General features: G+C 70.6%; 208 protein-coding genes, 5 tRNA genes and 1 other RNA gene (1 of these 214 only partly in view). 135 read left to right on the plus strand and 79 right to left on the minus strand.

Annotation, left to right across the window (positions count from 1 at the left end):
• Nucleotides 1-48 precede the first annotated feature (48 nt).
• On the plus strand, nt 49-459 hold the full coding sequence (locus DAI20_RS05195) for a DUF3224 domain-containing protein (protein ID WP_108249436.1): 411 nt from the start codon (nt 49-51) through the stop codon (nt 457-459).
• A 265-nt stretch (nt 460-724) separates the two neighbouring features.
• On the opposite strand, the gene DAI20_RS05200 is transcribed toward DAI20_RS05195, so the two are convergent.
• The 4 genes from DAI20_RS05200 to DAI20_RS05215 form a co-directional block, all read right to left on the minus strand.
• Entirely contained in the window at nt 725-1,852 is a 1,128-nt protein-coding gene (locus DAI20_RS05200; RefSeq protein ID WP_108249437.1) for an ABC transporter permease, read from the minus strand.
• Nucleotides 1,849-2,733: an ABC transporter ATP-binding protein gene (locus tag DAI20_RS05205; RefSeq protein WP_108249438.1), complete on the minus strand. Its 885-nt coding sequence runs from the start codon at nt 2,731-2,733 to the stop codon at nt 1,849-1,851. The genes DAI20_RS05200 and DAI20_RS05205 overlap by 4 nt, the downstream gene beginning before the upstream one ends.
• 349 nt (nt 2,734-3,082) lie before the next feature.
• Nucleotides 3,083-3,919, minus strand: coding sequence for a response regulator transcription factor (locus DAI20_RS05210; protein ID WP_108249439.1), 837 nt, complete (start codon nt 3,917-3,919; stop codon nt 3,083-3,085).
• The gene (locus DAI20_RS05215; protein WP_240605880.1) at nt 3,916-5,247 is read right to left on the minus strand and encodes a sensor histidine kinase; all 1,332 of its coding nucleotides are present in this window, start codon (nt 5,245-5,247) and stop codon (nt 3,916-3,918) included. Before DAI20_RS05215 ends, DAI20_RS05210 begins: the two co-directional genes overlap by 4 nt.
• A gap of 109 nt (nt 5,248-5,356) precedes the next feature.
• Between DAI20_RS05215 and DAI20_RS05220 the strand changes: the two genes are divergently transcribed.
• Nucleotides 5,357-5,803 (plus strand): hypothetical protein, encoded by a 447-nt coding sequence (locus DAI20_RS05220; protein WP_159084920.1) that lies wholly within the window; start codon nt 5,357-5,359, stop codon nt 5,801-5,803.
• 309 nt (nt 5,804-6,112) lie between these two features.
• Here DAI20_RS05220 and DAI20_RS05225 read toward each other — a convergent pair whose 3' ends face one another.
• Nucleotides 6,113-7,099 (minus strand): hypothetical protein, encoded by a 987-nt coding sequence (locus DAI20_RS05225; protein WP_108249441.1) that lies wholly within the window; start codon nt 7,097-7,099, stop codon nt 6,113-6,115.
• Nucleotides 7,100-7,185: 86 nt separating this feature from the next.
• Here DAI20_RS05225 and DAI20_RS05230 point away from each other — a divergent pair, with 86 nt between their 5' ends.
• Both DAI20_RS05230 and DAI20_RS05235 read left to right on the plus strand, forming a co-directional pair.
• Complete coding sequence (locus tag DAI20_RS05230) at nt 7,186-8,364, plus strand: glycoside hydrolase family 26 protein (RefSeq protein WP_108249442.1); 1,179 nt, start codon at nt 7,186-7,188, stop codon at nt 8,362-8,364.
• 5 nt (nt 8,365-8,369) lie between these two features.
• A complete protein-coding gene (locus tag DAI20_RS05235) occupies nt 8,370-10,469 on the plus strand; it encodes a GMC family oxidoreductase (protein WP_108249443.1) in 2,100 nt (699 codons plus the stop codon).
• A 182-nt stretch (nt 10,470-10,651) separates the two neighbouring features.
• On the opposite strand, the gene DAI20_RS05240 is transcribed toward DAI20_RS05235, so the two are convergent.
• The gene (locus tag DAI20_RS05240; protein ID WP_108249444.1) at nt 10,652-11,683 is read right to left on the minus strand and encodes an LLM class flavin-dependent oxidoreductase; all 1,032 of its coding nucleotides are present in this window, start codon (nt 11,681-11,683) and stop codon (nt 10,652-10,654) included.
• 153 nt (nt 11,684-11,836) lie between these two features.
• Here DAI20_RS05240 and DAI20_RS05245 point away from each other — a divergent pair, with 153 nt between their 5' ends.
• Nucleotides 11,837-12,484, plus strand: a complete 648-nt coding sequence (locus tag DAI20_RS05245; protein WP_108249445.1) for a TetR/AcrR family transcriptional regulator — start codon at nt 11,837-11,839, stop codon at nt 12,482-12,484.
• 3 nt (nt 12,485-12,487) lie between these two features.
• On the opposite strand, the gene DAI20_RS05250 is transcribed toward DAI20_RS05245, so the two are convergent.
• A complete protein-coding gene (locus DAI20_RS05250; protein WP_108249446.1) occupies nt 12,488-13,984 on the minus strand; it encodes a cryptochrome/photolyase family protein in 1,497 nt (498 codons plus the stop codon).
• A gap of 307 nt (nt 13,985-14,291) precedes the next feature.
• Here DAI20_RS05250 and DAI20_RS18405 point away from each other — a divergent pair, with 307 nt between their 5' ends.
• Complete coding sequence (locus tag DAI20_RS18405; protein WP_159084921.1) at nt 14,292-15,656, plus strand: glycosyltransferase family 2 protein; 1,365 nt, start codon at nt 14,292-14,294, stop codon at nt 15,654-15,656.
• Nucleotides 15,657-15,853: 197 nt separating this feature from the next.
• Here the strand turns inward: DAI20_RS18405 and DAI20_RS05260 are convergent, their stop codons facing one another.
• From DAI20_RS05260 to upp, 3 genes are all read right to left on the minus strand, one after another.
• Entirely contained in the window at nt 15,854-16,291 is a 438-nt protein-coding gene (locus DAI20_RS05260; RefSeq protein ID WP_240605881.1) for a MarR family winged helix-turn-helix transcriptional regulator, read from the minus strand.
• A gap of 294 nt (nt 16,292-16,585) precedes the next feature.
• Nucleotides 16,586-17,344: a winged helix-turn-helix domain-containing protein gene (locus DAI20_RS05265; protein ID WP_108249448.1), complete on the minus strand. Its 759-nt coding sequence runs from the start codon at nt 17,342-17,344 to the stop codon at nt 16,586-16,588.
• Between the two features lie 360 nt (nt 17,345-17,704).
• Entirely contained in the window at nt 17,705-18,340 is a 636-nt protein-coding gene (upp, locus tag DAI20_RS05270) for a uracil phosphoribosyltransferase (protein WP_108249449.1), read from the minus strand.
• Between the two features lie 69 nt (nt 18,341-18,409).
• Here upp and DAI20_RS05275 point away from each other — a divergent pair, with 69 nt between their 5' ends.
• Complete coding sequence (locus DAI20_RS05275) at nt 18,410-18,868, plus strand: nucleoside deaminase (protein ID WP_108249762.1); 459 nt, start codon at nt 18,410-18,412, stop codon at nt 18,866-18,868.
• A gap of 108 nt (nt 18,869-18,976) precedes the next feature.
• The gene (proC, locus tag DAI20_RS05280) at nt 18,977-19,840 is read left to right on the plus strand and encodes a pyrroline-5-carboxylate reductase (protein ID WP_108249450.1); all 864 of its coding nucleotides are present in this window, start codon (nt 18,977-18,979) and stop codon (nt 19,838-19,840) included.
• A 28-nt stretch (nt 19,841-19,868) separates the two neighbouring features.
• Here proC and DAI20_RS05285 read toward each other — a convergent pair whose 3' ends face one another.
• Nucleotides 19,869-20,537, minus strand: a complete 669-nt coding sequence (locus DAI20_RS05285) for a potassium channel family protein (protein ID WP_108249451.1) — start codon at nt 20,535-20,537, stop codon at nt 19,869-19,871.
• Between the two features lie 42 nt (nt 20,538-20,579).
• The gene (locus DAI20_RS05290) at nt 20,580-22,004 is read right to left on the minus strand and encodes a TrkH family potassium uptake protein (protein WP_108249452.1); all 1,425 of its coding nucleotides are present in this window, start codon (nt 22,002-22,004) and stop codon (nt 20,580-20,582) included.
• 103 nt (nt 22,005-22,107) lie between these two features.
• Here DAI20_RS05290 and DAI20_RS05295 point away from each other — a divergent pair, with 103 nt between their 5' ends.
• From DAI20_RS05295 to DAI20_RS05305, 3 genes are all read left to right on the plus strand, one after another.
• Nucleotides 22,108-22,530, plus strand: coding sequence for an ArsR/SmtB family transcription factor (locus DAI20_RS05295; RefSeq protein ID WP_108249453.1), 423 nt, complete (start codon nt 22,108-22,110; stop codon nt 22,528-22,530).
• A gap of 230 nt (nt 22,531-22,760) precedes the next feature.
• Entirely contained in the window at nt 22,761-22,988 is a 228-nt protein-coding gene (locus DAI20_RS05300; protein ID WP_108249454.1) for a helix-turn-helix domain-containing protein, read from the plus strand.
• A gap of 85 nt (nt 22,989-23,073) precedes the next feature.
• Nucleotides 23,074-23,172, plus strand: a complete 99-nt coding sequence (locus DAI20_RS05305) for a 30S ribosomal protein bS22 (protein ID WP_003792170.1) — start codon at nt 23,074-23,076, stop codon at nt 23,170-23,172.
• A 39-nt stretch (nt 23,173-23,211) separates the two neighbouring features.
• Here the strand turns inward: DAI20_RS05305 and DAI20_RS05310 are convergent, their stop codons facing one another.
• A complete protein-coding gene (locus DAI20_RS05310; RefSeq protein WP_108249455.1) occupies nt 23,212-23,979 on the minus strand; it encodes an HAD family hydrolase in 768 nt (255 codons plus the stop codon).
• 36 nt (nt 23,980-24,015) lie between these two features.
• Here DAI20_RS05310 and DAI20_RS05315 point away from each other — a divergent pair, with 36 nt between their 5' ends.
• Entirely contained in the window at nt 24,016-24,285 is a 270-nt protein-coding gene (locus tag DAI20_RS05315; protein ID WP_108249456.1) for a glutaredoxin family protein, read from the plus strand.
• Between the two features lie 28 nt (nt 24,286-24,313).
• Entirely contained in the window at nt 24,314-24,616 is a 303-nt protein-coding gene (locus tag DAI20_RS05320) for a Dabb family protein (RefSeq protein WP_108249457.1), read from the plus strand.
• 152 nt (nt 24,617-24,768) lie between these two features.
• Here the strand turns inward: DAI20_RS05320 and aspS are convergent, their stop codons facing one another.
• Nucleotides 24,769-26,100, minus strand: coding sequence for an aspartate--tRNA(Asn) ligase (aspS, locus tag DAI20_RS05325; RefSeq protein WP_108249458.1), 1,332 nt, complete (start codon nt 26,098-26,100; stop codon nt 24,769-24,771).
• Nucleotides 26,101-26,187: 87 nt separating this feature from the next.
• Between aspS and DAI20_RS05330 the strand changes: the two genes are divergently transcribed.
• From DAI20_RS05330 to DAI20_RS05355, 6 genes are read left to right on the plus strand one after another with little or no spacing between them, the layout of a single operon-like run.
• Nucleotides 26,188-26,832: a histidine phosphatase family protein gene (locus tag DAI20_RS05330; protein WP_108249459.1), complete on the plus strand. Its 645-nt coding sequence runs from the start codon at nt 26,188-26,190 to the stop codon at nt 26,830-26,832.
• Nucleotides 26,832-27,455, plus strand: coding sequence for a TlpA family protein disulfide reductase (locus DAI20_RS05335; RefSeq protein WP_108249460.1), 624 nt, complete (start codon nt 26,832-26,834; stop codon nt 27,453-27,455). The genes DAI20_RS05330 and DAI20_RS05335 overlap by 1 nt, the downstream gene beginning before the upstream one ends.
• Complete coding sequence (locus DAI20_RS05340; protein WP_108249461.1) at nt 27,456-28,193, plus strand: cytochrome c biogenesis CcdA family protein; 738 nt, start codon at nt 27,456-27,458, stop codon at nt 28,191-28,193.
• Complete coding sequence (gene resB / locus DAI20_RS05345) at nt 28,177-29,892, plus strand: cytochrome c biogenesis protein ResB (protein WP_108249462.1); 1,716 nt, start codon at nt 28,177-28,179, stop codon at nt 29,890-29,892. The genes DAI20_RS05340 and resB overlap by 17 nt, the downstream gene beginning before the upstream one ends.
• A 9-nt stretch (nt 29,893-29,901) precedes the next feature.
• Nucleotides 29,902-30,921, plus strand: a complete 1,020-nt coding sequence (gene ccsB, locus DAI20_RS05350) for a c-type cytochrome biogenesis protein CcsB (RefSeq protein WP_108249463.1) — start codon at nt 29,902-29,904, stop codon at nt 30,919-30,921.
• 31 nt (nt 30,922-30,952) lie between these two features.
• A complete protein-coding gene (locus tag DAI20_RS05355) occupies nt 30,953-31,690 on the plus strand; it encodes a Pr6Pr family membrane protein (RefSeq protein WP_108249464.1) in 738 nt (245 codons plus the stop codon).
• Nucleotides 31,691-31,727: 37 nt separating this feature from the next.
• Here the strand turns inward: DAI20_RS05355 and DAI20_RS19055 are convergent, their stop codons facing one another.
• Together DAI20_RS19055 and DAI20_RS05365 are read right to left on the minus strand one after the other, a co-directional pair.
• Complete coding sequence (locus DAI20_RS19055; RefSeq protein WP_108249465.1) at nt 31,728-33,290, minus strand: flavin monoamine oxidase family protein; 1,563 nt, start codon at nt 33,288-33,290, stop codon at nt 31,728-31,730.
• A complete protein-coding gene (locus tag DAI20_RS05365; RefSeq protein WP_108249466.1) occupies nt 33,287-34,303 on the minus strand; it encodes an o-succinylbenzoate synthase in 1,017 nt (338 codons plus the stop codon). Before DAI20_RS05365 ends, DAI20_RS19055 begins: the two co-directional genes overlap by 4 nt.
• Before the next feature lie 94 nt (nt 34,304-34,397).
• On the opposite strand from DAI20_RS05365, the gene DAI20_RS05370 reads away from it, so the two are divergent.
• Genes DAI20_RS05370 through DAI20_RS05380 form a run of 3 tightly spaced genes read left to right on the plus strand, consistent with a single transcriptional unit; the run spans nt 34,398 to nt 37,573 of the window.
• Entirely contained in the window at nt 34,398-35,315 is a 918-nt protein-coding gene (locus DAI20_RS05370; protein ID WP_108249467.1) for a 1,4-dihydroxy-2-naphthoyl-CoA synthase, read from the plus strand.
• 4 nt (nt 35,316-35,319) lie between these two features.
• On the plus strand, nt 35,320-36,480 hold the full coding sequence (locus DAI20_RS05375) for an AMP-binding protein (RefSeq protein ID WP_108249468.1): 1,161 nt from the start codon (nt 35,320-35,322) through the stop codon (nt 36,478-36,480).
• Nucleotides 36,481-36,490: 10 nt separating this feature from the next.
• Nucleotides 36,491-37,573 (plus strand): 1,4-dihydroxy-2-naphthoate polyprenyltransferase, encoded by a 1,083-nt coding sequence (locus tag DAI20_RS05380; RefSeq protein WP_306766457.1) that lies wholly within the window; start codon nt 36,491-36,493, stop codon nt 37,571-37,573.
• Between the two features lie 28 nt (nt 37,574-37,601).
• On the opposite strand, the gene DAI20_RS05385 is transcribed toward DAI20_RS05380, so the two are convergent.
• Nucleotides 37,602-37,874, minus strand: a complete 273-nt coding sequence (locus DAI20_RS05385) for a DUF4229 domain-containing protein (protein WP_159084922.1) — start codon at nt 37,872-37,874, stop codon at nt 37,602-37,604.
• Nucleotides 37,875-37,945: 71 nt separating this feature from the next.
• On the opposite strand from DAI20_RS05385, the gene DAI20_RS05390 reads away from it, so the two are divergent.
• Together DAI20_RS05390 and menD are read left to right on the plus strand one after the other, a co-directional pair.
• Nucleotides 37,946-38,320: a PLD nuclease N-terminal domain-containing protein gene (locus DAI20_RS05390; RefSeq protein WP_108249471.1), complete on the plus strand. Its 375-nt coding sequence runs from the start codon at nt 37,946-37,948 to the stop codon at nt 38,318-38,320.
• A gap of 9 nt (nt 38,321-38,329) precedes the next feature.
• Nucleotides 38,330-40,015: a 2-succinyl-5-enolpyruvyl-6-hydroxy-3-cyclohexene-1-carboxylic-acid synthase gene (gene menD / locus DAI20_RS05395; protein WP_108249472.1), complete on the plus strand. Its 1,686-nt coding sequence runs from the start codon at nt 38,330-38,332 to the stop codon at nt 40,013-40,015.
• 129 nt (nt 40,016-40,144) lie between these two features.
• Here menD and DAI20_RS05400 read toward each other — a convergent pair whose 3' ends face one another.
• Complete coding sequence (locus DAI20_RS05400) at nt 40,145-41,428, minus strand: isochorismate synthase (RefSeq protein ID WP_108249763.1); 1,284 nt, start codon at nt 41,426-41,428, stop codon at nt 40,145-40,147.
• A gap of 54 nt (nt 41,429-41,482) precedes the next feature.
• Between DAI20_RS05400 and ubiE the strand changes: the two genes are divergently transcribed.
• The 6 genes from ubiE to DAI20_RS05430 all read left to right on the plus strand — a co-directional run bounded on the left by ubiE (nt 41,483) and on the right by DAI20_RS05430 (nt 48,674).
• Nucleotides 41,483-42,205, plus strand: coding sequence for a bifunctional demethylmenaquinone methyltransferase/2-methoxy-6-polyprenyl-1,4-benzoquinol methylase UbiE (ubiE, locus tag DAI20_RS05405; RefSeq protein WP_108249473.1), 723 nt, complete (start codon nt 41,483-41,485; stop codon nt 42,203-42,205).
• 35 nt (nt 42,206-42,240) lie between these two features.
• On the plus strand, nt 42,241-43,347 hold the full coding sequence (locus DAI20_RS05410) for a polyprenyl synthetase family protein (protein ID WP_108249764.1): 1,107 nt from the start codon (nt 42,241-42,243) through the stop codon (nt 43,345-43,347).
• Between the two features lie 76 nt (nt 43,348-43,423).
• Complete coding sequence (locus DAI20_RS05415) at nt 43,424-44,806, plus strand: FAD-dependent oxidoreductase (RefSeq protein ID WP_108249474.1); 1,383 nt, start codon at nt 43,424-43,426, stop codon at nt 44,804-44,806.
• Nucleotides 44,807-45,010: 204 nt separating this feature from the next.
• Complete coding sequence (locus DAI20_RS05420; RefSeq protein WP_108249475.1) at nt 45,011-47,056, plus strand: putative bifunctional diguanylate cyclase/phosphodiesterase; 2,046 nt, start codon at nt 45,011-45,013, stop codon at nt 47,054-47,056.
• An 88-nt stretch (nt 47,057-47,144) separates the two neighbouring features.
• Nucleotides 47,145-47,960, plus strand: coding sequence for a GGDEF domain-containing protein (locus DAI20_RS05425; protein WP_108249476.1), 816 nt, complete (start codon nt 47,145-47,147; stop codon nt 47,958-47,960).
• A gap of 132 nt (nt 47,961-48,092) precedes the next feature.
• Nucleotides 48,093-48,674: a hypothetical protein gene (locus DAI20_RS05430; protein WP_108249477.1), complete on the plus strand. Its 582-nt coding sequence runs from the start codon at nt 48,093-48,095 to the stop codon at nt 48,672-48,674.
• A gap of 9 nt (nt 48,675-48,683) precedes the next feature.
• On the opposite strand, the gene cls is transcribed toward DAI20_RS05430, so the two are convergent.
• The 3 genes from cls to DAI20_RS05445 all read right to left on the minus strand — a co-directional run bounded on the left by cls (nt 48,684) and on the right by DAI20_RS05445 (nt 51,855).
• Nucleotides 48,684-50,150: a cardiolipin synthase gene (gene cls, locus DAI20_RS05435; protein ID WP_108249478.1), complete on the minus strand. Its 1,467-nt coding sequence runs from the start codon at nt 50,148-50,150 to the stop codon at nt 48,684-48,686.
• Between the two features lie 186 nt (nt 50,151-50,336).
• Nucleotides 50,337-50,825, minus strand: coding sequence for a YajQ family cyclic di-GMP-binding protein (locus DAI20_RS05440; RefSeq protein WP_108249479.1), 489 nt, complete (start codon nt 50,823-50,825; stop codon nt 50,337-50,339).
• A gap of 10 nt (nt 50,826-50,835) precedes the next feature.
• A complete protein-coding gene (locus DAI20_RS05445; RefSeq protein WP_108249480.1) occupies nt 50,836-51,855 on the minus strand; it encodes a LacI family DNA-binding transcriptional regulator in 1,020 nt (339 codons plus the stop codon).
• Nucleotides 51,856-51,963: 108 nt separating this feature from the next.
• On the opposite strand from DAI20_RS05445, the gene DAI20_RS05450 reads away from it, so the two are divergent.
• The 3 genes from DAI20_RS05450 to DAI20_RS05460 all read left to right on the plus strand — a co-directional run bounded on the left by DAI20_RS05450 (nt 51,964) and on the right by DAI20_RS05460 (nt 54,297).
• Nucleotides 51,964-52,045 (plus strand) — tRNA-Tyr (locus DAI20_RS05450).
• Nucleotides 52,046-52,178: 133 nt separating this feature from the next.
• Nucleotides 52,179-53,009 (plus strand): inositol monophosphatase family protein, encoded by an 831-nt coding sequence (locus tag DAI20_RS05455; protein WP_108249481.1) that lies wholly within the window; start codon nt 52,179-52,181, stop codon nt 53,007-53,009.
• 193 nt (nt 53,010-53,202) lie between these two features.
• On the plus strand, nt 53,203-54,297 hold the full coding sequence (locus DAI20_RS05460; protein WP_108249482.1) for a M23 family metallopeptidase: 1,095 nt from the start codon (nt 53,203-53,205) through the stop codon (nt 54,295-54,297).
• A 97-nt stretch (nt 54,298-54,394) separates the two neighbouring features.
• Here DAI20_RS05460 and DAI20_RS05465 read toward each other — a convergent pair whose 3' ends face one another.
• Both DAI20_RS05465 and DAI20_RS05470 read right to left on the minus strand, forming a co-directional pair.
• The gene (locus DAI20_RS05465) at nt 54,395-56,134 is read right to left on the minus strand and encodes a glycoside hydrolase family 13 protein (protein ID WP_108249483.1); all 1,740 of its coding nucleotides are present in this window, start codon (nt 56,132-56,134) and stop codon (nt 54,395-54,397) included.
• A 220-nt stretch (nt 56,135-56,354) separates the two neighbouring features.
• Nucleotides 56,355-56,528, minus strand: a complete 174-nt coding sequence (locus DAI20_RS05470) for a zinc transporter permease (RefSeq protein WP_108249484.1) — start codon at nt 56,526-56,528, stop codon at nt 56,355-56,357.
• A 64-nt stretch (nt 56,529-56,592) separates the two neighbouring features.
• On the opposite strand from DAI20_RS05470, the gene DAI20_RS05475 reads away from it, so the two are divergent.
• From DAI20_RS05475 to DAI20_RS05495, 5 genes are all read left to right on the plus strand, one after another.
• Nucleotides 56,593-57,021, plus strand: a complete 429-nt coding sequence (locus DAI20_RS05475; protein ID WP_240605882.1) for a VOC family protein — start codon at nt 56,593-56,595, stop codon at nt 57,019-57,021.
• Between the two features lie 78 nt (nt 57,022-57,099).
• Nucleotides 57,100-57,171 (plus strand) — tRNA-Thr (locus DAI20_RS05480).
• Between the two features lie 37 nt (nt 57,172-57,208).
• Nucleotides 57,209-57,282: transfer RNA gene (locus tag DAI20_RS05485), tRNA-Met, on the plus strand.
• Between the two features lie 194 nt (nt 57,283-57,476).
• A complete protein-coding gene (locus DAI20_RS05490) occupies nt 57,477-58,352 on the plus strand; it encodes a DUF4190 domain-containing protein (RefSeq protein ID WP_159084923.1) in 876 nt (291 codons plus the stop codon).
• A gap of 67 nt (nt 58,353-58,419) precedes the next feature.
• A complete protein-coding gene (locus DAI20_RS05495) occupies nt 58,420-58,659 on the plus strand; it encodes a hypothetical protein (protein WP_108249486.1) in 240 nt (79 codons plus the stop codon).
• Between the two features lie 86 nt (nt 58,660-58,745).
• Here DAI20_RS05495 and DAI20_RS05500 read toward each other — a convergent pair whose 3' ends face one another.
• A complete protein-coding gene (locus DAI20_RS05500; protein WP_108249487.1) occupies nt 58,746-59,438 on the minus strand; it encodes a DedA family protein in 693 nt (230 codons plus the stop codon).
• Between the two features lie 66 nt (nt 59,439-59,504).
• On the opposite strand from DAI20_RS05500, the gene DAI20_RS05505 reads away from it, so the two are divergent.
• Genes DAI20_RS05505 through DAI20_RS05515 form a run of 3 tightly spaced genes read left to right on the plus strand, consistent with a single transcriptional unit; the run spans nt 59,505 to nt 61,625 of the window.
• Nucleotides 59,505-59,954 (plus strand): FAS1-like dehydratase domain-containing protein, encoded by a 450-nt coding sequence (locus tag DAI20_RS05505; RefSeq protein WP_108249488.1) that lies wholly within the window; start codon nt 59,505-59,507, stop codon nt 59,952-59,954.
• The gene (locus tag DAI20_RS05510; protein WP_108249489.1) at nt 59,951-60,379 is read left to right on the plus strand and encodes a MaoC family dehydratase; all 429 of its coding nucleotides are present in this window, start codon (nt 59,951-59,953) and stop codon (nt 60,377-60,379) included. The genes DAI20_RS05505 and DAI20_RS05510 overlap by 4 nt, the downstream gene beginning before the upstream one ends.
• A 34-nt stretch (nt 60,380-60,413) precedes the next feature.
• Nucleotides 60,414-61,625, plus strand: a complete 1,212-nt coding sequence (locus tag DAI20_RS05515) for a UDP-N-acetylmuramate dehydrogenase (RefSeq protein WP_108249490.1) — start codon at nt 60,414-60,416, stop codon at nt 61,623-61,625.
• An 88-nt stretch (nt 61,626-61,713) separates the two neighbouring features.
• Here the strand turns inward: DAI20_RS05515 and DAI20_RS05520 are convergent, their stop codons facing one another.
• The gene (locus DAI20_RS05520) at nt 61,714-62,622 is read right to left on the minus strand and encodes an endonuclease domain-containing protein (protein ID WP_159084924.1); all 909 of its coding nucleotides are present in this window, start codon (nt 62,620-62,622) and stop codon (nt 61,714-61,716) included.
• 167 nt (nt 62,623-62,789) lie between these two features.
• Complete coding sequence (locus DAI20_RS05525; protein ID WP_108249492.1) at nt 62,790-63,992, minus strand: pyridoxal phosphate-dependent aminotransferase; 1,203 nt, start codon at nt 63,990-63,992, stop codon at nt 62,790-62,792.
• Between the two features lie 228 nt (nt 63,993-64,220).
• Between DAI20_RS05525 and DAI20_RS05530 the strand changes: the two genes are divergently transcribed.
• The 6 genes from DAI20_RS05530 to DAI20_RS05555 all read left to right on the plus strand — a co-directional run bounded on the left by DAI20_RS05530 (nt 64,221) and on the right by DAI20_RS05555 (nt 67,725).
• Nucleotides 64,221-64,293 (plus strand) — tRNA-Trp (locus tag DAI20_RS05530).
• Nucleotides 64,294-64,378: 85 nt separating this feature from the next.
• Nucleotides 64,379-64,663: a preprotein translocase subunit SecE gene (gene secE / locus DAI20_RS05535; RefSeq protein WP_108249493.1), complete on the plus strand. Its 285-nt coding sequence runs from the start codon at nt 64,379-64,381 to the stop codon at nt 64,661-64,663.
• A 116-nt stretch (nt 64,664-64,779) separates the two neighbouring features.
• Nucleotides 64,780-65,793 carry a transcription termination/antitermination protein NusG gene (gene nusG / locus DAI20_RS05540; RefSeq protein ID WP_108249494.1) on the plus strand — a complete coding sequence of 338 codons (1,014 nt, stop codon included), beginning with the start codon at nt 64,780-64,782 and terminating at the stop codon, nt 65,791-65,793.
• An 82-nt stretch (nt 65,794-65,875) separates the two neighbouring features.
• Nucleotides 65,876-66,307 carry a 50S ribosomal protein L11 gene (gene rplK / locus DAI20_RS05545; RefSeq protein ID WP_108249495.1) on the plus strand — a complete coding sequence of 144 codons (432 nt, stop codon included), beginning with the start codon at nt 65,876-65,878 and terminating at the stop codon, nt 66,305-66,307.
• A gap of 101 nt (nt 66,308-66,408) precedes the next feature.
• Complete coding sequence (gene rplA, locus DAI20_RS05550; RefSeq protein ID WP_108249496.1) at nt 66,409-67,101, plus strand: 50S ribosomal protein L1; 693 nt, start codon at nt 66,409-66,411, stop codon at nt 67,099-67,101.
• A gap of 87 nt (nt 67,102-67,188) precedes the next feature.
• Nucleotides 67,189-67,725, plus strand: coding sequence for a GNAT family N-acetyltransferase (locus tag DAI20_RS05555; RefSeq protein WP_205781347.1), 537 nt, complete (start codon nt 67,189-67,191; stop codon nt 67,723-67,725).
• 111 nt (nt 67,726-67,836) lie between these two features.
• Here DAI20_RS05555 and DAI20_RS05560 read toward each other — a convergent pair whose 3' ends face one another.
• The 3 genes from DAI20_RS05560 to DAI20_RS05570 form a co-directional block, all read right to left on the minus strand.
• The gene (locus DAI20_RS05560; protein WP_240605883.1) at nt 67,837-68,811 is read right to left on the minus strand and encodes an NADP-dependent oxidoreductase; all 975 of its coding nucleotides are present in this window, start codon (nt 68,809-68,811) and stop codon (nt 67,837-67,839) included.
• A gap of 90 nt (nt 68,812-68,901) precedes the next feature.
• Complete coding sequence (locus DAI20_RS05565) at nt 68,902-69,534, minus strand: YqaJ viral recombinase family protein (protein WP_108249767.1); 633 nt, start codon at nt 69,532-69,534, stop codon at nt 68,902-68,904.
• Nucleotides 69,535-69,765: 231 nt separating this feature from the next.
• Complete coding sequence (locus DAI20_RS05570) at nt 69,766-70,782, minus strand: Gfo/Idh/MocA family protein (RefSeq protein WP_108249498.1); 1,017 nt, start codon at nt 70,780-70,782, stop codon at nt 69,766-69,768.
• Nucleotides 70,783-70,920: 138 nt separating this feature from the next.
• On the opposite strand from DAI20_RS05570, the gene DAI20_RS05575 reads away from it, so the two are divergent.
• From DAI20_RS05575 to DAI20_RS05615, 9 genes are all read left to right on the plus strand, one after another.
• On the plus strand, nt 70,921-71,664 hold the full coding sequence (locus DAI20_RS05575; protein WP_240605884.1) for a sugar phosphate isomerase/epimerase family protein: 744 nt from the start codon (nt 70,921-70,923) through the stop codon (nt 71,662-71,664).
• Nucleotides 71,661-72,764 (plus strand): Gfo/Idh/MocA family protein, encoded by a 1,104-nt coding sequence (locus DAI20_RS05580; protein ID WP_108249499.1) that lies wholly within the window; start codon nt 71,661-71,663, stop codon nt 72,762-72,764. The genes DAI20_RS05575 and DAI20_RS05580 overlap by 4 nt, the downstream gene beginning before the upstream one ends.
• A 102-nt stretch (nt 72,765-72,866) precedes the next feature.
• The gene (locus tag DAI20_RS05585; RefSeq protein ID WP_159084925.1) at nt 72,867-73,070 is read left to right on the plus strand and encodes a hypothetical protein; all 204 of its coding nucleotides are present in this window, start codon (nt 72,867-72,869) and stop codon (nt 73,068-73,070) included.
• A gap of 8 nt (nt 73,071-73,078) precedes the next feature.
• On the plus strand, nt 73,079-73,975 hold the full coding sequence (locus DAI20_RS05590; protein ID WP_108249501.1) for a TOMM precursor leader peptide-binding protein: 897 nt from the start codon (nt 73,079-73,081) through the stop codon (nt 73,973-73,975).
• Nucleotides 73,972-75,213, plus strand: coding sequence for a YcaO-like family protein (locus DAI20_RS05595; protein WP_240605933.1), 1,242 nt, complete (start codon nt 73,972-73,974; stop codon nt 75,211-75,213). Before DAI20_RS05590 ends, DAI20_RS05595 begins: the two co-directional genes overlap by 4 nt.
• Nucleotides 75,214-75,221: 8 nt before the next feature.
• Complete coding sequence (locus DAI20_RS05600) at nt 75,222-76,100, plus strand: SagB/ThcOx family dehydrogenase (protein WP_240605885.1); 879 nt, start codon at nt 75,222-75,224, stop codon at nt 76,098-76,100.
• Nucleotides 76,090-77,034 (plus strand): ABC transporter ATP-binding protein, encoded by a 945-nt coding sequence (locus DAI20_RS05605; protein ID WP_108249504.1) that lies wholly within the window; start codon nt 76,090-76,092, stop codon nt 77,032-77,034. Before DAI20_RS05600 ends, DAI20_RS05605 begins: the two co-directional genes overlap by 11 nt.
• Entirely contained in the window at nt 77,031-77,789 is a 759-nt protein-coding gene (locus DAI20_RS05610; RefSeq protein WP_108249505.1) for an ABC transporter permease, read from the plus strand. Before DAI20_RS05605 ends, DAI20_RS05610 begins: the two co-directional genes overlap by 4 nt.
• A 20-nt stretch (nt 77,790-77,809) precedes the next feature.
• A complete protein-coding gene (locus DAI20_RS05615) occupies nt 77,810-78,673 on the plus strand; it encodes a TolB family protein (protein ID WP_108249506.1) in 864 nt (287 codons plus the stop codon).
• A gap of 375 nt (nt 78,674-79,048) precedes the next feature.
• Here DAI20_RS05615 and DAI20_RS05620 read toward each other — a convergent pair whose 3' ends face one another.
• Nucleotides 79,049-80,362, minus strand: coding sequence for an MFS transporter (locus DAI20_RS05620; protein ID WP_108249507.1), 1,314 nt, complete (start codon nt 80,360-80,362; stop codon nt 79,049-79,051).
• Nucleotides 80,363-80,505: 143 nt separating this feature from the next.
• Complete coding sequence (locus tag DAI20_RS05625) at nt 80,506-81,246, minus strand: GTP pyrophosphokinase (RefSeq protein WP_108249769.1); 741 nt, start codon at nt 81,244-81,246, stop codon at nt 80,506-80,508.
• 261 nt (nt 81,247-81,507) lie between these two features.
• Between DAI20_RS05625 and DAI20_RS05630 the strand changes: the two genes are divergently transcribed.
• The 9 genes from DAI20_RS05630 to DAI20_RS05665 all read left to right on the plus strand — a co-directional run bounded on the left by DAI20_RS05630 (nt 81,508) and on the right by DAI20_RS05665 (nt 90,954).
• Nucleotides 81,508-82,770 carry a DUF3500 domain-containing protein gene (locus tag DAI20_RS05630; protein WP_108249508.1) on the plus strand — a complete coding sequence of 421 codons (1,263 nt, stop codon included), beginning with the start codon at nt 81,508-81,510 and terminating at the stop codon, nt 82,768-82,770.
• Between the two features lie 478 nt (nt 82,771-83,248).
• Nucleotides 83,249-83,482 (plus strand): glutaredoxin-like protein NrdH, encoded by a 234-nt coding sequence (gene nrdH / locus DAI20_RS05635; protein ID WP_108249509.1) that lies wholly within the window; start codon nt 83,249-83,251, stop codon nt 83,480-83,482.
• Nucleotides 83,479-83,880, plus strand: coding sequence for a class Ib ribonucleoside-diphosphate reductase assembly flavoprotein NrdI (nrdI, locus tag DAI20_RS05640; protein ID WP_108249510.1), 402 nt, complete (start codon nt 83,479-83,481; stop codon nt 83,878-83,880). Before nrdH ends, nrdI begins: the two co-directional genes overlap by 4 nt.
• Nucleotides 83,881-83,903: 23 nt before the next feature.
• The gene (nrdE, locus tag DAI20_RS05645) at nt 83,904-86,009 is read left to right on the plus strand and encodes a class 1b ribonucleoside-diphosphate reductase subunit alpha (protein WP_108249511.1); all 2,106 of its coding nucleotides are present in this window, start codon (nt 83,904-83,906) and stop codon (nt 86,007-86,009) included.
• A 109-nt stretch (nt 86,010-86,118) separates the two neighbouring features.
• A complete protein-coding gene (nrdF, locus tag DAI20_RS05650) occupies nt 86,119-87,093 on the plus strand; it encodes a class 1b ribonucleoside-diphosphate reductase subunit beta (protein WP_108249512.1) in 975 nt (324 codons plus the stop codon).
• A 118-nt stretch (nt 87,094-87,211) separates the two neighbouring features.
• Complete coding sequence (locus DAI20_RS05655) at nt 87,212-88,372, plus strand: type II toxin-antitoxin system death-on-curing family toxin (RefSeq protein ID WP_159084926.1); 1,161 nt, start codon at nt 87,212-87,214, stop codon at nt 88,370-88,372.
• A 557-nt stretch (nt 88,373-88,929) separates the two neighbouring features.
• Entirely contained in the window at nt 88,930-89,130 is a 201-nt protein-coding gene (locus DAI20_RS18410; protein ID WP_159084927.1) for a hypothetical protein, read from the plus strand.
• A 788-nt stretch (nt 89,131-89,918) separates the two neighbouring features.
• Complete coding sequence (locus tag DAI20_RS05660; RefSeq protein ID WP_240605886.1) at nt 89,919-90,389, plus strand: DoxX family protein; 471 nt, start codon at nt 89,919-89,921, stop codon at nt 90,387-90,389.
• Nucleotides 90,390-90,399: 10 nt separating this feature from the next.
• Entirely contained in the window at nt 90,400-90,954 is a 555-nt protein-coding gene (locus DAI20_RS05665; protein ID WP_108249515.1) for a putative immunity protein, read from the plus strand.
• Nucleotides 90,955-91,018: 64 nt separating this feature from the next.
• Here the strand turns inward: DAI20_RS05665 and DAI20_RS05670 are convergent, their stop codons facing one another.
• From DAI20_RS05670 to DAI20_RS05710, 8 genes are all read right to left on the minus strand, one after another.
• Nucleotides 91,019-92,275, minus strand: a complete 1,257-nt coding sequence (locus DAI20_RS05670) for a phospholipase D-like domain-containing protein (protein WP_108249516.1) — start codon at nt 92,273-92,275, stop codon at nt 91,019-91,021.
• A 214-nt stretch (nt 92,276-92,489) separates the two neighbouring features.
• Nucleotides 92,490-93,374: an NAD-dependent epimerase/dehydratase family protein gene (locus DAI20_RS05675; protein WP_108249517.1), complete on the minus strand. Its 885-nt coding sequence runs from the start codon at nt 93,372-93,374 to the stop codon at nt 92,490-92,492.
• 123 nt (nt 93,375-93,497) lie between these two features.
• The gene (locus DAI20_RS05680; RefSeq protein ID WP_108249518.1) at nt 93,498-94,418 is read right to left on the minus strand and encodes an SDR family NAD(P)-dependent oxidoreductase; all 921 of its coding nucleotides are present in this window, start codon (nt 94,416-94,418) and stop codon (nt 93,498-93,500) included.
• Nucleotides 94,415-95,218, minus strand: coding sequence for a DeoR/GlpR family DNA-binding transcription regulator (locus DAI20_RS05685; protein ID WP_108249519.1), 804 nt, complete (start codon nt 95,216-95,218; stop codon nt 94,415-94,417). Before DAI20_RS05685 ends, DAI20_RS05680 begins: the two co-directional genes overlap by 4 nt.
• The gene (locus tag DAI20_RS05690; RefSeq protein ID WP_108249520.1) at nt 95,215-96,105 is read right to left on the minus strand and encodes a carbohydrate ABC transporter permease; all 891 of its coding nucleotides are present in this window, start codon (nt 96,103-96,105) and stop codon (nt 95,215-95,217) included. The genes DAI20_RS05685 and DAI20_RS05690 overlap by 4 nt, the downstream gene beginning before the upstream one ends.
• 9 nt (nt 96,106-96,114) lie before the next feature.
• Complete coding sequence (locus DAI20_RS05695; RefSeq protein ID WP_108249521.1) at nt 96,115-97,068, minus strand: carbohydrate ABC transporter permease; 954 nt, start codon at nt 97,066-97,068, stop codon at nt 96,115-96,117.
• Nucleotides 97,065-98,357 (minus strand): ABC transporter substrate-binding protein, encoded by a 1,293-nt coding sequence (locus DAI20_RS05700; RefSeq protein ID WP_240605888.1) that lies wholly within the window; start codon nt 98,355-98,357, stop codon nt 97,065-97,067. The genes DAI20_RS05695 and DAI20_RS05700 overlap by 4 nt, the downstream gene beginning before the upstream one ends.
• Before the next feature lie 632 nt (nt 98,358-98,989).
• A complete protein-coding gene (locus tag DAI20_RS05710; protein WP_108249522.1) occupies nt 98,990-99,283 on the minus strand; it encodes a DUF4287 domain-containing protein in 294 nt (97 codons plus the stop codon).
• A gap of 474 nt (nt 99,284-99,757) precedes the next feature.
• On the opposite strand from DAI20_RS05710, the gene DAI20_RS05715 reads away from it, so the two are divergent.
• From DAI20_RS05715 to DAI20_RS05725, 3 genes are all read left to right on the plus strand, one after another.
• Nucleotides 99,758-101,491, plus strand: coding sequence for an ABC transporter ATP-binding protein (locus DAI20_RS05715; protein ID WP_108249523.1), 1,734 nt, complete (start codon nt 99,758-99,760; stop codon nt 101,489-101,491).
• Complete coding sequence (locus DAI20_RS05720) at nt 101,488-103,710, plus strand: ABC transporter ATP-binding protein (protein WP_108249524.1); 2,223 nt, start codon at nt 101,488-101,490, stop codon at nt 103,708-103,710. Before DAI20_RS05715 ends, DAI20_RS05720 begins: the two co-directional genes overlap by 4 nt.
• Before the next feature lie 89 nt (nt 103,711-103,799).
• Complete coding sequence (locus DAI20_RS05725; RefSeq protein WP_108249525.1) at nt 103,800-105,239, plus strand: glucose/sorbosone family PQQ-dependent dehydrogenase; 1,440 nt, start codon at nt 103,800-103,802, stop codon at nt 105,237-105,239.
• Here the strand turns inward: DAI20_RS05725 and DAI20_RS05730 are convergent.
• The 4 genes from DAI20_RS05730 to DAI20_RS05745 all read right to left on the minus strand — a co-directional run bounded on the left by DAI20_RS05730 (nt 105,218) and on the right by DAI20_RS05745 (nt 107,992).
• Nucleotides 105,218-106,123 carry a DUF4097 family beta strand repeat-containing protein gene (locus tag DAI20_RS05730; protein ID WP_108249526.1) on the minus strand — a complete coding sequence of 302 codons (906 nt, stop codon included), beginning with the start codon at nt 106,121-106,123 and terminating at the stop codon, nt 105,218-105,220. The genes DAI20_RS05725 and DAI20_RS05730 overlap by 22 nt on opposite strands.
• Before the next feature lie 4 nt (nt 106,124-106,127).
• Nucleotides 106,128-106,661: a hypothetical protein gene (locus DAI20_RS05735; protein WP_108249527.1), complete on the minus strand. Its 534-nt coding sequence runs from the start codon at nt 106,659-106,661 to the stop codon at nt 106,128-106,130.
• A gap of 128 nt (nt 106,662-106,789) precedes the next feature.
• The gene (locus tag DAI20_RS05740) at nt 106,790-107,422 is read right to left on the minus strand and encodes an SGNH/GDSL hydrolase family protein (protein WP_240605889.1); all 633 of its coding nucleotides are present in this window, start codon (nt 107,420-107,422) and stop codon (nt 106,790-106,792) included.
• A gap of 36 nt (nt 107,423-107,458) precedes the next feature.
• Nucleotides 107,459-107,992, minus strand: coding sequence for a hypothetical protein (locus DAI20_RS05745; protein WP_108249529.1), 534 nt, complete (start codon nt 107,990-107,992; stop codon nt 107,459-107,461).
• A 184-nt stretch (nt 107,993-108,176) separates the two neighbouring features.
• Here DAI20_RS05745 and DAI20_RS05750 point away from each other — a divergent pair, with 184 nt between their 5' ends.
• Nucleotides 108,177-108,905, plus strand: a complete 729-nt coding sequence (locus DAI20_RS05750) for a DUF72 domain-containing protein (RefSeq protein WP_108249530.1) — start codon at nt 108,177-108,179, stop codon at nt 108,903-108,905.
• A 45-nt stretch (nt 108,906-108,950) separates the two neighbouring features.
• On the opposite strand, the gene DAI20_RS05755 is transcribed toward DAI20_RS05750, so the two are convergent.
• Nucleotides 108,951-110,531: a multicopper oxidase family protein gene (locus DAI20_RS05755; protein ID WP_108249531.1), complete on the minus strand. Its 1,581-nt coding sequence runs from the start codon at nt 110,529-110,531 to the stop codon at nt 108,951-108,953.
• 348 nt (nt 110,532-110,879) lie between these two features.
• Between DAI20_RS05755 and DAI20_RS05760 the strand changes: the two genes are divergently transcribed.
• The 4 genes from DAI20_RS05760 to DAI20_RS05775 all read left to right on the plus strand — a co-directional run bounded on the left by DAI20_RS05760 (nt 110,880) and on the right by DAI20_RS05775 (nt 116,186).
• Nucleotides 110,880-112,772: a bifunctional copper resistance protein CopD/cytochrome c oxidase assembly protein gene (locus DAI20_RS05760; RefSeq protein WP_108249532.1), complete on the plus strand. Its 1,893-nt coding sequence runs from the start codon at nt 110,880-110,882 to the stop codon at nt 112,770-112,772.
• Nucleotides 112,769-113,359: a signal peptidase I gene (gene lepB / locus DAI20_RS05765; protein ID WP_159084928.1), complete on the plus strand. Its 591-nt coding sequence runs from the start codon at nt 112,769-112,771 to the stop codon at nt 113,357-113,359. Before DAI20_RS05760 ends, lepB begins: the two co-directional genes overlap by 4 nt.
• A 617-nt stretch (nt 113,360-113,976) precedes the next feature.
• Nucleotides 113,977-114,684 (plus strand): response regulator transcription factor, encoded by a 708-nt coding sequence (locus DAI20_RS05770; protein WP_108249771.1) that lies wholly within the window; start codon nt 113,977-113,979, stop codon nt 114,682-114,684.
• Nucleotides 114,681-116,186, plus strand: coding sequence for a sensor histidine kinase (locus DAI20_RS05775; RefSeq protein ID WP_108249534.1), 1,506 nt, complete (start codon nt 114,681-114,683; stop codon nt 116,184-116,186). Before DAI20_RS05770 ends, DAI20_RS05775 begins: the two co-directional genes overlap by 4 nt.
• A 23-nt stretch (nt 116,187-116,209) precedes the next feature.
• On the opposite strand, the gene DAI20_RS05780 is transcribed toward DAI20_RS05775, so the two are convergent.
• On the minus strand, nt 116,210-117,232 hold the full coding sequence (locus DAI20_RS05780; RefSeq protein ID WP_108249535.1) for a Gfo/Idh/MocA family protein: 1,023 nt from the start codon (nt 117,230-117,232) through the stop codon (nt 116,210-116,212).
• A 134-nt stretch (nt 117,233-117,366) separates the two neighbouring features.
• Here DAI20_RS05780 and DAI20_RS05785 point away from each other — a divergent pair, with 134 nt between their 5' ends.
• From DAI20_RS05785 to DAI20_RS05795, 3 genes are all read left to right on the plus strand, one after another.
• The gene (locus tag DAI20_RS05785; RefSeq protein WP_108249536.1) at nt 117,367-118,221 is read left to right on the plus strand and encodes an NAD-dependent epimerase/dehydratase family protein; all 855 of its coding nucleotides are present in this window, start codon (nt 117,367-117,369) and stop codon (nt 118,219-118,221) included.
• A complete protein-coding gene (locus tag DAI20_RS05790; protein WP_108249537.1) occupies nt 118,218-119,195 on the plus strand; it encodes an aldo/keto reductase in 978 nt (325 codons plus the stop codon). The genes DAI20_RS05785 and DAI20_RS05790 overlap by 4 nt, the downstream gene beginning before the upstream one ends.
• Before the next feature lie 262 nt (nt 119,196-119,457).
• Entirely contained in the window at nt 119,458-120,912 is a 1,455-nt protein-coding gene (locus DAI20_RS05795) for an MFS transporter (protein ID WP_240605890.1), read from the plus strand.
• A 40-nt stretch (nt 120,913-120,952) separates the two neighbouring features.
• Here the strand turns inward: DAI20_RS05795 and DAI20_RS05800 are convergent, their stop codons facing one another.
• Complete coding sequence (locus tag DAI20_RS05800) at nt 120,953-121,822, minus strand: EamA family transporter (RefSeq protein WP_108249773.1); 870 nt, start codon at nt 121,820-121,822, stop codon at nt 120,953-120,955.
• Between the two features lie 450 nt (nt 121,823-122,272).
• On the opposite strand from DAI20_RS05800, the gene rplJ reads away from it, so the two are divergent.
• Nucleotides 122,273-122,785 carry a 50S ribosomal protein L10 gene (gene rplJ, locus DAI20_RS05805; RefSeq protein WP_108249538.1) on the plus strand — a complete coding sequence of 171 codons (513 nt, stop codon included), beginning with the start codon at nt 122,273-122,275 and terminating at the stop codon, nt 122,783-122,785.
• Between the two features lie 75 nt (nt 122,786-122,860).
• A complete protein-coding gene (gene rplL / locus DAI20_RS05810) occupies nt 122,861-123,244 on the plus strand; it encodes a 50S ribosomal protein L7/L12 (protein WP_108249539.1) in 384 nt (127 codons plus the stop codon).
• Between the two features lie 184 nt (nt 123,245-123,428).
• On the opposite strand, the gene DAI20_RS05815 is transcribed toward rplL, so the two are convergent.
• From DAI20_RS05815 to DAI20_RS05825, 3 genes are all read right to left on the minus strand, one after another.
• Nucleotides 123,429-123,767, minus strand: coding sequence for a DUF8129 domain-containing protein (locus DAI20_RS05815; protein WP_108249540.1), 339 nt, complete (start codon nt 123,765-123,767; stop codon nt 123,429-123,431).
• Between the two features lie 134 nt (nt 123,768-123,901).
• Entirely contained in the window at nt 123,902-125,488 is a 1,587-nt protein-coding gene (locus DAI20_RS05820; RefSeq protein ID WP_159084929.1) for a helix-turn-helix transcriptional regulator, read from the minus strand.
• A 252-nt stretch (nt 125,489-125,740) separates the two neighbouring features.
• Nucleotides 125,741-126,763 (minus strand): LacI family DNA-binding transcriptional regulator, encoded by a 1,023-nt coding sequence (locus DAI20_RS05825; RefSeq protein WP_108249542.1) that lies wholly within the window; start codon nt 126,761-126,763, stop codon nt 125,741-125,743.
• 284 nt (nt 126,764-127,047) lie between these two features.
• On the opposite strand from DAI20_RS05825, the gene DAI20_RS05830 reads away from it, so the two are divergent.
• The 5 genes from DAI20_RS05830 to DAI20_RS05850 all read left to right on the plus strand — a co-directional run bounded on the left by DAI20_RS05830 (nt 127,048) and on the right by DAI20_RS05850 (nt 133,386).
• Nucleotides 127,048-128,406 carry an ABC transporter substrate-binding protein gene (locus DAI20_RS05830; protein WP_108249543.1) on the plus strand — a complete coding sequence of 453 codons (1,359 nt, stop codon included), beginning with the start codon at nt 127,048-127,050 and terminating at the stop codon, nt 128,404-128,406.
• Between the two features lie 82 nt (nt 128,407-128,488).
• Complete coding sequence (locus DAI20_RS05835; RefSeq protein WP_108249544.1) at nt 128,489-129,460, plus strand: carbohydrate ABC transporter permease; 972 nt, start codon at nt 128,489-128,491, stop codon at nt 129,458-129,460.
• Nucleotides 129,457-130,455, plus strand: coding sequence for a carbohydrate ABC transporter permease (locus tag DAI20_RS05840; protein WP_108249545.1), 999 nt, complete (start codon nt 129,457-129,459; stop codon nt 130,453-130,455). Before DAI20_RS05835 ends, DAI20_RS05840 begins: the two co-directional genes overlap by 4 nt.
• A 133-nt stretch (nt 130,456-130,588) precedes the next feature.
• The gene (locus tag DAI20_RS05845) at nt 130,589-132,469 is read left to right on the plus strand and encodes an ABC transporter ATP-binding protein (protein WP_108249546.1); all 1,881 of its coding nucleotides are present in this window, start codon (nt 130,589-130,591) and stop codon (nt 132,467-132,469) included.
• Nucleotides 132,466-133,386 carry an aminoglycoside phosphotransferase family protein gene (locus DAI20_RS05850; RefSeq protein WP_205781348.1) on the plus strand — a complete coding sequence of 307 codons (921 nt, stop codon included), beginning with the start codon at nt 132,466-132,468 and terminating at the stop codon, nt 133,384-133,386. The genes DAI20_RS05845 and DAI20_RS05850 overlap by 4 nt, the downstream gene beginning before the upstream one ends.
• A 70-nt stretch (nt 133,387-133,456) precedes the next feature.
• On the opposite strand, the gene DAI20_RS05855 is transcribed toward DAI20_RS05850, so the two are convergent.
• Together DAI20_RS05855 and DAI20_RS05860 are read right to left on the minus strand one after the other, a co-directional pair.
• Nucleotides 133,457-134,242 (minus strand): DUF305 domain-containing protein, encoded by a 786-nt coding sequence (locus tag DAI20_RS05855; protein ID WP_240605891.1) that lies wholly within the window; start codon nt 134,240-134,242, stop codon nt 133,457-133,459.
• Entirely contained in the window at nt 134,239-135,006 is a 768-nt protein-coding gene (locus DAI20_RS05860) for a thioredoxin-like domain-containing protein (RefSeq protein ID WP_108249547.1), read from the minus strand. The genes DAI20_RS05855 and DAI20_RS05860 overlap by 4 nt, the downstream gene beginning before the upstream one ends.
• Nucleotides 135,007-135,305: 299 nt before the next feature.
• Here DAI20_RS05860 and DAI20_RS05865 point away from each other — a divergent pair, with 299 nt between their 5' ends.
• The 10 genes from DAI20_RS05865 (at nt 135,306) to DAI20_RS05910 (ending at nt 148,338) form a co-directional block, all read left to right on the plus strand.
• A complete protein-coding gene (locus tag DAI20_RS05865; protein ID WP_108249548.1) occupies nt 135,306-136,670 on the plus strand; it encodes a cystathionine beta-synthase in 1,365 nt (454 codons plus the stop codon).
• A gap of 41 nt (nt 136,671-136,711) precedes the next feature.
• Nucleotides 136,712-137,884 carry a cystathionine gamma-synthase gene (locus DAI20_RS05870; RefSeq protein WP_108249549.1) on the plus strand — a complete coding sequence of 391 codons (1,173 nt, stop codon included), beginning with the start codon at nt 136,712-136,714 and terminating at the stop codon, nt 137,882-137,884.
• 138 nt (nt 137,885-138,022) lie between these two features.
• A complete protein-coding gene (locus tag DAI20_RS05875; protein WP_108249550.1) occupies nt 138,023-139,045 on the plus strand; it encodes a LacI family DNA-binding transcriptional regulator in 1,023 nt (340 codons plus the stop codon).
• 92 nt (nt 139,046-139,137) lie between these two features.
• Nucleotides 139,138-140,247: a glutamate--cysteine ligase gene (locus tag DAI20_RS05880; protein ID WP_159084930.1), complete on the plus strand. Its 1,110-nt coding sequence runs from the start codon at nt 139,138-139,140 to the stop codon at nt 140,245-140,247.
• Nucleotides 140,248-140,794: 547 nt separating this feature from the next.
• On the plus strand, nt 140,795-141,499 hold the full coding sequence (locus DAI20_RS05885; RefSeq protein ID WP_205781376.1) for an L-ribulose-5-phosphate 4-epimerase: 705 nt from the start codon (nt 140,795-140,797) through the stop codon (nt 141,497-141,499).
• Nucleotides 141,496-143,016: an L-arabinose isomerase gene (gene araA / locus DAI20_RS05890; protein ID WP_108249553.1), complete on the plus strand. Its 1,521-nt coding sequence runs from the start codon at nt 141,496-141,498 to the stop codon at nt 143,014-143,016. Before DAI20_RS05885 ends, araA begins: the two co-directional genes overlap by 4 nt.
• Before the next feature lie 95 nt (nt 143,017-143,111).
• Entirely contained in the window at nt 143,112-144,236 is a 1,125-nt protein-coding gene (locus DAI20_RS05895) for a substrate-binding domain-containing protein (RefSeq protein WP_108249554.1), read from the plus strand.
• A gap of 123 nt (nt 144,237-144,359) precedes the next feature.
• Nucleotides 144,360-145,889 (plus strand): multiple monosaccharide ABC transporter ATP-binding protein, encoded by a 1,530-nt coding sequence (mmsA, locus tag DAI20_RS05900; protein WP_108249555.1) that lies wholly within the window; start codon nt 144,360-144,362, stop codon nt 145,887-145,889.
• Between the two features lie 7 nt (nt 145,890-145,896).
• Entirely contained in the window at nt 145,897-147,141 is a 1,245-nt protein-coding gene (mmsB, locus tag DAI20_RS05905; protein ID WP_108249556.1) for a multiple monosaccharide ABC transporter permease, read from the plus strand.
• Between the two features lie 183 nt (nt 147,142-147,324).
• The gene (locus DAI20_RS05910; RefSeq protein ID WP_108249557.1) at nt 147,325-148,338 is read left to right on the plus strand and encodes a hypothetical protein; all 1,014 of its coding nucleotides are present in this window, start codon (nt 147,325-147,327) and stop codon (nt 148,336-148,338) included.
• On the opposite strand, the gene DAI20_RS05915 is transcribed toward DAI20_RS05910, so the two are convergent.
• Nucleotides 148,335-149,219: an EamA family transporter gene (locus tag DAI20_RS05915; RefSeq protein ID WP_108249558.1), complete on the minus strand. Its 885-nt coding sequence runs from the start codon at nt 149,217-149,219 to the stop codon at nt 148,335-148,337. The genes DAI20_RS05910 and DAI20_RS05915 overlap by 4 nt on opposite strands.
• 177 nt (nt 149,220-149,396) lie before the next feature.
• Here DAI20_RS05915 and DAI20_RS18415 point away from each other — a divergent pair, with 177 nt between their 5' ends.
• From DAI20_RS18415 to DAI20_RS05925, 3 genes are all read left to right on the plus strand, one after another.
• A complete protein-coding gene (locus tag DAI20_RS18415) occupies nt 149,397-149,564 on the plus strand; it encodes a hypothetical protein (protein ID WP_159084931.1) in 168 nt (55 codons plus the stop codon).
• A gap of 71 nt (nt 149,565-149,635) precedes the next feature.
• Nucleotides 149,636-150,181, plus strand: coding sequence for a hypothetical protein (locus DAI20_RS05920; RefSeq protein WP_108249559.1), 546 nt, complete (start codon nt 149,636-149,638; stop codon nt 150,179-150,181).
• Between the two features lie 75 nt (nt 150,182-150,256).
• The gene (locus DAI20_RS05925) at nt 150,257-151,366 is read left to right on the plus strand and encodes a glycerate kinase family protein (protein WP_108249560.1); all 1,110 of its coding nucleotides are present in this window, start codon (nt 150,257-150,259) and stop codon (nt 151,364-151,366) included.
• 144 nt (nt 151,367-151,510) lie between these two features.
• On the opposite strand, the gene DAI20_RS05930 is transcribed toward DAI20_RS05925, so the two are convergent.
• The 9 genes from DAI20_RS05930 to DAI20_RS05970 form a co-directional block, all read right to left on the minus strand.
• A complete protein-coding gene (locus tag DAI20_RS05930; RefSeq protein WP_159084932.1) occupies nt 151,511-152,542 on the minus strand; it encodes a LacI family DNA-binding transcriptional regulator in 1,032 nt (343 codons plus the stop codon).
• A gap of 84 nt (nt 152,543-152,626) precedes the next feature.
• Nucleotides 152,627-153,724, minus strand: coding sequence for a glycoside hydrolase family 172 protein (locus DAI20_RS05935; protein WP_240605893.1), 1,098 nt, complete (start codon nt 153,722-153,724; stop codon nt 152,627-152,629).
• A gap of 66 nt (nt 153,725-153,790) precedes the next feature.
• Nucleotides 153,791-154,696, minus strand: a complete 906-nt coding sequence (locus DAI20_RS05940) for a carbohydrate ABC transporter permease (protein ID WP_108249562.1) — start codon at nt 154,694-154,696, stop codon at nt 153,791-153,793.
• On the minus strand, nt 154,693-155,655 hold the full coding sequence (locus DAI20_RS05945) for a carbohydrate ABC transporter permease (protein ID WP_108249563.1): 963 nt from the start codon (nt 155,653-155,655) through the stop codon (nt 154,693-154,695). Before DAI20_RS05945 ends, DAI20_RS05940 begins: the two co-directional genes overlap by 4 nt.
• Nucleotides 155,656-155,739: 84 nt before the next feature.
• The gene (locus tag DAI20_RS05950; RefSeq protein ID WP_240605894.1) at nt 155,740-157,068 is read right to left on the minus strand and encodes an ABC transporter substrate-binding protein; all 1,329 of its coding nucleotides are present in this window, start codon (nt 157,066-157,068) and stop codon (nt 155,740-155,742) included.
• A 457-nt stretch (nt 157,069-157,525) separates the two neighbouring features.
• Nucleotides 157,526-158,986: a xylulokinase gene (xylB, locus tag DAI20_RS05955; protein ID WP_108249565.1), complete on the minus strand. Its 1,461-nt coding sequence runs from the start codon at nt 158,984-158,986 to the stop codon at nt 157,526-157,528.
• 43 nt (nt 158,987-159,029) lie between these two features.
• Nucleotides 159,030-160,220, minus strand: a complete 1,191-nt coding sequence (xylA, locus tag DAI20_RS05960; protein WP_108249566.1) for a xylose isomerase — start codon at nt 160,218-160,220, stop codon at nt 159,030-159,032.
• 119 nt (nt 160,221-160,339) lie between these two features.
• Nucleotides 160,340-161,389: an ABC transporter permease gene (locus DAI20_RS05965; protein WP_108249567.1), complete on the minus strand. Its 1,050-nt coding sequence runs from the start codon at nt 161,387-161,389 to the stop codon at nt 160,340-160,342.
• A complete protein-coding gene (locus tag DAI20_RS05970; RefSeq protein ID WP_108249568.1) occupies nt 161,386-162,906 on the minus strand; it encodes a sugar ABC transporter ATP-binding protein in 1,521 nt (506 codons plus the stop codon). The genes DAI20_RS05965 and DAI20_RS05970 overlap by 4 nt, the downstream gene beginning before the upstream one ends.
• A gap of 276 nt (nt 162,907-163,182) precedes the next feature.
• Here DAI20_RS05970 and DAI20_RS05975 point away from each other — a divergent pair, with 276 nt between their 5' ends.
• The 5 genes from DAI20_RS05975 to DAI20_RS05995 all read left to right on the plus strand — a co-directional run bounded on the left by DAI20_RS05975 (nt 163,183) and on the right by DAI20_RS05995 (nt 168,356).
• Nucleotides 163,183-164,232, plus strand: a complete 1,050-nt coding sequence (locus DAI20_RS05975) for a substrate-binding domain-containing protein (protein WP_108249569.1) — start codon at nt 163,183-163,185, stop codon at nt 164,230-164,232.
• Between the two features lie 115 nt (nt 164,233-164,347).
• On the plus strand, nt 164,348-165,490 hold the full coding sequence (locus tag DAI20_RS05980; protein WP_108249570.1) for a Gfo/Idh/MocA family protein: 1,143 nt from the start codon (nt 164,348-164,350) through the stop codon (nt 165,488-165,490).
• Nucleotides 165,491-165,557: 67 nt separating this feature from the next.
• The gene (locus DAI20_RS05985) at nt 165,558-166,562 is read left to right on the plus strand and encodes a sugar phosphate isomerase/epimerase family protein (protein WP_108249571.1); all 1,005 of its coding nucleotides are present in this window, start codon (nt 165,558-165,560) and stop codon (nt 166,560-166,562) included.
• 110 nt (nt 166,563-166,672) lie between these two features.
• Nucleotides 166,673-167,890: an ROK family protein gene (locus tag DAI20_RS05990; protein ID WP_240605895.1), complete on the plus strand. Its 1,218-nt coding sequence runs from the start codon at nt 166,673-166,675 to the stop codon at nt 167,888-167,890.
• Between the two features lie 160 nt (nt 167,891-168,050).
• Nucleotides 168,051-168,356 (plus strand): hypothetical protein, encoded by a 306-nt coding sequence (locus DAI20_RS05995; RefSeq protein WP_108249572.1) that lies wholly within the window; start codon nt 168,051-168,053, stop codon nt 168,354-168,356.
• A gap of 33 nt (nt 168,357-168,389) precedes the next feature.
• On the opposite strand, the gene crcB is transcribed toward DAI20_RS05995, so the two are convergent.
• Together crcB and DAI20_RS06005 are read right to left on the minus strand one after the other, a co-directional pair.
• Nucleotides 168,390-168,764: a fluoride efflux transporter CrcB gene (gene crcB / locus DAI20_RS06000; protein WP_108249573.1), complete on the minus strand. Its 375-nt coding sequence runs from the start codon at nt 168,762-168,764 to the stop codon at nt 168,390-168,392.
• The gene (locus DAI20_RS06005; RefSeq protein ID WP_108249574.1) at nt 168,761-169,210 is read right to left on the minus strand and encodes a fluoride efflux transporter FluC; all 450 of its coding nucleotides are present in this window, start codon (nt 169,208-169,210) and stop codon (nt 168,761-168,763) included. The genes crcB and DAI20_RS06005 overlap by 4 nt, the downstream gene beginning before the upstream one ends.
• Nucleotides 169,211-169,433: 223 nt before the next feature.
• Between DAI20_RS06005 and DAI20_RS06010 the strand changes: the two genes are divergently transcribed.
• Both DAI20_RS06010 and DAI20_RS06015 read left to right on the plus strand, forming a co-directional pair.
• The gene (locus DAI20_RS06010) at nt 169,434-170,525 is read left to right on the plus strand and encodes a Gfo/Idh/MocA family protein (RefSeq protein WP_108249575.1); all 1,092 of its coding nucleotides are present in this window, start codon (nt 169,434-169,436) and stop codon (nt 170,523-170,525) included.
• A 72-nt stretch (nt 170,526-170,597) separates the two neighbouring features.
• Nucleotides 170,598-171,665 (plus strand): Gfo/Idh/MocA family protein, encoded by a 1,068-nt coding sequence (locus DAI20_RS06015; RefSeq protein WP_108249576.1) that lies wholly within the window; start codon nt 170,598-170,600, stop codon nt 171,663-171,665.
• A gap of 319 nt (nt 171,666-171,984) precedes the next feature.
• On the opposite strand, the gene DAI20_RS06020 is transcribed toward DAI20_RS06015, so the two are convergent.
• Entirely contained in the window at nt 171,985-173,025 is a 1,041-nt protein-coding gene (locus DAI20_RS06020; protein WP_108249577.1) for a LacI family DNA-binding transcriptional regulator, read from the minus strand.
• A 364-nt stretch (nt 173,026-173,389) separates the two neighbouring features.
• Between DAI20_RS06020 and DAI20_RS06025 the strand changes: the two genes are divergently transcribed.
• On the plus strand, nt 173,390-174,295 hold the full coding sequence (locus tag DAI20_RS06025; protein WP_240605935.1) for a carbohydrate ABC transporter permease: 906 nt from the start codon (nt 173,390-173,392) through the stop codon (nt 174,293-174,295).
• Nucleotides 174,292-175,239: a carbohydrate ABC transporter permease gene (locus tag DAI20_RS06030; RefSeq protein WP_108249578.1), complete on the plus strand. Its 948-nt coding sequence runs from the start codon at nt 174,292-174,294 to the stop codon at nt 175,237-175,239. The genes DAI20_RS06025 and DAI20_RS06030 overlap by 4 nt, the downstream gene beginning before the upstream one ends.
• 895 nt (nt 175,240-176,134) lie before the next feature.
• Here DAI20_RS06030 and DAI20_RS06035 read toward each other — a convergent pair.
• Nucleotides 176,135-177,517, minus strand: a complete 1,383-nt coding sequence (locus DAI20_RS06035) for an ABC transporter substrate-binding protein (protein WP_108249579.1) — start codon at nt 177,515-177,517, stop codon at nt 176,135-176,137.
• Between the two features lie 253 nt (nt 177,518-177,770).
• On the opposite strand from DAI20_RS06035, the gene DAI20_RS06040 reads away from it, so the two are divergent.
• Complete coding sequence (locus tag DAI20_RS06040) at nt 177,771-180,308, plus strand: glycoside hydrolase family 38 N-terminal domain-containing protein (RefSeq protein ID WP_108249580.1); 2,538 nt, start codon at nt 177,771-177,773, stop codon at nt 180,306-180,308.
• A 15-nt stretch (nt 180,309-180,323) separates the two neighbouring features.
• Here the strand turns inward: DAI20_RS06040 and DAI20_RS06045 are convergent, their stop codons facing one another.
• The 5 genes from DAI20_RS06045 to DAI20_RS06065 all read right to left on the minus strand — a co-directional run bounded on the left by DAI20_RS06045 (nt 180,324) and on the right by DAI20_RS06065 (nt 188,482).
• Entirely contained in the window at nt 180,324-183,026 is a 2,703-nt protein-coding gene (locus DAI20_RS06045) for an alpha-mannosidase (RefSeq protein WP_240605896.1), read from the minus strand.
• Nucleotides 183,023-183,685: a D-sedoheptulose-7-phosphate isomerase gene (locus DAI20_RS06050; RefSeq protein ID WP_240605897.1), complete on the minus strand. Its 663-nt coding sequence runs from the start codon at nt 183,683-183,685 to the stop codon at nt 183,023-183,025. The genes DAI20_RS06045 and DAI20_RS06050 overlap by 4 nt, the downstream gene beginning before the upstream one ends.
• Nucleotides 183,678-184,661: an ROK family protein gene (locus DAI20_RS06055; RefSeq protein ID WP_240605898.1), complete on the minus strand. Its 984-nt coding sequence runs from the start codon at nt 184,659-184,661 to the stop codon at nt 183,678-183,680. The genes DAI20_RS06050 and DAI20_RS06055 overlap by 8 nt, the downstream gene beginning before the upstream one ends.
• A gap of 108 nt (nt 184,662-184,769) precedes the next feature.
• Nucleotides 184,770-186,698, minus strand: a complete 1,929-nt coding sequence (locus DAI20_RS06060) for an MBL fold metallo-hydrolase (protein WP_240605899.1) — start codon at nt 186,696-186,698, stop codon at nt 184,770-184,772.
• Between the two features lie 227 nt (nt 186,699-186,925).
• Nucleotides 186,926-188,482, minus strand: coding sequence for an FAD-dependent oxidoreductase (locus tag DAI20_RS06065; RefSeq protein ID WP_240605900.1), 1,557 nt, complete (start codon nt 188,480-188,482; stop codon nt 186,926-186,928).
• 344 nt (nt 188,483-188,826) lie between these two features.
• Between DAI20_RS06065 and DAI20_RS06070 the strand changes: the two genes are divergently transcribed.
• From DAI20_RS06070 to DAI20_RS06080, 3 genes are read left to right on the plus strand one after another with little or no spacing between them, the layout of a single operon-like run.
• Complete coding sequence (locus tag DAI20_RS06070; protein ID WP_205781349.1) at nt 188,827-190,113, plus strand: multidrug effflux MFS transporter; 1,287 nt, start codon at nt 188,827-188,829, stop codon at nt 190,111-190,113.
• A gap of 38 nt (nt 190,114-190,151) precedes the next feature.
• Nucleotides 190,152-190,841, plus strand: coding sequence for a phosphatase PAP2 family protein (locus tag DAI20_RS06075; RefSeq protein ID WP_108249583.1), 690 nt, complete (start codon nt 190,152-190,154; stop codon nt 190,839-190,841).
• Nucleotides 190,838-191,932 (plus strand): acyltransferase family protein, encoded by a 1,095-nt coding sequence (locus DAI20_RS06080; protein ID WP_240605901.1) that lies wholly within the window; start codon nt 190,838-190,840, stop codon nt 191,930-191,932. The genes DAI20_RS06075 and DAI20_RS06080 overlap by 4 nt, the downstream gene beginning before the upstream one ends.
• Here the strand turns inward: DAI20_RS06080 and DAI20_RS06085 are convergent.
• From DAI20_RS06085 to DAI20_RS06100, 4 genes are all read right to left on the minus strand, one after another.
• Nucleotides 191,929-192,567, minus strand: coding sequence for a hypothetical protein (locus DAI20_RS06085; protein WP_108249584.1), 639 nt, complete (start codon nt 192,565-192,567; stop codon nt 191,929-191,931). The two genes, DAI20_RS06080 and DAI20_RS06085, sit on opposite strands and share 4 nt — an antisense overlap.
• A gap of 272 nt (nt 192,568-192,839) precedes the next feature.
• Nucleotides 192,840-192,924, minus strand: a tRNA-Ser gene (locus tag DAI20_RS06090).
• 255 nt (nt 192,925-193,179) lie between these two features.
• A complete protein-coding gene (locus DAI20_RS06095) occupies nt 193,180-193,860 on the minus strand; it encodes an SDR family oxidoreductase (RefSeq protein WP_108249585.1) in 681 nt (226 codons plus the stop codon).
• A 260-nt stretch (nt 193,861-194,120) separates the two neighbouring features.
• On the minus strand, nt 194,121-196,877 hold the full coding sequence (locus DAI20_RS06100) for a LuxR family transcriptional regulator (protein ID WP_159084933.1): 2,757 nt from the start codon (nt 196,875-196,877) through the stop codon (nt 194,121-194,123).
• A gap of 242 nt (nt 196,878-197,119) precedes the next feature.
• Here DAI20_RS06100 and ffs point away from each other — a divergent pair.
• The 11 genes from ffs to DAI20_RS18430 all read left to right on the plus strand — a co-directional run bounded on the left by ffs (nt 197,120) and on the right by DAI20_RS18430 (nt 209,281).
• Nucleotides 197,120-197,216, plus strand: an RNA gene (ffs, locus tag DAI20_RS06105) — signal recognition particle sRNA small type.
• Nucleotides 197,217-197,254: 38 nt separating this feature from the next.
• Complete coding sequence (gene pta / locus DAI20_RS06110) at nt 197,255-199,447, plus strand: phosphate acetyltransferase (RefSeq protein ID WP_108249587.1); 2,193 nt, start codon at nt 197,255-197,257, stop codon at nt 199,445-199,447.
• Nucleotides 199,444-200,652: an acetate/propionate family kinase gene (locus tag DAI20_RS06115; RefSeq protein WP_108249588.1), complete on the plus strand. Its 1,209-nt coding sequence runs from the start codon at nt 199,444-199,446 to the stop codon at nt 200,650-200,652. The genes pta and DAI20_RS06115 overlap by 4 nt, the downstream gene beginning before the upstream one ends.
• A 716-nt stretch (nt 200,653-201,368) precedes the next feature.
• On the plus strand, nt 201,369-203,774 hold the full coding sequence (locus DAI20_RS06120) for a DNA polymerase III subunit gamma and tau (protein WP_108249589.1): 2,406 nt from the start codon (nt 201,369-201,371) through the stop codon (nt 203,772-203,774).
• 6 nt (nt 203,775-203,780) lie between these two features.
• The gene (gene recR / locus DAI20_RS06125; protein WP_108249590.1) at nt 203,781-204,380 is read left to right on the plus strand and encodes a recombination mediator RecR; all 600 of its coding nucleotides are present in this window, start codon (nt 203,781-203,783) and stop codon (nt 204,378-204,380) included.
• Between the two features lie 167 nt (nt 204,381-204,547).
• Nucleotides 204,548-205,813: an aspartate kinase gene (locus DAI20_RS06130; RefSeq protein ID WP_108249591.1), complete on the plus strand. Its 1,266-nt coding sequence runs from the start codon at nt 204,548-204,550 to the stop codon at nt 205,811-205,813.
• A gap of 23 nt (nt 205,814-205,836) precedes the next feature.
• Nucleotides 205,837-206,916, plus strand: a complete 1,080-nt coding sequence (locus DAI20_RS06135) for an aspartate-semialdehyde dehydrogenase (RefSeq protein WP_108249592.1) — start codon at nt 205,837-205,839, stop codon at nt 206,914-206,916.
• A 247-nt stretch (nt 206,917-207,163) separates the two neighbouring features.
• Nucleotides 207,164-208,624 carry an HNH endonuclease signature motif containing protein gene (locus DAI20_RS06145; protein WP_159084934.1) on the plus strand — a complete coding sequence of 487 codons (1,461 nt, stop codon included), beginning with the start codon at nt 207,164-207,166 and terminating at the stop codon, nt 208,622-208,624.
• A 195-nt stretch (nt 208,625-208,819) separates the two neighbouring features.
• The gene (locus tag DAI20_RS18420) at nt 208,820-208,957 is read left to right on the plus strand and encodes a hypothetical protein (protein WP_159084935.1); all 138 of its coding nucleotides are present in this window, start codon (nt 208,820-208,822) and stop codon (nt 208,955-208,957) included.
• 24 nt (nt 208,958-208,981) lie between these two features.
• Nucleotides 208,982-209,119 carry a hypothetical protein gene (locus tag DAI20_RS18425; protein ID WP_159084936.1) on the plus strand — a complete coding sequence of 46 codons (138 nt, stop codon included), beginning with the start codon at nt 208,982-208,984 and terminating at the stop codon, nt 209,117-209,119.
• 21 nt (nt 209,120-209,140) lie between these two features.
• Nucleotides 209,141-209,281 (plus strand): hypothetical protein, encoded by a 141-nt coding sequence (locus DAI20_RS18430; RefSeq protein ID WP_159084937.1) that lies wholly within the window; start codon nt 209,141-209,143, stop codon nt 209,279-209,281.
• Nucleotides 209,282-209,511: 230 nt separating this feature from the next.
• On the opposite strand, the gene DAI20_RS06150 is transcribed toward DAI20_RS18430, so the two are convergent.
• A complete protein-coding gene (locus DAI20_RS06150; RefSeq protein WP_438501975.1) occupies nt 209,512-210,654 on the minus strand; it encodes a Gfo/Idh/MocA family protein in 1,143 nt (380 codons plus the stop codon).
• A complete protein-coding gene (locus DAI20_RS06155; RefSeq protein ID WP_108249595.1) occupies nt 210,639-211,361 on the minus strand; it encodes a ThuA domain-containing protein in 723 nt (240 codons plus the stop codon). Before DAI20_RS06155 ends, DAI20_RS06150 begins: the two co-directional genes overlap by 16 nt.
• A 387-nt stretch (nt 211,362-211,748) precedes the next feature.
• Between DAI20_RS06155 and DAI20_RS06160 the strand changes: the two genes are divergently transcribed.
• The 3 genes from DAI20_RS06160 to DAI20_RS06170 are packed head-to-tail and all read left to right on the plus strand — an operon-like array spanning nt 211,749 to nt 213,231.
• Nucleotides 211,749-212,213 (plus strand): DUF1801 domain-containing protein, encoded by a 465-nt coding sequence (locus DAI20_RS06160; protein ID WP_108249596.1) that lies wholly within the window; start codon nt 211,749-211,751, stop codon nt 212,211-212,213.
• Nucleotides 212,210-212,749: a VanZ family protein gene (locus DAI20_RS06165; protein WP_108249597.1), complete on the plus strand. Its 540-nt coding sequence runs from the start codon at nt 212,210-212,212 to the stop codon at nt 212,747-212,749. The genes DAI20_RS06160 and DAI20_RS06165 overlap by 4 nt, the downstream gene beginning before the upstream one ends.
• Nucleotides 212,746-213,231 carry a toxin-antitoxin system YwqK family antitoxin gene (locus DAI20_RS06170; RefSeq protein ID WP_205781350.1) on the plus strand — a complete coding sequence of 162 codons (486 nt, stop codon included), beginning with the start codon at nt 212,746-212,748 and terminating at the stop codon, nt 213,229-213,231. Before DAI20_RS06165 ends, DAI20_RS06170 begins: the two co-directional genes overlap by 4 nt.
• A gap of 67 nt (nt 213,232-213,298) precedes the next feature.
• On the opposite strand, the gene DAI20_RS06175 is transcribed toward DAI20_RS06170, so the two are convergent.
• Entirely contained in the window at nt 213,299-213,820 is a 522-nt protein-coding gene (locus DAI20_RS06175) for a 2'-5' RNA ligase family protein (protein ID WP_108249599.1), read from the minus strand.
• Nucleotides 213,821-213,962: 142 nt separating this feature from the next.
• On the opposite strand from DAI20_RS06175, the gene DAI20_RS06180 reads away from it, so the two are divergent.
• Entirely contained in the window at nt 213,963-215,387 is a 1,425-nt protein-coding gene (locus tag DAI20_RS06180; RefSeq protein WP_168927674.1) for a malate:quinone oxidoreductase, read from the plus strand.
• A 61-nt stretch (nt 215,388-215,448) separates the two neighbouring features.
• Here the strand turns inward: DAI20_RS06180 and DAI20_RS06185 are convergent, their stop codons facing one another.
• A complete protein-coding gene (locus DAI20_RS06185; protein WP_108249601.1) occupies nt 215,449-216,093 on the minus strand; it encodes a YdeI/OmpD-associated family protein in 645 nt (214 codons plus the stop codon).
• 128 nt (nt 216,094-216,221) lie between these two features.
• On the opposite strand from DAI20_RS06185, the gene DAI20_RS06190 reads away from it, so the two are divergent.
• From DAI20_RS06190 to DAI20_RS06210, 5 genes are all read left to right on the plus strand, one after another.
• On the plus strand, nt 216,222-217,376 hold the full coding sequence (locus tag DAI20_RS06190; protein WP_108249602.1) for an Rv2578c family radical SAM protein: 1,155 nt from the start codon (nt 216,222-216,224) through the stop codon (nt 217,374-217,376).
• Between the two features lie 109 nt (nt 217,377-217,485).
• A complete protein-coding gene (locus DAI20_RS06195; protein ID WP_159084938.1) occupies nt 217,486-218,730 on the plus strand; it encodes a sensor histidine kinase in 1,245 nt (414 codons plus the stop codon).
• A complete protein-coding gene (locus DAI20_RS06200; protein WP_108249604.1) occupies nt 218,727-219,896 on the plus strand; it encodes a hypothetical protein in 1,170 nt (389 codons plus the stop codon). Before DAI20_RS06195 ends, DAI20_RS06200 begins: the two co-directional genes overlap by 4 nt.
• The gene (locus DAI20_RS06205; protein WP_240605902.1) at nt 219,883-220,605 is read left to right on the plus strand and encodes a response regulator transcription factor; all 723 of its coding nucleotides are present in this window, start codon (nt 219,883-219,885) and stop codon (nt 220,603-220,605) included. Before DAI20_RS06200 ends, DAI20_RS06205 begins: the two co-directional genes overlap by 14 nt.
• A complete protein-coding gene (locus DAI20_RS06210; protein WP_108249606.1) occupies nt 220,606-221,268 on the plus strand; it encodes a thymidine kinase in 663 nt (220 codons plus the stop codon). It abuts the gene before it with no gap.
• A gap of 55 nt (nt 221,269-221,323) precedes the next feature.
• Here DAI20_RS06210 and DAI20_RS06215 read toward each other — a convergent pair whose 3' ends face one another.
• Nucleotides 221,324-222,463 (minus strand): acyltransferase family protein, encoded by a 1,140-nt coding sequence (locus tag DAI20_RS06215; RefSeq protein WP_159084939.1) that lies wholly within the window; start codon nt 222,461-222,463, stop codon nt 221,324-221,326.
• 222 nt (nt 222,464-222,685) lie between these two features.
• Between DAI20_RS06215 and DAI20_RS06220 the strand changes: the two genes are divergently transcribed.
• The 6 genes from DAI20_RS06220 to DAI20_RS06245 all read left to right on the plus strand — a co-directional run.
• A complete protein-coding gene (locus DAI20_RS06220) occupies nt 222,686-224,113 on the plus strand; it encodes a tyrosine-protein kinase domain-containing protein (RefSeq protein WP_108249608.1) in 1,428 nt (475 codons plus the stop codon).
• Between the two features lie 7 nt (nt 224,114-224,120).
• Nucleotides 224,121-224,774 carry an arsenate reductase/protein-tyrosine-phosphatase family protein gene (locus DAI20_RS06225; RefSeq protein WP_108249609.1) on the plus strand — a complete coding sequence of 218 codons (654 nt, stop codon included), beginning with the start codon at nt 224,121-224,123 and terminating at the stop codon, nt 224,772-224,774.
• 44 nt (nt 224,775-224,818) lie between these two features.
• The gene (locus DAI20_RS06230) at nt 224,819-225,712 is read left to right on the plus strand and encodes a hypothetical protein (RefSeq protein ID WP_159084940.1); all 894 of its coding nucleotides are present in this window, start codon (nt 224,819-224,821) and stop codon (nt 225,710-225,712) included.
• Between the two features lie 17 nt (nt 225,713-225,729).
• Nucleotides 225,730-227,193 carry a sugar transferase gene (locus DAI20_RS06235; RefSeq protein WP_108249785.1) on the plus strand — a complete coding sequence of 488 codons (1,464 nt, stop codon included), beginning with the start codon at nt 225,730-225,732 and terminating at the stop codon, nt 227,191-227,193.
• Nucleotides 227,194-227,367: 174 nt separating this feature from the next.
• Entirely contained in the window at nt 227,368-229,002 is a 1,635-nt protein-coding gene (locus DAI20_RS06240) for a right-handed parallel beta-helix repeat-containing protein (protein ID WP_159084941.1), read from the plus strand.
• 269 nt (nt 229,003-229,271) lie between these two features.
• A protein-coding gene (locus DAI20_RS06245; RefSeq protein WP_159084942.1) for a fibronectin type III domain-containing protein crosses the window boundary here: on the plus strand, nt 229,272-229,349 show its start. It continues 4,212 nt past the right edge of the window; the window shows 78 of its 4,290 coding nt (coding positions 1-78); it begins with the start codon at nt 229,272-229,274; its stop codon lies off the right edge, out of view.

Below are 229,349 nucleotides of genomic sequence, written 5' to 3' on the forward strand. Positions count from 1 at the left end.
CGAGCCGGGTGATCGCGCGGCGTCGGCCGCCGGGTCTAGAGTCCTGCCATGCGCGCCACGGGAATCTTCACGGTCAAGGACTTCGCACCGGCATCGGTGTTCGCGGAGCCGCCCATCCGCGCGGCCCTGGACATGTCGGTCGCGACGATGGAGAAGGAGTACCACGGCGCGGTCGAGGGGCGGTCGGCGACCATCTTCACCTCCGCGTTCGACCCGGAGCTCGGTGTCGGCACCTACGTCGCCATGGAGGCGTTCGAGGGGTCGCTCGACGGCAACGAGGGCACGTTCGCCTTCGTCCACTCCGCATCGACCAGCGGATCCGAGCGAGCGAACGAGTACTTCCTCATCGTGCCGGGCAGCGGCACGGGCGGACTCGCGGGGATCACCGGCGCCGGGTCGCTCGAGGTCGACGAGGACGGAACCCACCACATGACCTTTGAATACACCCTCGCCTCCTAGGTGAGTATCCGCGTCCCCCGCCACTCGGCCCCTGCCCAGGCAGGAGGCCCGTGCCCAGGTTGAAGCTGGGCAGGATGCCTCTGCCTGGGCAGGGGCAGGCGGCTGGGGTGGGCACGTGGGTGGACGGGCAGGATCCCTCTGCCTGGGCAGGGGCAGGCGGATGCGGTGGGCACGCGGGCGGACAGACGCGCACACGGGCAGACACGGTGACGGCCCCGCGACCCGAAGGTCACGGGGCCGTCACCGGTCCGTCGCGTCGCGGGTACTACCGGCCGCGGAGCGCGTCCATGAGCTTCACGCGGCCGCCCATCCGCAGCAGCGAGTTCGAGTAGATGCGCGAGCCGATCACGATGGTGACCGCGGTGGTGGCGAGCAGGATCAGGAGCGACGCGATCGGCTCCCACCACTGCGCCTCGCCCAGGAACAGCCGCATGGGCATGCCGACCGGGGCCGAGAAGGGCACGTAGGACATGATCCCGAGGACCGTGGAGTTGTCGTTGAACAGGATGACCAGGAAGTAGGGGATCATCACGAGCATCGTCACGGGGGAGGTGACCGCGCCGACGTCCTCCTGGCGGGAGACGAGGGATGCGGTCGCGGCGAACAGCGCGGCCAGCAGCACGAAACCGAACAGGAAGAACACCACGAACCACAGCACGGCCGGTCCGACCGCGGAGAGCAGAGGCGTCTGCTCGGTCACGAGCAGGCCGATGGTCGCGATCACGGCGATGAGCGCGATCTGGCCGAATGCGAGCACGCTGTTCCCGATCACCTTGCCTGCCAGCAGGGCGCGCACCGGCACGGTGGACATGAGGATCTCGACCACGCGCGTCTGCTTCTCCTCCACGACGCTCTGGGCGATGGTCGCCCCGAATGTCATGGCGGACATGAAGAACACGAGCCCGAATGCGAGCGCGACGAGGTAGGCGAGGAACGGGCTCTCGGCGGAGTCGTCGAGCAGCTCGACCGGCGGCGTCAGGCTGAGGGCCTGCACCACGTCGACGGGCGGCGCGTCGTCGGCGATCACCAGCACGCCCGTGCCGTTGTCCGCCGAGTTGTCGGGGACCACCGCGGCCTCGACCTCGCCGCTGCGGACCAGCTCCCGGGCCTCGTCCTCGGTGCCGACGCTTTGCGCCTCCAGCGCTTCCGAGTCGGCGACCGCGCGCTCGGCCGACCCGACCACGGCCACGGTGATCCGGTCGACGCCCTGCTGGCTCTGGAACCCGCCGATGACGACGGATGCCAGCACGCCGAGCAGCAGGATCGCCGTGCTGATGAGGAACGACTTGCTCCGCAGTCGCATGGTGATCTCGCGGCCGGCGACCAGTGCGGTGACCTGCTGGAGGGTGGGGCCCGACGTCTTCGCGGGGCGGGTGTTGGTCGTGGTGCTCATCGGACTACCTCCGTGAAGATCTCGGTGAGGGAAGGGCGCTGGCGGGCGAAGTCCACGACGGCGCCGTGGCAAAGGGCCTGGTTGAGCACGCGCTGCCGGGCGGCCTCATCCTCGGCCTCGAAGAGGGCGTAGCCGCCGTCGAAGTCGAGCACGGTGACGCCGGGCATGTCGCGCACCCAGCCCGTGTCGCCGTCCAGTAGCAGCTCGGTGACGTTGCGGCTGTGCTCCTCGCGCAGCTTCTCGCGCGGGCCGGCGGCACGGATGATGCCGTCGGCGATCACCACGACGTCGTCGCAGAGGCGTTCGACGATGTCGAGTTGGTGCGATGAGAACAGCACGGGCACGCCCATCGCCGCCCGCTGCTTCAGCACGGTGAGCACGACCTCGACGGCCATGGGGTCGAGGCCCGAGAAGGGCTCGTCGAGCACGAGCACCCGTGGCTCGTGCACGAGCGCCGCGGCGATCTGCGCGCGCTGCTGGTTGCCCAGGGACAGGGTCTCGACGGCGTCGTTCAGGCGCTCGCCGAGTCCCAGCTGCTCCAGCAGCGCGGTCGCGTTGGCGGTGGCCTCCCGTGCGCTGAGCCCGTGCAGGCGGGCGAGGTACACGACCTGCTCGAGCACCCGCATCTTCGGGTACAGCCCGCGCTCCTCCGGCATGTAGCCGAACAGCCTGCGGCTGTCGGCGTCCAGGCGCTCGCCCCCGAGCGACACCGAGCCGGAGTCGGCCGAGAGCACGCCGAGGATGATGCGCATCGTCGTGGTCTTACCGGCGCCGTTGCCGCCGACGAAGCCGGTGAGCCGGCCGGGGGAGACGGTGAAGCTCACATCGGTGAGCACCTGTCTGCCGCCGAACGACTTGGTGATGTGGGAAACCTCGAGCACGTCGATCCTCCTGTGAGCGTGTGGCGAGTTGATGCCTCAACGCTAGGAGCGCGGCCCCCTGCGCCGCGTCCGCCGGACGGCGGAAATCCGCTCCGCCGCGGTCTCGCCCGAGAGGCGGAGACTCCCGCTCACCCGTGCTCCGCCGCACGGCCCGCGCCTCCCTCCCCGTGATGTTCCAAATTCAGGCTGTGCTGCGACACGCCGCGTTTCGAGGCGCTCAGGTGCGGCGTGTCGCAGCTGAACCTGAATTCGGAACAGAGCTGGGACCTGGGGAAGGCGGGGCGGATCCGGCGGAGCGGGGCCGGCGGGGCAGATTCGGTGGGGTGGGGCTGGCGGGGGCTGGCGGGGTTCAGGCCGGGTCGGCGCCCGGGACGACCACGCCGTGCTCGTATGCGAACACCACGGCCTGCACGCGGTCGCGCACCCCGAGCTTCAGCAGCAGCTTGGAGACGTGCGTCTTGACGGTGGCGTCGCCGAGGTAGAGGCGGGACGCGATCTCGGCGTTGGTGAGGCCCTCGGCGAGGAGCCGCAGCACCTCGAGCTCCCGGTCGGTCAGGCACGCCACCTGCTCGGGCAGCCGGTCAGGAGTGCCGGCCCCGGTGGGGGCACCGGACGGCGCGGAGCCGGAGGGACCGGACCCGACGCCGGAGCCCGATGAACCAGCGCCGACGCCGGAGCTCGACGCCGATCCCGCTGCCGGGGCCGATCCCAACCCACCCGCCGTGGGCACAGCGGGTGCGGCGCCGACGCTGGACCCGGGCCCGAAGCGCTCGATGACGCGGCGGGTCACGTCGGGGGAGAGCAGCGCGTTGCCCTGAGCGACAACGAGCACGGCCTCGATCAGCTTCTCGGGGCTGGAGTTCTTGAGCAGGAATCCGCTCGCCCCCGCGCGAAGGGCGCTGAACAGGTAGTCCTCGTTGTCGAAGGTCGTCAGCATGAGCACGCGCGAGGCGGACTCCGGATCGGCGGCGATGATCCGCGTCGCCTCCAGCCCGTCCATGCGGGGCATCTGCACGTCCATGCACACCACGTCCGGGCGCAGCTCGCGGGTCAGCTCGACGGCGCGCAGGCCGTCGGCCGCCTCGCCGACCACCTCGATGCCGCCGCCGCTCTCCAGGATGATGCGGAAGCCGGCCCGGACCAGGTCCTGATCGTCGACGACGAGCACGCGCACGGTGTCGCTCACGCGCCGACCTCCTCGCGCACGGGGACCGGGAGCACCGCGCGCACGACGAAGCCGCCGCGCTTCCGTGGGCCGACGGTGATGCTGCCGCCGACCGCGGCCACCCTCTCGCGCATGCCGATGTGCCCCAGACCGCCGCCGCCCTGCTTCGGGCCGTTCGCCGCACCGGTGCCGCCGTCGCTGACCTCGACCTCCACGGACTCGGCCATGTACCGCAGCCGCACGTCGACCGGTGCCCCCGCCCCGGCGTGTTTCCTCGCGTTCGTCAGCGACTCCTGCACGACGCGGTAGATCACCAGCTCGACCGTCGGCGGCAGCGGGCGCGGCTCGCCGATGCTCTCGAACGTCACCGGGTGTCCCGCCGTGCGAGCCTCCTCGAGCAGCTCGGGAAGCTGGGCGATCCCGCGCGTGCTCGCGCTGATGCTCGCGGCCTCCGTGTCGGCGGAGCCCGGGGTCTCCTCCGGCTGGCGCAGGGCGCCGAGCAGCCGATGCAGCTCGTCGACGGCTCCCCGGGCGCTCGACTCGATCACGGAGAGCGAGGTGCGGGCCTGCTCCGGGTTGCTCTCGAACACGCGACGGGCGGCGCCGGCGTGCACGCCCATCAGGGACACGTGGTGAGCCACGACGTCGTGCAGCTCACGGGCGATGCGCACCCGCTCGAGCGCCACGGCCTGCTCCGCAACGCGCTCCCGCTCGACCATGAGTTCCGCAGTGCGCTCCTGCAGGGCCGCGCGATCGCGGGCGGATTGCCATGCCCGGGAGCCGAAGTACCAGGCGCCGCCGAAGTAGAGGAGGTTGGTGATCACCTGGATCAGCCCGAACGCGATGACGGGGTCGAGGATCGCGCCCTCCCTCGCCTCGGGGAAGGCGTCCGGAGCGAGCGTGTTGGCGCTGGCGCCCTGCACCAGGGACGCGAACAGCCAGACGAACATGCCGAACACGATGACGCCGCGCACCACGAGCGATCGGGTGCGGATCCTGTCCCAGGCGCCCACCGTGTACAGCGCCATGAAGAGCGAGATGTTGGCGAACAGCAGCTCGGGCACGTGCAGTTCGCCGCCCGCGACGAACGCCGCCGCGATCACGAGGGACACGGACTCGGGGAAGACCCGGCGGAACGCCAGGGGGACGGTCACCGCGACGACCCAGAGGGCGGTGACCCAGAGCTCGGGGCGGTCCTCGAAGTAGCCGACCGAGTCGTAGATGCTCGTGCTGACGGCCGTCGCCACGAGCATGACGGCGGCGAGGATCAGGTCGTTCCGGCGCTCCGCCGCCGTCGGGCGGTCCCGCTGCCAGAAGGGTCCGAGGGGGTCGGCTGTCACGGCGGTCATCCCTACACGGTACCGAGCGGCATGGCCGCCCAGCATCGGCCGAACGGGGGAGGGATCACCCGATCGGCGGATGCTCGTGAGAGGTTCGGTGCCGGGTGTACCGTGCAGCATGACGAGCGGATCGGGGAGCGGTTCGGGCAGGCCACGGTGGCTCACCGCCGTGCTCGTCGCCGGTGCCGTGCTCGTCGTGGGCCTCGTCGGATTCCTGCTCGCCCTCGCCCTGGACGCGAACCGCGACTGGATCGATCCGATCACCGCGGTGTGCTCCGTGCTCGGCGCCGCCCTCACAGCGATCGCCACCTTCGCCGCCCTGTTCGCCGCCCAAGACAGCCGGGAGACGTCGCGCCAGGCCCGGCAGCTCTCGATCGCGTCGCTGCGCTCGGAGGAGTCGAGCCTGTCGGCGGAGCGTCGGTGGCTCGAACGGCCCGCGGATGCCAGCGCGGCGGGCGGCGGTCGCCGGTCCGCGCTGCCCAGCGACGGCGGGCAGCAGCCACGGCTCCGCGAGATCGACGAGCGCCTCTCCCAGATCCGCCGAGCCCTCGGCGACGGGGACTGACCGCTCACCCCGCGGGGAGCTCGCCAGGCGCCCTGCGTCCCTTCGACAGGCTCAGGGACCGTGGGGTCACCGTTCCCGGGCGGGGCAGTGGGTACGGTCGCTGAGCTCGTCGAAGCGACGTGGGGTGTGTCTCGAAGATCGTGGAGCGTCCCTTCGACAGGCTCAGGGACCGCGGGAGTCGCGCCCCGCGGGAGGGCGTGACTCCCGCGCGGGGCGGTGGATACGGTCGCTGAGCTTGTCGAAGCGACGTGGGTCGTCTTCCCGAGGTCGCCGTCCCTTCGACAGGCTCAGGGACCGTGGAGGCTCGCTTCAGTCAGCGGTGAGGCGGGAGAGGCGGCGGCGGGCCCGATCGAGGGAGTCCTCCGCGTCGGCGACCGACTCGTCCGCCTCCTCGCGGTTCGTCTCCAGCCGGTCCGCATCCGCGTCGGCCGACGCGATCGTCCGCTCCAGCTGGGCGACCTGCTCGCGCAGGTCGTCGAGCTCCGCGGTCAACCGTTCCCGCCGGGGGCGGAGCCTCTCTATGCGCCTCTGGATCGCATCGAGCTCCGCACGGGCCTCCTCGACCTCGCGCTCGGCGGACTCGACGGCGCGCTTGGCGTCTGCCCGCTCCCGTTCCAGCCGCCGGCGCTCCTCCTTCTCCCGCCGTGCCGCCTCCTCGGCGGCGGCACGCTCGGCGGCGGCGTCCGCCGCGGAGCCGTCGTCCCGTCCCGAGCCACGCGCCTTCCCGCCGGACGTTGCCGCCGTCTTCTCCGCGCGTCGCGAGGCGAGCGACGTCACCGGTGCACGCCGCCCCTCGGGTAGGGCGACAGCGCCGTCCAGGTCCACCGCCTCGATGCCGTTCGACGACAGCGAGCGCAGCAGCCTGCCGGTGCGTACAGCGTCCGCCGCATCCGGATCGGCCATCGCGGCCTGCAGGGTCTGCTCCACCTCCGCGACGGCGGGCTTGCCGATGGGGCTGCCGAGCTCGTCCGCGAGCTGCTCGCCCTCGTGGGCGATGGCGCGGATGAGGTCGTGCCGCAGCCGGGACTGCTCCCGCAGGCGCTTGCTGTCGAGGTCCTCCTGCGCCTTGCGGAGCGCCGCCCCGAGGTCCGCGACCTGGTCGATCACCTCGGCCCGGTGCCGGGCGAGCATGTTGACCGCCCAGGCGGCGGCGGAGGGCTTCGACAGCCGGGCGATCTGCTGCGCCAGCTCGCGATCGCCCTCGGCTCGCGCGGCCTTCGCCCGATCATTGCGCGTGGCGGTGAATCGGTCTGGTGTGAGCGCGTAGAGCTCGTCGGCGACGGTCAGAAGATCCACGGGGGCGACCTCCTTCCAGCGGGGGCATCCATGACCCCCATTTTGGCGCTGCCGCGCGCCCCAGCCCGGCGGTTAGGTTTTTCGGCATGCCAAGAAAAGTCCTCGCGGGTATCTCCGCTGCCGCATGCCTGCTCGCGCTGACGGGGTGCAACATCTCGAAGTACCTGCCCGCGGAGGACTGCGTCGTCGTACCCGCCGAGGACCTCGTGCCCGCGACGGGCGCGCTGCTCGGCGTGAACCTCGACTGGGGCAGCGAGACCCTGTCGGAGTACGCCGACAAGCTCGGCCACCGGCCTTCGGTCGCCGTGTCCTTCAGCGACCTCCCGCTCAGCAACAGCGACGAGGTCAACGTGCGCGCGGCCGCGGCCCAGGTGCGCGGGAACGGTGGAAGCCTGCTCGTCACCCTCGAGCCGCACGCCGGGCTCGCGTCCATCACGCCGGAGGTGGCCGACGAGCTCGCGGCCTTCCTCGCCGAGATCAACGCCGAGGGCGTTCCCGTCATCGTCCGCTTCGCGCACGAGATGAACGGGTCCTGGTATGAGTGGGGCCAGCAGCCGACCGCCTACATCGCCGCGTTCCGGATCGTGGCCGAGGCGCTGCACGCGGGCGCTCCCGGTTCGGCCACCATGTGGGCGCCGAACAACGCAGGGGGCTACCCGTTCACCGGCGGCAAGGCCAGCGCGGTCCCCGGGACGGCGGACTTCGCGCTGCTCGACACGAACGGCGACGGCACCCTGACGATCGCGGACGACTCCTACGCGCCGTACTACCCGGGCGACGACGTCGTGGACTGGGTGGGCATGTCCCTCTACCACTGGGGCTCGACCTACCCCTGGGGCGAGAACGAGATGCCCGAGGAGGGCAAGTTCGCCGCCCAGCTCACCGGCACGTACAACGGCCTGGCCGGTGACGAGACCGCCGCGCCCGACTTCTACCAGACCTACGCGGTCGAGCACGGCAAGCCGCTCGCCATCCCCGAGACGGCCGCGCTCGTGATCCCGGGCCAGGATGCGGAGCAGGAGCTGGCCATCAAGCGCGCCTGGTGGCGCCAGGTGCTGAGCGAGGAGAACGCGACGAGGTTCCCGCAGCTGAAGATGGTCAACTGGTTCGAGTGGGACAAGGACGAGCCGGAGGTCGGCGGCGACGTGCACTGGAGCGTCGCGAACGACGCGGACGTGCGGACCGCATTCACGGCGGACCTGCCGTCGTGGCTCGCCCCGACGCCTGTGCCCGAGGAGTGCGCACCGGTAACATCCGAACAGTGACCTCAATGGCGACACCACCTCCCGTCGACGCATCCCCCGAGTTGCTCACGGCGGTGATGGACGCCATCGTGCCGGCCGACGAGTTCCCGTCGGCCACCGCGTCCGGCGGTGAGGCGTTCCTCGCCAGGGTGCTCACTGACGACCGGCCGGGCTGGACGGGCCGGCTCGCCGCGCTCCTCGACCGCATCGACGCCGCGTCCCGCGACACCACTGGGGCGGGCTTCGCCGAGCTCGATCTCGACGCCCGCGAGCGCGTGCTCGACACGTTCGCCGAGGACGGCGAGTACCGCTGGTTCGCCCAGCTCGTCGCGGACGGGTACTACGCGGAGCCCGCCAACGGCGGCAACGGGGGCGCGGTCTCCTGGTCGGCGATCGGCTGGACCCCGCACGGTGGCGGTCGCCTGCCCGATCAGCCCATCGAGCATCGCGACGACGACGCCGTGATCGCGCCCGCGGATCTGCTCGACCGGTACGACGCGATCGTGGTCGGGTCCGGCGCGGGCGGTGGGGTGGCCGCCGAGGCGCTCGCCGCGTCCGGCCGCGCCGTGCTCGTGCTCGACGCGGGCGACTGGCCGACCAGCGCCGAGCTCACGGATCACCTGCGCAACCCGCGCTCCATCTCCGGGCTCGACCCGCGCACCGGCCCGCCCACCGTCGGCAACCCCCGATCCGTGCGCATCGGCGACCGCACCCTCACCGTCGGTCCCGCGGAGGGCGCCTGGAGCAACAACGCCTCCACCGTGGCCGGCGGCACCCGCGTGTACGGCGCCCAGGCCTGGCGGTTCTCGCCCGAGGACCTGAGGATGGCGAGCCGCTACGGCGTGCCGGACGGGAGCTCGCTCGCCGACTGGCCCATCGGCTACGACGACCTCGAGCCCTACTACTCGCGGGCGGAGTGGGAGATCGGCGTGAACGGGGCCGCCGGCGGCGACCCGTGGGCCGGGCCCCGGTCCCGCGACTTCCCCATGGCGCCCCTGCGCAACAACCGGTTCGGCGAACTGCTGCAGGATGCTGCCGCACGGCTGGGCTACGGCACGGTGCGGGTCCCGCTCCTCATCAACTCGGGCGAGTACCTCGGCCGCCGGGGCTGCGTGCAGTGCGCCCAGTGCATCGGGTTCGCCTGCCCGGTCGACGCGAAGAACGGCAGTCAGAACACCACCCTCGCCCGGGCGTTCCGCACCGGACGATGCCGCATCCTGCCATCGGCGCGCGCCGAGCGCATCCTCACCGACGAGGCCGGGCGCGTGCGCGGAGTCTCCATCGTGGGCGAGCGCGACGGCGTCGTCTGGCGCCGGGAGGTGCTGGCCGAGGAGGTGGTCGTGGCGGGCGGTGCGGTCGAGTCGGCTCGTCTGCTGCTGTCGAGCAGGAGCGACCGCGAGCCGAACGGCATCGGCAACAACACCGATCAGGTGGGCCGCCACCTGCAGGGCCACATCTACACCGGCGCGCTCGCCGTGTTCGACGAGGAGATCGTGGACCTGGTGGGCCCCGGCCCGTCCGTCGCCACCTGCGACTTCCGGCACGGCAACGACGGCATCGTGGGCGGCGGGATGCTCGCCAACGACTTCGTGCTCACCCCCGCCATCACCTTCCGCCACCTCGTCGACACCGGCGTGGTGCCGCGGCACGGCCGGGCGGCGAAGGCCGGCATGCGGGACCTGGCCCGCCGCATCCAGCGGGTCGTCGGGCCGATCCAGGAGGTCCCCGTGGCGAGTTCGCGGGTCGAGCTGGACCACGCGCTGTGCGACCGGTTCGGCAATCCCGTCGCGTCTCTCTCCGGCAGCATCCACCCCGAGGACGTGCGCACTCAGGCCATGCTGCGCGAGCGCGCGGTCGAGTGGATGGGTGCCGCGGGCGCGACGCACATCGTGCCCGAGCGGCTGCGCGCCACCGGCACCGGCCCGAGCGGCGGCCAGCACCAGGCGGGCACCTGCCGCATGGGCACGGACCCGGCCACCTCGGTCACGGATCCCTTCGGCCGCGTCTGGGGCCACGACAATCTGCGCGTCGCTGACGCATCGCTGCTCGTTACGAACGGCGGGGTCAACCCGGTGCTCACCATCCTCGCGAACGCCATGCGCGTGATGGACGAGATGACCGCCTGACCCCTTACGGTCCCTGAGCCCGTCGAAGGGATGCCCCTTACGGTCCCTGAGCCCGTCGAAGGGACACCCCCTACGGTCCCTGAGCCTGTCGAAGGGACGCCCCTTACGGTCCCTGAGCCTGTCGAAGGGACGTCAGACACCTCCCGTCGCTTCGACAGGGCTCAGCGACCGCGCGACCGTGGCTACGCGAGCAGCTCGCGCACCCGCGGAATGACGCGGCTGCCGTAGAGCTCGATGCCGTGCATCAGCTTCTCGTGCGGAAGCGGACCGGCGCTGTACTTGAGGTCGAAGCGCGAGATGCCGAGCCCCCTCGCGGTGGCCGCGATCTTCTGGGCGACGGTCTCCGGCGACCCGACGTACAGCGAGCCGTGCTCGACCTCGTGGTCGAACTCGGCGCGGTCCATGGGTGGCCAGCCGCGCTCGGCGCCGATGCGGTCGCGCATGACCCGGTAGTCGGGCCACAGCTCCTCGCGCGCCTGCTCGTCGGTGTCCGCGACGTAGCCGGGGGAGTGCACGCCGATCGGCAGCCGCGGCATCCCGAGCTGGTCGAGGGCGCGGTGGTAGAGGTCGACGTACGGACGGAACCGCAGGGGCTCGCCGCCGATGATCGCGAGCATGAGGGGCATGCCGTAGCGCGCGGTGCGCAGCACCGACTCGGGGCTGCCGCCCACGCCGATCCACACGGGCAGGCGCCCGGACTCCGTGGTCGGGAACACGGACTGGTCCACGAGCGCGGAGCGCGTGCGGCCGTGCCACGTGACGGGCTCCTCCTTCAGGAGCTCCGCGAACAGCGACAGCTTCTCCTCGAACAGGGTCTCGTACTGGCCGAGGTCGAACCCGAACAGCGGGAAGGACTCCGTGAAGGAGCCGCGTCCGAGGATCACCTCCGCGCGGCCGTTCGACAGCGCGTCGAGCGTGGCGAAGCGCTGGAAGACGCGGATGGGATCGTCGGAGGACAGCACCGTGACGGCCGACCCCAGTCGGATGCGCGTGGTGCGGCCCGCGATGCCGGCCAGCACGACCTCGGGCACGGAGACGGCGAAGTCGGAGCGGTGGTGCTCCCCGACGCCGAAGAAGTCGACGCCCAGCTCATCGGCGAGCACGGCCTCCTCGACGACGTCCCGGATGGCCCGCGCGTGCGAGACGGGGGATCCGTCGGTTCCCCTTGTCACGTCGCCGAACGTGTCCAGCCCCAACTCCAGTGCCTGTGCCATGGCCTCTCCTCTGTTCAGTTCTTCCGATGTTCAGTTCTCGTCCGCGGTCTCCGCGCGACACTTCCCCCCAACGCGCCGGGTCGCCGCGCCATTCCGACCGGTCGCCCACCGTGGCGTAGATTTGTGAACGGCGTCAACATAGCGGGGAGGGTGATGAGCGGAACGGGCGAGGCCGCGCCACGGGCGACCTACCGGCACGGCGACCTCCGGGCCGCGCTGCTCGCGGCGGGGATCGAGCTGGCGCGGGACGGCGGGCCGAGCGCCGTCGTGCTCCGGGAGGCGACCCGCCGCGCGGGCGTGTCGCCCAACGCCGCGTACCGCCACTTCACCGACCGGCAGGCGCTGCTCGGCGCCGTCTCCGACGCGGCGCAGGCCCTGGTGGCGGACGCGATGGAGGAGGAGATCCGGCGCGCGAGCCGCGCGCCCGGCGACGACGCGGCCGCCCGTGCCCACGCTCGGCTGCGCGCCGTGGGAACGGGCTACCTCCGGTTCGCCCGGGCCGAGCCGGGCCTCTTCCACGCGGCCTTCTCGGTGCCGACGGCGCTCGGCACCTCGGACAGCCCGTCGAAGGCCGGGTCCGGCGGCCGCACGCCCTACCAGCTGCTGACCGACGCCCTCGATGCGCTCGCTTCGGCCGGGGAGCTGCCCCCCGACCGCCGTCCGCACGCCGAGTTCCTCGCGTGGTCCTCGGTGCACGGGCTCGCGACCCTCATGATCGACGGCCCGCTGCGCGGACTGCCCGCCGAGCTCGTCGCCGGAGTGGAGCAGCGGCTCCTCGACATGGTCGCGAAGGGCCTCTAGCGCTCAGCCCGTCGCCGTGCGGTCGAACGCGGCGAGCGCCTCGCGGCGCGATGCGGCGAGGTCGATGATGGGAGCCGGGTACCCGCCGCCGTCCTCGCCCTCCGCCTTCGCCACGAGGTCCTGCTGCAGCGTCCACGGCTCGTGCACCTGGGGCGCCGGAACGTGCGCCAGCTCGGGCACGTACTCGCGGATGTAGTCGCCCTGCGCGTCGAACTTGTGGCTCTGCAGCACCGGGTTGAAGACCCGGAAGAACGGCGCCGCGTCAGCGCCGGATCCCGCCACCCACTGCCAGTTCGCGGGGTTGTTCGCCTCGTCGGCGTCGACGAGAGTGTCCCAGAACCACTCCTCGCCCTCCCGCCAGTCGATGCGCAGGTTCTTGATCAGGAAGGATGCGACGACCATCCGCACGCGGTTGTGCAGCGTGCCGTCCCGCCACAGGGCGCGCATCCCCGCGTCGACGAGCGGGAACCCGGTGCGGCCGAACTGCCAGGCGCGCAGCACGGCGGGATCGGCGTCCTTCCACTCGAAGGCGTCGAAGCGGGCGTTGAGATTGCGCCGGGCGATGTCCGGGGAGTGGAAGAGCTGGTGGTAGCAGAACTCGCGCCAGCCGATCTCGCTGAGGAACGCCGTCGTGGCCTGCTGCAGCTGCTCGTTCCCCGCGTCGCGGCGGGCCTCGCTCATCACTGCGTGCCAGACCTGGAACGGGCTCACCTCGCCCCAGCGCAGGTGCGGGGAGAGCCGCGACGTCCCCTCCGCCGCCGGGTCGTTCCGCTGATCCGGGTAGGCGGAGAGGTGGTTCCGCGCGAACTCGTCGAGCCGGCGCAGGGCAGCCGCCTCGCCCGGGTCGTTCGCCTCGCGCAGGCCACCGGCCCAGTCCGGGTGGGTCGGAAGCAGCGCGAGGTCCTCAAGCCGGTCGGTCGCGAGGGGGTCGGGATGCGCGGGCGCGAGCGGCGGCACCGGCAGCGGCGCGCGCGGCTCGCCCAGGGTTAGGCAGTGCCGCCAGAACGGCGTGAAGACGTGGAACGGATCACCGGACGAGTTGGTCACGGTCCAGGGCTCGAACAGCAGCGCCGCGTCGAAGCTGTGCATCTCCAGGCCCGCGTCCACGCCGGCGGTCTTGATCGCCGCATCGACGTCGCGTGCCGCCTGCCCGTACCGCCGGTTCCAGAAGACGGCGCCCGCGCCGCTCTCGCGCAGGACGTCGCGGACCACGTCGGCCGCCGGGCCTCGGCGGATCACCATCGGGGTGCCCCGCTCCTCCAGGGCTGCGGCGAGCCGACTGAGGCTCTCGTGCAGCCACCAGCGGGCCGCCCCACCGAGCGGGCGGATCCCGGGGCTCTCATCGTCGAGCACGAAGAGCGGGATCACCGGACCGCCGCGCTCCACGGCCGCGGTGAGCGCCGGGTTGTCGGAGAGCCGCAGGTCGTCACGGAACCACACGATGCTCGAGCCCGCAGGGGCTGAGGGGGTGGACGTCGGGGCGTCGTCGTTGGCACGCATGGGGCGAGCCTACGAGCCGGGCGGCGGCCGGGGGTCAGGAGTTGCTGGGCGTCCGCCGAGCATCAGCCCCCGCGCGTCAGCCCCCGCGCGTGACCCCCGCTCGGGTGCTTTCGGGGGCGCGAGTCGCTGCATAGGCTCGGAGCCGGGGATCGCGGCGGGAGCCGGTCCTCCTGCCGTTCCTCGCCGGGCCCGTCGGCGCATGGTGGCTGTTCACCCGAAAGCCCGTTCCTCCGTGGATTCACCCCTCCGTCCGCACGCCGCACCCCCCGTCCTCGACCGCCGGCGCCCGACTCTCCCACGCCTCTCGATGGCGCCCACCGTCGCCGTGCTCGTCCCCGCCCGGAACGAGCAGGACACGGTCGGCGCGTGCATCGCCTCGCTGCTCGACCAGACGCGGCCGCCGGACTCGATCTTCGTCGTGGTGAACAACTCGACCGACGACACCTACGACCGCGCCCGCCGTTTCACCGGGCGCCACGCGCTCGACCGACCGGGCGGCGGGGTGACCTGCGCCGTGACGGTGATCGACATCGGCACGAACGGCGATCGCAGGGCCGGTGCACTCAACTTCGCCTGGTCCCTCTCCCGCCACCACGACTTCGTGCTCACCGTCGACGCCGACAGCGCCCTGGGTCCGGACGGCCTGCGGATCCTCCTCGACGACCTCTCCGCGGATGACGGCCTCGAGGCGGTGTCGGCGGTACCGAGCCTCCTTCCCGACCCCGCGGATCCGCACCCGACACGCCTGCTCGTGCGTGCCCAGCGCTTCGAGGTGACGGCCCAGGCGCTGCGTGCCGCCGCCCGGTCCGGCCGCATGCCGCTCTCCGTCGGTCAGTGCTCGTTGTTCCGCACGTCCACGCTTCGGGAGGTAGCGGCAGCGGCCGCGCGCCCCGGCCCGTGGGGTGGTGGGACCGGCGCGGAGGACGCGCGCCTGCGCATCGACCTCGACGAGGCAGGCTTTGCGACGGGCATGTCGAGCCGCGCGAGATCGAGCGCGGCCGCCATGCGCACGCCTCGCGGGGTCTGGGCGCAGCACGTGAAGCGCGTCGCCGGCATGCAGCGTCTCAGCCGCGAGCTGCCGGCCGCGAGCCGCGTGGCACGCCGTTTCGAGTGGCGCAGCGGGCTCATCGGGCATCTGGTGTCACGCCTGCTCTTCGTCCTCCTGGTCACGCACGCTCTCGTCACCGGTGCCGTCACCGGGCAGTGGTGGTGGCTGGTGCCGCCCCTGATCGCGGTGGCGATGAACCTGCGCGTCGTGGCGGCGATGCCCGACCGCGACGCGGCGGACCTCGCGTACGCACTGCTCTACCTGCCGCACGAGGTTCTTCGCACCGGGCTGTCGCTGTTGCACGTGGTCGCCGTCGTGCACGAGAGCGGTGGCTGTGCCCGGGATCACGGCGCGGATCAGGTCGCGGCCGAGTGCGGGGAGCGCGTGCGGGTGATCGGACTCGCGCCCGCGATGCTGGTCGCGGTCGGCGGTGCCGCGCTGGTCGCGCTGCTCGGGTGGCTCGCCCTGCCGGGGGTCCTCGGCGGAGCCGTCGTCGCCGCGGGCTGGCTCGCGCTCGGGCTGCTCGTGGCCGGTCAGTCGCTCGCGGAGCTGCGGACCCTCGTCGGGCGGCACCGGCTGCCCATCCTCACCGGTTCGTCCCTCCGGGCGGTTGTCCCCCGCTGAGTTCGGACGGGGGACAAATAGCGCCCCCGTTGCGTGCGGTCCCTGGACCGGCGGAGAGCTCGGTGGTTAGCGTCACGTGAGAGTTATTCACTCTCCCCACCAGCTCGTGGTCGTCACGGCCGGCAGCCCCCCGCGTCGGATGGCCGGCAGGGTCCCCCCGCCCGCCGGACCTTCCGTGGCGACCAGGGCTGGTGTGGTCAGGTCAGTCCCTGCTGGAGCTTCTCGCAGAGTCCGCGCAGTTCCTCGAGCTCCTCCGCGTCGAGCGCGCCGCCCAGATGCCGGTCGATGGACTCGACGTGCTGAAAGGCCACCTGACGGAACGCCGTCAACCCGTCGTCGGTCATCGCGACGATGGTGCCGCGGCCGTCCCCGGGGTCCGGCAGCTTGCACACGTACCCCTTGGCGGCGAGCCGGTCGATCAGCCTGCTCACGCTGGGCTGGGTCAGCAGGACGTGCTGGTTGAGGTTGCGCAGCCGGATGCGGCGGTCCGGCTGGCGGGAGATGTTGAACAGCACGTCGTACTCGTTGAACGACATCTGCTGGGTGGGGAAGTCGGCGGCGAGGCGGCGCATGATGCCCACCTGCGCGCGGAAGAGTGCCTCCCACGCCGCGACCGCGCCCGCGCTGTCTGCCACGTCCCGCCTCCTCGCCTCTCGACAAGGATAGGGACGGCGAGGCCGGTCGGGGCGGAACGGGGGCGCCGCCGAGCCGTGACGACGATGGAGAGGGGCGCGACCCGCCTGAACGACGGACCGCCTAACGGACTGTGGGCCGGTCCCAGAGGCTTGGGACCGGCCCACTCCCTTGCACCAAGAGTGTCCTGCAATCACATTTCGCTTCGGCTGCCACAGCAAACAACCTCTGCCCCTGAAATATATAACAGTTAGGTAACGTGCGCTAGTTACCTAAACGTTATTTTTCGGGCCGGATCAGAAGAGGTCGGGGCTCGGCGTTCCGGCGTGGTGCACGGAGACGTCCGCGTGACGGTCGAAGCGGTATCCGACGCCGCGCACGGTGCGCACGATGTCCTCGTAGCGGCCCAGCTTGGCGCGCAGGCGGCGTACGTGGACGTCGATGGTGCGCTCGTTGGGCACCTCCTCCTCGTCCGCGTCGCTCCACAGGGACCCGAGCAGCTCGGCGCGGTCGATGGTGCGGCCCTCGCGCAGCACGAGGTACTGCAGCAGCTCGAACTCCTTGTAGGTGAGGTTCGCGTTGTCGTTGTCGAGCAGCACGCGCTTGCGGGAGATGTCGATGACGACGCCGCTGTAGGCGCGGTCCTCGTCCTCGACGACCTCACGGCGCTTGGCGAGCGCCGCCGGGTCCTGCAGGGCGAGGCGCACGACGTCGACGTCGCGACCACCGGCCCCGCGCGGCGCGAGGGCGACGGCGGCATAGGTCTCAGCCCCCGGAGCGACCTCGCTGGTGAGGGCTCGGAGGGCCTCGACGATGCGGCCGAGGTCGGTGCCGGCCGCGGCGGCCTTCGCCTCGTCAATGCCGACGTAGAGCACGAAACCACGGGCCTCCGTGCCGTCGGGCACGGCGCGAACCGGTCGGGGCGTCGCGTCGGAACGGTCGACGGAGGAGGACGTCGCGGCGGGCGCCACCGGGGTGACGGGGCGGGCGGCCGGGGTCAGGTGGCGGGCGGGAGCGGCGGTGGCGGTTGCGGGGGAGACGGAGAGGAGCGACATGACGAGATCCTTCTGATGATGTGCGGATCCCCGGGTGCGCGGAACGGGCGCGGTGCCGACGGTGCGGCGAAGCGGAAGGAGGGGATCCCGATGTGCGTGCGGTGCGTTGCAGTTCGGCCGAAGAGGCGACCGGACGCGGGCCTGAAGGTGGCGACCCGCGGCGAGGCTCAAGCCGCTGTGGCGGCGAGCACGAGGCGAAGGGGGCGGGTTAGGCCGACATTCGGCAACACATGACTGCTCCGCCGGCCATCATCATGCCGACGTTCCCCAGGGCCTCGAAGGAGGTCAGGGCACGAGCGGAAACAGTCATGCGTTCGAGTATCCGGTTCGGTGGTTGCCGTGTCAACTCACCGACGGCAACTAGTGAGCGGTGCCGTAGAGCCTGTCGCCGGCGTCGCCGAGGCCCGGAACGATGTAACCGTTCTCGTTCAGGCGCTCGTCCAGGGCGCCGAGGACGATGGTGACCTCGCGGCCCTCCGTCGCCTTCTCGACGGCCGCGAGGCCCTCGGGAGCGGCGATCAGGCAGATGGCCGTGACGTCGACCGCGCCGCGGTCGAACAGGTAGTTGATGGCGGCGAGCAGCGACCCGCCGGTCGCGAGCATGGGGTCGAGCACGAAGCACTGACGGTTGGAGAGGTCGTCCGGCAGTCGCTCCGCGTAGATGTCCGGCTGCAGCGTCTCCTCGTTGCGGACCATGCCGAGGAAGCCGACCTCGGCGCTCGGCACGAGGCGGATCATGCCGTCGAGCATGCCGAGACCCGCGCGGAGGATCGGCACGACGAGGGGCTTGGGGTCGCCGATCTCGGTGCCGACCGTCTCGGTGACCGGGGTCTGGATGGTGATGGGCTCCACGCGCACGGAACGGGTCGCCTCGTAGGCGAGCAGGGTCACGAGCTCCTCGGTGAGGTTGCGGAACGTGGGGGAGGGCGTCGTCTTGTCGCGCAGCACCGTCAGCTTGTGCGTGATGAGCGGGTGGTCGGCAACGTGGACTCGCATAGGCTCAATCTATCCGAGCGGAGGGGGTGTCCTGTGGTCGCGGGCACGCCCGAACGATTCGTCCGCTGGATGCAGCTCGCCCTCGATGAGGCCCGCACTACGACCGTGTCGGACGACGTGCCGATCGGAGCCGTCGTGCTGGATGCGGCCGGATCCGTGATCGGAACGGGCCGGAACGAGCGCGAGCTGACGAACGACCCGACCGCTCACGCCGAGGTCGTCGCACTCCGCGAGGCCGCACGCGCGACGGGCGACTGGCACCTGACGGACGCGACCCTGGTCGTAACCCTCGAGCCCTGCATCATGTGCGCGGGCGCCATCCTCGCCGCCCGGGTGCCCCGGGTCGTGTTCGGGGCATGGGACGAGAAGGCGGGAGCCGTCGGGTCGATGTACGACGTGCTGCGCGACCGCCGCCTGCCGCACCGCGTCGAGGTGTACCCGGGGGTCGAGGAGGAGGCCTGCGCCGCCCTCCTGACCGACTTCTTCACCCACCCCGAGCGCCGCGGACCCACCCCGCCCCGTCCCTGACCCCTTACGGTCCCTGACCCCCCACGGTCCCTGAGCCCGGCCCGGTCCCTGAGCCCGTCGAAGGGACGCTCCCCGACGCCGGCGTGCCGTCGGGCACCCCTGCCTAGGATGACGAGGGTGACCGACTCGACCGCGCCCACCGCCCTGCCGACCATCGCCATCCTCGGCGCCGGATCCATGGGGAGGGCGATCCTGACCGGACTCCTCCGTCCGGAGGTGAGCGTGGACGGCGACGTGCGCGTCACCAACCGCTCGGCCGCGAAGGCCGCGGACTTCGACGGCACCGAGGGCGTGCGCGCGTTCGCGACCGAGACGGACCCGGACGCGAACCGCGCGGCGGCGCGCGGCGCGAAGCTGGTGCTCGTCGGCGTGAAGCCCGCCATGGTGCCCGACCTGCTGAACGAGGTTGCGGACGCCCTCGAGCCCGACGCCCTCGTGGTCAGCGTCGCCGCGGGGGTGACGATCGCGACCTTCGAGGCCGCCCTGCCCGAATCCGTCGCGGTCATCCGCTCGATGCCCAACACGCCGGCCGTCGTCGGCAGGGCCGTGACGGGGATCAGCGCGGGCACCCGATCCACGCCGGACGACCTCGCGCTCGTCCGGGCGCTCTTCGAGACCGTCGGCGAGGTGGTGGAGGTGCCGGAGAGCCAGCTCGACGCGCTCGGCACGATCTCGGGATCCGGACCGGCCTACGTCTTCTTCCTCATCGAGCAGCTCACCGCGACCGCGATGGCGAAGGGATTCAGCCCCGAGGAGGCGGCGACCCTGGTGAACGGCACCTTCCGCGGCGCGACGGAGCTGCTGGCCGCGACCGGCATGACCCCTGCGGACCTCCGCCGTCAGGTCACGAGCCCGAACGGCACGACCGAGCGCGCCATCGCGGAGCTGCAGGGCGCCGACCTGAAGGCGATCTTCGACCGCGCCACGGACGCGGCCCTCGCCCGCTCCCGCGAGCTCGCCGCCGGCGCCTGACCGCACCCTCCGGTGAGCGAGGCGCTGGTCAGTTGAGGGCGGCGAACCGCTCGATGTCGGCCGTGGCGCCCGAGACGATGATGAGGTCGTGGTTCGACACCAGGGTGTCCGCCGTCGCGTAGGTGAACGGCTTGCCCGGCGACTTCACGCCGACCACGGTGACGTGGTGCTTCACCCGCACGCGCGACTCGGAGAGCGTCTGACCACGGATGGGCTTCGGCGGGTACATCTTGGCGAGCACGAAGTCGTCGTCGAACTCGATGAAGTCGAGCATGCGCCCGGACACGAGGTGCGCGACGCGCTCGCCCGCCTCCGCCTCGGGGTAGATCACGTGGTTCGCGCCGATGCGCTCCAGGATCTTGCCGTGCGACTGCGAGATCGCCTTAGCCCAGATCTGCGGGATGTTCAGGTCGACGAGGTTGGCCGTGATGAGCACGCTCGCCTCGATCGACGAGCCGACGGCGACCACCGCGATGGAGAACTCCTGCGCGCCGAGCTGCTGCAGCGCCTCGATGCTGCGGGCGTCAGCCTGCACCGCGTGGGTGATCCGCTCCGACCACTTCTGCACGAGGCCCTCGCTCGCGTCGATGGCGAGCACCTCGCGGTCCAGGCGGGCCAGCTGGCCCGCGGTGGCGGCGCCGAAACGACCGAGGCCGATGACGAGCACCGGTGCGTTATGGGGAATGCGGTCAATCACGCTTGTACCCTCTCAGGACCCCGGGAGGGTGATCCGTCGCAATTATCCAACGATGGGACGCTCCTCCGCGCGCTTGAACAGCTGGCGCCTGGTGCTCGCGGCGAGCGCGACGGCCAGCGTCACCGTGCCGATGCGCCCGATGAACATCGTGGCGCACAGCACGTACACGCCCGACGGCGGGAGCTCCGCCGTCAGCCCCGTGGTCAGCCCCGAGGTCGCGAAGGCCGAGATCACGTCGAACAGCACGTAGTCGAGGGACGACCCCGAGATCTGCAGCAGGATGATGCAGGACAGCGCCACGGTCGTCGCACCGAGGAGCACGACGCTCACGGCGAGTCGCAGCACGTCGCCGGGGATGCGGCGCTCGAACGCCTCCATCGACTGGTTGCCTCTGGCCTCGGCGAACGCCGCGAGGAACAGGACCGCGAGCGTCGTGACCTTGATGCCGCCGGCCGTCGACGCGGATCCGCCGCCGATGAACATGAGCATGTCGCTCACCAGCAGGCTCGCGTTGTTCATCTCGTGCACGTTGATCGTGGCGAAGCCGCCGGAGCGCGTCATCACCGAGAAGAAGAGGGCCTGGTAGACCCGGTCCTCCGGCGGCAGCGCGGCGAAGGTCGCCTGGTTGTCCCACTCGAGCAGCACGTAGGCGGCGGTGCCCAGCACGATCAGGAGCGCCGTGGTGACGAGCGTGAGCTTCACGTGCACGGACCACTGCCGGGGCCGCCGGTGGTTGCGCAGCAGCGCGTAGATCACCGGGAAGCCGATGCTGCCGAGGAAGACGCCAACCATGAGCCAGGTGAGGAACCAGTAGTCCGAGGCGTACGGGGCAATGCCGGCCTCGCTGAAGATGAAGCCGGTGTTCGTGAAGGCCATCAGCGAGTAGTAGAAGGAGTCGAGCAGCGCCTCGAGGAAGGGCACGCCCTGGGCGAGGATCGGCGGCACCAGCAGGACCGCGATGGCCAGCTCGATCACGATGGCGCTCATGGCCACGGTGAGCAGCAGCGTGCCCATCTCGCCGAGCTTCACCGCCTGGCTCTCGGCGACGGGGCCGCTGTGGATGCGCAGCGGGTTCGCGTCGCTGGCCGCCATGAGCCGGGCCCGGAGGCCGAGCCGGCGCGACACGATGAGGCCCATGATCGAGGCGAGGGTCAGCACGCCGATGCCGCCCACCTGCACGCCGAGGGCGATGACCGCGTGGCCGAGCGGCGACCAGTACGTCGCCATGTCGACCGTGGCGAGGCCGGTGACGCAGATGGCGGAGACGGCGGTGAAGAGCGCATCCGCTGCGTCGGCCCTCTGCCCGTCCGGCCGCATGCCCGGCAGCAGCAGGATGGCCGTCAGCGCGAGGACCAGGGCCGCGAACACCGCGATGGCGAACCGCGCCGGTGTCGAGTGGGCGAAGTAGTCGATCAGGTCCCGCAGTCGGGCGATCGGGGAGCGCCGATGTCCGCCCCTCGTGCGCATGACCCTCGTTCCTTCGCTTCGGCCGCAGGCAGGGCGCGTGCCGCCGTGTCAGATGCGAACCGATGCTACCCCGGCCGGACGCGGCACTCGCTAGCCTGATCGCATGGCAGATATCTTCGCGGTCGTGGCAGACCCCACGCGGCGGGAGCTGCTCGGCATCCTCCTCCGTCGGCGTACCGAGTCCGTGGCGTCCGGCGACGCGAGCGTATCGGAGCTCGTCGCCGAGCTCGCCCTGAGCCAGCCGACCGTCTCCAAGCACCTGAAGGTGCTGCGCGAGGCGGGGCTCGTGACCGTACGTGAGAAGGGGCAGCACCGCTACTACCGGATCGAACCCGACGCTCTTTCGGATGTCGGAGCCTGGGTGGCCCCCTTCCTCCCTCCCGCGGAGGTCGCTCCTTCCGAGTCGGCCGCCTCGGAGCCGGCCGCCACGAACGGCGGAGCCGGCGCCCCGGTCCCGGGCGCCCGTTGGGCCACGGGCCTCGGCCGGCTCGCCGCCGACCTCGCGTTCCGAGTCCGCCGGGCCTGACCCCGGCTCGACCCGGGGGGCCGGAGCGGTATCGGGCTCCGCGGTCCGACCGCGTCCAACCGACCCCCGCGTCGCCGCGCAGCCCGCTCTCCTCGTCGTGCGCAGGCTCGTTCCCAGTGCCTGGACACAGCATCCGGCCAGCACCTATGGTTACGATCGAGCACTCCGGTAACATCCGTCACAGGAGTTTGTCTCGCCGGCCGCGGGCCGGGTTCAGCAAAGGGGCCACCATGCCTAGCGATCTCGCCGACGTCCGCTTCCTCACCGTTGCCGAGGTCGCCGACGTGATGCGGGTCTCGAAGATGACGGTGTACCGCCTCGTCCACTCCGGTGAGCTGCCCGCCATCCGCTTCGGCCGCTCCTTCCGCGTGCCCGAGTCCGCCGTGCGCGCGGCGGCCAGCCCGGCCGGCACGGAGGCGGCTGCAGAGGCCCCTGGATCCGTCGCGGACGCGGGCTGACCGAAACACGCGCTAGACTGCTCCGAGGCATTTTTCCGAGGTTCTGATAGGACCCGGTGTCCCGTCAGAAATCAGTGAGGTCCCTATGGGTTCAGTAATCAAGAAGCGTCGCAAGCGCATGGCGAAGAAGAAGCACCGCAAGCTGCTTCGCAAGACGCGCCACCAGCGCCGCAACAAGAAGTAGGCAGCGCCTAGTTCTTTTCCATCGAGCGTCGGGCTCCCGTCAGGGGACCCGGCGCTTCTTGGTTTCGCCGCGGGCGGCCTTCGCCTCGTCGCGGACCGCGCGCTGCGCCGCCTTGATGCTCGAGCGCTTCATCTCCATGATGTGCCAGCCGCGGGTGATCGCGTGCCGGCGCAGGATCACGTCGGGGTTCACGACGACGGGGTGACCGACGAGCTCGAGCAGCGGGATGTCGTTCCGGGAGTCGGAGTAGGCCCAGCAGTCCTCGAGGCGCGCGCCGATCGCGGCCGCGTGCACGAGGGCGGCCGTGGCCTTGCCCTCGCCGTGCAGGAAGTCGCCGCGCAGGCCGCCGGTGTAGACGCCGTCCACCGAGTCGAGCACCGTGCCGAGGGCCCCGGTGAGTCCCAGGCGGGTGGCGATGACCTCGGCGACCTCCTGGGCCGTCGCCGTGATGAGCCATACCTCGTGGCCCAGGCCGAGGTGCTCGCGGGTCAGCGCGACCGTCTCGGGCCACAGCCGCTTGCTGATGTCCCGATCGAAGATGTCGACGCTCAGCTGGCGCACCTCGCGGGTGGTGCGACCGGCCACGATCTGCAGGGCACGGGCGCGGATGGTGTGCAGATGGCGGAGGTTCTCGCCCCGGCGGAGGAATTGGGCCTGGCGCCAGGCGGCGACCACGACGTCGCGGTAGGTGATCATGCCGGCGCGGAAGGCGCCGCGGCCGAGGTGGTACAGGCTCGCGCCGCGGAGGATGGTGTTGTCGACGTCGAAGAAGGCGACGATCGGCTGCGGGCTACTCTGCTCGGGCATGACCCGAGTAAGCCTATGCCCGCCTAGGCTGGGGGAGTGACGACGGCACGCATCACCCTGGTCGGCAAGCCCGGCTGCCATCTCTGCGACGACGCCCGCGACGTGGTCGGCGCGGTCGTGGGGGAGCTTACCGATCAGCCCGGCGCCCCACGCATCGAGGTGGAGGAGAAGTCGATCCTCGAAGACGCCGCGCTGCACGAGCGTTTCGTCGAGGAGATCCCCGTCGTGCTCATCAACGACCGCGTGCACAACTACTGGCGCATCGATCCCGCCCGGCTGCGCGCCGCCCTCCTGGCGGTCGGCTAGGCGACCCCGCGCCGATAGCGTTGGGCGCATGACCCTTCGCCACATCGTGTCCTGGAAGCTCGCCGAGACGGATCCCGAGCTCAACCGACAGCAGCGCCGTGCCATCGCCGACGCGCTCGAGACCCTGCCCGCGCTGATCCCGGAGATCCTCCGGCTCGAGGTCGGTTCGAACATCCGCGAGTCGGACACCGCGCACGACGTCGTGCTCGTCGCCGACTACGCCGACGAGGCGGCTCTCGACGCCTACATCGTGCACCCGGAGCACGAGAAGGTCGCGGCATTCGTCCGGGGCCTCGCGGCATCCCGGGTGAGCGTCGACTACCTCGTCTGACCCGGTCCGACCCGCATGTGCGGGCCCTGAGCCGGCGAAGGGACGCGGTGTGCGTCGCTTCGACAGGCTCAGCGACCGTGGCGGCTCAGCGACCTTCGACGGGCTCGGCGACCGTGGCGGCTCAGCGGCAGTAACGCCGCTGCCGCATCGGGCTACGGGGTGAGGCGGTTGGGTCCGCGGAAGAGGTAGGTCACCTCGCGCAGGTTGGGCTGGTGCAGCATCAGCATGATCACGCGGGCGAGACCCATGCCGAACCCGCCGTGCGGCGGCACGCCGTAGCGGAAGAAGTCGAGGTAGTCGGAGAGCTCCTCGACCTCCATGCCCTTCTCGCGCACCTGCTGCTCGAGCACGTCGATGCGGTGCTCGCGCTGGGCGCCCGTCGTGATCTCGAGGCCGCGCCAGACGAGGTCGTAGCTCTTCGTGAGCGTCGCGTCGTCGTCCTTGCGCATGTGGTAGAACGGCCGGATGCTCGCGGGGTACTCCGTGAGGAACACGAACTCGTGCCCGTAGGTCTCCTGCACGTGGGCGGCGATCTGCCGCTCGCCCTCGGGGTCCATGTCGTCGTCCGCGCGGTCGATCACGTGGCCGCGCTCGGCGACGATGCGCTTGGCCTCGGCAAGCGGGATGCGCGGGAACGGCGTGCTCGGCACGACGACCTCGACGCCGAACAGCGACTGGATCTCCTCGCCGTGCTTCTCCTTCACCGCGGACAGGCCGGCGACCATGAGCTGCTCCTGCAGCGCCATGACGTCCTCGTGGCTGTCGATCCAGCTGATCTCCGTGTCGACGGAGGTGAACTCCGTCGCGTGCCGGGAGGTGAAGGACGGGTCGGCGCGGAATGCCGGGCCGATCTCGAACATCTTGCCGAAGCCCGCGGACTGCGCCATCTGCTTGAAGAACTGCGGGCTCTGCGCGAGGTAGGCGTCGCCGTCGAAGTAGTCGACGTGGAACAGCTCGGCGCGCGACTCGGACGGCGTCGCCATGAACTTCGGGGTGTGCAGCTCGACGAAGTCGTTCTCGACCCAGTAGGTGCGCAGCGCGTGCTCGAAGGTCGTCTGCACGCGGAAGATGAGGTTGTTGCGGGGCACACGCAGGTCGAGGAAGCGCCAGTCCATGCGCTTGTCGATGCCGCTGTCCGCGGCGATCGGCGTCTCCGCGATGGCGACGGTGGCGATGTCGAGCGACTCGAGCTTGATCTCGACGCCGCCGAGCTTCACCCGCTCGTCCTTCTTCAGCTGACCGGTCGCGGTGAGGAACGTGCCGACCGACAGCCCCGAGATGATCGAGTCCACGGTCTCGCCCGCATCCTCGCCCTCGGCCGGGGCGGCGGAGCGCGGGTTCACCAGCTGCACGGCGCCGGACTCGTCGCGGAGGACGACGAACTGCACCTTCTTCTGGTCGCGCACGGTGTCGACCCAGCCGGAGACCGAGACGGGCCCCTCGTCCAGGGCGGCCAGGTTCTTGATCAGGGTGCGTTCGGTCACGGGAGTCGAGTTTACCGGGCGCGATCGGCCCGCCCCGCCCGGGGACGGCAAGCGGACTGCCAGGCATCGATCCGTACACTTGAGGCCGTGGTCGCGCAGAAGATCCACCTCGTCCGGCACGGCGAGGTGCACAACCCGGAGCGGGTGCTCTACGGCACCATGCCCGGCTTCGGGCTCAGCACGCTCGGGCACCGCATGGCGGACTCCGCCGCCCGGGCCCTGCAGGAGCAGAACGCCCCCGTGCGCCGCATCATCTCCTCGCCGCTGCAGCGCACCCAGGAGTCCTCGGCGCCGTGGGGCGAGCGCTTCGGCCTTCCCGTCGACATCGACGAGCGCATCATCGAGCCGTTCAACAGGTTCGAGGGCCGCACCTTCAACTTCGGGGCACAGGTGCTGCGCAACCCGAGCACGTGGGGCTGGGTCGTCAACCCGCTCCGCCCGAGCTGGGGCGAGCCGTACGAGTCCATCGCGGCCCGCATGCTCGCCGCCATGACCGATGCCCACGCCTCCGTTCCGGACGGCGACGTCGTCTTCGTGAGCCACCAGCTGCCCATCTGGACCGTGCACCGCAAGCTCAAGCGTCAGCAGCTGGCGCACGACCCGCGCAAGCGCCGCTGCACCCTCTCGAGCATCACAACCTTCGAGTACCGCGGGGACCGCTTTGTGGAGACCGGGTACCAGGACCCGACCGAGGGCCTGCTCGACCAGTCCGTCGACCTCGGGGCCGTCTGATGCGCGCCGCCACCTTCTCCAGGACCCGCCGAGGACCCCGGCTCGCGCGCCTCGCCGCCGTCACGGCGCTCGCCGGCCTCGCGCTGACCGGCTGCTCGGCCGACTCCCTCGCGGAGCAGTACTCCGAGGGCAGCGGCAAGAACTTCATCGCCGGCGACGGCACCTACACGGAGATCCCGGCCGAGAGCCGCACCGACCCGATCACGTTCGAGGCCGCCATGGACGACGGCTCGACGCTGTCGTCGAGCAGCCTCAGCGGCAACGTGACGGTCGTCAACTTCTGGTACGCCGGATGCGCCCCGTGCCGCGAGGAGGCGCCGGTGCTCGAGGAGCTCTATCAGCAGTACTCCGCCGACGGCGTCGCGTTCCTCGGCGTGAACACCCGCGACCAGCCGGCGACCGCCCGCTCGTTCGCCGAGCGCTGGGGCACCACCTTCCCCTCCGCGATCGACGTGCAGGACTCGGCGGTCCAGCTCGCCTTCAGCGGCCAGTACGCGCCGAACGCCACCCCCACCACCTTCGTGCTCGACCGGGAGGGCCGCATCGCGAGCCGCATCCTCGGCACCGTCGACGGGAAAGTGCTCGACACGCTGATCTCCGACACGCTCGCCGAGGCGAGCTAGGTGAACGGGGTCACCGAGGCGGTCCTGTCCGGTCAGCTCCTCATCGCCATCCCGCTGGCGATCGCCGCCGGCCTGGTGTCCTTCGCGTCGCCCTGCGTGCTTCCGCTCGTGCCCGGCTACCTGGCCTACGTCGGCGGGTTCACCAGCGCCCAGGACCGGACGCGCGGCCGACTGCTGCTCGGCGTCGCCCTGTTCATCCTCGGCTTCTCCGTGGTGTTCGTGCTGCTCGGCCTGTTCGCCGGCGCGCTCGGCGGATTCCTCCTGCGCTACGACGACATCGTCACGCGCGTGGCGGGCGTCGTGGTGTTCCTGCTCGGCTTCGTGTTCCTCGGGCGGTTCTCCTTCCTCCAGCGCACCATCAAGCCGCGCTGGCAGCCGGCGACCGGCCTCGCCGGCGCACCGCTGCTCGGACTCGTCTTCGCCATCGGCTGGACCCCCTGCTACGGCCCCGCGCTCGCCGCCATCGGCGCGCTCAGCCTCGACAGCGGCAGCGCCGGCCGCGGCGCGCTGCTCGGCGCCTTCTACTGCCTGGGGCTCGGGATCCCGTTCCTCCTGCTCGCGCTCGGCCTCAGCTGGATGACCGGCGCGGTCTCATTCCTCAAGCGGCATATCCGCGCCATCAACGTGGCCGGCGGCCTGCTGCTCATGATCATCGGCCTGCTCATGGTCACGGGCCTCTGGGGCGCCTGGCTGTCGGACCTGCAGGCGGTGATCGGCGGCTATGTCACGCCTATCTGATCCCCGCGAGGCCGCTACCCGCCGGGCGTCGGCGCGCTCAGGCGACCCGCGCCGCCCGGACGACTACGTCGACTCCGCCACGCCCCCGCCCTCGGGTCCGGACGACAGCATCACCCAGCCGCGGCTGGGGCCGATCGGCTGGCTGCGCTGGTTCTGGCGCCAGCTCACGAGCATGCGGACCGCGCTGTTCCTGCTCCTCCTCCTCGCGGTCGCGGCGATCCCCGGGTCCCTCGTGCCGCAGCGGACGTCGGACCCCAACGGCGTCGTGCAGTACAAGGTCGACAACCCCGACCTCTTCCCGGTGCTCGACCGGCTGCAGGTGTTCGACACCTACTCGTCGATCTGGTTCTCGAGCATCTACCTCCTGCTGTTCGTGTCGCTCATCGGTTGCGTCCTGCCGCGCACCCGGCACCACCTGCAGGCGCTGCGTTCCGCGCCGCCGCGCACCCCCGCGCGGCTCGCCCGCATGGCCGGGTTCACCACGCGAACCCTCGACGGCCGGCCCGCCGACGACGCGACGGTCGCCCGGGCCGTCGAGAGCGCGCGCGCGATGCTGCGCAAGGGCGGCTACCGGGTCGTGACCTTCGCCGACTCCGTCTCGGCCGAGCGCGGCTACCTGCGTGAGACGGGCAACCTCGTCTTCCACTCGGCCCTCGTCGGCATCCTCGTCACCGTCGGTATCGGCGGCGGCTTCGGCTACAGCGGCCAGCGCGTGATCGTGGAGGGGCAGTCGTTCGTCAACACCCTGAGCGCCTACGACTCGTTCAATCCGGGCCGCTTCGTCGACGAGAACCGCCTTGCCCAGTACCGCGTGAAGCTCGACGAGCTGAGCGTGACCTATGAGGAGCAGAACCAGAACGCGATCGGCCAGCCGACCGACTACACGGCGAGCGTGACGACGGACGGCGGGGCCGCCGGCGCCGCGAGCGAGACGGCCGTGAAGGTGAACGAGCCCCTGCGCATCGCCGGGACCGACATCTACCTCCTCGGCAACGGCTACGCGCCGACGATCACGGTGCGCGACCCGGCGGGCGAGGTCGTGTTCACCGACTCCGTGCCGTTCCTGCCGCAGGATCCGAACCTCACGTCGCTCGGCGTCATCAAGGTGCCGGACGGCCTCGCCCAGCAGGTGGGCATGATCGGCTTCTTCTACCCGACGCAGGAGACCTCGGAGCACGAGGAGGGCGACTTCTCGAGCTTCCCCGACCTCCGCAACCCGGTGCTGAGCCTCAATGTCTACGTCGGCGACCTCGGGCTCGACCAGGGCGTGCCGCGGTCGGTGTACGAGCTGAACACCGACGACCTCACCCAGCTGAGCGGCCGCAACACGGACACCCCGGGCATCCGCCTCGCCCCTGGGGAGACCCAGGAGCTGCCGGACGGCCTCGGCACGGTGAGCCTCGACGACGTGCCGAGGTTCGCGTCGTTCGACATCCACCACGACCCGACCCAGGGCTGGGTGCTGTTCTTCGCCGTCTGCGTGCTTGCGGGGCTGCTCACGTCGCTGTTCATCCCCCGCAGGCGGGTCTGGATGAAGGCGGTGCGGGATGCCGACGGCGGTCTGACGCTCGAGTACGCGGGCCTCGCGCGCGGCGACGATCCCACCCTCGAGAGCGCGGTGAAGGACTTCGCCGACCGGCATCGGACGGCCCTCGCCGAGGCCGGTTCCGCATCGGCTCCTATCAGCGAAAGGATCTAGGCTACCCGGGTGAACACTGCAACGCTCGACGCCGCCTCGCTGCTCTTCCTGCTGGGAGCGACGGGGGCATACGCGATGTCGTTCGTCTCGTTCGCGCTCGACCTCGCCCGCAGATCCGCCGATGCGACGACCGCGGATGCCTCGGCACGCGCCTCCCGCGTGCTCGCCTCGTCGAGCGCTGCCGGTGCGACGGCGCAGCGCCGCGCGGGGGTAGCGACCCTCGAGCGCGGCGGAGACGACGGCACGACGGGGCGGGCGCGCTCGCCCATCAGCCTCCGCGTCGGCCTCGCGCTCGCCGTGCTCGGCTTCGCGCTGCACCTCGTCGCCACGATCCTGCGCGGCATCGCCGCGGCCCGGGTGCCGTGGGCGAACATGTACGAGTTCTCAATGACCGGCACGCTCGTCATCATGGGCGTCTTCCTCGGCGTTCTGCTCGTGCGCGACCTCAAGTTCCTCGGCACCTTCGTCACCGGCCTCGTCATCATCCTGCTCGGCATCGCGACCGTCGGGTTCCGCGTCGACGTCGTGCCGCTGCCGCCCGCCCTGCAGAGCTACTGGCTCGTGATCCACGTCTTCGTCGCCATTCTCGCGACGGCGTTCTTCGCGCTCGGGTTCGCCCTGTCCGTGGTGCAGCTTCTGCAGCACCGCCGCGAGGTCGCCGTCGCCGACGGGCTCGATCCCCGCGGCGGTGGGCTGTCGTTCCTGCGCAGCCTCCCCGGATCCGAGCAGCTCGAGAACCTCGCCTACCGGCTCAACATCATCGGGTTCATCCTGTGGACCTTCACCCTCATGGCCGGCGCCATCTGGGCGGAGCGCGCGTGGGGGCGCTACTGGGGCTGGGACACCAAGGAGGTGTGGACCTTCATCATCTGGGTGATCTACGCCGGCTACATCCACGCGCGGGCCACCCGCGGCTGGCGCGGCTCGCGTTCCGCCTGGCTCGCCATCATCGGCTTCTCCGCGGTGCTGTTCAACTTCGGTGTCGTCAACGTGTTCTTCAAGGGACTCCACGCCTACAGCGGCCTGTGACGCTCCCTCCGTCCCGGTGAGGTGATCCCCGGTGGATCCTCGCATCTCTTTCGCCGTCCTGCGCCTCGTCGTGCTCGGCGTCGGCGTCGTCGCGCTCATCGGCGACTTCGACTACGTGCTCGGCTTCAGCAGCTTCGCCACCGGCAACTGGTTCAGCTACTTCACGACCGAGAGCGCCTTCCTGCTCGACGTGACGCTCGCCCTCGGGGTGCTGTTCGCCTGGCGCCGCGCGGACGACCCCGCCTGGTTCGTGGGCCTGCGCATCGTCGCAACGACGTACGCCATCACGTCCGGCGCCGTGTTCGCCGTCATCGTCGCGCAGGCGGCGAGGACGAACTACACGCTCGAGGTGCCGTGGTCGAGCCAGCTCCTGCACTTCTGGATACCCGCGTACGCGCTGGTCGACTGGATGCTCGCCCCGGGCCGCACGGCCGCGCCCTGGCGGCTGCTGCCCTGGGTGCTCGCCGTGCCCGCGGCGTGGGCCGCCTTCACGCTCATCCGAGGACCGCTGGTCGGCTGGTACCCCTACTTCTTCATGGACCCGGCGCAGGTGAGCGGGCCGCTCGAGCAGGCTTTCTACCTCGCCCTCGTCGGGGTGATCCTGCTCGCCATCAGCGCCGCGTTCGTACTCAGCAGTGCGCGCCCGGTGCCCACCCTGTCGGGCGCCAGGACCCGTGCCGCCAGGATCCGTCGCCGGTTGGCGGCTCGCGCCCGGTCCCGCCGCGCGGCGCAGCTCCCCGGCGGGGTCTCACCCGACCGCACGCCGTAGCGCCCGCCTCTGCGCACGGGGTCGGGCACCGCGCCGATCAGTTCGAGGGAGCCTCGGTGGCCCGCTGCGTCGGCTCCTCCCTGGGCACGACGGACGGCGTCGCCGTGGGCGTAGGAGTGGGAGTGGGCGTGGGAGTCGGCACCACGGCGGGCGTCTCGTCCTCGGTGGCCACGAAGGCCTCGAGCGTGCCGATGGCGCTGGAGACCACGTCGTCGTCGGACAGCTCGGCGACGCGCTCCGCGTGCTCGGCGGTGGCGAACCCGACGAGCACCGGGTATCCGGTCACCGGCAGCAGGTTCAGCCAGAGGGGGAAGTCCGCCTCCGGGTCGGCGACGCTCCACACGCTCGCCTCGCTCGCCCAGAACGGCTCGTCGTACCGCAGCCACACCGTCTCGATGGCGCCCATGCCGAGCTCGTCGATGGCGGCCTGCGTGGCCGCGGGGAGAGCCGGGTCGAACTCGATCACCTCGGCGCTGAGCACGCCGAGCGGCACGGTGACGATCACCCGGTCGACCGACAGCGACTCGCCCGTCCCGAACCGCAGGCCGACGCCCTGCTCGCCGTAGCGGATGTGCACGACGGGGCTCTTGGCCAGCACGTCGATGTCCCGCAGGGCCTCCTCGACGAGGCTCTGGTGGCCGCCGGTGACGAGGCTCAACTCCTCGGGCGGCACGGGGTCGAAGCCGGCGCGCGCGGACAGGTCCTCGGCCGTGGCGCCCGTCCGGGCGCCGACGACGACGTCGAGGTAGTGCTCGAGCAGGACGCCCGCGGACACGGACTCCTCGGCGCCGGTTGCCGCGTCGGACGACGGCGACGCCGATGGCGTGGGCGGCGCGGTCTCGACGGGCGCCGCGCCCGACCCGGTCAGGGCGTTGCGCAGGGACGCGTCGGCGGACTGGGCCTGTGCCCAGGCGACGGCGGTGGCCACCGCGGCGGCGGGCTCGGCCGTGCTGGGCACGGGCGCACCGGAGGCGGTGCGCGTCTCCAGGGCGACGGGGTAGGGCACGGCGGCGGCGTCCTCGCCGTCGGGGAGGGGGCTCCCGCCGGTGGGCACGAACGCGGCCCCGAGCTCCACGGGCAGCGGCCAGGAGTCGGACTGCGCGGTGCGGATCCTGCCGCCGACCCGGTCCTGCGCCTCGACGACCAGGACCTCGAAGCCCGCGTCGACGAGCCGGCGGGCGGCGACGGCGCCCGCGGCGCCCGCGCCGATCACGCCGATCCGCTCACCCTCGGCCGCGGCGGCCGCGACCTCCTCGGCGGCGCGCCTACCGGAGGCCACGGCGCCGGACACGGTGCTGGGGAACTCGGTCGAGGTGGCCTCACCCGCGAAGAAGACGCGATCCAGCACGGGGGTGCGCAGAGCGACCCGGGACTCCGGCGTCGCCCCGACCGGAAGGTAGCTCACCGCGCCGCGCGTGTAGGGGTTGGTCGTCCAGGCCGAGCGCGCCGCCTCGGCGGGCCGGGGAACCGGCCCCGGGGTGGGCGTGGGGGTGGGGGACGGGGTCGGCGTTGCGGTCGGCTCCGGCTCGGCCGGGGTGCACGCCGCCAGCGCCAGGACGAGGCCGGATCCCATCAGGAACGTGCGGCGCTTCATGCTCATCTGTCGTCACTGTAGTGGGTGCCCGCCACGCCTCCGCTGAGGAGCGCGTGGCAGCGCCCGACGCGCTCCAGCCACCATTCGCGACGGTCCGCGGAGGCCTCGTGCGCGGCAAGCAGCGCCGGGTCCGGGGCCACGCGGGAGACGGGCAGCATCCCGTCCCGCGGCACCAGCGGCTCCGCCGTCACATCCGCTTCGAACAGCGAGACGGTCGCCAGCCCGCAGTCGTACTCGAGCTCGGGCAGGGCGCCCGCGAGGAACGTGCCCATGGAGATGCCCACGGAGCTTTCCAGCGCGCTGGACACGACGACGGGCAGGCCCGCCTCCGTCGCGATCCGCAGCGCCGACCGGATGCCGCCCAGCGGCTGCACCTTGAGCACGAGCACGTCCACCGCGCCGGCCCGGGCGACCGCGAGCGGGTCCGCGACCTTGCGCACCGACTCGTCGGCGGCGACGGGCACGCCCATGTACTTAATGCGCCGGCGCAGCTCCGCAAGCTCGGCGACCGAGGCGCACGGCTGCTCGATGTACTCGAGGTCGCAGTCCGCGAATGCGTGCACGGCGTGCTCCGCCTCGTCGACGTTCCAGAGGCCGTTCGCGTCCACGCGGATGCGGCCCTCCGGGCCGAGGTACCGACGCACGGCTGCGACGCGGGCAGCGTCCTCGGCGATCGTCCCGCCCGGCTCGGCCACCTTCACCTTCGCGGTGCGGCAGCCCGGGAACCGGTCGAGCACGTCGGCGACGCGGTCGGCCTCGACGGCGGGCACGGTCGCGTTCACCCACACGGACGTGCGCAGGGGAGCGGGCGTCGGCGCCCAGGCGAAGTCGACGGCGGCGGCGAGCCACGCGGCCGCCTCGGCGTCGTCGTACTCGACGAACGGCGAGAACTCCGTCCAGCCCTCCGGGCCCTCGAAGAGCACCGCCTCGCGCACCGTGATGCCGCGGAACCGCGTGCGCAGGGGGAGGGCGACGACGCGCGCCGAGGAGAGGATGTCCGAGAGCGCCGCTGCCGTCATGCGCCCATTCTCCCTCCCTCCCCACCACGGCCGCTGAGCCGCGCCAGCCGTGGGGCGCAGGGGCGGTCCGTGGGGCCGGAATAGGCTGGGGGGCATGACCACACGCGTGTCCGAGGTATTCGATCCGGACGCCTGGGTGGACGCTCCCGCCTCCGAGCGCCTCGGCGACATCACCTACCACCACGACGTCACGGGGCGCGTCGCCCGCGTGGCGTTCGACCGTCCCGAGGTGCGCAACGCCTTCCGGCCGAAGACCGTGGACGAGCTCTACTGGGCGCTCGACGACGCCCGGCAGAACCCCCGCATCGGCGTCGTGCTGCTCACCGGCAACGGCCCGAGCCAGAAGGACGGCGGCTGGGCGTTCTGCAGCGGCGGTGACCAGCGCATCCGCGGGCGTGACGGCTACCAGTACGAGGAGGGTGCGGGGGAGACCGCGGGCGCCGGCGCCTCGGCGCGGCTCGGCCGGCTGCACATCCTCGAGGTGCAGCGCCTCATCCGCTTCATGCCGAAGGTCGTCATCGCGGTCGTGCCGGGTTGGGCGGCGGGCGGCGGCCACTCGCTGCACGTCGTGTGCGACCTGACCATCGCGAGCGAGGAGCACGGCCGGTTCAAGCAGACCGACGCGGATGTCGGCTCCTTCGACGGCGGCTACGGATCCGCGTACTTCGCCCGCCAGGTCGGGCAGAAGGCCGCGCGCGAGGTCTTCTTCCTCGCCGAGGAGTACAGCGCCCGGCGGGCGTACGAGATGGGCGCCGTCAATCGCGTCGTCCCGCACGCCGAGCTCGAGAGCACGGCGCTCGCCTGGGCGCACACCATCCTCGGCAAGTCGCCCACGGCGATCCGGATGCTGAAGTTCGCCTTCAACGCGGCCGACGACGGCATGGTCGGCCAGCAGGTGTTCGCGGGTGAGGCGACCCGCCTCGCCTACGGTACCGACGAGGCGGTCGAGGGCCGCAACTCCTTCCTCGAGAAGCGCGAGCCCGACTGGTCGCCCTTCCCCTGGCAGTACTAGCGGCATGAGACCGCTCCGCGTCCTTCCCGGCGCCGATCCGCTCGACCTGCTGCTCCAGCTGCGCGAGGCGCTGAGCGGCACCGGTCCGGCACTCCTTCCCCGCCCCGCCGGTGCCGCCGAACCGGAGGGCGCGCCCGCCCTGCCCGCCGAGGTGGCCAAGACCCTCGCGCTCGTGATCGAGACCAGCGGATCCACGGGGTCGCCGAAGCGGGTCGCGCTCGGCGCGGGCGCGCTGCTCGCCGGCGCCGCGGCCACCCAGTCCGCGCTCGGCGGCGCGGGGCAGTGGCTCCTCGCCCTGCCCACCCACTACATCGCCGGGGCGCAGGTGCTCGTGCGCTCGATCACCGCCGAAGTGGACCCGCTCGTGCTGCCGCCCGGCCACTTCGACCCGACGACGTTCGTCGACGCCATCGGCGGCTTCCGGCCGCAGGTCCCGCGCTTCACCGCGCTCGTGCCGACCCAGCTGCACCGGCTCGTGCAGCACGCCGCCGAGGACGCGCGGGCCCGGGCGGAGCTGCGCACCCTCGACGCCGTCCTGGTGGGCGGACAGGCGACGGCCCCCGCGCTGCTCGACCGCGCGGCCGGGCTCGGGATCCGCGTCGTCACGACGTACGGGTCGTCGGAGACGGCGGGCGGCTGCGTGTACGACGGCCAGCCCGTCGGCACCACTCGCGTCGCCGTCGTGGACGGCGAGATCCAGATCGCGGGCCCCACGCTCGCGGACGGCTACCTCGGCGACCCCGAGGCGACGGACCGCGCCTTCGTGCAGCACGACGGCCTCCGCTGGTACCGCACGGGCGATGCGGGCGAGGTGACCGACGGGACGCTGACGGTGACCGGCCGGCTCGACAGCGTGCTGATCTCCGGCGGCGAGAAGGTGTCGCTCGATCGCATCGAGCTCGTCGCCCGCGGCATACCCGGCCTGGCGGACGCGGTCGCGGTGAGGGCGGACGACGAGGAGTGGGGGCAGCGCGCCGTCCTCTTCACGGAGTCCGTGCCGGACGACGCGACGCGGGGCGAGCTGAAGCGCGCCCTCAGCGAGTCGCTCGGTCGGGTGGCCGGGCGAGCGGCGCTCGTTCCCGGCGTCGCGATCCCGCTGCTCGCCTCCGGCAAGCCCGACCGAGTCGCCCTGGCGCGACGGGCCGCCGGAATCGGCCGCGAATAGAATCCTCTCCGTGGCACAGAAGAGACGACCCCCGCAGCCGAAGACGCACCCCGCAGCCCGGACCCGTCCCGGCCGCGCCGTGCCGGTCGGTGCCACGCAGGACGGCGCGCGGGAGACGCCGCACGGCGACCGGGGCGCCGCTCCCGCCAGGAGCGGCGCGCGCAGCGCTCGGAGCGGGCGTCCGGGCGGGAAGCCCGTCGCCCCGAAGCGCAAGCGGAAGGCGACCGCGCGCGACTGGATCGGCGGGGCGCGCCTGCGCACACTTCCGCTCTCCCTCGCGCCCGTCGCCATCGGCACCGGAGCCGCGCTCCTTCTCGACGACGGGCAGTGGCGCCCGCTTCTCACCGTCCTCTGCTTCGCCGTTGCGGTGTTCCTGCAGATCGGCGTGAACTACGCGAACGACTACTCCGACGGCGTCCGGGGCACCGACGCGCATCGCGTCGGCCCCGCCCGTCTCACCGGAGCCGGGATCGCCGAACCGCGCACCGTGCTGACGGTGGCCCTCGCGTTCTTCGGCCTCGCCGCCCTCGCCGGTCTCGCCATCGTCGTGCTGACCGGACACTGGTGGCTGCTCATCGTCGGTGCCGTGGCCATCGCGGCCGCCTACTTCTACACGGGCGGGAAGAGGCCCTACGGCTACGCCGGCCTCGGCGAGCTCGTGGTCTTCGTGTTCTTCGGTCTCGTCGCCACGGCCGGCACCACGTTCGTACTCTCCGGCCGCGTGTCGAGCGAGAGCTGGATCGGCGGCGCGGCGGCGGGGTTCCTCGCCTGCGCCGTGCTGATGGTGAACAACATCCGCGACATCGAGCAGGACCGCAGGGCGGGCAAGAAGACCCTGGCCGTGCGCCTCGGCTCCACCGCCTCGCGCGTCGTGTTCGTGCTGTTCCTGGTGTTCGCCTACGCGATCCTCGGCTTCTACACGCTCTTCTTCCCGCTCGCCGGGTACGTGTTCTTCACGCTGCTGCTCACCGCCCCGGCCGCGATCATCACGGTCACCGCCCGCACGCCGGGCGAGCTGATCCTCGCGCTGCAGCTCACCAGCATCGGCGCGCTCTTCTTCGGCTTCGGCCTCGGCTGGGCCTTCGCCTTCTAGCCGCTCGCCGCGCGGAACCAGCGTGCGGTCAGTCCGTGGGGTTCTGGCGGTCGATCGTCGCGTCCTCGGCGGTGTCGTCGTCGACCGGCCGCTTGCGGCCCCGCTGGATCGCCGACAGGTCCTCCGCCATCACCTGGCGCTGGCGGCCGAGGAAGATGTAGGACGCGCATGCCGAGATGACCGCGGACACGACCGCGGCCCAGATCCATTCGACGCCGGCGATCATCAGCAGGGCGAACGGGACGGCGAACAGCGCCACACGCATAAGCGAATAGACCAGCCAGACACGTCCCGATTTCACCGCATCAGTCTAGGCACGCGGCCCGGTAACTCCCCCAGCCGAACGTAAGCTCGCGGAGCTACGATTACTCAATGCCCAGAATCCTTCTTGGCCTCGCCGTCGTCGTCGTGGCCGTCACGATTTTCGCGGTCGTGGACTCCGCCATGACGCGCAAGGAGCGCGTGCGTGGAATCTCGAAGGCGCTCTGGATTCTCGTCATCCTCATCTTCCCCATCGTCGGACCGATCCTCTGGTTCCTCATCGGTAAAGACCGGTCGAGCGGTGCGAATACGGCCGGCCGACGGCTCGGCCCCGACGACGACCCGGAGTTCCTCCGCCGCCTCGGAACCGACGCGGACCAGGACGAGCGCATCCGTCGGCTCGAGCAGGAGCTCGCCGACCTCGACAGCGACACCGATGGGGACGCGGACAACGGAAGCGGAGCGCCGGGCCGGCGCGACGCCTGAGCCGCCCCGGTGAGCACGACCGGTAACGCGGCGACCGATTATGCCGTCGCGCTGCTGAGCGCATTCGCCCGCGAGGGCGTTGAGGACGTCGTCCTCTGCCCGGGCTCCCGATCCCAGGCGCTCGCGCTCGTGGCCGCCGAGCTGGAACGGACCGAGCGCATCCGGCTGCACGTGCGTCTCGACGAGCGCTCCGCCGGCTTCCTCGCCCTCGGCCTCGCCGCGGAGTCGCGCACCCCGGTGATCGTCATCACGACGTCGGGCACCGCCGTGGCCAACCTGCACCCGGCGGCGCTCGAGGCGTTCCACTCCGGGGTGCCGCTCGTGCTGCTCACCGCGGACCGGCCCGAGGAGCTGCGCGGCGTCGCGAGCAACCAGACCACGGTGCAACCGGGCATCTTCGGTCCCGTCATCGACTCGGTCGACGTGCCGGCGCCCGAGGGGGCGGACGGTGAGGCAGACGCCGCGTCGGAGCTCGCCCGCCGCGTCTACCGGGCCGCCGCCGCGGCGCCCGGGCCGGTGCACCTGAACGTGAGCTTCCGCGACCCGCTGTCCGCGGCGGTGCCCGACCTCTCGGGTCTGGAGACGCACCGGGATGCGCCGGATGGGGATGCGCCGAATGCCACCGATTCCGTTCCCGTCGCTCCGGCGGTGCGACCCGTTCCGCATGGTCCGCGCACCATCGTCATCGCCGGTCACGCCGCGGGGGAGCGTGCGGAGGAGTTCGCGCGAGCGGGCGGCTGGCCGCTGCTCGCCGAGGTCTCCAGCGGCGCCCGCTTCGGGCCGAACCTGGTCGTCGCGTTCCGGCAGCTGCTGAACGACGCCGACTTCGGCGGCAACGTCGAGCGCGCGATCGTGTTCGGGCACCCCACCCTCACCCGCGAGGTGCCGAACCTCCTGCGGCGGGACGACGTCGAGGTCGTCGTCGTCGGGCCGAGCGGCGGGCAGTGGTACAACCAGGGCCGCAGGGCCGAGCTCGTGTCCGCCGTCGAGGTCGCAGGCGCGCCCGCCGACGAGGCCGCCGCCCGCCGCTGGCTGGGGCGCTGGGTCGTCACCAGCCGAGGGATCCTCGACGCCGAGGCCCAGGCGGCCGAGCCGCAGGGCCGGGCCGACGGGCGCGACTACGCCCGCCTCGAGCTGGCCGCCATGCGCGCGCCCGTCACGCGCCGCGGCCTCGTCGAGGCGGTGTGGCGGGCAACCTGGCCGCACGACCGTCTCGTGCTCGGCGCGTCCCGGCTCATCCGCGAGGCGGACGCGTCCGTGCCCGGCAAGAAGATCCGGGTGCACGCGAATCGTGGCCTCGCCGGCATCGACGGCACCATCGCGACGGCGACGGGCATCGCGCTCGCCAGCCAGCGCTCGGGCGCGGGAGCGACCCGCGTGCTCGTCGGCGACCTCACGCTGCTGCACGACGCGGGGTCCCTGCTCGGCGGCCACGGGGAGAAGCTGCCGCGCATCCAGGTGATCGTGGGCAACGACGGCGGTGGCACGATCTTCGACGGCCTCGAGGTCGCCCGCACGGCGTCTCCCACCGCCATCGAGCGCGTGATGTTCACCCCGCAGTCCGTGGACATCGAGTCGCTCGCCCGCGCCTACGGCTGGGCGCACTCGCGCGCGGCGACGGCCGGCGAGCTGCACTCCGCCCTCACGGTCCCGGTGACGGGTCCCTCCATCCTCGAGGTCCCCCTGGCCCGCTGACCCTGCGCGCGCGTCGGGGACACGGTCGCTGAGCGTGTCGAAGCGACGGTGGATGCGCCGGATAGCGTCCCTTCGACAGGCTCAGGGACCGTGGAAGTGGCATCCCTTCCACAGGCCCCCGGCGGCGGGTCAGAGGGAGAAGGCGTCCAGGATGGGGCGGAACTTGATGCCCGTCTCGGCCAGTTCCGCATCCGGGTCGGAGCCCGCGACGATGCCGGCACCCGCGTACGCGGTGATGCGCCCGCCCTCGGAGACCTGGGCGCAGCGCAGCGCGACCGCCCACTCGCCCTCGCCGCCCGCGCCCACCCAGCCGACCGGTCCAGCGAAACGGCCGCGGTCGAACGGCTCGAGGTCGGCGATCGCACGGATCGCCGTGGCCGTGGGGCTGCCCGCCACGGCAGCCGTGGGGTGCAGCGCGTCGAGGAGGTCGAGCGAGCTGGACGCGTCGCCCAGCGTCCCCGAGACGTCGCTGGCGAGGTGCCAGAGGTTGGGCAGCTCCAGCGGGAAGGGCCGATCGCTCGCCTGCAGGTCGGCCGCGTGCGGCCCGAGCGACACGAGCACACTCTGCAGGGCGAAGGCGTGCTCGTCCTGGTTCTTGTCCGAGGCGACGAGCTCGGCCGCCGCCGCGCGATCCGTGGCGGCATCGACGCCCCGGCCCGCGGTCCCCGCGAGCACGCGCGCGCTCACCCGGCCGCCCGCGACGCGCACCAGGGTCTCGGGGCTCGCGCCGAGGAGTCCGTCGACGGCGAAGGTCCAGCAGTCGGGATACGCGGCCGCGAGCTCGCGCAGGGGCCGGCGGAGGTCCGCGGAGAGGGGCAGGGCGCCGACGAGGTCCCGCGCGAGCACCACCTTGCTGAGCGAGTCCGAGGCGATGCGGGAAAGGGCCTCCCGTACGGCGGCGCGGTAGGCGTCCTCGCCCATGGCGCCGGGGGAGAGCGTCGTGCGCCCCTCGTCCGCGGCGGCGGTCGCGCCGCGGCGCAGCCCGAGCGGGGACGCGGCATCGCCCACGAACCGGGACTCGCCGTCCGCGTCCGACCCGATGGGGCGCACGCGGGTCACCCACGACGCGCCGGCGCGACGCCCGACGACGACCTCGGGAACGGTCAGCACGCTGGTGGCCGAGGATGACGCGGAGAACGCGAACGCGCCGAAGGCGACGAGGCCCGAACCGGGAAGCCGCACCGGGTCGACGACCGTGGCGTCCGCGACCACCTGGCGCCAGGCCGCGGCGGCGTCCGTCATGCGCCCGGGTCCCTCGAACTCCAGTCGCAGCGCCGTCCCGACGCCCGCGATCCCGTCGCCGCCGCGCATCCAGAGGAGCGGGTCTGCGGGGTCGAGGAGGGGGAGAAGGCGATCGAGGTCGTCGACGGGGGTGGTCTCGACGACCAGGGCGCGAACCTGGGTTGCGGTCACCCGCGAAAGCATACCCACCGTATTCGCAAGCGGCTCTCAGTAAGATGAGCGCTCATGAGCCGTGCAGACCTCTCCAAGCAGCCGTCCCAGGTGGCGGCGATGTTCAACAAGGTCTCCACGCACTACGACCGCACCAACTCGGCGCTCTCGGTCGGCAACGACGCCCTGTGGCGCGTGGCCACGAGCCGCGCTGTCGCCCCGCGCGCCGGGGAACTCATTCTCGACCTTGCCGCGGGTACCGGCACGTCCAGCGCGTCTCTCGCCGGGACGGGCGCCCGGGTCGTCGCCGCGGACTTCTCCGAGGGCATGATCGCCGTCGGCCGCTCTCGCCACGGCGACAACCCGCTCATCGAGTTCGTGCAGGCGGACGCGATGAACCTGCCGTTCGAGAGCGAGACCTTCGACGCCGTGACCATCTCCTTCGGCCTCCGCAACATCGTGGACCCGAAGAAGGCGCTCGCCGAGATGCACCGCGTCACGAAGCCCGGCGGCCGGGTCGTCATCTGCGAGTTCTCCACCCCGCCGTTCGCCCCCATCCGCGCCGGGTACGGCGCGTACCTGAAGCGCGTCATGCCCCTGCTGGTGCGCGTCGTCAGCTCCAACCCGGACGCCTACGGCTACCTCGCCGAGTCCATCGAGGCGTGGCCGGACCAGAAGACGCTCTGCGGCTGGATGCGCGACGCCGGCTTCACTGACGTGGCCTACCGCAATCTCACCGCCGGCATCGTGGCCGTGCACCGGGGCCGCAAGCCCGCAGCGAACAGCGTCCCGTCCTGAGCCCCGGCACAGGCGACGAAGTTAGGGTGGAACCCGTGAGACCGACCCTTCCGCTTGCCCGGCGTTCCACGGCCATCTCGGCCAACGTGGGGCTGGGCGAGAGGCTCTTCGCTACCTCCGAGGAGCGTGACTTCGCGCGCCTCGTCGACGACGGGCTCGCCCTCGTCGACGACGGGCTCGCCCTCGTCGAGGCCGGGCTGCTGCGCGAGGTGGCCTTCGGCGACGACGTGGCGGACGTGACCGGCCGCTACCTGCTCGACGCGGGCGGCAAGCGGGTGCGCCCCATGCTCACGCTGCTGACCGCGCAGCTCGGCGACGGCAACACCGACCAGGTGATCACGGCCGCGCAGGTCGCCGAGATCACGCACCTCGCCTCGCTCTACCACGACGACGTCATGGACGAGGCGGACCTCCGCCGGGGCGTGCCGAGCGCGCAGAACGTGTGGGGGAACTCTGTCGCGATCCTCACCGGCGACCTCCTCTTCGCCCGCGCCAGCCAGCTCGTCGCCGGCCTGGGCGAGCGGGCCATCCGCCTCCAGGCCGACACGTTCGAGCGCCTGGTGCTCGGTCAGCTTCACGAGACCATCGGCCCCCGCGACGGCGAAGACCCCATCGAGCACTACCTGAGCGTGCTCGCCGACAAGACCGGCTCCCTCATCTCCGCCGCGGCGCAGATGGGTGTCATCTTCTCCAACGCCGCCACAGAGTACGAGCAGGCGGTGCGGACCTTCGGAGAGAAGGTGGGGGTCGCGTTCCAGCTCGTGGACGACGTGATCGACCTCTCCCCGCAGCCGGAGGAGACCGGCAAGCTGGCCGGCACCGACCTGCGCGCCGGCGTGCAGACCCTGCCCCTGCTCCGCCTCCGCCGCCTCGCGGAGGACGACCCGGAGTCCGCCGCGCTGCTCGAGCGCATCGAGCGGGACGTCGACGACACGGCGGCCGAGGCCGAGGCCGAGGACGCCGCGCGAGACCTCGACGACGCCATCGCCCAGCTGCGCGATCACGAGGTGACCCGCGCAACCCTGGACGAGGCGCGCCGCTGGTCGCGCGAGGCCGTCGAGGCGCTCGAGCCGCTTCCGGACGGCCCCGTGCGCAAGGCCCTCACGCGCTTCGCCGAATCCGTGGTCGAACGCACCTCCTGATCTCCTGTGGGCCTCGCGCCCGCACGGCCCGGCGCTCTTCGGCGCGCGCGGCCAGAACGTCACACGAAAGGACCCCATGCGACCCAAGCTTCGCCTGGCCATCGTCGGAGCCGGCCCCGCGGGCATCTACGCCGCGGACATCCTGCTCAAGACCGAGAAGAAGTTCGACGTCTCCATCGACCTGTTCGAGCGGCTTCCCGCGCCCTACGGGCTCGTCCGCTACGGCGTCGCGCCCGACCACCCGCGCATCAAGGGCATCATCAACGCCCTGCGCGACGTGCTCGACCGCGGCGACATCCGCATCTTCGGCAACGTCGACTTCGGCCGCGACATCACCCTCGCCGACCTGAAGAAGCACTACAACGCCGTGATCTTCGCCACGGGCGCCATCCGCGACGCCAACCTCGACATCCCGGGCATCGACCTGCCGGGCAGCTACGGCGCGGCCGACTTCGTCAACTGGTTCGACGGTCACCCCGACGTGCCCCGCACCTGGCCGCTCGAGGCGAAGCAGGTCGCCGTGATCGGCAACGGCAACGTCGCCCTCGACGTGTCCCGCATGCTTGCCAAGCACGCGGACGACCTGCTGCCGACCGAGATCCCCGCGAACGTGTACGAGGGGCTCAAGGCGTCGCCCGTCACGGACGTGCACGTGTTCGGCCGCCGCGGCCCGGCCCAGGTGCGGTTCACGCCCCTGGAGCTGCGTGAGCTCGGCGAGGTCCACGACGTCGACATGGTGCTCTACGACGAGGACTTCGAGATGGACCCCGCGTCGCAGGCTGCCATCGAGACGAACAAGCAGGTCATGGTCATCAACCGCGTGCTGAACCAGTGGCGCGCCCGCCCCACGGGCGCCGCGAGCCGCCGCCTGCACCTGCACTTCCACTCCCGCCCCGTCGAGGTGCTCGGCGCCGACGACGGCACGGGCACGCGCGTGGCCGGGCTCCGCATCGAGCGCACCCGCCCCGACGGCGCGGGCGGCGTCGTGGGGACAGGGGAGTACCGCGACTACCCCGTGCAGGCGGTGTACCGAGCGGTGGGCTACTTCGGCTCGCCCCTCTCCGAGATCCCGTTCGACGAGCGGCACGGCGTCATCCCGAACTACGAGGGGCGCGTGCTGGGCGACGGCCCGCACCCCCTGCCGGGCCTCTACGCCACGGGCTGGATCAAGCGCGGTCCCGTCGGGCTCATCGGGCACACGAAGTCGGACGCCATGGAGACGGTGCAGCACCTCATCAACGACCAGGCCGACTGGTGGACGCCGGAGTCGCCCGAGGAGGATTCCGTCGTGGCCCTGCTCGAGGAGCGCGGCATCGACTTCACCAATCTCGACGGCTGGCACGCGCTCGACCAGCACGAGCTGGCGCTGGGCGAGGCCGAGGGCCGTGTCCGCGTGAAGGTCGTCCCCCGCGAGGAGATGGTGGCGGTCTCCAAGCGCCGCGCCCCCGTCCCGAGCTGACCCCCGCGCACCACCGGCTCGTGTCCCGGCGACCTGGGGTCCCCCGGGATGCGAGCCGATGCCGGTGGAACGGGGTAGCCTTGCAGTCCATCACGCGGGTTGCAGGTGCACGGAGATGGCCGGCCCGGCCGTCGCTGTGACGTCACCGGGTGAGAACGAGAGCGGCTCACCTGTGCGCTGAGCGAGGCAGGTGGGGAACGCGTCATGTACTCGGATCTGCTGCGCACGGGCGAGCGGGGAATCGGGCTGTATCGATGGAACCCGCTCCGTCTGGAGCTGTCGTGGGACGAGACCGCGGCCGCGATCTTCGAGGGCGACCCGGCGATGTCGGGGTTCGACATCTGGAGCACCCGCGTCCACCCGGATGACCACGACCGCGTGCTCCGGACCTTCTCGCAGCCGGAGGACGCGGAGGAGGTGTACCGGCTGGTCATGGACGACCGCGGAACCCGCCACGTGCTCAGCCGCGTCACGGGCCGCTCGGTCGATCCCCGGACGGGGGAGCCCGTCTTCACCGGCGTGATGATGGACGTCACCTCCGCGTACCAGCCGAGCGTGATGCTGAGCTCCATGCTCGACCTGATCAGTGACGGCTTCCTCATGCTGGACAGCGACTACCGGATCACCTACCTGAACAGGCGTGCGGAGGCGATCCTCGGCTCGGTCGGCGTCCCTCTGCTGGGGAGCATCCTCTGGGACTCGTTCCCGGACGCGAGCGAGCTGTTCCGGGTGTCGTATGCGAAGGCCATGAACGAGGGGATCGCCGCGGCGTTCGAGGCGTACTATCCCGCTCCTCTGGACATGTGGCTGGAGGTGCGGGCGTGGCCGAGCAACGACGGCATCCTCGTCTACTTCCAGAACATCACGGAGCGCCGTGCGAGGCAGGACGAACGAGAGCGACTGCTGGAGTCCGAGCGGCGAGCGCGCGAGGAGGCCGACGAGGCCCTCGTGGTCGCGCAGCGGGCGCGCATCCAACTCGCGTACCAGGCCAGCCACGATCCGCTGACGAGACTGATCAACCGGAGCGAGTTCGAGCGGCTTCTCCGCGAGCGGCTCGCGAAGCAGCGCCCGGGAGGCGCGGCACTCACGATCCTCTTCCTCGACCTCGATCGCTTCAAGTTGATCAACGACTCACTCGGCCACGCGGTGGGGGACGCCCTGCTCATGCAGGTCGCCGCACGCATCGCCCGCATCGTCGGCCAGGACGGCGCAGCCGCGCGTCTCGGTGGCGACGAGTTCGTGGTGTTGCTCGACGGCGCTTCGGAGGACGCGGTCATCGGACTCTGCGACCGGCTCCTCCGGGAGCTGCGCGAGCCGGTGGACCTGCCGCAGTACACGTTGAGCACCACGGTGAGCATCGGGCTCGCGTCCGCGGACGGCCCGATGGAGGCGACGACACTGCTGCGCAACGCGGACATCGCCCTCTACCGGGCGAAGGACGCCGGGCGGGATCGCTTCGCGTGGTTCGACTCCGAGGCGCACCGCACGCTCGCCGACCGGATGTCGCTCGAGCGCGACCTGCGCGCCGCCCTGGACGATGGCGTCATCGACGTGCACTATCAGCCCCTGTTCTCGTTGCGGGACGGCAACCTCTCCGGAGTCGAGGCGTTGGCGCGCTGGCAGCGCACTCCGAGGAGCCGTGTCGGCCCCGGGGTGTTCATCCCCCTCGCCGAGGATGCCGGGCTCATCAGCCGGCTGGGTCGGCACGTGGCCAGCACCGCCATCGCGCAGGCGAAGCAGTGGCTCGACATCCCCGACTTCAGGGTGTGGATCAACGTGTCCGGGCGGCAGTTCAGCACCTCCCGGGTCGCGGAGGAGATCGTGCGGGACTTCTCCGAGTCGGGCGTGCCACCGGAACGGCTCGGGGTGGAGGTCACCGAATCGGTGCTCGCCGACGAGGCGGTGGCCGTGGCTGCGCTGCGCGCGCTGGCGTCGCGAGGCGTCGCCGTGGCGATCGACGACTTCGGCACCGGCTACAGCTCCATCGCCCGGCTCTCCACCCTGCCCATCTCCGTGCTCAAGATCGACCGCTCCTTCATCGCGGACGCCGAGACCGCGCGCGGCAGGGCGTCCCTCACCGTCATCGTCGACCTGGCACGCGTGAACGGCATGAGCACCGTAGCCGAGGGGATCGAGACACCGAGGCAACTCGAGATCGTCCGGGAGGTGGGCGTCACCCATGCCTCCGGCTACCTGCTCGGTCGCCCCGCTCCGGCCGCGGACCTGGTGCGCCGGCTCCCCGGCTTCTGAATAGCGCGTGCCGGTTCCGCCGCCGCCGGGAGCCCTGGGTCCCTCGCCCTTGAAGCACGGCGGAGCAGTCGTCCCTAGGCTTGACCGAATGGGGATGCTGTCGGCTGTACTGAACGGGATCGCGGGAGTCGGCTGTCTCGCCATCGCGGGGCTGATCCTGCACGCCATGTACCGCCGGCGCCAGCCGACGGCCAGGCCGATCCGACTCGCGGCGGCTGGCCTGCTTGCGTTCACGGGGATGCACCTGCTCAGGGACGCGTTCATGCTGTTCTCCTCAGCCGCCGACGCCGACAGCACCATGCGCGAGGTCTCCAGCCGGCCCGGCAATCTGGTACTCGACGGTCTCCTCGCCCTGGTCGCTCTCGCGGTGGTCGCCCTGCTGGTCGCCCGTCCGGCACCGGCGCGAACGCAGTCGATGTTCCCATGGAGGCCAGAGCAGGGATCCGGCACCGGGACTGCAGACCCCCTCACCGGCCTGCCCAACCGCGCGGCGCTGCTGGAGACGCTGAAGGATTACGAGGACGACGGCAGGAACGCCATCGTCCTCGACATCGACGTGCACGGCCTTCGAGAGGTGAACGCGGATCACGGGCGCGACGCCGGGGACCGCATCCTCAGAGACGTCGCGCAGCGGCTCGCCGGGGGCATCCGCGAGCAGGAGTACGTCTTCCATCTCGGTGGGGTCGAGTTCGTCGTCCTCGGCATCGGGCACGGCCCCGCGGACGCGGCGTCGCTGTACTCCCGCACGGAGACGCTGATGTCGCGATCGATCTCCGTTCCCGGCGGGGCCCTGTCCGTGAAGAACTCGGTCGGCACCAGATTCGGCACGGCCGGCGACCTGGGGGACCTCCTCGACCAGGCGCGCGGCTCGGCGCTCAGAGCTTCCGGGCATCCCACCGGTTGACTGTGCCTCGGCTGTGTGGCGGGCCGGAGGGGCGCTCTCAGCAGTCACGAGGCGTGCACGGAAAGCGGATCCCGGTGGTCGGGCGGGGCGAGAACCGTTGAGTTCGCGCCCCCGCCATGGTTATCTCGTGTCATGTATCTGTTCGATGAGCCCGCACGCGCCAGGCAGTCGGACGAGGAGCGCCTCGCGGAGTTCGGCCCCCCGGTCTTCACCTTCGTGCCCCAGCTGAGGCTGGCCGAGCGCGGCTGGAGCTGGTCGGGCACGGGTGGACGCACGCTGGAGGCGCAGGTGCACCACTGGCTCGCGGACCAGAACGGCAACTTCTGGTTCGAGGACACGCCGAGCGGTCCCCAGGGCATCGCGGAGCTTCGCGGCTACGTCTTCACCGACGATCCCGAGTCCTTTGACGGGATGTCGAACGTGCTCCGGGCCGCGCTCGACCAGCACCTTGGGTACGTGCTGCTCGACTGGGACGCGCGGGACTCGTCGGACTACACCGAGCTCTCGCGGCTTCCCGACGCGACGGTGCAGATCGTGGCGAAGCGGCCGACGCACGCGACCCTGCCCATCGACGGGATCTACCACCCCGCCATCCGGCTCGAGCACAACGGCTGGATCGGCACCTCCGCCCGCGTCGGGTACCGGCTGGTGACGCTGGTCATCCACTCCACCGAGATCCCGAAGATCGACACGATGCTCACAGCGCGGCGCTAGCCGCCCGCGTCACTGAACGGCCGAGGTCAGCCGCGCGAGGTTGTCGAGCACCCGGCCGCCGATGCGCCGCTTCTCCCACTCGTCGAGGGTCAGCTCGCGGCTCGCCTCGCGGTAGCCCTGCTCGACCCTGCGGAGGGCCGTCACGAACTCCGGCCCCCGCACCATGAGCGACACCTCGGCGTTGAGGGTGAACGAGCGGATGTCCATGTTGCTCGAGCCGATCACGGCGACGTCGTCGTCGATCGTGAAGTGCTTTGCGTGCAGGATGTACGGGGCCCGGTACATGAAGATCCGCACGCCGGCCTTCAGCAGCGTCTCGTAGTACGAGCGCTGGGCGTGGTAGACGACGGGCTGGTCCCCGACCTCGCTGACGAACAGCTCGACGTGCAGGCCCCGCTGTACGGCCGTGGTGATGGCGTAGGTCATCGAATCGTCCGGCACGAAGTAGGGGCTCGTGATGACGATGCGTTCCTGCGCGTAGTAGAGCAGGGCGTTGAACAGGCGGAGGTTGTTCTCGCCCTCGAACCCCGGCCCGCTCGGCACGACCTGGCAGTCGAGCTGCTCGGGTCGCTCCCTCGGCACCGCGTTCTCGCTCTCGCGGACGAGGAGCTCGTCCGTCTCGGAGTACCAGTCGGTGATGAAGATTGCGTTGATGCCCGTGACGATGGGGCCCTCCAGCCGCACCATCAGGTCCTTCCACTTGAGGCCGCGCTCGCGGTTGATCACCCGGTTGTAGGTGCGGTGCACCATGTTCTGCGAGCCCATGAAGGCCACCTGGCCGTCGACGACCAGGAGCTTGCGGTGATTGCGCAGGTCGGGCCGCTGCCAGCGCCCGCGCAGCGGCTGCACCGGCAGCATGACCCGCCAGCTCACGCCGATCCGGTCGAGCTTCCGCTTCGTGCGGCGGAAGCCGGGCGTGCGCAGGGACGCGATGTGGTCCATGAGGACGCGGACGGTCACGCCCCGGCGCACGGCGTCCTCCATCGCGTCGAAGAACGGCGCGGACATGGTGTCCCAGGACAGGATGTAGAACTCCACGTGCACGTAGCGCTGTGCGCGCCGCACCTCGTCGGCCATCGCCCGGATGGTGTCCTGGTACTCCTCGAGCAGACGCGCCGAGTTGCCGCCGACCAGCGGCATCGCGCCGAGCCGCCGGTTGAGCTCGACGACCGAATCCAGCCACGACGGCCACACGTGGTCCCGGCGCACCCGGTCCACGCCCTCCGTCGTCTCGAGGATGAAGCGGTTGATCTCCGCCTGCTTCTGCCGCCTGCGTCGCGGCAGCTTGTTGCTGCCGAACAGGAGGAACAGCAGGATGCCGAGGTAGGGGAGGAAGAAGATGGCCATGAGCCAGGCCATGGCCGTGGTGGGGCGGCGGTTGCGGGGGATGTAGATGAGTGCGAGGACGCGCACGAGGAGATCGACCCCGAACACCAGCGCGATCAGCGCGAGGGTGATCGTCGACAGGTCAGCCATACTGCCCGAAGTCTACCGAGCGGCCCTCTGCGCCCTCAGGCCCCCATCGGGGTCGTTCCGGGCGATGCCCCTGCCCAGGCAGAAGGATCGTGCGCAGCTAAAAGCTGGGCAGGGCGAGAGGCGCCACTCCTGCAGGCGGGGTGGGCGGGGGCCCACTGCCTGCCTGCCTGGACGGGGGGAGCCGCGTCAGCGGAAGTTGACGAACTGCAGATCGAGGTCGAGGTCGGCGCCCTTGAGCAGCGCGATGGTGGCCTGCAGGTCGTCGCGGCTCTTGGAGCTGACCCGCAGCTCGTCGCCCTCGACGCGGCTCTTCACGGTCTTCGGCGCCTCGTCGCGGATGAGCTTGCCGATCTTCTTGGCGTGCTCGGCGTCGATGCCCTCCTTGAGCTTCGCCTCGATGCGGTACTCCTTGCCGGAGGCGAAGGGCTCGCCGGCGTCGAGGCTCTTGAGTGAGATCCCGCGCTTGATGAGCTTGGACTCGAACACGTCGAGGATGGCCTTCACGCGCTCCTCGCTCGACGCCTTCATCAGCACCTTCTCGCCGCTCCACTCGATCGAGGCGCCGACGTTCTTGAAGTCGTAGCGCTGCTCGACCTCCTTGCTCGCCTGGTGCAGAGCGTTGTCGGCCTCCATGCGGTTGACCTTGCTGACGACGTCGAACGAGGAATCTGCCATGTGCTCAATGTTAAAGGGTGGAGGGCCGCGCCGTGCTTGCGCGCACGACGAGCTCGTACGGCATCCGCACGTCCTGGTCCCTGCCGCGGTCGTCGCCCTCCGCGAGGTCGTCGAGGATCATGGACGCCGCACGCCAGCCCTGATCGCGGGGGAACTGGGCCACCGTGCTGAGCCCGAAGAACGCCGCCAGCTCGTGGTCGTCCACCCCGATCACGGACACGTCGTGCGGCACCGCGAGGCCGAGATCGCGGGCGGCAAGGATGGCCCCGATCGCCATCTCGTCCGACGCCGCGAAGATGGCGGTGGGGCGCTGTCGCGGGTTGCCGAGCAGCTGCTTCGCGGCGACGTAGCCGCCCTGGATCGTGTAGTCGGCGCGGTGGAAGAGCTCAGGGTTCGGGGCCAGCCCCGCATCCGCCAGGGCGCTCTGGTACCCGCGGAGCCGGTCGCCGCTCAGGCTGAACTCGTGCTCGGCCTCGGGGTTCTCGCCGATCAGGGCGATGCGCGTGTGACCGAGCGCGAGCAGGTGCTCCGTGGCGAGCCTCGCGACCTCGACGTCGTCGATGCTGAGCGTCGGGACGCCGGGCAACGGGCCGCCCACCGCGACGAGCGGCTTGCCGAGCCCGAGCAGCGTCGAGATCTCGTGCGGCCGGAGCTTCAGGCAGATCGTGAGCACCGCATCCACCCTGCGCCGCAGGAGGAAGTCCTCGAACAGGCTCTGCCGGGTGTCCGCGCCGCCCGAGAGGTTGTAGAGCGTGAGGTCGTACCCGCTTTGCCGCAGCGCGGCCTGGGCGCCCTCGAGCACCTGCCCGAAGTACCAGCGGTTCACGAAGGGGATGACGACCCCAACGTTGCGGGTGCGGCCCGACGCCAGGCCGGACGCGGTGGAGGAGACGACGTAGTCCAGCTCCGCCACGGCGCGCTCGACCTTCGTGCGGGTGGCGGGGGAGACGTTGCCGTTGCCGCTGAGCGCGCGGGAAACCGTCGCGGTCGAGACTCCGGCGAGCCGCGCGACCTCGGAGATGCTCGCCATGCCTCAACCCTACGGGTGCGGCGCGCCGTGATTTCGCCCCAGAGGCGAGGCGTGGGTATCATTACCGAGCGCATTCGGTCGGGTGATTACACGCGGTCGGGAGCGTACGGCGAGTTACCCAAGCGGCCAAAGGGATCTGACTGTAAATCAGACTGCTCAGCATTCGGGGGTTCGAATCCCTCACTCGCCACCGGATGAACCCCCTCCTCGTGAGGGGGTTCTTCGTTTGTCCGGCCCGCAGTCCGCAGCCGAACCCTCCCGCGGCGGGCCTCACTAGCATCGAAGGGCGGCACCGGCCGCCGGACGGAAGGCGGAATCGACGCATGGACGCTCACCCCGGAACGCAGGAGCTGCTCGACATCGCGAGGAGCATCGCCCTCGAGGCCGGCGCGCTGGCCAAGAGGCGGCGTGACGAGGGCGTCGAGGTGGCCGCGTCCAAGTCGTCGCCGGAGGACGTCGTCACCTTCGCCGACCAGGAGGCGGAGGCGCTCATCCGGCGCAGGCTCGCGGAGCGCCGCCCGCAGGACGGCTTCTTCGGCGAGGAGTCCGGCGCCGAACGCGGCAGCAGCGGCCTGACCTGGGTCGTGGACCCGATCGACGGCACGGTCAACTTCCTCTACGGCATCCCCCAGTGGGCCATCAGCATCGCGGTCGTGGAGGGCGAGCCGGACCCGACCACCTGGCGCGCGATCGCGGGCTGCGTCTACGCGCCCGCGTCCGAAGAGGTGTTCACCGCCGGCGCAGGCGCCGGGGCCTTCCTGGGCGACGTCCCGCTGCGGGCCAGCGCCTCGACAGATCTCTCACAGGCACTCGTCGCGACCGGGTTCTCCTACAGCGCCGAGCGCCGCGGAAAGCAGGCCGCCGTGGTGTCCGAGCTCATCACGCGTGTCCGCGACATCCGTCGCGTCGGGTCCGCGGCCCTCGACCTCTGCTACGTGGGCGCGGGGCGGCTGGACGGGTACTACGAGCAGGGGCTGAACCCGTGGGACATGGCCGCGGGCGCGCTCGTCGCGGCCGAAGCGGGGGCCCGGGTGACGGGCTGGGACGGTGCGCCCGCGAGCCGGGGCTTCCTCCTCGCGGCGGCTCCCGGGGTGGCCGGCGGACTCGAGGATCTACTGCGCGAGCAGTTCCCCCTGATGGGGGAACTGGCTTAACGCCGGAAATATAGGTACTCTTTACCGATCCGTTATAAAGCCACCGGCGCGCCGGTCTTGCGGATCACTCCCTTACCCAGTAGTTCCGGCGCTTCCCGTGCGCCCCGGTCTCCAGGAGACACCTATTCTTTCGCCTGCCGCATCGCGTATGCGCGCTCCCCGACCCCGCGCCCGCGCGCCCCGGAGTGTGTGAATGCCTACCCCGACCCAGGACCAGAACGCTCCCCTCTCGACGCCGCTGACGCGGCGTCATCTGCGTGAGGCCGAGCGCGCCGAGCTCGCGACCCGCCGACACCGCGGGCGCCGCTCCACCTTCACGGCCGCCCCCCGCGCGGGGAGCGTGCACTCGGAGCCCCTTCCCCTGACGGCCTCGACCACCGCGATCGGCAGCAGCCCGGTCACCGCCTCCGCCCCCGTGATCGGGACCACCCCGATCACCGTGTCGGCGCCCGCCGTCGGGTTCGCACCCACGACCGCGCCCGCCCCGGTGATCGGCGTCGCCCCCGTCACCGCCGCCGCCGCGGTCGCACGCGAGCGCTCGTCCTTCTCCCGCACCGCCCGCCGGTCGGCCACCCAGTCGTTCGCCTCGAAGGGCCTCACGGTGCTCACGATGGGCTTCGTCGCGACCGTCACGGTCGCGACGTCCCTGCCCGCGAACGCGCTGTACTCGCCGGAGGAGACCATCGCGGCCCCCGTCGCCAGTGCCACGTACGCCGCCGCCGGCATGGCGGGCGCGCAGTCGGTGACCGTTCCGGACGCGAAGATGGAGACGATCGCCCACGACACCTATGCGGTCGAGGCGTACCAGGAGGTCCAGGTCGCGCAGGGCGACGGCGTCGGCACCTTCGCCAACGACCCGAACGGCACGATCCAGTGGCCGTTCAGCACCGCGGTGCCCATCTCGGGCACCTTCGGCTACCGCATCGCGCCCTGCAGCAACGGCTGCTCGAGCGACCACAAGGGTGTCGACTTCGCCCCCGGCATGGGCGCCCCGATCCAGGCGATCGCCGACGGCGTCGTGCGCTACGCGGAGAGCTCGGACTACGGCCTCGGTGTGCACGTGATCATCGACCACATGATCGACGGCCACCTGGTCACGAGCGTCTACGGCCACATGCAGTTCGGCTCGCTCAAGGTGACCGAGGGGCAGACCGTCACGGTCGGCCAGCAGATCGGCGGCGTCGGCTCCACCGGCGCATCCACCGGTCCGCACCTGCACCTCGAGATCCACCTCGAGGACGGCACGGCCATCGACCCCTACGCCTGGCTCAAGGCGCACGCCAACTAGCCCCGCAATCCATCCTCCCCCTGCCCAGGCAGGAGGATCGTGCCCAGCTTGACGCTGCGCAGGATCCTCGTGCCTGGGCAGAGGCGCGAGAGGCGGGTCAGTCCTCGACCAGCCAGACGGTGGTGTCGGTGGGCAGCACGCCCTCGCGGAGGTCCTCAGAGGAGAGCAGGACGCGACCGGAGGGCAGCTCGACCGGCACCTCGCCGAGGTTGCTGATCACCGTGACGCCGCTGTTGCGGAACGCGACGACCTCGTCGCGGAAGCCGGGGAGCCACTCGACCGCGCCGAGGCCGAGCTCGCGCTCGCGCCGCAGGCGCAGGGCGGTGCGGTACAGCTCGAGCGTCGACCCGGGCCGCCCCGCCTGGGCGGATCGGGCGTAGTCGTCCCAGTCACCGGGCTGGGGGAGCCAGCTCTCGCCCGATGGGCTGAAGCCGTACGCGGGCACGCCGGGTTCCCATGGGATCGGCACGCGGCAGCCGTCGCGCCCGTATCGCTCGCCCGCCGTGCGGAAGAACGTCGGGTCCTCGCGGAACGCGTCCGGCAGGTCGATGACCTCGGGCAGGCCGAGCTCCTCGCCCTGGTAGACGTACGCGCTGCCGGGGAGCGAGAGCATGAGCGCGCTCGCGGCCCGCGCGCGGCGCAGACCGAGCACCGCATCCGGCTTGCCCGGCGTGAGCGGGCCGATGCCGGCGCCCTGCGGGCCGCTGTCATCCAGGCCGAGCCGGCTCGCGTGGCGCACGACGTCGTGGTTGGACAGCACCCACGTGCTCGGCGCGCCCACCTCGCCGAACGCGCTGATCGAGGTGTCGATGGTCCTCCGGAGGGCCGAGGCCTCCCAGTCGGTCTCGAGATAGGTGAAGTTGAAGGCCTGGTGCATCTCGTCCGGGCGCACCCATTCTGCGAGCCGGCTCAGCGGCTCGACCCAGGCCTCGGCCACGAGTGCCCGATCGCCCTCGTACTGGTCGAGGACCCGCCGCCAGTCGCGGAAGATCTCGTGCACGCCCTCCTGCCCGAAGTAGGGCGGGATCTGCGCCTCGCCCGCCTCGAGCTCGTCGCCGAGGCCGCCGCCCATGCTGCCCGCGTCGGCGGGCGGGGTGTAGTCGGGGAGCCCGGCCGCCTTGACCATGCCGTGAGCGACGTCGACGCGGAAGCCGTCGACACCGCGATCCAGCCAGAAGCGCAGCACGTCGCGGAACCGGTCGTGCACCCACGGGTTCTCCCAGTCGAGGTCGGGCTGCGACCGGTCGAACAGGTGCAGGTACCACTGACCGGGCGTGCCGTCGGCCTCGGTGATGCGGGTCCAGGCGTTGCCGCCGAAGATTGACTGCCAGTTGTTCGGCGGCAGCTCGCCGTTCTCGCCGGAGCCATCGCGGAAGATGTAGCGGCTGCGCTCGACGCTGCCGACGGGGGAGGCCAGGGCGGCCTGGAACCAGGCGTGCTCGTTCGAGGAGTGGTTCGGAACGATGTCGACGATCACGCGCATCCCGAGGTCGTGGGCCTCGCGCTGCAGGCGGTCGAAGTCGGCGAGCGTACCGAAGCGGGGGTCGACGTCGCAGTAGTCGGCCACGTCGTACCCGGCGTCATTCTGCGGCGACGTGTAGAAGGGGGAGAGCCAGATCGCATCCACGCCGAGATCCCGCAGTGCGGGCAGGCGGTCGCTGATGCCCGCGAGGTCGCCCATCCCGTCGCCGTTCGAGTCCGCGAAGGAGCGCGGATAGATCTGGTAGATGACGGCGGAGCGCCACCACTCGGAGCCGGCGACGAGGACGGCGCCGGTGTCCGGTCCGGTGGATGAGCGGAGAGAGGCACCGGAATCCGGGCTGTTCACGGAAGACATGGTCGCTACAGTACGTCATCCCGGACGTCGTGTAAGCGCTTGCAGCCGCGGCGTGGCCGCGGGGCCGGGATGTGCGCCATCCGGCCTACTCCGGCTTCTCCTCGCGCCACTGCCGCACTATGTGCGCTGCAATCGCTTGCAGGATCCGCGCCCGTCGCGCCGTCCCAAGTACCGCGCGGGAAGACTGCGGGAAACGGCGCAGGCCGGGCGGCCGGCACTCTCACCTGCGGCGGTGGGACCCGTGCTCGTCGTAGTGGCCGTCGTGCGGCGCGTGCTTGTGGCCGTCGTGCACGTAGTCCACGTGGTCCTCGTGCTTCACGGCGGGGTGACCGCAGGTGGCGCTGTGCTCGTGCTCGGCCACGGTGTGCTCCGCCGGGTCCTTCTTGTCCGTCATGGTGGTGCTCTCCCTCCCCCGACCGTACCCTCGAAGCACCCGATGGGACCAGGAAAGGAGCATCGTGGCCGGCAAAATCGGCAACATCGTCATGGACTGCGAGAACCCCCGCGCCCTGTCGCACTTCTGGTCGGACGTGCTCGGCTATCCCCGCGCGGAGTACCCCGAGGAGATGCGTGCGGCCCTCCTGACCGCAGGGCTCTCCGAGGACGACCTTGCGGCACGGTCCATCGCGGAGGACCCGACCGGGGAGGGACCGCGCTTCTTCTTCCAGCGCGTGCCCGAGGGGAAGGTCGTGAAGAACCGCGTGCACGTCGACGTGAACGCGACGCCGGGTCGCCGGGCCACTCCGGCCGAGGTCGACGCCGAGGTGGAGCGGGTCGTCGCGCTCGGCGCGACCGTGCTGCGCAGGGCGGAGTCGATGTGGGGTCCCTACCCCGAGTACCACTACGTGATGGCCGACCCGGAGGGCAACGAGTTCTGCATCCAGTGACGCGTTCGGGAGCGGCTCACAATGCTGCTATCCTCTAACGGTGCCAACGGCCGGTCCCCTGCGGACGGGCCAGGCGACGCCCCGATAGCTCAGTGGTAGAGCATCTCCATGGTAAGGAGAAGGTCCAGGGTTCAAGTCCCTGTCGGGGCCCGGACTGTGTCAGGCCCTATGGCCGGATGAACGTCTTGGCGGGGTAGCTCAGGTGGTTAGAGCACACGGCTCATAATCGTGGTGTCGCGGGTTCAAGTCCCGCTCCCGCTACTGAACGCCCCGGAATCTCGCCGTTCCGGGGCGTTTCTTCGTTCCCGGCCGCCCGCACCCGCGGTGCCGCTGCGTGCCCGCTAGGCCGCATTCGGATTCGGCGGTCCCGACCGCCTTCGGCGGTGCATACCACACGTCCTCGACACCATAACGGGGCGTATGACGAGCCGTGGTCGCCATCCCATACTGTGCCCATGGCAGATTCTCGGCGGCTCTTCGATGGTGAAGAACCGATGGCGCCTGCCGAGACCCAGCCGCCCGCAGAGACCCCGCCCGTCGTGCCGCGGCCGACGCCGGAACCCCAGCGGAACGGGCTCGGCCTGGCGGCGTTCGTCGTCGGCGTCGTCGCGCTGTTCATCGCCGCTGTGCCCTACTTCCTCGTGCTGGCCGCTCTCCCGGCGGTGATCGGCCTCGTGTTCGGCATCGTCGCCCTCCGCATGCCCAACCGGCAGCGCGCTTTCGCCATCGCGGGCATCGCGGTGTCCTCGGTGGCCGTGCTCTTCTGCGCCCTCTACCTGGTCGTGCTTCCGGTCTTCTGGGCAGCAGGCACGGAGGATGCGCTTCCGCCGTCACCGGTGCAGGGCGTCGGGCCGACGCTGTCCGGGGGTGACGGGGCACCGGGCTCGCTCGGCACCCGCGAGCGCCCGGTGCCCATCGGTACGACCGTCAGGGTGGACTCCGCCGCGGGCACCGTCGACTGGGAGGTCATGCTCGGTCCGCCCCTGCTCGACGCGGATGACGTCCTCGCCGCATACAGCCAGTCCACCCCGCCCCCGCCGGAGGGGTTCCAGTACGCGATGGTGCCCGTCACGGTCGTCTACGTCGGCTCGGAGACCGGCACCCCCTGGGCGGACCTGGCCTTCGACTTCGTCTCCGCGGCAGGCATCGGGCATTCGTCCACCGACTCCTTCGCCGTCGCGCCGCAGCCGCTGTCCGACCTGAACAGGCTCGCCCCCGGAGCGGGCGGCACCGGGAACGTCGTGGTCGCCGTCCCGAGCGCCGACATCGAGAACGGCACCTGGGTCGTCTCGACGATGCTCGGCGACCAGTACTTCTTCTCGGCCCAATGACTCCCGACAGCGCATTCCTGAGGGTCCGCTGATGGCCGGGCACGCCGCGCACGCGTAGCGTCCCCGCATGGACATCAGCGACGTGAAGTGGAACGAGCAGGCCCGGGACAAGATTCTCACGGACTCGGATCGGGTGCTGCAGGAGGCGGTGCAGACCGTGAACGGCGAGCTCGCCGGGGAGAACTGGGAGAAGTCGTTCGCTCGGCTCATCGAGCTGCTCGAAGGGCGCTTCATCGACTTCGAGCCGGGCCCGGACATCCGCACCTACGCGGAGGCGATCCAGGACCGCAAGTTCGACCAGTCCTGACCTTCACGGCCTGAGTCGGACGATTTCCCGCCTGAACGGAGAAGGGGCGGCCGCGATGCCGCCCCTTCTCCGTCACTCCGCTCCGGTCACTCCGCGGCGAGGCGGCGGGAGCGGGCCTGGCGCGCGCGCCGCTCGTTGCGTGCCCGCCGCACGCGGCGCACCACGAGCCACAGCACGACTCCGCCGATCGCGGCATAGACGGCGTAGTTCAGCCACGACGAGTACTGGTCGACCAGGTGGTACTGGCGGCCGAGCAGCACGCCGAGGCTCACGAGGAGCGTGTTCCAGATCAGCGACCCGATCAGCGTGAAGAGGGTGAACGACGCGATCGGCATGCGCGCGCTGCCCGCCGGCAGCGAGATCAGACTGCGCACACCGGGGATCAACCTGCCGAAGAGCACGGCGGAGCGGCCGTGCCGGTGGAACCAACCGGACGCCTTCTCGAAGTCCTCCCGGTCGACCAGCGGAAGCTTGGAGAGCCAGCGGATGGCGCGCTCCTCGCCCAGCCGGTGACCGATGTAGTAGAGGATGTATGCACCGATCAGCCCGCCGAGCGTCGCGGTGAGCAGGACGAGGAACACGTTCATCCGCCCCTGCTGAGCGAGGAAGCCGGCGAGGGGCAGCACGACCTCGCTCGGGATCGGCGGGAACACGGTCTCGAGCAGCGCAAGCGCCCCGACGCCGAGCTCGCCGAGTGCATCGATGATGTTGACCGCGAGACCGGCGAGGCCCGTCAGCTGGATGTCGGGGGAGGCGGCGGTCGTGAGCAGAGTGATCATCGGCACCGTACAAGCCTGACACGGAGCTCTGGGTGCTGCCCGGGACGCAGCGCATAGGCTGGTGCGGTGTCAGTGAATCCAGACCTCGCCGGTCGGGTCTTCCCGCCCGCGTCGCCGTACCTCGTGGGCCGCGAGAAGATCCGCGAGTTCTCCCGCGCCGTCTTCGCGACCAGCCCTCTGAACCACGACCCTGAGGCCGCGCGTGCGGCCGGGTACGCCGACGTCGTGGCGCCCCCGACCTTCCCGGTGGTCATCCAGGAGGCCACGCTCGCGCAGCTGCTCGCGGAGCCCGACGCCGGCATCGACTACTCCCGCGTGGTCCACGGCGAGCAGCGGTTCGAGTCCAGCCGACCGATCGTCGCGGGCGACGAGCTGACCGCGACCCTGACCGTCGCGAGCGTCAAGTCGCTCGGCGGCAACGCGATGGTGACCGCCCGCTCCGAGATCGTCGACGGCGCGGGGGCGCACGTCGTCACCGCCACGTCCACCCTCGTCGTCCGCGGGGAGGACTCGTGAGCACCGCACCCGACATCAGTACGCTCAGCGTCGGCGACGTCGTCGCCCAGCGGACGTATCCGCTCAGCCGGGACTCCCTGGTTCGGTACGCCGGTGCGTCCGGCGACTTCAACCCCATCCACTACCGCGACGACGTGGCGGCGGACGTCGGTCTGCCCGGCGTGCTCGCGCACGGGATGCTCACCATGGGCCTCGCGGTGCAGCCGGTCGTGGACTGGGCCGGCGACCCGGGCCGTGTCGTCGACTACTCCGTGCGCTTCACCCGGCCCGTCGTCGTCTCGCCGACCGACGGCGCCGTCGTCGAGGTGTCCGCCAAGGTCGGGCAGCTGGACGCCGACGCCGGCATGGTGCGCGTCGACCTGACCGTGACGTTCGACGGCGCCACCGTGCTCGGCAAGGCGCAGGCGCGCGTCCGCCTGGCCTGATCCCGTGAGCACCGATCCCGTGGCCCCCGGCCCTGTGAGCACCGATACGGCGAGCACCGATTTCGCGAGCACGAGCGGAACGGGTGCCGAGCTGTCGTCGCTCACGACCTTCCGGGTCGGCGGTCCCGCAGCCCGGATGGTGACCCTGACGGACCCCGCCACGCTCGCCGACCAGGTGCTCGAGGAGTGGGCGACCGGCGAGGACTGGCTGGTCCTCGGCGGCGGCTCGAACGTGCTCGTCTCCGACGACGGGTTCGACGGGACCGTGCTGCGCGTCGCCACCCGCGGCGTCGAGCGGATCCCGACGCCGGAGCGGCCCGGCCTCGCCGTGCTGCGGGTGCAGGCGGGGGAGCCCTGGGACGCGCTCGTGGCGCAGACCGTCGAGCTGGGCCTCGCCGGGCTCGAGGCCCTCTCCGGCATCCCGGGTTCGACCGGGGCGTCCCCGATCCAGAACATCGGCGCGTACGGGCAGGAGGTCGCGCAGACCCTCACGGCCGTCGAGTTCCTCGACTACCTGTCCGGCGACACCGTGCGCATCCCGGCCGCCGAACTGGGCTTCGGCTACCGCACGTCCGTCTTCAAGCGCGGCAGGCAGGGCGTCGTCACGGCCGTCGAGTTCGAGCTCGTCGAGGGGCCCGACGCATCCGGGGCGCCGCTCAGCCAGCCCGTGGCCTACCCGCAGCTCGCCAAGGCGCTCGGCGTCGAGCTCGGCGCGCGCGTGCCGCTCGCCGACGTGCGCTCCGCCGTGCTCGCCCTGCGCGCATCCAAGGGCATGGTGCTCGACGACGCGGACACCGACACTTGGAGCGCGGGCTCGTTCTTCACCAACCCGATCGTGACCGAGCACTTCGCCCGCACGCTCCCCGCCGACGCGCCCCGCTGGCCGGTGGAGCACGACGTCGCGGATCGCGTGGTCGAGCTCGTCGGAGACCACCGCGACGCGTATGCGGTCGAGGACGCCGTGATCGAGCTGCACCGCACGCGGCAGGAGCGCGAGGCCGCAGGCGGACCCGACGTGAAGCTGAGCGCGGCCTGGCTGATCGAGCACGCGGGGGTGCGCCGGGGGTTCCGGCTGCCCGGGTCCGCGGCGGCGATCTCCAGCAAGCACACCCTCGCGCTGACCAACACGGGCGGGGCGACGGCGGAGCAGCTCGCGGAGCTCGCCCGCTACGTGCAGGGCCGCGTGCTCGCGGAGTTCGGCATCCTCCTCCACCCGGAACCCCAGCTCGTCAACCTCACCCTCTAACCCCCCTCACCCCCGCACCCCCCCACCCATCCCGTGAGGTGCCCACTTCGGACCCGTTTTCGCCGATTTCGGGTCCGATCCGGGCACCTCACGGGGAGGAGCGGCGGGCCAGGGCGCGCCCGACCTGCAGCAGCAGCTGCGTCGGGTCGCGCAGGTCGTCCGCGTTGACGCGAAGGACGAGCCAGCCCTCGGCCTCCAGCCGGCGCACGCGGGCCATGTCCTTCCGCCACCGGTCCGGCTCCGTGCGGTGGTAGTCCCCCTCGTACTCCACCGCGACACGGGCCTCCAGGAAGGCGAGATCCACGCGCCCCAGGAAGCGCCCCGACCGATCGCGGACGACGTGGTTGGGCACCACGTCGGTGAACCCGGCCTCGATGAGGATCACCCGCAGCACCGACTCTGCGGGCGACTCCGACCGGTCATCGACGAGGTCGAGCGCGAGCCGCAGGGCGGGACGCCCCCGTCGACCGGGGTGGCGCCGCACCGCCGCCACCAGTTGCTGTCTGTTGCACAGGGGAGCCCGTCGATACAGCAGATAGTCTCCGGCCGCGACGAGGTTCGGCACGGTGAGCAGGGGTGCGAGGTCGCACCACGTGCGTGCGGCACCGGTCATCCGGAGCCCGAGGCGGGTGGTCACGTCGTCCTGACCGATCCCGAGCTTGTGGCCCGCGACCCCGTCCGCATGCGGCGCACGCGCGGGAGCGGGGACGGCGACGTGGAGCCGAGGGTCGCCGCTCAGGCGAGGAGGCAGGGGCATCCCGAGGAGGGCGGCGGCTGTCGGCCCGCAGAAGAAGGCGGCATCGGGAAGCCGGGTCTGAAGCGCGCGGCATCGCTCCTGCAGGGTGAGGTTCCCGGTGCCCGCGTGCCGAGTGCCCCAGAACGGTCGCTGCAGGTCCGGACCACGGAGCCGTCCCTGGCCGAGTCCGGCCTCCGAGCCCTCCCGATAGGAGAACGCCGTCGCGCGAAGGTGGGGTGGCAGGGGTACGACCGGATTCACCCGGGCATGGTGCCCGCGCTCAGCGGATCCGGCTCCCGCTCTCCACAGGGCCCGCATCCCACCCCGTGAGGTGCCCGAATCGGATGCGAAATGCGCGAAAACGCATCCGAAGTGGGCACCTCAGCGGAAGGGTGAGGAGAGGGGGGAGGGGGAGGGAGGGGAGGGCCTTAGGAGAGGAGGGACTGGATGCGGCGGATGCCCTCCAGCAGCGGCTCGTCGCCCAGCGCGTAGGAGAAGCGGAGGTATCCGCTCGGCCCGAACGCCTCACCCGGAACAGCGGCGACCTCGGCCTTCTCGAGCAGCAGGTCCGCCACCTCGAGCGACGTGGTCGGGGTGACGCCGTCGATCGTGCGGCCGAAGAGGCCGGTCACGTCGGGATAGACGTAGAACGCGCCCGTGGGGGTCGGCGTCACGAAGCCGTCGATGCGGTTGAGCTCCTCGACGATCGTCTTGCGCCGCCGGTCGAACGCCTGGCGCATCGTCTCCACGGGCTCCTGCGATCCGGTGAGGGCGGCGATGGCGGCGCGCTGCGAGATGTTGGCCACGTTCGAGGAGAGGTGCGACTGCAGGTTGCCCGCCGCCTTGATGACGTCGGCGGGCCCGACCATCCAGCCCACCCGCCAGCCGGTCATCGCGTACGTCTTGGCGACGCCGTTGACGAGGATGGTGCGGTCCGCGAGCGCGGGCACGGCCTCGACGATGGACGTCGCCTCGACGCCGTCGTAGGTGAGGTTCTGGTAGATCTCGTCGCTGATCACCCAGATGCCGTTCGCCTCTGCCCACTCGCCGATGGCCGTCGTCTGCTCGCGGGAGTAGACGGAGCCGGTGGGGTTGGACGGCGACACGAACAGCAGCACCTTGGTGCGCGGGGTGCGCGCGGCCTCCAGCTGCTCGACGGTGACGAGGTAGTCCTGGTCGGCTCCGGCGAACACCTCGACGGGCAACCCGCCGGCCAGCCGGATCGCCTCGGGGTAGGTGGTCCAGAACGGCGTCGGCATCAGTACCTCGTCGCCCGGGTCGAGCAGCGTGGCGAACGCCTGGTACACGCCCTGCTTGCCGCCGTTGGTCACGATGACCTGGGATGCCGGCACGTCGAGCCCACTGTCGCGGCGCGTCTTCTCGGCGATCGCCTCGCGCAGGTCGGGCAGGCCGACGGCGGGGGTGTAGCGGTGGTTCTTCGGGTCGTGCGCGGCCGCGACGGCCGCTTCGACGATGTGGTCCGGCGTGGGGAAGTCGGGCTCGCCCGCGGCGTAGCTGATGACGGGGCGGCCCTGCGCCTGCAGGGCCTTCGCCTTCGCGTCGACCTTGAGAGTCGCCGACTCTGCGATGGATCCGATGCGCGCGGAGACTCTGCTTCCCTGGGTGCCCATGCCTGAAAGCATAGGCCGACCCTCCCCGCGACCCTCCCGGGCTCCGGTGCGGGCGGCAGGCCGTAGACTGGCGGAGTCGGCGGGGAACCGCCTCGGCTTTACAGTGTCCGGGGCGTCATCTAGACTGACTCAGGTTGTTGAAGTCGGCCAAGCTTTTCTGCGCCCTTTTTCACGGGGCTCAATCCCTAAAAGGTTCTCGTAGCGAAGCTGTGCGACTTCGCCGACCATAGGGCGGTGGCTCAATTGGTAGAGCAGCGGTCTCCAAAACCGCAGGTTGCAGGTTCGAGTCCTGTCCGCCCTGCAAGACGGTCCTCTCGGTAGCGGGGGGAGTGTCGTACGGCCGTTTCGGACTTCGGGTTCGGTCGAAAGCCAAGAAGGGTGAACGCGTGGCGCGAAAGATCGTCGACGAGCCAAGCGAGGAAATCGTCGCCAATGCCAAGCAGGAGCGCGCCGAAAAGCGCAATCCGCTCGGTCGCGTCGCGCTGTTCATCCGCCAGGTGATCGCCGAGCTCAAGAAGGTCGTCACCCCCACCCGCAAGGAGCTTCTGAGCTTCACGGCGGTCGTGCTGGTCTTCGTCGTCATCATGATGGCGATCGTGTCCGGCCTCGACGCCGTCTTCGGGTTCCTGACGATCATGGTCTTCGGCGACGGCAACATCGCGGGCGGCTGACCCCACCACGCGACGGGCTCGCCGGGCGCGAGCCGACACCGATCGGGGAACGGGCCGGGCGAACATGACCCGCGTGCCCGCAATCACAGTGCAGACAATGCAAGGGAAGAGATCCAGTGGCCAACTCACACCGCGATGAAATCGACACCGCGCCCTCCTCGGAGCAGACCTCCGAGGTCGGCGAGGTGCAGGAGGGTGACGTCCAGACCGCTGACGACCTCTCCTCGACCGCCGCGGAGCACGTTGCGCTCCACGTCGTCTCGGACGACGAGGAGAACTCGATCGACCTCAACGAGGTCCTGGACGCCGTAGAGCTGGCCGCCGACCCCGAGGCCGACGCCATCGTCGACGAGGCGCTCGAGGTGGACTCCATCGACGAGGCTGACGCCGCCGTCGCCGCCACAGACGACGAGGCGGACATCGAGGCCGAGGTCGAGGCCGAGGAGGACTCCCACGAGGTGGCCCCGTACGACGGCCCCGACGTGAACGGCGACGAGGACGAGGTCGAGGTCGACCCGTACGAGGCGTTCAAGAAGGAGCTCCGCGCCAAGCCGGGCAAGTGGTACGTCATCCACTCCTACGCCGGATTCGAGCGCCGGGTGAAGTCCAACATCGAGAACCGCATGGTCTCGATGAACATGGAGGACTACATCTACCAGATCGAGGTCCCCATGGAGGACGTCGTCGAGATCAAGAACGGCCAGCGGAAGCTGGTCAACCGCGTGCGCATCCCGGGCTACGTGCTCGTGCGCATGAGCCTCAACGAGGACAGCTGGTCCGTCGTCCGTCACACGCCCGGCGTCACGGGCTTCGTGGGCAACGCCCACAACCCGACGCCGCTGCGCTTCGACGAGGCGTTCTCTATGCTGAAGAGCCTCGTCGAGGTCGAGGCCGCCCCGACTGCCAAGTCCGGTGGCGCCAAGGGTGGAAAGGCCGCACAGCGCGTGCTGCCCGCCGAGATCGACTTCGAGATCGGCGAGACCATCACCATCAAGGAGGGATCGTTCGCCGGCCTGCCGGGTTCGATCAGCGAGATCAAGCCGGAGAGCGGCAAGCTCACCGTGCTCGTCTCCCTCTTCGAGCGCGAGACCCCGGTCGAGCTCAGCTTCGACCAGGTCACCAAGCTCTAGAGACCACCGCGGCCCGGATTCGCCGGGACCTGCGGGAGCGCATCCGCCACTTGGCGGGTGCTCGATACGAAAAGGAAGAACTATGGCACCGAAGAAGAAGGTAACTGGTCTGATCAAGCTTCAGATCAAGGCCGGCGCCGCCAACCCCGCACCGCCCATCGGTCCGGCGCTGGGTCAGCACGGCGTCAACATCATGGAGTTCTGCAAGGCGTACAACGCCCAGACCGAGGCGCAGCGCGGCAACGTCATCCCCGTGGAGATCACGGTGTACGAGGACCGCACGTTCACGTTCATCCTGAAGACCCCACCGGCCGCGGAGCTCATCAAGAAGGCCGCCGGCGTCGCCAAGGGCTCGTCCACGCCGCACACCGTCAAGGTGGCCAAGCTCACCCGCGACCAGGTGCGTGAGATCGCCGAGCAGAAGCAGGTCGACCTCAACGCGAACGACATCGCGGCCGCCGAGAAGATCATCGAGGGCACCGCCCGCTCGATGGGCATCACGGTCGAGGCGTAGTCCTCTCCACCCTTTCCTTAGGTCCCCCGCTTTAACGGGGGCCACCCGTGGGAGAGCCAGCCTGGCTCATCAACCACACTCTCGAATCAGGAGAATTTTTCATGGCAACGAAGTCCAAGGCCTACCGGGCCGCCGCCGAGAAGATCGAAGACGGCAAGCTGTACACCCCCACCGAGGCTGTCAGCCTCGCGAAGGAGACGGGCTCGTCGAAGTTCGACGCGACCGTCGAGGTCGCGCTGAAGCTCGGCGTCGACCCCCGCAAGGCCGACCAGATGGTGCGCGGCACCGTCATCCTTCCCCACGGCACCGGCAAGACCGCCCGCGTCATCGTCTTCGCGACGGGCGCTGCGGCCGAGGCCGCGATCGCGGCCGGCGCTGACGAGGTCGGCGGCGACGAGCTCATCGAGAAGGTCGCGGGCGGGTACACCTCGTTCGACGCCGCCGTCGCCACGCCGGAGCTCATGGGCAAGGTCGGCCGTCTCGGAAAGGTGCTCGGCCCCCGCGGCCTCATGCCCAACCCGAAGACCGGCACCGTGACCCCGGACGCCGCTCGCGCCGTCTCCGAGATCAAGGGCGGAAAGATCGAGTTCCGCGTCGACAAGCACGCCAACGTGCACTTCGTCGTCGGCAAGGCGAGCTTCGCGCCCGAGCAGCTGAGCGAGAACATCTCGGCAGCGCTCGAGGAGGTCGTGCGCCTCAAGCCGAGCTCGGCCAAGGGTCGCTACATCCAGAAGGGCACCGTGTCCACCACGTTCGGCCCCGGCATCCCCGTGGACGTCAACGCCATCGCGTAGTCGTTCCACGTCTCGTCCGAGCAGGGCCCGCTTCGGCGGGCCCTGATCGTCGTTAACGGCGCCGACCGTGCGAAGTACCCTGGAGGGGTGACGACGGCCCCGAGGATCCACCGGGCGACGCCGGACGAGGCCCCGGAGGTGGCACGGCTGGCTGAGCTCACGTTCGCGCTCGCCTGCCCGCCCGGCACGGCGCCGACCGCGATCGAGCGGTTCATCGCGGACAACCTGACCGAGGTGCACTTCCGCCGGTATCTCGCGGACGAGAACCGTCAGGTGATCCTCGCCACGGATGACGGCCGCCCCGTCGGCTACACGATGCTGGTGCACGGCGAGCCGGCGGACGACGACGTTGCGGTGGCGATCTCCCTCCGACCGTCGGTCGAACTCAGCAAGGTCTACGTGCTGCAGACCCATCACGGTGTCGGTGTCGCGGGCGCCCTGATGGACGCGACGCTCGACGCGGCCCGGGAGGGCGGCGCGGTGGGTGTGTGGCTGGGCGTCAACAAGCACAACGAGCGGGCGATCCGGTTCTATCGCAAGAGCGGCTTCGAGGTCGTCGGCTCGAAGACCTTCCTCGTCGGCCCGGAACTTCACCACGACCACGTCCTGGAGCGCGAGCTCTAGAGGACGGTTGGGGGCGGTCGGTGCCGCGTCCCTTCGACGGGCTCAGGGACCGTGGGTGCGGTCGTTCACGGTCGCTGAGCTTGTCGAAGCGACGTTCCGGGCGCGGGCGGGTCAGCCGTCGCAGACCTTCAGGACGACCTTGCCGCGCGTGTGGCCGCTCTCCAGCGCCGCGTGCGCCCGTGCGGCGTCGGCGAGGTCGAAGACCTGATCGACGTACACATGCACGTCGCCGGACTCGAGCAGCCGCGAGATCATGCCGAGCGTCTGGCCGTCCGGTGCCACGGCGAATCCGGTGGCACGGACCCGGGCGGCCGCTGCCTCCTCGGCCATGGTGGGCCACTCGTCCGCGCGGGCGGTGACGAGGAGCCCGCCGTGGCGGAGCACGGAGAGGGAGCGCCGCGACGTCTCCTCGCGGGCGTTGCCGACGAGGTCGATCACGAGGTCGACGTCCACCGCGAGGTCCTCAAAGCGGCTCGACTCGTAGTCGATGACCTCCATGGCCCCGAGCTCGCGCAGCCAGGAGGCGTTCCTCGCCGACCCCGTCGCGATGACGTGCGCCCCGAAGTGCGCGGCGAACTGCACGGCGAGGTGACCGACACCCCCTGCGCCGGCGTGCACGAGCACGATCTGACCCTCGTGCGCCTTGCCGACGTCGATGACCATGCCCCAGGCGGCGAGCGCGGCGAGCGGCGCCGCGGCGGCCTCGACGTGCGACAGCCGGGTCGGCTTGCGGGCGAGGTGCGTGCTCGGAACGGAGACGTACTCCGCGTAACTGCCGAGACCGCGGGGCGTGGGCGCGACCCCGTAGACCTCGTCGCCCGGCTGCAGGGGATGCGCGCCGTACGGCGCCTCCACCACGAAGCCGCTGAAGTCGTAGCCGAGCACGGCGGGGAAGCGGCCGAGCACCGAGGCGGGGAGCCGTCCTGCGCGGGCGAGCACGTCGAGCGGCGACACCCCGGCCGCCACGACCTTCACGAGCACCTCGGAGTCGATGCGGAGCGGGGTATCCACGTCCATGATCTGCAGCACGTCGGCTGTCCCGGTCGACTCGATGGCGGCGGCGCGCATCCCCCTGCTTGGCGTCATGACCCCAGTCAAGACCGCGAATAAGTCCACCCTGTTACGGGTGTGTTCCCCTGTCGCTAACAATGCTGCGAAGCACCCGGGCGGGCGGGATCAGCGGAGCTTCGCGGCCTCCCGGTGCAGCACCGCGATCAGCGAGTTGGCCATGCTGACGAGCCGGTCGATCTCGGTGTCGTCGCGCTCGATCCAGCAGTGCTGGGGCTGCTCCGACACGGGGATGAAGTCGACGTGGTGCTCCCAGACGAGCAGTGTGCGGTCGGCCCCGAGCACGTACTGCTGCCACCAGACCTGGCGCAGGTACGGTCGCGGGATGCTGCGCCACTGCTTGCTCGTGGTCTTGATCTCGCAGAGCTCGAGGGATCCGTTGTCGCGCACGCCGATGCCGTCCGGAGTGGCGAGGTGTCGGCGCTGGCCGGCGGCGTGGAACAGGGCCGAGCTGGCCTCGATGCCGTGCTGAGTGTCCACCCATGCCGCGATGTGCGGTTCGCGCGCCCGGCCGTGCTCGGTGTACGCGTTGCCGCCGAAGCGCGAGCCGTGCAGCTTCTCCATGGCCACCGTCTGGATGGATGCGGTGCTGGAGAGGCGGGCGACATCGGTCGCGGTGATGCCACGGCTTCGGGCCCGGAGCCACGCCACCCGATCCGTCGAGTCTGCGAGCATGCGGGACAGGTGCGGGGGCTTGGGTTTCGGGACCTCGGCTTCGTCCTCCCAGGGGAAGGTGAGCATGAGGTCGGTCACCGCTCAAGCGTACGTGAGATCACCGTCAACCCCTGCCAGCGGCGCGACACGAGTCCCCCATCCGGTGGTCCTGTACCCCTCGATGCGCCCCTTCCGCATCCCCGCATGTTCGCAATTCAGGCTCACCTGCGACACGCCGTGTTTCGGAGGGGTCCAAACACGGCGTGTCGCAGCACGGCCTGAATTGCGAACACCGTGGAGGCGCGGGTGAGGGACCGACTAGAAGGTGCCGAGCTGGCGGCGGGCCTCGTCGATCGTCCCGAGCACGGCGATCGCGTCATCGAGCGTGTGCAGCGGCTCCTCCGTGCGTCCCTCGCCGATCGCGATCGCGGCGGCGACCGCCGACCGCCCGAGGGCGCCGCGGCCGATCAGGCCGGACTCGTCCTTCCAGTGGGCGAGCTCGTGCCCGTGTCGTGCGACCGTGAGTTCCGCGGGCTCCCAGAAACGCGGGTGCACGGTGATCGTGCCCGTGCCGCCGGCGATCACGGCCGTGGCGGGCGGGGCGGCGAAGAGGGTCGTGTGCAGCAGCGCCTGTGCCGAACCGGACTCGAGCACCAGCGCAGACTGGCCGTCGACGCCCGTGGCGGTGGCGTAGCCGCGCGCGGTCACCCGCTCCGGCGCGCCGAGCACGAGGTGTGCGAAGGACACGGGATACACGCCGAGGTCGAGCAGGGCGCCGCCGCCGAGGGCGGGGTCGTTGATGCGGTCCGCGGGATCCGTGGACGCGGTGCCACCGAAGCTCGCCGTGACGATGCGGATGTCGCCGAGGTCGCCACCCTGCAGGAGCTGGCGCACGATGTCGGTCTGCGGAAGGTACCTCGTCCACATGGCCTCCATGGCGAAGACGCCCGCCTCGCGCGCGGCACTTGCAATGGCCGCCGCCTCGGTCGCCGTCGTCGCGAGCGGCTTCTCGACGAGCACGTTCTTGCCCGCCCCGATGGCGAGCAGCGCGAGACGGGCGTGCTCGCTGTGCGGCGCCGCGATGTAGACGACATCGAGGCCGTCGTCCTGCACGAGCTCCTCGTACGAGCCGTACGCGCGCTCGATGCCGAACTCGGCCGCGAACGACCGCGCCCGCTCGAGCGACCGCGACCCCACCGCGACAGGGAGCTGGGCGGTGTGGGTGCGCAGTGACGTGACGAAGTCGCGCGCGATGGCGCCGGGGGCGAGGATGCCCCAGCGAAGCGCCGGACCGCTGCGCGGATCGGGCGTGCGAGGGGAGGGGAGGTGGCTCATCGTGGTCGTACTCCTTCGTCGACGGGGCGGGACGGCATCGCCCCGGGCCAAGTTACTTAAGTCTGCTTAGATAGTTTCGGGTCGAGGAGAACCGTGCCGCACAACGCGCCGGTGACCGACGTTTCAATGAGGAGAACCGTGTCGCAGAATCCACTGTCCATCCAGCTCTATACGGTGCGCGAGCACCTCGCCGCCGACCTCCCGGGCACGCTCCGGCGCGTCGCGGACGTGGGCTTCCGCCAGGTCGAGCTCTACAACTTCGTGGACAACGCGGACCAGTACGTCGACGCCCTCGCGGATGCCGGCCTCACCGCACCGTCTGCGCACGCCCGGCTGGTCGGCCAGGACGCCATCCGCATCTTCGAGGCCGCCCGAACCATCGGCGTGAAGACCGTCATCGACCCCGCCGTCGACGCGGCGCGCTGGACCACCCGCGAGGACGTCGAGACCATCGCGGCGGACCTGAACGGCCTGGCCAAGGTCGCCGCCGACCACGGGCTCGCGGTCGGCTACCACAACCACGAGTTCGAGTTCGAGGCCCGCATCGACGGCGTCTCGGCGCTCGAGGTGCTCGCCGGCAGCCTGCACGACTCCGTTCTGCTCGAGCTCGACACCTACTGGGCCGCCGTCGGCGGCGAGGAGGTCGTACCGCTGCTCGGCCGCCTGGGTGACCGCGTTCAGTTCCTGCACATCAAGGATGGCCCGCTGACGAAGGACGACAAGGAGCAGCTGGCGGTCGGCAAGGGCAAGATGCCGATCGACGACATCCTCGCCGCGGCGCCGAACGCGCTCGCGGTCGTCGAGCTCGACGACTTCACCGGCGACGTCTTCGACGCCGTCACCGATAGCTACACCTACCTGAACGGACGGAACGACAAGTGAGCACCAACGGACGCGTGGGCGTCGGCGTCATCGGCGCCGGTGTCATCAGCGACACCTACCTCGAGAACCTGACCAGCTTCCCCGACCTGGAGGTGCTGTTCGTCGCGGATCTCGACGAGCCCCGCGCCAAGTCCCAGGCCGAGAAGCACGGCGTCCCCGCCGGCGGATCGGTCGACGAGCTGCTGGCTAACCCCGACATCCAGCTCGTGGTCAACCTGACCATCCCGGTCGTGCACGTCGAGGTCGGCCTGCGCGTGATCGCCGCGGGCAAGCATCTCTGGAGCGAGAAGCCCATCTCCCTCGACCGCGAGAGCGGCCGGCAGCTGCTCGAGGCGGCGACCGCGGCGGGCGTCCGCGTCGGCTGCGCGCCGGACACCTTCCTCGGCGCCGGCCTCCAGACCGCGTTCCGCGCGATCGCACGCGGCGACATCGGAACGCCGCTCACGGCGCTCGCGCTCTTCCAGACCCCCGGCCCCGAGAGCTGGCACCCGAACCCCGCGTTCCTCTTCCAGGAGGGCGCCGGGCCCATGTTCGACGTCGGCGTGTACTACCTCACCGCCCTGGCGCACGCGCTCGGTCCCTACGCCCGCGTCGCGGGACTCGGGTCGAAGGCGCGCGAGCAGCGCGTCATCGGTTCCGGGCCGAAGGCGGGCGAGAGCTTCGACGTCACGGTGCCCAGCCACGTCGGCGCCCTGCTCCAGTTCGAGTCCGGGCAGTCCGGCCAGGCCGTGTTCAGCTTCGACTCCAAGCTGAGGCGCGCAGGCGTTGTGGAGATCGCGGGCACGGACGGCACCATCGTCTTCCCCGACCCGAACAACTTCGACGGCGACATCCAGGTGTGGGGCGCGGGCGACGAGCCGACGGTCATCCCGGCGTCGGGACACTCGTCCACCCGCGGCACCGGGGCGCTCGAGATGGCCCAGGCCATCCGGGAGGGACGCCCGCACCGCGCCAGCGGCGAGTCCGCCTTCCACGTGCTCGACACGATGGTGTCGATCGCCGAGTCGGTGCAGTCCGGTCAGTTCGTCGAGGTGACGAGCACGTTCGAGCCGTCCCCGGCCCTTCCGGAGGGCTGGGACCCCACGGTCGCGACGTTCTGACCGGCGGCCGGGGGCGTTCTCCACAGCTGTTCCTTCCTCTCTTGACTGAGGCGTATAAGCACCTGCTATAAATGCGATGTTTCGCCGACAGAGAGGTTGGAAATGACATTGCTCACGGATACGACGCCCCCGGTCTCGCCCATCTCGGTCCTCGACCGACCGGCGCGTCCGGGCCAGGCGGAGGACGATCCCTTCGCCTTCACCATCGGATACTCCGGTCGCGAGGACGAGATCGCGCTCGGGGACATCACCCTCTGCTGCAGCACGACCTGCTCGTGCAGCAGCAGCCGGAAGAAGCAGCAGTAGCCGCCGCCGTGCGTGCTTCGGCAACGTACGCGGTCAGCCCCCGCTACACCGCCGGGGAGGTGGAGGACTGCCTCCACCTCCTCGGCGGGCGGGAGCTCGTGAGCATCCAGCTCGCCTCCGCGGAGGCGGTCACCGCCCTCGGACGGTTCCTCTCCGCGCCCTTCGTCGGCACCGACGTCGACGCGGCCTTCGCCGGGAGCGCCCCGTCGGTGCGTCGGCTCCTCGAGGAACTCATCGACCATCAGGTGCTCGTCGAGGCGCCCGATGCGCCACCCTCCCTCCGGCCCGTGCTCGACGAGGCGCGTCGCAACGGCGGCGACCCGGATGCGCTCGGCGCGCCGAAGGATCCGTCGCGCCCGGCACCGATCGCCGTCGTCGGCTCGCTCGTCTCGCCCGCGCTCGAGCAGGCGTTCTGGCGCGACGGCTCGATCCGGCTCGACGACCCCCTCGCGGCCGAGCTCACGGTCGCGGCCGGAACGATCGACGAGCTGCGGGAGATGAACGGGCGCTTCCGGGAGGAGGGGCGTACCTGGCTGCCGATCGCCCCGTTCGACGGACGGTTCCAGCTGATCGGGCCCGTGATCGTGCCCGCGGTGAGCCCGTGCTTCGAGTGCGTCCAACTGCGGTGGGGGTCGAACACGGCCTTCGCCCCGCTGTACGACCGGGTGGTGGCGGCTGCGCCCCCGCACGCGCGTGACGACGGCATCGAGGCCGTGACGGGCGGATTCGCCCTGCGCTACGCGTTGCGGTGGCTGTTCGCCCACGACTGGATGACGGCGAGCACCGTGCTCGTGCTCGAGCCGAAGGTCTTCTCCACCACGGCGCACCCCGTGTACCGGGTGGCGCGCTGTTCGACCTGCGGGCCTCGGCCGTACGCAGGCATCCGTTACCCGTGGCGCTCATGAACGCCACGGGCGCCACCGGCCTGGTGAGCCGCTTCACGGGGCTCGTCGAGTACGTGCATCCGATGTCCTTCACGCCCGACTCGATAGCCGACACCCTGTACTCGGGCAAGACGGCGGCACTGGGCGACCCGGCGGGCGGCGGATCGGATGCGTTCAGCATGGGACCGGGGGCCACCGCCCGGGCCGCCCGCCTCGCCTGTGTCGGTGAGGCCGTCGAGCGCTTCTCGCTCTCCGGACCGCGCGCCTTGCTGCACCAAGCCGTGGGGGAGCACGAGAACCAGGTGCCGCCCGCCGCGTTCTCCCGCTTCGCGGCGGAGCAGTACGACGAGCCCGGCTTCCCGTTCCCGGCGGTGCGCGACGGTGATCGGCTCGCCTGGGTGCACGCGCGCGAGGTGGGCACGACGCGGGCCGTGCTCGTGCCCGCCCAGATGGCCGTGTTTGTGGATGCGCACGCCCTCGGCGAGCCGCACTACGAGCCGGCGACCAGCTCGGGCGTGGCCGCGGGGCCGACGTTCGCATTCGCGGCGAAGCGCGCCATCCTCGAGCTCGTCGAACGCGACGCGTTTCAGCGCACCTGGCTCCGCGGTGAGCCGCCGCCGGTGTTCAACTGGCGCTGGTCTTCGCAGCTGTCCGATCCGGCGAGGCGGGAGCTGACCCGGTTGGAGGCGCTCTGCGACGGGCGCGGCGCGGCGATCTCGCTCCGCGTGCTGCCGTCGGCGTTCGGCGTCCCGGTGCTGCTCGCCGTCGTCCGCAGCGACCTCATCGGCGTCGCGGTGGGCTGCGCGGCGGACATCGACCTCGAGCGGGCTGCCCTCAACGCCGCGCGAGAGGCGCTGCACACCTGCAACTGGGCGCTTCGCCTCCTGGGTACCGAGCGCATCGAGGCGGATGAGGTGCGCGACTTCGAGGACCACATCCGCTTCCACTGCCGCCCGTCCTCCCGCCCGTCGTCGGCCTTCCTCAGCTCCTCCCCGGACAGCGTCGTGCACGTCGAGGCCGCATCCGGCTGGCCGGCGATCACCGACGACATCCTCGCCGCGGGCGCGTCCGTGCTTCTCACCGACGTCACCTCGGCGGAAGCCGCGTCGGCCGGGCTGCACGTCGTGCGGGCACTGAGCCCGGACCTCGTCGCGCTCGACGTGCGGCACGACGCGCGATTCCTCGGTCATCCCCGCCTCTACGGCGGCGGCATCGACACTCCCCAGCAGCTCACCGCAGCCCCGCACCCCTTCCCCTAGGAGCACCCGTGCAATCCACACTCGGACCGGTTTTCAGTGTCGGCGGCGGGGTGGACCGCCCGCCGGGCGATCTCGCCGAGGACTTCCACGAGGCATCGAAGATCACCCGCATCACCCACACGGGCTGGACGGACGTGCGGTTCGTGCAGCTTCTCGCCGCGGAGGCCTCGACCGGTGACAGGCGAGGCGGGGGCACCGGCGCAGACGAGGGGCCGTCGGGCGGGCTCGGGGAGCCCACGTCGGCGCCTGGGCTTCTACCGGCTCGTGCGCTCGCGCCCCGGCGTCCGCTGCACGTGCCGACGTCGGAGGCTATGGAGCGAAGGCGGTCGGCTCCCGCCACTGCTCTCGGCGGCAGCGTCTCCTTCGCGGACGCATCCGACGTGCTGCACTACGCGTACTGCGAGCGGGACGACGCTTCCCGGCCGTGCCGCTTCGTGCCATCGGGCGGCGCGCTGTATCCGCTCGACCTCTACCTCGTGGCCGCAGCGGTCGACGGGCTGCCGGCGGGCGTGTACCAGCTCGATCCGCTTCGGCGGGCGCTCGTGAACCCCTTCGGGCACTCCGGTCCCGACCGGATCGAGCGCTTCCGCCGCGCCGCCCCCTCGCTCATGGCGCCCATCGCGGCGAACGCCTCGGCGACGATCGTCGTGACCGCGAGCTTCGAGCGGGCCAGGTACAAGTACGGGCTGCGGGGCTACCGGCTGTCCCTCCTCGAGGCCGGACACGTCGTGCAGAACGCGGCGCTCGCGGCCTCGGCCCTCGGGCTCCGCTCCCTCGGCTGGGTCGGGTTCGTGGACCACGAGCTCGACGACCTGCTCGATCTCGACGGTGTGACTCAGTCGTCGCTCTACGCCTTCTCCTTCGGCGGGGTCCGCGATGAGGGCTGAGGTCCGCCCGGTCGCGGGGGCGCCGGCCGTCGAGTTCCGCGGCGTCAGCAAGGCGTTCGGCGACACGGCGGCACTGCGCGACGCGTCCTTCTCGCTCGCACCGGGCGGCGTGCACGCGCTCCTCGGACCCAACGGCTCGGGCAAGACCACGGCCATCGACATCCTGACGGGCGGCAGGCGGGCGGATGCGGGCGAGGTCCGGGCGTTCGGCCACCGGGTGCGCCGCAGCGGTCCCACCGCATTCCTCGTCTCCCTCATGCCGCAGGCGGTCGACTTCCCGGAGTACCTGACCTGCCGGGAGGTGCTCACGCTGTGCCTGGCGCACTACCCTCAGGCTGCGCCGGTCGACGAGGTGCTGCGGCGGTTCGACCTCGTGGGCATCGCGGCGCGGCAGACCGGCGGCCTCAGCGGGGGCCAGGCCCGGTCCCTCGCCCTCGCCTGCGCGGTGGGCGCCAACACCCGCATGGTTGTGCTGGACGAGCCGTCCGCCTCGCTCGACGTGTTCGGCCGGGAGCGGGTCGCCCGCGTGGTCGGCGAGGTGCGGGACCGGGGCGGGACGGTGCTCCTCGCGTCCCACGACATGCAGGAGGTCGAGCGCCTGGCCGACAGCATCCTCTGCCTCCGGCGTGGCGAGGTCCTCGGCCAGTGGGACGTGGACGACTTCCGCGCCAAGGCCGGGTACCGCACCGTCACGTTCGCCACGTCGCTGCCGGCCGTCCGCGTGCGCGAGCTGTGCCGGGCGGGTGGGCTCGACGCGCGGCCGGACGAGCGAATCCCCGGGCGCTGGCACGTCGACACGGACCGCTCGGATGCCGCCGCCCGGCTGCTGCTCGACGGCACCGGGCACCCGTGCCTGACCATCACGCAGCCCGGCATCTCGGAGGTGTTCGAGCGCATCGTGGCCTCGGACGAACGGGCGGGGGTCACCGCATGACGCTGGTGCGGGCGCACTTCAGGGCGGAGCTGGTGCAGTACCTTCGCACGCCCTCGTTCTACCTGCCTCTCGCCAGCTATCCGGTGCTCCTCTACCTGGCCGTGGGAGTCCCCCTCGGCGGTGGCGATGACCGGCGCCTCGCCGTGCTCGTGGGCTACGTGCTCTTCTCGGTTCTCGGCACGGTCACGTTCCAATTCGGGGTTGGCGTGGCCGTGTCGAGGCAGTCCGCCTGGGAGCGGTGGCTCTTCACCGTCCCGGTGTCCGCCTCGACGCGCCTGACCGCCCGCCTCGCGGTGGCGTGCGTGTTCGCCGTGCTCTTCGTGGTGCCCGTCGTGGCCGCCGGCGCCCTGCTGGGTGGAGTGCCGGCCGACCCGGACCAGGCGGCGAGGATCACCGCCGCCGTTCTCGCCGGCTCGGTGCCGCTCGGTCTCATGGGGCTGGCGATGGGCTACTGGTTCCCGGTCCGCGGCGCCCTCGGGCTCGCCAACCTCGTGTACCTGCCCCTCTCGTTCGTCGGTGGCCTGTTCAGCGGGGGAACCGGCGCAACCTCGACCGGACCCGTGGAGGACGCCCGAGCTCCCGGCATCGAGCTCTTCCTGCCGACGGGCGCGTGGTCCGAGCTGACGCACGCCGCGATCGGTGGGTGGCGCGGCTCCGCGCCGATCGCTGTCGCGGTCCTTCTCCTGTACACGGCGGCGTTCGCCGCGCTCGCCGTGGTGGGTTACCGGCGCTCGCAGGCCGTCCTCTTCACCTGACCGCCGGTAGCGTTGAGCCCATGACCGCTCGCCTGATCACCGCCGACATCGACACGGGAGAGCGGGAGGTGGTCTTCGAGTCGGACTCGCTGCACTTCGAAGCCCCGAACTGGTCGCCGGACGGGCAGTGGCTCGTGATCAACGCGGACGGGCGGATGTTCCGGCTGCCGGCCGAGGGAGCGGGATCGGAGGCGGATCTTGTCGAGATCGAGCTCGGTGAGGTGCCGGGCATCAACAACGACCACCTCATCTCGCCCGACGGCCACTTCTTCTATGTCTCCGGGCACGACGGGCACCTGTACGAGGTGCCGTGGGCGGGTGGTTCGTCGCGGCGCATCACCCCGGACCGCGATCCGGCCCGGCGCTTCAAGCACTACCTGCACGGCATCTCCCCGGACGGCCGCACCCTCAGCTACATAGGCGGCGGTCTCGATGACACGGGGGAGTGGGTCACCAACGTCTACACGATCGGCGTCGACGGCACGGACGACCGGCAGCTCACGAATGACGCGTTTCCGGACGACGGCGCCGAGATCGGCCCGGACGGGGAAACGCTCTGGTTCAATTCCGAGCGGGGCTCAGACGCCCCGGGTCACGCCCAGGTGTTCACCATGGCGCTGGACGGCTCGGCCGTGACCCAACTGACCTTCGACGAGCGCGTCAACTGGTTCCCGCACCCCTCGCCGGACGGGGAGCGCGTCGTCTACATCAGCTTCCCCCCGGGGACCCTCGGGCACCCGGCGGATAAGGACGTGTACCTGCGCGCCCTGGACCCCGTCAGCCGCGAGACCCGGGACCTCGACCACTTCACCGGGGGTCAGGGCACCATCAACGTCACCAGCTGGGCCCCGGACTCCCGCCGCTTCGCCTACGTCACCTACTGACCCGACAGCGGCTCCTGACCGGTAGCGACGGTGTTTCACGGGCGCTGAGCTCGTCGAAGCGACGCTCTGTACCTCGGGTGCCGTCCCTTCGACAGGCTCAGGGACCGTAGGGGTGGTGCTTCACGGTCGCTGAGCTCGTCGAAGCGACGTTCCGTTCCTCCGGTGCCGTCCCTTCGACAGGCTCAGGGCCCGTAGGGGTGGCGCTTCACGGTTGCTGAGCTCGTCGAAGCGACGCTCCGCGCCTCGGGTGCCGTCCCTTCGACAGGCTCAGGGACCGTAGGGGTGGTGCTTCACGGTCGCTGAGCTTGTCGAAGCGACGTTCCGTGCCTCGGGTGCCGTCCCTTCGACAGGCTCAGGGACCGTAGGAGTGGCGCTCTACTCCGCCCTCGCGGGGCGGCGGGTGCGGGTCGAGAGGACGCCCGCGGAGAGCAGCACAATCACGCCCGTCAGGGGCACGACGATCAGGCCGGCGCGCAGGCTGGCGGCGTCCGCGATGGCCCCGACCACCGGGGGCGAGAAGAGGAACCCGAGGCGCAGCAGCCAGCTGACGATGGTCAGTCCCGATCCGGGCCGGAACCCGGGCACCTCGTCGGCCGCGTGCATGGCGGCGGGAATGAGCGTGGCGATGCCGAGCCCGGCCGCGCCGAACCCGACGATGGTGCCGGGGATGGACGGGAAGGCGAGGGCCAGGCCCATGCCGACGAGCACCAGCAAGCCGCCGGCACGCGCGACGGCGCGCTGGCCGAAGCGGTCGACCAGGCCGTCGCCGAGCAACCGCCCGACGAACTGCATCCCCTGCAGGGCGACGAAGCCGAGACCGGCCGTGAACGCGGACGCCTCGAGCGAGCCGGACAGGTAGATGGCCGCCCACGAGCTTCCGGCGTCCTCGACGAGCCCGCCGGACGCGGCGATCAGCACGAGCGCCGCGAGGATCCCGTACTTGGCGAGCGCGCCCACGCGCCCGCGGTTCGCGCCCGCAGCGCCCTCAGCGCCCGCAGCGCCCTCAGCGCCCGCGGCGGACGCGTCCCTTCCGAGCTCCGCACCTGCAGCCGCATCACCGGCGGCACCGGGTGCGGCGTCGTCCTCGGGCTCCGCGTGCTCGTCGCCCGGCAGCAGAAAGCGGTAGCAGACGAGCGCAACGGCGGAGAACAGGACGGCGGACGCCACGAGGTGCGCGGCCGACGGCACCCCGAGCTCGGCCGCGGCCGCGCCCATGATGCTGCCGAGCACCGCACCGGCGCACCACACCGCGTGGAAGGAGTTGAGGATCGACCGGCGGTACAGCCGCTGCACCCGCAGCCCGTGCGAGTTCTGGGCCACGTCGGTGATGGAGTCGGCCGTGCCCGCGAGGAACATGCCCGCGGCCAGCACGCCCCAGCCCGGCGCGATTCCGGCGAGCAGGATGCCGAGCGCGGTGACGATTGTTCCGGCCACCGCCACCCGCGAGGAGCGGAAGCGCCGGATGAGCGCGCCGGCGGTCAGCCCGAAGATCAGGGCGCCGAGCGGGAACGCGGCGACGGCCAGCCCGAACGCGGCGTTCGTGAGGTCGAGCTCCTCCTTGATCGCGGGGTAGCGCGGCAGGAGATTGGCGAAGATCGCGCCGTTCGTGAAGAACACGGCGGCCACGGCAACGCGGGCACGACGGACGGCGACCGAGGGACGCGGAGGGGAGACGACCGTCGCGGTCATCGGGGCTGGGCTTCGTCGACCGGGTGCATCCGATCAACACTGCCACAGGCAGCGCGATGGGGTGAATCACGCGCGGCCGGGGCGAGCGGCGTCCGGCCCGGTGCCCTCGGCCCCGCGGCATCGGCCCCCGTGATCCGTAGCCCTCACTCCCGCGGTGTTGCGCTCCCGCCAGGTCCGCGGCGGCGTCGCACGTCGCTCAGCCGGCGCACCACCTGCTCATCCGGCACGATGCGCGCCGCGTGGCCGGAGACGGACTCGCTCAGCACGTCGAGCGTGCTCACCTCGTCGTGCAGCCGTTCCATGGTGGCGTCCAGGGCTGCCGCGGTCTCGGCCGCCGTGCCGAGATCCTCCAGCAGCGCCTGCGGCACCTGGCGGTCGTACTTGTAGTAGATCTTGTGCTCCAGGCTCGCCCAGAAGTCCATCGCGATGGTGCGGATCTGCACCTCGACGCGCACGGGAACCGGACCGTCGGACAGGAAGACGGGCACCTCGACGATGGCGTGCAGGCTCTTGTACCCGTTGGGCTTCGGCGAGGCGATGTAGTCCCGCACGTCGAGCACGCCGAGGTCGGTCTGCCGGGTGAGGGCGTCGAGGATGCGGTAGACGTCGGACACGAAGCTGCAGACGATGCGCACCCCGGCGATGTCGTTGATCTCGTCGCGGATCGCCTCGAACGACGGATCGATGCCCTTCCGCTCGATCTTGCGGAGGATGCTCTCCGGCGACTTCAGCCGCGACGTGACGTGCTCGATGGGGTTGTAGTCCTGGAGGTGCGTGAACTCCTGGCGGAGGATCGAGACCTTGGTCTCGACCGCGTCCATGCCGAACTTGTACTTCATCAGGAAGCGCGTGAACTCCTCGCGCAGGCGGCGGAGGTCCTCCATCGTCGCCGCGTTCGCCGGATCGGCGGCCGCTGACGCGAGATCCGCGCCGACCAGGAGCGCCGGGACGTCCAGCGGACCCAGGTCCGGGGAGGGGATGCCGGGCGTCAGGGAAGAGTTCACCGGGACACCCTAGAGCGAGGCCCTGAACGGAGGCGTAACGCGGCGGACCGTTCCAGGGGGCTCCTGAGGCCGGCTCCGCTCATAGGGCGTCCATAGAATCGGCATAGAACGGGCATAGGGGGCCTCCATACCGTCGGAGGCATGACACAGAACACGGACACGACGAAGCGCCCGCGCCGGGCCAGACTGCTCTGGGGCACGAGCCTCCTCCTCGCGGGCTCGCTCGCGCTCAGCGGATGCGCGACGGGCACCTCCTCCTCCTCGCCCTCGACGGGCTCGTCCAGCACGTCGGCGTCGGGAACCGGCATCACCACTGCGGCGGCCGCCGCCCCGGCCTCGACGTCGAGCACGACCGCGGAGACCATCGCGAACACGGCGGCGGCCGCGGAGGCGTTCCTCGCGACGCTGAGCGACGTACAGCGCGAGGCCGTGCTGTACGACTACGCCGACGAGACCAAGACCACCTCGTGGTCGAACTTCCCGGTCACGTTCGTCGAGCGGGCGGGCCTGAACCTCGCCGACCTGACCGACGAGCAGAGGACCGCGGCCATGGCGGTGCTGGAGGCGCTCCTGAGCGACGAGGGCTACGCCACGGTGACGGGCATCATCGGCGGCGACGAGTACCTGCTCGAGAACAGCAGCAGCACCGAGGAGTCGCTCGGGCAGTACTACATCGCGTTCTTCGGCGACCCGTCCGACACCTCGACCTTCGAGGTGCAGTTCGGCGGGCACCACCTCGGCATCAACGCCACCCTCGACGGCACGGCGGACGCCATCACCTTCGCCCCCAGCCACCTCGGCGTGCAGCCGGCCGTGTACACGAACGCCGACGGCGAGGAGGTGCAGCCGTTCGCCACCATCTACGACACCGCATTCGCCTTCTACGACAGCCTGACCGAGGAGCAGAAGGCCGAGCTCTACCAGGGTGAGGAGGTCGCGGAGATGGTGTGCGCCCCCGGCGGCACCTGCGACTACCCCACCGGCACCGGGCTCTCCGGTGCGGACCTGACCGACGAGCAACGCCAACTCCTGCTCGACGTGATCGCGAACTGGGCGGGTCTCTCCGACGAGGAGACGACGGCGACGGCGCTCGCCGAGATCGAGGCGACGCTCGACGACACCGTCGTCAACTGGTCGGGTGCCACCGTCTACGACATGACGCAGGGCGACGGCATCTACTTCCAGATCTCGGGGCCGAACGCCTACATCGAGTTCGCCGCCCAGCGGGGATCGGCCGGTGCCAATGTCGACGGCGTCGTCACCGCAGGCTGGGGTCACGTGCACACCATCTACCGGGACCCCTCGAACGACTACGCGAACAGCGCCACGCAGCAGGAGGCCGCTGGTATGGGCGGGGGCCCGGGCGGCGCTGGTGGCGGTGGCACGCCACCGTCCGGCAACTGATGCGAGCCGCCTGACGAGGGCCGCTTCCCGCCCGGGAAGCGGCCCTCGTGCTCGGGGGCGACAGTCCCGCGGAGATCCCGCGACAGCTCGGCGACGGCGCCGCGACCCCACCAGGACCACGCGGCGCGACACGCCGAGACACGCCGTGCCGATGAAATCGACGCGATTTTTCCGACTGTGGAACGGCTGTCCCCAGGGGCGGTCCTCAGGCCCGAGAAATAGGGGTTCATCCTGTGGATAACGGGTGGACAACCGGGGAATGTCGGTGGACAACTCTAGGTTGAACTACAAGAATGTAACTACTGCATCTAGGGGTCGCACCCGGGATGCGTCACCATATGTAGTATTGAACTCCCGCAAGGGCAGGACGGTCGCGAAGGCGATCGGAGGGCCGGAACGGGGTGCAAGGCGAGGCCCGGCCGGGGATGCAGTATCGCCAGGAAAACATCTACCGGATGACCGACGAGGGGAATCTCCAATGGCAATCACCGTCTACTCCAAGCCCGCGTGCGTGCAGTGCACCGCCACCTACCGCGCGCTCGACAAGCAGGGCATCGAGTACGAGATCTTCGACGTCTCCGTCGATGACAAGGCGCTCGAGATCGTCAAGGCTCTCGGCTACCTGCAGGCCCCCGTCGTCGTCACCGAGGACGACCACTGGTCCGGCTTCCGTCCCGACAAGATCGCCGCACTCGCCGTTCAGGTTGCATGACCCGACTCGTCTACTTCTCGAGCGTCTCGGGTAACACCCGGCGCTTCGTCGAGAAGCTGGGACGCCCAGCGGACCGCATCCCCCTCCACGCGAAGGACGCCCCGCTGAAGGCGACGGAACCCTACGTCCTCGTCGTGCCGACCTACGGCGGCGGGAACGGGCAGGGGGCCGTGCCCAAGCAGGTGATCCGGTTCCTGAACGACGAGGAGAACCGCTCACTGATCCGCGGCGTCATCGGCGCGGGCAACACCAACTTCGGCGAGGCCTACTGCCTCGCCGGCGACATCATCTCGGCCAAGTGCCGGGTACCGCACCTGTACAAGTTCGAAGTATTCGGAACAGAGGACGACGTGAGAGTCGTCAACGAGGGATTGGACTCACTGTGGCACCAACGCTGACGGAGGCGCCGGCCAAGCCGGCCATGGACTACCACGCGCTCAACGCGATGCTCAACCTCTACGGACCGGACGGCAAGATCCAGTTCGACAAGGACAAGGAGGCCGCGAAGCAGTACTTCCTGCAGCACGTGAACCAGAACACCGTCTTCTTCCACAGCCTGCGTGAGCGCCTCGACTACCTCGTGGAGAACGAGTACTACGAGCAGGCCGTGCTCGACCAGTACTCCTTCGAGTTCATCACCAAGCTGAACGACCTCGCGTACTCGAAGAAGTTCCGCTTCCAGACCTTCCTCGGCGCGTTCAAGTTCTACACGTCGTACACGCTGAAGACGTTCGACGGCAAGCGCTACCTCGAGCGCTACGAGGACCGCGTCGTCATGGCCGCCCTCGGCCTCGCGGCAGGCGACGAGCAGCTCGCCATCGACCTCGTCGAGGAGATCATCGGCGGCCGGTTCCAGCCGGCGACGCCCACGTTCCTCAACACCGGCAAGCAGCAGCGCGGCGAGCTCGTCTCCTGCTTCCTGCTCCGCATCGAGGACAACATGGAGTCGATCGGGCGCTCCATCAACTCTGCGCTCCAGCTCTCCAAGCGCGGCGGCGGTGTCGCCTTCGCGCTCACCAACATCCGCGAGGCCGGCGCCCCGATCAAGCAGATCGAGAACCAGTCGTCCGGCATCATCCCCGTGATGAAGCTGCTGGAGGACTCCTTCAGCTACGCGAACCAGCTCGGTGCCCGTCAGGGCGCGGGCGCGGTGTACCTGCAGGCGCACCACCCCGACATCATGCGGTTCCTCGACACCAAGCGCGAGAACGCCGACGAGAAGATCCGCATCAAGACGCTCTCCCTCGGCGTCGTCGTGCCGGACATCACGTTCGAGCTCGCCAAGAAGGGCGAGGACATGTACCTGTTCTCGCCGTACGACGTCGAGCGCGTCTACGGCGTGCCCTTCTCCGACATCTCCGTGACGGAGAAGTACCACGAGATGGTGGACGACCCGCGCATCAGGAAGACGAAGATCAAGGCTCGCGACTTCTTCCAGACGATCGCGGAGATCCAGTTCGAGTCCGGCTACCCGTACATCATGTTCGAGGACACGGTGAACCGGGAGAACCCGATCGCCGGCCGGATCAACATGTCGAACCTCTGCTCGGAGATCCTGCAGGTCAACACCCCGACCACGTACACCGAGGACCTCGGCTACGACGTGATCGGCAAGGACATCTCCTGCAACCTCGGCTCGATGAACATCGCGCTCGCCATGGACTCCGGCAACTTCGGCAAGACCGTCGAGACCGCCATCCGTGGCCTCACCGCCGTCTCCGACATGAGCCACATCTCGTCCGTCCCGTCCATCGAGCGCGGCAACGACCAGTCGCACGCCATCGGCCTCGGCCAGATGAACCTGCACGGCTACCTCGCCCGCGAGCGCATCTTCTACGGCAGCGAGGAGGGCATCGACTTCACGAACATCTACTTCTACACGGTGCTGTTCCACGCGCTGCGCGCCTCCAACGCCATCGCGAAGGAGCGCAAGACGACGTTCGCCGGCTTCCGCGACTCCAAGTACGCCGACGGCTCGTTCTTCGACAAGTACGTGAACCAGGACTGGGTGCCGGCGACGGCACGTGTCGCGGAGCTGTTCCGCAACGCGAACATCGCCATCCCGACGCGCGCCGACTGGGAGCAGCTGAAGGCGTCCGTGCAGGAGCACGGCATCTACAACCAGAACCTGCAGGCCGTGCCGCCCACCGGCTCGATCTCCTACATCAACAACTCCACCTCCTCCATCCACCCGGTGGCGTCGAAGATCGAGATCCGCAAGGAGGGCAAGATCGGGCGCGTCTACTACCCGGCTCCCTTCCTCACGAACGACAACCTGGAGTACTACCAGGACGCGTACGAGATTGGCCCGGAGAAGATCATCGACACGTACGCCGCGGCGACGCAGCACGTGGACCAGGGCCTGTCGCTCACGCTGTTCTTCAAGGACACCGTGACCACCCGCGACATCAACAAGGCTCAGATCTACGCGTGGCGCAAGGGCATCAAGACGATCTACTACATCCGTCTGCGCCAGCTGGCGCTCGAGGGCACCGAGGTCGACGGCTGCGTCAGCTGCATGCTGTAGCAGCCGGCTCTGATACGGTCCCTGAGCCTGTCGAAGGGACGTAACCACGACAGGCTCGGGGACCGCCCCTCCCACTTCACGAACACCGAAGCATCAAGAGAGAAACGACATGTCCGCCCCCCTGAAGCTCGTCGACCACGTGTCGGCGATCAACTGGAACCGCATCCAGGACGACAAGGACGTCGAGGTCTGGAACCGCCTCGTCAACAACTTCTGGCTGCCGGAGAAGGTGCCGCTGTCGAACGACGTGCAGTCCTGGAACACGCTCACGCCGGAGGAGCAGCAGCTCACCATGCGCGTGTTCACCGGCCTCACGCTGCTTGACACGATCCAGGGCACGGTCGGCGCGATCAGCCTCATCCCGGATGCGCTGACCCCGCACGAGGAGGCCGTTTACACGAACATCGCGTTCATGGAGTCGGTGCACGCCAAGTCGTACTCTCAGATCTTCTCGACGCTGGCCTCGACGCCCGAGATCGACGACGCGTTCCGCTGGTCGGTGGAGAACCAGAACCTGCAGCGCAAGGCCGAGATCGTGCTCAGCTACTACCGCGGCGACGACCCGCTGAAGCGCAAGGTCGCCTCGACGCTGCTCGAGTCGTTCCTCTTCTACTCGGGCTTCTACCTGCCCATGTACTGGTCGAGCCGCGCGAAGCTCACCAACACGGCCGACCTCGTGCGCCTCATCATCCGTGACGAGGCCGTGCACGGCTACTACATCGGCTACAAGTTTCAGCGTCAGCTGGAGACCGAGACGCCGGAGCGCCGCGAGGAGATCAAGAACTACACGTTCGAGCTGCTCTTCGAGCTGTACGAGAACGAGGTGCAGTACACGCAGGACCTCTACGACGGCGTCGGCCTCACCGAGGACGTCAAGAAGTTCCTGCATTACAACGCCAACAAGGCCCTGATGAACCTGGGCTACGAGGCCATGTTCCCGAGCGCGGTCACCGACGTGAACCCGGCGATCCTGTCGGCGCTCTCGCCCAACGCGGACGAGAACCACGACTTCTTCTCGGGCTCCGGCTCCTCCTACGTCATCGGCAAGGCTGAGGCGACGGAAGACGAGGACTGGGACTTCTAATGTTTTCGCACGGGCATCACGGTGCGAGAGGGGTTGGGCTGAAGGATTGACGCGTAGGCCCACGACCCCGCAGGACATCGCCCGACGAATCGGTTGTGAGACAGATGATGTTTTGATCATGCTCTGGGACGCTGGCATTGAGTACCCAACCAGCACGACCGCGCAGATAAAGCCGCAGGATGTTGCCGCCGCCGAACTTGCTTGTGGTTTGGCTTCACCAAAGCAGAAGACTCAGGTTGAGTACTGGTTGCAGCTTCTTGATTTGGACAGGGCAACATTCCAGGAGCGGGCCGCGGAACACGGCATCAACATCGGCCCGAACGCCCGACGGCTTCCCAAAGGCGCGCTAGGGAAGTTGGAGAAGGGGGCGCTGACGCCACGCGATCGATCGGCGTTGGCGGTTAGCCTACCCCCTGCGAAGCCGACTCAACCCGCTCCCGTGCGGCAGCGGTTTACCTGGCAGGACGTCGGTCATCCTCGTGACATGCTTCAGTTTCTGACATTCGAGGACATCAGGGGCATACATTTTGCTATAGCCGAGGATTTCCAACATACAGCCGACCCAATCAGTCCAGCAGGGGTGCGCAGTGACGACCTTTTGGAGAGCGCTGCCAGTCGGCCCCAGACAGGTATGGGTGAGAGCCGCAAGTATCTCACGATCGAACTGGCAGCGGCTGCGCTAATGCATTCGATAATCCATAATCACCCCTTCCATAACGGAAACAAGCGGACTGCACTGGTCTCTATGCTGGCCTTCCTGGACAGGAATGGGATCACGCTCACATGTGACGAGAACGAGTTGTTCAAGTGGACGATTCGTGTCGCTGGTCATCGACTCAATAAAGACGAACTCCTCGGCGATCGCAATGACATCGAGGTGGTCGAGATGGCGCGTTGGATCTGTAGCCAATCGCGCTGGATCGATCGCGGCGAGAGAGTGGTGACCTGGAATGTACTCCGACGCCGACTGGCCGCCTTTGATTGCCAGGTGCAAGGAGGAGGAAACCGCGGAGGCCGCATGATCATCTCGCGCGAGATCACCGAGGTGAGGAATGGTTTCTTCGGGTCGAGGGAGAGGAGGGTGGAGAGGAAGTATGCTCTGCCCTACGGAGGCGACGGTCGACAGATTGCCCGCAACCGACTGAAGGAATTGCGGCGGGAGTTACACCTTTCGGAAGAGTTCGGAATTGACTCAGCGACTTTCTATGGGAATGGTGACCCCATCGACAGCTTCATCAGTCAGTACCGAAAGACTCTTTCTCGGTTGGCGAAGGTCTAGAACCTCGCGAACCGCGGTGTCGCTTTCTGATCCGACCAGCGCATTGTTCATAACGCTCCAGCGCAAGCCAGCGTCTGACTCCCAAACGAGTGGGCGGAGCACTGCTCTCCGACCGCAGGTTTGGCCGCGCGACGTCGTCCACGCGATGCACCCTTGGAAGTTCGGCCTCGCCCGTCGTCATCCACTCCATGATGGTGGACTTGACTAATGCTTCCGAAGCGAGAAACGCCCACGGTAGATGTCCAGGCGTGGGGATCGTCCTATTTCCGCTGGGGTAAGCGTCCTGCCACCACTCTCGGACCGCTTCCGTATTCTCAACGAGCCAACGTTCCAGATCATCAAGCGAGAGGCCGGCAGCGGCAATCGCCTCACGTACTGCGATGTAAGCACCAGAGTCCCGCTCGGGAGTCAATTGGGCATCAACGTACTTGAGCATCGCGGCCCCTATCCGTCCTCGTGACTCTGTTGCTTCGCGGAGCGTTCGGTCTCGCCGTTCGCGGTTCGCGACGTAAATTGTCACGGCGACAGCCAGTCCTGTGGCCAGTACGGACGCCGCCGTGCCCAAGGAGGCGATTAGTGTTTCTAACGACCAGGCCCACGCTTCTGGTGACTCGATTACAACGATCGGCGTCGGGAACGGTATCGGCGTCGGCAAGATGACGCTGACTTCCGCAGGTAAGGCAGGCGTTGGTGTGGGCGTCGGCGTAACTGCAGCGGGCGAGATCATGGGGTTCAGTTTGTTGCGTCGGGGGCGATAGGTACACCGCCCCGCTCCCTCGGCCTGCAATGCCACGCTTTCGGCAGCCTCCGCCACGAATGAGTCATCTGCTAGCGGACGGGCGACGGTGCAAGCGCGGCACAAGAACCCTGCTGTGCCGTCGGTTGCGGTGCCTTGTGTCATATGAGTCAGTCGGCGCACGTTTCACGCGCTCGTCAAGGTCGCCAGCGCTTTGGCCGCGAGAGTCTCATCGAGCGAATCATGACCGCATCGGAGCCTTCTCCGCTGCGTGGCGGCCCTCGTCGCACGGTGCCCCTGCGTTCTGCGCACCCCAAGGCTCATCGTCAGTGGTTCGAGCCGTGCATCTCAAGCGGTAAATTCCGGCATCGCGCACAAAGGCCCTAGCGCTGTTACCGACGTGTAGGCAGCGAAAGTGGCCAGACTTGCCACCCGAAGTGACTAACACCTCAAGGACGAGGTCGATTTGGCTTCGATTATATGAACGACCAGGCAGGTCTGTGCTCGTGCAACTGCCGTAATTCGCGGCGATACCGCGGCTCGGTCGGTCTTACGGCGGTGGGTTACCCAAACTCTACGGAAAACACGCACCGGCCCGAGGTGGCGCTGGCAGAGAACGTCCCGTCGACCCCGCTGGTGGTCCCGAGCCAAGGGGTGATACGTCGTTCTCGCTCGACACGCGCGGTCCCTCGAACAGCTGCGGCGCTCTAGAGGAACGGGCGCAGCGGCGCGGGGATGAACTCGCTGACAGGCCCGACGACGTGCCTGCTCTGCCGAAGGATCGGACTCCGAATTGCTTAGGCTGCAGGCATGCGCAGCAGAGCGATCGACCGCCCGGCCGGCCCGGCCACGCCCCCAGGCCCGACCGCACCCGCTCGTGGGGGATGGGTGCGCACCGTCGCGCGGATCGCGCTGGGCGGGGCGCTGCTGTTCGCGGGCGTCTCGCACCTGACCGTCGCGCGCACGGAGTTCCGCGCGCAGGTTCCCGCCTGGGTGCCGCTTGACGAGGACTTCGTCGTTCTCGCGTCCGGGGTCGTGGAGATCGCGCTCGGCGCGGGGCTCGTGGCGTTGCCGCGGTATCGGGTGCTGGTCGGCTGCCTCACGGCCGCGTTCTTCGTCGCCGTCTTCCCCGGCAACGTCTCCCAGTGGCTGACCCAGACCGACGCGTTCGGGCTCGACACCGACCGTGCCCGATTTGTCCGGCTTCTCTTCCAGCCGCTCCTCGTGCTGTGGGCACTGTGGTCCACCGGCGTCATCGGCCGGCGCCGCGCACCGCGCTGAGGACTCCCGGATGCCCTCTCCGCAGGCTCTGAGCGAGGCCGATCGCCGGCTGGTCGCGGCCTGGGCGGCCGACTGCGCCGAGCGCGTGCTCGCGCTCTTCAAAGCTGAAGCGCCGACGGACGACCGACCCCGAGACGCCATAGCCCGCACGCGCGCGTTCGCGCGAGGCGAGCTGGATGCCGCCGGCGAAATCCGTCGGCGCTTCGTCGCGGGTCGCGCCGCGCAGTCGGTGAGCTCTCCCGCGGCCGTCGCCGCGGCTCGTGCCGCGGCCCAGGCCTCCGGCGTCGCCCACATGGGCGCGCACGCCCTCGGTGCCGCCGCCTACGCCGCGAAGGCGGCCGGACTGGCGCGCCCGGACCAGTTGACGGCGGTTGCCGATGAGGTCGCGTGGCAGGTCGAGCACATGAGCGCGGCCGTGCGAACCGCGCTGCGCCGATTACCGCCCCTCGGCGAGGACTCCGCGGGCCCGCTCGGTTCCGGACTCCTCGCGTCCGGCGTCCTCGGCGAGATCATCCGGGAGATTCAGGCCGCCATCGGTGTCCATCCGCGTGGGAGCGCCGGCTAGAGGGTCCAGCGCGACCGTCGGGATCGCGGCAAGGTGCGCATCCCGGGCCACCGCCCTGGCGCTCCTAGAGGAACGGGCGCAGCGGCGCGAGGATGGCCTCGCTGACGCGCGCGACGACGTGGCGGCTCTGCCACTCCTCCTCGGTGAGGGTGCGGCAGTTCGAGCTGTCCACCTCGAACACGTGCTCCATCGTGGCCGCGAGCGCACTGTCGACAATCTCGAGGTTGATCTCGTAGTTCCCGGTCAGGCTCAGGCGGTCGATGTTCGCCGTGCCGATGGTCGACCACACCCCGTCGATGGTGGCCGTCTTCGCGTGGATCATCGCGTGCTGGTAGAGCAGCACCGTCACGCCGGCGCGCAGCATCGCGCTGTAGAAGCCCCGCGACAGCCAGTCGGAGACGACGTGGTTCGAGTCCTCGGGCACGATCACCCGCACGTCCACACCCCGCCTGCTCGCCCGGAGGAGGGCGTCGAGGATCTGCTGGTCCGGGATGAAGTACGCGGTGGTGATGAAGATGCAGTGCTGTGCCCGGTTGATCGCGTCGAGGTAGACGCTGCGGATCGGGAACACCAGGTTCGCGGGGATGTTGCTGACGGCGCGGATGTGCGGGTCCCAGTGACCGCCGCCCGTGTCCGGAAGGGCTCTGTGGGAGTCGGACCGTTGCAGGTTCCACAGGTTCGTGAACGCCTGGGTGAGCTCGGAGACCTCCGGCCCGCGGAGGGCGAGATGGGTGTCGCGCCATGAGGTGGCGTAGAGCGAGCCGATGTTGTACCCGCCGACGAAGGCGACGGTGTCGTCCACCACGAGGAGCTTGCGGTGATCTAGGCCGGTTCCGCGGATGTTCGTGAAAACCACGGACGGGCGGATGATGGGGAAACGAAAGACGTTGACGTCGGGGTGGAAGGCGTAGAAGGACGGCTTGACGACGAGGTTCGCGAAGCCGTCGTAGATGACGTAGACGGACACACCCCGTGCCGCGGCTCGGTTCACCGCATCCCGGAAGCGGGCGCCGGTCTCGTCGCCCTTCCAGATGTACGTCTCGAGCAGCACGCGCTCCTCGGCGCCATCGACCGCCGCGAGCATGGCGTCGTACAGGTCCTCGCCGTACGTGTACACGGTCGTCTCGGTCTCGACGACGGTGGTCTCGAACGACCCGGGACGCGGCCACTTCGGACGGTTCTTGCGCCTGCTCCGCTCGACCGCGTCAAGCGCCACGATGCCCGCGATCACGGTGGCCTGCGCCCCGAAGAACCCCATCACCGCGGTGCGGACCGCACGCGTTGCGACCTTCGTCACACTCCGAACGAGAGGGGGCCGCATGCCCCGACCATATCGCAGCGGCATGACCGGTCCCGGTGCGGGTGCCGGTGCCGGTCGTCCCCGTAGTGCAGGCCCGATCGGCCCCACCCGGGGCCGGGATGCCCGCAAGCCCGGGGGAGCGGCTGTGAGGGAGCCTGCGTTGCGTGTTCGGCCGCAGCGGGACTCGCGGGCCCGCATCCGGATTCGCGAGTGCGCGATGGACCCGGGTGCGCGTCTACCGCTTGAGGGCGCGCCCCTCCTTGTCGAGGTAGTCGCTCCAGGAGCGCTTAGCCTCCCAGCCCAGCATCCTGCGGGCCTTGGCGGTGGAGATGCCGCCCGAGTCGGGCCGTTCGAGGTCGCGCAGCTCGATCTCGTCGCCGTAGTACTTCCGCAGCACCTCCGCGAAGTCGTGGCCGCCCGCGTTGTCCGGGTTGGCGATGTAGAACACCTCGTGGCCGGGCAGGTCGGACTCGGTGGCCAGCACGATGGCGTCGGCGAGGTCGTAGACGTCGATGTAGCTGCGGAAGTTCCCGTTCGTGATCGATGGGTCCCGCACCAGCGGGCCGAGGTTCGTCTCGTAGTTGTCCTCGTTGTGCACCGTGGCGGGGCGGATGGTGATGGCCGCGATGTCGGACCGGCGCACCGCGGCGTCCATCATCTGCTCGCCGAACAGCTTGGTGAGCGCATACACGTCCTGCGGGTAGAGCGGGTGCTCCTCGTCCACGGGCACGTAGTCCGGCTGGAACGGGCGCTCGGGGAAGAAGTTGCCGACGATGCTTTCGCTGGAAATGTTGACGAAGCGCTTCACACCGAAACGCACGGCGGCCTCGATGAGGTTGAACGTCGACATGACGTTGGTCTGCATCACGACGTGGGCGGGGTGACCGAGCGGCTGCGGGATGGCGGCGATGTGCACGACCGCGTCCACGCCGGCGACCACCGCGAACGCGGAGCCCGCGTCGGTCAGGTCGGCCTGCTTGTACCGGCCCGGCACCACGACGCCGGCGTCGAAGACCGGGGGCACGAGGTCGACCCCGAGGACGTCGTGGCCGGCGTCGAACAGCGCCTGGGTGGCGGCGCGCCCGACCTTGCCGCGGGATCCGGTGACGAGGATCTTCATGGTGTTCTCCCTCTTTCGCTGGTAGCCGCCCGGCCGATCACGGCACGCACCGGGACGGGAAGGGCGTCCGCGGTGCGGGGTGGCCCCGGAAGGACGCTACGGCACCACGCCGCCTCGCGCGGGCTAGCGGACCGGGAAATCCGTGTCCGTCCACCGCTCGGACAGGCTCCACAGCCTGCTCCCGAACTCGGGGGACGCGGAGGAGCGCACCGGGCGGGCGGGCACCGGGCGGCCCAGCACCAGCGCCCGAGGACCCACGAAAGCGCCGCCGTCCAGCGCCGGATCGAGCAGGGCGCGCACGGTGGGCGTGGCGCCGCGGTTCTTGCCCTGGGCGCCGAAGGCGAGGGCGCGCTCGGCGATCGGGTGCGCGGACTCGATCACACCGGGGCGCGGGGCGCTGAGCGCGTCGAGCGCGAAGCCGGGGTGGGCGATCATCGCGCGCGTGCTGGAGCCCGCCGCGCGGAGCCGCCGGTCGAGCTCGAGCATGAAACCGTGGATCGCGTGCTTGGAGAACGCGTAGGCGCGGAAGAAGCCGAACCGGCGGATGCTCTGCAGGTCGTCGGCATTGAGCGGCACGATCACGGTCGACAGGCTGCCGAGGCCCACAACGCGGCTGCCGGGCGTGCGCTGCAGTGCGGGAAGAGCGCCCGCGGTGAGCGCGAAGTGGCCGAGGTAATTGGTCTGGAGCGTGCGCTCGTTGCCGTCGATGGTCACCTCGCGGCGGCGGGATCCGGTCGTCATGCCGGCGTTCAGCACCAGGCCGTCGAGCCGGTCGAGGGACTCGAGGCGGGCCGACGCTTCGCGCACCGACGCGAGCGAGGAGAGGTCGAGCGGCACGAAGCCGAGGTCCGCGCCGGGCACGAAGCGCCGGACCGACTCCATGGCCGCGGCGGCACGGTGCTCGCTGCGGGAGGCGAGGAGTACGCGCGCCCCGGCCCGCGCGAGCTGCTCGACCGTGAAGTAGCCGAGCCCGGCATTGCCGCCGGTGACCACGAACACGCGTCCGGTCGAATCGGGCAGGGCGGCGGGATTCCAGTCCGTCACGCGAGCAGCACCTCCACGCCGGCCGCCCGGATGCTCGCGAGCTGACCGGGGTCGGCGGCGGTGTCCGTCACGAGGGTGTGCACCGAGTCGATCCGCGCGAGCCGGGCGGCGCCGTGCCTGCCGAGCTTGCTGGCGTCCGCCAGCACGACGAGCCGGCTGCCGCCGGCGAGCAGCGCCCGCTCGGTGGCGACGTCCACGAGATTGGTGCGGCTGACCCCGTGCTCGGCATCCACGCCGTACGCACCGGAGATCACGGTGTCGATGCTGAACTCCTGCAGCGCGGCCGTCGTGAGCGGCCCGAGCAGCGTCAGCTCCGTGCGTCGCATGTGGCCGCCCAGCACGACGACCTCGATGCCCGAGTAGTACGCGAGCCGCCCGGCGACGCCGAGGCTGTTCGTGATCACGGTGAACTCGGACCGCGGGGGCAGCGCGGCCAGCAGGGCGTCGGTCGTCGTGCCGCCGAGGATGAGCACGGTCGAATGGGGGGCGATGAGGGCCGCGGCGGCCTCGCCGATGCGTCTCTTGCGTTCGGGGTGGGTGTGCTGGCGCGACGACCACGTGGTGAGCACGCGCTCGTCGGTGGACACCGCGGAGCCGTGGTGCCGCTCGATGAGGCCGCGCTGGGCGAGCTCGTCGAGGTCGCGGCGCACGGTGGAGGCGCTCACGCCGAACACCTTGGCGAGGTCGAGCACCTGCTGCACGCCGTGCGAGCGGATGTGGTCGAGGAGCTCGCGCTGGCGCGGCGTCTCGGGTGGCTGCTGGGTCGGTGACGGAACGTCCGTTCGGGATGCCGCGCTCACTTGATGCCGCTCCGCGCGAAGCCCTGCACGAAGTAGCGCTGGAACACCAGGAACACGATGATCATCGGCAGCACGGACACGAGGGCGAGGGCCATGATCGCGCCGTAATCGGTGCCGTACTGACCTTTCAGGAACAGAAGTCCGATGGGGAGGGTGTACAGCTCGCTCTCCTTCAGGGCGATCAGCGGCCAGGCGAAGTCGTTCCAGGTGGACAGGAAGGTGAGCAGGATCAGCACCGCGATGAGCGGCTTGCACAGGGGCAGCACGATCTGCGCGAAGACCCGGAACTGCCCCGCGCCGTCCACCCGCGCGGCCTCGATGATCTCCTCGGGGATGCCGATGATGAACTGCCGCGCGAGGAAGATGCCGAACGCCGTCGCCGCGGTGGGCAGGATCACCGCCCAGTACGTGCCGTAGATGCCGAGCTCCGTGACCAACTTGAACTGCGACACCATGATGACCTGCACAGGCAGCATGAGCGTGCTCAGCGCGAGCAGGAAGAGCACGTTGCTGCCGCGGAACCGCAGCCGGGCGAACGCGTAGCCCGCGAGCAGGTTGACGACCACGGTGAGCGCCGTGACGAAGACGGCCACGACGACGGAGTTGCCGAACCAGGTGACGGTCGGGAACGTGTCGAAGACTTTGGTGAAGTTGGCGATCGTGAACTCGCGGGGCCAGAGCCGCAGCTCCCGCGAGAGCAGCTCCTGCTTCGACGAGAAGGCCACGACGACCATCCAGTAGAGCGGGAAGAGCAGCACGATGGAGACGGCGATCGCGGCGACAAGCCGCAGCGCGTAGGAGACTCGGCTGCCCCGGGGGCGCCTCCTCGGTCGCGCGGGCGGCGTGGCCGCGTTCGCGACGGCGAGAGTGGGGGTGGTGGCGGTCATCGTGCGGCCTTACTCGACGAGGTCGCGCGTGCGGCTGGCTCGCCACTGCACGGCGGTGAAGGTGAGGGTGATGAGCAGGAGCACGATGCCGATCGCGGCCGCGTATCCCTGATCCCGGGTGACGAATCCGTTCTGGTACGCGTAGGTCACCAGCACGGAGGTGGAGTATCCGGGCCCGCCGCCCGTCATCACGTAGATGATGTCGAACACCTGGAACGAGTAGATCACGTTCATGATCAGCAGGAAGAACGTCGACGGACCGACCATCGGCAACGTGATGTACCGGAACTGGTTCCAGGGCCCCGCCCCGTCGAGGCGCGCCGACTCGTACAGCTCGGGCGAGACGCCCTGCAGGCCGGCCAGGTAGATGAGCATGTTGAAGCCGCTGCGGATCCACAGCGTCACCAGCACGACGGAGAGGATGGCCGCGGCCCCGTCGGACTGCCACGGCGCGGCGCCGAGCCCGACGACGCGCAGCAGCTTGTTGATGATCCCGATGTTCTGATCGAAGATGAGCACCCCGACCAGCGCGGTCGCGACGCCGGAGATCACCATCGGCAGCACGATGATCGTGCGGAAGAGGCCCCGTGCGGGAAGCACCGAGTTCATCAGCACGGCGAGCGCCAGGCCGATGATCATGCTGAGCGGCACGGTCACGACAGTGAACAGCGCGGTGTTCAGGGTCGACTGCCAGAAGACGGCGTCCCCGAACAGGCGGGCGTAGTTCGCGAGCCCCACGAACTCGCCGCCGCCGAAACCGCCCGTCTCCTGGAAGCTGAGCTGCACCGCCCAGACGAGGGGGAGGAACAGGAACACCCCGAGCAGCACGAGGTTCGGCAGCAGGAACGTGTACCCGGTCAGCGCGTCGCTGAGCGCACGCCGCCGGGATGCGCGCCGGACGGGCGGGCGGCGCGGCGGTGCGGGTGGGGCGGCCGGAGTGCCGGTGAGCACCCGCGTGGTCATGCGGTCGCCGCCGCGATCCCCTCGGAGATCTTGGCGAGCGTCTCCTCGGTGCTCTGCCCCTGCGTGAACGCCAGCTCCAGCTGGTCGCTGAGCACGGTGTTGATCGCCGCCATGTTCGGCGAGGCGAGCTGCGCGACGTCCGACTCCTCGATGGTCGTCGCCTGCTCGACGAAGATCGGCATGACGTCGGGCCGGGTGGCGAACTCGATGTCGGTGCCCACGAGGCTCTGCAGGGTCGGCAGCTCGGTGGTGGCGGCGCAGAAGTTCCTCATCTGGTCCTCGCTCACCATGAAGGCGAGGAACTCTGCGGCGAGGTCGGCCTTCTCGGTGCTCGCGGTGGCGACGAGGGCGTTGCCGCCGAGGTCGCTGGCGCCGCGCACGTTGCGCGGCATGTAGGTGGCGCCCCACTCGAACTCGGCGAGGCTGTCGACGTCGGGGAGTAGGAAGTTGCCGGCGAACAGCATCGCGGAGGTCTCGGAGTAGAAGCTGTCGCTCGCGTACGTCGAGGACTTCACCGAGCTGTTGGCGGGGACGAAGTTCTTGGTGAAGAAGCTCTTCGTGAAGTCGAGGGCGGCGCGACCCTCAGGGGAGTCGATGGCCGGGGTCTTCAGGTCGTCCTCGAGGTAGCGCCCGCCCGCCTGGAAGAGCCAGCTGAGCCAGCGGGTCACGCCCGCCTGCTGCCAGTTGTAGGCGAAGGGGTAGCGGTCGGCGGGCAGCTGGTCACGCAGTTGCTGGGCCACCTGCTCGAACTCCTGCCAGGTCCAGGCCGACTCGAGCGTGTCCGGTACGGACGTGATCCCCGCGGCCTCGAACGCGGCGCGGTTGTAGAGGACCGCCGACGTGTCGGTCTGGTGCGGCACACCGAAGGGGGTGCCGTCGAACTGCACGGCGCGCCAGAACGCCGGGATGAAGGCGTCCGCGGCGGCGTCGTCGAAGTAGGAGCTCAGGTCGAGCAGCTGATCCTGGCTCGAGTACACGCCGAGGTTGCCGTAGTCGACGCGGAAGACATCCGGCGCCGTGCCCGACTGCAGCTGCGCGTCGATGTTCTCGAACATCTGCTCGTAGGGCACGAGGTTGAGCGTGACGCTCGCGCCCGGGTTCGCCTTCTCGAAGGCGGCGATGCTCGCGCGGAAGCCGGCCTCCTCCGCCTCGCTGCCCCAGGTGGTGAAGCTCAGTTCGTCCGCGCCGGTCGAGCTCGCGGGCTTCGAGAACCCCGCGCAACCGGCGAGGAGGCCGGTCGCGGCGAAAGCGCCTGCTGCCCCCAGGAATGTGCGCCTGCTGTAGTCCACGACCAACCTCACTCCCGGCCCCCGCTGGCCACGCGCCGCCGCTGCGTGCGCGTGTGTCGAGCCCCACTGGGAGTATGGGCCGTGGCAGGCCGATGGTCAAGTCTGCTCATTTGTGCGCAAGTGTGCTCGTGTTGCCGTGCGGCGCTGCGTCCGAGGTGGAGCGCCGGCCCCGGGGCGCGAGGGGACGGGACCGCACGCTCCGAACTCGCTGGGATACGCGCGCCGGGCGTCCGCACAATGGGGGACCCGTGAGTACGTTCGGTGGCAGCGTCTGAACTCCCGCCCCGTTCAAGCCGGTTGGAACCCTCGGAAGGTTTCAACCAGGGCCACGCACCCTCGTGGTCGCGCAACCTGAAAGAGCCCGGCATCGCGGCCCCCACGCGGTGCCGGGCATCCCCCGCCCGGCGGGGGAAGTCGTCTAAGGCGCGCCGCCCGCGGCGAAGCCGCCCTTGGGCAGGCCCGCCGGCGGATGCCGCGCGTCTGTACCTCACCTAAGCGCCCCTGCCCAGGCACGAGCATCCTGCCCAGGGTAAAGCTGGGCAGGATGCCGCTGCCTGGGCAGGGGCGGGAAGCGCGGGTGGGCAGGGTGCCGCTGCCTGGGCAGGGGCGGGAAGCGCGGTTCGAGGGTTGGGTCAGTAGCCCTCGGGCTTGGTGGCGACGCCGTCGAGCCAGAGGTGGTCCTTCGGGTCGCGGTGCGTGCCCGTCGACCCGACGTGCGCCGAGCTGATGCGCTCGCCGTTCTTGATGACGTGCACCATGGCCATCGCGTGCCCATGACCGAGGTCGTGTTCCTGCTTCAGCCACATGAGGATCGGAGTCGCCTTGGTGTCCGGTCCGAATCCGCGCTCGCGGGCGAGGTCGATGAACTGGCGGGGCGTGAGCCCCGTCTGCGCCTCGACGGTGTCGAGATAGGCCTGGAATGACATCGGGTGCTCCTTTGCATCGGGTGTCGCCCCATTGTGCCCTCCGCGGCCGGGGAAATGCGGACCGCGCCTCGACCGGACGTTAGTCAGCAGATCCCACCCGGAGCCCGGCGTGTTGTGCCGCCTGGACGGCGCGTCGGCTCAGATCTGCTGAGTTGCGTCGAGGGGTGCGGGGATCAGGGGGCGGGGCGTCAGCGCGTCGAGGGGTGCAGGGCGTAAGCGGTCGGAGGGTGTGGGGCTTGCGTTGAGGGGAGCGGGGATGAGCGGAGGGCCCCCGCCGACGAACGTTCACGAACGCGGCCTTGACCGCGGGCGAAGGGCAGTGGCACGCTGAAGGGTCGCCCGCGCCGCCCCTTCCCGGGGCGTCCGCGCGCCCGGAATCGGGCGGCTCGAGCACCCGTCGAGGTCCGCCGCGATTGTCGGTGGTCGCGGTTATCGTGCGGAGCGACCACGTCGCTGTGACAGTCCGGAGGGACGATGCTCGGAAAGCTGCTCCTCACGTACCTGAAGCCCTACCGCCGGCTGCTGCTCGGCGTGTTGATCTTCCAGTTCCTCTCGGCGCTGGCGAGCCTCTACCTGCCGAGCCTGAACGCCGAGATCATCAACAACGGCGTCGCCAAGGGGGACACCGGCTACATCTGGTCGACCGGCATGCTCATGCTCACCATCTCGCTCGGCCAGATCACCTCGTCGGTGATCGCGACCTACTTCGCCGCTCGTGCGGCCATGGCGTGCGGCCGGGACATCCGCAACGACGTCTTCGAGCGCGTGTCGAACTTCTCGGAGCGCGAGGTGTCGCAGTTCGGCGCCGGGTCGCTCATCACCCGCAACACGAACGACGTGCAGCAGGTGCAGATGCTGGCCATGATGGGCGCCACCATGCTGGTGACGGCGCCCCTGCTCGCCATCGGCGGCGTGATCATGGCGCTGCAGCAGGATGTGGGCCTCTCCTGGCTCATCGGCGTCTCGGTGCCCACGATCCTCGTCGTCGCCGGCCTCATCATCGGGCGCATGGTGCCGCTCTTCCGCAGCTACCAGAAGCGCCTGGACACCGTGAACCGCGTCATGCGCGAGCAGCTGAGCGGCATCCGCGTCGTGCGGGCGTTCGTGCGGGAGTCCATCGAGGAGGCGCGGTTCCGCCTCGCCAACACCGACATCATGGTCGTCGGCCGCAAGGTCGGCTCCCTGTTCGTGCTGCTCTTCCCGCTCGCGATGCTCGTGCTCAACGTCACGGTGGTCGGCGTCATCTGGTTCGGCGGCATCGAAGTCGACCGGGGCACGGTGGAGATCGGCACCCTGTTCGCCTTCATGCAGTACGTCGGTCAGATCCTCATGGGCGTGCTCATGGCCAGCTTCATGACGATCATGATCCCGCGCGCCGCGGTCAGCGGGGAGCGCATCGGTGCCGTGCTGAACAGCGAGACGACCCTGCACCGGCCCGTGAACGCTGAGCGCAGCTTCCCGGCCGCGGGCTCGATCGAGTTCCGCGACGCGGGCTTCACCTACCCGGGTGCTGAGCGGGCCGTGCTCGAGAACATCACCTTCTCCGCCGCGCCGGGGGAGACCGTCGCGATCGTCGGCTCGACCGGTGCGGGCAAGACCACGCTCGTCTCGCTCCTCCCGCGCCTGTTCGACGTGACGAGCGGCTCGGTGCTCGTGAACGGCACAGATGTGCGCAAGGCGGACCTGTCGGCGCTGTGGGCGTCCATCGGGCTGGTCCCGCAGCGGCCGTTCCTGTTCACGGGCACGGTGGCGTCGAACCTGCGGTTCGGCCGCGAGGACGCGACGGACGAGGAGCTCTGGCGTGCGCTCGAGATCGCCCAGGGACGCGACTTCGTGGCCGAGATGGAGGGTGGACTCGGCGCCCGCATCGCCCAGGGCGGAACGAACGTGTCGGGCGGGCAGCGGCAGCGCCTGGCGATCGCGCGGGCCATCGTCCACAATCCGGGCATCCTCGTGTTCGACGACTCCTTCTCAGCCCTCGACCTCACAACGGACGCGCGCCTGAGACAGGCGCTCTGGCGCGAGCTGCCGGGCGTGACGAAGATCGTCGTCGCCCAGCGCATCTCCACCGTGACGGATGCGGATCGCATCGTCGTGCTCGAGGACGGCCGCATCGTGGGACTCGGCACCCACGACGAGCTCCTGACCTCGAGCACCACCTACCGGGAGATCGTCCAGTCGCAACTCGGGGTGGAGGCGACGCGATGAGCGGGGCTCACACCAAGCGCAGGGGCGGCGAGAAGCCCGACGGAGCCGAGAAGCCCGACGGAGCCGAGAAGACCGGGAAGGCGGGAAAGGCCGGGAAGCCGGCGAAGGCCGAGAAGCCGGAAAAGGTTCTGACCGAGGAGGAGCGGTACGAGCTCGAGCTCGCCGAGCAGGCGCGCATCAACGCCGACGACTGGTCGAGCGTCGCGCCGGGCAAGGCGGCGAACTTCGGCCAGAGCTTCGGGCGGCTGATCGGGCTGCTGCGCCCGCACGCGTTCGCGTTCATCTTCGTGTCCGCCCTCGGCGCCATCGGCGTCGTGCTCGCGATCATCGCGCCGCGCATCCTCGGCGAGGCGACGAACATCATCTTCGAGGGCGTCATATCGCTGCAGCTCCCCGCGGGCGTGAGTCAGGCGCAGGCGGTGGACGGGCTCCGCGCGTCGGGGCAGGACGACCTCGCCAACATCGTCTCCGCCATGCAGAACCTGGTTCCCGGCGAGGGCGTCGACTTCGTGCGGCTGGGACGCATCCTTGGCATTGTGCTGATGCTCTACGTCGCGAGCTCGGTGCTCACCTGGCTCCAGGGCTTCGTCATCAACGTCATCATGATGCGCACGATGTGGCAGCTCCGCGAGTCGGTGGAGGCGAAGATCAACCGCCTGCCCCTCGCGTACTTCGACCGTGTGCAGCGCGGCGAGCTGATCTCCCGGGTGACCAACGACATCGACAACATCACGCAGACCATGCAGCAGGCGCTGTCCACGGTCGTCACCTCGGTGCTCACCGTCGTCGGCGTGCTCATCATGATGTTCACGATCTCGTGGCAGCTCGCCCTGGTGACCCTCGTGTCGCTACCGCTCATGGGCGTCATCTTCGGCATCATCGGCCCGAAGTCGCAGGCCGCGTTCACCACGCAGTGGCGCAAGGTCGGCCGCCTGAACGCGCGCGTCGAGGAGTCGTTCTCCGGCCACGCCCTCGTGAAGGTGTTCGGGCGCGAGCAGGACTCGCTCGAGAAGTTCAAGGCCGAGAACGAGGAGCTGTACCAGGCGGCGTTCCGGGCGCAGTTCCTCTCCGGCATGATCATGCCCGGCATGATGTTCATCGGGAACCTCACCTACGTGGGCATCGCCGTGCTCGGCGGCCTGATGGTGACCACGGGCCAGCTTCGCCTCGGCGACGTGCAGGCCTTCATCCAGTACTCGCAGCAGTTCACGCAGCCGCTGTCCGAGCTGGGCGGCATGGCGGCGGTCGTGCAGTCCGGCACGGCGTCTGCGGAACGCGTCTTCGAGCTGCTGGACGAGGAGGAGCAGGAGCCCGACCGCGCGGATGCGCCGGCGCCGGTGGACGGCGACGGCACGATCGTGTTCGAGAACGTCTCCTTCTCCTACTCGCCCGAGCACCCCCTCATCCGCGACCTGTCGTTCCGGGTGGAGCCGGGGCAGACCGTGGCCATCGTCGGCCCCACCGGCGCGGGCAAGACGACGCTCGTGAACCTCGTGATGCGCTTCTACGAGCTCGACGGCGGCCGGATCCTGCTCGACGGGCAGGACATCGCGTCCCTCACCCGGCATGACGTGCGGGCGCGGACCGGCATGGTGCTGCAGGACCCGTGGCTCTTCGCCGGCAGCATCCGAGAGAACATCCGCTACGGCAGGCAGTCCGCGACGGACGAGGAGATCCTCACCGCCGCGAGGGCGACGTACGTCGACCGCTTCGTGCACTCGCTGCCGGACGGGTACGACACCGTGCTCGACGAGGACGCGTCCAACGTGTCCGCGGGCGAGAAGCAGCTCATCACGATCGCCCGCGCGTTCGTCGCCCAGCCGTCGGTGCTCATCCTCGACGAGGCCACCTCGTCGGTGGACACGCGCACCGAGCTACTCCTTCAGCACGCAATGGCCGCGCTGCGCGAGGGACGCACGTCGTTCGTGATCGCCCACCGCCTGTCCACCATCCGGGATGCGGACCTCATCCTCGTGATGGAGCACGGCAGTATCGTGGAGCAGGGCAGCCACGACGCCCTGATCGCGGCGAAGGGCGCCTACTGGCGGCTGTACAACTCGCAGTTCGAGCAGGCGAGCGCGGATGTCGACGGCTCCGGCGACGCGCGGTCGCTCGCGCCGGGCACCTCAGGGGAGACGAACACCGCGACGCGGATCACAGCGGGGGAGACGAACACCGCGACGGCGGACACCGGTGAGGAGGCCACGCTCCGGTCATAGCCCCTGACCCGGTTGGTTGACCCGTCGCTCCGGGCCGGGTTACGGTGACGGCTTCGTCCGCATCGGATCCTCACCGGAAGCAGTGAACTATGACGTTCCCCCGACGGGCCGCCCTCGCCGCCCTGCTCCTCCCCCTCTCCGCGCTTCTCGCCGCCGGAACCGTCGCATCCGCTTCGGCGGCGGAGGCCGAGGTTCCCGACGGCGGGGACTTCGCGAAGCGGGTGGTGGCGACGGGGCTGAGCAATCCCTTCGAGGTGGCGCAGGGCCCGGACAGGCGACTGTGGGTGACCGAGCGGACCAGCAGGGAGGTGACGCAGGTGGATCCCGCCACCGGTGCCATCAGAACCATCCTCACGGTCCCCGACGTGGTGATCACTCCGGGGACCCAGGACGGGCTCCTCGGTATGGCGATCCATCCCGGACTGCGCGCCGGAGGGCCTACGAACTTCGTCTACCTCGCCTACACCTACGACGCCAATTCCGGCTCGGCCCTCGACCGGAAGCAGAAGCTGGTTCGCTACACGTACCGCACGGCAACACGGACGCTCGACAGCCCGCGCGTGGTGATCTCCGGTCTGCCCGCCAGCAACGATCACAACTCGGGTCGCCTGGTACTCGCGCCCGATGGCCGGCTCAACTACACGATCGGTGATCGCGGCAACAACCACAACCAGAACGCGTGCCGGCCGAATCTCGCGCAGAGACTGCCCACGACCGCGGAGGTTGCAGCGAAGGACTGGACGGCCTACCAGGGCAAGACGCTGCGCCTGAACACCGACGGCAGCGTGCCGTCCGACAATCCCACCATCAAGGGCGTGCGCAGCCACGTCTTCACCTACGGGCACCGCAACCCCCAGGGTCTCGTCTTCGCGCCGAGCGGGCGGCTGTACTCCTCCGAGCAGGGCCCGAGGACCGATGACGAGATCAACCTGCTGCGGGCGGGTGGGAACTACGGCTGGCCGAACGTCGCCGGCTACAAGGACGACAGCGCGTACGTCTACGCCAACTGGTCGGCGGCGACGGGCTGCGGGACCACGGTGCAGTACGACGAGGACCGGATCCCGGCCGCCGTGCCCCAGCAACGCGAGTCGTCGTTCTCCGACCCCGCTTTCGTGCCGCCGCTCCGCGCCTACTACACCGTCCCCACGGGACACGACTTCACGGGCAGCGCCTGCGACGGGTCCGGCTACTACTTCGTGTGCTACCCGACGATCGCGCCGTCCAGCCTGGACTACTACGCCGGCGCCGCCATCCCCGGTTGGAAGGACTCGCTGCTGATGACGACGCTCAAGACCGGCAGGGTCTACCGGGTGCCGGTCGGCGCGGACGGCCGGCTGAGCGGTGCCAGCCAGCCGCTGTGGATCTCGGTCAACCGCTATCGGGACACGGCGATCGCATCCGACGGCGCGACGATCTACGTGGCGACGGACAGCGCCGGCATCACGCGAGGCGGCAACGGGGATGCGACCCAGTCGCTCGCGAACCCGGGATCGATCCTCGCCTTCCGCTACGACCCCGCACGCGGCTGATCGGCGGTCCCGATGGGCGCCTCAGCGGGCATCTCCGGGGAGCGGCGGATGATGATGTCGCCCCAGGAGCTTCGCGCGCGCACCTCCACGGTCTCGTCGGCCGCGCCCGGGCCGGAGTCCTCGGCCAGCTCGTTCCGCACCCGACCGTGCTGGGTGCTGAGGTCGAGCCACGCGGCGGTTCCCCTCCGGATGCCCGCCTCGAGCGTCCCGTAGGAGGACTCGAGCAGGAGCGACTCCCGCACCGCCTCCGCGATTCGGACGCTCCCGTAGGCGGTTCTCGCCACGACCGAGGCGCCCGCCCGGTCCACCGCGAGGTCGCCGTGCGCGCCGTTGAAACGCAGCGGGCCCGTCACCGTGCCGAGCCTGGTTGCGCCGTAGGAGTTCCTGACGACCGCGCTGCCGTCGATCCGGTGGGCTCGGATGGCCCCGGAGGACGTGGTCAGCTCCACGTTGCCCGTCGCGTGCTCGACGGACACGTCCCCGCTGCCGGTGCGCAGCTCCAGCGCCCCCGTCCGCTGGAGGTGGATGTCGCCGACGCCGGTCGTGATCGAGCACTCCGACAGCTGCCCGCTGGCGTAGAGGCTGCCGACGACCGTCTCCCCGTGCACCCGCGAGCCGGTGGGCACCTCGACGCTCACCTCGATCGACTCCCGCCCGCCGAAGGGCGAGTACTGCTTCCAGCCGCGCGGGGCCGTGATGCGCAGCTCGCCCCGGTCGTACTGCACTCGGGCGTGCTCGGCGGCTCGCACGTCTGCGGCACGGCCGGGGTCGGCGGGGCGGATCTCCACCACGGTGTCGGTGCGGTCGCCGGCGTGGATCCGCACGTCGCCGACGGTCAGGCCGATCACCACCGAGACGGGGTGCGCAGTGGGGAAGGTGGGCATGGTGTCAGCGCACCCAGCCGGTGAAGCGGGAGCCGACGTCGTGCTGATCCCGCTGCTTGCGGGGTCGGTTCTTGGCCTCGAGCGCGTCACCGACCGCGCGGACCAGCCAGGAGTTGACGGAGATCCCCTCCCTGCTCGCCGCGTCCTCGACCCGTGACTTGAGGTGGTCGGGCAGGCGCAGCGTGGTGCGCGAGGTGGCGCCCTCGTCGGCGTCCGCCCCGGTGGGGGTGCTCGGCAGCGGGCGCGCGGGCCGCGAGTCCCTGTGGTCGAGCTCGACTTCGGCGAATGCATCGGCGGCGGGAAGGGTGACGACGAACTCGGGGTCGCGGCCCCGCAAGCGCACGTCCACCGACCCGGGAGCGAGGTCCCGGGTGATCTCGCTCGCCGCCGCCGCGAGCGCGTCGAGCAGCACGAGCCGGGTCGCCGCCTCCAACGGCGCGGCGAGGCGCTCGGCCAGCTGCCGCGCCTCCTCACCGCCGGCGTCGGCCGCTACCGCCAGCTGGCGGTGCAGGTCCTCGATGTACTGCGACAGGTCCATGACACCATTGTGACGCCACGCTGACGATGCCGCGGTATCACCCGCAACCGCGACCCCCAGCGGCACCACACGGTCCTGGGCTCGCCGAAGAGACGAGACCGGCGCCCGGGCCCGAACCCGCTCGGGCCTCAGCGGATCACGCGCGACGGGCGCGGATCGTGATCCCCCGCGGCCCACTCCGCGATCGCCCTGGCGATCTTCGCGCCGCCGACGGAGGACGGCTCGATCGGGTTCGCGTAGTCGGCGTCCTCCGAGCAGATGAGCCGCAGGTCGAGCAGGTCGACGCCGCGGGCGAAGGCGGCACGCGTGATGCAGTCGTTGAACAGACCGATCGCGGTGCGGATGACGGCGTGGTTGGGCGCCGACGGGGGCGTGTCGTAGATCGTGCACACCGCGAGGGGCAGTCCCGTCGCCAGCACCGCGTCGAGCATCGCCTCGTACGCCGTGGTGAATGGGCCCTGCTGCGCGCCGAGGGTCGCGATCGCCTCGGCGACGCTCGAGACGGGTGCGTTCAGCAGGTGGGCGAAGCCGAGCGCGTCGTTGCCGCCGACGCTCACCACCAGGTGGCTGGCGTCATCCGGGCGACCCGACAGCTGGCGGCGCACGCCGTCGATCACGTCGCCGTCCACCGCGAGGAGGGTGGCGTTCCAGCCCTGCGGGAGGGCGTCCCTAACCTGAGCGACCACGTCGGGCCCGCCGCCGACGTACGCGCCATTGTCGAGGATCGAGTCGCCCAGCAGGACGACGTGGTCACCGTTCATCTGTCCCATCCTTCCCGTGATCCCGCTTCGCGCGGGTCAGAGCGTGCGCCACCTCAGGCGGCGCAGGTCCGTGCGCAGGTCGAGCAGGCGGTCTTCCCGCTCGGCGTCGTATCTCGCGTCCTTCGGACCGGTCCACCCCACGCCGTTGAGAATCGCGACGCCGACGTCGTCCATGGCCTGCCGGTGCGCGTCCCGCACCACCTCGTCGACGTAGTCGGGATCGTCCGCGAAGGCGGTCAGCTCCTTCGCCAGCGCGCTGTGCACGACCTGGCGCTGACGCAGCACGGGCTCGTCCTCCGCGCCGTAGTCGTGCTCGTGCCGAGCCTTGCCCACCAGGCGCTCGGCGCGGCGACGGAGCACGCCCGCCCGGATCGCGTAGCCCTCCTGCTCCCCGGCCAGCCGGCCGAGCTCGCGGCGGACGGCCTGAGCGGTCTCCTCGGTGCTGAACGGAGCGCGGTCGCGCAGGGCACGCAGGATGATCCAGTTGCGCACGGCCAGCACGAGCGCCGCCCGAGCGACGAGGAGGCCCTCCTCGGTCGCCCGCGCCTCATCGGCCGGCGGTATGCGCACCTGCTGGCCTCCCCACGACGACGTCCTCGATTACCGAGTCTGCTCGGACGCCGTCCTCGGCGTCATTGTCCATCGTGCCATTGCGCGGGTCGCGGCGGGTGCCGCCGGCGACCTGCCGACGCGGGCCATGCGCCTGTCGGGCACCCGGGCTCGGTTACCGTGAGCGGGGGAGAGGGGGAACAGGATGGGCGTGTGGGTCGGCACCTCGGGCTGGAGCTATGAGCACTGGGACGGCGTGCTCTATCCGCACGGGACCTCGCGCTGGGACCGCCTCGGCCACTACGTCGCCGAGTTCCCCACCGTAGAGCTGAACGCGAGCTTCTATCGCTGGCCGCGCGTGGCCGGCTTCGCGAGCTGGCGCCGGCGACTGCCGCCCGGCTTCCGGCTGTCGGTCAAGGCGCCGCGCGGGCTGACCCACGCCAAGCGGCTCTTCGCGCCGGAGGCGTGGATCGATCGGATTGCCCGGTGCTGGCACGAGCTCGGGGACAAGCGGGCGGTGCTGCTCGTGCAGCTCCCGCCGCACCTCGCCCGCGACGACGCGCGACTCGACTACTTCCTGGGCCGGCTGCCGGACTGGATCGACGTCGCGGTGGAGTTCCGGCATGAGAGCTGGCATACCGAGGAGGTGTTCCGGCTGCTGGAGCGGCACGGCACCGCGTACTGCGTGATGAGCGGCGCGGGGCTGCCCTGCGTGCTGCGCGTCACGGCGCCTCGCGCGTACGTGCGTCTGCACGGTCCCGATCCGCACCACCTTTATGGCGGCTCGTACTCCGACGACGACCTGCGCTGGTGGGCGGACCGCATCCGTGAGTGGGCGGACGCGGGCGTGGACGTGTACGCCTACTTCAACAACGACGGGGGCGGCAACGCGGTGCGCAACGCCCGGACCCTGAATGCACTGATCCGCGGGTAGCGCGTCCACTCGCTACCCGCGGATCAGTGGTCCTGTGCGGCGGCGTCAGTCGTACTTGGCCGGGTCCGCCTTGATCGGGTCGTTCGCGTCGTAGTCGCCCGCCTTGTAGCCGACGCTGAACTGGGCCATCATGTCGTGGTCCTCGTGCGGCAGGTTGTGGCAGTGCACCATGTAGCGGCCCTTCTGGTGCTCGAACCGCATGATCAGCCGCACGGTCTCGCCCTCACCGACGTAGACGACGTCCTTCGGGCCCTTCTCCCAGGCGAACGGCGGATTGCCGTTGCGGGAGAGGATCTGGAAGTCGACGAGGTGGATGTGCAGCGGGTGGTACCAGCCGCCGGAGCTGTTTTCGAACTCCCAGATCTCGACGGCGTCGTAGTCGGGGTCTGCGATGACCTTCTGGTACTCGCTCGCGATGACGTCACCCCAGGTGATGCCGTCGATGGTCCAGATGTTGTTGTCGCGCTTGAGCCGGAAGCGCCGAGTCTTCACGGCGTCCGACGGCTTGAGCGACATCGCCGTGCTCGGCACGAGGGTCGTCGGCAGCTTGGTCGCCTTCGGGTCGGACAGGTCCACGGGGTCGGCCGTCACGTCGAAGGCCATGACCTTGCCGGTGAAGTCGAAGTCGATGTTGTTCTTGTTCGACGCATTGCGCAGCTCGATGCGCGTCCCGGGGGCGTACTTGGAGAAGTCGATGAGGACCTCGTAGCGCTCGGCGCCGGCGTGCCGCCAGGAGGTCACCGTCTGAGCGACGGGCATGAGGCCGCCGTCGGTGGCCACCATGGTGACGGGGGCTCCGTTGCTCAGCGAGAACCGGTAGGACCGGGAGATCGACGCGTTCAGCACGCGGAAGCGGTAGATGCGGCGCTTGACCTTCATGACCGGCCAGGGCTTGCCGTTGACCAGGATCACGTCTCCCCACAGCCCGGACTGGGTCTTGTCGTCGTAGGACAGCTTCCCGTTCCGCGAGAACATCGCGTCCGTCACGGTGAGGGGCACGTCGAACTCGCCCTGCGGGAGCAGCCGGCGCTCGTCGTCGTCGTGGAGGTGGTACTGCCCCGCCAGGCCCGAGTACGCGTTCTGCGCCGTGTTGTGCACGGCGTGATCGTGGTACCAGAGCGTCCGGGCCGGCTGGCTGTTCGGGTAGCGATAGGTCTTGCTCTGGTCCTTCGCGGTGAGGTCGCTGGCGTACCCGTCGTACTGCGGCAGGGAGGCGGACCCGTGCAGGTGGGTCGAGGTGTGGAGCGCGTGTCCCCAGGTGGGGTGGAGCAGCGGCAGCTTGTTGCGGACCTTCACCCGGATGGGCTCGCCCTTGTCCGCGACGATCGTCGGACCGGGGAAGACGCCGTTGTAGCCGAGCACGGTGGTCTTCAGGCCGGGCACGATGTCCGCTTCGGCCGCCAGCTCGCTGATCTCGTAGTAGGGGCTCGCCTCCGCGTCGGGCGACGTCGATCGAGGGAGTTCCTTGGGAATGGGAAGCGGCGTCGCGAAGCGCTTGGGGAAGTTGGCGGTGGCCAGCGTGCTGGGCGTCGAGGCCTGCGCCTGGGTCAGCGGGACGGTGAGAGCCGCGGCGCCGATGGCACCGATGCCTCCGACCTGAAGGGCTGTGCGTCGTGTGATGGTCATGTCTCGTCCTCTCGGCGAGCGGGGGCTCGCGGGAAGGGGGAAGGGGGAAGGGGTTGGGGGCGGAGGCGACACGGATGCGGGTCGCCTCCAGGGGGTGCTGTGTTCCGGGGGTGCTGTGCTGCGAGTTGCCGTGAGTGCTTTCCGGCTGGGGGGCGGCCGTACCACTCGGTGCAGGTTCAGGAGTAGTTGCCGTGCCCTGGAAAAAACTTGTCCTCTCGCCCGTCCCTCTTTCTGGCTTCCCGCTCGTCCCGCCGCGGGCGCCACGTTGGTTTTTCGCAAGGTCGCTGCGGGACGGTATGCGTGCGCCGGCGACCGCCTAGAGGCGCCACAGGTCGGAAGGAAAGCACGATGCGGATCATGGGGACGACGAGGACCGCGCTGGTGGCACTGGTGGGAGCCGGGCTGCTCGCCCTCACCTTCGCCTTCACGCTGTCGAGGGCGGCGGAGCCCGCGCTCCTCGACCGCACCGGACCCCTCGTGATCTGGGGCCTGCCCATGGCGAAGCTGGGGGTGAACGTCGCCGCGTCCGTGGTGATCGGCGCTCTGCTTCTCGCGGTGACCGCGCTGTCGCCGGGAACCCCGGCCCGGAGGCGCGCCCTCGTCCTTGCCCGCGCCGGTGCGGTTGCGTGGAGCGCCTGCGCCCTCGTGGTCGCGATCCTCACGTTCCAGACCGTGGCGAACCTGCCGATCCTCTCCCCGGAGGCCGGTGACGCCCTCTGGATGTTCTTCACCATCGTTCCCCTCGGCCGCGCGACGGTCGCCGCCGTCGTGCTCGCCGCCACCACGGCGGTGCTCGTCTTCACCGCCCGGTCCCGTGCGACCCTCGTGCTCACGGGTGTCGTCGCGTTCGCGGGTACGGTGCCTCTCGTGCTCAACTCGCACGCCGCCGGCGGCCGCGGTCACGCCGACAGCACCGTCGCCGTCGTCCTGCACGTGGCCGGGGCCTCGGTGTGGCTGGGTGGGCTCCTCGTCCTCATCGCCGTGCGATCGGCAGTGCCTGCGGATCAGCGGGCGACGCTCGTGCGGCGGTACTCCACCTTCGCGCTGGCCGCGTTCATCGTGCTGGCCGTGTCCGGCGTGGTGGCGGCGTGGGCCGCGCTGGGCACGTGGTCGGAGCTGTTCTCGGCCTACGGAGCGCTTGTCCTGGCCAAGACGGCCGCGCTCGGCCTCCTCTTCCTGTGCGGCGCGGCGCAGCGCCTCGTCGTCGTGCGCGCCCTCGACCGTCGGGCCCCGTCCGCGGGCCGCCACTTCGCCGCGCTCGTCGTGGTGGAGCTCACGATCATGGGCGCGGCGTCCGGTGTGGCGGCGGCTCTGGCCCGCACGACACCGCCGGCCGCGCCGGACACCGGCGTCGACGGGGCCCTGCTGCCGGTGTTCGGTGTGGTTCCCGCGCTGACCCAGTGGCGCATCGACCCCCTCTGGCTGCTCGTCTGCGGGTTCGCGGCCGTGCTCTACCTCGGCGGCGTCCGTCGGCTGCGGAGCCGCGGCGAGGGCTGGCCGGTGCGCCGGAGCGTCCTCTGGCTCAGCGGCGTCGCGCTGCTGTTCGTCGTGACCAACGGCGGCCTGCACATGTATCAGGGCTTCCTGCTGAGCGCGCACGCCGCGACGCAGGCCGTCGTACTCGCGGTGGTGCCGCTGCTCCTGGTCGGCGGCGCACCCGGGACGCTGATCGAGCGCACCGTGGAACCGCGCCGCGACGGCACGCTTGGCGCTCTCGAGGTCGCTCGCTCGCTCGCCCGGCCCGCACGCTGGATCAGCACTCGGCCCCACCTTCCGACGCTCGTCGTGGCCCTCGCGTTGACGGCGACCCTCGCGTCACCGCTGCAGCGCTACGCCGCGCTCGCCGAGGCGGGGTACTCGCTCTCCGTCATCGCCGCGCTCGCCGCGGGGACCGTGTTCGCGCTGGCCGTCGTGCCGGCGGCGGGCCTGTCCCGGGGTGACCGGCTCTTCGCGATCACCGGTGCGGCGATCGTGATCGGCGCCTTCGGAGCGTGGATCCGCGCGCAGGCACCGGGGCTCGAGGAGGTCTGGTTCCGGGCGGTGGGGAACCCGTGGGGCGACGCGCCCGCCGTGGCGCCGGAGTGGGCTGGTCCGCTGCTCTGGAGCATCGCTGGGCTGGGCCTCGCCGCGGCGGCGGTCCTGGTGACCCGTCGGTCGGGCGCCGAACCGGACGGCACGTCCCTTCCGGCCGCCCCGGCCCCCGCCTTCGGCGTAGTCGTCGCACCGCGGGTGGACGCGTGAGCAGCCCCGCGGACCCGACCGCCGCCACGGCAGTCCCCGGTGGGGCCGCTGCCGGCCCGTCCCCGTCGACTCCGCGGGTCCCGCCGCACCGGCGCGGGGGGACCCGCGGCCGGTTCCGCGGTGCCGCCGTGGCCGCGGGCTGCCTCGTCGTTCTCGCCGCCGTGCGCATCCTGGTGTTCCAGCCCACCGTCGTGACGTCCGGCAGCATGGAGCCGACGATCGACGCCGGCACCGTGGTGTGGGTCAACGCGCTCGGGCCGCGGCTCGGACCGGTCGAGGTGGGCTCCCTCGTCTCCGCCCGCCTCGACGACGGCACCACGGTCATCAAGCGGCTGATGGCCACGGAGGGGCAGACGGTCGAGATCTACGGCGGCGCCCTCCGCATCGACGGGCGCGAGCTCGATGAGCCGTACGCGGACAACAGCGACATGGGCGGCATCTTCTTCGGCCCGGTGCGCGTGCCCGAGGGTCAGGTGTTCCTGCTCGGCGACAACCGCCTGGACTCCATCGACTCCCGGGTCTTCGGCCCCCTCGACGAGTCCGCGCTGCAGGGCACCGTCCTCGTGGTCCTGCCCCGCCTCTTCTGACCCGCCCCACGGTCGCGTGCACGGTCGCTGAGGTCGTCGAAGCGACGTGGAGTGCCTGCGCGGGTTCGGTCGCGTCCCTTCGACAGGCTCAGGGACCGGAGGGGGCCGTTCGCGTGTACGGTCGCTGAGCTTGTCGAAGCGACGTGGGGTGCCTCTGCGGTTCGCAACGTCCCTTCGACGGGCTCAGACACCGCGACAGGTCCCGTGCACGGCGCCCGGGCCGGTGTCGCCGCGCACGACGAACCGGCCGGCGATCCTGTGATCGCCGGCCGGTCCTGCCCGGAGGCCCCCGTGACCTCACGGGCCGTCGGCGCCACCTCCTCCCAGGGAGGGATGCGCCGACCAACTGTCCGAGCACGCTCACCCAGTGGCGCGGACAGCCGTTCCCGTCGCTCAGCCCACGTCGCGTCTCCTTCGTCGATTCCACGCGAAGACGCGAGGACGGTATCGTCACGGTAGGAAGCGGACCCTGTGAAAAGCTGGCGGCGCCGGGCTCTCGGCTTCCTGGGCAGCGGCAAGCGGGTTCATAGCCTCCGCATAGGAATCGCACAAACAATGGGTGCGTGACCACGACGAACGGCTCCTTCCAGTCCCCCTCCTCCGCGCACCAGCCGCGCATGACGCGCGCCGACGGATCACCCGTGCGGGTGCTCGTCGTGGACGACGAGAAGTCGCTGACCGACCTGCTGCAGATGGCCCTGCGCTACGAGGGCTGGTCCATCCGCACCGCGGAGAACGGCCAGCAGGCCCTGGCGGTCGCGCGGGAGTTCCGGCCGGACGTGATCGTGCTCGACGTCATGCTTCCCGACATCGACGGCCTCAAGGTCCTCGGCCGCATCCGCGCCGACGGCCAGGACGTGCCGGTGCTCTTCCTCACCGCGAAGGACTCGCTCGACGACCGGATCGCCGGCCTCACCGCGGGTGGCGACGACTACGTGACGAAGCCGTTCAGCCTCGAGGAGGTCGTCGCCCGGCTGCGCGGTCTGATCCGCCGCTCGACGCTCACCGTCAGCGACGCCGCGAATCCCGAGCTCGTCGTCGGCGACCTCGTTCTGAACGAGGACAGCCACGAGGTGTCCCGCGGTGGCGCGCCCATCGAGCTCACGGCGACGGAGTTCGAGCTCCTCCGCTACCTCATGCGCAACCCGCGCCGCGTGCTGAGCAAGATGCAGATCCTCGACCGGGTCTGGAGCTACGACTTCGGCGGTCGATCGAGCGTTGTGGAGATCTACATCTCCTACCTCCGGCGCAAGATCGACGCGGGTCGAGAGCCCATGATCCACACGGTGCGCGGCGCCGGCTACATGCTCAAGGCCGCTTCATGACCCTGCGGCGGCGCCTCGTGCTGGGGATCGTCGCCCTGCTCGCGCTCGTGAGCATCGTGATCGGCATCGCGAGCGTCGCCTTCCTGCGCGGCACACTGATGGCGCAGCTCGACCGCCAGCTCGTGCAGTCCGCGGACCGTGCCCTCGGGGCCATCGAGGGGCCGTTCGGCGGCGGCGGGGGCGGCGGTCCGGACGGCGGTCCCGGCCTGGAGCGCGGCCAGGGAGCCGGAACGCTCGTCGCGATCGCGGTCGGGGACACCGTCGAGTTCGCGGGGTTCATCGACGTCGAGGGAGCCCAGCAGACGCTGAGCGTCGACCAGCAAGAGCAGCTCCTCGCCATCGAGCCGGATGCCGGCCCCGTCTCCGCAGACCTCGGCGGTGAGCTCGGAACCTATCGCTTCCTCGCCCAGAGCAGCTCGCTCGGCGGCACCGTCATCACCGGCCTGCCGCAGCGCGACGTGAACTCGACGCTCGCGCAGCTCGTGACGGTCATCGTGCTCGTCACGCTGCTCGGGGTCGCGTTCGCCGCGGTGGCCGGCACCGCCGTCGTCCGCCGAGCGCTGCGTCCCCTCGACCGCGTCGCCCAGACCGCGACCGACGTCGCCGCCCTCGAGCTCGACCGGGGCGAGGTCGCCCTCGCCGTGCGAGTGCCCACCGAGGACACCGACCGGCGCACCGAGGTGGGCAAGGTCGGGTACGCGATCAACGGCATGCTCGGTCACATCGCCAAGGCGCTGAACGCGCGCCGCGAGAGCGAGAACCGGGTGCGCCGCTTCGTGTCGGACGCCAGCCACGAGCTCCGCACGCCCCTCGCCTCCATCCGCGGCTACGCCGAGCTCACCCGCATGGGCGGTCACGAGCTGCCCGCCGACGTCGTGCATGCGCTCGGCCGAATCGAGTCGGAGTCCACCCGGATGACCGCCATCGTGGAAGACCTCCTCCTTCTTGCGCGGCTCGACGAGGGCAGGGAGCTCGAGCGCTCGCCCGTCGACCTGACGCGCGTGCTGCTCGACGCCGTCAGCGACGCGCACGCCGCGGGTCGCGACCACGAGTGGGACCTCGATCTCCCCGAGGAGCCGGTGACCGTGCTGGGTGACGGCTCCCGCCTGCACCAGGTAATCGTGAACCTCCTGGCCAACGCCCGGGTGCACACGCCCGCCGGAACCCGCGTGACGACCTCCTTAGGACTCGAGCAGGGCGAGAGGCCCATGGCGGTCGTGCGCGTGGCCGACGACGGGCCCGGCATCGACGAGAAGCTTCTGCCGACCCTGTTCGAGCGATTCGTTCGCGGGGACGACTCCCGCTCGCGCGCGACGGGCAGCACCGGTCTCGGTCTCGCCATCGTGCAGGGCGTCGTCGCCGCGTCGGGTGGCTCCGTCGCGGCCGAGAGCAGGCCCGGCAACACGGTCTTCACCGTGCGGCTGCCGCTGGCCGCCGATCACCACGCGCACGCGGCCGCGGAGCCCGCGCCGGCTCACGAGCGCCGCGCGTCCGCGGGCTGACGCCGCTCGGCGAGCCGACCGGATCAGGGCAGCCGCTCGACCGGGTAGACCAGGCCGAGCTCGGCGCGCCAGGCGTCGAGCAGGCGCGCGTTGCCCAGCGAGTCGGCCCAGGTCATCTGCGGCGCCTCGAGCGCGTCCCCCCGGTCGCCCACCGCATCCGCCTCGAGGCCGTACTGCAGGATCTGCTGCACCTCGATCCGCTCCGTCGGCCGGCCGATCGCCGACACGAGGATCTCCGACGACTCGCCCTGCCGCACGGAAAACGGCGACGGCACGTCGATCTGCCCCCGCGTGCCGAGGATCCGCACCCGGCGCTCGCCGTCGACGCGGATTCCGGCGGAGATGGTCGCGGTGATGCCGTCGTCGAAGGTGAGTTGAGCCACCGCGTATTCGTCCACCCCGGTCTCGCCGATGTGGCCCGCGCCCGCGACCGTGAGCGGGTCGGCGAAGGGGCGGCCCAGGGCCGCGCCGACGACCAGCCGCGTGATCGAGGCGGGGTAGCACCCGACGTCGAGGATGCCGCCACCGGCCACGGCGGCGTCGAAGAGGCGGTTGCCCGGGTCGTGGTTGGCGCTGAACGCGTACTGGGCCTCGACCGCCCGGACGCGCCCGATGGCGCCGGAGCGCACGAGCTCGAGGAGCTTCTCGGTCTGCGGGAAGAACCGGTAGGCGAAGGCCTCGGCGAGGAACACGCCGTTCCGGCGCGCGGCCTCCACCGCCTCCCTCGCCCACGCCTCCGAGATGGCCAGGGGCTTCTCGCACAGCACGTGCTTGCCGGCATCGGCCGCCCGGGCGGCCCACTCGTGGTGGTTGGTGTGCACGGTGGCGATGTAGACGGCGTCGACGCGGTCGTCGGCCAGCAGCTCCTCGTAGCTGCCGTAGGAGGACGGGGCGTCGAACTCGCGTGCGAGGGCCGCGGCGCGGTCCGCGTCGCGCGCCGCGACAGCCTGCAGGCGACCGGTGCGCGTGTGCGGCAGCTCTCGCGCGAACGTGCGCGCGATGCCGCCGGCGCCGAGGGTCCCCCAGCGGATGGAAGTAGTCGACATGAACGCCCCTGTTCCTCGTGGCACCCACGAGGCGCCCGCCGTGCCGACCCTACAAGCCGCCGCCCGTCACTCGCCAGCGGTCGGTGACAGACTTGCCGAGGACCGGCCACGGCGGCCGTTCCGGAAGGAGCGCCATGAGGATCGCAGTCACCGGCGGAAGCGGAAAGCTCGGGCGGAGCGTCGTCACCTACCTGCGCGAGGCAGGCCACGAGGTCGTCAACCTCGACCGGATCGGGGAACGCGGCACGAGCTTCGTGCAGGTCGACCTCACCGACTACGGGCAGGTCGTGGATGCGCTCAGCAGCGTCGACGACCGGTACGACCGCATCGACGCGGTCGTGCATCTGGCCGCCATTCCCGCGCCCGGCCTGCGCACGGACGTCGACACCTTCACGAACAACATCCTGTCGTCGTTCAACGTGTTCAAGGCGGCGTCCCGCGCCGGCATCAGGAACATCGTGCACGCGTCGAGCGAGACGGTGCTCGGCCTGCCGTTCGACGTCGACCCGCCGTACATCCCGGTCGACGAGGAGTACCCGGCGCAGCCGAACAGCACGTACTCGCTCGTGAAGCACCTCGAGGAGACGATGGTGAAGGAGCTCACGCGCTGGGATCCCGAGCTGAAGGTGGTCGGCCTCCGGTTCTCGAACGTGATGAACCCCGAGGACTACGCGGAGTTCCCGTCGTTCGACGACGACGCGCAGAAGCGCAAGTGGAACCTCTGGGGCTACATCGACGGACGCGACGGCGGTCAGGCCGTGCTCAAGGCCCTCGAGTGGCAGGGCACGGGCTACGAGGTCTTCATCATCGCCGAAGAGGACACTGTCATGAGCCGGTCGAGCGCATCCCTCGCGGCCGAGGTGTTCCCCGACGTGACGGTGACCAAGGAGCTGGGGGAGCACGAGACCCTCCTGTCCATCGACAAGGCGAAGCGCGTGCTCGGCTACCAGCCGCAGCACTCCTGGCGCGACGCCGTGGGCGGCGCGTGAGGTACGTCCGGCTGGGCGCGACGGGGACCGAGGTCTCCGCGCTCGCGCTCGGCTGCATGAGCTTCGGCGAGCCCGATCGAGGCGCCCACCCGTGGAGCCTCACGGAGGAGGCGTCCCGCCCCCTGATCCGGAGGGCGGTCGAGGCCGGCATCACCTTCTTCGACACCGCGAACGTGTACTCGGCCGGCTCGAGCGAGGAGATCGTGGGCCGGGCGCTCGCCGAGTACGCCACCCGGGACGAGATCGTGATCGCGACGAAGGTGCACGGCCGGATGGCCGAGGGGCCGAACGGGCAGGGCCTCAGCCGCAAGCACATCCTGTGGCAGGTGGACGAGAGCCTGCGCCGGCTGGGGACCGACTACATCGACCTGTACCAGATCCACCGCTGGGATCCCGCGACGCCCATCGAGGAGACCCTCGAGACGCTGGACGGCCTGGTGCGCGCGGGGAAGGTGCGCTACCTCGGGGCGTCCTCGATGTGGGCGTGGCAATTCTCGAAGGCGCTGCACCTGCAGAAGGCCAACGGGTGGGCCCGCTTCGTGACGATGCAGGACCAGTACAACCTGCTGAACCGCGAGGAGGAGCGCGAGATGTACCCACTCTGCGCGGACGAGGGCGTCGGAGTCCTGCCCTGGAGCCCGCTGGCGCGGGGCCGGCTCACCCGCGACTGGGAGGAGTCGACCGCGCGCAGCGAGACGGACCAGTTCGGCAAGACCCTGTACCGGCAGTCCGAGGACGCGGACCGCCGGGTGGCGGCGGCCGTGGCCCGGGTCGCGGAGGCGCGCGGAATCCCGCGCGCCCAGGTCGCCCTCGCCTGGGTCTCGGCCAATCCCGTCGTGACCGCGCCCATCGTGGGTGTCACGAAGCCCGAGCAGCTGGACGACGCGGTCGCATCCCTCGACGTCGTGCTGACGCCCGAGGAGATCGCCACGCTGGAGGCCGAGTACGTTCCGCACGCCCCCGAGGGCTTCTAACCCGGCCTCCGGCGCGCCGCCCGGAACCCGGCTCGCCCCCGGCTCGCCCCGGCGCCCGCGCCTTCACTCCCTCCTGTTCCCGATTCAGGCTCAGCTGCGACACGCCGCGTTTTGACGCCTCCAGACGCGGCGTGTCGCAGCACGGCCTGAATTCGGATCGGGCCGGGAAGGGGTACGCGGGGGCGGCGGCGGGTACGGGATCGGTTTCCTCGCTTCCGAAACGCGCCGGGAGTAGCGTCTGGCCCGAGACGAAGGAGCGCAGGTGGCAGAGACGACACTCGGGGAGATCCGCACCAACATCCCGGCCCGGATGGACCGCCTCCCCTGGGCACGCTGGCACTGGCTCATCGTCGTCGGACTCGGCACCGTGTGGATCCTCGACGGTCTCGAGGTCACTATCGTCGGCGCGATCGGCTCCCGACTCACCGAGGAGAGCAGCGGCCTCGGCCTGACTCCCGGCGAGATCGGGCTCGCGGCCGCGATCTACGTCGCGGGCGCCTGCGCCGGATCCCTCTTCTTCGGCTATCTGACCGACCGGTTCGGGCGGAAGAAGCTCTTCATGCTGACGCTCGGCGTGTACCTCGCCGCCACGGTGGCCACGGCGTTTGCGCCGACGCCGCTCTTCTTCTTCATCTGCCGGTTCTTCACCGGCGCCGGCATCGGCGGCGAGTACGCCGCCATCAACTCGGCGATCGACGAGCTCATCCCCGCCCGCCGACGCGGACTCGTCGACCTCGCGATCAACGGGTCGTACTGGCTCGGCGCCGCGTTCGGCGCCGTCGTCTCGGTGATCCTGCTCAACGAGGACTTCCTTGCCGCCGACCTGGGCTGGCGCTTCGCCTTCGGTCTCGGGGCGATCTTCGGCCTCGTCATCCTGCTGGTGCGCCGCAACGTGCCGGAATCGCCGCGGTGGATGTTCATCCACGGGCACGACGAGGAGGCCGAGAAGCTGGTCACCGGCATCGAGAAGGAGATCGAGCGCGAGACGGGCACGGACCTCGCCGAGCCCGACCGCTACCTCACCATCCACCAGCGCAAGAGCATCGGGTTCGGCGAGATCGTGCGCGTCGCGGTCACCAAGTACCCGAAGCGCTTCGTGCTCGGGCTGTCCCTGTTCATCGGGCAGGCGTTCCTCTACAACTCCGTCTTCTTCACGTACTCCCTCGTGCTCACCGTGCTGCTCGACGTGCCCACGGCCACGGCCCCGTGGTTCCTGGTTCCCATCGCGCTCGGCAACTTCGCCGGCCCGCTGCTGCTCGGCCGGTTCTTCGACAGCGTCGGCCGCAAGGTCATGATCACGACCTGCTATGCCGGGTCCGGTGTGCTCCTCGTCGTCACGGGCATGCTGCTCGACAACGGCGTGCTCGACGCCACGTGGCTGACCGCCGCCTGGGTCGTGGTGTTCTTCTTCGCGTCGTCCGGCGCGAGCGCCGCCTACCTCACGGTGAGCGAGATCTTCCCCATGGAGACGCGCGCCATGGCGATCGCGTTCTTCTACGCCGTGGGAACGGGCCTCGGCGGCATCATCGGCCCGATCCTCTTCGGCCAGTTCGTCGAGCAGGGACTGCACCAGGTGGTCATCGGCTACTACATCGGCGCCGGCCTGATGATCGCTGCAGGCCTCGTCGAGGCGATCATCGGCGTCGAGGCGGCGAACCGATCCCTCGAGGACATCGCGGAGCCGCTTTCCAGCAGTGCTGAGGCCGCCCGGAAGTAGCGGACCCGGCGGCCCGCATCTCGGCCGCCGGCCCGTCGGGTCAGGAGGGCGCGGTGCGTTCCGAGGGCTCGGCGGGAAGGCCGACGTCGGCGTGCACGGGCTCGGGGTCCGGTTCCGGTGCCCGCCGGCCGCCGCGCTGGGCGGCGGCGCCCGCGAGGACCACGAGCAGGATGCCCACCAGCTGGGTCGGCGATGGCGTCTGGTGCAGGACCACCAGGCCGAGCAGCAGGCCGATGGCGGGCTCGAGCGCCATGAGAGTCCCGAACGCGGTCGGCGTCATGCGCCGCAGCGCGAGCATCTCGAGCGCGTAGGGGAGCACCGGCAGTAGCACCGCGAGGCCGACCGCGGTGACGAGCACGGGGAGAGTCAGCCGACCCGCGGCGGACGGGATGCCGACGATCGCGGCCGTGGCGGCCGCGATGGGGATGGTGATCGAGAGGGCGCCGACGCCGGTGAAGCGGTCGCCGACACGCTGCGTCAGGAGGATGTAGGAGCCCCAGCCGAGGGCGGCGAGGGCCGCGAATCCCACGCCGGGCAGGTTGATCTCGCCGCGCCACGGCTCCGTGAGGAGCACGACGCCGACCAGGGCGAGGCCGGGCCAGGCGAGGGAGCGCCGGTTTCTGCTGCGGATCGCCGCAACGGTCAGCGGCCCGAGGAACTCGATCGCCACGGCCGTGCCGAGCGGGATGCGCTCGATCGCGGAGAGGAACGCGACCGTGACGAGGCCCGTCGTCACGCCGAGGCCGAGGAGCGGGGCGACGTCCCGGCGGCGGACGGAGCGAAACGGCGGACGCGCGAGCACGAGGAAGATCACCGCGCCGGCCGTCAGTCTCAGCCACGCCGTGCCCGCGGGTCCGACCACGGACATCAGGCCAACGGAGAGCGCCGCTCCGAGCTGGACCGAGAGCATCGCCGCGATGGCCAACGCCCACGGCGGGGCGGGCACGCGCCCGGCGCTCACGCCCGGCCTCGGCGGTGAACGGAAGCGCTGAGTGCGGTGGCGTACGCGTTCCTTGTGATCATCAGTGCAGCATAGTGCACGAGTAGTGCACTGATCAGGCGCGGACGCGCATTCGGCTGCGGGGCGTGCGTGCCACTCCCGAGCTGTGTTAGAGTCTACGAAGCCAAAGACCGCCGGTTATCGGCGTGCCCGTGCGAACGGGTCGCCGATCGAAGGTTTCCTCACAGAAACGACCAGCGCAGGTGATCGTAGCAACGAGATCCGCGGGAAACCGCTCCTCCTCTTCCAGCTCCGGCCTCCTGTGCCGGAGCTTTTTTCGTGTCGGGCCCGGGGCTGCCGGCATTCCTCCCTTCATCCTTCTCGATGGGGAGAGGACTGGACGTATTAGAGAGGAGCGCCATGGCGAACAAGGAAGCCACGGTCGCCGAGCTCACGGAGAACTTCCGTGACTCGAACGCCGTTCTGCTGACCGAGTACCGCGGCCTCACCGTTGCCCAGCTCAAGCAGCTGCGCAAGAACATCGGTGAGCACGCCGAATACGCCGTGGTGAAGAACACGCTGACCAAGATCGCGGCGAACCAGGCCGGCATCTCGTCGTTCGACGAGGAGCTCGCCGGTCCGTCCGCCATCGCGTTCGTGCACGGCGACACCGTCGCCGTTGCGAAGGGTCTGCGCGACTTCGCCAAGGCCAACCCTCAGCTCGTGGTCAAGGGCGGTTACTTCGACGGTAACCCGCTGACCGCGGACGAGGTTCGCAAGCTCGCCGACCTCGAGTCCCGCGAAGTTCTGCTCGGCAAGCTTGCCGGCGCCTTCAAGGCCTCGCTGTTCGGTGCCGCATATCTGTTCACCGCACCGCTGTCCCAGGCGGTCCGCACCGTCGAGGCGCTGCGCGAGAAGCAGGAGTCCGCGTAAGGATCCCCCGCTCCCGCACAGGGAGCGGATCGCCTTCCGCGGTTGACACAAACCACACACACTAAGGAGAAACCCATGGCAAAGCTGTCCAACGACGAGCTCATCGACGCCTTCAAGGAGCTCACGCTCATCGAGCTCAGCGACTTCGTCAAGAAGTTCGAAGAGGTCTTCGAGGTCACCGCCGCTGCTCCGGTCGCCGTCGCGGCTGCCGGTGGCGCTGCCGCCCCCGCTGAGGAGGTCGAGGAGCAGACCGCATTCGACGTCATCCTCGAGGCTGCCGGCGACAAGAAGATCCAGGTCATCAAGGAGGTGCGCGCGCTCACCAGCCTCGGTCTCGGTGAGGCGAAGGCACTCGTTGACGGCGCCCCCAAGGCCGTGCTCGAGGGCGCGAACAAGGAGGCCGCCGAGAAGGCCAAGGCTCAGCTCGAGGGCGCCGGCGCTACCGTCACCCTCAAGTAATTCCCGCCCCTCACAGGGGCATGCACGACGCGAAGGGCGTCGTTCCGGCAACGGGACGGCGCCCTTCGTCGTGCCCGCGCATGTTCGCTGACGGGCGTGCGGAACGCAGGGCGCCGTTCCGCGACGGAACGGCGCCCTGTGGCCGGTCTGCTGGATCCGTCCGCGTCCGGACGGCGTCAGCGGGTCAGCGCGGCTGAGCGGGGTTCGTGGGGTCGCCGTGCGACGGTGGGTTGATCGGCGGGCCGGAGGTCGCCGGGCTCACCGGCGAGCCGGTCTGGCCCTGGCTGACCTCGGGAAGCGACTCCGGAATGGTGCCGCTCGGCTCGGCCCCGCCCTGCAGGGCCTCGAGTCGTCGCTCGAGCACCTGGACGACGGGGAGGCGGTCGCCGTGGGCGCGCTCGTAGTCGAGCAGCTGCCCGATGCCGGCCTCGTCGAGCGCCGTGATCCGCATCGGGAGGGTGCCGAGCGGGATGTGGTCGTAGTCCGGGAGCGGGAGCTCGTCGCGCGCGGGTGAATCGTTCACGTGTCCTCCAGATGGTTCCGGTTGCCGCCGGGCGGAGTCCGGACCGTGTCGCCGGTTCCCGTGCTCCCCGCCCTGCCGTTTCACGCTAATCGCGGTACCGCGCGAGGGTAAGGGCCTCAGGAGACGGCGAGCCGTCACCGGGACCGCTGCGCGGCCTCCCGTCGGCTGCTCGACTCGAGCTTCCGGTAGATGCTGCGCACGTACTTCTTGACCGAGGTGGGGGGAAGCAGGAGCTTGGCCGCGATCTGCCCGTGGCTCTGGCCCGCGAGCAGGGCGTCCACGACGGCACGCTCGCGATTCGTGAGCTCGTCCTGCTGCCAGGCGCCGGTCGACCGGACGGTGGCGCGAGCGTGCACCTCGTGCAGGAACCCGTGCAGCCGCTGCGGCTGCTTGCGATCCATGGCGCGCACGACCATGGGCTCGAGCGCCAGCACCGGGAAGAACTCGAACGGACGGAGCGCGCCGCCACGCGCGCCGAGCAGGGCGGCGACGTCGAACGCGATGTCGCCGTGCTTGGTGTTCCCGAGGCCGTAGTGCGCCGCGGCCCGCACGAGCAGCACGTCGACGTTGGTGCGGCTCGAGTGCGTGTCGCCGAGGGCGGAGCACTCGTCGATGGCGCGCAGCGCGGCGAAGAAGTCGCCCTCCTGCACGAGCAGGCGGCCCTCGTGCAGCGCGGGGCAGGTGACGTGGTGCTGCGTCGGCGTGAGCGTCCGCAGCAGCTCCTGGCCTTCATCCACCTCGCCCAGCCGCACGAGCAGCCCGGCGGTCAGGGCGAGCCGGCTCGTGCGCACGGCGCCGGCCGGGTCCCATTCGGACTCGAGCGCCTCCATGGCGCGCAGGAGCTCCAGGCCCTCGCGGAACCGGCCCTGCAGCATGGCGGATCCGGCCTCGGCCTGGATCGCCAGGAGCTCCCAGTCCGAGCGCCGGGACGCGCGGCGCATGGTCCGCAAGATGGTCACGGCGCCCGCGTCATCGGCCCGCTCGACGGCGAGCAGCACCTCGGTGATGAGGGCGGGCGCGGCGTGCCTGCTGGTGAGCAGCACGGGAGCATCGGCGATGGTGCCCGCCGCGCGCCGGGCGGAGTCCACGAGGGCATCGGCGCGCCCGAGGTCGCCCTGGCAGTAGGCGAGGAAGGCCGACGCGCCGAGGAGCTCGACGCGCTCCTCGTGCTGCAGGTCCGCGTCGTCGGCGGCCGCCGCCATGGACAGCTCGCTCTCCGCGGTGTCGAAGTCTCCCAGGTGCATCGCGAGGATGCCGGCCTGCATCGCGAACCGGACCTGAAGGCTGCGGCGAGTCGTGCCCGGAATGGTGCGGTCCGAGGCGAGCAGGGTGCGCCCGTTCACGACCGACTCGTCGGCCTTGGCGAGCCAGCCCACGGCGCGCAGCGCGATCGCGCGGTGCAGCGCCATCGCGGCACGGGTGACGACTGTCACGTCAGCGGTGGTCACGAGGTCTGCAGCGGTGAAGTACTGCATCGCCTCCCCGGGGTCGGCGGAACCGGCGGTGCGGTGCGTGGAGGCCATGGCGGTCACCAGCCAGGGATCGGCGTGCCAGCGCTCGCGGGGGAGTGCGCCGAGCAGCGAGCGCACGAGTGCGCCGTGCAGGCCGACGAATCGGGGCCAGTGCTCGGACAGGAGGTCGACGGCTCGTTCGAGGTCGCCCTCATCGATGGCGGTCTCGACGGCGCGCGAGAACGCCACCGCGGATGCAGGTGTAGTCACGGGTGAATTTCCAATGCCACTCGGGATGTCCCGGGTAAGGGGACGCGGCTGGTGCTTGTGAAACATAACCGACGGCGACTGGGCAATCCATCGCGGAAGGCACTTTTCCGTCCCCCGCCGTGTCCCCAAAAGGGAGGACAAGAGGGGGACGTCCGAGGGTCGGGGGCGCCCGCTTTCCGCCCCCGTGCACGCCCCTGCACGAGCCGCTCATCACATCGTCGGCCGCCCGCGCGAACCAGCGCGAGGTCGTGGCTACGGGCGCGCGCCCTGGGGTGCGGTGGTGCTGGAGCGGGGGGCGAAGTCGACCGGAACGGTCACGCTCCGGTTCCGGGCGGCGCCGGGGCCCGCCGCCAGCTCCTCCATGACCAGGTCGACGGCGAGCCGGCCCTGGCGTTTCGGGTGCTGCTCCAGGGTGGTGAGGCCGAACATGTCGGCGAGGTCGTGCCCGTCGATGCCGACGACCGAGAGGTCCTGCGGCACGCGGATGCCGAGCTGCCTCGCCGCGACGATGAGGCCGATCGCGATCTCGTCGGATGCGGCGAACACCGCCGTAGGCCTCGTGCGCGGGTCGGTGAGCATCCGGAGGGCCGCGCGGTACCCGCCGTCGATGGTGAACGACGAGGGCTGGAAAGTGCCGGTCGGAGGGATGCCGGCCTCCTCGAGGGCGTCGCGGAAGCCGGCCAGCCGCCGCTCGTGCACCGGGAAGTCCATCTCCTCCTCGGGATGGCCGCCGAGATGCACGAGCCGGCGGTGGCCGAGGCTGATGAGGTGCTCGGTGGCGAGTTTCGCGGCCGCCACGTCGTCGATGCTCAGGGTCGTCATCCCCTCGGCGTGACCGCCGACACCGACGAGGGGCTTGCCGAGCGACTTGAGGCGCGTGACCTCGGACTCGCTGAGGGCGACGCTCACGGCGATGACCGCGTCCACGCGCTTGCGCACGAGGAAGTACTCGAAAACCTTGCGCCGCTGTTCCACGTCGTCGGTAAGCCGGTACAGGGTGAGGTCGTACCCCGCCTCGATGAGGGCCGTCTCGATGCCCTCCAGCATCTCCGCGAAGAACCAGCGGTTGAGGTACGGCACGACGACGCCGACGTTCTTGGTCTGACCGGTGACGAGGCTCGACGCGTTGGAGCTCACGACGTAGCCGATCTCAGACGCGGCGTGCGCGACAAGATTGCGGGTGGTCTCCGAGACGTAGCCGCGCCCGCTGAGCGCGCGGGAGGCGGTCGCCTTCGACACGCCGGCCAGGCGTGCAACGTCCGCGATGCCGCTCATGCCTCTCGTCCCCCCTTTGGGCCCTGTCGATGGTGCGAGCACACGATACCGCGGACGGGCCTGTTGTGGAACCGGTTCCACTACTGACAATCGCGGCCCGGCGGCATTCCTCGCGCGGAAGCGCGCCGCGCCCGGGCGTCGTGGTGGGCGAGACGATTCGTTATCTTCGCCGTGTTGCGCCGCGCGGGAGGGTGCCGTACCTTGACCTCTGGAACCGGTTCCCTACCGTGCGTCGTGCGCGGATCGCAGCGCGCGCCGGCTCCGCTCAACGAGGAGGAGACAGAATGAGTTCAACCCTGCACCGTCGCCGTCGCCTCGTCTTCCCACTCGCAGCAGCAAGTGCCGTCGCCCTCACCCTCGCCGGGTGCACGGGTGACATCGCTGCCGAGGATGCGGCGGACGTGGACTGCAGCGATTTCGAGCAGTACGGAGACTTCTCGGAGGAGAGTCCCGAGGTCACCGTCGGCGGCACGATCGTGGAGCAGGAGGCCGACAACCTCGTGGCGTCGTGGGCCGACTTCCAGACCTGCACCGGCATCACGATCAGCTACCAGGGCAGCCAGGAGTTCGAGGCACAGATCCCGGTCCAGGCCGAGGGCGGCAACGCTCCCGACATCGGCATCATCCCTCAGCCCGGTCTTCTCGCCCGTCTGGCGAGCGGGGGCTACCTGAAGCCCGTCCCCGCGTCCGTGGAGGAGAACATCGACTCCGGCTGGACCGAGGACTGGAAGAAGTACGGAACCGTGGACGACACCGTCTACGCCGCCCCGCTCATGGCGAGCATCAAGGGCTACATCTGGTACTCCCCGGCCGAGTTCGAGGAGAAGGGCTACGAGGTCCCGAAGTCCATCGGAGAGCTCAACGAGCTGGCCGCGACCATCGCGGCGGAGGGCGACCACAAGCCGTGGTGCGTCGGTTTCGGCTCCGGCGAGGCGACCGGCTGGCCGGGCACCGACTGGATCGAGGACTACGTGCTGCGCATGCACGGCACCGAGGTCTACGACCAGTGGACGACTCACCAGATCCCGTTCAACGACCCGCGCATCGTCGAGGCCTTCGACGCTGTCGGCGAGGTGCTGAAGAACCCCGACATGGTCAACGGCGGCTTCGGCGGCGTCGACTCGATCGTCGGAACCACCTTCAACGACGGCGGCAAGCCGATCCTGGACGGCGAGTGCTCGCTGCACCACCAGGCCACGTTCTACGAGGCCCAGTGGCCCGAGGGCACGGAGGTCGCCGAGGACGGCGACGTCTACGCCTTCCTGCTGCCCCCGATGAACGAGGGCGACGAGCAGGCGGTGACCGGTGCCGGCGAGTTCGTCGCCGCCTTCACCGAGGGTGAGGAGATCGACGCGTTCCGCACCTACCTGTCCAGCCCGGAGTGGGCGAACACCCGCACCTCGCTCGGTGGCAACATCAGCGCGAACAAGGGGGTCGACCCGGCGAACGGACAGAGCCCGATCCTTCAGCAGTCCATCGAGATCCTGCAGGACCCGAACACCGTGTTCCGCTTCGACGGGTCGGACCTCATGCCCGGTGCCGTGGGCGCGGGATCGTTCTGGAAGGGCATCGTCGGCTGGGTCAGCGGCGACAGCACCCAGCAGACGGTCGACGCGGTCGAGAGCAGCTGGCCGCAGCAGTAATCCGTGACGGAGGGGGTGGGGCCGTCGGGTCCCACCCCTTTCGTCCCCTTCTCGTCCAACGACGAACGAAAGGCTTCCCCGCATGACCACAGCGGACCTCATCGGAAAAATCCTGCAAGTCGTCGCCGGCCTCGCGCTGTTCGCGGTGGTCGTCGGGCTTGTGCTCTTCCTCATCGACAAGGCGCCCAAGCGCGGTCGCGACTACGTGCAGCTCGGCGCCTTCCTGGCACCGGCGATGATCCTGCTCCTGCTCGGGCTCATCTACCCCGCAGTGCGCACGACGTTCCTCTCCTTCTTCACGAGCTCGGGCAACTTCACCGGGCTCGACAACTTCATCTGGATGTTCACCCAGCCGGACGCCCTGCGCACCCTGTTCAACACGGTCGTCTGGGTGATCCTGGTGCCGGTGGTGTCCACCATCATCGGGCTCGCCTACGCGGTCTTCATCGACAAGTCCCGCGGTGAGAAGTACTTCAAGGCCCTCGTCTTCATGCCGGTCGCCATCTCGTTCGTCGGCGCCGGCATCATCTGGCGGTTCGTGTACGAGTTCCGGCCGTCGGGGCGGGACCAGATCGGCGCGCTCAACCAGATCGTCGTCTGGTTCGGCGGCGAGCCGGTGCAGTGGCTGCAGTCGTCGCCGATCAACACGCTGCTCCTGATCGTCGTCATGATCTGGGTGCAGACCGGGTTCGCCATGGTCGTGCTCTCCGCGGCCATCAAGGGCGTGCCGGTTGAGCAGCTCGAGGCCGCGCAGCTCGACGGCACGAACGGCTGGCAGCGCTTCCGGAACGTGACCGTTCCCGGCATCCGCGGCTCCCTCGTGGTCGTCGTGACCACGACGTCGATCGCCACCCTGAAGGTGTTCGACATCGTCCGGACCATGACGGCCGGAAACTTCGACACCAGCGTGATCGCGAACGAGATGTACACCCAGGCGTTCCGGGCGAACGAGCCGGGCCGCGGCGCGGCGCTCGCCGTGGTGCTGTTCATCCTGGTCATGCCCATCGTCATTTACAACGTGCGTATCCTGCGCCAGCAGAGGGAGATCCGATGAGCAGCAGCGTTGCCCCCGTAGACCTGCCGGTCCCCGGCGGGGACCGCGACGACGACTCGTACCGCCGTGCCGAGTCGACGGTCACCGCGAAGGCGGGCCGGGTCAAGCGCCGCATGACGTCGCGCGGGGCCACGGTCGCCGCGCTCGTCATCGCGGTGCTGTGGACCCTGCCCACATTCGGTCTGTTCATCTCGTCGTTCCGGCCCGCCGAGGAGATCCTCGACACCGGCTGGTGGACGATCTTCCAGAACCCGGGCTTCACGCTCGGGAACTACCAGGAGGTGCTGCTGTCGTCGTCGCTGTCGTCGCCGCAGCTGGGCGCCTACTTCGTGAACTCCCTGGCGATCGCCATCCCGGCCACGATCTTCCCGCTCGTGATCGCGACGATGGCGGCATACGCCTTCGCCTGGATCAAGTTCCGCGGCTCGAACCTCCTGTTCATCCTGGTGTTCGCACTGCAGATCGTGCCGCTGCAGATGGCGCTCATCCCGCTGCTGCAGATGTTCTCGCAGTTCCTGCGCCCGATCCAGGCGTCGATCCACGAGACCATCCCGATGATCCCGGAGCAGAGCTACCTCCCGGTGTGGATCGCGCACACGATCTTCGCCCTCCCGCTCGCGATCTTCCTGCTGCACAACTTCATCTCGGAGATCCCGGGCGAGGTCATCGAGGCGGCGCGCGTCGACGGGGCGAGCCCGAGCCAGCTGTTCTTCCGGATCGTGATCCCGCTCGCGCTGCCCGCCATCGCGTCGGTCGCCATCTTCCAGTTCATCTGGGTGTGGAACGACCTGCTCGTGGCGCTGATCTTCTCCGGCGGCACGCAGGACGTGGCGCCGCTGACCCAGCGCCTCGCGGAACTGGTGGGCTCCCGCGGCCAGGAGTGGCAGCGCCTCACCGCCGCCGCGTTCGTGTCGGTGATCATCCCGCTGATCGTGTTCTTCAGCCTCCAGCGCTACTTCGTGCGCGGCCTCCTGGCCGGTGCGACGAAGGGCTGATCCCAACCGCACGAGCCGAAGGGTCCGGGTGCCGACGAGGCGCCCGGGCCCTTCGTCGTACGCCCACGGCGGAACCGCAGACAAAGCGCAGGGAGGGGCCGCACCGTGGCCGTAGATTCGGACGGTGAGCAGGATGGGTGACGTCGCCGCGGGCGGCGCCATGCGGGGACCGCGCGGCGGCCGGGTCAGCGGCGGCGACGCGGAGGCGCAGCGTGCGCTCAACGCGCAGGCGCCGAAGATCCCGCACCTGTTCGGCCGCATCGTCGCCCTCTTCGCCCCCCACCGGGCGTCGCTGATCCTCACCGCCGTGCTCGTGATCGTGGCGGCCGGCCTCAGCGTCGTGCCGCCGCTGCTCACCCAGCGCGCGTTCGACGAGGGGCTCTTCCCCACCGACGGCGGCGGCCCGCAGCTCGCGCGGCTCACCGAGCTCGTCGTGCTGATGATCGCCGTCTACGTCGTGTCGACCCTCCTCGGCGTCTGGCAGACGTTCCTCACGTCGACCGTCGGCAACCGGGTCATGGGTGCCCTGCGGGTGCGGATGTTCACCCACCTCCAGTCCATGGAGCTCGCGTTCTTCACCCGCACGAAGACCGGCGTCATCCAGTCCCGCCTCGCCAACGACGTCGGCGGCGTCGCGAGCGTGCTCACCAACACCGTCTCCAGCGTGCTCGGCAACACCGTCACCGTGCTCGCCGCGTTCGTCGCGATGCTGCTGCTCAACTGGCAGCTCACCATCGTCGCGCTCGTGCTCATGCCGCTGCTCGTGATCGCGCAGCGCCGCGTCGGCCAGGTGCGCGCGCGCATCGCGACGAAGACGCAGGAGTCGCTGTCCGACATGACCGCGATCACGCAGGAGACGCTGAGCGTGTCCGGGATCCTCCTGTCGAAGAGCTTCAACCGGCAGTCGACGGAGACCGCACGGTACGCCGACGAGAACCAGAACCAGATCCGCCTGCAGGTGCAGCAGCAGATGAGCGGGCAGTGGTTCTTCGCGATGGTCAGCATCTTCCTCGCCAGCATCCCCGCGATCGTCTACCTGGCGGCCGGGATGCTGCTCGTGAACGGTGCGACCGGCATCACCGCGGGCACGATCGTGGCGTTCACGACGGTGCAGGCGCGCCTGCTGTTCCCGCTCATGGCGCTGCTGCGGGTGGCCCTCGACCTGCAGACGTCCGGAGCGCTGTTCGCCCGCATCTTCGAGTACCTCGACCTGAAGCCCGCGATCACGGACCGGCCGACCGCCGTGCCCGTGCCGACGACGCGCGAGCTCGGCCGGGTGCGGTTCGAGGACGTCGTGTTCCGCTACCCGGACGCGGCGGACGACTCCCGCCCGACGCTCGACCACGTCTCGCTCGACATCGCCCCCGGCTCCTTCGTCGCCTTCGTCGGCCCGTCCGGCGCGGGCAAGACGACCGTCTCGTACCTGATCCCGCGGTTCTACGACGTCGCGGGCGGTCGCGTGACCTTCGCCGGGGTCGACGTGCGCGACCTCGCGCACGAGTCGCTCCTCGGCCACATCGGCATCGTGAGCCAGGAGACGTACCTGTTCCACGCGAGCATCGCGGACAACCTCCGCTACGCCAAGCCCGACGCGACGCTCGAGGAACTGGTCGCCGCCGCGACGGCGGCGAACATCCACGCCACGATCGCGTCGTTCCCCGAGGGCTACGAGACGATCGTGGGGGAGCGCGGCTACCGGCTCTCCGGCGGCGAGAAGCAGCGCATCGCCATCGCGCGCGTGCTCCTGAAGAACCCCGCCGTGCTCATCCTCGACGAGGCGACGAGCGCGCTCGACGCCATCTCGGAGCGCGTGGTGCAGAAGGCGCTCGACGCCGCAGCGCACGGTCGGACCACCGTGTCCATCGCGCACCGCCTGTCGACGGTCGTGGACGCGGACGTCATCTTCGTGGTCGACGGCGGCCGCATCGTGGAGCGGGGCACGCACGACGAGCTGCTCGCGGCGGGCGGCACCTACTCGCACCTCTACTCCGAGCAGCGGAGCGCCGCGCTGTGACGACCGCCGGCGTGGAGATCCCCGCCGACTTCCTCGCCAACGCGTCGCGCGGCGCGGACTGGGCGGCCTGGCTGGAGCGGCTGCCCCGGCTCGTGCGCGACGTGCTCGAGGAGTGGGCGCTGACACCCGACGGCACGGTGAGCACCGGCCACGGCGCACTCGTGCTGCCGGTGCTCACCGGCGACGGCGAGCCCGCCGCGCTGAAGCTCGGCTGGCCGCACCCGGAGGCGGAGCATGAGCACCTCGCGCTGCGCGCCTGGGGCGGGCACGGCGTCGTGCGGCTGCTGCGCGCGGATCCGCGGCGCTGGGTGCTGCTGCTCGAGCGGGCGGAGGCGGGGGTCGACCTCGACACGCTGCCGGTGCTCGAGGCCTGCGAGGTGATCGCCGGCTTCTATCCCCGCATCCATCGACCGGCGCTGCCGCAGCTGCGGCTGCTGTCCGATCAGGCCGCGCGCTGGAGCGAGGGTATCCCCGCCCTGCGCCGGCACCGGGCGGTGCCGCGCCGCTACGTCGACCAGGCCGCCTCCCTCGCGCGGGACTTCGCCTCCGACCCAGCGACGGACGGCGTGCTCATCCACACTGACCTGCACTTCCAGAACGTGCTCGCGGCGAAGCGCGAGCCGTGGCTCGTGATCGACCCGAAGCCGCTGTCCGGTGACCCTGCCTACGAACTCGCGCCGCTGCTCTGGAACCGCTGGGACGAGGTGCTCGCGTCGGGCAACCCGCGCTGGGAGCTGCTCGAGCGCTTCCGCACCGTGGTGGACGCCGCGGGATTCGACGAGGAGCGCGCGCGAGCCTGGGTGATCGTCCGCGAGATCGTGAACGTGATGTGGGCCCTCGACGAGGGCTCGGACGCCGCCGTCGACGACGACTGGGTGACGCAGGCCGTCACGATCGTCAAGGCCGTTCAGCCCTGAGCGTCGCGGCCAGCGCCCTCCCGCGCCCTCCCGCCCGTGCGACGACGCGAGACCCGGGCACGGGCACGGGTCAGAGCTCGGCGAGCAGGCTCTCCATGTAGTCGATCTCGCCCTGCTGCACGAGGACGACGTTCCGCGCGAGTGGCGTGACCAGCTCGTTGGTCGAGCGGTCGAGCACCGCCTCCGCCATCTCCACGCCGCCGCGGTGGTGCGCGATCATCAGCTCCAGGAAGATGCGGTCCGCGTCCGTGCCGCCGGCCGCCTCGAGTCGCGCGATGTCCTCGTCGCTCGCGAGCCCGGGCATCGCCCCGCCCGCCATTTCGGCGGCCGAGTGGCCGTGACCGGCGTCGCCCTCGAGCGTCGGGAGCGACATCCACGCCATCCGCTCGCCGGACGGCGCCTGCGACAGGCCCCAGGAGGCGAGCCAGGCGTACATCTGCCCGGCCTGCTGGCCCTGCGACGTGGCGATGTCGAGCGCCAGCTGGCGTACCTCCTCGTTTTGCGAGCGGTCCCGCACGAGGACCGACAGCTGAACGGCCTGCTGGTGGTGCACCTGCATGTCGCGGGCGAAGCCCGCCTCCGCGCTGGACGTGCCCGGGGCGGCGTCGGCCTCGCCGAAGCGGTCCGCTGAGAAGCGCCCGGCCCCGAAGCCGACCACGAGCAGGAGCGTCGCGGCAAGGATCGCCGCGACGATGAGCCGCGTCGTGACCGAGTAGCGGCGCCCGCCCTCGGTCTCGCTCTCGGTGCCGAGGTCGTCCTCGTTCCCATACTGGGTCGAGCCGTCCTCATCGACCCCGTCGAGCGCCGGGGCTCCCGCCCCGGCCTCGTCGCGGTCCGACAGGGGGGAGGGGGTCACGAGACCTTGCCGGGGCCGTCGATGCCGTTCGTGCAGAGGGCGCCGGGCTCGGGCACCGACGGGGACTGCCAGTACTTGTTGAGGAACTGGCTCACGCGCGGGTCGTCCACGCCGTCGAGCTGCACCTGCACACCCCAGCCGGACATGACCACGGGGGCGGGCAGGTCGGGGTACGGGGTGAGCAGCGAGTACGTCGACGGGAGCGAGTCGCGGAGCTTCTCCAGGTCCTCGCCGCTGACCTCGTCCGGGTTGTAGGTGGTCCAGATGGCGCCGTGCTCGAGGGCGTGCACCGCGTTCTCGTTCTGCTGCGGCTCCTCGTAGACGCCGCAGTTGAGCCACTGGCTCCAGTGCTCGCCGCCCGCGGGCGGGTTCATCTCGTAGGTGGCCGCGTAGTCCACCGGCTGGCCGTCGACGTGCGTTGACGTGATGCCGTCGAACGTCTGCACGCCCTCGACGCTGATGGCCTCGGGGTCGCGGTCCGGGTCGATGATGGGCGGCTTCGCGCTGGCCACGACGAAGACGATGATGAGCACGACGACGCCCACGGCGAGCAGGCTCGCGGCGGAGATGCCCAGGATGCGGTTGCGCTTCTGCCTGGCCTGCTGCTTCTTGAGCGCCGCGACCTTCTCCGCGCGGCGGGCCTCGCGCTGCTGCTTCACGGTCAGCTCCCTCTCCTGCTGCTTGGCAGCGGGGGGAACGGGGCGGGCGGCGCCTCTGGGGGTCGCCTCACCGGAAGCCGGCGTGTTGTCGTCGCGTCGAGCCACAAGAATTCCTGTCCTGAGTGCGGGGCCGCTCCCGGCTCGCGGGCGAGTCCGGTGCGGCGTCGAAGGGCTGCGCACATTCTCGCATCCGTCGCGTGAACGACTGCTCAGGATGCCCGCGCGGCCCCAGTCCGCTCCCGAGCGGGCCGCCGCGCGGGTCCGGCCGGTCCCATTCGCTGCGCGCACTGCGCACCGGTCATCCGGAAATGGCCGCTGGTATCCTTGACCGGGCGGGCCGATCGGCCCGTCTCGTGTGCCGGGCCGGGTCATCCCTGGAGCCCATGGCGGAACTGGGGCTGCAAGTGAAGTACGCCGAAACCATCCTCGACCTCGTGGGCAACACTCCGCTGGTCAAGCTGAACCGGGTGACCGAGGGCATCGAGGCCACCATCCTGGTGAAGGTCGAGTACTTCAACCCCGGAGGCTCCGCCAAGGACCGCATCGCGACGCGCATCATCGACGCCGCCGAGGCCGAGGGCAAGCTGAAGCCGGGTGGCACCATCGTCGAGCCCACGTCGGGCAACACGGGCGTCGGGCTCGCCCTGGTCGCTCAGCAGCGCGGCTACCGCTGCGTCTTCGTGCTGCCCGACAAGGTGGGCGAGGACAAGCGCAACGTGCTCACCGCCTACGGGGCCGAGATCGTCGTGACGCCGACCGCCGTCGCCCCCGACCACCCCGACTCCTACTACTCGGTCTCCGACCGGCTGGCGCGGGAGATCCCGCTGGCCTTCAAGCCGGACCAGTACAGCAACCCGAACGGGCCGCTCAGCCACTACGAGACGACCGGGCCCGAGATCTGGCGGGACACCGACGGGCGCGTCACGCACTTCGTCGCCGGCGTCGGCACGGGCGGCACCATCAGCGGAGTCGGCCGCTACCTCAAGGAGGTGTCCGACGGCGCGGTGCGCATCATCGGCGCCGACCCCGAGGGCTCCGTCTACTCGGGCGGCACCGGCCGCCCCTACCTCGTCGAGGGCGTGGGCGAGGACTTCTGGCCATCGGCCTACGACCCGTCCGTGGTGGACGACATCATCGCGTCCTCCGACAAGGAGTCGTTCGACATGACGCTGCGGCTCGCCCGCGAGGAGGGGCTCCTCGTCGGCGGCTCGAGCGGCATGGCGGTCGCCTCGGCGCTCAAGGCGGCGAAGAGCCTCACGGCCGACGACATCATGGTCATACTGCTGCCGGACGGCGGCCGCGGCTACCTCGGCAAGATCTTTAACGAGAAGTGGATGCGCTCCTACGGCTTCTCCGAGGTCAAGCAGGAGAGCACGGTGTCCGACGTGCTCAGGGCGAAGACCGGCGCGCTGCCCGACCTCGTGCACGCCCACCCGTCCGACACGGTGCGCGACGCGATCCAGATCATGACCAAGTACGACGTCGACCAGCTGCCGATCCTCAACGCGGAGCCGCCCGTCGTCATGGGCGAGGTGGCCGGGGCCATCGACGCCCGCGAGATCATGGAGCTCGTCTTCAGCGGCAAGGCGGCGCTGACCGACTTCGTGCGCAGCTTCATCGGCGAGCCCCTGCCCCTCATCGGCATGAACGAGGCCGTGTCGGACGCCTGGCGCGCCCTCGGGGCAGCGGACGCGCTGCTCGTGACCGACGGCGGCAAGCCTGCCGGGGTCATCACCCGGCACGACCTGCTCAGCTTCGTCACCGAGTGACACCCGTCCGCCCAGCGGACCGACACGAACCAAGAGGGAACATGACCGACAAGAGCTCGCACTTCGACACCCGCGCCATCCACGCCGGCCAGGACTTCGACCCGACGACCGGTGCCGTCATCCCGCCGGTGTACCTGACCAGCACCTTCGTGCAGAAGGGCATCGGCCAGCTGCGCAACGGGTACGAGTACGGCCGCGCGTCGAACCCCACCCGCACGGCCCTGCAGGACCTGCTCGCGTCGCTCGAGGGCGGCACGTACGGGCTGTCCTTCGCCTCCGGCCTCGCCGCGGAGGACGCGCTGCTGCGCGCGGCGCTGAAGCCCGGCGACCACGTCGTGCTCGGCAACGACGTCTACGGCGGCACCCACCGGCTGATCAACCGCATCCACGGCGCGTGGGGCATCACCAACACCGTGGTCGACATGTCGAACCTGTTCGAGGTGCAGTCGGCGCTGAAGAAGGGCTCGACCAAGATCCTCTGGATCGAGACCCCCTCCAACCCGCTCATGAAGATCAGCGACATCGCCGAGCTGTCCGACATCGGGCACCAGGCGGGCGCGATCGTCGTCGTCGACAACACGTTCGCGTCCCCGGCGCTGCAGCAGCCGCTCGCGCTCGGCGCGGACGTCGTCGTGCACTCCACGACCAAGTACCTCGGCGGCCACTCCGACGTGATCGGCGGCGCCCTCGTGCTGAACGACGAGGAGCTCGCCGAGCAGGTCGCCTTCATCCAGTTCGCCGCGGGCGCGGTCTCCGGTCCGATGGACGCGTGGCTGACCATCCGCGGCATCAAGACGCTCTCCCCGCGGGCGGAGCGGCACAGCCGCAACGCGCAGGCCATCGCCGAGCACCTCGTCGGCAACCCGGCCGTCGAGCGCGTCTACTACCCCGGCCTGCCCGACCACCCCGGGCACGAGCTCGCCCGGCAGCAGATGAGCGCGTTCGGCGGGATGCTGTCGCTCGCGATCAAGGGCGGGGCCAAGGCCGCCCGCCGCTTCGCGGAGTCCACTGTCCTGTTCCAGCTCGCCGAGTCCCTCGGCGGCGTCGAGTCGCTCGTCAACTACCCGTCCGAGATGACCCACGCATCCGTCCGCGGCACGGAGCTCGAGGTGCCGGACAACATCGTGCGCCTGTCCGTCGGCATCGAGAGCGTCGAGGATCTCATCGCCGATCTCGACGCCGCGCTCGTCCGGTCGCAGAAGCGCGCCAAGTAGCCGCAGCCCGCTCGACCGTCCTCCCGCGTCGGCGCTGCCGGCGAGGGAGGACGGAGGTGACCCCCTGCCCGCCCAGCGCATAATGGGGGGGACACCCGCATGTGAACGTGCACATGCTCGAGGAAGCGGAATCGATCAGTGCCGACGGAAGCAGCAGGTAAGGGCCGCGCGCCTAGCATCCGCGACGTCGCACGCGTGGCTGGGGTGTCCCACCAGACCGTCTCCCGGGTGCTCAACGAGCACCCGAGCCTGCGCGACTCCACCAAGCAGCGCGTGCTCGAGGTCATGGAGGAGCTGCAGTACCGGCCGAACCGCGCCGCCCGCGCTCTGGTCACGGCCCGGTCCCGCACGATCGGCGTGCTCACCACCCGCAGCGACCAGTACGGGCCGGCGTCGAGCATCCGCGCCATCGAGGAGGCGGCACGGGAGGCCGAGTACCTCGTGCTCACCTCGAGCGTCACCTCGACCGACCGGGACGCGCTGCGCGAGGCGCTCGCGCACCTGGTCGAGCAGTCCGTGGAGGGGCTCGTGATCATCGCGCCGCAGCAGCGGGTCGTCGAGGCGATCTCCGAGCTGTCCGTCGACATCCCCTACGTCACCATGCAGTCGACAGGGCTGCTCGACGACACCGTGCCCTCCGTCGACCAGATCGGCGGCGCCCGGCTGGCGACCCGGCACCTCATCGAGCTGGGCCACCGCGACATCTACCACCTCGCCGGACCGCAGGACTGGATCGAGGCCGAGGCGAGGATGCGCGGCTTCCTCGACGAGATGGGCGCGCAGGAGGTGCCCACGACCGCACCCATCCTCGGCGACTGGTCGGCGGAGTTCGGCTACTACGCGGGGCGCGAGATGCTGCGCATCCGCGACTTCACCGCGATCTTCTCGTCGAACGACCAGATGGCGCTCGGTCTCATCCACGCGATCCACGAGGCCGGGCTCAACGTCCCCGGTGACGTCAGCGTCGTCGGCTTCGACGACATCCCCGAGGCCGCGCACTTCTGGCCGCCGCTCACGACCGTGCGGCAGGACTTCGCGGAACTCGGTCGGCGATGCATCGCGCGACTGCTCGAGGGCCTCACCGGCGACTCCGAACGCTACCGCGGCACCATCGCGCCCGAGCTCGTCGTCCGGAAGTCCACCGCCCCGCCCCGGCGCTGAGGCGCGCCCGCCGCCGCCGGTCTCCGCGGGGTCGCGGTGAGCACGGGCGTCACACGGTGGGCGGGCGCCGCCTCGAACCCCATACTTTCCCTGTGCGTACCTTTGGCGTCGAAGAAGAACTGCTCCTCGTTGACGAGACGACCGGGCTGCCCGTCGCGGTGGCCGGGCGCGTGCTCAGCCACCGTGGGGAGAGCCCGCGCGACGTCTCGGACCTCATCGAGTTCACCTCGGAGCTCCAGCAGGAGATGCTCGAGGTGGTCTACTCGCCGCACAGCCGCTTCGCGGATCTGCGCGACGAGCTGCTGCGCGGCCGGCTCCTCGTCGACGCCGAGGCGCGTGCGGTCGGGGCCCGCGCCGTGGCCCTCGCGACCTCGCCCCTGCCCGTCTCGCCGCACGCCACGGTGGAGCCCCGGTACGCCTCCATGCACGCGCGCTACGGGATAACCGCGCGCGAGGGCCTGACGTGCGGCTTCCACGTGCACGTCGGCATCGACTCGCCCGACGAGGGGGTCGGGATCATCGACCGCATCCGCTCCTGGCTGCCCGTGCTGATCGCGCTCAGCGCGAACTCGCCCTTCAGCAACGGCGAGGACACGGGCTACGCGAGCTACCGGTCGAGCGCCTGGACGAGGTGGCCCACGGCCGGCCCCACGGAGGTGTTCGGCTCCGCCGAGCGGTACCGGCAGCACGCGGACGAGCTCCTGGCGACGGGGGTGCTCCTCGACGAGGGGATGCTGTACTTCGACGCGCGGTTGTCGCGCGACCACCCGACCGTCGAGATCCGGGTGTCCGACGTCTGCCTCCTCGCCGAGGACGCCGCCGTGCTCGCCGCCCTCATCCGCGCCCTCGTCGAGACGGCGGCCCGGGACTGGTCGGCAGGCGTTCCCCCGCTGGCGGTCTCCGCGATGGCCCTGCGCCTCGCGTCGTGGCAGGCGGCGCTCCGCGGTCTCGCCGGCGAGCTTCCCGATCCGATCGGGGGAGGATCGGTGCCCGCGAGGGACAGGGTGGAGAGCCTGCTCGAGCACGTCGGCGTCGCCCTCGAGGACGCGGGCGACGCCGACGTGGTGACCTGTGGCGTCCGGCGGATGCTCGACTCCGGCACAGGCGCCGACTGGCAGCGGGCCGAGCACGCGCGCACCGGGTCCCTTGCGGACGTGGTGCGGTCCGCCATCGCCGTCACCGCGGGCACCCCCGTCCCCTGACCGCGGCCCATCCCTCCCCGCCACCGTTCGCAATTCAGGCTCAGCTGCGACACGCCGCGTTTCGACGTCGCCGAGTGCGGCGTGGCGCACCACAGCCTGAATCCGGGACAGGGGAGGACGAAGCGGCCGGGTGCCGGGGGGCCATCCAGTCCCGGCTTCGGTCCCGGCTCCGGCCCCGCATCCCGTCCATGCCGATCCGCGTACATGCCGGCTCGGCACGCCCGCCGTTCCGCCGCACGGCCCCCGGTGCGCGCTCATCGGGGTCGCCCGCCCGGGCGCCGCCGATGGCGGCGCCCCCGTCGCGCTTGACAGGCGCAACCGCGGGGGTAGAGTACTCAGAGCCAATGTGACCGTTCACATCATCGAGTGAACGGAACGGATGACACAGGCCGCCCGGAAGAAAAGACAAGGGAGTCGACCAGTTGAGTGACGTCGCGCCAAGCACGACCGCCGACACGTACGCAGTGAGGGTGGCCGAGGTCCCCTCCGCCGATCGCGCCGCGTCGCGGTCCGCAGGCACTGGTGCCCGGGGGGTCGCCGCGTGAGCATGAACTCCCCCGAGATCGAGGTCGCCATCGCCCGCGTCCGTGCGGACGTCGCGAAACTGCACTCCGAGCTCACCCGCTACAGCCTCGTGGTCTGGACCGGCGGCAACGTGTCCGGTCGCGTGCCCGGCGCCGACCTGTTCGTCATCAAGCCCAGCGGCGTCTCCTACGACGACCTCGGGCCCGAGAACATGATCCTCTGCGACCTCGACGGCAACGTCATCCCCGACACCCCCGGTTCCGACCGGTCCCCGTCGAGCGACACCGCCGCCCACGCCTACGTGTACCGCAACATGCCGGACGTCGGCGGCGTCGTGCACACGCACTCCACCTACGCCGTGGCCTGGGCCGCGCGCAACGAGCCGATCCCGTGCGTCATCACCGCCATGGCCGACGAGTTCGGCGGCGAGATCCCGGTCGGCCCGTTCGCCATCATCGGCGACGACTCGATCGGCCGTGGCATCGTCGAGACGCTGAAGGGGCACCGCTCGCGCGCCGTCCTGATGCGCAACCACGGGCCGTTCACCATCGGCAAGGACGCGAAGGACGCCGTCAAGGCCGCCGTCATGGTCGAGGACGTCGCCCGCACGGTGCACATCTCCCGCCAGCTCGGCGAGCCGGTCGCGATCGACCCCGCCGCCATCGACTCCCTCTTCGACCGGTACCAGAACGTCTACGGACAAGCACCCCAAGGAGCAATCAGTTGAGCAGTCCTCTGTCCACGTCCCTCGACGCCTACGAGATCTGGTTCGTCACCGGCAGCCAGAACCTCTACGGCGAGGAGACGCTCCGTCAGGTGGCCGAGCAGTCGCAGGAGGTCGCGCGCCTCCTCGGCGAGTCGAGCGACATCCCCGTCCGCATCGTCTGGAAGCCCGTCCTCAAGGACGCCGACTCCATCCGCCGGCTCGCCCTCGACGCGAACTCCTCCGACGCCACCATCGGCGTGATCGCCTGGATGCACACCTTCTCGCCCGCGAAGATGTGGATCACGGGCCTCGACTCCCTGCGCAAGCCGTTCCTGCACCTGCACACCCAGGCGAACGTCGAGCTGCCGTGGTCGGAGATCGACTTCGACTTCATGAACCTGAACCAGGCCGCCCACGGCGACCGCGAGTTCGGCTACATCGCGTCCCGCCTCGGCGTGCCCCGCAAGACCGTCGTCGGCCACGTCTCGAACCCCGACGTCACCGCCAAGGTGGGCTCCTGGGTGCGTGCGGCCGCCGGCTGGGCCGCCGTCCGCACGCTCAAGCTCGCGCGCTTCGGCGACAACATGCGCAACGTCGCGGTGACCGAGGGCGACAAGACCGAGGCGGAGATCAGCCTCGGCGTGTCCGTGAACACCTGGGGCGTCAACGACCTCGTCGAGCGCGTCGACGCGGCGACCGAGGCCGAGGTCGACGCCCTGGTCGACGAGTACGAGCGCCTCTACGACGTCGCTCCCGAGCTCCGCCGCGACGGCGACCGCCACGACTCGCTCCGCTATGGCGCGAAGATCGAGATCGGTCTGCGCTCCTTCCTGGAGGAGGGCGGCTTCGGCGCCTTCACCACGAACTTCGAGGACCTCGGCGGGCTCCGCCAGCTGCCCGGCCTCGCCGTGCAGCGCCTCATGGCCGAGGGCTACGGCTTCGGCGCGGAGGGTGACTGGAAGACGGCGGTGCTCGTGCGCGCCGCGAAGGTGATGGGCGCGGGCCTTCCCGGCGGCGCCTCGCTCATGGAGGACTACACCTACCACCTCGTGCCCGGCCAGGAGAAGATCCTGGGCGCGCACATGCTCGAGGTGTGCCCCAGCCTCACCACGAGCCGCCCTTCGCTCGAGGTGCACCCGCTCGGCATCGGCGGCCGCGAGGACCCGGTCCGCCTGGTCTTCGACACCGACCCGGGCGCCGGCGTCGTCGTCGCCATGTCCGACATGCGCGAGCGCTTCCGCCTCACCGCGAACGTCGTCGAGGTCATCCCGCTCGACGAGCCGCTGCCCAACCTGCCCGTCGCCCGCGCCGTGTGGAAGCCCGCCCCGGACTTCGCCACGTCCGCGGCCGCCTGGCTGACGGCCGGCGCGGCGCACCACACCGTCCTCAGCACCCAGGTCGGCATCGAGACCTTCGCCGACTTCGCCGAGATCGCGCGCACCGAGCTGCTCGTCATCGACGAGCACACGACGCTGCGCGAGTTCGTCAAGGAGGTCCGCTGGAACCAGGCCTACTACCGCCTGGCCCAGGGCTTCTGATCGGCCGCACAGGCCACCCCCACTTGCCGGATCGATCCTGATCCGGGGAGCACCAAATCCCTAGCGCACCATCCACAGAACGAAAGAGAAATCCCATGAAGATGAAGAAGGTACTCGTCGGCTTCGCTGCCGCGGGCCTCGCTGTCTCGCTCGCGGCCTGCTCCGGCGGCACCCGCGGTGGTGGCGGCGCAGCGGAGGAGGGCTCCAACGATGGCGCCCTCGTCGGCGTCGCGATGCCCACCAAGACCTCGGAGCGCTGGGTCGACGACGGCAACAACGTCAAGTCCTCGCTCGAGGAGCTCGGCTACAAGGTCGACCTGCAGTACGCGAACGACAAGGTGCAGGACCAGATCTCGCAGATCGAGTCGATGCTGAACAAGGGCGCCAAGGCCCTCATCGTCGCCTCCATCGACGGCACCGCGCTCACCCAGGTGCTGAAGACCGCGGCCGACGACGACGTCAAGGTCATCGCCTACGACCGTCTCATCAACGGCACCGAGGACGTCGACTACTACACGACCTTCGACAACCAGCAGGTCGGAGTTCTGCAGGGCAACTCCCTGCTCCAGGGCCTCGGCCTCGTGGACGCGGACGGCAAGCCGACGGGCAGCACCGAGAAGAAGACCATCGAGGTCTTCGCCGGCAGCCCCGACGACAACAACGCGCAGTTCTTCTACGACGGTGCGATGAGCGTCCTCAAGCCCTTCCTCGACTCCGGCCAGGTCACGATCGGCTCCGGCCAGTCGGAGTTCAGCCAGGTCGCCATCCAGCAGTGGAAGCTCGAGGGCGCCCAGGCGCGCATGGAGAACCTGCTGAGCGGGTTCTACGGTTCCGGCCAGGTGCTCGACGGCGTACTGTCGCCCTACGACGGTCTGTCGCGAGGCATCATCAACGCCCTGCGCTCGAGCGGTGTCGCCGACGACGCGATGCCGATCATCACCGGCCAGGACGGCGAGAAGGCGTCCGACAAGCTCATCCTCGACGGCGTGCAGTACTCGACGATCTTCAAGGACACCCGCCTGCTGGGCAAGGAGGCCGTGACCATGGTCGACGACCTGCTCAACGGCAACGAGCCCGACGCGCCCGACTCCTACAACAACAAGGTCAAGGACGTCCCGACCAAGCAGTTCCCGCCGGTCACCGTGACGAAGGAGAACCTCATGGAGGTCATCGTCGACAGCGGTTACTACTCGGAGGAAGAGATCCAGAAGGGCGAATAGCCCTCCCGGTGCCGGGGGCCGCAAGGCCCCCGGCACCACCCTCAGCACGACACGCACCACAAGCACGACAAGCACGACCAGCACGACACGATTTCAGACACCAGCGATCAAGCGAGGCAGGCCATGGCCAACCACATTCTCGAGATGCGCAACATCACCAAGACGTTCCCGGGCGTCAAGGCGTTGCAGGACGTGAGTCTCGAGGTGACGCGTGGCGAGGTCCACGCGATCTGCGGCGAGAACGGGGCCGGCAAGTCCACCCTGATGAAGGTTCTCTCCGGCGTGTACCCGCACGGCACCTACGAGGGCGACATCGTCTTCGAGGACCAGGTCGTGCAGTTCAAGGACATCCGCGACAGCGAGCGCAGCGGAATCGTCATCATCCACCAGGAGCTCGCGCTCAGCCCCTACCTGTCGATCGCGGAGAACATCTTCCTCGGCAACGAGCAGGCGAAGCGCGGCTTCATCGACTGGAACAAGACCAACCTCGAGGCGGCGAAGCTCCTCGCCCGCGTCGGCCTCCACGACAACCCCATCACCAAGATCTCCGACATCGGTGTGGGCAAGCAGCAGCTCGTCGAGATCGCCAAGGCGCTCTCGAAGGAGGTGAAGCTGCTCATCCTCGATGAGCCCACCGCCGCCCTCAACGACGAGGACTCGGCGCACCTGCTCGACCTTCTCCGGCACCTGCAGGGCCAGGGGATCACGTCGATCATCATCAGCCACAAGCTGAACGAGATCAAGAGCATCGCGGACTCGGTCACGATCATCCGTGACGGCCGCACCATCGAGACCCTCGACCTGAAGCGCGACGAGGTGAGCGAGGACCGCATCATCAAGGGCATGGTCGGTCGCGACCTGCAGAGCCGCTACCCCGACCGCGACGTGCCGATCGGCGAGGAGGTGCTGCGGATCGAGGACTGGACCGTGCACCACCCGCTCGAGCACACCCGCAAGATCGTCGACGGCGCGAACCTCAACGTGCGCGCCGGCGAGGTCGTCGGCATCGCCGGCCTGATGGGTGCCGGGCGCACCGAGCTCGCCATGAGCGTGTTCGGCCGCTCCTACGGGGTGAACATCTCGGGCCGTCTGTACAAGTACGGCAAGGAGATCAAGGCGCACTCCGTGGGTGAGGCCATCGAGCACGGCATCGCGTACGCCACCGAGGATCGCAAGCGGTACGGTCTGAACCTCATCGACGACATCAAGCGGAACGTCTCCGGCGCTGCGCTCGGCAAGCTCGCCAAGCGCGGCTGGGTCGACGCGAACCGCGAGTACGTCGTGGCGAACGAGTACCGCAAGAGCATGAACATCAAGGCGCCGAGCGTCGGCTCGATCACGGGCAAGCTCTCCGGCGGCAACCAGCAGAAGGTCGTGCTGTCGAAGTGGATGTTCTCCGGGCCTGACGTGCTCATCCTCGATGAGCCGACCCGCGGCATCGACGTCGGCGCGAAGTACGAGATCTACACGATCATCAACAAGCTCGCGGCAGAGGGGAAGGCGGTCATCGTGATCTCCTCCGAGCTGCCGGAGCTCCTCGGCATCTGCGATCGCATCTACGCGCTCTCGGCCGGCCGCATCACGGGTCAGCTGCCCATCTCGGAAGCGACCCCCGAGTCACTCATGATCTACATGACCAAGGAAAAGGAATAGCCGTCAAATGTCCCAACTGACCGATGTGGCGGCGCCCAAGCCGGCGCCGCAGAAGCCGAATGAGCCTTCTCAGGTCGGCAACGTCCTCAGCTTCCTGACGAGCCGCCTGCGCCAGATCGGCATCTTCATCGCGCTCGTGCTGATCGTGGTGCTGTTCCAGATCCTCACCGACGGCACGCTGCTCCAGCCCCGCAACGTCACGAGCATCGTCGTCCAGAACGCCTACATCCTGATCCTCGCGATCGGCATGGTGATGATCATCATCGCTGGCCACATCGACCTGTCCGTCGGGTCTGTCGTCGCGTTCGTCGGGGCCATGTCCGGCGTGTTCGCGGTGAACTGGGGCTGGCCCTGGTGGGCGAGCATCCTGGCGAGCCTCGTGCTCGGTGCCGTGGTCGGCGCCTGGCAGGGGTTCTGGGTCGCCTATGTAGGCATACCGGCGTTCATCGTGACGTTGGCGGGCATGCTGACATTCCGAGGGCTCGCGCAGATCGTGCTCAACAACCGCCCGATCACGCCGTTCCCCGACGAGTACGTCGCCGTGGGCGCGGGCTACCTGCCCGACCCGTCGAACGGGACGTCGATCCTCGAGTGGATCACGGTCGCCCTCGGTGTGGCCGCCACCCTGTTCCTCGTGCTGCAGCAGGTCCGTGAGCGCAACGCCCGCGTCAAGCTGGGCCTCGAGGACGAGCCGTTCGCCTGGTTCGTCACGAAGATCGCCTTCATCGCGGTTCTCGTGCTCGGTGTCACGTACCTGCTCGCCAGCTACAAGGGCACCCCGATCGTGCTGGTCATCCTCGCCGCCCTCGTGCTCTTCTACACGGCGGTCATGCACCGCAGCATCTTCGGTCGTCACATCTACGCCCGCGGTGGCAACCTCAACGCCGCTCAGCTGTCCGGTGTGAACACCAAGCGGGTCGACTTCCTGCTGTTCGTCAACATGGGCGTGCTCGCGGCCCTCGCCGGCATCGCCTTCACCGCCCGCAGCGACTCCGCCCTCCCGGGCGCCGGAGCCGGCTTCGAGCTCGACGCCATCGCCGCCGTGTTCATCGGTGGTGCCGCCGTCACCGGTGGTATCGGCACGGTGACAGGCGCCATGATCGGTGGTCTGATCATGGGCGTGCTGAACAACGGCATGTCGCTGCTCGGCCTCGGCACCGAGTACCAGTCCCTGATCAAGGGCCTGGTGCTGCTCCTGGCCGTCGCGTTCGACGTGTTCAACAAGAGCCGCGGCGCCAAGGCGAGCAGCTAGCCCGCACCGCCTCCTCCCGCACGACACCGAACGCCCCGGCCGCACGGCCGGGGCGTTCCGTCGTTCCTGGAGGGGTGCGGTGCGGTGCGGTGCAGCGGGAGGGGGTGGGCGGGGGCGGGGTGGGCCGCGGGGGCGCCGACACTGGGGCGCGGGCGGCCGCGGCGCCGTGGCTACGCTCGAACCGTGAAGCGCCGGTACCTCCTCCTGATCGGTGTCGGCCTCGCGCTGCTCCTCGTCGGCCTGGGCTTCGGGCTCGCTGCCCTGCTTCCTGCGGACAGGTCGGATATCGCCTACGTCACGTCTTTCAGCGCCACCGTCCTGGTGCTGCTTCCGGTCCTCGCCGGGGTGCTCATGGCCAGGCCCACGTTCGACCCGAACGGCCGCGGCGGGCGCGAGGCGCTCCGGGCTTACGTCCGCGTGTTCTGGGTGGGTGAGGTCGTCGCCGCCGCCGTCTGCCTCGGGATCGCGGTGACCGCTCCCGAGATCGCGCTTGCGCTCGTCGTCGTGGTCGCCCTCTCGATGGGCTTCCTTGCCGCGGCGCTGCGGATCGGCAGACGCTTCCCCGCGCCGAGTGCGGCCGTGGCGCCGCTGCCGACGGTGCCGGACTGGTCCCGCTCGGTGATCCGGAGGAAGGTCGGCACGATCGTCCTCACGGCGGTGCTCGGAACGGGCATCGGCATCGCGGGGCTCGTCGCCCTGGACCACGAGATCCCGGCGGTGGAGGCGGTTCTCCTCGGTCCCGCTATCGGCCTTCTCGCCGCGGCGGTCTGGGCCATGGTCGTGACGTGGCCGCTCGCGCGGAGCTCCCGCCTCGCGCTCGGCCGGAGCTACGCCGACCAGACCACGATCCCGCGGGTCGTCCTCGGGGGGAAGCCGGCGGAGCTGTCCGAGGAGGGCGTTCGACGGGCTGCTCTCTATGCCCGCATCGCGACGCTCCTCTTTCCGTTCCAGCTCGGTCAGCTGGTCCTCCTGTTCAGCGGACTGTGGCCGCTTGCGCTTCTCAACCTGAGCAATGGCACCGCCGAATCCGTCACGGCGGTGGCCGGGGTGGTCGTGTTCCCGCTATTTCTCGTCATCGGCGTCCCGCTGCTCATCGTCCAGACCCGGCGGGCGAAGCGCTACGCGGCCGCACACGCGGACCTGCTGCCCGCCGACGCCGACGCTGGCGGAACCGACCCCACTGTGCGGCCGGGCTAGACCGACCCGGCCGGGGCAGGAGCGGGAGCGATCTCCGTCGGAGTTCGCGACGTCGCGATGACGCCGATGCTCGCGATGGTCACCAGCACGATCGCGGCCAGCTGGGGGAGCGAGAGCACCTGCTGCAGCACGAGCAGGCCGGCCAGTGCGGCGATCGCGGGACCGAGGCTCGACAGGACGCCGAACACGCGGGACGGCATCGACTTGAGGGCGAGGAACTCGAGCGAGTACGGGATCGACGAGGTCAGCAGCGCGACCCCGGCGAAGACGGCGAGGAGCCACGGGTCGGCGGCGACCGCCGTCAGGGCCGATCCGGAGCCGAACGGCAGCACGAGAACGAGCGCGAGCAGCATCGCGACGGACAGGCCGTCGACGCCGCGCACCCGTGAGCCGAGGTGCGCCGACGCGAGGATGTAGAGAGCCCAGAAGGCGGCCGCGCCCGCCGCGAGGAGCAGGCCGACGACGGACAGCGCGCCGCCTGCCTCGAGGCCGAGGAGCGCGATGCCCGCGACGGCGAGCACGACCCACAGCGCGTCGACGAGCCGCCGGATCCCGGCAATCGCGATCGCCAGAGGACCGAACAACTCGACGGTCACGGCGACGCCGATCGGGATCTCGGCGATGGCGAGGTAGATGAGGCTGTTCATGCCGGCGAGGGCCAGCCCGAGCACGGCGACGCCGACCCAGGTGCGCAGGTCCCAGCCCCGCACCCGCGGTCGCACGACGGCGGCCAGGATCGTCGCACTGAAGAAGAGGCGAAGCGCTGCGGCCCCGAGCGGGCCGACCTGATCGAGGAACGAGCCGGCGAAAGCGTTGCCGAACTGGACGCCGACGATCGCGATGACCACGAGGGCAGGCGCGGGCAGGGCACGGGCTCTCATCCCATCAAGTCTGGCGGAGCGCCGGGGTCCGTGCGGGCGTGGTGCGGCGATGTCGCGACTCCGGCGCGGGACGAGCGCGGCCCACGGGGCGCCCAACCAGGGCGGGAAGGACTGAGATGAAGCTGTTGGTCTGCTGAGAGGCTCAACCCGGCGCCCTCCGCGGCGTAGGTTCTCGCCATGACCGACAGCACTGAGTCCGACCCGCGCGGCCTCGATCAGGGAGACCTCATCGACGACGGCGGCGACGCGGACGACGCAGACAGCCCGTCCGAGGCCCCGGGGCTCATGGATCACCCCGGCACCGCAGGGATCGACGACGAGGACATCGCCGGCGGACCCGCCTGATTCCCCCGTTCCTCCGGGTGTTCCCCGACCGTGGGACCACCCCTCTCGCACCATCAACTGAAGGAGTACCCGTGTCACAACGCAACACGCTCGTCCGAAGCATGCACGACCTCGGCCTGGCCGCCTGGTTCGGCGGCTCGCTCATGGGGGTCGTCGGCCTGAACGGCGCCGCCTCGGACGCCAAGAGCCCGACCGAGCGCCTGCGCATCTCGTCGATCGGCTGGGCCCGCTGGTCCCCGGTGCAGTTCGCCGCCATGGTGACGCACGGCATCGGCGGCGTCGGCCTCATCCTCGGTAACAAGGATCGTCTCGCCAAGCAGGGCGAGGCACGCACCAACACCAACATCAAGCTCGCAGTGACGGGCGCGGCGATCGTGACGACGCTGTACTCGGGCATCGTGGGCAAGAAGCAGGCCGACCACATCGGCGAGCCGGTCGAGGGTGCCACCGAGGCGTCCGCGACGTCGTCCTCCGGCCTCCGCGCCGCCCAGGGACAGCAGAAGGTGCTGCAGTGGCTCATCCCCGCGTTCACGGCGACGCTCATCGTGCTCGCCGCTCAGCAGGGCGAGCAGCAGCGGCCCGCCGCAGGCTGGCTGAAGTCGGCCATCCGCCGCTGATCGTCTGATCGCGCACCGGGCGACCCCGGCACCGCGCTCGCTACGCTGGGCGACACGTCCAGCGAGGGGAGTGCAGTGCCGGGGTCGATCGTCGTTCTAGCACCGGACTCCTTCAAAGGATCGGCGGCCGCGGACGTCGCCGCTCGCGCGCTCGCCGCGGGGTGGTCGGACGAGCGTCCGGGGGACCACCTCGTCCTCCGCCCGATGGCGGACGGCGGCGAGGGGACCGTCGACGCCTTCGCGCTCGCCGTGCCCGGCGCCACCCGGATGCCCGTGACCGTGCTCGGTCCCGACGGTCGGGACGTGACCTGCGACTGGCTTCTCCTGCCGGACGGCACCGGGGTCGTGGAGCTCGCCTCGGCGTCCGGGCTCACCCTGCTGGATCCTCTCCTGCCCCGGGACGCCCACACCTACGGCTTCGGGCAGGTCATCGCAGCGGCGCTCGACGGTGGCGCCCGACGCCTGCTGCTCGCGATCGGGGGCAGCTCGTCGACGGACGGCGGTGCAGGCGCGCTTGCTGCCCTAGGGGCCCGCTTCCTCGACGAGGCGGGACGGTCCGTCCCGTTCGGCGGCGGGGGGCTCGAAGCGGTCGCCGAGGTGGACTTCCGCGAGCTGCGGGACCTGCCGCCCGGCGGCGCGTCCGTGCTCACCGACGTCGCCAATCCGCTGCTCGGCCCGCTCGGCGCGGCCGCCATCTTCGGCCCACAGAAGGGCGCGTCGGCCGAGGACGTGCGCGCGCTCGACGCCGCCCTCGCGCGCCTGGCCGGCCTCCTCGACGGGATCGACCCGGACACGCCCGGCGCCGGTGCGGCGGGAGGCGCCGGATTCGGCCTGCTCGCCTGGGGCGCGGCCCTCACCCCCGGTTCCGCGGCCGTGGCGGCCGCCCTCGACCTCGCCGGCGCGATCCGGGGAGCGGACCTCGTGGTGACGGGGGAGGGGGCGTACGACGAGCAGTCAGCGGCTGGGAAGGTGCCGCACCACGTGGCCGCGATCGCGGCGGCCGCCGGAGTGCCCGCGGCTCTGGTGGCGGGCCGCATCGGAGCATCGACGGAAAGCTTCGCCCAGGCCGTATCGCTCACCGAGCTCGCGGGCTCCGGCGAGCGGGCCCAGGCCGAGGCCGAGCAATACCTACGCCGGGCGGGTGCCGCACTCGCGCGCGGCTTCAGCTTGTCCCGACCTCGATGACCTGATCCTCACGGCCGCTGGACGGTATTGCGTCGTGTAACCAGCCGACGCTGCCCTGGACGCAAGGACGCGGGCATCCGCGATGCGCGGCGACCGCGTCATGTCGAGGTGCGCGAACCAACGAGAGCGGGACTCGGATGAGTTCTACAGCGGTACCGCAGTCGTAGGATCACAGCCGCAGGAGTTCCGGTGCATGATCTTGGGCGTCAATGTCTCGTGCTGCGCAGGCATGCTGGGATCCTCGGTCCGGCGCCCGAGCATCTCGACGACCCGTCTGGCGTGCAGAGTCACCTGCGGCGCGATGGCGGTCAACTGAGGCTCGAACAGTTCGGCCCAGTCGAAGTCGTCGAAGCAGACCATGGCGACGTCGCCCGGCACGGTGAGTCCGCGTGCCTTGATCGCCTCGAGGGACCCGATGGTCATCGCATTGTTGCCGGTGACGAGCGCCGTCGGGGGATCAGCGAGGTCGAGCAGGGCGTCCGCAGCGGCACGCCCGCCCGCCCGCGAGCTCCGACCGGACGGGCTCAGAGCAGCGTCGAGCGGAAGTCCCGCGCGCTCGTGAGCGAGGCGATAGCCGGCCGTCCGCTGGTCCGTGGTCCGGATGCCGGGGAGGCCGCTCACCATTCCGATGCGCCGATGACCTTTGTCGATCAGGTGAGCGGTGACCTTTTCGACTGCCTCGACGCTCTCGACGACGATCTGGTCGCAGTCGTCACGTTCCTGCATCAGGTCGATCATCACGAGGGGGACGGCGTACCTCCTGCCGAGCTCGATCGCATAGTCGGGCGTGCCGCTGGGGGCGAGGACGAGACCGCCCAGCCGTCGCGCGATCAGGTCCCGTACGGCCTTAACCTCCACTTCGGGGTCGTCGTGCGTGTCCGCGAGCAGCATCGACTTGCCCACCGCAGCGAGAGCCTCCTCGAGCTCGTGCACGAAGGTCGCGAGGTACGGGTTGCTGATCGCCGGCATGGCGACGCCCACGACATCGCTCGATCCCGCTCGCAGGGATCGAGCGGACGGGTCCGGGATGTAGGCGAGTTCGGCGATGGCGGAACGCACGCGGGCTTCGGTAGCGGGCGAGAGCTTCCGCGTCTGGTTGATGACGTGCGAGACCGTGGCGGTGGAGACGCCGGCTAACCGCGCCACCTGCGCCATCGTGGTGGGTGCGTCGGACATCGACACCCCTCTCGCGTGGTCCTTGTATCGCAGGAAGTTTACCGACCGGGTGGATCAGCTCCCGCTTCCATCCGGGCGGATTCGCTACCGCGGCTGCCGCTCCGCGGCGCTCGGCAGGGATGGGAAGACCGCGTGTGGTGCGATTTGGTACCAGTACGCCGTCGTCGAGATGTCGTCCTGTCGCTCGAAGAGACCGAAGTCCCAGGCGCCGATCTGCTGGAGAGTGACCCGGAGGTCCTGGGAGAAGTAGATCGGGTCGGGGAGGTGCCAGCGGTACAGACCATGCGACGGCGGCATCTCGGTGGAGAACGGCGAAGCCCTGGTGGTGTCCTGTGCCGAGTGGTACGGGTAGCCGAAGTATGGGGCGCTGAAGGTCAGCACCTCGGGCTCGGGGTGCGACCGTAATTCGTCCTGGAAGGCCCAGGCTCCGCCTGCGTAGTCCTCCAGACCCGTGCTGCACAGAGTCGGGTTATCGGTGTCGCCGTCGACGAAGAACTTCACCTCGCCCTCCCCCCACCAGTAGCGCTGCAGGGAGGTGAGCGCGACATAGGTCCCGATGTACGTACCGCGCCCCTGAACGCCGTCCAGGATCACGTGGTCCTCCCCGATGCCGGTCGTGCCGTTCGACCGGCGCCACTGTGCGTGGAAGTACGGGGTGTCCTCGGCGATCTCATCGCCAGTGGTCAGGTCGATCTGGAAGAAGATGTGCGGCAGATCGGCGCCGTGCTGGCTCTCCAGGGTGATGCGCGCGCCCGTCCGGAACGGCATGGGGAAGTAGGAGTTCATGCCTCCCGTGGGGGCGACGACGATCGGGATCGAGTTGACGAGCGCGCGGGCTCCGAAGCCGTTGCAGAAGAAGTCGCCGAGGGGAACTTCCACGGAGGGGTTCTCCTCACCGTCCCAGTAGGCGCGCAACACGAGATCGCGAAGTACGAACGGTCCCGCCTCCGTGCGGTCCGCAACGGTGATCCAGATGTGGCGAATCACACCAGGGCCGGTGATGTCGGCGAGGGTGAGAGTCTCACCCGCGGGAAGCGGCAGATACGCGGTTCCCTTGCGGCCGGAACCGAGGGCGGAGGCGGTTCGTGCCGCCATGCCGGCCCCGCCTGTTGGGTTCTCGGCGTTGATGGATCGACTGCGGACGCCGGCGTTTCCGATGAGGTTGTCCCAGGGGGTGTACAAAAAGTGCTCCTTCGATTGCGGGTGATGCGGTACAGACCGGCTAGGCGGTGGGCGGAGAAGCGAGGATCACTTCACCGCTCCAGCCGTCACGCCACGGCTCAGGGTGCGCTGGAAGATGAGAAAGAAGACAAGGGTGGGCAACAGGGACAGCAGCGATCCGGCGTTCAGCACCGTGATGTCGATGGTGTTCTGACCGCGCAACGTCGACAGCGCTATGGGGATGGTCTGCGCGGACTGGTCGGACAGTAGGACGAGCGGAATGTAGAACTCGTTCCACGTCCAGATGAAGAAGAAGACGACGAGGACCGCGAGGGTCGGCCGCATGATCGGGTAGACCACCTGCCACAGGATCTTCCAGCGGCTGGCGCCGTCCAGTGCGGCTGCCTCGAGCAGTTCCTTGGGCACTGTTCCCATGACACTCGCCAGAAGATAGGTGCCGAACGCGGCGTGCAACACGGTGAAGACCGCGATGACCGACCACGGCGTGTTCAGGGTGCCCGTCGCCTGCGCTCCGTAGAACAGCGGGTAGATGAGCGCTTCATGGGGAAGCATCGTCGAAAGCAGCAGGATCGCGAGTACCAGTCCACTCGCTCTGATCCTGCCGATTCCGATCGCATAGGCGCCGAGCAGAGCAATGGCGGCGCCGAGGAATGCGGTGGCCGTCGCGATCACGACGGAGTTCCACAGCGCGACCGGGTAGTTCACGATGTCGAGGTACTTAGAGAACGCCTCGAGGCTGAAGGACTCCGGCCACGCCAGAGGCCCGTTCACCGAGTAGTCGGCGACGCTCTTGAATGCGTTGAGGATCAACAGCCAGAACGGCGCCAGCATGACCACGGCGACCGCCGCGGCGATCGCGAGGATGAGCCATCGGATGGGAGAGTGCTTCCGGTGACGGGATGACTTGGCTGCCTGCTCGGGCGGAAGCAGGACCTCCTCGTCGACGGGTCCGACCTGGATCGCCACGGTCATGCCACCCTTTCGTTGTCGGTGCGGCGCTGCCACGTCAGCATGATGGCGGCGACGATGAATATGACGATCGACATGACGGTCGCGATGGCGGACCCATAGCCGACCTTGGACAGCTCGAAGAAGCTGCGGTAGGCGTAGTAGGAGGGGACAACGGTCGAGCCCTCCGGTCCACCGGCGGTGAGGATGAGGATGGGTGCGAACACTTTGAGCGCTCCGACGGTCGCGGTGAGGACCACGATGAAAATCTCCGGGCGGATCTGGGGCACGGTGATCGCGAGGAAGCGACGACCCCAGCCGGCGCCGTCCAGTTCGGCCGCCTCGTAGAGCTCGGGGTCGACCCGCTGCAGGGCCGCCATGAAGATCACGACCGGGTAGCCGATCTGCAGCCAGACAAGCATCGCCATCACCGAGCTCAGTGCCTGGCTGGGGTCACCGAGCCAGTCCGGCGGATTCTCGATACCGATGGTGCGCAGGAACGAGTTGATCGATCCGTTGCGGGAATCGAGGATCCAGCTCCAGATGAAGCCGGCCACAGCGATCGGGAGGATCTGCGGGAGGTAGTAGGTGGCCCTGAGGAAGGCGGCCGTGCGGCTGCCGAACTTTCGCCCGAGGTAGTCGAAGAGCACGGCCGCGAGGACGAGGCCGATGAGGGTGGGAATGACCACGATCGCGATGATCATGAACACAGAGTTTCTGAAAGAAAGCCAGAACTCCTGGTCGGCGAGGAGGTCGGTGTAGTTGCCGAGGCCATACCACCGCAACGGCGATCGGCCGCCCTTCCACTTGAAGAGGCTCACGACGACGTTCATCACGAACGGCACGATGACGATCGCGCCGAAACCCACGCCGATGGGAAGCAGGTACCACCAATAGGACCCCCGCTCGCGAATGCTGACGCCGCGCCTGCGCGACCGAGCGGGGCGGGCGGAAGCGGGCCGGGCCTGGGCTGTCGTTGCCATCGTGTACTCCTTGTTCGTTCCGGCTGACCAGGGCGAGGGGGGCGCGACACGGATGTGCCGCGCCCTGACCTCGATCCGTGTGGGTCAGCCCTCGATGACGTCCGCCCTGCCGGAGTCGTAGAACTCCTGCAGCGCGTCCAGGTACTCGTCGGCTGTCTCGTTGCGGTTCGACATCGCCTGCATGTGGTTCTGCAGGAAGTCGAGGAGGCCGGGTACCGGGTAGTCGGCGTAGAACGTGAGGCTGTCCGCGTCGACCAGCTCGTCGAAGCGCTGCGTGAACTCGCGGGTCAGTGGGTCGGTGATCTTGCTCGTGTCGCCCGCAAGAGGCAGCCCGCCGAGCTCGCCGATCTGGTTCTGCACCTCGGGACGCAGCGTCGTCTCGATCCACTCGTACGCGAGGTCTTTGTTGTCGGCCTCGGCCGGCACGCCCCAGAGGTGGCCGGAGGAGCCACCCGACATGTTGGCACCCGGGAGGGTGAAGTAGCCCCAGTCGAACGGCGCCGTGTCGCGGACGCGATTGAACTCGCCCTGGTTCCAGATGAGCATCGCGGGTTCGCCGCTCAAGAAGTTGACGGTGGCCTGCTCGAAGTTGAGGCCGGCGAGCTGGTCACCGACATACCCCTTCTCGATCCACTCCTGGAACTGCTCGGTGCCCTTCTTCCAGGGGTCGGCCGAGAAATCCACCTCATCGCGGAGGAACATGAAGTCGTCGATCGCGTCGCGATCGGCGTACGCCGACACAAGGGAGTACCAGATCCACATCTGGTTGAACCCCTGGTTGGTCGCAGCCGAGCTCGAGATGGGGAGGATGCCGGCCGCCACGAGCTTGTCCATGGCGGTCTCGAAGTCCTCAAGGGTCGTGGGGACCTCGGTGATGCCCGCCTGAGCGAACTTCTCCTTGTTGTAGTAGAACATCACGTACTCACCGATGTTCGGGATGCCGTACCAGTCGCCGGAGCCGGCGAGGCCAGATTCGTCGTACTTGGCGAACGCCTGCATGGAGCCGGTGATCTTCTCGTCCCAGCCGTACTTCTCGACCTGCTCCGTGAGCGGCTCGAGAAGTCCCTGGGCGGCAAGCTGTCCGCCGTCCGCGTTGCCTTTGTTGAACTCGACAACGTCCGGGACATCGTTGCCCGAGAGCACGATCTTGGCATTCTTACGGAAGGCATCGAAGCTGGTGGTTTGGTAGTCCACCTTCACGTCGGGGTGCTCCTCCTTGAAGATCTCGAGGGCGGTCTGCCAGCCCTGGCCCTGAGCGCTGTCCTCGGTTTCGTATTGGACGATCGTGAAGGTGTCGCCGCCCGAGTCACCGGCGCTGCCGCCGGCGCTGCATGCCACGAGCCCCGAGCTTGCGAGGACGCAGGCCGTGAGGGCCGCGACCCGGATGGGTCCTCTCGCCATTCGTGATGTCACTGTCTAGCTCCTTTGCTATGCGCCGCGGGGTACCGGCGGTGTCCATGATGAGATCGGCGCGGCATGCGCCACTGTCGGTCGGCCATGACGAACGTCACGGTGTGACGGGGGAGTGCGAGAAGGCCGCACCGACCGTCGCCGTTCGGGCTCACCGTCATCGGCACCACCAAAGCGGTGGGGCGTGCAGTCCGCTCTGGCGACCTTCCGTCATCGCCGACGTAATGGTTTACGTAAACGATTAACCTGACAGTACAACCCTAGGTGCGGGAGCACAAGATCCGTCTGCACGAGAGGCAGCGCGGTGCTCGTGGAGGCGGCGCCGTCGGCACGCCCGTCGCACGGCGGGCCCGCGATGGGGCCGGGGCGTCCAGGCGCTGAAGACGAAAAGCGGATGCCCGACCACGTGGGTCGGGCATCCGCTCGTCGGGAGGGTCGATCGGGGACCGACCAGGGATGATCAGACGGTCGCGCGCTCCGAGTACTGGCGGCGGATGACGGGACGGGTGTCCGGCTCCGGTTCCAGCACCATGCTCACGGGCCAGACCGGGCGCTCACGGGTCAGCGCCCACGCGGCCTGCACGGCCGCGCCGTCGGCGACGTACTCCGCGGGGTTGGGTACGACGACGGGGGCGTCGAAGACCTGCGCCGCGATGCGGGCGACGGCCTCGTTCTGAGCCGCGCCGCCGATCAGCAGCAGCCTGCTCTCCCGCACGCCCGTCGCGCGCACGGCGTCGAGCCCGTCCGCGAGCCCGGAGAGCAGGCCCTCGATGGCCGCACGGGCGAGGTTGGGACGCGAGGTGGACGCAAGCGTCATGCCGCTGAGGGTCGCGGTCGCATCCGGGCGGTTGGGCGTGCGCTCGCCCTCGAAGTAGGGCACGAGCACGAGCCCCTCACTACCCGGCTCCGCCTCGAGGGCGAGGCGGCCGAGCTCGTCGTGGTCGACGCCCAGCAGCCCCGCGATCGAGTCGAGGACCCGCGCGGCGTTCAGGGTGGCGACGAGCGGCAGATAACGGCCGCTCGCATCGGCGAAGCCCGCGACGGCGCCGGACTCGTCGGCCGCGACGGCATCGGTGACCGCGAACACGGTTCCCGACGTTCCGATCGAGATGACGACGTCGCCCGCGCTCGCGCCGAGGCCGAGCGCGGCGCCCGCGTTGTCGCCCGCGCCGGCACCCACGACGACGCCGGACTCAGCGGTCGCACCCGCGACAACGGCGAGGCCCGCGGCCTCGTCGTGGCCGAGCACCCGGGGGAGCACGACGCCGGGCAGGTCGCGGCTGCCCGGCTGAGCCTCGCGCCCGGGGCGGCCGAAGGTGAGCTCGAACAGGTCGAGATCGTAGGTCCCCGACGCCGGGCTCCAGTAGCCGGTGCCGCTGGCGTCGGATCGGTCGGTGACGAGCTGCTCGAGGTCCGGCCCGTACAGGCTGTCGCCCTCGGGGCCGTACCCGCGAAGGCGCCAGGTCAGCCAGTCGTGGGGCAGGGCGACGGCGGCGACGCGCGCCGCGTTGTCCGGCTCCGTGTCCCGCAGCCAGCGCAACTTCGTGCCGGTGAAGGACGCGACGGGCACGAGCCCGGTGCGGGCCGCCAGCTCCGCGGCGCCGACCTCACGGATGAGGTCGGCGGCCGCGGGAGCCGAGCGGGTGTCGTTCCACAGCAGGGCGGGGCGGATGACCCGGCCGGCGTCGTCGAGCACGACCATGCCGTGCTGCTGACCGGCGACCGCGACGGCCGCGATGTCAGCCAGGCCGCCGGCCTCCGCGATGGCCGCGAGCAGGGCGTCCCACCACGCCTGCGGGTCCACCTCGGTGCCCGCGGGGTGGCTCGCGCGTCCCCGCCGGACGACCTCGCCGGTCGCCAGGTCGCGCACGACCGCCTTGCAGCTCTGGGTCGACGAGTCGACCCCCATCACGAGCGCCATCGGTATCCTTTCCTCGCCCTGCTCCGCCTGGTTCTTCCGGTGCCTAGCGGGCGCCGAGCAGGTGCTCGAGCATGAGCTGCTGCAGACGCACGAAGCCGAAGCCCTTGCCACCGAAGTACTGCTCGGCGTCGAAGTCCTCGTACGCGCTGCGGTCGGCGAGCAGGTCGTCGTAGCTCTCGCCGTCGTTCAGCGTGTTCGTGCGGATCTCGGGCACGCGGGCGGCCTCGAGGGCCTCCTGCACCTCGGGGTCGGCGCGGAACGCCGCCGCACGCTCCTTGAGCAGGAGGTACATGCGCATGTTGGCTGCGGCGGACGCCCAGACGCCGTCGTAGTCCTCGGTGCGGCTCGGCTTGTAGTCGAAGTGGCGGGGGCCGTCGTAGGAGGGTCCGCCGGCGGGGCCGCCGTGCTCGAGGAGGTCGACGAGCGAGAACGCGTTCTGCAGGTCGCCGTGACCGAAGACGAGGTCCTGGTCGTACTTGATGCCGCGCTGGCCGTTGAGGTCGATGTGGTAAAGCTTGCCCTGGTAGAGCGCCTGGGCGATGCCGTGGGTGAAGTTCAGCCCGGCCATCTGCTCGTGGCCGACCTCGGGGTTGACGCCGACGAGCTCGGGACGCTCGAGCGTCTCGATGAACGCGAGCGCGTGGCCGAGCGTGGGCAGCAGGATGTCGCCGCGGGGCTCGTTCGGCTTGGGCTCGATCGCGAAGCGGATGTCGTAGCCCTTGTCGGTGACGTAGTCGCCGAGCATGTTGACGGCCTCGCGGTAGCGCTCGAGGGCGCCCTGGATGTCCTTGGCGGCGTCGTACTCGCTGCCCTCGCGGCCACCCCACATGACAAACGTCTTCGCGCCCAGCTCGGCGGCGAGGTCGATGTTGCGCAGCACCTTGCGCATCGCGAAGCGACGCACGGCGCGGTCGTTGGAGGTGAAGCCGCCGTCCTTGAAGACGGGGTGGCTGAACAGGTTCGTCGTCACCATCGGCACAACGAGGCCGGTGTCGGAGAGGGCCTGCTTGAGGCGGTCGATCTCGCGCTGGCGCTCGGCGTCGCTCGACCCGAACGGGAAGAGGTCGTCGTCGTGGAACGTGAGGCCGTAGGCGCCGAGCTCGGCGAGCTTCGTGACGGCCTCGACCGTGTCGAGGTTCGGGCGGGTGGGGGGACCGAACGGGTCGTTGCCCGTCCATCCGATGGTCCAGAGACCGAAGGAGAACTTGTCTTCGCGCGTGGGCTGGTCAGCCATGGGGCACCTGATCTTTCAGCGTCGTTGGTGAATATGTTGGACTGCTAAACATATTACCCGGACGAGTGCCGATTGCACCAGCCCCGATCGGTCGGGACCTCCGAACAGTCCGGCCCCGATCAGTCGGTGCGGCGCGAGCCCCTCGATGCGAAGCGCTGCTGCAGCAGGACGGCGAGCACGATGATGGCGCCCTTGGCCACGGCCTGCACCGAGGTCGACAGGTTGTTCTGGGTGAACACGTTGGTGAGCGTCGCGAAGATCAGCACGCCGAAGACCGTGCCGACGATCGTGCCGCGGCCGCCCACCAGCAGGGTGCCGCCCACCACGACGGCCGCGATGGCGTCGAGCTCGTAGAGGGTGCCGTGGGTGGACGTGCCGGACGTGGTCCGGGCGAGCATCATGACCGCGGCGATGCCCGCGGTGAATCCGGACAGCACGTAGAGGGCGACGACGTGGCGCCGCACCTTGATGCCGGCGAGGCGGGCCGCCTCCCGGTTCCCGCCGATGGCGACCGTGCGGCGCCCGAACGTCGTGCGGTTGAGGAGGAACCAGCCGGCCGCGGCCACGATCACGAAGATCCAGATCAGCAGGGGCACGCCGAGGATGTTGGAGCGGGTGGCCGAGAGGAATTCCGCCACGTTCACGATGAGGGTCCGCCGCTCGGAGACCAGCTCCGCGAGGCCGCGGGCGCCGACGAGCATGGCGAGCGTCGCCATGAACGCCACGACGTTGCCGTAGGCGATCACCACGCCGTTCACGAGACCCGCGGCGGTGCCGACCGCGAGCGCGACGACCACCATGAGGATCCAGGACGACTGCGTCGCCGCGAGCTGGACGGCGGCCAGGGTGGCGACGACCGACGACAGCCCCATCACCGAGCCGACGGAGAGGTCGATGCCGCCCGCCGTGATCACGAAGGTCATGCCGATGCTGATCACGCCGATGATCGAGGCGTAGCGCACGATCGTCAGCATGTTGTCGACGGTCAGGAACCGGTCGCCCGCCGTCGCCGCGCCCACCCCGATCAGCAGGGCGAGGGCGATGACGAGGCCGAGGTTGCGCCCGGCCGAGCCGCCGAGGAAGCGGCGGAGGGGGCTGTCGGGCTTCTCCTTCGGCCGGTCGATCACCGGCGGCACCGAGGAGCTCACGGTGGTGTTCTGCTCGCTCACGCGGCACTTCCTTTCAGGACGAGGTCGAGCACGTCGTGCTCGGTGAGGTCTGATGCGTTCCGGGTGTCGAGCACGCGGCCGTCCGCGAGGATGAGGACGCGGTCGGCCAGCCCGAGCACCTCCTCGATCTCGCTCGAGACGAGGACGATGGCCGTGCCGGCCGCGGCGAGCTGGCGGATGAGGGCGTAGATCTCCGCGCGGGCGCCCACGTCGACGCCGCGCGTCGGCTCGTCGAGGAGCAGCACCCGGGTGCCGTGGACGAGCCATCGGGCGAGGAGGATCTTCTGCTGGTTGCCGCCGGACAGGGTGCCCGTCTGGCGGTCCGGGTCCGCCGGCCGCAGCTCGAGCGACTCGATCTGCTCACGGGTCACCTCGCGCTCGCGGCGCTCGTCGAGCAGCGACGCCCGGGCGAACCGGGGGAAGGTGGCGAGCGTCACGTTGCGGTAGATGGGCTCGGAGAGCAGCAGCCCCTGGCTCTTGCGCTCCTCCGGTGACAGGCCGACGCCGGCGTCGACCGCGGCCGTGACGGACCCCGGCGACAGGGCGCGCCCCGCGACGGTGACCGACCCCGCGGTCGGGCGCCTCGCGCCGTACACGGTCTCGAGGACCTCGGACCGCCCGGAGCCGACGAGCCCGGCGAGTCCCACGATCTCGCCCGCCCGCACCGAGAAGCTCACGCCCTCGAACACGCCCCGCACGGCGAGGTCGGTCACGGTCAGCACCGCCTCGGCGGCGGCGGCCGGGGGAGTCGCGGGCGGGAAGACGTTAGCGACGGTGCGGCCCGTCATGAGCCGGATGAGCTCCGGCGTCGGGGTTTCCGCGACGGGGAGTCCGACGGCCGTGCTACTGCCGTCCTTGATGACCGTGATGCGGTCGCCGATCTCGCGGATCTCCTCCAGCCGGTGGGAGATGTAGACGACGGCGATGCCCTGCGCGGTGAGCTCGCGTACGACGCGGAACAGGTTCTTGACCTCCTCGGCGTCGAGCACCGCGCTCGGCTCGTCCATGATGAGCAGCCGCGCGTCCCGGGACAGGGCGCGCGCCATGCTGACGAGCTGCTTCCCGGCGGCGGGGAGGGATCCCACCTCGCGGCCCGGCGCCATCGAGCCGTGCCCGAGCCGCGTGAGCAGCTCGCGCGTGCGGCGCCGCGCCTCGCCCCCGCGCAGCACGCCTCCGGTGGCGAGCTCGTGGCCGAGGAAGACGTTCTCGGCGATGGACAGGCCGTCCACGACGTCGAGCTCCTGGTACATCGTGGCGATGCCGAGGCCGAGCGCCGCGACCGGGTTCGCGATGGTCACCGCGTTCCCCTGCCAGCTGATCGTGCCGCCGTCGGGCTGGTACGCACCGGACAGGATCTTGATGAGCGTCGACTTGCCTGCGCCGTTCTGCCCGAGCACGCAGTGCACCTCGCCCGGGAGCACGGAGAGGTCGACCCCGCGGAGCGCCTGCACGCCTCCGAACGACTTCGTGAGGCCGCGCACGTCGAGCAGGGGAGCAGGATGATCGCCATCGAACATGACCGCAACATAACAGTGATGGGCGGCGGGGGACAGGTCTGACAGCACCGGAAACGAGCGGATAACGCTCCTGCCGGAGCGCTCCGATGTCTGTTATGTTGCAGGAAACGTCAATGGGGACTCACCCGAAGCGAGAAGTCGGACTCCGACCGTTCCCGCGCCCCGGCGGACGCCGCCCGGCGGCTGATGCTTCAAGGCCCGGGGGATGCCGCCTCCGCGGCCGGTGCCGCGGTGGTGCCGCATTGGCGCGAAGCGGTTTCACTCTAGGAGGAACACATGCTCGCCAGCCCCTCGCTGCGGCGCCGACTCCTTGTCGGGTCCGGCACCACACTCGCCCTCGCCGCGCTCCTCACGGGATGCACACCGGGCGACGCTCCCGAAGAAGAAACGGAAGCGACGACCAGCACCGCCGAGGGCAACGAGGCCACCGGCGACACCATCACGATCGGCTTCTCCGGCCCGGCCGCCGACCACGGCTGGCTCGGCGCCATCAACTCCGCCGCGCTCGCCGAGGCGGAGAAGTTCCCGGACATCGACCTGAAGGTCGCGGAGGGCACCAACGACGCCAACCTCCAGATCAGCCAGGTCGAGACGTTCATCAACGACAAGGTCGACGCGATCGTGCTGCTGCCGACCGACGGCGCAGCGCTGACGGATGTGGCCATCCGCGCCATGGAGGCCGGCATCCCGGTGGTCAACGTCGACCGCGAGTTCTCCAGCCCGTTCGCCGCGCGCGTCACCGTGCTCGGTGACAACTACGGCATGGGCGTGAGCGCGGGCACCTACATCTGCGAGCAGCTCGAGGGCAACGACGACGCCGTCGTCGCCGAGATCGCGGGAATCGACTCCCTGCCGCTGACCCAGGACCGGAGCCGCGGCTTCGCCGACGCGCTCGACGACTGCGGCCTCGAGGTCAGCAACCGCGTGGCCGCGGACTTCACCGTCCAGGGCGGCGAGGCCGCGACCTCCCAGCTGCTCTCCGCGGCGCCGCAGATCGACGCGATCTGGAACCACGACGACGACCAGGGCATCGGCGTGCTCGCCGCCATCGACGCGGCGGGCCGTGACGAGTTCTTCATGATCGGCGGCGCCGGCTCCGCCAACGCGATGCGCTCCATCGAGGCGGACGACACGGTGCTGAAGGCCACGGTCATCTACCCGTCCACCCAGGCGGCGGACGGCATCCGGCTCGCGCGCCTGCTCGTGCAGGGCAAGGCGCTCAGCGACCTCGTCGAGGTCGAGGTGCCGAACCGCATCGTGCTGAACGCCCCGGTCGTGACCGGCGAGAACGTGGAGCAGTACCTGCCCACCGCGTTCGAGTCCTGATCCGCGGGCGCCCGTCGTTCTGGGCGACGGGCGCCCGTGTCCACCCCGGTGCAGAGCGCACCGCATCTCCTCAACAGAAAGCGAACACATGCCAGGCACTCCGCTTCGCGTCGCCATGATCGGGTACGGCTTCATGGGAGCCGCGCACTCGCAGGGGTGGCGGGTCGCCCCCCGCTTCTTCGACCTGCCCCTCGCGCCCGAGATGTCCCTCGTCGTCGGCCGCAACGCCGATGCCGTCGCCCAGGCGGCGGAGAAGTGGGGCTGGGCCGAGAGCCACACGGACTGGCGCGCGGCCATCGAGCGCGACGACATCGACCTCATCGACATCGTGACGCCCGGCGACACCCACGCGGAGATCGCGATCGCGGCGCTCGAAGCGGGCAAGCACGTGCTCTGCGAGAAGCCCCTCGCCAACACCGTCGAGGAGGCACAGGCGATGGCGGAGGCCGCCGAGCGCGCCGCCGCGAAGGGCGTCCGCGCCATGGTGGGCTTCACCTACCGCCGGGTGCCCGCGACCACCTTCGCCCGCGACCTCGTCGCGGCGGGCAAGATCGGCGAGATCCGGCAGGTGCGCGCCGTGTACCTGCAGGACTGGCTCGCCGACGCGGAGGCGCCGCTCACCTGGCGCATGAAGAAGGAGCTCGCCGGATCCGGCGCGCTCGGCGACATCGGCGCGCACATCATCGACCTGACCCAGTACATCACCGGCCAGCGGCTGACCAGCGTCTCCGGCATCCTCGAGACCTTCGTGAAGGAGCGCCCCCTGCTCGAGAGCGGCCGCGGCCTGTCCGGCACCGCCTCGACGGAGCGCGGCGAGGTGACGGTGGACGACCTGGCGCTGTTCACCGGCCGCTTCGACGGCGGCGCCGTCGGCTCGTTCGAGGCGACCCGGTTCAGCACGGGACGGAAGAACGCCCTGCGCGTCGAGATCGCGGGCTCCACCGGCGCCCTCTCCTTCGACCTCGAGGACTTGAATTCCCTCGGCTACTACGACGCGACGGCCCCGGACACGGAGCAGGGCTTCCGGAAGATCCTGGTCACCGAGCCGGACCACCCGTACATGAGCGCCTGGTGGCCCACCGGTCACATGATCGGCTACGAGCACGGCTTCTCCCACCAGGTCAAGGACCTGGTCGAGGCCATCGACGCGGGCGAGCAGCCGACGCCGTCCTTCGCCGACGGCCTCCAGGTGCAGCAGGTGCTGCAGGCGGTGGAGGAGAGCTCGGTCCACGGCAGCACCTGGACCCCCATCTCCTAGCCGACCCGGAGGCGCGAATTAGCGCCTCCCCAGCACGCATCGACGAGACACGACAAGGAGAACACGCATGGCACGACCGATCACGCTCTTCACCGGACAGTGGGCCGACCTTCCGTTCGAGGAGGTGGCGAGGCTCGCCTCCGAGTGGGGGTACGACGGGCTCGAGATCGCCTGCTGGGGCGACCACCTCGACGTCAACCGCGCGGCGACGGACGACGAGTACCTGCAGTCGAGGCTCGACATCCTCGACAGGTACAACCTCAAGGTGTGGGCGATCTCGAACCACCTGAAGGGGCAGGCCGTCTGCGACGACCCGATCGACGCCCGGCACCGCGACATCCTGCCGGACGCCATCTGGGGCGACGGGGACCCCGAGGGCGTGCGGCAGCGCGCGGCCGAGGAGATGAAGAACACGGCACGCACCGCGGCCCGCCTCGGCGTGAAGACGGTCGTCGGCTTCACCGGGTCCGCGAACTGGAAGTACATTGCCATGTTCCCGCCCGTGTCGCCCGCGCTCATCGAGGCCGGCTTCAGGGACTTCGCGGACCGATGGAACCCCATCCTCGACGTGTTCGACGAGGTCGGCGTGCGATTCGCCCACGAGGTGCACCCGAGCGAGATCGCCTACGACTACTGGTCCACGGTCGCGACGCTCGAGGCGATCGGCCACCGCGAGGCCTTCGGCCTCAACTGGGACCCGAGCCACTTCGTCTGGCAGAACCTCGACCCCGTGGGCTTCATGTGGGACTTCCGCGACCGGATCTACCACGTGGACTGCAAGGACGCGAAGCTCAACATCGGCAATGGGCGCAACGGGATCCTCGGTTCCCACCTGCCCTGGGCGGACCCGAAGCGCGGCTGGGACTTCGTCTCCACCGGTCACGGCGACGTGCCCTGGGAGAAGAGCTTCCGCATGATGAACACCATCGGCTACGACGGTCCCATCTCCGTGGAGTGGGAGGACGCGGGCATGGACCGCCTCGTGGGCGCCCCGCAGGCCCTCGAGTTCGTGCGCAGCCTCGCGTTCGACCCGCCCCGCGCCGCGTTCGACGCCGCGTTCAGCACGCGATAGGCGAGACTGGTCGGATGGGCCGGCGGGGGCCGGGTGCCGAGAACGGCGCCCGCCCGCCGGTCGGCCGGTCCTGCCGCTAGGCGGATGGACGGCGGCGGAAGGAGGGGGACGTGAGCGACGCGCTGACACCGGCGCCCGCGCCCGGTGACGCGGGACGACGGAGCAACCTCTCCCTCGTCCTGTCCCTCCTGCACCGCAACGGCGCGCTCTCCCGGGCGGACCTGACGCGTGCGACCGGGCTGAACCGGTCGACCATCGCCACCCTCACCGCTCAGCTCGCGGAGCTGGGCCTCGCGTACGAGGCGGCGCCCTCCGGCGCCAGCCAGATCGGCAGGCCCAGCCCGACGGTGCATCCGGATCCCGCGACGGCGGCCCTGGTGATCAACCCCGAGATCGACACCATCACCCTCGGGCTCGTCGGGCTCGGCGGCACGGTGCTGAAGCGCGTGCGCTACGAAACCGACCGCGTGCCGTCGGCGCGCGAGGTCGTGAACGTGTCCGCGGCGATCATCCAGGGCATGCGGGGCGAGCTGGACGCCGCCTACCGGGTCGCCGGCATCGGTGTGGCGGTGCCCGGGCTCACCCGGGCGGACGACGGCCTGGTCACCTACGCGCCGCACCTGGAGTGGTTCGACGAGCCGATCGCCGACATGCTGCACGAGGCGACCGGGTACCGGGTGCGCGCGTCGAACGACGCGACCCTCGGCGCCGCCGCCGAGATCCTCTTCGGAGCCGGGCGCGGCGCCTCGGACATGATCTACCTCAACGGCGGTGCCAGCGGCATCGGTGGTGGCATCGTGACGCAGGGGTCCCCGCTGACCGGGACCGCGGGTTACGCGGGGGAGCTCGGGCACACCCTCGTCAACAGCTCTGGCCGGCTCTGCCACTGCGGCGCGCACGGCTGCCTGGAGACCGAGGTGTCCAGGGCCCCGCTGCTCGCCGCGCTCGGTCTGTCGTCCCGCGACTCCGACCGCCTGGAGGAGGACCTCGTCGCGGCGTTCGAGGCGGAGTCCGGGCCCGAGCCGGGCATCGCGGCGGAGGTGTCGCGGCAGGCGGCGTACCTCGCGGTCGCACTGCGCAACGCCGTCAACCTCTTCAACCCGAGCCTGATCGTGCTCGGCGGCTTCCTCGGCTCGCTCTACCGGGTGGCGCCCGAGCGTATCGAGGTGGCCGTGCGCGGCGAGGCCATGCGGGGCGCGCGCGAGGGCGTCCGCATCGTCCGTGCGCAGCTCGGCCGGGACATCCTGCTCATCGGCGCCGCGGAGCTCGCGTTCGCGGACCTGCTCGCGAACCCCCGGGAGGCGGAGGCGCTGCCCCGCCGGGCCTGACCTGTGCGGCCTGCACGATAGGCCTGACGCCTCAGGCCTGATCGCCCCCATCATGGTCGGACTGATCGTCCGGTGCGGCCGCACGAGTTCGCGCGGAACCCGCTCACGAGAGGGCCCTTCTCCGGTACCGTGGCCGCAGAGCGCGACCGAGGGGAGCAGCATGACCGCGAACCGGAACCCCGACCGTTCGGCGTACCGGCTGGCCGCTCTCGCGGCGCTTGCCGCCGTCGCGATCTCGCTGGTCTCCACCGGGATGCAGTTGCTCGTGACCGCACGCCTGCTGCGCGCCGCGGACGCGCTGGCGGCGCGCTCGCCGCGCGCATCCGCCCACTCCCACCGGTCGGTCGTCGGGACGACGCCGATCATCGGCTCGCCGCTGCGGCCGAACCCCGCGCCCGTGGGTCCGGAGGATCGGCACAGCCCTCCGACGGGTCCGGTCAAGTCCTACCCGCCGGAGCTCGACTAGCCCGATAGGCGCCCGACCGGCCGCCGGCGCTGGTCAGCCCGCGAGGGTCATCCCGGCGGCGAGCCCGAGCGCGGCGAACGCCGTGCAGGTCACGAGCATGCCGACGCTGTGCGCGAGCGCCGCGCCGGCGCGCCCCTCCCGGACCAGGCGCACGGTCTCGACGCTCGCGGTGCTGAACGTGGTGTAGCCGCCGAGCAGTCCCGTGCCGAGCACGACCTGCAGCTCGGGGGAGAGCAGGGAGGCCGCGGCCAGCCCGGTGACCAGGCCAAGCAGCAGGGACCCGCTCGCGTTGATCACCGCGGTCCCGACCGGGTAGCGCACGGGGATCCGGGCGCGCAGCAGGGAGTCGAGCACGAACCGCGCGGCGGCTCCAAACCCGCCCGCGAGCGCGGCGAGGACGAGGATCACGTCCGTCCCGCCTCGCGGCGGGCAGTTCGCGCCGCGACCGCGATCCCGGCCCAGGAGGCGACCGCGCCCGCGAGCAGCGTCCCGAGCGCGTAGAGCAGGGCGACGGCGGCCGAGTCGCGGGAGCCGAGCAGCACCGTGTCCAGTGCCAGGGCGCTGTAGGTCGTGAAGCCGCCGAGGGCGCCGACGCCGACGAGGAGGCGCAGGTCTTGCCGGGCGCCGACGTCCGGCCCGCTGTGCGTCAGGCGCTCGAGCAGGACGCCGAGGAGGAAGGCGCCGACGATGTTGATCCCTACGGTCGCGACAGGCACGTCCCCGACCCGGGGAACGACGAGGGTGATCGCCTCCCGGAGCGCGGTGCCGACCGTGCCGCCGACCAGCACGAGCACGACGGAGCGCCACGCGGGGAGCGCGGGCGGCCCTCCCGACGCCGCACGAGTCGCCCGCATGCCCACCTCCGCATTAACCCTATGTGCCCCCGCGTGCCACGCCGACGGCGTGAGGTGAGCGATTCCGAGGAGGCTTGGCGCGGCCGCGTACGCTTTCTGAGAACGATGCCAGACCAATCGCGCGAATAGACACGCGGGGGCTGGTGCTGGTCGAGAAGCAGAAGTTATGGTTTCCCGGCACGCACTGACATCGTTCCCATAGCCTCGCGAAGGACGCCTTCCCATGCTTCGACCGCCGTCCTCCCGACCGTTGTCGGTCGCCGTCCTCGGCTTCTGGCACGTGCACGCCGGGGACTACGCCCGCGCCGTGCTTGCGCATCCGGACGCCGCCCTCGCCGCGGCATGGGATCCCGACGGCGAGCGCGGCCGTGCGGGAGCCGACGAGTACGGCGTCGAGTTCTCGGCCGACCTCGACGCGCTCCTCGCCCGCGACGACATCGACGCCGTGACCGTCACCACCGCGACCTCCGAGCACCACGACGTGATCACCCGGGCGGTGGCCGCCGGCAAGCATGTCTTCACCGAGAAGCTTCTCGCCCCGACCGTCGTCGAGGCCGAGGACATCCTCGCCCGGGCCGAGGAGCGCGGAGTCTCCGTCGTCGTGTCCCTGCCGCGGCTGTCCGACCCCACCACCCTCGCGGTGCAGCGGCTGATCGAGACCGGCGCGCTCGGGGCTCTCACCTACTGCCGCGTCCGGCTCGCCCACGACGGGTGGGTGCACGACTGGCTGCCCGAGCGGTTCGCGGACCGCGACGCCGCCGTCGGCGGCACGCTCGCCGACCTCGGCTGCCACCCCGCCTACCTCACCCAGCTCTTTCTCGGGGCGCGACCGGCCACGGTCAGCGCGACCTACTCGAGCGTCAGCAACCGGGACGTCGAGGACAACGCCGTGGTGACCCTCGGCTACCCGGGCGGCGCGATCGGGGTGATCGAGGCGAGCTTCGTGACCACACCGGGCGCGTTCACGCTGGAGCTGCGCGGAACCGAGGGCAGCGTCCTGCACGGCTTCGCCTCCGAGGTGCTCCTGGCGAAGGGCTCCGCGTTCGGCGGGGAGGGGTGGCACGAGGTGCCGCTGCCGGCCGCCGCGCCCGGTCCGTTCGCACAGTGGGTCGAGCACGTCCGCACCGGCACGGTCGCGACGGATAACCTGCGCGCCGCGGTCGAGCTCACCCGACTTGTCGTCGCAGCGAACGAGGCCGCCGGCGCCGGCATTCGGCCGTATCCGGCGGCCCACCCCGACGCCGCCGACTCCGACTCCGACTCCGCCTCCGCAGGCGATGCCGACGCCGTCATGCCTGCAGCGCCCGGCGCCTGACTCCAACCAACAAGGCGCCCGCCCGTCCGTCCTCCACCGTCCACACTTCAGCGCCGAAACGAGTCCCTCGCCGTGAGCTCCACCACTCCTCTCACCACTCCCACCACAGCCTCCCGTCCCTCCCTCCCCGTCCGGGTCGGCCTGATCGGGGCCGGCGGCATCACCATCGCCCACGCCGGCGGGTACCGCCGCAATCTCGACGCGATCACGGTCGCCGCCGTCGCGGATCCGGTCACCGAGAGCGCCGCGCAGCGCGCGGCCGAGTTCGGGGCGGCGGTGTACGACGACTACCGCACGATGCTGGCCGAGGCCGACATCGACGCCGTCGACATCTGCCTTCCGCACCACCTGCACAGGGACGCGATCGTCGCCGCGGCCCGGGCCGGCAAGCACGTGCTCTGCGAGAAGCCGCTCTGCCTCTCCGCGGCGGAGGCGGCGGAGATCACCGCGGCCGTCGCGGAGAGCGGCATCACCGTCATGTGCGCTCACAACCAGCTGTTTCTCCCGCCGGTCGCCAAGGCGAGGGAGCTGCTGGACTCCGGGTTGCTCGGCCGCGTCTACGAGGTGCGCACCACGGACAGCTTCTTCAACGACTTCACGCCCGAGAGCATGGGCTGGCGCGCGAGTGCGAAGACGAGCGGCGGGGGTGAGCTGATCGACACCGGCTACCACCCGTCCTACCTGCTGCTGCATCTCGCGGGCGGCGTGCCCGTCGAGGCGACGGCGATGCTCAGCACCCACCGGCTCACGTTCATGGAGGGCGAGGACTCCGCGCAGGTGCTCGTGCGGTTCGACAACGGCGTGCTCGGCAGCATCGTGACCAGCTGGGCGTACCAGCCGTCCGGCAACACGGAGCGGTTCTCCGTCGTCGGCGAGCGCGGATCCCTCTACAGCGATGGCATGACGTCCCTCACCTATCAGCTGCACGGCGAGTCCCCGGTCACGCTCGACTTCGAGCCGGCGCACGAGTTCGGCGCCGAGATCGCGCACTTCGCGAGCAGCATCCTGAACGGCACGAGGCCGCTGCACACCGAGAAGGAGGGGATCGAAGTGCTCGGCATCATCCTCGCCGCCTACGAGTCGGTGCGCACCCGCAGCGTCGCCTCGGTGATGAGCGCGGCGTCCCTCCTCGCCGCCTGATCCCCAGCGCCACCCGCGGATCGGGCTCGCGTGCCGCCGCCCCTGCCCAGGCAGAAGGATCCTGCGCAGCTTTTAGCTGGGCAGGATCCTCGTGCCTGGGCAGGGGCAGTCGGGCCGGGCGGGCAGGGCAGGGCAGGGGCGCGCGGGCGGCCGGGCCGATCGGGCGGGGTAGGCGCGGGGGGGGGGGGGGGGGGGGGGGGGGGGGGGGGGGGGGGGGGGGGGGGGGGGGGGGGGGGGGGGGGGGGGGGGGGGGGGGGGGGGGGGGGGGGGGGGGGGGGGGGGGGGGAAGCGGCCGGGAGTGCGGAGCCGGCCGCGGTGACTAGGGGGTGCGGGGTGCGGCGGTCGAGCCGCGTGGCAGGATCTGCGCGTCCAGCACCTGCGTCACCGGCTCCGCGTCGGGATCCGCGATGCGGGCGAGCAGGCGATCCATCGCGGCCTCGCCCAGGGCGACCGCGTCCTGCGCGACCGCCGTGATGCCGGGGCTCACCATGCTCATCCAGCGCGCGTCGTCGAATGACACGATGCTGAGATCGTTCGGTATGCGCAGCCCCAGGTCGTTCGCCGCGCGCCAGACACCCTCGGCCAGCAGGTTGTTCGCCGCGAACACCGCGGTCGGATGATCCCGGCGGGCGAGGATGTCAATCGCGGCCTTGCGGGCGTGGTCCGCGTCCCAGCCGGCCGTCACGAGCAGGCTGGGGTCCGCGGGGATGCCCGACTCCTCGAGGGAGCGCTGATATCCGGCGAAGCGCTCGCCGCCGGTGGTCCAGTCCGTCTCGTCGATCAGCAGCGCGATCCTGCGGTGGCCGAGCGCGATGAGATGGTCGGTCATGCGGCGGGCCACCCCGGCGTTGTCGATCACGACGGCGTCGCAGGCGCCGGAGGAGAATTGCCGGTCCACCTCGACGACGGGGATGTGCTGGCGCATGAGGTACTGCGACACGTCGCCGGACAGCGGCGTGACGATGACGCCCGCGGCGCGCGTCGAGACGAACGCCTGCGCGGCGCTGCGCTCCTCCTCGACGAGGCCCTGGTCGTCCACGAGCATCATGGTGTAGCCGCCCTGGCGTGCTCGCGAGGCGATGCCCGCCGCGAGATCCGCATAGAAGGTGTTCCGGAGGTCGGACACGAGCACGCCGACGGACCGGCTCACCTGCTTGCGCAGGCTGCGGGCCATGGCGTGCGGCACGTAGCCCAACTCGTCCGCCGCGGCGAGGATCCGCTCGCGCACCGCTGAGGCGACGTACCCCTCGCCGCTCATGGCACGGGAGGTCGTGGACTGCGAAACACCGGCGGCGCGGGCGACGTCTTTGAGGGTGGCGCGGCGCGGGGGATCGGAACGCTGCGGCGTGCCGTCGGCCATGCGGCCCCCTTCGTTTCGCTGCGGGACCACCACGGGGCGTGAGCGGCACACCGGGCGGAAAACCCATATCCTTGGCCCGGAATCACGATGGTATAGCGTGAGCCGCGAGAGCACTTCCCTTGCCTTCGGCATGCGCTGGCTTTACAGTGCTGACTGTGTGGCAACGATGCCAGACAGCGCGGTTTGCGGAGCTCTCCTGGAAAGGGATGGCCATGACAACAACACACGCGACTGCAGGCGGTCCCGGGCTCCGGAGCACCCCGTGAGCAACCTCAAGGCGCTTCCGATCGTGCCTGCCGACCCGGCCGGAACGGTGCAGCGCGAGAAGCGCAACGGGCGCGGCAAGGGCCCCAAGCCCCCGAAGGTGCGCATCAAGTACAACCGCCGCGAGGCCGTCGCCGGCTACCTGTTCATCCTGCCGTGGGTGCTCGGCTTCCTCGTCTTCACGCTCGGCGCCATGATCTACAGCCTGGTCATCTCGTTCAGCAACTACGACCTGGCGACCGACACCGCGACGCCGATCGGGCTCGAGAACTACACGAACCTCATCGAGGACCCGAAGGTCATGCTGGCCCTCGGCAACACCCTCTTCTACGCCGTCATGGCGGTGCCGCTCGAGATCGCGTTCGCGCTCTTCCTGGCGATGCTGCTGAACCGGGTGGGCCGGGGCGCCGGCCTCTTCCGCACGCTGTACTACCTGCCGAAGATGACCCCGTCCGTCGCGGCAGCATCCGTGTTCCTCCTGCTGCTGAACGGCAACTACGGCGCCATCAACCGGGGGCTCGCCGCCATCGGCATCCAGGGACCGCAGTGGCTGACCGACCCGAACTGGGTGAAGCCGTCCATCGTGCTCATGACCCTCTGGTCGGTGAGCGGCACGATGATCATCTTCCTCGCCGCCCTGAAGAACGTGCCCGTCGACCTGTACGAGGTCGCGTCACTCGACGGCGCGGGCAAGGTGCGCCAGTTCTTCAGCATCACGGTGCCGATGATCTCGGGCACCATCTTCTTCAACGTGCTCGTGCTCACCATCGCGGCGCTGCAGGTGTTCGACCAGGCGTTCCTGCTGTTCTGGCGCAACCAGACGAACGCGTCACCGGAGTCGTCCCTCTTCTACGCCGTGTACCTGTTCCAGCAGGCGTTCCGTAACTTCAACTTCGGCTTCGCGGCCGCCATGGCGTGGCTGATCTTCCTCATCATCATGATCATCACGGTCATCCAGGTGAAGTTCGGCAATCGCTTCGTCTACTACGAGGGGGACCGGCGATGACCACGACGCTCGGCACCAGCAACGCGACCGTCGATCCTCGGCTCCAGGCGGTCGGGATGCAGCAGGCGGGCGGGAAGAGCCCCGCTTCCCCCGGTCGCGCCGTGCGCAGCGTCGCCGGTCGTGTGGCCCTGTGGGCGCTTCTCATCGGGTTCGCGCTCGCGTTCCTGTACCCGTTCCTCTGGCTGATCTCGGCGAGCTTCAAGCCCCGCGGCGAGGTGTTCGACAACTCGCTCATCCCCAAGACGTTCAGCCCGCAGAACTACGCGGAGGTCTGGGACAAGCTGCCGCTGCTCAACTGGATGGGCAACAGCATCCTGATCGCGGTGCTCGCGGCCGGCCTCGTCACGCTCTCGAGCTCGGTCGTGGCGTTCGGCTTCGCCTACTTCAAGTTCCCCGGGCGCGACCTGCTGTTCGGCCTCGTGCTGGCGACGATGATGCTGCCGGGCGCGGTCACGCTCATCCCGACCTACCTGATCTGGAACAACCTCGGCATGATCGGCACCACGGTGCCGCTCTGGGGCGCGAACCTGTTCGGCTCGGCGTTCTACATCTTCCTGCAACGCCAGTTCTTCCTCGGACTACCACGGGAGCTGTTCGAGGCGGCCCGCGTCGACGGTGCGAGCTACTGGGGCATGTTCTGGCGCATCGCCGTGCCGCTGTCCGTGCCGTCGTTCATCATCGTGTTCATCTTCGAGTTCCAGGCCAGCTGGAACAACCTGCAGGCACCGCTCATCTACCTGAACTTCGGTGCGGTGGAGAACTTCACGGTCCCGCTCGGCATCTCCTATGCCATGACCGCCTTCAGCCCCGGCAACGGCGGCCAGGGCGACTACCAGTGGGTGATGGTGGCGGCACTCATCGTGACGATGCCGATGCTGATCCTCTTCGCCGCAGGCCAGCGGTACTTCATCGAGGGCATCGCGACCCAGGGCCGCAAGGGCTGACCCGCCCCGAGGAAGGGGACCCGCCGCGAGGTGGGTTCCCTTCTTCTGTGCGTGCGGGGGGTGCGCGTGTGTGTGGTGTGCGGTCCCGGAGTGCGGTTCGGGGACGCAATTCAGCAGATCACGCTGGACACGCCGGTCGCCCGCGCCGGTGGGCGGCGTGTCGGCCGGGAACTGCTGAGTTGCGTCGCGTGGCGGGCCGATTCTGCTGAGGTGCGTCGGGTGGTAGGCCGGATCTGCTGAGTTGCGTCGCTTCGACAGGCTCAGCGACCGTGTGGTCCCGACCCTTTGCTGACTCGCGACGGTCCAATACGGTCCCTGAGCTTGTCGAAGGGACGCTCGCCGACCTGGGCGCCTTGCGTCGCTTCGACGGGCTCAGCGACCGTGTGGTCCTGACCTCGTGGCCTCAGGAGCGCGGGCCGATACGGTCCCTGAGCTTGTCGAAGGGACGCTCCGCGACCCTGTGGTCCGGACCCCGCGTCTGCCGGGGAACGCAATTCAGCAGATCCGCCCCGGTTGAGGACGCAATTCAGCAGATGCTTCTCGACACGCCATTCACGGGACCGGGTGAGCGGCGTGTCGAGCGAGATTTGCTGAGTTGCGACGGGTGGTGAGGGGGATTTGCTGGGTTGCGTCGGGTGGTGGGGGGATCTGCTGAGTTGCGTCGGGTGGTAGGTCGGATCTGCTGAGTTGCGTCGCTTCGACAGGCTCAGCGACCGTGCCGCTCCGCCCGACCCCCGCGGTCAGGCCCAGCCCCCCCCCCCCCGGCTCTCCACCCATCCCCCAACCGCCGGTCCCACCCGTCATTCCACCGCACCCCCACCTCGCACACACACGACGAAGGGGCGGCCCCCCGAAGGAGGACCGCCCCGTGCGCGCCTCGCGGCGCTGTCGCGTACTAGTTGCCGGTCGTCTGGTCCCAGGCCCGCTGGGCGGCCTGCTGAGCGTCGGCCAGCGCCTCCTCCGGCGACTTCTCGCCGTTGAGGGCGGCGGTCACACCGGTCTGGAGCTCGGTCTGGATCTCCTGGCCCGCGGCGGAGGAGCCGAAGGAGCGGCCCTCACCCACGACCTCGTAGTAGGTGGCGATGACCTGGTCGAAGCCGGCGTTGCCGGTCGGCACCACGAACTGCTCGCGGATCGCCTGGTCGGCCGAGGGCGATCCGGTGAAGAGTCCCGTGTTCATGCGGTTGGGGTCCGGGTCCTCCTCGATGGTCGTGGCGCGGGCCTCGCCGGCCGCCATCCAGGCGTCGTCAGAGGTGAGGTTGAGCGCCCACGCGCACGCCGCGGCAGGGTTCTTCGCACCCTTCGGCACGACGAACGCGGTGCCGCTGGCGACCGTGAAGGGGTTGCCGTCCTGGTCCTTGAAGGGCACGGCGTTGATCGTGATGTTCGCCTGCGTCGCCGCGAGCACGTTGGGGTACCACTGCGCGTACACGCCGCTGGCGACCTGGTCCTTCACGTACTGGTTCTCGGAACCGAACATGTCGAACGTGTCGATGAAGCTCTTCACCTTGGCGTAGCCGCCCTGGGCGTCCGTGAGCTCCTTGAGGAACTCGAGCGTCTCGACGTTCTTGGGGTCGTCGAGAGTCGGCTTGCCCTCGTCGTCCATGATGGAGCCGCCGTTGCCGAGAAACCACAGTCCGGCCTGGCCGGGCAGGTCGGGGTTCATGCCGAGGGTGGAGGGGTTGCCGCCGCTCTCCTTGTAGAGCGAGGTGACCTGGGAGATCAGGCCCTCGTGGTCGGAGGTGTCGATGTCCTCCGGAGCGAGTCCCGCGGCCTCCAGCAGTCGCGTGTTCACGATGATCGCCGGCGGCTGGTAGAACTGCGGAACCGCGTAGATGCTGTCGTCGTAGGTCACGTCCTCGATCACCGAGTCGTACCAGTGGCTCGACTCGACGTCGTTGGCCGAGAGGCAGTCGTCGAGCGGCAGGATCAGGCCCTTCGCCGCGTAGGTGCCGACGTACTGCGAGCTCATCTGCACGACGTCGGGCACCTGGCCGCTCGCGGTTGCGGCCGTGAACTTCTGCGCGTCGAACGCGGTCGCCTCGATCTTGATGTCCACGTCGGAGAGCTGCTCCTCCGCGTAGTCCAGCCGGGCCTGGCCGACGTCGTCGGCGTTCTCGAAGCCCCACGCGTTCAGCGCGCCTGTGGGCGCCGCCGAGAAGTCGACCTCCTCGCTCGCGGCGTTCCCGCCGCCGCCGCCCCCACCACCGCAGCCGGCGAGCACCACCACGGACGCGGTCATCGCGAACGTGGCGAGGACCCTCTGCCTCTTAGTCATCAGTTCTTCCCTTCGATGGAGTCGTGGGAGGCGTCATCGCGACCCACTCCGGACCGTACCCGGAAGTATGAAAGGCGCCACGGGACGTGGAATCCTTTCCATGTTGCAAGCTAGTGCAGGCACCATGCGCAGACAAGGCTCGCCCCGCCCGGGGGCGCCATACCGTTGGAGAACCGTTATTAGCGCTTGATCAGGCCGGTTGCCGCTGGCTAGGCTCCTTGTGGCAACGATGCCACATCGCTGAAGGGCGAACATGTCAGCCATCCGTACTGTTCTACTCCTCGGACACACGCATCACGACGTCGGGTACACGAACAGTCCGCGCATCGTCGACGATGCGCACAGGAGGATCGTGTCGCACGTGCTCGATCTGTGCGACGAGGACCCGGCGGAGGGTGACGACTCCTTCCGCTGGACCTTCGAGGTCGCCCGCCCGGTGCTGGCCTTCCTGCGGAACGCGGACGAGCGCGAGGTCCAGCGGCTCTGCCGGCTCGTCGCAGCCGGCCGGGTCTCGGTGACCGGTGGCTACCTCAACATGACTCAGCTCCCGTCGGACGGCGAGTTCGGCGCGGCCTACGACCGCCTGCGGGAGTTCGCGGTCGCCGGCATCCCCGTGCGCACCGAGCAGCACGGGGACGTGAACGGCATCGCCTGGGGCGCGGTCACGGCGATGCGCGACGCGGGCATCGACCGGCTCCTCATGGCGCTGAACCCGGACCACGGCCGCGCGCCGTTCCACCAGCCCACCGGGTTCTGGTGGGAGGGTCCGCGGGGGGACCGGGTCTTCACCTGGCTCTCGACCCACTACGGCTTCGGCGAGGAGTGGGGCATCATCGACGGCGACGTCGAGCGGGCGGAGCGCCACATCTCTGCGTTCCTCGACGAGCTGGCCACCCGCGACGACTACCCCTACGACACCGCTCTCGTGCACGCCGCGAACGACAACCGGTGGCCGACAGCGCTGTTCCTCGACGTCGTGCGCCACTGGAACGCCCGCCACCCCGACGTGCGGATGCGCACGGCGACCGTCGACGAGGCCCTCGACGTGCTCGCCGCCCAGGCCCGAGACGCCGACGTGCCCGTGGTGCGCGGGGAGTGGTCCGACTGGTGGTCGCACGGCCACGGCTCGACGGCGCGGGAGGTCGCGGTCTACCGGGAGGCGCGATCCCTGGCGCGCGCGGCCGCGGCGACGCTCGGCATAGCGGCGCTGCGCGGCGACGGCCAGCCGACCCTCGCGACCGTGCTCGGCTACCGGCGCGGGCCCGTGCGGCTGCGGAGCTGCAGCGAGGTCGCCGAGCGACTCGGCCACGTGGACGAGCAGCTGCTGCTCTACGGCGAGCACACCTGGGGCTCCTGGGAGACCTACTCCAAGCCGCACTCCACCTTCAACTCCTCGTCCGCGAACGCGAAGGCGGGCTTCGCCTTCGACGCGTACGACTGGGCACGCGACCTCGCCGTCGAGGGGTTCTTCCGAGCACTAGCGAGTGGCGGGGACGGGGCGGACACGCAGGATCCGGACGCCGGAAGCGGCGGCGCCGCCGTCGACCCGGATCCGCACCGCGACGGCGGCGTGCCGCAGCGCAGCGACGGGTCGCCCGCCGACGCGACCGCGGCCGACGGCGGCTCCGCTGACGTGATCGCGGTCCTGAACCCCACCGAGCGGGACCGTACCGAGCCCGTGCTCGTGGAGATCGCGGGCTCCCGGTGCGCGCGGATCGTCGCGACCGTGCCCGCGTTCGGTGCCGTCGTCCTTCCGGTGCCCGGGCCGCCGGTCGAACGGGGCGAGGCGCGGTCCGTCGAGACGGACCGCTACCGCGTCCGCGTCGACCCCGCCCTCGGCGGGGTCGTGTCGCTGGTGGACCTGCGCTCGGGCCGCGAGCTCGTGGATGCGATGGCGGGGCACGGACTCGGCGCCGTGCTGGTGGAGACGGTGCCGCCGGGCAGCACGCACCCCATGGTGACCCGGAACCCGAAGGACTTCCATCCCGATCACCCGGGCCCCGACTTCGTCCGCACCGCCGCCACCGGGAACGCCGAGCCGGCGGTCCTCGCGGGCGACGGGTTCGTGAGCATCGAGTGGGAGTCGGCGGCGCCCGGGGTCCCCGGCATCCGCACCGCCCTCACCCTGCACGACGGCACCGAGGCGATCGACGTCGACGTGAGCCTCGTCAAGCCGGCGCGATTCGGGCCGGAGAGTGTGTTCGTGGCCTTCCCCTTCGCCGTCGACGAGCCGGAGTTCCTCCTCGAGACGGCGGGCGCCGTCTATGCGGCCGACACGGAGCAGCTGCCGGACACGAGCAAGGACTGGTACTCGATCCAGCACGCGGTCGGCGTCTCCGGCGCGGGGCACGGCGTCGTCTGGGGCAGCGTCGACGCCCCGCTCGTGCAGCTCGGCGGCATCCACACGGGCGAGTGGGCGCGGACGCTCGTGGTCGCCGGCGGGGGCACCGGCACCTACCGGTACCGCTTCCTGCCGCGGGAACGCGCGGTGACGCGGGAGGACGTGCGCCTGCACGGCCGCGACCTGCTCGATCCCCTGCAGGCGAGGCAGTACGTCGGCCCGGTGCGGATGCTAGGACGCGGCGGCCTGACCGTCGAGCCGGCCGGGCGCGTGCTCGGCGAACTGCGGCCGCTCGAGGACGGGTCGGTGCGTGTGCGCCTGCGTAACATCACGGCCGAGCCGCTCACGGCCACGGTCTCCTGCGACGGACCGGGCGTCACGGGCGGGAAGTCCGTGCCGATTGCAGCCCACGGCGTCGCCGACGTGCACCTGCGCCGCACCCACGGGTAGGCGCGGCGGAAGCGGTCAGGCGTCGGGCGTGGTCGCGGCCGACGAGCTCGCCAGGTCCTCCGCGCCCGGCTCGGGCAGCGGCTCCCGCGCCTCGGTCGTGCCGGTCTCCGGCTCGGCGTCGGGGGCGACCTCGCCCGCGGCATGCGCCACAGGGCGCTCCAGCAGGTCGACCTCGACGACGGGGCGGGACGGATCCCGTGGCACCCGGAAGCCGCGGATCTGGCTCGGTCCGAAGTGCTCCTCGAGCACCCGGTCCACCACCGGCAGCTCTATTCGGGCGAGCCCGCCCTCGCCCCGCGTCTCCACGGCGCGCACGATGAGGTCCGCCGTTCCGGTGCCCGATTCCGCCACGGCATCCTCGCTGCCCTTGATCGCGGTCACCAGCACGGCGCCGCCGCCGTCGGAGGCGAAGGAGTGCACCGCGGGCAGCGTGCCGCCGTGGGAGGACTCGAGCATCGCCCGCACGGGGGAGCCGAGCAGGATCGCACGGCGGGTGGGCTGCGCGGCCCGCCAGTCCCCGGCGTGCGGGATGAGCTCGTAGCTGAAGCGCTGCACGCCCTGATCCTGGAAGCTGTAGACGCCGTCGGGGTCGAGCAGGCGCGGGTCGTGCCAGGAGTAAACGGGGCTCCGCGTGGCCGTGATGCCGATGCTCGGCTCAGCGCCGGGGGACACGTCGAACGCGTGCTTGTTGGTCGCGACGACCGTGAGGCCGGCGGGGCGACCGTGCAGCGTGCCCGTGACGTCCACCCAGCCCTGGGTCGGCTCCTCCGCCCCGTCGGCCTCCTTGTGGATGGAGCCGAACGGGATCTCGTAGGTGGCGGCGGGATCGGTGAGGGCCGTCGGGAAGCGCAGCTTCAGCAGGTGCGCCTTCTCCCGCCAGTCCAGCGTCACGTTCACCCGCAGCACCGCGGAGTCGTGGTTGAGCACGAACTCCTCCACCAGGGTCGACGCGTCCCAGGAGCGCTCGATACGCACGCGGGAGCGCAACGGGCCGGTCTCCCGGATCACGACGCGGTCGAGCGTCATGGGTGCGCCCGGCCAGGCGTAGGAGACGACGCGGTGGCCCCAGGTGTCGGTCGGGTCCTCGCACACCTGGGTGTGCGACCGCCCGTCGACCCGGTCCATCACGTCGAGGCCCGTGGCCCTGTCGAGGTAGGAGCGGATCCAGCCCGTCTCGGGGTCGAGCTCGATGCGCGCGAAGTCGTTCTCGAGCACGGTGTCACCGACAGTCAGGGGAAGTGGCTCCCCACCGCTCCACGGGCCCTCCCCGGCGACACCCGGGCGGAGGCGGTAGAGCCGGTAGCCGAGGGCGGGCAGGTCGGCGCGGAAGACGACGGCGCCGCGGCTCACGTCGTCCGTGGTCGCCGTCGACTGCGTCCTCTGCGAGAGCACGCGGGCGCCCGCGTCGTCCACCACGTGCGTGCCGCCGCGCTGGGCTCCGTAGTGCAGCTCCACGTCGGTGGACACGGGCCAGGGGTGCGGGTTGAAGACGAGGACCGGCTGAGTGCCCTCCTCGAACGGCACCGCCACCTGCCGGGCGAGCACGTTGTGGGCGCGCACGAGGATCCGCTTGGCGATCGAGACCGCCTCGCCCAGCTGGTCCCGCGCGTCGTCGTAGGACGGCTCGATGGCCGACCCGGGGAGCACGTCGTGGAACTGGTTGAACAGCACCTGCTTCCACGCCGCCTCGAGCTGCTCGCGCGGGTAGTCGACATCACCGCGGACCGCCGTGATGGCCGCCCACCGCTCGGCGGACAACAGGGCGAACTGGGCCCGCTTCTGCCAGGCCTTGATGCCCGAGTGGGCGGAGTAGCAGCCGCGGGCGTGCATCTGCATGTCGTGGCGGCGCACGGCGAGGGCGTCGAGGAAGCGCTCGCCGCGGGCGAGCACCCCGTCGAAGTAGGTGCGGGGCGACGACATGACCATCCGGCCGAACGAGCCCATGCGGTCGTAGCGGTAGATCGACTCGATGTTTGCCTTCGTGGGTCCGCCGCCGTGGTTGCCGACGCCGTAGAAGACCATGAGGTCGCCGATGCCCTTGTCGAGCTGGCCGAGTGCCTTGTCCGTCTGGCCGTCGACGGAGCCGGCGGGGCTGCCGTACTCGTAGGGGATCCGGTAGGCCAGCACCCGACTGCCGTCCGGGGACTCCCACCAGAAGAGCGTCTCGTCGAAGTCGCTTTCGTGCGGGCCCGGGCGGAGGAACATGTAGGAGTCCATGCCCTGGCCGCGGAGGATCTGCGGCAGCATCCCGTTGTGCCCGAAGGGGTCGACGTTCATGCCGACCGTCGCCATCCGGCCGAAGCGCGACTGCAGGTACCTCTGCCCGTACAGGCCCTGGCGCACGAAGCTCTCGCCCATGGGCAGGTTGCAGTCCGGCTCCACCCACCAGCCGCCGGCGTTGACCCAGCGGCCCTCGGCCACGCGCTCCCGGATGCGCTCGAACAGCTCCGGGTCGGACTCCTCCACCCAGCTGAGCAGCACGACCTGGTCGCAGGTGAAGACGAAGTCCGGGTACTCGTCCATGCGCTGGATCGCGGACCAGAACGTGGCGCGGGCCTCCTGATACCCCTCCTGCCACGGCCAGAGCCACACCGGGTCGAGGTGGGCGTTGCCGATCATGTGGATCGTGCGATCCGGGGTGGCCGTCGGACGGTCGGCGGAGGCGCGGTGGGTCGCGTTCCCGCCCCAGCCGGCGTTGGCCATCGGTGCGATCGTCACTGGTACTCCCTGTCTCCCGCCGCCCACGCGTCGACCAGCTCGCTGATCGCGTGGAGCAGGAACGTGTGCAGCTCCTGGATGCGGGGCGTCGAGGTGGACGGCGACAGCAGCAGGTGGTCGGCAAAGCGGGCGGCCGGACCGCCGTCCCCGCCGCCGAACAGCACCGTCGTCGCGCCGCGCTCCCGGGCGGCCGCGAGTCCCGCCACGATGTTGGCGGAACGTCCGCTCGTGCTGAACGCCGCCACGACGTCTCCCCGGCGGGCGAGGCCGGTCACCTGGCGCGCGAACACCTCGTCGAACGAGAAGTCGTTCGCGATGCAGGTCACCGCGGTGGGATCCGTGCTCAGCGCCACGGCACCGAGCGGGCGTCGGTCCCGCGTGTAGTGGCCGATGATCTCACCGGCGAAGTGCTGCGCGTCCGCGGCGCTGCCGCCGTTTCCGAAGGTGTAGAGGATCCCGCCCCGCTCGAACACGCCGCAGAGCAGCCGCGCGACCTCGCGCACCTCGGGGAGGAGACCCCTCGCCGCCTCCGCGGTGGCGATGTGCTCGAGGAGCTGTCGCTCGAGGTGCTGCTGCTGGTGGTCCAGGTGCTGCAGCTCCGGGTGTCGCTGCTCCGTCCGGTCGACGCCGGCCAACCGGTCGTGCACGGTGTCAGACACGGGCGGGCTCCTTTGCCAGGTCAAGGGCGACGGAGGCGGCCCCGACCACGCCGACGTGGTCGCCCAGCCGGGCGATCTCGATCCGCGCCGCGGCGGCCGCGGGCGCCATGGCGGCGGACAGCACCCCGGAACGCACCGGGTCGAGCAGCAGGGCGCCGGACCGGGTGACGCCGCCACCGAGGATGACGGCGTCCGGTTCGAAGACGTTCACGAGATCCGTGATCGCCGAGACCAGGGCAGCGACTGCCTGTTCCCATACCCGGACGGCGAGGGCGTCGCCGGCGGCCGCGGCGGCGGAGACGTCCTCGGCGCGCACCACCGTGAGAGCGCGCAGGGCCGAGGACTCCGACGAGGTCGCGAGCTCCTCGGCGGCGCGCCGTGCGATCGAGGTGCCGGACGCCAGAATCTCGAGGCAGCCCCTGCGGCCGCAAAGGCACGGCGGCCCGTCGGGGTCGACGGTCACGTGCCCGTACTCCCCGCCGTTGCCGGCCGCCCCGCGGTGCAGGCGCCCGTTCAGCACCGCCCCGCCACCCACGCCCGTGGACACCGTGAGGTAGAGCATCGTCTCGGTTCCGCGACCAGCGCCGAAGCGGTACTCGCCGAGCGCGGCGGCGCTCGCGTCGTTCTCGAGCGCGGCGGGCACGGCGAACTCGGCGGAGGCGAGGTCGACGATCGGCACGCGGACCCAGCCGGGCAGGTGCAGTGGGGCGAGCAGGACGCCGTTCTTCGCATCGAGCGGGCCCCCGCAGGAGATGCCGACGGCACCGATCGGCGCGGACACGCCCTCCTCCCGTGCGAGTTCGATCGAGCGCGCGCCGAGGTCGAAGAGGCGGCGCAGCACCGCGTCCGGTCCCTCGTCCCTGCGGGTCGGCTCCGTGAGGAACCCGCGGGGGCGTCCGTCGCTGGTCACCACGCCGACGGCGAGCTTCGTGCCCCCGATATCGAGCGCGAGAACCGCGCGTTGTCTGGCACCCACAGCGGCACCCTCCTCTCGACAGCCCGAGTCACGACCCCGTGCGAGCGGCTGTGGCATCGATCCCACAGATATTACGGCCGCGGATCGAGGCGGGGCAACGGTCACTGTTCAGGCCTCCCCGCCCGCGGACCGGGCCGCCGTGACGGTGACGAGGGCCTCCGCGTGCTGGCCGAGCCGGAGATCCCCGACGCTGACGTCGACGGCGATGCGAGCCCGGCGAACCGCGGTCGGGCCGACGCGGACGTCCACCGTGACGGCCGCCTCCTCGCCCGCGCCCAGCCACAGCTCCAGCGCCGGTCGGTCGGTCGTCCAGTCGAGCGGCAGCACCGGCCGGATCGTCGCATCCGCGGGGGAGGCGTGCGGGTTCCGCACCGTGACCGTGTAGCGCAGCGTCTCGCCCGCTTGGGCCTCCCGCCGGTACGGCTCGATGCGGGCGAGCACGCCGTCGGCGCCGAGGTCGAGCTCGTCGAGGGGCAGCAGGGCGCTGTGCAGCTCGATGAGGTCCCAGCCCGCGTAGGCGAGGTAGTCGAGGTAGCCCTCCTCTACCCAGCGCGGGTCCCAGTGGCCGCTGGCCAGCAGGCCCGGTGCGATGCGCTTGTAGAGCCGCGCGCTGTCGCGGTAGTCCGTCACCCGGAAGCGGTTCCGGTACTGGTAGTTGAGGATCTCGCGCCGGTCGCCGGGAACGCCGAGGCCCTCCTGCTGGTCGCCGGTGAACAGCACCCGGACCCCGTCGACGTCCACCTCGAACGCGGCGGCGAAGAGGGTGTGGCCGGGAAGTTCGTGCACGGTGATGGAGTACTCGTTCCACTGCACCGTCTGCCCGAGCGGCAGGATGCGGTCGGAGGGGATGGGCTCGTACCACTGGCAGGGCAGGTCGTGGCGCAGCGGGTTGTCGAGCACGGGGGCGACGTTCGCGGGCGTCCAGATCTCGGTGCCCTCGACGTCGCGGAGGATCGGCAGGCCCGCGACGTGGTCGTCGTGGTAGTGCGTCGTCATGGCGACGGAGACGCGGCTGACGCCGAAGTCGCGCTTCAGAGCGGGGAGCGACGCGAGCCAGGGGCGGCGGGCCGCGCGGTCCGTGCCGGTCGGGAGCCCGGTGGTCATGTCGTAGCCGAAGTCGACGAAGAGGGCTTCGCCGGTGCCGGACAGCAGCACGTAGCCCGTCGCCAGGCTCGACCGGTTCATCAGCAGGTGCTCGGTGACGTGCACGAACGGAGCGCGGAGCCGGTCGCGCAGGTCCCAGGAATACCACCGGCGGGAGTCGACGTAGGACTGCATCCGCTCGGCGAGGAGACCGAGCGCGCCGTGCGGCTCCGGGATGGGCTCGCCGTGGGACGGCAGGAGCAGGCGGAGGTCCTCGTCCTGCATCAGGTAGCAGCTGAGAACGGTCATCGCCGGTCCCTCGGCGTTCGTGTACGACCACTGCGTCGACGCGAGCGACCACACCTTGCCGGGGCCGTAGATGAGGTCGCCGGTGAAGCCGATGCGCGCGCCGTCCCGCTCCAGCAGGTAGCTGACCGAGCCGATGGTGTGACCGGGGGTCGGCACCACCCGCAGGGCCACGCCGCCGAAGTCCGTGATGGCGTACTCGCGCACCGTGGAGGCGACGGGCACCGACTGCAGCAGCGAGAACCGGTCCTGGCGCAGGTTGTAGTCGTTGTCGAGCTGACGCGTCTCCCACATCTCCTCGACGCGGGCGAACAGGTCGACCTCGACGGGCGGCACGTGGATCGGGATGCCGGCCGAGGCCGCGCGGTCGAGCCCCTGCCCCTGATCGCGGTGGTGGTGGGTCATCACGACGTCAGTGATGCGATCGATGCCGATGTCATCGAGCAGATCGAGGACCAGCCCGGAGCCGAAGTCGATGGCGACTCCCGTGCGGGCGCCGTCGGCCACGACGACGTAGACGCTGCAGGTGTCCCGGACGCGGAAGACGCCCCGCGCGACCTCCTCCAGCTGCCCGCGACGGGCGGGCGCCGTGATCGTGCCCGCGGTGCCGTCGCCGCGGAGCGCACTGGTGGGGTCGGGGATGCTCACGGGCGGTGTCGCCTCCTGGCGGCGCTGATCCGCGCGATGAACGCTGGTCGCGTCATCACGAACCGGGGGATGGGTCGAGCGTATCTGGTATCGATGCCAGAGGAGAAGATCAGCGCTTCTCCTAGATTTCCCGCTGCTTCTACGGGGATCCGGCCCGCCGACGCGCAGAAATGTGGGACAACCGTGTGGGACAGTCCCACCCGTGCTCGCCTCCGGCGGGGTCTCGGTCAGAGGGAGAGGACCTGACCCGCGTCGCGCAGGAGGGACTGCAGGCTGGCGACGTCGACCCCGTGTACTCGCGGAGAGCCCGGGGTGCGCAGCGCGAGGGCCGCCGCGACTCCCGCGGCCTGACCCATCATCTGGTACTGCACCTCCATCCGGATCGACGAGAAGGCGACGTGCGACGCCGAGACACATACCGACACGAGGAGGTTCTCGCAGTCCTCCCGCCTGGGCAGCAGCGCGCGGTACGGGATCGGGTACGGCGGCACCGCCACGCTCAGGTACCCCTCGGTGAACACCATCCCGATCGGCCTCGGGTGCTCCGGCACGAATCGCCACGCCCGCTGCACCTCGCGGATGTCCAGGTGGTACGACCCCATGGCGATCACATCCGGCTGCAGCGCCGCGGCGACGAGGTCGTGCTCCGTGAGGATGTGCTCGCCCCGCATTCGGCGGGCCTCCCGCACGTACAGCTGGTGCGGCAGATGGCCGGTGTCGGCGAACTCGTCGGCGGGGAGGCCCCAGCCGGCCAGTTCGGCACGCACCGACGCGGGGACGGCGGGGTCTGTGGAGAGGAACCAGAGGAAGTCCTGCGCGTGCGCCAGGTGGTGCAGCCGAATCCCCTCGCGGCGCTCCACGTCGGCGGTCGGGTACTCCCACGCGGAGCCGTCGAGCACACTCAGCGAGAAGGGGCCGAGGGAATTCCCGTCGGCCTTCCCGCCCGGAAGGTTCTGCTCGAGACCCAGCAGCCGGCCCGCGGGCGGTTCGATGCCGCTCCGCCGCCAGTGCTCGAACAGGCGCCGCCCCAGCTCCCAGTGGGCCGGGTCGTAGCCGTCCCGCCGGGAGAACGGGATGCGGTCGCTCGCCGTGGTGAGGCAGAGGCGGTAGCCGTACGACATCACGCCGCCGTCCCCCTCGCCGACGTCGACCATCGGTTCCGGCTTGATCTGCGGAAGCAGCGCACCCGGTCGCTCCCCGGTCTCGTCGTCCCGGAACGGCGAGACCCACGGCGGCATGGTGTGTCGTCCGGGCAGCAGTTCCTGCCGCCCTGCATGCCTCTCTCCGTGCAGCGACCGATCCTCTCGCCCGACCGCGGAGGGCACGCCGGCGAGGTCGAGGAGGTCGCCCTCGTAGCTCGCATCGATGAAGACGCCCGCGGTGACCCGGCGCCCGCTCGCCGTCTCGAACGACCGGATGCGGCCACCAGCACGGTCGACGGCGATGACTCGTTCGCCGAAGAGCACGGCGACGCCGGCTTCGGCGAGCCAGCGACGAAGGATCCGCTCCGCGACGTGCGGCTCCGGCCCGGCGAATGCGCCGGGGGAGACGCCGTAGGTCTCCGCCACGTCCCGGCGGAAGCGGGCCGCCAGCCCGCCGATGACGCGGGAGTCGCCGACGTCCGTGTAGCCGAGGCCACCGGAGACCATGCCGCCCACGTGGCGGCCGGGCTCCAGGAGCAGGGTCTGCGCTCCGGCCCGGGCTGCGGCGACCGCGGCGCACACCCCCGACGCGGTCGCGCCGTAGACGGCGACCTCGACGTCGCTCCGGATGCCCGAGCCCACGAGGTGGGACCGTAGCCATCCGCGGGAGAGAGGTCAATAGCCGGTACCGCATCGCGGCACCGGCGCGTCCGGTTGCGTCCCTGGACTGAGTCAGGGCGGTGACGTGCCGTTTCTCGAGCGAGCCGATCGGTTGCGTCCCTCCTACGGGTCCGGTGACCGCAGAAGCGGCACGTGTTGTAACACGGAACCGGAAGCGTTACCAGCCCTGTTAGAAAATTGTGCAGGGGGTGCATTTTCGAGAGCAGCGGGGTTAACGTAGGGGAGCGGGGAGGGACTCGTCGGGCTTATGCGACCCGGTTCTCCGTCCGTTCCCCCGCCTCAGCTCCCGCACTGCCTGTCCAACGATGGTCGCGCCGATCATCGTGCGCGCGCCCTCTCCCTCCGCTTTCGCAAGGAACCAGTTGTCGACCGTTCTTCACCCAGGTGACGCCCTCTCCCGTAGACAGCGCCTCGTCTACATCCTCGTGCTCGGCGGACTCGTCGCGCTCGGACCCTTCACGATCGACCTCTACCTGCCCGCGCTGCCGGTACTCCAGCAGGACTTCGCCGTCTCGGAGGGCACGGCCCAGCTGACGCTGAGCGCCACCATCCTGGGCTTCGCGCTCGGTCAGCTCGTCGTCGGCCCCTGGAGCGACAAGGTGGGCAGGCGCCTGCCGCTCATCCTTGCGACCGCCCTGCACATCGCGGCCTGCTTCACCGCCGTGCTCGCGCCGGACATCACCTGGCTCATGATCGCGCGCGTCCTGCAGGGCATGGGCGCAGCGGGCGGCGGCGTCGTGGCGATGGCCATGGTCCGCGACCTCTTCGGTGGCAAGCCCCTCGTGCGCATGCTCTCCCGCATGGCCCTCGTCACCGGCCTCGCGCCGATTCTCGCGCCGCTGATCGGCTCGCAGCTCCTGCTCTTCGTCGACTGGCGTGGCGTCTTCGCGTTCCTGGTCGGCTACGGCATCCTCGTCATCCTCGCCGTGTCCTTCCTCGTGCGGGAGACCATGCCGAAGGAGCGCACGGACGACTCGGGCTCGTCCACCGTCCTGCAGCGCTACCGCAACGTGCTCACCGACCGGATCTTCGTCGGCGTCGCCATCATCGGCGGGTTCTCCTTCGCCGGCCTGTTCGCGTACCTGGCCGCGTCGCCGTTCATCTTCCAGGAGGTCTACGGCCTCGACGCCCAGCAGTACGGCCTGCTCTTCGCCGTCAACTCGCTCGGCATCGTCATCGGCACGCAGGTCTCCGCCCGCCTCATCCCCCGGGTCGGTGCGCAGTGGGTGCTCGCCGTGACCACGTCGGTGCAGCTGCTCATGGCCGTGGCGATAATCCTCGTCGTGTCCGCCGGGCTCGGGCTGATCGCGGTGCTCATCCCGCTCTGGTTCTTCATCGCGGCCTGCGGGTTCGGCTTCCCCTGCGTGCAGGTGCTGGCCCTCGTGAACCACGGGCACGAGGCGGGTACGGCCGCGTCCCTGCTCGGCGCCGTGAACTTCGGCCTCGCCGGAGTCATCTCGCCCATCGTCGGCTTCGTCGGCACGGCGAACGCGGTGCCCATGGCCTTCGTGATGGCGTCAACGGCGGTCGTCTCGATCGTCTCGATCTGGTTCGTCGTGCGGCCTCGCACGGTGCCCGCGCTCGCCAATTGAGCCGCGCCGCTCTGCGACGGCCTAGGTAGGCTCGGCGGATGACTGTCACTCCCAAGCAGCGCGAGAAGGAAGCGGACGCCTACAAGGTCCAGCGGTTCTGGCCTGTCGTCAGCGGCGCCGTCGCCGTTCTGCTTGTCGGCCTCGGCGGCTTCCTCATCGCTCTCCGTGACTTCCAGGTGGTTCCGTTCGATGTCGACGCGGAGTGGATGGAGGAGCTCGTCGAGCACCGGCACCCGTTCTGGCAGGCCATGGCGCTCGCGTTCGACCACCTCGGCGGCGGCATCCTCGGCGTGTTCATCGTGCCGCTCGCCGTCATCGCGGTGCTGTTCCTCCTCAAGAGGCGGTGGGCCGCGCTGTACTTCGCCGTGGCCTCCGTGGTGAGCGCGCTCCTCGTGCAGATCATCAAGAACCTCGTCGGCCGGCCGCGGCCCGAGGAGATCCTCGTCGCCGCGGACTTCGGCTCATTCCCCTCAGGGCATACGGCGAACGCGGCGACCATGGCCGTCGCCCTCGCGCTCATCCTGCGCCGCTACTGGATCTGGTTCGCCGGTGCCGCGTACGTCGTGCTCATGCTGCTCAGCCGCAACTACCTCGGCGCGCACTGGCTCACCGACACCATGGGGGGCATGGTGCTCGGCGCCGGTGTCGCGGTGATCGCCTGGGCGCCGTTCGCGCACCGGCTTCACGTGGAGCGGCGACGGAAGCAACCGGACGCCGTCGCGACGTGATCGTTCCCCGCGAGCTGTCCCCGGGCCGGCTGTACGGCATCGACGTGGCCCGCGGGCTCGCCGTGCTCGGCATGATGGCCGCGCACGTGGGGGCGAACACCGACTTCGACTTCGCCCGCCCCGCCACCTGGGCCGGCGTCACGGACGGCCGGTCGTCGATCCTGTTCGCCACCGTCGCCGGCATCTCGATCGCCCTCATGTCGGGGCGGAGCGCGCCCGTGCAGGGCGACGAGCTCATGCGGGCGCGGCTGCGCATCCTGATCCGGGCGGTCGTGATCTTCGCGCTCGGCGGGCTGCTCATCATGCTGCAGACCGGCGTGGGCATCATCCTCGAGTTCTACGCCGTGATGTTCGCCCTCTCGCTTCCGTTCCTGCGTCTCCGGTCGGGGCGGCTGTTCGAGCTCGCGGCGGTGTTCGCGGTGCTCGCGCCGCTGGTCAACCTGCTGCTCATCGATGCGCTCAGCACGGCCCCCCGGGTGAGCGCGATCGTGGATCTCGTCGTCACGGGCCAGTACCCGGTGCTCGTCTGGCTCGCGTTCCTCTTCACCGGCCTCGGCATCGGCCGGCTCGACCTCACGTCGCAGCGGGTCCGCACCCGGCTCGTGGTGGTCGGCGGCCTTCTCGCCGTGGCGGGGTACGGCCTCGGGGTCCTGCTCGGCCGGGTGCTGGGGAGGCTGGAGGACGCCGAGGTGGTGTTCACGGTCGAGCCGCACAGCGGTTCGGTCTTCGAGGTCATCGGGTCGGGTGGCTTCGCCATGGCGGTGATCGGGCTCTGCCTTCTCGCCGCGGACCGGGCCCGCTGGCCGCTGTTCCCGCTCGAAGCGACGGGGGCCATGGCGCTCACCGTCTACAGCCTGCACATCGTGGCCATCGCCCTCATCGGGGACGAGGCGTTCGAGCAGACCGACTACGGCCTGTACCTGGGTTTCCTCGTGGTCACCCTCGTCGCGGCCACCCTGTGGCGGCTGACGCTGGGCGCGGGGCCCTTCGAGCGGCTGCTCGCGACCGTGGCACGCCGGGCCACGACGACCACCGTCGACAGCAGCGCGGCGCCTCTCCGTGACGGGATGCCCTCCGGGCGCTCCGACTAGAGGTGAACGGCGCCGGGCAGGCCGTGGGCGCCGAGCAGCGCGGCGGCGGCCAGCGCCCCGAGCGCCGCGGCCCCGACGGTGGCGATGGCCAGCGAGACGCGCCGGCGCTCCAGCCACGGAAGCAGGTGGGGGTGCGTGCGGCGCAGCTCGCCCCGGGTCATCGCCTCGGGGATGGGGGTGAGCGGGATGTCGAGCTCCTGCGCCAGGCGGCGCATGCTCTCCCGTGACCACATCGATCCGCGCAGCCGCATCGCCGTCCTGCCGTCCTCCGTCACGACGAACAGGTGCGGTTGGGTGTCCAGGGTCTGGCCGCGGTAGGTCTGCACCAGGAGGAGCTGCCCGATGTCGTCCCGGTCGAGCTTCCTCCGCAGGCCCAGGGGGCTCCGCATCACGATCCCACGTCCCGCCACCCACACCCGCGCCCGGCACAGCCGGATGGTCGCGACCGTGCAGGCGAGCGTGACGAGCGCGTGCTCCAGCAGCAGCGTCGGCCAGGTGCCCCCGGGCACGGTGAGGAAGTAGAGGACGGCGAAGACGGGCGTGACGAGGGCCACCGACGTGAGGGCGACGGTGCGCGGCACCGACGAGATGGGCTGGAGGACGCGAGCGTCCGTGCACGTGTCTACAGCGGTCATGAGCCCCCCATGGCAGCGGGCGCTCTCCGTGGCACCACCTACTGTTTCCCCTGCTGGTGAAACAGTCGAGTTTCAGTGTAGGCAGAACCACCGACGATGCAGACGCCCCCTTTCGGGCGGCGCGTGATTGGTCCGCCTGCGCCCGTGTGTATCGGTGGGATCGCGGGCTGTGAAGGCGGGCGACGGTCCCGGTTCATCCAGCCCTGGTCGGCATGGGCGAGGCCGGAACGACGAAAGCGCCCACCCTGTCGGGCGAGCGCTTCGGTCTGCGGCGGAGGATGGGGGATTCGAACCCCCGAGGGCTTTCACCCAACACGCTTTCCAAGCGTGCGCCATAGGCCACTAGGCGAATCCTCCTGGCGGTCGCCCACGGCTAGCGGAGGCAACGACCACTGAGCATACTACCCGCCGCCTCGCGGGCCGAATCGACCAGGGCCCCGGCCACAGCGCACCCCGGGCAGTGCCGCCCCCGCCGTCCTGCCCCTGCCGTCTTGCCCCTGCCCAGGCAGAAGGATCCTGCGCAGCTTGAAGCTGGGCACGATCCTCCTGCCTGGGCAGGGGCGAGCGGGACCGGGTGAGGCGGCAGCGGGATGCGCCCGGGCCGGGGAGGGGTCAGTAGCGCAGGGTGGCGAGCGCGTCGGCGACGGTGTCCTCGCCGCTGATCGCCTCGAACTGCTGGCGCACGCCGACCCCGTCGATCAGCGCGGTGGCGATGATCGACGCGACGTCCTCGCGCGGGATGCTGCCGCGGCCCGTCGAGGTCGCGAGGCGCACGAGCCCGGTGCCGGGGTCGTCGGTCAGGCCGCCCGGGCGCACGATGGTCCAGTCGAGGTCGCGCTCGCGCACCGCGGCGTCTGCCTCGCTCTTCGCCCGCAGGTACACCTGGAACGTCTCCTCCTCGGACGCGTCCGCTCCGGCGGCCGCCTTCTCGGCGTCGAAGTCATCCGTGGCGAGGGCCGACACGAGCACGTAGCGCCGCACGCCCGCCTGCGCCGCCGCGTCGGCCAGGAGTATCGCCCCGTCCCGGTCGATGGTCACCTTGCGGGCGGCCCCGCTGTTGGGCCCGGCGCCCGCGGCGAACACCACGGCGTCCGCTCCGGCGAGCGCGTCCGCGACCGTTGCGACGTCGGACCGCTCGAGGTCGAGCACGAGGGCCCGGGCGCCGAGCGCCTCGAGGTCCGCCGCGTGATCGGGGTTCCGCACGATGCCGACGGGCTCGTGTCCCTGTTCGACCAGCTTCCGCTCGAGAAGCTGAGCGATCTTTCCGTGTCCTCCGGCAATGACAATACGCATGCGCCCCAGGCTACGCCGCCGTCCTGCGCGGGCCCCGGGCCAGGGTGCGGGCGTCCCTCCGACGCGCTGAGGGACCGCGTGGTCGCCTACGAAAACCGGAGTGCGTCCCTTCGACGGGCTCAGGGAACGTGTTGTCGCGTGTGGAGACCGGGGTGCGTCCCTTCGACGGGCTCAGGGACCGTGTGTGGGTGACGTCCGAGGACTGGGGGCGTTTCTTCGAGGGGCTCAGGGGCCGTGAGCGGATCGGGGACAGCCTTTGCCTACTCCGAGACCTCGAAGATGGCCGCGAGGTCGCGCCTGGAAGCGGCCCCGAGCTTCGCCCGGGCCTGGTACAGGTGGGACTCCACGGTGCGCACGGACAGGAACAGCGTCGACGCGATCTGCCGGTTGCTGAGCCCCTTCGCCGCGAGGTGGGCGATCTCGCTCTCGCGGTGGGTCAGCGTCGCGATGCGGCTCTCGGCGCGGCGTCCCTCGAGCAGCTGCCCCTGAGCGGCGGCCTCGTACTCCGAGCAGGCGCTCCTGCTCGCGAGCGCCGCCATGCGCATGCCCTTCTCGATGTGCATCTCCGTCGCCGTGCGCGCCGCCTCCGCGGCGTGCACGAACATCTGCAGCCCCGCGAAGGAGTTGGCGACCTCGTCCAGTGCCGCGCCGTCGCGCTCTGCAACCGCGGCGACGTGCCGCGCCATCACCCGCAGGAGCTCGCTGTCCGTCGCGGCGGCCGCCGCGGCGATCCCCTCGCGCACGTCCTCGGCCGGGGCACCGTTCCAGAACGCGTCGTAGAGGGCCCGCGAGCGGATGACCGGCGACCCGGCACCCTGCGCCTCCGCGATGCGCAGCGCCATGTCGCTCGCGCCGGAGGCGTCACCCGTGGCCGCGCGGATGTGCATCTCCGCCCGGTCCGAGAGGTAGCGCAGCCACGGCGCGGCGGCCACGGCGGCGCCGTTCGCCTCCGTCAGCAGCCCCGCGGCGGCCGGTCCGTCGCCCAGCTCCGCGAGCACGCGCGCGTGCTCGGCACGCGTCCAGCCGCGCCACACCGACACGTCGTTCGCGGGGAAGCGCGCCTCGACCCCGCGCAGCTCACCCTCGGCGGCCGGCAGGTTGCCGCGCAGGTCCTCGACGTTGGCGGCGATGAGGCCGAGGTAGACGAGGAACGCGAGCTCGTGGTCCTCGAGCGCCTCCCGCATCCACTCGCGCAGCTCGTCGCTCAGGGTGCGGATGTCGTCGCTCACGGTGACGGCGATGAAGGCCTCGGTGAGCGAGGTGTACACCGCCATGCCGCGGTTCTCCCGCCCGCTCGTGCGCGTGCTGCGGTTGAGCGTGCGGGCGAGTCCGAGCAGCCCCTGAGCCCGGCTGAAGTTGCCGAGGAACGCGTGGCCGACGGCGCCGATGCCCGCGGCCCGGATGCGGGTGGAGAGGTGCACGCTCTCGTCGCGGGCGATCCGCTCGCCGTTCACCGCGCCGCCCGCCCAGTCCATCCGGGGGATGGTGTGCGAGAGCGTGGTCATCTCGACCTCGGCGGCGAACGCGGGGTCCTGCGGATGCCAGGCGGCCGCGCGCTCGGCCAAGCTCTGCGCCGCGGCGAAGTCCGCCGTGATCCAGGTCGTGAGGAAGGTCCACCAGCGCAGGAGCATGTTCGACTCGCGCCCGTCCGCGCGGAGGCCCTCGATGCGCTCCAGCGCCGCGACGGCCTCCCGCACGCGCCCCTGCAGGGCGAGCGCGATGGAGAGCTGCACGGCGGCAGGCACGGACGGCTCCAGCCCCAGCGCGGCGCGGGCGAGCGAGACGCCGAGCGAGAAGAGCCCGCAGGAGTTGGCCTTGGCGGCGGCGGGCAGCAGCACGGCGAGCACCGCGTCCGCGCCGTGCGTCGCCACGACCTCCTCGATGCCCGCGTCGTCGAGCCAGTGGGAGGCGAGGAAGAGCGACTCGCACGCGGAGAGCCGTTCGCCGGCGACGACGTCGCGGATCATGTGCAGGGCGATCGCGCGCGACATCTCCTGCAGGCGCACCGGGTCGGCCAGCGTGCCCGCCGCGTCGGCGCGGAGCGGATCGGCGCGAAGCAGGCCGTCCCGGCCGGGGCCGCGGGTCACGAGCTCCTGGTTGAAGAGCACCTGGAGGTCCGCGGCGCCGAGCAGCTGCATCGCGCGCCGGTGCGAGACCCGATCGATGCGGCCGAGCAGGGCGAGGCCGTGCAGCTGCTCGTTGCTCAGGGAGTCGAGGTGCTGGGAGATCAGGTCGAGGATGCGGGTCGAGGGGCCGGTGCCGCTGCGGATGAATGGGTCCGTCGTCTCCGGCGTGCCGCTGCCGTGCTGCGCGTCGACGGTGAGCTCGCGCACGAGGAGAGGGATGCCCGCGCTCCGCAGCTGGATCGACGTCACGGTGGCGAGGTCGAGCCTGCGCTGCTCCGTGAGCTCGAGGATGAGCTCGGTCACGTGCTCGTCGCTCAGCGGGGCGAGGTCGATGCGGTCGGCGTGCCCCTCGATCCACAGGCTGTTCGCGAGGGTCATGGCCTCGGTGATGCCCTCCGAGCGGGAGCCCCGCGGGTGCGGGGACAGGGTGGCGAGCAGGGCGACCCGTCTCGCGTACACCAGTCGGGCGATCCAGTCGGCCGACTCCCCGTCGAGCAGCTGGATGTCGTCGACGATGATCACGGGCGGGCGCTCCGTCGTGCCCCGGCCGCGGTTCAGCGCCTTGGTGGCCTCGACGATCACGGCCTGCTCCGCGAGGGAGGTGTGCCCGAGGCCGAGGGCCGCCTTGAGCGCATGCAGCGGATGGCCGGCGCCGCCGGTCGTGCCGCGCACGCGCAGGGCCTGCACGCCCGAGGCGCGGAGGGTCCGGTCCACGGCGTCGGCCAGGAAGGTCTTGCCCATGCCGTGCCCGCCGGAGAGCAGCACGCTCGACCCGGCCAGGAGCGCGTCGACGATGCTGTGCAGCTCAGCGTTACGGCCGACGACCCGGCCCCGGGGCTTCTTCGCCTCCGGCGCCCGAACCTCGCGGCTGTCGGTCCCCGTCATCACCATGGTCGCCCCTCGCTCCCGCGCCGCCGTCGCGCACCGAGCGACGGACTCATCGGGTCGAGAGAACGCCACGAACGATCGGGTAACCATCGTGCTGTTGACCGCGCCGCCCCAACGGTCCGATGTGAGACAAGAGTATTGCTGCGCGGGCCCTCTCAGTACCCCCTTGACACGTCTTCAGTAGTCCACTTACCCGCTGAATCAGGGGCGGCTGGGGAAGCCCTGCCGCGTCCGGTAGAATGGTCGATGGCTCCCCGCGTGGCGCCATCCAGGCCAATTCCCCCAGGACGGAAACGTAGCAAGGGTAACCGGGCTCTGGCGGGTGCGCGGGGAGTCTTTTCTTTCCCCCCGGCCCCAGCCTCGGTCCGTAGGGTGGGGACATGGCCAGGAGCATCTTCATCACCTCGGCGGAGGGTCGATCAGGCAAGTCGACCGTCGCCCTCGGCGTGCTCGACACGCTCGCCCACTCGGTGCAGCGGGTGGGGGTGTTCCGGCCCATCGCGCGCTCCAGCGCGGAGCGCGACTACGTGCTCGAGCTGCTGCTCGCCCACGACGGCGTCGATCTGGAGTACGACGAGTGCGTCGGCGTGACCTACGAGGACGTGCACGCCGACCCGGATGCCGCGCTGTCGCGCATCGTGGAGCGGTACAAGGCAGTCGAGAGCAAGTGCGACACCGTCGTCATCGTCGGCTCCGACTACACCGACGTCGGCAGCCCGACGGAGCTGAGCTTCAACGCGAGGATCGCCGCCAACCTCGGCGCGCCCGTGCTGCTCGTGCTCACCGGACGCCGCCCGGACGAGACCGGTGGCCGGAGCGCCGACGAGATGCGGCAGATCACCGAGCTCAGCGTGCCCGAGCTCGCAGCCGCTCACGCCACGACCCTCGCCATCGTCGCCAACCGCTGCGACCCGGACCGGCTCGAGGAGATCGCCTCCGCGGTCGCCGCGGCAGCGGCGGGCAGCGGTGCGAGCGGCGCCGACCTCCCCGTCTGGACGCTCCCCGAGGACCCGTTCCTCGTGGCGCCCACCGTCGAGGAGATCCGGGCGGCCGTGGACGGCGAGCTGTTCGCGGGCGACCCGGAGCTCCTGTCGCGCGAGGTGCTCGGCGTCGTCGTCTCCGCCATGTCGATGGAGAACGTGCTCGTGCGGCTCACCGAGGGTGCCATCGTCGTCGTGCCCGGGGACCGCAGCGAGGTGCTGCTGGCCGTGCTCATGGCCCACGCATCCGACACCCTTCCGTCGCTGTCCGGCATCGTGCTGAACGGCGGCTTCGACCTCGCCCCGCCCATCGAGCGGCTCATGGCCGGCCTCGATCAGACGCTGCCGCTCATCCGCACGCAGCACGGCACCTACCAGACGGCGCTGCGCATCACCCAGGCCCGCGGGCGGCTCTCGGCCACCTCCCGACGCAAGATCGACACGGCGCTCAGCCTGTTCGAGCACGGCGTCGACACCGACGTGCTGCTCGGGCTCCTCGACGTGAGCCGGTCGGACGCGGTGACGCCGCTCATGTTCGAGTACGGGCTGATCGAGCGGGCGCGCGCCGGCCGCAGGCACATCGTGCTGCCGGAGGGCGAGGACGACCGCATCCTCCGCGCCGCGGGCACGATCCTGCGCCGCGGCATCGCCGACCTCACCATCTTGGGCGAGGAGGCCGACGTGCGGTCCCGCGCCGCCGGCCTCGGCATCGACATCCAGGCCGCGCGCGTGCTCAGCCCCTTCGACCCCGAGCTCCGCGAGCGGTTCGCCGAGGAGTACACGCGGCTGAGGGCGCACAAGGGGATGGTGCTCGACATCGCGCGGGAGACCGTGACCGACGTCTCCTACTTCGGCACGCTCATGGTGCACCTCGGCCTCGCCGACGGCATGGTCTCGGGTGCGACGCACACGACGGCGCACACCATCCGGCCCGGCTTCGAGATCATCAAGACGCGCAAGGGCGTGTCGGTCGTCTCGTCCGTGTTCCTGATGGCGCTCGCAGACCGGGTCCTTGTCTACGGCGACTGCGCCGTGAACCCGGACCCGACGGCGGAGCAGCTCGCCGACATCGCCGTCTCCTCCTCTGAGACCGCCGCCCAGTTCGGCATCGATCCGCGGGTCGCGATGCTGTCCTACTCCACGGGGGAGTCCGGGGCCGGGGCCGACGTGGACAAGGTCCGGGCGGCGACGGCGCTCGTGCGCAGCCTGCGGCCGGAGCTTCCTGTGGAGGGTCCGATTCAGTACGACGCGGCGGCGGATGCGGCGGTGGCCGCGGCCAAGCTCCCGCAGTCGCAGGTGGCGGGCCGCGCGACGGTGTTCATCTTCCCCGACCTCAACACGGGCAACAACACCTACAAGGCGGTCCAGCGCAGCGCGGGCGCCGTCGCGATCGGCCCGGTGCTCCAGGGCCTCAACAAGCCGATCAACGATCTCTCCCGCGGGGCGCTCGTCGAGGACATCGTGAACACGGTGGCGATCACGGCGATCCAGGCCCAGCAGGCCGCGGCGGACGCGGCAGCGGCCGGAGCGGCCGGAGTGGCCGGCGGAGCCTCCGCCGGGACCGTCGGCGCGACCGCGGGGAGCGCGTCGTGAGCGTCGTCCTCGTCATCAACTCGGGGTCCTCGTCGTTCAAGTACCAGCTGATCGCGCTCGAGGACGCCGGGTCAACCGACCACGAGGTGCTCGCGTCGGGCCTCGTCGAGCGCATCGGCGAGGCATCCGGCGCGGCGAGGCACACGACCGCCGCAGGCACCCATTCGGTCGAACGGCCCATCGAGGACCACACCGCGGGCTTCCAGCTCATGCTGACCGCATTCGAGCAGTACGGGCCGGACCTGGCGGAGGCCGACATCGCCGCCGTCGGTCACCGGGTCGTCCACGGCGGGAAGCGGTTCTTCGGGCCGACCGTCGTCACGCAGAAGGTGGAGGACGACATCGACGACCTCGGCGCCCTCGCGCCCCTGCACAACCCCGCCAACCTCGAGGGCATCCGCGCGGCAAGGACGGCGTTCCCCGACGTCCCGCACGTCGCGGTGTTCGACACGGCCTTCCACCAGACCCTCGCGCCCGAGGCCTACACGTACGCCATCGACGCGGAGCTGGCCGAGCGTTACCGGGTGCGCCGCTACGGGTTCCACGGCACCTCGCACAAATTCGTGTCCGAGGCGGCGGCCCGGTTCCTGGGGCGCCCGCTGGAGGAGCTGCGCATCATCGTGCTGCACCTCGGCAACGGCGCGTCCGCGTGCGCCGTCCGCGGGGGCGTCTCGGTGGAGACCTCCATGGGCATGACGCCGCTCGAGGGACTCGTGATGGGCAGCCGGTCCGGCGACATGGACCCTGCCGTGCTGTTCCACCTGCACCGCCAGGCGGGGCTCGGCGTCGAGCAGCTGGACGACCTGCTGAACCGGCGGAGCGGCCTGCTCGGGCTCACCGGCACCGGCGACATGCGCGACGTGCAGAAGGCGGCGGCCGAGGGCGACGAGACGGCCGCCTCGGCGCTCGCCGTGTACAGCCACCGCCTGCGCCACTACATCGGCGCCTACTTCGCCCACCTCGGCGGAATGGACGCGATCGTCTTCACCGCCGGCGTCGGGGAGAACAACGCGAACGTGCGGGCCGAGACGCTGCGCCCGCTCGCGCACCTCGGCGTCGAGCTTGACGAGGAGCGGAACGCGTCGCCGTCCCGTGAGGCCCGCCGAATCTCGACCGAGGGATCGGCCGTCGACGCGCTCGTGATCCCCACCAACGAGGAGTTGGAGATCGCGCGCCAGGCGCTGGGGGCCTCGACCGCGGGCTGAGGACGCGCCGCGGCGTCCAGGCCGAAGACCCGGTGGACGACACAGGCCCCGGTCGGACCTTCGCGGGTCCGGCCGGGGCCGTGTTCGGGTGAGCGGGTGTTCCTTCGGGGGAACGTCAGGCTTCGGGGCCTCCCGCCGGTGTTTCGGGTGTTACTCGACATCTCGCCGAGCACCGATCATTCGTAGCCCCACCGGATTCGGATTGCCGTCGGGGCTGTTTTCTTGTGGGTGCTGCTTCGTGCCTGTCGTGCCGTGGTGCTGTGCCGGGTTGCTGGGTAAGCGGTTCGGGGTGGGGGTGGTGCGGATGGAGCCGTGGAGCAAGGGAAGCGGTGGAGCGGCGGTGCTGTGCCGGGTTGCTGGGTAAGCGGTTCGGGGTGGGGGTGGTGCGGATGGAGCCGTGGAGCAAGGGAAGCGGTGGAGCGGCGGTGCTGTGGTGCCGGTGGTGCTGAGGTGCTGTGCCAGGTGCTGCAGGGTGGGTGGTGCGGTCGTGCGGTGCCAGGTGTTGCAGTGTGTGTCCGCGGAAGAGGCGCGAGCCGCCCCGGCGGGGGGAGGAGGGGAGGAAAGCGCCTCGATCCCGCGGACAAGACCCATTCTGCAGGGGGGACAGACAGACCTGTCAGTCCCCCTTCGGGGGATACCGTGTCGCGGGGGTCGCCGAGCTCCTCGACCTGTGCGCACCCGGAGGAAGCGTCGGTGGTCCCGACTATCCTGAGCACGTGGTTACCGCCCTCTATCGCCGCTACCGGCCCGAGAACTTCGCCGAGCTCATCGGCCAGAATCAGGTGACCGATCCGCTGATGTCGGCCCTGCGCTCCAACCGGGTCGGCCACGCCTACCTCTTCAGCGGTCCGCGTGGCTGCGGCAAGACGACGTCGGCCCGCATCCTGGCGCGCTGCCTGAACTGCGCCGAGGGCCCGACCGACACGCCCTGCGGCGTCTGCCCCAGCTGCGTGGAGCTCGGCCGCGACGGCGGCGGGTCGCTCGACGTTGTCGAGATCGACGCGGCGAGCCACAACGGTGTCGACGACGCCCGCGACCTGCGCGAGCGCGCGATCTTCGCGCCCGCCCGCGACCGGTACAAGATCTTCATCCTCGACGAGGCGCACATGGTCACGCCGCAGGGCTTCAACGCCCTGCTGAAGATCGTGGAGGAGCCGCCGGAGCACGTGAAGTTCATCTTCGCGACGACCGAGCCCGAAAAGGTCATCGGCACCATCCGGTCGCGCACGCACCACTATCCCTTCCGTCTCGTGCCGCCCGCCCAGATGCTCGACTACGTCCAGCAGCTCTGCGAGAGCGAGTCGGTCGAGGTCGCGCCGGGAGTTCTGCCGCTCGTCGTGCGGGCGGGTGGGGGATCGGTGCGCGACACCCTCTCCCTGCTCGACCAGCTCATCAACGGTTCGGACGGCCCCACCGTCGAGTACGAGCGCGCCGTCGCCCTGCTCGGCTACACCCACGGAGCCCTGCTCGACGAGGTCATCGACTCGCTCTCCGCGCGGGACGCGGGCGGGGCGTTCGCCGCCGTGGACCGCGTCATCCAGACCGGCCAGGACCCGCGGCGCTTCGTCGAGGACCTGCTCGAGCGGCTGCGCGACCTCATCATCGTCGCCGCGACGTCGGCGGAGGGCGCCGCTGCCGTGCTGCGCGGCGTTCCGCAGGACGAGCTCGACGCCATGCAGGTGCAGGCGTCGAAGTTCGGCCCGACCGAGTTGTCGCGCGCCGCGGACGTGGCGAACGCCGCGCTCACCGAGATGACCGGCGCGACGTCGCCCCGCCTGCACCTCGAGCTGCTCATCGCCCGCATCATGGTGCCGGCGAGCGACGACACCCACCGGGGCGCGCTTGCGCGCGTCGAGCGGCTGGAGCGGCGCGTCGGCGTCGCGGGACCGGATGCCTCCGCCCCGCAGCCCGCCGCCGTGCCCGAACCCGCGACCCCGCGACCGGTCGAGCCGGCGCCCAGCCGCCCCGTGGAGCCCGCCCCGCCGAGCCCCGTCGAGTCCGCAGCCCCGCGACCGGCAGAGCCGGAGCCCGTGCGTGAGCCGTCGCCGGCCCCCAAGCCGACCCCCGTTCCGGAGCCCGCGCGTGTCCCGGAGTCCGCTCCCGCGCCGGAGCCTGCGCCTGTCCCGGAGTCCTCGTCCGGTCCCGCCGCCGCCGTTGCGCCCGTCACGCTGCAGCAGCTGAAGGACTCGTGGCCGCAGGTCGTCGAGGTCGTGCAGAAGGCCAAGCGCCGGGCGTGGATGGTCGCCGTCACGGCGACCCCGCGCGCGCTGACCGAGGACTACGTCCTCACCCTGACCTTCCCCAGCCAGAACGACGCCGACAGCTTCAAGCAGCGCTCCGCGCCGGGCGACGGCGTGAGCGACTACCTGCGGAACGCGATCCAGGAGGTGCTGGGCATCCGGGTGAAGTTCATCGCCCGTGTCGACGGCCCGCCGCCCGCCGCGTCCGCGCCGTCCGGCGGAGCGACCGGCGGCGCAGCGACCGGCGGCAAGACCGGTGGGACCGGGGCCGGCGCCGCCGCGGCGCCGCAGCGCTCCGGATCCCGGCGCCCGGCGTCCGGTTCGGGTGCCACGGCACCTGCCGCCGCGGCATCCGCCGGCGCCCCCTCGCCCGCGTCCGGATCCTCCTCTCCCGCCTCCTCGGCCCCCGCTTCCAGCGGCGGCTGGGCGACCGTCGCCATCCCCGGCTCGGGCGGTGCGGCGGACTCCGCAGCGCCGGCCGACCGCTCCGCCACCCCGCCCGTCCGCGGCGTCGCGGCGGCCATCGCCGACGCCGCACCCGACGGGCCGCCTCCCTACGAGGGGCTGCCCTCCGACCTGGACGCGCCCGAGCCGGACGAGCCCGAGCCCGACTGGGTGCGCGAGCCCGAGCCGGACACGTTCCCTCCGACCGCGGCGTCGACGGCGGCGCCGAGCGCGGCCCCGTCCGCCCGCACGCCCTCGAACCCGTCTGCCGGCGGTGCCGGTGGCGGTGGTGGGAATGGCGGGCGCGGGTCCGCGGGGGAGCGGCAGCGCTACGGCGAGGCCGTGGTCCGCGAGATCCTCGGCGCCAACTTCATCGAGGAGCGCCCGGTGACCCGTCCGAACCGGCCGAGCATCCGGCCCACGGGCGAAGGGGCGTAGTCCGCGATGTACGACGGAATCATCCAGGAACTGATCGACGAGCTGGGCCGCCTGCCCGGCATCGGGCCGAAGTCGGCGCAGCGCATCGCGTTCCACATCCTGCAGACCGAGTCGTTCGACGTCTCGCACCTCGCCGAGGTGCTCACGCAGGTGCGCGAGCGCGTGCGCTTCTGCGAGATCTGCGGCAATGTCTCCGAGCAGGACACGTGCTCGATCTGCCGCGATCCGCGCCGTGACCCGACGCTCATCTGCGTCGTGGAGGAGGCGAAGGACGTGGTCGCGATCGAGCGCACCCGCGAGTTCCGCGGCCTGTACCACGTGCTCGGCGGGGCGATCAGCCCCATCGACGGCATCGGCCCGGACGACCTGCGGATCCGCCAGCTCATGCAGCGGCTCGCCGACGGCACGGTGACCGAGGTCATCCTCGCCACCGACCCCAACCTGGAGGGCGAGGCGACGGCGACGTACCTCAGCCGCCTGCTGCACTCGCTCGACATCACCGTCTCGCGGCTGGCATCCGGCCTGCCCGTCGGCGGGGACCTGGAGTACGCGGACGAGGTCACGCTGGGCCGCGCGTTCGAGGGCCGGCGCACCGTCGGACGCTGACGCGTCCCGTCGTTCCTCGCCCAGACGGCCCGCAACGGGCTCGGTAGCGGCGTCGGCGCGGGCGTCCGCCGAGCCGAGCCGCAGTGCGGCGTCACACGGGCGACCGCACCGGGGGGCACCCCGTACAATCAGGAGTTCTGACCGGACCCCACCCTTGGAGATTCTTCGTGAGCTTGATCGTGCAGAAGTTCGGCGGATCGTCGGTTGCCGACGCCGAGAGCATCAAGCGCGTTGCGAAGCGGATCGTCGACGCCCGCAAGTCGGGCAACGACGTCGTCGTGGCCGTCTCCGCCATGGGCGACACCACGGATGAGCTGCTCGACCTCGCCCGAGAGGTGACGCTGCTGCCCGCCCCGCGCGAGCTCGACATGCTCCTCACGGCCGGCGAGCGCATCTCGATGGCGCTGCTCGCCATGGCCATCAAGAGCATGGGCTACGACGCCCGCTCGTTCACCGGCAGCCAGGCCGGCATGATCACCGACGCCCAGCACGGGGCGGCCCGCATCGTCGACGTCACGCCCGTGCGGCTGCAGTCCGCGCTCGACGAGGGCGCCATCGTCATCGTCGCCGGGTTCCAGGGCTTCAACCGCGTCACCGGCGACATCACGACCCTCGGTCGCGGCGGGTCCGACACCACCGCCGTCGCCCTCGCTGCGGCGCTCAACGCCGACGTGTGCGAGATCTACACCGACGTCGACGGCATCTTCACCGCCGACCCCCGCGTCGTGCCCAAAGCGCGCAAGATTGACCGCATCACGAGCGAGGAGATGCTTGAGCTCGCCGCCGGCGGGGCGAAGGTGCTGTACATCCGCGCGGTCGAGTACGCGCGCCGGCACGGAGTGACGCTGCACGTGCGATCCTCGTTCAACAACAACGAGGGCACGATCGTCTACAACCCGAAGAACGGAGAGCACGTGGAAGAGCCCATCATCGCCGGCGTCGCCGCAGACATGTCCGAGGCGAAGATCACGGTCGTCGGCGTCCCCGACATCCCGGGCAAGGCCGCCCAGATCTTCACGATCGTCGGCAAGACCAACGCCAACATCGACATGATCGTGCAGAACGTGTCCGCCGCGGCCACCGGCCTCACCGACATCTCGTTCACCCTGCCGAAGTCCGAGGCGGAGACCGTGCTCAACGCGCTCGCCGCCGACCGCGACGAGATCGGCTACGCGTCGCTGCAGCACGACGACCAGATCGGCAAGCTCGCGCTCGTCGGCGCCGGCATGCGCAGCAACGCGGGCGTCTCCGCGAAGCTCTTCACCGCCCTGTTCGAGGCCGGCATCAACATCGAGATGATCTCGACCAGCGAGATCCGCATCTCCGTTGTCACCCGGGCCGACAGCATCAATGACGCCGTGCGCGTCGTGCACTCCGCGTTCGGCCTCGACGGCGACAGCGAGGCCGTCGTCTACGCCGGCACCGGCCGCTGACCTCTCGTCCCCAAGGAGTACCCGTGTCCAGCACAACCACCACCCCCTCCCGCGCCCTCCGCGTCGGCGTCGTCGGCGCCACCGGTCAGGTCGGCGCCGTGATGCGCCGCCTGCTCGAGGAGCGCGACTTCCCGATCGCCGAGATCCGCTTCTTCGCGTCCGCGCGCTCCGCGGGCACGACCCTGCCGTTCCGCGGCGAGGACGTCGTGGTCGAGGATGCCGCCACCGCGGACCCGACCGGCCTCGACATCGCCCTCTTCTCGGCTGGTGCCACGACCTCGAAGGCGCAGGCCCCGCGCTTCGCCGCCGCGGGCGTGACCGTGATCGACAACTCCTCCGCCTGGCGGATGGACCCCGACGTGCCGCTCGTGGTCAGCGAGGTGAACCCGGGCGCCGTGAACGACGCGCGCAAGGGCATCATCGCGAACCCGAACTGCACCACGATGGCCGCGATGCCGGTGCTCAAGGTTCTGCACGACGAGGCGGGGCTGGAGCGGCTCGTCGTGAGCACGTACCAAGCCGTGTCCGGCAGCGGCCTCGCCGGTGCCGAGGAGCTCGCCTCGCAGGCGCGTGCCGCGGTCGGCCAGGAGGACGCGCTGCTCGGGCTCGTGCACGACGGATCCGCCGTCGAGTTCCCGGAGCCGGTCAAGTACGTGGCGCCCATCGCGTTCGACGTCATCCCGCTCGCCGGCTCCGTCGTCGACGACGGCTCGAACGAGACGGACGAGGAGAAGAAGCTGCGCAACGAGTCGCGCAAGATCCTCGACCTGCCGGAGCTTCGGGTCAGCGGCACCTGCGTGCGCGTGCCCGTCTTCACCGGGCACTCGCTGTCGATCAACGCCGAGTTCGCCCGGGAGCTCACGCCGGAGCGCGCGACCGAGCTTCTCGCGACTGCGCCGGGCGTGCAGCTCACCGAGGTGCCGACACCGCTGCAGGCCGCCGGCGCCGACCCGAGCCTCGTGGGCCGCATCCGCCGCGACGAGAGCGCACCCGAGGGCCGCGGCCTCGCGCTGTTCATCAGCAACGACAACCTCCGCAAGGGCGCCGCGCTCAACGCGGTCCAGATCGCGGAGCTCATCGCCGCGTCGGTCCCCGCCGCGTAGTAGTAGGGGAGAAGGGCGGCTGCCGCGTTACGCGGTGGCCGCCCTTTTTCGTGCCCGGCTGCCGTGCCGGTGCTGGTGCTGGTGCTGGTGCTGGTGCCGGTGCTGGTGCTGGTGCCGGTTGCCGTACGGGATGTGCACGGTCCCTGAGCCTGTCGAAGGGACGCACGCCTGTCGCATCTTGAGGTGATTATCCACAGGAGCGAAAGTTCCTCATCGAAGAAACCTTCGACGTGGTATAATGTGTGCTATGGGAACCCCGGCAGCGACGCTCCTCCGCACAGCAGATGCGGTCGCGCGCCTGGGCGGCTCGCCCGCCGCGTTTGCTCCGCTTCCTAAGCAGGATCTGTTGGACGCGCTGCACGCTATCGCGGACCTCAGACAGTGCTGCGACACCTTCTCGGCCTGGATTGCGGGCGAGCTGAACCGCCGCTCGATGCCTGACCTCGGCTCAGCAGGGTTGGCGCAGCAGGAGGGCTACCGGACTCCGCAGGCAATGGTCGAGGCCATCACCGGGACGACCAAGGGCGGCGCCGTCTCGATCGTCGAAGTAGGCAAGATGCTCGCCGAGACCGACGCCGTCGAGACCCTGCAGCGCGAGCACCCGGAACTCTCGGCACCGCCGACCCCGTGGCACGCGCCCATCGCACACGCGGTTACCGACGGGCGGATCTCCATCGCCCAAGCGGACGCCATTCGTGCCGGGCTCGGCCTCCCAACCGACGCAGTGCCCGCGGAGGCGCTGTCCGAGGCCGCGATCGAGTTGGTCACCGATGCCGCGACCCTCACGGCGGGCCAACTGCACCGCCGGGCGAGGCAACTACGCGACGACCTGGACGACACCGAAGTCGTCGACCGCGAAAGGGCTCAGCTGGAGCAGCAGCACCTGAAGGCCTGGAAGCGGCCCGACGGCATGGTGGAGGGCAAGTTCCTCTACGCACCCGAACCCGGCGCGTTCCTCCTGTCGGTACTCGACGAGCTCACCAACCCGCGCAGAGGTGGCCCCAGGTTTGTGAAGGAAGAGGACCGGGCGCGCATCGACGCGATCGCGAACGACCCGCGCCCGACCGACCGCCTTGCGGCCGACGGGTTCCTGGAGTTGCTGCGTATCGGTGCGGACGCCGACCCGGGCCAGGTGTACGGATCGAGGCGGCCAGCGGTCCGGGTGATCGTGACGAAGGAGTCGCTGCAGACCGGCGAGGGACACGGCTCCATCCAGGACACCGGCGAGGCCGTGAGCATCGCGACGATCCGGCGGGAGGTCTGCAGCACGGGAACGGTCGCGGTCGTCCTCGACGACGACGGCCAGTGCGTGAACGTCGGACGCGAGCAGCGGCTCTTCACCGCTCGCCAGCGCGTCGGCCTGGCGGTGCGGGATGGCGGCTGCATGTGGCCCGGCTGCGATAGGCCGCCGTCCTGGTGTGAGGCGCACCACATCAACCAGTGGAAGAGGGACCACGGCAATACCGACATCGCCGACGGCGTCCTGCTGTGCAAACACCACCACCTGCTGCTCCACAATCACGGCTGGGATATCACCAGAACCGGCGGGCACTACACGCTGATACCACCGAGGTCGGTCAGCCCGACTCGCGAGGGCCGGCACCTGGCAACGAAGAGCAGAGCGGTCCAGGACTGGAACGCGCGCCGACACCGCCTCCGCCGGAGTGACCCCGCCAGCATCCCCGAGTCGCCACCACCGGGAGGCTGATGGTGCAAGCGCCATCGAGGGCACGGGAGTCGGCTTGCGTCGCTTCGACAAGCTCAGCGACCGTGTTGCCCCGGTTCTCCGCCTCGCTAATTAGCCGTCCGGGTCCCGTCGCTGCTCGCGAAGCTCTCGGGAATGACCAGCGCAGACAAGCGGCACCACTTCGGTCCCTGAGCCTGTCGAAGGGACGGGGTCGGCTTGCGTCGCTTCGACAGGCTCAGCGACCGTGTACGGAACGACCACGACCTCGGCGGCCGCACCATCCGCATCCCGTCGCTGCTCGCGAAGTTCTCGGGAACGTCCAGCGCAGACAAGCGGCACCACTTCGGTCCCTGAGCCTGTCGAAGGGACGGGGTCGGCTTGCGTCGCTTCGACAGGCTCAGCGACCGTGTACGGAACGACCACGACCTCGGCGGCCGCACCATCCGCATCCCGTCGCTGCTCGCGAAGTTCTCGGGAACGACCAGCGCAGACAGGCGGCACCACTTCGGTCCCTGAGCCTGTCGAAGGGACAGGAGTTTGCTTGCGTCGCTTGACAAGCTCAGCGACCGTGTACGGAACGACCACGACCTCGGCGGCCGCACCATCCGCAATCGGTCGCTGCTCGCGAAGCTCTCGGGAACGACCAGCGCAGACAAGCGGCACCACTCCGGTCCCTGAGCCTGTCGAAGGGACGGAAGGGCACCCGCGTCGCTTCGACAAGCTCAGCGACCGTGTGCGTGACGACCACGCACCCCGGCGGCCGCACCGTCCGCATTCCGTCGCTGCTCGCGAAGCCCTCGGGAACGACCGACGCGCACGGGCCCCACGCAGCGCGGTCCCCGAGTCGTTCCGCCGCGCACCCGCGGGTGCGTGACGGACGGCTCAGGGACCGCGGTTGCCGCTTGGCGCTACCAGGTGTCGGGCCGGGCGCCCTCCGGGACGGCGTCCGGACGCTCGACGGTGCTCTCGATGTCGATGACGCGGTGCTCATGACCCGCGCGGAGCACGGCGTCCATGATCTCCAGCACGTGGAACGCGAGCGCGCCGGACGCGCGGTGCTCGCGACCGGTAGCGATCGCGTGGGCCATGTCCGCGAGGCCGTAGCCGCGAGCCGCGCCCTCGTAGCCGGCCGTCGGCGGCACCTCGCGCCACTCGCGGTCGTCGCGCGTGAGGATCTCGACCGGGTCGCCGAAGCGGTTCGGGTCGGGAACGGAGATGGTGCCGTCGGTGCCGTAGACCTCGATCAGCGGATGCCGCGAGCCCCACACCTCGAAGCTCACGGTGATCGAGGAGGCGATCCCGCTCGCGTGCTCGAGCAGGGCGGTCACGTGGGTGTCCACGTCGACGTCGAGCGCGGTGCCGGCCAGCGGGCCGCTGCCCACCGACCGGGCGCGGTTGGACCGGGTCGCGGACCCGGACACCCGCACGACCGGGCCGAGCAGCGTCACGAGGGCGCTCAGGTAGTACGGCGCCATGTCGAACAGCGGCCCGCCGCCGCGCTGGTAGTAGAACGCCGGCGCCGGGTGCCACAGCTCGTGCCCGGGGGAGGCCCAGAACGCGCTGGCGCCGACCGGCGTGCCGATGACGCCGTCATCCAACAGCCGCCTCGCCGTCTGCACGCCGGTGCCGAGAACGGTGTCCGGCGCGCTGCCGACGCGCAGGCCGCGCTCGTTAGCCAGGCGCAGCATGTCGACGGCCTCGTCCGGGGTGAGCGCCAGCGGCTTCTCGCCGAAGACGTGCTTGCCCGCCTGCAGCGCCTTGGTCGCGACCTCGACGTGGGCGGCGGGGATCGTCAGGTTCAGCACGACGTCGACGTCCGGGTGCGTGAGGAGCTCCTCGACCGGCACGGACACGACGCCGTGCTCGGCGGCCACCTCGGCGGCGCGCGCCTCGTTCAGGTCGGCCACCGCCACGAGCCGGAGGTTCGGCAGCTCGGGAAGCGTCGCCAGGTACTGCTCGCTGATCTTGCCGACGCCGACGATGCCGACACCCAGCGGGCGCTCCGACTCCGACACGGTGCCGCTCGTTGCCTCTTCTACCGAGCTGCCCACAGCAGCCCCCTCTCGATGATGGTGCGGACGGTCGGGTGCGTGACGATCTCGACGCGGTGGCCGGGGGTCGACACGAAGATGCGCCCCTTGCCCCACTGGCGCGTCCAGATGGCCGGCGACGTGATGGGCCGGGTCCACGGGTCCCACGGCCGGACGGCCTGGGTGGTGGTCGCGAGTACGTCGTTGTACTCGTCGTGCAGCACCCAGTACTGCTCCGTCACGAGCTCGAAGTCGTCGATGCCCTGCGTGATCGGGTGGTCCGCCGCCGCGGGCAGCATGTTCACGGTGTAGGGCACGTAGTTGTCCGACTGTTCGCCCGTGCGCTCGTCGGGGTGCTTGCCCGGGTGCGACGCGAACTGCCCGCCGACCATCTGCAGGTAGTCGGAGTTGTTCCGGTAGGAGTCGGCGATGCCGCCGTGCCAGCCGGCGAATCCCGTTCCGGCCTCCACCGCCGCGCGGAGTCCCTCGAACTCCTCCTTCTCGATGGTGCTCATCGTGTTGTTCTGCACGATGAGGTCGATCGTGGCCATCGTCTCCGCGTCGGCGTAGACGGCGGGCGACTCCTCGACGCGCACGTCGAAGCCGTTGTCCTCGAGGAACGGGAGAAACACCTCCGTCGTCTCCACGGGCTGGTGACCGTCCCATCCGCCGCGCACGATGAGGGCCCGGCGCTTTGGACTGCCGGAGGTCGGGGAATCGGAGGACATAGAGGCCTTTCGCAGGAGGGCGAAACGTTCCGGACCGGTTCGGCCGGACGGGGGTGCTTGGTCGAACCGGACCCGTCGTTCGCCGCGATAGGCGGGCGACGTCGTTGTCCGGCGCGCCCGGCGGATCCCGGGTGCCTTCTCACGCTAATTCGGCGGCCGATGCCCGGGCAAGTTGGATCGCCGGTATTCGAAACTTTTCCGGTGGGATTCCCGCCGCCGCGGGCGGGCCGATCGCGGCACCCGACGGCGCGTTTCGTTATTCATAGCGAAAGGATCGGGGGCACGGGGCGCCCGCGACCCAGCCGAGGGACGGGCCGGCCCGCGCCGTGCCCCGGCGCCGTCGCCGTGCCCTGTCGCGGCGTAGGCGGGCGGCGCTAGCCTTCCTGGATGAGCGATTCCGCCGTGCCCGAGGATGTGCGGGCCTATCTCGACGGACTTCCCGAGGAGCGCCGGGCGGTGATCGACCCCGCCTTCGAGACGGTGCGCGCCGCGATGCCGGAGGGCTACGAGTTGGCGATGGCCTGGGGCATGCCGACCTGGTCGGTGCCCCTCGCCACCTTCTCCGGCACCTACAACGGCAAGCCGCTCGCCTACGTCTCGCTGGCCGCGCAGAAGAACTACAACTCGCTCTACCTGATGGCGCTGTACAGCGACTCCGCGGAGGAGCAGGAGTTCGCCCGGCGCTGGCGGGAGTCCGGCCGCACCCTCGACATGGGGAAGAGCTGCCTCCGCTTCCGGCGCATCGAGGACGTCGACCTCGGCATCCTCGCCGACACGATCGCCGCGGTGCCGGTCGAGCGGTTCCTCGAGACGTACGAGCGGATCCGTCCCGCCACCGCGAAGCGACGATGACGCCGCAGCCGCCGGCCGCGGCACCCTTCGTTCCGCCCGGGGAGCGCGATCCGCTGTCGTCGTCGCCGAGTGCGCGTCAGCGGCGACCGCTCGCCCGTCACCTTCTCGCCGGGGCGACGGCGGCCTACCTCGGCTTCATCGGGTGGCTCACCCTCGGCCCCCAGCCCTACGATCCGTCGGCCGTCACCGTGCTCGATCGCGTGCTCGAACTCCTGCAGCGCTCCCCGGTCACCGCCTGGATATCGTTCGACGTCGTCGAGTTCAGCGCGAACGTCGCCCTGTTCGTGCCCCTCGCGGCCCTGCTCGTGCTGCTCCTCGGCCCGCGCCGCCGCTGGCTGGTGCTCGCGCTGTCCGTCGCCCTGACCTGCGCGATCGAGTTCGCCCAGGGAGCCTGGCTGCCGACGAGGGTGAGCGACCCACGAGACGTGCTGGCCAACTCCGCGGGCGCCGTGCTGGGCATCGCGCTCGCGCTGTCCACGCGACGGCTGCCGGCTCGCGGCGGACGGCCCCGCTCCACCCGCGGGTCGCGGTCGTGACCGGCCAGGACGCGGGGAATGCCCAGGACGCGCGGCAGGCCCAGGATGCGCGGGAAGCGGGGCATGTGGGGGAGGCGGGCATTCCCGCGCCGAACGCGGTCGACGCCGACGGCCGGCGCGCCGGCCTCTGGGAGGAGACCTACCGCGACGGGACCCTCGAGTCCCGGGGGTTTTACGACGCGGGCGTGAAGACGGGCGAGTGGCGGACCTACTTCCGGAACGGGCGGCTGCGCGCCGTCGGCGGCTACGACGCGGGCCTGATGCACGGGCCGTGGACGTGGTACCGCGAGTCGGGCGTGCTCCTGCAGACCGGCGGCTTCGAGCGCGGCGAGCAGCAGGGCACGTGGCGCAGGTTCACCGCGGAGGGCACGCCGTACGACGAGGGGCACTACGACCGAGGCGTCCGGTCCGGGGTGTGGACGACGTTCGCCCCGGACGGCTCGGTGGCCAAGACCCGCCGACACCGCGGCCCCGCCTCCTGACCGGCGCGACGCGTCCCCGCCCGCTGCCGCGTCAAGCCCGGAAGAGGCGGCGGAACGCGGGGAGCGGTCAGGAGAGGGGCGTGATCGTCTTCGCAACGCCGTCCCACAGGCGGGCCGCGGGCGCGCTGCCAGTCGGAAGCGCGGCGGCGCCCACCGCCGCGAGCGCGGGGCCGACGCTGTCCGCGTCCAGCCGGCGAGCGAGGGTCACGTGCGGCGTCCATGCGTCCGGCCGGGAGAGATCGACGACCGACTCGGCCAGCGGCGTCGCGGCCTCGTGCACACGGCGATGCAGCTCCAGCAGCGCCCGGGTGACCACGACCTGGCGGGCGAGCACGTAACCCCGCCGGTGGCCGCCGAACAGCAGGGTCGCTCCGAGCGTCAGGGGCAGCGGGAGGGACGAGACGGCCTCTCGCACCGCCGTCAGGTCGTCGACCCGCATCGCCGGCGCAACGAACAGGGTCACGTGGGGGCGGTTGCTCGGCGAACTGTTCCGGGCGAGGCTCGGGATGCCGGCATCCTCGAGGGCGCGCCACTCGCGGCGCACGGTCGCGTCGGTCTCGTCGTCGACGGTCAGTTCGATGCTCAGCATGGCTCGTCCAGGCTAGGCCGCTCCGGCAGGCGCGGCGCGGGGCTCCGAGGGACCGACGGGAGCGCCTTCCGGCGGACGTAAACTGGACGGTGTGAGCACATCCACGGATCCGATCGACGTCGTCCTCATCGGTGGCGGCATCATGAGCGCCACCCTCGGCACGCTGATCAGGCAGCTCGAGCCCGACTGGTCGATCGAGATCTACGAGCGGCTGCCCGAGGTGGCCCAGGAGAGCTCGAACCCGTGGAACAACGCGGGCACCGGCCACGCCGCCCTGTGCGAGCTCAACTACACGCCGGAGAAGAACGGCACCATCGACATCGCGAGCGCGGTGAAGATCAACGAGCAGTTCCAGCTCTCGCGCCAGTTCTGGTCGCACCTCGTCAGCTCGGGACAGATTCCCGAGCCCAAGCAGTTCATCAACCCCGTCCCGCATATGACGTTCGTGCGCGGCGAGGACAACGTCGACTACCTGCGCCGCCGGTACGAGGCGCTCGTGAAGCACCCGCTCTTCGCCGGCATGGAGTACTCCGAGGACCCGGAGGTGATCTACTCCTGGGCGCCGCTGCTCATGGTGGGCCGCGACCGGGACGAGAGCATCGCCGCGACCCGGTTCACCGAGGGCACGGACGTGGACTTCGGCTCGCTCACCACCCGCCTGTTCGACTACCTCACGGCGTCGGGAGCGTCCCTGAAGACCGACCACGAGGTGCGGGGTCTCCGGCAGCAGAAGGACGGCACCTGGAAGGTGAGCGTCAAGCAGATCGTCGGGTCGACGCCCAAGACCGTCCACGCCCGCTTCGTCTTCGTCGGTGCGGGAGGCGGGGCCCTGCACCTGCTGCAGAAGGCCGGCATCCCCGAGATCAAGGGCTTCGGCGGCTTTCCCATCAGCGGTCAGTTCCTTCGCACCGACGACCCGGAGCTCGTGCGCAAGCACCAGGCGAAGGTCTACGGCAAGGCGGCAGTCGGATCCCCGCCCATGTCAGTCCCGCACCTCGACACACGCGTCGTCGACGGCGAGGCCTCGCTCATGTTCGGCCCGTACGCCGGATTCAGCCCCAAGTTCCTGAAGACGGGCTCGTACCTCGACCTGTTCGTGTCGATCCGCCCGCACAACATCCTCCCGATGCTCGCGGTCGCCCGTGACAACTTCGGGCTCATCAAGTACCTCGTGAGTCAGCTGCTCGCCACCCGGGGCAAGAAGTTCGCCTCGCTGCGCGAATTCATGCCCACGGCGAGGCGCGGTGACTGGTACATGATCACCGCCGGTCAGCGCGTGCAGGTGATGAAGAAGGACGCCAAAAAGGGCGGCGTGCTGCAGTTCGGCACCGAGGTCGTCGCGGCAAAGGACGGCAGCATCGCCGGCCTGCTCGGCGCGTCCCCGGGCGCCTCGACGGCGGTGCCGATCATGCTCGACGTGCTCGAACGCTGCTTCCCCGACCGCATCGGCTCCTGGAAGGCGCCGCTGAAGGCGATGATCCCGAACTACGAGAAGCCGCTCTCCGAGAGCCCGGCGAGCGTGGACGAGGTCACGGGCGAGACGGCGCGCACGCTCCAGATCTCCTGACGCCCGCCGCGGGGACCGCCTCCGGGCGGCTCCGCGGGCCCGTCCCCCCGGCGCGCCGGCGCTACGGCGTCGGCTTCGGCCGCCACTCGTTGGCTCGCCGGCCCTCCGCCGCCTCCGCTACCGTCGCCTGCACGCGCGCGAGCCGGGTCGCCGGCCGCTTCGCATGGCTGATCCACTCGAGGATGCCGCGCCTCGCGGAGCGAGGGAACGCGTCCCAGTGCTGCCGCGCCAGCGGGTCGGCGTCCAGGGCCGCCGCGAGGTCGGGCGGCTCGAGACCCTCCTCGACGTCGTCGAGCGCGGTCCAGGTGCCGCTCTGCTTGGCAGCCTCGATGACCGCGAGGCCGGCGTCCGTCATCCGGCCGTCGGCGATCAGGCGCTCCACCCGCGCCTTGTTGAGCCGCGACCACGCGCTCCGCGGCTTTCGCGGGGCGAGGTAGAGCATCGTGCGGGCGTCGTCGAGCTTGCGGCCCTTGCTGTCGATCCAGCCGAAGCAGAGCGCTTCCTCGACGATCTCGTCGTAGCCGAAGGCGCGCGCCGCACCACGGTCGTACACCAGCCACACCCCGGCCGCCGCCGTCCCGTTGTCCGCCAGCCAGTTCCGCCAGTCCTGCCGGTCCGCCGCGTAGTACCGCGGTGCCGCGTCCCCGACGGCCGGAGCCGTGACCGCGCCCCGACCCGGGTTCGTGCGCGTCGCATCCTCGCTCATGGCCCCATGCTCTCGCAGCGCGCCGTCGCCGGTAAAGACCGGCCCCACCGAGTCGGAAGCGTTCGACCCCGTTCGATCGCTTCCTACCGGGGGAGGCGGAACAGCAGAAAGTGTGTTCGAATGGGGGCATGCGATGGAGTGGTCAGGAGATCAACGCGGAGGAGTCCGCGGCGTTGCCCGGGCTCGCGAAGCTCAACAACCTGGTGCGCTCGGTCCGCACGCCCGAGTTCGCCGGCATCACCTTCCACGAGGTCCTCGCGAAGAGCGCGCTGAACCACGTGCCGGGGGAGTCGAAGACCATGCCGTTCGGCTGGACCATCAATCCCTACCGCGGGTGCAGTCACGCCTGCGTCTACTGCTTCGCCCGGCCGACCCACACATACCTCGAGCTCGACGCGGGCAAGGACTTCGACTCGGAGATCATCGTGAAGGTCAACGTGGCCGACGTGCTCGCCCGCGAGCTCGCGAAGCCGAGCTGGGAGAAGCACCCCGTCGCTCTCGGCACGAACACCGACCCATACCAGCGGGCCGAGGGACGGTACCGCCTGATGCCCGGCATCATCGCGGCGCTTGCCGCGTCCGGCACGCCGCTGTCGATCCTGACCAAGGGCTCCCTGCTGCGGCGCGACGTGCCCTTGCTCGCGGAGGCGGCCGGCGAGGTGCCGGTCGACCTCGCCATGTCGATCGCCGTGTTCGACGACGAGCTGCAGCAGGCGGTTGAGCCGGGCACCCCAACCACGAAGTCGCGCCTCGCGACCGTCACGGCGGTGCGCGAGCAGGGGCTCGCCTGCGGAGTGTTCCTGATGCCGATCCTCCCGTACCTCACGGACAGCAGGGCGCACCTCGACTCCGCCCTGGCCCAGGTCAAGGCCGCGGGCGGCAGCTACGTGCTCTACACGGCCCTGCACCTCAAGCCGGGCGTGAAGGAGTGGTACTTCGAGTGGCTCGAGCGCGATCACCCGGAGCTCCTGCCCCGGTACCGCGAGATGTACGGGACGAAGACCTACGCGCCGAAGGCCTACCGCGAGTGGCTCGCCGAGCGCATCCGGCCGCTGATCCGGGACCACGGCCTGCGGCGGGGCACCGCCGCGCCGGCGACCGGGGCCGTGCGCTCGTCCGCCCTCACCGCGCCCCGCGGTCGCCCGTCCTGGGCGACGCAGGGCACGCTGGAGGGCGAGGGTTCCACGGATGCGGCGCCGGGCGGACGCTCCCTCCTCGCGGAGGAGCTGCCGCCCCGGTTGGCGACCCGGATGCTGGCCGAGGCGCAGCCGACGCTGTTCTAGCGGGCGGCTAAAGAATGGGGCACAAGGCCCCACGCCGCAGGGGGAGCGCTGCCCGGCCACCCCAGAAAACGGGGTACACCGGCTTATACGCCGATGGGATACTTCGAAGGTGGCATTAGGCCTTCCCAATCATCTCGCCCGCTCCCGCGTCAACGACGCGATAGCGGTGGCCTGCCATGCCTCGGCCCTGCTCTGCCTCGCGACCGCCGTGGTCTGCATCGGGGTCGTCCAGTTCGACTACCCGGCTCTTCTCCTCTGGCCGTCCTTCCTCGCGCTCGGGGTCATGGCCGTGGTGCTGATCCTGCTCGCCGCGAACCGGAGCCTCTTCTGGTCCGTCGCCTACCTCGCAACGGGGGCCGCGAGCACGTTCTGGTACGCGGGGATGCTGCTCAACCAGCTCGGCCCGGCCACCGCCAACAACTCCTACCTGCTGACCCTGCCGAAACTCGCTCTCGTGCTCTGCGCCGGCGCGGCGGTGACCTCGTTCGGCGCCATCGGCTGGGTGGCGGCGGGGTACGCCGCGGCCGAGGCCGCCGTGCTCTTCGCTCACCTGCAGTCGCACACGCCCGGTTCGCTCGACTTCGCCTCCACGGCGGTGGCCGTGCTGCTCGCCGCGGTGCTCAGCGCCGTGGCGCAGGGGAGGCGCCGTTCCCAGCGGGTCCGGCCGACGATGCACCGGGCCGCGCGCGAGGAGAGCGTCGCAGCCATGCGCAATCGGCTGGAGCAGCGCGCCGCCGCCCTCCTGCACGACACCGTGCTCAGTCAGCTCGCCGCGCTCGCAGCGGCGCCCACGGGGCCGCTGCCCGCCGCCACGAGGCGCAGCATCGAGCGCGACCTGCAGCTCCTGGTCGGCGAGGACTGGCTCATCGAGCCGGAGACGATCCCGGTGCGCGCAGAGGACGCCGACCTGCCCCCGGTCTTCGAGCGATCCATCGACGACTCCCGCAGGGACGGCCTCACGGTCGACCTCGCGGGCGAGCTGACGCTTCTCGCAACGCTCGGCCCGGAGGTGGCTCACGAGCTCGCCCTGGCCATGAGGCAGTGCCTCGTCAACGTCGCCCGGCACTCGGGCACGGATCGCGCGGAGGTCGTCGTCTTCGGCGGCGTCGGCGAGCTGACCGTCATGGTCATCGACGGCGGGCGGGGATTCCGCGAGGAGAGCGTGCCCCGGGACCGGTTCGGGCTGCGGCAGTCCGTGCGCGGGCGGATCGAGCGCGTCGGCGGCTCCGTGCACATCTGGTCCACGCTGGGCGAGGGAACCTCCGTGCTGCTGCAGGTCCCGGTCGCCGAGAGTGCGGCCGTGGAGAAGCCGTCCCCCGATGCGCCTGGCGGTTCCCGCCGGAGCGCGTCGTGAGCGGCCCCGCCCACGAGTCCACCGCCCAGCAGCTCGACCCGCTCGGCACCCTGTCCGGTCGCCGGCTCGCCATCGTCGGGTCGTCGCTCGCGCTGCTCTACGCCGTCGTCATCACGGCCAGGGAATTCCGCGACCTCGTGCACCCCGTCGCGGCGACCCTGGCGCTCCTCGCGCTCGCCGCAGCCTGCCTGGCCCTCGTACTGGGCGGCGACCCGCGGTTCGCGCCGTTCACCCGTCGCCGCATGGCGTTCGTGCTGACGGCCGCGCTGGCCGCTCACCTGCTGTCGGCGTACGCGACGTGGCGCCACAACGACTTCGTGCGGGACGACTGGGGGCCGGTCGCGGTCGGCGTGCTCCTCCTCGCCTTTGCGCCTTTCCGGCCGTGGGCAGAGATCCTGCGCTCAGGGGTCATCGCCGCGGTGGTCGTGGCCGCGCTCACCGTCGTGCAGCTGCCGTACTTCGTGACCGCCGCGCCGCCGCTCGTGCTCGTGTCCGCCGCGATGGCGCCCGTGCTCGGCATGACGGTCGCCTCGGCCACCTTCTGCCGGGCCCTCGTCGGCTCGGTCAAGGAGTGGGACGGGCGGGCGGCCCGCGCGCGGGAGGCCGACGTCGGCCGGGTGCGCGAGGGCATGGCGCGCTCGGTGCAGCAGGACCGGGTGACCATCCTCAACCGTGACGTGCTGCCCTTCCTCGCCGAGGTGCTCGACCGGGACTCCATCACCGAGGACGACCACGAGCGGGCGAGGAGCATCTCCGACTCCATCCGCGGCGTCATGATCAGCGAGGCGGGTCGGAGCTGGCTCGAGGACCTCCTGCTGCAGCACCGGCAGGAGGCGATGCTCGCCGGCATCGCCCAGGATCCACCGGTCAGCGACCCGCACAAGGTCGCCGAGTTCATGGACCTCGAGCAGCGTGCGGCGCTGCGAGCACTCCTCGACGACCTGCTGCGGACGCCGGCGCTCCAGCGCGGCACGCTCGCCATCCGGCTCACCTCCACGGGCTCGCGCTGCGACGCCGAGGTGTCCGCGGTGCTGCGGATGTCGCGCCACCGCACGCGCTGCCTGATCTCGCCGTATCTCGCGGTCTTCCGCACGGCCTTCGACGCGGTCCGCGTTGAGCGGATCGACACCGAGCTCGTACTACGGTTCTCCTATGCACGTCACTGATCGGGGAGACACCTCCCCGGTAGGGGGGGTCGACGCCATGGGCGCCGCCAACCGCGAGAATCGCGGACACGACCGGGTCCGCCTCGCGGTCCTCGACGATCACGAGGTCCTGCTCGACAGCCTCACCAGCTGGATCCTGGCGAACGCCCCGGACTTCGAGCTCGTGCTGAGCGCGAGCACGTGGCTGCAACTGGTGCAGAGCGCGAACTTCCCGACGGACCTCGTGCTGCTCGACTTCCAGTTGAAGGAACCCGTCTCCATCGAGGCTCGCGTGCGCACCTGCCGCGCCGCGGGGGCGAAGGTGATCGTGCTCAGCGGGATCGACAGCCCCGAGGTCCGGGACCGGGCCCTCGACGCCGGCGCCTCCGCCTTCGTGAGCAAGTCCCAGTCCCTCCGCGAGGTCATGGACGTCGCGCGCTCCGTGATGGGGGTGGAGCAGAACGCCGGCCTTCAGCGGGACTGGCGGCCGCTTCCCCTTGGCGCCCAGACGACCACCCGGCCGAAGCTCAGCCTCGGCGAGTCCGAGGCGCTGAAGCTCTACGTCGCCGGCAACAGCACGTCCGAGGTCGCCGCGCTCATGCACGTGCAGTACGAGACGGCGAAGACCTACCTGCGCCGGGTCCGCGAGAAGTACAAGCAGGCGGGCCGCCCCGCGAGCCGGAAGGCCGACCTCATCCGGCGGGCCGCCGAGGACGGGTACCTTCGCTAGATGGCAAAGCTCTACTTCCGATACGGGGCCATGAACAGCGGCAAGAGCACGGCAATGCTCCAGGCGGCGTTCAACTACGAGGAGCGCGGACACCGCGTGCTGCTGGCGAAGCCGGACACCGACACCAAGGGCGACGGCCGCATCGTGTCCCGCCTCGGTTTCTCCCGTGAGGTCGACTTCCTGATCGATCCGGTGAGCGACGTGCGCGCGCTGTTCCTCCGCCTCGTCGGGTCCACCAGCGGGCTCGCGGGCACGACAGGGGGCATGCCGGCGCAACCCGTCTCCGCCCTCCTCGTCGACGAGGCGCAGTTCCTCACCGACGCGCAGGTGGACGACCTCGTGCGCATCGCGATCCTCGAGGACGTCCCCGTGCTCGCCTACGGCATCCGCACCGACTTCCAGACGGTGGCCTTCCCGGGCAGCAGGCGCCTCCTCGAGGTGGCGCACAGCCTCGAGGAGCTGAAGACCATCTGCCGCTGCGGCCGGAAGGCCGTGTTCAACGCGCGACGGGTGGGCGACGTCTTCGTCTTCGACGGGGATCAGGTGGCCATCGACGGCGTCGACGTGGCCTACGAGGCGCTCTGCGGCGCCTGCTACCTGCAGGAGAGCGGCGGCGCGCTCGCCTCGGACCTGCGCGCTCGGGCCGCCGTGGCCGCCCACTAGCGCTGCCTGCCCAATAGCGCTGCCCTCTAGCGCTGTGTGTCCGAGCAGCTCGCGGCTAGGCGGCGCGCGCTGGCGCCGGCGCGGGTCTGGCGCGCGGCACGCCGAGCAGCCAGGGCGAGAGCGGGGTATGCCGCAGCCCCACCGCAATCGCCCAGGGCACGAGCAGGGCCGTCAGGTAGATGACCCAGGAGCCGTTCGCCGAGTCGTTCCGCAGCGCCCAGAGCACGACGGGATGCACGAACATCACGAGCAGGCCGCCGGACGCGAGCAGCACCATGGCCCGGCCGAAGCGGGCGCCGAGGGCGGGAACCACGACCTCGGCCACGAGCACGAGCCCGAAGCTGAGCACGGCCGCGACGACGGGGCTGAGGAGGATGGTGCCGAAGTCGCCCTGCTTGAGGTCTACGGGCCGGGACGCCCCGGTCGCCACGAGGATGCCGCCGGCAGCGAGCAGCGCGAGTCCCACTATCAGCGGTCGGCCGATCCGCGGCCGGAGGCGCTTCGCGACCGTGCCGAACAGGAGGAACACGAGGCTCGGCACGGCGACGCCGAGGGAGAGCGGCACGTCGGCCACGATGCGCGGCGCCGCGTAGACGGCGGCGAGGCCGGCCGAGGCCACCGCCCACGGCACCCAGCCGGGCAGGCGCTCGAGCGCCCGGCACAGCAGGGCGGCGAAGATCAGGGCCGTGGCGAACCAGAACGTGTACAGCGGGCTCTCCACGTAGGTCCCGCCGAGCAGCATCTCGCCGAACACCGCGGGCGACGGCTGCCGTCCCGCCTCGGCGCGCAGCGCGGTCGTGAAGAGCCCGGCGAGCAGGAGCCAGGCGAGGTACGGCGCGAGCAGTGTCCGCGCGCGCTTGCGCACCTCGTCGCCCAGGCCGCGCCCGGCGGTCCACAGGTAGCCGGTGAGGAAAAAGAACACCGGCACGTGCCAGGGGTAGAGGGTGGCGCGCACGGCGGGCTCGGCAAAGGCGTGACCGGTGACCACGGCGGCGAGTCCCAGCACGCGGACGGTGTCGATCGCGGCCGACCGCGGCCGCACCGAGGCTGTTCCCTGGCGCTCCGGTGGAGGCGTGCTCCGCTCGTCGCCGGCCCGGCCGCTCAGCGGCTCTCCCGACCGAGTGGGGTCGCGCGCATCCGTCGTCTCCTCACTGCGCCGCCCCGAGGCGCCGTCGCACAACGGTACGCCGGGCACGGTGCGAACGGGGGCATACCCCCAAATGGCGGGTCAGGAGCGGGTACGGGCGGCTCCGTGGGCGCCGGGCGTGTCTTCGGCGTGTCGGAAATGTGCGACGATGGGACGGCCTACGCGGCCACAGACGCAACACGCACAGCATGCGTTGGGCGGTTGTACCGGCGTTGGACGCTAACGTCGGATGCGTCTCATTCGACGACGAAACGTGAGAGAGGCCGCTCCTTGGACGTACGCGACTACATCCGGATCCTGCGCAAGAGCTGGATCCTCATAGTCGCCGTGACACTCGTGGGGATCGCTGGGGCGGCAGTGACGTCCATCCTGATGACGCCCAAGTACATCGCGTCGACCCAGCTGTTCGTGTCCGTCCAGTCGTCCGAGAGCGTCACGCCCGGCGAACTCGTGCAGGGCAGCAGCGCCGCCCAGCAGAAGGTGCGGTCGTACGTCGACGTCGTCCGCAGCTCCCGGGTGCTCGACCCCGTCATCGCCGAGCTCGACCTGCCCGACACGGCGGAGGAGCTCGCGGAGCGGGTCACGGCCAGCTCGCCCCTGAACACCGTGCTCATCGACGTCGCCGTCGAGGACACCAGCCCCCAGCTCGCCGCGGACACGGTGAACGCGATCGGCGCCAGCTTCAGCGACCTCGTCGTCACCCAGCTCGAGGCGCCCACGGGCGGCGGTCCCAGCCTGGTGAAGATCGAGACCATCGAGTCGGCCATCCCGCCAGTCGCGCCCGCGTCGCCGAACATCCCCCTGAACCTCGCGCTCGGCCTGCTCATCGGCCTGATCATCGGCTGCGGCGTCGCCCTGCTGCGCTACACGCTCGACAACCGCATCCACGGCAGCCACGACGTCGAGCACGTCACGAAGTCCCCGATCCTCGGCGGCATCAGCTTCGACCCGGGCGCCAAGAAGCGCCCGCTCATCGTGCACGGCGACCCCCGCAACCCGCGCGCGGAGTCCTTCCGCTCGCTGCGCACCAACCTGCAGTTCGTCAACCTCGACTCCGGCTCCCGCTGCTTCGTGGTCACCTCCTCGCTGCCCGGCGAGGGCAAGACCACCACGGCCTGCAACCTGGCGATCGCCCTCGCCGAGACCGGCGCGAAGGTGGCCATCGTCGACGGCGACCTCCGCCTGCCGCGCGTCGCCGACACCATGGCCCTCGAGGGCGCCGCGGGTCTCACCGACGTGCTCATCGGTCGCGCCGACATCGAGGACGTGCTCCAGCCCTGGGGCCGTGGCGAGCTCTACGTGCTCCCCGCCGGCCGCGTGCCACCGAACCCGAGCGAGCTGCTCGGCTCGAAGGCCATGTCCGCCGTCCTCGAGACGCTCAACGCGACCTTCGACTACGTCATCATCGACGCGCCGCCGCTGCTTCCCGTCACGGACGCGGCCATCCTGAGCAAGCTGACCGGTGGCGCCATCGTCATCACCGCCGTCGGCCGCACCCGCAAGAACGAGCTGGAGGCAGCCATGCGCAGCCTGGAGCACATCGGCAGCCGGGTCCTCGGCGTCGTCATGACCATGCTGCCCACCAAGGGCCCGGACGCGTACGGCTACGGCAACTACGGCGCGTACTACGGCATGGAGCAGGATGCGCCTGAGGTTGCGCTGGCGGAGACCAGCCAGGCCCAGGTGAGGCGCGGGTAAGGCGATCATGACGGAGGCAACGGGACAGGTCTTCACGATCCTCACGGTGTGCACCGGGAACATCTGCCGCTCACCGCTGGCCGAGTACTACCTGCGCTCGCGTCTGGCCGAGCTGGGGGACGTGCGGGTGCGCAGCGCGGGGACCATGGCGAACGACGGTGACCGGGCGCCGGCGCAGGCCGAGGCGCTCGCGAAGCGCTACGGCGTCGACGTCAGCGTGCACCGGGCGACGTACCTCGGCGAGCGACAGCTGCGCGACGCGCAGCTCGTCCTCGCGCTCGCGAGGGAGCACCGCAGCGCCGTCGTCCGGACCCTGCCGAAGGCCTCGCGCACCGCGTTCACCCTGCGCGAGTTCGCGCGTCTCGCCGAAGGGCTCACGGACGAGGACCTCGGCCGCATCGCCCTCCTGCCCGAGGACGACGTGGCCGGGCGGCTCTCGGCGCTCGTCGCCCTCGTGGGCAGCCGGCGCGGTGTCGTCGCCCCGGCCGCGACCGCGGACGACGACGAGGTCATCGACCCCTACAAGCGCAGCGACGCGACCTACGCCCTGTCCGGCGAGCAGCTCGTCCCGGCCGCCGACGCGGTCGCCGACATCCTGCTCCGCGCGGCGCGGATCAGGCCCGACGGCGCCGCCGGCTCGACGATGGGCGCATCCGCGTGATGGCGCAGCGTCCGCCCCGGGCCGCATCGCGTCGGGGCTGGGCGGTGGTGGCGCTCGTCCTGTTCCTCGTCATCGACGTCGCGCTCGTCGCCTTCGCGCTCAACCGCGCCTCGGGTCTCGGCGCGCTCGGCCTCGATCCTGCCGCGCGGGCTACCGCGGCGCCGACGGCCGCAGCCACGCCGACGCCCGAGCCGCCCGCCGCCCTCGTAGCGCCGACGCGCACACTGAGCGCGCTGAACGCGACCGTCGCGTGGCGTGGCGACATCGGCACCTGCCCGGCCTCCGTGGCCGCCCTGGAGAGCACCACCGACGGCGGCGCCACCTGGGACCGCTACCCCCTCAACCCGCCGACCGACATGCGGTCGGTGTTCAGCATCGACGTGATCGACCGGTCCGAGGTGCACGTCGTGGGTCAGAGCGGGGACGACTGCGTCACCTCGGTCGGCCGCTCCTACACCTCCGGCCTGGACTGGGTCGAGTCGCCCGAGCAGGCGCGCACGGCCTGGTACGTCGACCCGGCGGACCCCGCGATCGTGCGGTCGCCGTCGAAGTCAGGCCCGCTGCCCTGCGGCCCCGTCGTCCAGGTCGCCGCGGCCGACAACCTCACCGCGGCCGCGCTCTGCGCGGACCGGACGGTGCAGCGAACGGCCGACGGTGGTCTCACCTGGGACGCCGCTGTTCCCGCCCCCGGCGTCGTGGCGCTCGCCTCGGGTCCAGACGGCTACGTTCTCGCCGCGATCGGCGACGAGGCGTGCGACGGCGTCCAGGTGCGCGTGCTTCCGGAGAGTGGCACCGACGCGCCCGCGCTCGGCTGCCTTCCCGCTCGCACAACGGACCTGCCTGCGGGTAGCGTCGCCGTATCGGTTGCGACGGATGCCGTCTGGGTGTGGGTGGACGAGGCTGTGAGGGTCTCGCAGGACGGCGGCATCACCTGGTGACCCGGGTGGGGGGCGGAATGACGACTGCGGTCAAGGCGCAGCGGCGCCTGGGCTGGGAGCGGGGCTATGCGGCCCGCCTCTTCCTCACCGACCTGATCATCGTCGTCGCGGCGGTCCTCGGCTCGCAGTTCCTCCGTTTCGGCGGCAGCTCCGCGGAGCTCGAGGTCTGGCGCATCCGAGGCGACGGCGACGAGACGCTCATCGGCTACACCGTGATCTCCGTGATCCTCATCGCGGCCTGGATGCTGTACCTCGACTTCTTCGCCACGCGTGACCACAAGATCATCGGATCCGGAAGCACGGAGTACCGGCGCCTCGCCGACGCGACGCTGCGCCTTTTCGGCGCCTTCGCCATCCTGGTGTTCCTGCTCAAGATCGACCTCGGGCGCAGCTACCTGCTGATGGCGCTGCCGAGCGGCCTTCTGCTGCTCATGTTCTCCCGCTGGGCCTGGCGGCGCTGGCTGCAGCGCAGGCGCATTCGCGGCGAGTACATCTACCGGGCCCTCCTCGTCGGCGACCGGGAGAAGACCGAGCACGTCGTCGAGAGCATCCACCGCGACCACACCTCGGGCCTCGTCGCCGTCGGCGCGCTTACTCAGCAGGGTCGGCCGGGTGAGCGCCTCGCCGAGGGTGTGCCGGTGCTCGGCGGCTTCGCCGACGCGCTCGAGGTCGTGGACGGTTCCGGGGTCGACACCGTGATCCTCACCGGCGCGGACGACATCAGTCCCCGCGACATGCGGCAGCTGGGCTGGGACCTCGAGTCCCGCGGCGTGAGCCTCATCGTCGCGCCCGCCCTGACGGACGTCGCGGGCCCCCGCATCCACGCACGCCCGGTCGCGGGCCTGCCGCTGATCCACGTCGAGTACCCGTCCTTCGAGGGTCGCAGGCACGTCATCAAGCGTGGATTCGACATCCTCGCCTCCGCCGGCCTGCTCGCCGTGCTCTCGCCCATCTTCCTGTGGATCTGGATCGCGGTCCGCACCGACAGCCCGGGGCCGGCCCTGTTCCGTCAGGAGCGCGTCGGCCTGAACGGCAAGCCCTTCAAGATGCTCAAGTTCCGGTCCATGGTGGTCGACGCCGAGGCGCAGCTGCCGAGCCTCCTCGACCAGTCGGACGGCAACGGCGTGCTGTTCAAGCTGAAGGCGGACCCCCGCGTCACCCGGGTCGGCGGCTTCCTCCGCCGGTACAGCCTCGACGAGCTCCCGCAGCTGCTCAACGTGTTCCGGGGGGACATGTCGCTCGTCGGCCCTCGTCCCCCGCTGGCCGCAGAGGTCGCCCAGTACGACGATTGGGCGCACCGCCGCCTGCTCGTGAAGCCGGGCATCACCGGACTATGGCAGGTGAGCGGACGGTCGAACCTGTCGTGGGAGGACAGCCTTCGGCTCGACCTCTACTACGTCGAGAACTGGTCGCTGACCGGGGACATCATCATCCTCTACCGCACCGTCAAGGCCGTGGCCATGCCGGACGGGGCATATTAGTTCTGCCGCCTGGGCAGCCGAATCCCCGTCTCGTCGGGGTGCGGGATCGCGTCCGAATTCCGAGCTTGTCCCCCGAATTGGGACCAGAGCGATCCCCTTGTACCCCGTAATTTCTTTCCAATGGGATCGAAATGGGCGGTAATAGCCACAATCGTTACGTTGGCGGCGGGGGCCGTGACCGTTCCAGCCACGTCGGCTTCGGCGGCGACGGGGGTCGCGTCGGGTCGGTACGAGGGCACATCGTCCGCGATATCGCGGAGCGGGACCTGGGGTTCGCTGGAGGGCACGGGGGACAGCGCCCGTGAGGTCGTGCGGGCCACGAAGACCGGGTCGTACGCGCAGCTGACCTTCAACTCGACCGGCGTGAAGTGGGTCGCGCGGAAGGGGCCGTTCTTCGGCATCGCGCGGGTGCTCATCGACGGGGTGGCGCAGGGCACGGTGGACCTGTACTCGTCGACCACGAAGTACCAGCAGGTGGTGTTCGCGCGGACCGGGCTCACGGCGGGCACGCACACCATCCGCATCGAGCGCATCGGACAGAAGAACTCGGCGTCGCCGACGAGCGACGTGACCGTCGATGCGATCGACGTCGTCGACAAGATCGCGCCGGCCAAGCTCACGGGACTCTCGGCGTCGCCCGGCCGGCTGGGAACCACCGTCAGGTGGACGGCGAGCACCGCGGGAGACCTGAGGACCTACCGGGTCTACCGCACGGGCAACGGCGAGACGAAGCGTCTGATCAGCACGCAGTCGGTGACGAAGCCGACCTTCCTCGACATCACCCGGCAGACGGGCGCCTCCTACACGTACACGGTGACCGCCGTGGACCGCGGGGGTAACGAGTCCCCGGCCGCGTCGATCGGGTCCGTCACGGCGGCGACGCTCACGTCGAGCCAGCCGCGCACCCGGTACGCCAACTGCCCCTCGGCGACCGTCGAGGTGGGCAACTTCTCGCAGCTGAAGGCCGCCGTCGCGGCATCGAAGCCCGGCACCGTCATCAGGATGAGGCCCGGAACCTACGTCGGGTACGTGCTGCTGCCGAACAGCGGGACCGCCGAGAGGCCGATCTGGCTCTGCGGCCCCCGCACCGCGATCATCGAGCGGGAGAACGCGGGAGCCGGGTTCGCGGTGCACGTCGAGAACGCGGATCACGTGATCGTGTCCGGCATGACGATCCGCAAGGCCACCCAGGCGGTAGCGGTGAGCTCGAGCGCACACGTGACGGTGTCCGACATCTACGCGACCAACATCGGCCAGGAGGCCATCAAGATCCGCTACGGCACCACGGACAGCGCGATCATCGGCAACACGATCCGCAACACCGGGACCGTTCGGCCCGAGTTCGGCGAGGGCGTGTACCTCGGCACCTCGCCCGTCAAGTGGTGCGAGTACACGAAGTGCGCGCCGGACCGCAGCGACCGCAACCTCGTGGCGTACAACGACATCGCCGGCACCCGGTCCGACCCCATCGAGGCGAAGCAGGGCACGACGGGTGGTTCGATCATCGGCAACCGGATCGATGGTGGCTCCCTCACGGAGGTGACCTCGCTCACGTACGTGAAGGGCAACGACTACCTGGTGCGCGACAACGTCGGCACGAACGCGAAGGGCGACGCTTTCATCGCGAACTTCGACGTCGCGGCCAACCCGGACTGGGGCAAGCGCAACGTGTTCGTGAACAACTCCGCCACCGTGACGCGGCCCGGCTACGGCGTCTACGTGCGCACGGGCTACGGCAACCTCGTCGCCTGCAACAACACCGTGTCCGGCTCCGGATCGGACCGCACCAACGTGGAGTGCCGGAAGTAGCGGCGCCCCGGCGCGAACGCCGCTCGCCCCCTCCTTCCGCACATCGGAGGAGGGGGCGAGCGGCGTCTTGAGACGAGTCGGAGGCGCTCGGGTGACCCGCGGGAGGGTCCCCCGAATGGGGATGCCCCTAACGGGGATGACCCTAACTGGGAACTGTGGCGGGACCCCGGCCCTCCCTAACGTCAGGAAACATGGGGCGGATATTTGCGGCATGTGCAGTGATCGTGGGTTTGGCGGCGGGGGCCGTGGTCGTGCCGGGAGCATCGGCGGTGGCGGACTCGATCGTGCCGTCGGGCCGGTACGAGGGCACCTCCTCGGCGGTGACGTTCGGCGGTACCTGGGGCGCT

Origin of the sequence: Planctomonas deserti, assembly GCF_003067705.1 — a bacterium.
Classification (GTDB): Bacteria; Actinomycetota; Actinomycetes; order Actinomycetales; family Microbacteriaceae; genus Planctomonas; species Planctomonas deserti.

Bases quoted from the DNA above. Each gene is read 5' to 3' on its own strand.
- DAI20_RS05195 (WP_108249436.1), top strand. From the start codon at position 49: ATGCGCGCCACGGGAATCTTCACGGTCAAGGACTTCGCACCGGCATCG.
- DAI20_RS05200 (WP_108249437.1), bottom strand. From the start codon at position 1,852: ATGAGCACCACGACCAACACCCGCCCCGCGAAGACGTCGGGCCCCACC.
- DAI20_RS05215 (WP_240605880.1), bottom strand. From the start codon at position 5,247: ATGACCGCCGTGACAGCCGACCCCCTCGGACCCTTCTGGCAGCGGGAC.
- DAI20_RS05220 (WP_159084920.1), top strand. From the start codon at position 5,357: ATGACGAGCGGATCGGGGAGCGGTTCGGGCAGGCCACGGTGGCTCACC.
- DAI20_RS05230 (WP_108249442.1), top strand. From the start codon at position 7,186: ATGCCAAGAAAAGTCCTCGCGGGTATCTCCGCTGCCGCATGCCTGCTC.
- DAI20_RS05235 (WP_108249443.1), top strand. From the start codon at position 8,370: ATGGCGACACCACCTCCCGTCGACGCATCCCCCGAGTTGCTCACGGCG.
- DAI20_RS05240 (WP_108249444.1), bottom strand. From the start codon at position 11,683: ATGGCACAGGCACTGGAGTTGGGGCTGGACACGTTCGGCGACGTGACA.
- DAI20_RS05245 (WP_108249445.1), top strand. From the start codon at position 11,837: ATGAGCGGAACGGGCGAGGCCGCGCCACGGGCGACCTACCGGCACGGC.
- DAI20_RS05250 (WP_108249446.1), bottom strand. From the start codon at position 13,984: ATGCGTGCCAACGACGACGCCCCGACGTCCACCCCCTCAGCCCCTGCG.
- DAI20_RS18405 (WP_159084921.1), top strand. From the start codon at position 14,292: ATGGCGCCCACCGTCGCCGTGCTCGTCCCCGCCCGGAACGAGCAGGAC.
- DAI20_RS05265 (WP_108249448.1), bottom strand. From the start codon at position 17,344: ATGTCGCTCCTCTCCGTCTCCCCCGCAACCGCCACCGCCGCTCCCGCC.
- upp (WP_108249449.1), bottom strand. From the start codon at position 18,340: ATGCGAGTCCACGTTGCCGACCACCCGCTCATCACGCACAAGCTGACG.
- DAI20_RS05275 (WP_108249762.1), top strand. From the start codon at position 18,410: ATGCAGCTCGCCCTCGATGAGGCCCGCACTACGACCGTGTCGGACGAC.
- proC (WP_108249450.1), top strand. From the start codon at position 18,977: ATGACGAGGGTGACCGACTCGACCGCGCCCACCGCCCTGCCGACCATC.
- DAI20_RS05290 (WP_108249452.1), bottom strand. From the start codon at position 22,004: ATGCGCACGAGGGGCGGACATCGGCGCTCCCCGATCGCCCGACTGCGG.
- DAI20_RS05295 (WP_108249453.1), top strand. From the start codon at position 22,108: ATGGCAGATATCTTCGCGGTCGTGGCAGACCCCACGCGGCGGGAGCTG.
- DAI20_RS05300 (WP_108249454.1), top strand. From the start codon at position 22,761: ATGCCTAGCGATCTCGCCGACGTCCGCTTCCTCACCGTTGCCGAGGTC.
- DAI20_RS05305 (WP_003792170.1), top strand. From the start codon at position 23,074: ATGGGTTCAGTAATCAAGAAGCGTCGCAAGCGCATGGCGAAGAAGAAG.
- DAI20_RS05310 (WP_108249455.1), bottom strand. From the start codon at position 23,979: ATGCCCGAGCAGAGTAGCCCGCAGCCGATCGTCGCCTTCTTCGACGTC.
- DAI20_RS05320 (WP_108249457.1), top strand. From the start codon at position 24,314: ATGACCCTTCGCCACATCGTGTCCTGGAAGCTCGCCGAGACGGATCCC.
- DAI20_RS05335 (WP_108249460.1), top strand. From the start codon at position 26,832: ATGCGCGCCGCCACCTTCTCCAGGACCCGCCGAGGACCCCGGCTCGCG.
- resB (WP_108249462.1), top strand. From the start codon at position 28,177: ATGTCACGCCTATCTGATCCCCGCGAGGCCGCTACCCGCCGGGCGTCG.
- DAI20_RS19055 (WP_108249465.1), bottom strand. From the start codon at position 33,290: ATGAGCATGAAGCGCCGCACGTTCCTGATGGGATCCGGCCTCGTCCTG.
- DAI20_RS05365 (WP_108249466.1), bottom strand. From the start codon at position 34,303: ATGACGGCAGCGGCGCTCTCGGACATCCTCTCCTCGGCGCGCGTCGTC.
- DAI20_RS05370 (WP_108249467.1), top strand. From the start codon at position 34,398: ATGACCACACGCGTGTCCGAGGTATTCGATCCGGACGCCTGGGTGGAC.
- DAI20_RS05375 (WP_108249468.1), top strand. From the start codon at position 35,320: ATGAGACCGCTCCGCGTCCTTCCCGGCGCCGATCCGCTCGACCTGCTG.
- DAI20_RS05390 (WP_108249471.1), top strand. From the start codon at position 37,946: ATGCCCAGAATCCTTCTTGGCCTCGCCGTCGTCGTCGTGGCCGTCACG.
- ubiE (WP_108249473.1), top strand. From the start codon at position 41,483: ATGAGCCGTGCAGACCTCTCCAAGCAGCCGTCCCAGGTGGCGGCGATG.
- DAI20_RS05415 (WP_108249474.1), top strand. From the start codon at position 43,424: ATGCGACCCAAGCTTCGCCTGGCCATCGTCGGAGCCGGCCCCGCGGGC.
- DAI20_RS05420 (WP_108249475.1), top strand. From the start codon at position 45,011: ATGTACTCGGATCTGCTGCGCACGGGCGAGCGGGGAATCGGGCTGTAT.
- DAI20_RS05425 (WP_108249476.1), top strand. From the start codon at position 47,145: ATGGGGATGCTGTCGGCTGTACTGAACGGGATCGCGGGAGTCGGCTGT.
- DAI20_RS05430 (WP_108249477.1), top strand. From the start codon at position 48,093: ATGTATCTGTTCGATGAGCCCGCACGCGCCAGGCAGTCGGACGAGGAG.
- cls (WP_108249478.1), bottom strand. From the start codon at position 50,150: ATGGCTGACCTGTCGACGATCACCCTCGCGCTGATCGCGCTGGTGTTC.
- DAI20_RS05440 (WP_108249479.1), bottom strand. From the start codon at position 50,825: ATGGCAGATTCCTCGTTCGACGTCGTCAGCAAGGTCAACCGCATGGAG.
- DAI20_RS05445 (WP_108249480.1), bottom strand. From the start codon at position 51,855: ATGGCGAGCATCTCCGAGGTCGCGCGGCTCGCCGGAGTCTCGACCGCG.
- DAI20_RS05455 (WP_108249481.1), top strand. From the start codon at position 52,179: ATGGACGCTCACCCCGGAACGCAGGAGCTGCTCGACATCGCGAGGAGC.
- DAI20_RS05460 (WP_108249482.1), top strand. From the start codon at position 53,203: ATGCCTACCCCGACCCAGGACCAGAACGCTCCCCTCTCGACGCCGCTG.
- DAI20_RS05465 (WP_108249483.1), bottom strand. From the start codon at position 56,134: ATGTCTTCCGTGAACAGCCCGGATTCCGGTGCCTCTCTCCGCTCATCC.
- DAI20_RS05470 (WP_108249484.1), bottom strand. From the start codon at position 56,528: ATGACGGACAAGAAGGACCCGGCGGAGCACACCGTGGCCGAGCACGAG.
- DAI20_RS05490 (WP_159084923.1), top strand. From the start codon at position 57,477: ATGGCAGATTCTCGGCGGCTCTTCGATGGTGAAGAACCGATGGCGCCT.
- DAI20_RS05495 (WP_108249486.1), top strand. From the start codon at position 58,420: ATGGACATCAGCGACGTGAAGTGGAACGAGCAGGCCCGGGACAAGATT.
- DAI20_RS05500 (WP_108249487.1), bottom strand. From the start codon at position 59,438: ATGATCACTCTGCTCACGACCGCCGCCTCCCCCGACATCCAGCTGACG.
- DAI20_RS05525 (WP_108249492.1), bottom strand. From the start codon at position 63,992: ATGGGCACCCAGGGAAGCAGAGTCTCCGCGCGCATCGGATCCATCGCA.
- rplK (WP_108249495.1), top strand. From the start codon at position 65,876: ATGGCACCGAAGAAGAAGGTAACTGGTCTGATCAAGCTTCAGATCAAG.
- rplA (WP_108249496.1), top strand. From the start codon at position 66,409: ATGGCAACGAAGTCCAAGGCCTACCGGGCCGCCGCCGAGAAGATCGAA.
- DAI20_RS05560 (WP_240605883.1), bottom strand. From the start codon at position 68,811: ATGACGCCAAGCAGGGGGATGCGCGCCGCCGCCATCGAGTCGACCGGG.
- DAI20_RS05565 (WP_108249767.1), bottom strand. From the start codon at position 69,534: ATGCTCACCTTCCCCTGGGAGGACGAAGCCGAGGTCCCGAAACCCAAG.
- DAI20_RS05570 (WP_108249498.1), bottom strand. From the start codon at position 70,782: ATGAGCCACCTCCCCTCCCCTCGCACGCCCGATCCGCGCAGCGGTCCG.
- DAI20_RS05585 (WP_159084925.1), top strand. From the start codon at position 72,867: ATGACATTGCTCACGGATACGACGCCCCCGGTCTCGCCCATCTCGGTC.
- DAI20_RS05595 (WP_240605933.1), top strand. From the start codon at position 73,972: ATGAACGCCACGGGCGCCACCGGCCTGGTGAGCCGCTTCACGGGGCTC.
- DAI20_RS05605 (WP_108249504.1), top strand. From the start codon at position 76,090: ATGAGGGCTGAGGTCCGCCCGGTCGCGGGGGCGCCGGCCGTCGAGTTC.
- DAI20_RS05610 (WP_108249505.1), top strand. From the start codon at position 77,031: ATGACGCTGGTGCGGGCGCACTTCAGGGCGGAGCTGGTGCAGTACCTT.
- DAI20_RS05615 (WP_108249506.1), top strand. From the start codon at position 77,810: ATGACCGCTCGCCTGATCACCGCCGACATCGACACGGGAGAGCGGGAG.
- DAI20_RS05620 (WP_108249507.1), bottom strand. From the start codon at position 80,362: ATGACCGCGACGGTCGTCTCCCCTCCGCGTCCCTCGGTCGCCGTCCGT.
- DAI20_RS05625 (WP_108249769.1), bottom strand. From the start codon at position 81,246: ATGGAGGACCTCCGCCGCCTGCGCGAGGAGTTCACGCGCTTCCTGATG.
- DAI20_RS05630 (WP_108249508.1), top strand. From the start codon at position 81,508: ATGACACAGAACACGGACACGACGAAGCGCCCGCGCCGGGCCAGACTG.
- nrdH (WP_108249509.1), top strand. From the start codon at position 83,249: ATGGCAATCACCGTCTACTCCAAGCCCGCGTGCGTGCAGTGCACCGCC.
- nrdI (WP_108249510.1), top strand. From the start codon at position 83,479: ATGACCCGACTCGTCTACTTCTCGAGCGTCTCGGGTAACACCCGGCGC.
- nrdE (WP_108249511.1), top strand. From the start codon at position 83,904: ATGGACTACCACGCGCTCAACGCGATGCTCAACCTCTACGGACCGGAC.
- nrdF (WP_108249512.1), top strand. From the start codon at position 86,119: ATGTCCGCCCCCCTGAAGCTCGTCGACCACGTGTCGGCGATCAACTGG.
- DAI20_RS05655 (WP_159084926.1), top strand. From the start codon at position 87,212: ATGCTCTGGGACGCTGGCATTGAGTACCCAACCAGCACGACCGCGCAG.
- DAI20_RS05660 (WP_240605886.1), top strand. From the start codon at position 89,919: ATGCGCAGCAGAGCGATCGACCGCCCGGCCGGCCCGGCCACGCCCCCA.
- DAI20_RS05665 (WP_108249515.1), top strand. From the start codon at position 90,400: ATGCCCTCTCCGCAGGCTCTGAGCGAGGCCGATCGCCGGCTGGTCGCG.
- DAI20_RS05670 (WP_108249516.1), bottom strand. From the start codon at position 92,275: ATGCGGCCCCCTCTCGTTCGGAGTGTGACGAAGGTCGCAACGCGTGCG.
- DAI20_RS05675 (WP_108249517.1), bottom strand. From the start codon at position 93,374: ATGAAGATCCTCGTCACCGGATCCCGCGGCAAGGTCGGGCGCGCCGCC.
- DAI20_RS05690 (WP_108249520.1), bottom strand. From the start codon at position 96,105: ATGACCGCCACCACCCCCACTCTCGCCGTCGCGAACGCGGCCACGCCG.
- DAI20_RS05695 (WP_108249521.1), bottom strand. From the start codon at position 97,068: ATGACCACGCGGGTGCTCACCGGCACTCCGGCCGCCCCACCCGCACCG.
- DAI20_RS05710 (WP_108249522.1), bottom strand. From the start codon at position 99,283: ATGTCATTCCAGGCCTATCTCGACACCGTCGAGGCGCAGACGGGGCTC.
- DAI20_RS05715 (WP_108249523.1), top strand. From the start codon at position 99,758: ATGCTCGGAAAGCTGCTCCTCACGTACCTGAAGCCCTACCGCCGGCTG.
- DAI20_RS05720 (WP_108249524.1), top strand. From the start codon at position 101,488: ATGAGCGGGGCTCACACCAAGCGCAGGGGCGGCGAGAAGCCCGACGGA.
- DAI20_RS05725 (WP_108249525.1), top strand. From the start codon at position 103,800: ATGACGTTCCCCCGACGGGCCGCCCTCGCCGCCCTGCTCCTCCCCCTC.
- DAI20_RS05730 (WP_108249526.1), bottom strand. From the start codon at position 106,123: ATGCCCACCTTCCCCACTGCGCACCCCGTCTCGGTGGTGATCGGCCTG.
- DAI20_RS05735 (WP_108249527.1), bottom strand. From the start codon at position 106,661: ATGGACCTGTCGCAGTACATCGAGGACCTGCACCGCCAGCTGGCGGTA.
- DAI20_RS05740 (WP_240605889.1), bottom strand. From the start codon at position 107,422: ATGAACGGTGACCACGTCGTCCTGCTGGGCGACTCGATCCTCGACAAT.
- DAI20_RS05750 (WP_108249530.1), top strand. From the start codon at position 108,177: ATGGGCGTGTGGGTCGGCACCTCGGGCTGGAGCTATGAGCACTGGGAC.
- DAI20_RS05755 (WP_108249531.1), bottom strand. From the start codon at position 110,531: ATGACCATCACACGACGCACAGCCCTTCAGGTCGGAGGCATCGGTGCC.
- DAI20_RS05760 (WP_108249532.1), top strand. From the start codon at position 110,880: ATGCGGATCATGGGGACGACGAGGACCGCGCTGGTGGCACTGGTGGGA.
- DAI20_RS05770 (WP_108249771.1), top strand. From the start codon at position 113,977: ATGACGCGCGCCGACGGATCACCCGTGCGGGTGCTCGTCGTGGACGAC.
- DAI20_RS05775 (WP_108249534.1), top strand. From the start codon at position 114,681: ATGACCCTGCGGCGGCGCCTCGTGCTGGGGATCGTCGCCCTGCTCGCG.
- DAI20_RS05780 (WP_108249535.1), bottom strand. From the start codon at position 117,232: ATGTCGACTACTTCCATCCGCTGGGGGACCCTCGGCGCCGGCGGCATC.
- DAI20_RS05785 (WP_108249536.1), top strand. From the start codon at position 117,367: ATGAGGATCGCAGTCACCGGCGGAAGCGGAAAGCTCGGGCGGAGCGTC.
- DAI20_RS05800 (WP_108249773.1), bottom strand. From the start codon at position 121,822: ATGCTCTCGGTCCAGCTCGGAGCGGCGCTCTCCGTTGGCCTGATGTCC.
- rplJ (WP_108249538.1), top strand. From the start codon at position 122,273: ATGGCGAACAAGGAAGCCACGGTCGCCGAGCTCACGGAGAACTTCCGT.
- rplL (WP_108249539.1), top strand. From the start codon at position 122,861: ATGGCAAAGCTGTCCAACGACGAGCTCATCGACGCCTTCAAGGAGCTC.
- DAI20_RS05825 (WP_108249542.1), bottom strand. From the start codon at position 126,763: ATGAGCGGCATCGCGGACGTTGCACGCCTGGCCGGCGTGTCGAAGGCG.
- DAI20_RS05830 (WP_108249543.1), top strand. From the start codon at position 127,048: ATGAGTTCAACCCTGCACCGTCGCCGTCGCCTCGTCTTCCCACTCGCA.
- DAI20_RS05835 (WP_108249544.1), top strand. From the start codon at position 128,489: ATGACCACAGCGGACCTCATCGGAAAAATCCTGCAAGTCGTCGCCGGC.
- DAI20_RS05840 (WP_108249545.1), top strand. From the start codon at position 129,457: ATGAGCAGCAGCGTTGCCCCCGTAGACCTGCCGGTCCCCGGCGGGGAC.
- DAI20_RS05845 (WP_108249546.1), top strand. From the start codon at position 130,589: ATGGGTGACGTCGCCGCGGGCGGCGCCATGCGGGGACCGCGCGGCGGC.
- DAI20_RS05870 (WP_108249549.1), top strand. From the start codon at position 136,712: ATGACCGACAAGAGCTCGCACTTCGACACCCGCGCCATCCACGCCGGC.
- DAI20_RS05885 (WP_205781376.1), top strand. From the start codon at position 140,795: ATGAACTCCCCCGAGATCGAGGTCGCCATCGCCCGCGTCCGTGCGGAC.
- DAI20_RS05895 (WP_108249554.1), top strand. From the start codon at position 143,112: ATGAAGATGAAGAAGGTACTCGTCGGCTTCGCTGCCGCGGGCCTCGCT.
- mmsA (WP_108249555.1), top strand. From the start codon at position 144,360: ATGGCCAACCACATTCTCGAGATGCGCAACATCACCAAGACGTTCCCG.
- mmsB (WP_108249556.1), top strand. From the start codon at position 145,897: ATGTCCCAACTGACCGATGTGGCGGCGCCCAAGCCGGCGCCGCAGAAG.
- DAI20_RS05915 (WP_108249558.1), bottom strand. From the start codon at position 149,219: ATGAGAGCCCGTGCCCTGCCCGCGCCTGCCCTCGTGGTCATCGCGATC.
- DAI20_RS18415 (WP_159084931.1), top strand. From the start codon at position 149,397: ATGACCGACAGCACTGAGTCCGACCCGCGCGGCCTCGATCAGGGAGAC.
- DAI20_RS05930 (WP_159084932.1), bottom strand. From the start codon at position 152,542: ATGTCCGACGCACCCACCACGATGGCGCAGGTGGCGCGGTTAGCCGGC.
- DAI20_RS05940 (WP_108249562.1), bottom strand. From the start codon at position 154,696: ATGACCGTGGCGATCCAGGTCGGACCCGTCGACGAGGAGGTCCTGCTT.
- DAI20_RS05945 (WP_108249563.1), bottom strand. From the start codon at position 155,655: ATGGCAACGACAGCCCAGGCCCGGCCCGCTTCCGCCCGCCCCGCTCGG.
- xylB (WP_108249565.1), bottom strand. From the start codon at position 158,986: ATGGCGCTCGTGATGGGGGTCGACTCGTCGACCCAGAGCTGCAAGGCG.
- xylA (WP_108249566.1), bottom strand. From the start codon at position 160,220: ATGGCTGACCAGCCCACGCGCGAAGACAAGTTCTCCTTCGGTCTCTGG.
- DAI20_RS05970 (WP_108249568.1), bottom strand. From the start codon at position 162,906: ATGTTCGATGGCGATCATCCTGCTCCCCTGCTCGACGTGCGCGGCCTC.
- DAI20_RS05975 (WP_108249569.1), top strand. From the start codon at position 163,183: ATGCTCGCCAGCCCCTCGCTGCGGCGCCGACTCCTTGTCGGGTCCGGC.
- DAI20_RS05980 (WP_108249570.1), top strand. From the start codon at position 164,348: ATGATCGGGTACGGCTTCATGGGAGCCGCGCACTCGCAGGGGTGGCGG.
- DAI20_RS05985 (WP_108249571.1), top strand. From the start codon at position 165,558: ATGGCACGACCGATCACGCTCTTCACCGGACAGTGGGCCGACCTTCCG.
- DAI20_RS05995 (WP_108249572.1), top strand. From the start codon at position 168,051: ATGACCGCGAACCGGAACCCCGACCGTTCGGCGTACCGGCTGGCCGCT.
- DAI20_RS06005 (WP_108249574.1), bottom strand. From the start codon at position 169,210: ATGCGGGCGACTCGTGCGGCGTCGGGAGGGCCGCCCGCGCTCCCCGCG.
- DAI20_RS06010 (WP_108249575.1), top strand. From the start codon at position 169,434: ATGCTTCGACCGCCGTCCTCCCGACCGTTGTCGGTCGCCGTCCTCGGC.
- DAI20_RS06020 (WP_108249577.1), bottom strand. From the start codon at position 173,025: ATGGCCGACGGCACGCCGCAGCGTTCCGATCCCCCGCGCCGCGCCACC.
- DAI20_RS06030 (WP_108249578.1), top strand. From the start codon at position 174,292: ATGACCACGACGCTCGGCACCAGCAACGCGACCGTCGATCCTCGGCTC.
- DAI20_RS06035 (WP_108249579.1), bottom strand. From the start codon at position 177,517: ATGACTAAGAGGCAGAGGGTCCTCGCCACGTTCGCGATGACCGCGTCC.
- DAI20_RS06040 (WP_108249580.1), top strand. From the start codon at position 177,771: ATGTCAGCCATCCGTACTGTTCTACTCCTCGGACACACGCATCACGAC.
- DAI20_RS06070 (WP_205781349.1), top strand. From the start codon at position 188,827: ATGGTCGCGCCGATCATCGTGCGCGCGCCCTCTCCCTCCGCTTTCGCA.
- DAI20_RS06075 (WP_108249583.1), top strand. From the start codon at position 190,152: ATGACTGTCACTCCCAAGCAGCGCGAGAAGGAAGCGGACGCCTACAAG.
- DAI20_RS06085 (WP_108249584.1), bottom strand. From the start codon at position 192,567: ATGACCGCTGTAGACACGTGCACGGACGCTCGCGTCCTCCAGCCCATC.
- DAI20_RS06095 (WP_108249585.1), bottom strand. From the start codon at position 193,860: ATGCGTATTGTCATTGCCGGAGGACACGGAAAGATCGCTCAGCTTCTC.
- DAI20_RS06100 (WP_159084933.1), bottom strand. From the start codon at position 196,877: ATGGTGATGACGGGGACCGACAGCCGCGAGGTTCGGGCGCCGGAGGCG.
- pta (WP_108249587.1), top strand. From the start codon at position 197,255: ATGGCCAGGAGCATCTTCATCACCTCGGCGGAGGGTCGATCAGGCAAG.
- recR (WP_108249590.1), top strand. From the start codon at position 203,781: ATGTACGACGGAATCATCCAGGAACTGATCGACGAGCTGGGCCGCCTG.
- DAI20_RS06145 (WP_159084934.1), top strand. From the start codon at position 207,164: ATGGGAACCCCGGCAGCGACGCTCCTCCGCACAGCAGATGCGGTCGCG.
- DAI20_RS06155 (WP_108249595.1), bottom strand. From the start codon at position 211,361: ATGTCCTCCGATTCCCCGACCTCCGGCAGTCCAAAGCGCCGGGCCCTC.
- DAI20_RS06160 (WP_108249596.1), top strand. From the start codon at position 211,749: ATGAGCGATTCCGCCGTGCCCGAGGATGTGCGGGCCTATCTCGACGGA.
- DAI20_RS06165 (WP_108249597.1), top strand. From the start codon at position 212,210: ATGACGCCGCAGCCGCCGGCCGCGGCACCCTTCGTTCCGCCCGGGGAG.
- DAI20_RS06175 (WP_108249599.1), bottom strand. From the start codon at position 213,820: ATGCTGAGCATCGAACTGACCGTCGACGACGAGACCGACGCGACCGTG.
- DAI20_RS06180 (WP_168927674.1), top strand. From the start codon at position 213,963: ATGAGCGCCACCCTCGGCACGCTGATCAGGCAGCTCGAGCCCGACTGG.
- DAI20_RS06185 (WP_108249601.1), bottom strand. From the start codon at position 216,093: ATGAGCGAGGATGCGACGCGCACGAACCCGGGTCGGGGCGCGGTCACG.
- DAI20_RS06190 (WP_108249602.1), top strand. From the start codon at position 216,222: ATGCGATGGAGTGGTCAGGAGATCAACGCGGAGGAGTCCGCGGCGTTG.
- DAI20_RS06205 (WP_240605902.1), top strand. From the start codon at position 219,883: ATGCACGTCACTGATCGGGGAGACACCTCCCCGGTAGGGGGGGTCGAC.
- DAI20_RS06210 (WP_108249606.1), top strand. From the start codon at position 220,606: ATGGCAAAGCTCTACTTCCGATACGGGGCCATGAACAGCGGCAAGAGC.
- DAI20_RS06225 (WP_108249609.1), top strand. From the start codon at position 224,121: ATGACGGAGGCAACGGGACAGGTCTTCACGATCCTCACGGTGTGCACC.
- DAI20_RS06235 (WP_108249785.1), top strand. From the start codon at position 225,730: ATGACGACTGCGGTCAAGGCGCAGCGGCGCCTGGGCTGGGAGCGGGGC.